At 55.3% G+C, this 230,686-nt stretch carries 204 protein-coding genes, 1 tRNA gene, 1 pseudogene and 1 riboswitch (1 of these 207 cut by a window edge); of the genes and pseudogenes, 122 read left to right on the top strand and 84 right to left on the bottom strand.

Features of this window, described 5'->3' with window-relative positions:
• On the top strand, window positions 1-959 hold the 3' portion of the coding sequence (locus H6G07_RS08455; protein ID WP_073607799.1) for a DUF3370 domain-containing protein. 679 nt of this gene lie to the left of the window's left edge; the window shows 959 of its 1,638 coding nt (coding positions 680-1,638); its start codon lies beyond the left edge, outside the window; its stop codon occupies window positions 957-959.
• A gap of 151 nt (window positions 960-1,110) precedes the next feature.
• Here the strand turns inward: H6G07_RS08455 and H6G07_RS08450 are convergent, their stop codons facing one another.
• The 3 genes from H6G07_RS08450 to H6G07_RS08435 all read right to left on the bottom strand — a co-directional run bounded on the left by H6G07_RS08450 (window position 1,111) and on the right by H6G07_RS08435 (window position 3,968).
• Window positions 1,111-1,857, bottom strand: coding sequence for an alpha/beta hydrolase (locus H6G07_RS08450; protein ID WP_073607800.1), 747 nt, complete (start codon window positions 1,855-1,857; stop codon window positions 1,111-1,113).
• Window positions 1,858-1,927: 70 nt separating this feature from the next.
• Window positions 1,928-2,440: a flavodoxin FldA gene (fldA, locus tag H6G07_RS08445; protein ID WP_073607801.1), complete on the bottom strand. Its 513-nt coding sequence runs from the start codon at window positions 2,438-2,440 to the stop codon at window positions 1,928-1,930.
• Window positions 2,441-3,191: 751 nt separating this feature from the next.
• Entirely contained in the window at window positions 3,192-3,968 is a 777-nt protein-coding gene (locus H6G07_RS08435; RefSeq protein ID WP_073607802.1) for a hypothetical protein, read from the bottom strand.
• Between the two features lie 502 nt (window positions 3,969-4,470).
• On the opposite strand from H6G07_RS08435, the gene H6G07_RS08430 reads away from it, so the two are divergent.
• From H6G07_RS08430 to H6G07_RS08365, 14 genes and pseudogenes are all read left to right on the top strand, one after another.
• Entirely contained in the window at window positions 4,471-6,948 is a 2,478-nt protein-coding gene (locus H6G07_RS08430) for an ATP-dependent Clp protease ATP-binding subunit (RefSeq protein WP_073607803.1), read from the top strand.
• Between the two features lie 30 nt (window positions 6,949-6,978).
• The gene (locus H6G07_RS08425; protein WP_084172997.1) at window positions 6,979-8,016 is read left to right on the top strand and encodes an S-layer homology domain-containing protein; all 1,038 of its coding nucleotides are present in this window, start codon (window positions 6,979-6,981) and stop codon (window positions 8,014-8,016) included.
• 100 nt (window positions 8,017-8,116) lie between these two features.
• Window positions 8,117-9,154, top strand: coding sequence for a class II fructose-bisphosphatase (gene glpX / locus H6G07_RS08420; protein WP_073607804.1), 1,038 nt, complete (start codon window positions 8,117-8,119; stop codon window positions 9,152-9,154).
• Between the two features lie 386 nt (window positions 9,155-9,540).
• The gene (locus H6G07_RS08415; protein WP_073607805.1) at window positions 9,541-10,833 is read left to right on the top strand and encodes a glutamyl-tRNA reductase; all 1,293 of its coding nucleotides are present in this window, start codon (window positions 9,541-9,543) and stop codon (window positions 10,831-10,833) included.
• 135 nt (window positions 10,834-10,968) lie between these two features.
• Window positions 10,969-11,595, top strand: coding sequence for an urease accessory protein UreG (gene ureG / locus H6G07_RS08410; RefSeq protein WP_073607806.1), 627 nt, complete (start codon window positions 10,969-10,971; stop codon window positions 11,593-11,595).
• A 264-nt stretch (window positions 11,596-11,859) separates the two neighbouring features.
• On the top strand, window positions 11,860-13,164 hold the full coding sequence (gene urtA / locus H6G07_RS08405; protein WP_073607807.1) for an urea ABC transporter substrate-binding protein: 1,305 nt from the start codon (window positions 11,860-11,862) through the stop codon (window positions 13,162-13,164).
• A gap of 401 nt (window positions 13,165-13,565) precedes the next feature.
• Window positions 13,566-14,738, top strand: a complete 1,173-nt coding sequence (gene urtB / locus H6G07_RS08400) for an urea ABC transporter permease subunit UrtB (protein ID WP_073607808.1) — start codon at window positions 13,566-13,568, stop codon at window positions 14,736-14,738.
• A 16-nt stretch (window positions 14,739-14,754) separates the two neighbouring features.
• Complete coding sequence (gene urtC, locus H6G07_RS08395) at window positions 14,755-15,915, top strand: urea ABC transporter permease subunit UrtC (protein WP_199311992.1); 1,161 nt, start codon at window positions 14,755-14,757, stop codon at window positions 15,913-15,915.
• A gap of 181 nt (window positions 15,916-16,096) precedes the next feature.
• A pseudogene (gene urtD, locus H6G07_RS26870) lies at window positions 16,097-16,831 on the top strand (urea ABC transporter ATP-binding protein UrtD); the annotation flags it as partial.
• Window positions 16,832-17,379: 548 nt separating this feature from the next.
• Complete coding sequence (gene urtE, locus H6G07_RS08385; protein ID WP_073607986.1) at window positions 17,380-18,081, top strand: urea ABC transporter ATP-binding subunit UrtE; 702 nt, start codon at window positions 17,380-17,382, stop codon at window positions 18,079-18,081.
• A 342-nt stretch (window positions 18,082-18,423) separates the two neighbouring features.
• Window positions 18,424-18,714 (top strand): hypothetical protein, encoded by a 291-nt coding sequence (locus H6G07_RS08380; protein WP_073607811.1) that lies wholly within the window; start codon window positions 18,424-18,426, stop codon window positions 18,712-18,714.
• A 99-nt stretch (window positions 18,715-18,813) separates the two neighbouring features.
• Window positions 18,814-18,993: a hypothetical protein gene (locus H6G07_RS08375; RefSeq protein WP_073607812.1), complete on the top strand. Its 180-nt coding sequence runs from the start codon at window positions 18,814-18,816 to the stop codon at window positions 18,991-18,993.
• A gap of 60 nt (window positions 18,994-19,053) precedes the next feature.
• The gene (locus H6G07_RS08370; RefSeq protein WP_084172999.1) at window positions 19,054-19,428 is read left to right on the top strand and encodes a cupin domain-containing protein; all 375 of its coding nucleotides are present in this window, start codon (window positions 19,054-19,056) and stop codon (window positions 19,426-19,428) included.
• A gap of 116 nt (window positions 19,429-19,544) precedes the next feature.
• Window positions 19,545-20,048: a hypothetical protein gene (locus H6G07_RS08365; RefSeq protein WP_073607814.1), complete on the top strand. Its 504-nt coding sequence runs from the start codon at window positions 19,545-19,547 to the stop codon at window positions 20,046-20,048.
• Window positions 20,049-20,172: 124 nt separating this feature from the next.
• Here H6G07_RS08365 and H6G07_RS08360 read toward each other — a convergent pair whose 3' ends face one another.
• The gene (locus tag H6G07_RS08360; protein WP_073607815.1) at window positions 20,173-21,546 is read right to left on the bottom strand and encodes a GTP-binding protein; all 1,374 of its coding nucleotides are present in this window, start codon (window positions 21,544-21,546) and stop codon (window positions 20,173-20,175) included.
• 48 nt (window positions 21,547-21,594) lie between these two features.
• Window positions 21,595-23,250, bottom strand: coding sequence for a YcjF family protein (locus H6G07_RS26660; RefSeq protein WP_073607816.1), 1,656 nt, complete (start codon window positions 23,248-23,250; stop codon window positions 21,595-21,597).
• Window positions 23,251-23,588: 338 nt separating this feature from the next.
• Between H6G07_RS26660 and H6G07_RS08350 the strand changes: the two genes are divergently transcribed.
• Complete coding sequence (locus H6G07_RS08350) at window positions 23,589-25,484, top strand: serine/threonine-protein kinase (RefSeq protein ID WP_073607817.1); 1,896 nt, start codon at window positions 23,589-23,591, stop codon at window positions 25,482-25,484.
• 109 nt (window positions 25,485-25,593) lie between these two features.
• Complete coding sequence (bioD, locus tag H6G07_RS08345; RefSeq protein ID WP_073607818.1) at window positions 25,594-26,310, top strand: dethiobiotin synthase; 717 nt, start codon at window positions 25,594-25,596, stop codon at window positions 26,308-26,310.
• 41 nt (window positions 26,311-26,351) lie between these two features.
• Here the strand turns inward: bioD and H6G07_RS08340 are convergent, their stop codons facing one another.
• Window positions 26,352-26,549 carry a hypothetical protein gene (locus H6G07_RS08340; RefSeq protein WP_139296971.1) on the bottom strand — a complete coding sequence of 66 codons (198 nt, stop codon included), beginning with the start codon at window positions 26,547-26,549 and terminating at the stop codon, window positions 26,352-26,354.
• A 217-nt stretch (window positions 26,550-26,766) separates the two neighbouring features.
• On the opposite strand from H6G07_RS08340, the gene H6G07_RS08335 reads away from it, so the two are divergent.
• On the top strand, window positions 26,767-28,830 hold the full coding sequence (locus H6G07_RS08335; RefSeq protein ID WP_139296972.1) for a hypothetical protein: 2,064 nt from the start codon (window positions 26,767-26,769) through the stop codon (window positions 28,828-28,830).
• A gap of 29 nt (window positions 28,831-28,859) precedes the next feature.
• Here the strand turns inward: H6G07_RS08335 and H6G07_RS08330 are convergent, their stop codons facing one another.
• Window positions 28,860-29,483, bottom strand: coding sequence for an NUDIX hydrolase (locus H6G07_RS08330; protein ID WP_073607820.1), 624 nt, complete (start codon window positions 29,481-29,483; stop codon window positions 28,860-28,862).
• A 573-nt stretch (window positions 29,484-30,056) separates the two neighbouring features.
• On the opposite strand from H6G07_RS08330, the gene H6G07_RS27050 reads away from it, so the two are divergent.
• Entirely contained in the window at window positions 30,057-30,239 is a 183-nt protein-coding gene (locus H6G07_RS27050) for a hypothetical protein (protein WP_073607987.1), read from the top strand.
• A 204-nt stretch (window positions 30,240-30,443) separates the two neighbouring features.
• Window positions 30,444-30,707 carry a DUF8620 family protein gene (locus H6G07_RS08325; protein WP_073607821.1) on the top strand — a complete coding sequence of 88 codons (264 nt, stop codon included), beginning with the start codon at window positions 30,444-30,446 and terminating at the stop codon, window positions 30,705-30,707.
• Between the two features lie 68 nt (window positions 30,708-30,775).
• On the opposite strand, the gene H6G07_RS08320 is transcribed toward H6G07_RS08325, so the two are convergent.
• Window positions 30,776-32,137 (bottom strand): gluconeogenesis factor YvcK family protein, encoded by a 1,362-nt coding sequence (locus tag H6G07_RS08320; RefSeq protein ID WP_199311980.1) that lies wholly within the window; start codon window positions 32,135-32,137, stop codon window positions 30,776-30,778.
• Window positions 32,138-32,479: 342 nt separating this feature from the next.
• Between H6G07_RS08320 and H6G07_RS08315 the strand changes: the two genes are divergently transcribed.
• The 5 genes from H6G07_RS08315 to H6G07_RS08300 all read left to right on the top strand — a co-directional run bounded on the left by H6G07_RS08315 (window position 32,480) and on the right by H6G07_RS08300 (window position 35,725).
• A complete protein-coding gene (locus H6G07_RS08315) occupies window positions 32,480-33,349 on the top strand; it encodes an ABC transporter ATP-binding protein (protein ID WP_084173001.1) in 870 nt (289 codons plus the stop codon).
• 103 nt (window positions 33,350-33,452) lie between these two features.
• Window positions 33,453-34,712 carry an MlaD family protein gene (locus tag H6G07_RS08310; RefSeq protein WP_073607823.1) on the top strand — a complete coding sequence of 420 codons (1,260 nt, stop codon included), beginning with the start codon at window positions 33,453-33,455 and terminating at the stop codon, window positions 34,710-34,712.
• A gap of 21 nt (window positions 34,713-34,733) precedes the next feature.
• Complete coding sequence (locus tag H6G07_RS08305) at window positions 34,734-35,219, top strand: nitrate reductase associated protein (RefSeq protein ID WP_073607824.1); 486 nt, start codon at window positions 34,734-34,736, stop codon at window positions 35,217-35,219.
• 65 nt (window positions 35,220-35,284) lie between these two features.
• A complete protein-coding gene (locus H6G07_RS26655) occupies window positions 35,285-35,413 on the top strand; it encodes a hypothetical protein (protein ID WP_277882057.1) in 129 nt (42 codons plus the stop codon).
• Between the two features lie 9 nt (window positions 35,414-35,422).
• A complete protein-coding gene (locus tag H6G07_RS08300) occupies window positions 35,423-35,725 on the top strand; it encodes a hypothetical protein (RefSeq protein WP_073607825.1) in 303 nt (100 codons plus the stop codon).
• A gap of 49 nt (window positions 35,726-35,774) precedes the next feature.
• Here H6G07_RS08300 and dut read toward each other — a convergent pair whose 3' ends face one another.
• From dut to H6G07_RS26865, 7 genes are all read right to left on the bottom strand, one after another.
• Entirely contained in the window at window positions 35,775-36,206 is a 432-nt protein-coding gene (gene dut, locus H6G07_RS08295; RefSeq protein ID WP_073607826.1) for a dUTP diphosphatase, read from the bottom strand.
• Window positions 36,207-36,288: 82 nt separating this feature from the next.
• Window positions 36,289-37,122 (bottom strand): queuosine precursor transporter, encoded by an 834-nt coding sequence (locus H6G07_RS08290; protein WP_073607827.1) that lies wholly within the window; start codon window positions 37,120-37,122, stop codon window positions 36,289-36,291.
• Between the two features lie 69 nt (window positions 37,123-37,191).
• Entirely contained in the window at window positions 37,192-38,196 is a 1,005-nt protein-coding gene (gene fmt, locus H6G07_RS08285; RefSeq protein ID WP_073607828.1) for a methionyl-tRNA formyltransferase, read from the bottom strand.
• 3 nt (window positions 38,197-38,199) lie between these two features.
• On the bottom strand, window positions 38,200-39,249 hold the full coding sequence (locus tag H6G07_RS08280; protein ID WP_073607829.1) for an OmpA family protein: 1,050 nt from the start codon (window positions 39,247-39,249) through the stop codon (window positions 38,200-38,202).
• A 64-nt stretch (window positions 39,250-39,313) separates the two neighbouring features.
• Window positions 39,314-40,720, bottom strand: a complete 1,407-nt coding sequence (locus H6G07_RS08275; RefSeq protein WP_073607830.1) for a DUF4335 domain-containing protein — start codon at window positions 40,718-40,720, stop codon at window positions 39,314-39,316.
• Entirely contained in the window at window positions 40,717-41,322 is a 606-nt protein-coding gene (locus H6G07_RS08270; protein WP_073607831.1) for a DUF3038 domain-containing protein, read from the bottom strand. The genes H6G07_RS08275 and H6G07_RS08270 overlap by 4 nt, the downstream gene beginning before the upstream one ends.
• A gap of 162 nt (window positions 41,323-41,484) precedes the next feature.
• The gene (locus H6G07_RS26865; protein ID WP_073607832.1) at window positions 41,485-43,971 is read right to left on the bottom strand and encodes an IMS domain-containing protein; all 2,487 of its coding nucleotides are present in this window, start codon (window positions 43,969-43,971) and stop codon (window positions 41,485-41,487) included.
• Between the two features lie 668 nt (window positions 43,972-44,639).
• Between H6G07_RS26865 and pdhA the strand changes: the two genes are divergently transcribed.
• From pdhA to H6G07_RS08230, 7 genes are all read left to right on the top strand, one after another.
• Window positions 44,640-45,668: a pyruvate dehydrogenase (acetyl-transferring) E1 component subunit alpha gene (gene pdhA / locus H6G07_RS08260; protein ID WP_073607834.1), complete on the top strand. Its 1,029-nt coding sequence runs from the start codon at window positions 44,640-44,642 to the stop codon at window positions 45,666-45,668.
• A gap of 84 nt (window positions 45,669-45,752) precedes the next feature.
• Window positions 45,753-46,736 (top strand): alpha-ketoacid dehydrogenase subunit beta, encoded by a 984-nt coding sequence (locus H6G07_RS08255; protein ID WP_073607835.1) that lies wholly within the window; start codon window positions 45,753-45,755, stop codon window positions 46,734-46,736.
• A gap of 141 nt (window positions 46,737-46,877) precedes the next feature.
• A complete protein-coding gene (gene secD / locus H6G07_RS08250) occupies window positions 46,878-48,311 on the top strand; it encodes a protein translocase subunit SecD (RefSeq protein WP_073607836.1) in 1,434 nt (477 codons plus the stop codon).
• Between the two features lie 9 nt (window positions 48,312-48,320).
• Entirely contained in the window at window positions 48,321-49,292 is a 972-nt protein-coding gene (gene secF, locus H6G07_RS08245; protein WP_073607837.1) for a protein translocase subunit SecF, read from the top strand.
• A 9-nt stretch (window positions 49,293-49,301) separates the two neighbouring features.
• Complete coding sequence (locus tag H6G07_RS08240; RefSeq protein WP_073607838.1) at window positions 49,302-49,673, top strand: hypothetical protein; 372 nt, start codon at window positions 49,302-49,304, stop codon at window positions 49,671-49,673.
• A gap of 197 nt (window positions 49,674-49,870) precedes the next feature.
• Window positions 49,871-51,052 carry a sulfate adenylyltransferase gene (gene sat, locus H6G07_RS08235; protein ID WP_073607989.1) on the top strand — a complete coding sequence of 394 codons (1,182 nt, stop codon included), beginning with the start codon at window positions 49,871-49,873 and terminating at the stop codon, window positions 51,050-51,052.
• An 18-nt stretch (window positions 51,053-51,070) separates the two neighbouring features.
• The gene (locus H6G07_RS08230) at window positions 51,071-53,317 is read left to right on the top strand and encodes a caspase family protein (protein WP_139296973.1); all 2,247 of its coding nucleotides are present in this window, start codon (window positions 51,071-51,073) and stop codon (window positions 53,315-53,317) included.
• A gap of 35 nt (window positions 53,318-53,352) precedes the next feature.
• On the opposite strand, the gene H6G07_RS08225 is transcribed toward H6G07_RS08230, so the two are convergent.
• Window positions 53,353-53,907 (bottom strand): hypothetical protein, encoded by a 555-nt coding sequence (locus H6G07_RS08225; protein WP_073607840.1) that lies wholly within the window; start codon window positions 53,905-53,907, stop codon window positions 53,353-53,355.
• A 97-nt stretch (window positions 53,908-54,004) separates the two neighbouring features.
• On the opposite strand from H6G07_RS08225, the gene H6G07_RS08220 reads away from it, so the two are divergent.
• The gene (locus H6G07_RS08220) at window positions 54,005-55,279 is read left to right on the top strand and encodes a cyclic nucleotide-binding domain-containing protein (RefSeq protein ID WP_073607841.1); all 1,275 of its coding nucleotides are present in this window, start codon (window positions 54,005-54,007) and stop codon (window positions 55,277-55,279) included.
• Between the two features lie 194 nt (window positions 55,280-55,473).
• Here the strand turns inward: H6G07_RS08220 and H6G07_RS08215 are convergent, their stop codons facing one another.
• Complete coding sequence (locus H6G07_RS08215; protein WP_073607842.1) at window positions 55,474-55,746, bottom strand: DUF7219 family protein; 273 nt, start codon at window positions 55,744-55,746, stop codon at window positions 55,474-55,476.
• A gap of 354 nt (window positions 55,747-56,100) precedes the next feature.
• Here H6G07_RS08215 and H6G07_RS08210 point away from each other — a divergent pair, with 354 nt between their 5' ends.
• Window positions 56,101-57,987, top strand: a complete 1,887-nt coding sequence (locus H6G07_RS08210) for an alpha/beta fold hydrolase (RefSeq protein ID WP_190740701.1) — start codon at window positions 56,101-56,103, stop codon at window positions 57,985-57,987.
• Window positions 57,988-58,053: 66 nt separating this feature from the next.
• On the opposite strand, the gene H6G07_RS08205 is transcribed toward H6G07_RS08210, so the two are convergent.
• Window positions 58,054-58,959 carry a pentapeptide repeat-containing protein gene (locus H6G07_RS08205; protein ID WP_084173005.1) on the bottom strand — a complete coding sequence of 302 codons (906 nt, stop codon included), beginning with the start codon at window positions 58,957-58,959 and terminating at the stop codon, window positions 58,054-58,056.
• Between the two features lie 363 nt (window positions 58,960-59,322).
• Between H6G07_RS08205 and H6G07_RS08200 the strand changes: the two genes are divergently transcribed.
• Together H6G07_RS08200 and H6G07_RS08195 are read left to right on the top strand one after the other, a co-directional pair.
• Window positions 59,323-60,174 (top strand): DUF6816 family protein, encoded by an 852-nt coding sequence (locus H6G07_RS08200; RefSeq protein WP_073607844.1) that lies wholly within the window; start codon window positions 59,323-59,325, stop codon window positions 60,172-60,174.
• A gap of 540 nt (window positions 60,175-60,714) precedes the next feature.
• A complete protein-coding gene (locus H6G07_RS08195) occupies window positions 60,715-61,332 on the top strand; it encodes a carboxypeptidase-like regulatory domain-containing protein (protein ID WP_073607845.1) in 618 nt (205 codons plus the stop codon).
• Here H6G07_RS08195 and H6G07_RS08190 read toward each other — a convergent pair.
• Window positions 61,307-62,173, bottom strand: coding sequence for a GDSL-type esterase/lipase family protein (locus H6G07_RS08190; RefSeq protein ID WP_084173007.1), 867 nt, complete (start codon window positions 62,171-62,173; stop codon window positions 61,307-61,309). The genes H6G07_RS08195 and H6G07_RS08190 overlap by 26 nt on opposite strands.
• Before the next feature lie 131 nt (window positions 62,174-62,304).
• Window positions 62,305-63,396, bottom strand: a complete 1,092-nt coding sequence (gene ychF / locus H6G07_RS08185; RefSeq protein WP_073607846.1) for a redox-regulated ATPase YchF — start codon at window positions 63,394-63,396, stop codon at window positions 62,305-62,307.
• Between the two features lie 144 nt (window positions 63,397-63,540).
• Here ychF and H6G07_RS08180 point away from each other — a divergent pair, with 144 nt between their 5' ends.
• Both H6G07_RS08180 and H6G07_RS08175 read left to right on the top strand, forming a co-directional pair.
• Window positions 63,541-64,155 (top strand): hypothetical protein, encoded by a 615-nt coding sequence (locus H6G07_RS08180; RefSeq protein WP_073607847.1) that lies wholly within the window; start codon window positions 63,541-63,543, stop codon window positions 64,153-64,155.
• An 84-nt stretch (window positions 64,156-64,239) separates the two neighbouring features.
• Window positions 64,240-64,854 carry a thylakoid membrane photosystem I accumulation factor gene (locus H6G07_RS08175; protein ID WP_171972979.1) on the top strand — a complete coding sequence of 205 codons (615 nt, stop codon included), beginning with the start codon at window positions 64,240-64,242 and terminating at the stop codon, window positions 64,852-64,854.
• Here H6G07_RS08175 and H6G07_RS08170 read toward each other — a convergent pair.
• Complete coding sequence (locus H6G07_RS08170) at window positions 64,817-65,851, bottom strand: Rieske 2Fe-2S domain-containing protein (protein WP_073607848.1); 1,035 nt, start codon at window positions 65,849-65,851, stop codon at window positions 64,817-64,819. The two genes, H6G07_RS08175 and H6G07_RS08170, sit on opposite strands and share 38 nt — an antisense overlap.
• Window positions 65,852-65,903: 52 nt before the next feature.
• Between H6G07_RS08170 and H6G07_RS08165 the strand changes: the two genes are divergently transcribed.
• The gene (locus tag H6G07_RS08165) at window positions 65,904-66,689 is read left to right on the top strand and encodes a TetR/AcrR family transcriptional regulator (protein WP_073607849.1); all 786 of its coding nucleotides are present in this window, start codon (window positions 65,904-65,906) and stop codon (window positions 66,687-66,689) included.
• Window positions 66,690-66,723: 34 nt separating this feature from the next.
• Here H6G07_RS08165 and H6G07_RS08160 read toward each other — a convergent pair whose 3' ends face one another.
• On the bottom strand, window positions 66,724-67,539 hold the full coding sequence (locus tag H6G07_RS08160; RefSeq protein WP_073607850.1) for an inositol monophosphatase family protein: 816 nt from the start codon (window positions 67,537-67,539) through the stop codon (window positions 66,724-66,726).
• Window positions 67,540-67,541: 2 nt separating this feature from the next.
• A complete protein-coding gene (locus H6G07_RS08155) occupies window positions 67,542-69,005 on the bottom strand; it encodes a BCD family MFS transporter (protein ID WP_073607851.1) in 1,464 nt (487 codons plus the stop codon).
• 211 nt (window positions 69,006-69,216) lie between these two features.
• Here H6G07_RS08155 and H6G07_RS08150 point away from each other — a divergent pair, with 211 nt between their 5' ends.
• The gene (locus H6G07_RS08150) at window positions 69,217-71,016 is read left to right on the top strand and encodes an SLC13 family permease (protein ID WP_073607852.1); all 1,800 of its coding nucleotides are present in this window, start codon (window positions 69,217-69,219) and stop codon (window positions 71,014-71,016) included.
• Window positions 71,017-71,148: 132 nt separating this feature from the next.
• Here H6G07_RS08150 and pstB read toward each other — a convergent pair whose 3' ends face one another.
• Window positions 71,149-71,952, bottom strand: coding sequence for a phosphate ABC transporter ATP-binding protein PstB (pstB, locus tag H6G07_RS08145; RefSeq protein ID WP_073607853.1), 804 nt, complete (start codon window positions 71,950-71,952; stop codon window positions 71,149-71,151).
• A gap of 440 nt (window positions 71,953-72,392) precedes the next feature.
• On the opposite strand from pstB, the gene H6G07_RS08140 reads away from it, so the two are divergent.
• Window positions 72,393-74,492: a diguanylate cyclase domain-containing protein gene (locus H6G07_RS08140; RefSeq protein ID WP_073607854.1), complete on the top strand. Its 2,100-nt coding sequence runs from the start codon at window positions 72,393-72,395 to the stop codon at window positions 74,490-74,492.
• Between the two features lie 92 nt (window positions 74,493-74,584).
• Window positions 74,585-75,859, top strand: a complete 1,275-nt coding sequence (locus tag H6G07_RS08135) for a glycosyltransferase family 4 protein (protein WP_073607855.1) — start codon at window positions 74,585-74,587, stop codon at window positions 75,857-75,859.
• Window positions 75,860-75,881: 22 nt separating this feature from the next.
• Here H6G07_RS08135 and H6G07_RS08130 read toward each other — a convergent pair whose 3' ends face one another.
• Window positions 75,882-76,124, bottom strand: a complete 243-nt coding sequence (locus H6G07_RS08130; protein WP_073607856.1) for a 2Fe-2S iron-sulfur cluster-binding protein — start codon at window positions 76,122-76,124, stop codon at window positions 75,882-75,884.
• A 15-nt stretch (window positions 76,125-76,139) separates the two neighbouring features.
• The gene (locus H6G07_RS08125) at window positions 76,140-76,421 is read right to left on the bottom strand and encodes a DUF2470 domain-containing protein (RefSeq protein WP_073607857.1); all 282 of its coding nucleotides are present in this window, start codon (window positions 76,419-76,421) and stop codon (window positions 76,140-76,142) included.
• Window positions 76,422-76,470: 49 nt separating this feature from the next.
• Between H6G07_RS08125 and H6G07_RS08120 the strand changes: the two genes are divergently transcribed.
• From H6G07_RS08120 to H6G07_RS08110, 3 genes are all read left to right on the top strand, one after another.
• On the top strand, window positions 76,471-76,866 hold the full coding sequence (locus tag H6G07_RS08120) for a DUF8632 family protein (RefSeq protein ID WP_073607858.1): 396 nt from the start codon (window positions 76,471-76,473) through the stop codon (window positions 76,864-76,866).
• A gap of 62 nt (window positions 76,867-76,928) precedes the next feature.
• Entirely contained in the window at window positions 76,929-77,057 is a 129-nt protein-coding gene (psaI, locus tag H6G07_RS08115) for a photosystem I reaction center subunit VIII (RefSeq protein WP_073607859.1), read from the top strand.
• A gap of 6 nt (window positions 77,058-77,063) precedes the next feature.
• Window positions 77,064-78,536, top strand: a complete 1,473-nt coding sequence (locus tag H6G07_RS08110; RefSeq protein ID WP_244901911.1) for a glycosyltransferase — start codon at window positions 77,064-77,066, stop codon at window positions 78,534-78,536.
• Window positions 78,537-78,589: 53 nt separating this feature from the next.
• Here the strand turns inward: H6G07_RS08110 and H6G07_RS08105 are convergent, their stop codons facing one another.
• Entirely contained in the window at window positions 78,590-79,492 is a 903-nt protein-coding gene (locus tag H6G07_RS08105) for a tetratricopeptide repeat protein (protein ID WP_073607860.1), read from the bottom strand.
• A 528-nt stretch (window positions 79,493-80,020) separates the two neighbouring features.
• On the opposite strand from H6G07_RS08105, the gene H6G07_RS08100 reads away from it, so the two are divergent.
• On the top strand, window positions 80,021-80,623 hold the full coding sequence (locus H6G07_RS08100) for a helix-turn-helix transcriptional regulator (protein WP_073607861.1): 603 nt from the start codon (window positions 80,021-80,023) through the stop codon (window positions 80,621-80,623).
• Between the two features lie 181 nt (window positions 80,624-80,804).
• The gene (locus H6G07_RS08095) at window positions 80,805-81,584 is read left to right on the top strand and encodes a photosystem II electron transport protein, Sll1252 family (protein ID WP_073607862.1); all 780 of its coding nucleotides are present in this window, start codon (window positions 80,805-80,807) and stop codon (window positions 81,582-81,584) included.
• A gap of 206 nt (window positions 81,585-81,790) precedes the next feature.
• Here H6G07_RS08095 and H6G07_RS08090 read toward each other — a convergent pair whose 3' ends face one another.
• The 8 genes from H6G07_RS08090 to H6G07_RS08055 all read right to left on the bottom strand — a co-directional run bounded on the left by H6G07_RS08090 (window position 81,791) and on the right by H6G07_RS08055 (window position 90,761).
• The gene (locus H6G07_RS08090; protein ID WP_242026672.1) at window positions 81,791-83,221 is read right to left on the bottom strand and encodes an NAD(P)H-dependent oxidoreductase; all 1,431 of its coding nucleotides are present in this window, start codon (window positions 83,219-83,221) and stop codon (window positions 81,791-81,793) included.
• A gap of 27 nt (window positions 83,222-83,248) precedes the next feature.
• Complete coding sequence (gene rfbC, locus H6G07_RS08085) at window positions 83,249-83,779, bottom strand: dTDP-4-dehydrorhamnose 3,5-epimerase (protein ID WP_073607863.1); 531 nt, start codon at window positions 83,777-83,779, stop codon at window positions 83,249-83,251.
• Between the two features lie 2 nt (window positions 83,780-83,781).
• Complete coding sequence (locus H6G07_RS08080) at window positions 83,782-84,807, bottom strand: NAD-dependent epimerase/dehydratase family protein (RefSeq protein WP_073607864.1); 1,026 nt, start codon at window positions 84,805-84,807, stop codon at window positions 83,782-83,784.
• Between the two features lie 25 nt (window positions 84,808-84,832).
• Window positions 84,833-86,053 (bottom strand): L-2-hydroxyglutarate dehydrogenase, encoded by a 1,221-nt coding sequence (gene lhgD / locus H6G07_RS08075; protein WP_073607865.1) that lies wholly within the window; start codon window positions 86,051-86,053, stop codon window positions 84,833-84,835.
• 54 nt (window positions 86,054-86,107) lie between these two features.
• The gene (rfbF, locus tag H6G07_RS08070) at window positions 86,108-86,881 is read right to left on the bottom strand and encodes a glucose-1-phosphate cytidylyltransferase (protein ID WP_073607866.1); all 774 of its coding nucleotides are present in this window, start codon (window positions 86,879-86,881) and stop codon (window positions 86,108-86,110) included.
• A gap of 629 nt (window positions 86,882-87,510) precedes the next feature.
• Complete coding sequence (gene lepB / locus H6G07_RS08065; RefSeq protein WP_073607867.1) at window positions 87,511-88,575, bottom strand: signal peptidase I; 1,065 nt, start codon at window positions 88,573-88,575, stop codon at window positions 87,511-87,513.
• 9 nt (window positions 88,576-88,584) lie between these two features.
• Entirely contained in the window at window positions 88,585-89,376 is a 792-nt protein-coding gene (locus tag H6G07_RS08060) for a type 1 glutamine amidotransferase (protein ID WP_073607868.1), read from the bottom strand.
• Window positions 89,377-89,444: 68 nt separating this feature from the next.
• Window positions 89,445-90,761, bottom strand: a complete 1,317-nt coding sequence (locus tag H6G07_RS08055; protein ID WP_073607869.1) for a Mur ligase family protein — start codon at window positions 90,759-90,761, stop codon at window positions 89,445-89,447.
• Between the two features lie 143 nt (window positions 90,762-90,904).
• Here H6G07_RS08055 and H6G07_RS08050 point away from each other — a divergent pair, with 143 nt between their 5' ends.
• From H6G07_RS08050 to H6G07_RS08025, 6 genes are all read left to right on the top strand, one after another.
• Complete coding sequence (locus tag H6G07_RS08050) at window positions 90,905-91,702, top strand: cobalt-precorrin-6A reductase (RefSeq protein ID WP_073607870.1); 798 nt, start codon at window positions 90,905-90,907, stop codon at window positions 91,700-91,702.
• Window positions 91,703-91,987: 285 nt separating this feature from the next.
• Window positions 91,988-93,442 (top strand): PP2C family protein-serine/threonine phosphatase, encoded by a 1,455-nt coding sequence (locus tag H6G07_RS08045; protein ID WP_073607871.1) that lies wholly within the window; start codon window positions 91,988-91,990, stop codon window positions 93,440-93,442.
• Window positions 93,443-93,559: 117 nt separating this feature from the next.
• The gene (locus H6G07_RS08040) at window positions 93,560-94,156 is read left to right on the top strand and encodes a DUF2808 domain-containing protein (protein WP_084173011.1); all 597 of its coding nucleotides are present in this window, start codon (window positions 93,560-93,562) and stop codon (window positions 94,154-94,156) included.
• Window positions 94,157-94,186: 30 nt separating this feature from the next.
• Window positions 94,187-94,780 carry a 2'-5' RNA ligase family protein gene (locus H6G07_RS08035; protein ID WP_073607872.1) on the top strand — a complete coding sequence of 198 codons (594 nt, stop codon included), beginning with the start codon at window positions 94,187-94,189 and terminating at the stop codon, window positions 94,778-94,780.
• Between the two features lie 98 nt (window positions 94,781-94,878).
• Window positions 94,879-94,954: riboswitch (Glutamine riboswitch) on the top strand.
• A gap of 42 nt (window positions 94,955-94,996) precedes the next feature.
• Window positions 94,997-95,446: a glutamine synthetase inactivation factor IF7A gene (gifA, locus tag H6G07_RS26860; protein WP_073607873.1), complete on the top strand. Its 450-nt coding sequence runs from the start codon at window positions 94,997-94,999 to the stop codon at window positions 95,444-95,446.
• A 382-nt stretch (window positions 95,447-95,828) separates the two neighbouring features.
• On the top strand, window positions 95,829-99,203 hold the full coding sequence (locus H6G07_RS08025) for a PAS domain S-box protein (RefSeq protein ID WP_280522646.1): 3,375 nt from the start codon (window positions 95,829-95,831) through the stop codon (window positions 99,201-99,203).
• A 26-nt stretch (window positions 99,204-99,229) separates the two neighbouring features.
• Here H6G07_RS08025 and H6G07_RS08020 read toward each other — a convergent pair whose 3' ends face one another.
• Window positions 99,230-99,721, bottom strand: coding sequence for a pentapeptide repeat-containing protein (locus H6G07_RS08020; protein WP_073607875.1), 492 nt, complete (start codon window positions 99,719-99,721; stop codon window positions 99,230-99,232).
• 266 nt (window positions 99,722-99,987) lie between these two features.
• Between H6G07_RS08020 and cysS the strand changes: the two genes are divergently transcribed.
• Window positions 99,988-101,463, top strand: coding sequence for a cysteine--tRNA ligase (gene cysS, locus H6G07_RS08015; protein ID WP_073607876.1), 1,476 nt, complete (start codon window positions 99,988-99,990; stop codon window positions 101,461-101,463).
• Here cysS and H6G07_RS08010 read toward each other — a convergent pair.
• Entirely contained in the window at window positions 101,460-102,302 is an 843-nt protein-coding gene (locus H6G07_RS08010; protein WP_073607877.1) for a hypothetical protein, read from the bottom strand. The two genes, cysS and H6G07_RS08010, sit on opposite strands and share 4 nt — an antisense overlap.
• Before the next feature lie 43 nt (window positions 102,303-102,345).
• A complete protein-coding gene (locus H6G07_RS08005; protein ID WP_073607878.1) occupies window positions 102,346-103,833 on the bottom strand; it encodes a hypothetical protein in 1,488 nt (495 codons plus the stop codon).
• Between the two features lie 124 nt (window positions 103,834-103,957).
• Between H6G07_RS08005 and H6G07_RS08000 the strand changes: the two genes are divergently transcribed.
• Together H6G07_RS08000 and petG are read left to right on the top strand one after the other, a co-directional pair.
• Window positions 103,958-105,373 (top strand): cobyrinic acid a,c-diamide synthase CobB, encoded by a 1,416-nt coding sequence (locus tag H6G07_RS08000; protein WP_073607879.1) that lies wholly within the window; start codon window positions 103,958-103,960, stop codon window positions 105,371-105,373.
• An 88-nt stretch (window positions 105,374-105,461) separates the two neighbouring features.
• The gene (gene petG, locus H6G07_RS07995) at window positions 105,462-105,575 is read left to right on the top strand and encodes a cytochrome b6-f complex subunit V (protein WP_073607880.1); all 114 of its coding nucleotides are present in this window, start codon (window positions 105,462-105,464) and stop codon (window positions 105,573-105,575) included.
• Window positions 105,576-105,620: 45 nt separating this feature from the next.
• On the opposite strand, the gene H6G07_RS07990 is transcribed toward petG, so the two are convergent.
• Window positions 105,621-106,892 carry an FGGY-family carbohydrate kinase gene (locus tag H6G07_RS07990; protein ID WP_073607881.1) on the bottom strand — a complete coding sequence of 424 codons (1,272 nt, stop codon included), beginning with the start codon at window positions 106,890-106,892 and terminating at the stop codon, window positions 105,621-105,623.
• A gap of 32 nt (window positions 106,893-106,924) precedes the next feature.
• Entirely contained in the window at window positions 106,925-107,434 is a 510-nt protein-coding gene (gene apcB / locus H6G07_RS07985; RefSeq protein ID WP_073607882.1) for an allophycocyanin subunit beta, read from the bottom strand.
• Window positions 107,435-107,926: 492 nt separating this feature from the next.
• On the opposite strand from apcB, the gene glnA reads away from it, so the two are divergent.
• Together glnA and H6G07_RS07975 are read left to right on the top strand one after the other, a co-directional pair.
• Window positions 107,927-109,345, top strand: a complete 1,419-nt coding sequence (glnA, locus tag H6G07_RS07980) for a type I glutamate--ammonia ligase (RefSeq protein ID WP_073607883.1) — start codon at window positions 107,927-107,929, stop codon at window positions 109,343-109,345.
• 282 nt (window positions 109,346-109,627) lie between these two features.
• Window positions 109,628-110,785 (top strand): LbetaH domain-containing protein, encoded by a 1,158-nt coding sequence (locus tag H6G07_RS07975; RefSeq protein ID WP_073607884.1) that lies wholly within the window; start codon window positions 109,628-109,630, stop codon window positions 110,783-110,785.
• Between the two features lie 208 nt (window positions 110,786-110,993).
• Here H6G07_RS07975 and H6G07_RS07970 read toward each other — a convergent pair whose 3' ends face one another.
• The 4 genes from H6G07_RS07970 to hetZ all read right to left on the bottom strand — a co-directional run bounded on the left by H6G07_RS07970 (window position 110,994) and on the right by hetZ (window position 116,978).
• Window positions 110,994-112,289, bottom strand: a complete 1,296-nt coding sequence (locus H6G07_RS07970; RefSeq protein WP_073607885.1) for an aspartate aminotransferase family protein — start codon at window positions 112,287-112,289, stop codon at window positions 110,994-110,996.
• Between the two features lie 189 nt (window positions 112,290-112,478).
• Window positions 112,479-114,767, bottom strand: a complete 2,289-nt coding sequence (locus H6G07_RS07965; RefSeq protein WP_084173013.1) for a transglutaminase TgpA family protein — start codon at window positions 114,765-114,767, stop codon at window positions 112,479-112,481.
• A 63-nt stretch (window positions 114,768-114,830) separates the two neighbouring features.
• Window positions 114,831-115,832, bottom strand: a complete 1,002-nt coding sequence (locus H6G07_RS07960) for a hypothetical protein (protein ID WP_139296976.1) — start codon at window positions 115,830-115,832, stop codon at window positions 114,831-114,833.
• Between the two features lie 39 nt (window positions 115,833-115,871).
• A complete protein-coding gene (gene hetZ / locus H6G07_RS07955) occupies window positions 115,872-116,978 on the bottom strand; it encodes a heterocyst differentiation protein HetZ (protein WP_171972985.1) in 1,107 nt (368 codons plus the stop codon).
• 241 nt (window positions 116,979-117,219) lie between these two features.
• On the opposite strand from hetZ, the gene H6G07_RS07950 reads away from it, so the two are divergent.
• The 3 genes from H6G07_RS07950 (at window position 117,220) to H6G07_RS07940 (ending at window position 119,373) form a co-directional block, all read left to right on the top strand.
• Window positions 117,220-117,858 (top strand): hypothetical protein, encoded by a 639-nt coding sequence (locus H6G07_RS07950; protein WP_338420685.1) that lies wholly within the window; start codon window positions 117,220-117,222, stop codon window positions 117,856-117,858.
• Between the two features lie 54 nt (window positions 117,859-117,912).
• Window positions 117,913-117,984: transfer RNA gene (locus tag H6G07_RS07945), tRNA-Val, on the top strand.
• 216 nt (window positions 117,985-118,200) lie between these two features.
• A complete protein-coding gene (locus H6G07_RS07940; RefSeq protein ID WP_073607889.1) occupies window positions 118,201-119,373 on the top strand; it encodes a tyrosine-type recombinase/integrase in 1,173 nt (390 codons plus the stop codon).
• Window positions 119,374-119,414: 41 nt separating this feature from the next.
• Here H6G07_RS07940 and H6G07_RS07935 read toward each other — a convergent pair whose 3' ends face one another.
• Both H6G07_RS07935 and H6G07_RS07930 read right to left on the bottom strand, forming a co-directional pair.
• On the bottom strand, window positions 119,415-120,464 hold the full coding sequence (locus H6G07_RS07935; protein ID WP_073607890.1) for a ParB/RepB/Spo0J family partition protein: 1,050 nt from the start codon (window positions 120,462-120,464) through the stop codon (window positions 119,415-119,417).
• Window positions 120,461-121,243 (bottom strand): ParA family protein, encoded by a 783-nt coding sequence (locus H6G07_RS07930; RefSeq protein WP_073607891.1) that lies wholly within the window; start codon window positions 121,241-121,243, stop codon window positions 120,461-120,463. The genes H6G07_RS07935 and H6G07_RS07930 overlap by 4 nt, the downstream gene beginning before the upstream one ends.
• Window positions 121,244-121,502: 259 nt before the next feature.
• On the opposite strand from H6G07_RS07930, the gene H6G07_RS07925 reads away from it, so the two are divergent.
• The 3 genes from H6G07_RS07925 to radC all read left to right on the top strand — a co-directional run bounded on the left by H6G07_RS07925 (window position 121,503) and on the right by radC (window position 125,697).
• Window positions 121,503-122,552, top strand: a complete 1,050-nt coding sequence (locus H6G07_RS07925) for a replication initiator protein A (RefSeq protein WP_073607892.1) — start codon at window positions 121,503-121,505, stop codon at window positions 122,550-122,552.
• Between the two features lie 1,328 nt (window positions 122,553-123,880).
• On the top strand, window positions 123,881-124,609 hold the full coding sequence (locus H6G07_RS07920) for a hypothetical protein (protein ID WP_073607893.1): 729 nt from the start codon (window positions 123,881-123,883) through the stop codon (window positions 124,607-124,609).
• A 128-nt stretch (window positions 124,610-124,737) separates the two neighbouring features.
• Complete coding sequence (radC, locus tag H6G07_RS07915) at window positions 124,738-125,697, top strand: RadC family protein (protein WP_073607894.1); 960 nt, start codon at window positions 124,738-124,740, stop codon at window positions 125,695-125,697.
• A 2,099-nt stretch (window positions 125,698-127,796) separates the two neighbouring features.
• Here radC and H6G07_RS07910 read toward each other — a convergent pair.
• Window positions 127,797-128,249, bottom strand: a complete 453-nt coding sequence (locus H6G07_RS07910) for a DUF6876 family protein (protein WP_073607896.1) — start codon at window positions 128,247-128,249, stop codon at window positions 127,797-127,799.
• A 101-nt stretch (window positions 128,250-128,350) separates the two neighbouring features.
• Window positions 128,351-128,869, bottom strand: a complete 519-nt coding sequence (locus tag H6G07_RS07905; protein ID WP_073607897.1) for a hypothetical protein — start codon at window positions 128,867-128,869, stop codon at window positions 128,351-128,353.
• Between the two features lie 1,016 nt (window positions 128,870-129,885).
• Between H6G07_RS07905 and mobF the strand changes: the two genes are divergently transcribed.
• The 3 genes from mobF to H6G07_RS07890 all read left to right on the top strand — a co-directional run bounded on the left by mobF (window position 129,886) and on the right by H6G07_RS07890 (window position 134,081).
• Window positions 129,886-132,435: a MobF family relaxase gene (gene mobF, locus H6G07_RS07900; protein ID WP_073607898.1), complete on the top strand. Its 2,550-nt coding sequence runs from the start codon at window positions 129,886-129,888 to the stop codon at window positions 132,433-132,435.
• Between the two features lie 106 nt (window positions 132,436-132,541).
• Entirely contained in the window at window positions 132,542-133,243 is a 702-nt protein-coding gene (locus tag H6G07_RS07895) for a glycosyltransferase (RefSeq protein WP_073607899.1), read from the top strand.
• A 4-nt stretch (window positions 133,244-133,247) separates the two neighbouring features.
• Window positions 133,248-134,081: a 5-deoxy-glucuronate isomerase gene (locus H6G07_RS07890; RefSeq protein ID WP_073607900.1), complete on the top strand. Its 834-nt coding sequence runs from the start codon at window positions 133,248-133,250 to the stop codon at window positions 134,079-134,081.
• 12 nt (window positions 134,082-134,093) lie between these two features.
• Here H6G07_RS07890 and H6G07_RS07885 read toward each other — a convergent pair whose 3' ends face one another.
• A complete protein-coding gene (locus H6G07_RS07885) occupies window positions 134,094-137,624 on the bottom strand; it encodes a WD40 domain-containing protein (protein ID WP_084173017.1) in 3,531 nt (1,176 codons plus the stop codon).
• Window positions 137,625-137,895: 271 nt separating this feature from the next.
• On the opposite strand from H6G07_RS07885, the gene H6G07_RS27045 reads away from it, so the two are divergent.
• From H6G07_RS27045 to qatC, 13 genes are all read left to right on the top strand, one after another.
• Window positions 137,896-138,213, top strand: coding sequence for an NfeD family protein (locus tag H6G07_RS27045; protein WP_422393856.1), 318 nt, complete (start codon window positions 137,896-137,898; stop codon window positions 138,211-138,213).
• Window positions 138,188-138,634 carry a hypothetical protein gene (locus H6G07_RS07880; RefSeq protein WP_073607901.1) on the top strand — a complete coding sequence of 149 codons (447 nt, stop codon included), beginning with the start codon at window positions 138,188-138,190 and terminating at the stop codon, window positions 138,632-138,634. Before H6G07_RS27045 ends, H6G07_RS07880 begins: the two co-directional genes overlap by 26 nt.
• A 20-nt stretch (window positions 138,635-138,654) precedes the next feature.
• Window positions 138,655-139,347, top strand: coding sequence for a P-loop NTPase family protein (locus tag H6G07_RS07875; RefSeq protein ID WP_073607998.1), 693 nt, complete (start codon window positions 138,655-138,657; stop codon window positions 139,345-139,347).
• On the top strand, window positions 139,344-139,787 hold the full coding sequence (locus H6G07_RS07870) for a hypothetical protein (protein WP_073607902.1): 444 nt from the start codon (window positions 139,344-139,346) through the stop codon (window positions 139,785-139,787). The genes H6G07_RS07875 and H6G07_RS07870 overlap by 4 nt, the downstream gene beginning before the upstream one ends.
• Window positions 139,788-139,863: 76 nt before the next feature.
• A complete protein-coding gene (locus tag H6G07_RS07865; RefSeq protein ID WP_073607903.1) occupies window positions 139,864-140,355 on the top strand; it encodes a hypothetical protein in 492 nt (163 codons plus the stop codon).
• 7 nt (window positions 140,356-140,362) lie between these two features.
• The gene (locus H6G07_RS07860) at window positions 140,363-142,354 is read left to right on the top strand and encodes a type IV secretion system DNA-binding domain-containing protein (RefSeq protein WP_073607904.1); all 1,992 of its coding nucleotides are present in this window, start codon (window positions 140,363-140,365) and stop codon (window positions 142,352-142,354) included.
• A gap of 412 nt (window positions 142,355-142,766) precedes the next feature.
• Window positions 142,767-143,129, top strand: a complete 363-nt coding sequence (locus H6G07_RS07855) for a hypothetical protein (protein ID WP_073607905.1) — start codon at window positions 142,767-142,769, stop codon at window positions 143,127-143,129.
• A gap of 50 nt (window positions 143,130-143,179) precedes the next feature.
• Window positions 143,180-143,806: a hypothetical protein gene (locus H6G07_RS07850; protein ID WP_073607906.1), complete on the top strand. Its 627-nt coding sequence runs from the start codon at window positions 143,180-143,182 to the stop codon at window positions 143,804-143,806.
• Complete coding sequence (locus tag H6G07_RS07845) at window positions 143,803-144,993, top strand: hypothetical protein (RefSeq protein ID WP_073607907.1); 1,191 nt, start codon at window positions 143,803-143,805, stop codon at window positions 144,991-144,993. The genes H6G07_RS07850 and H6G07_RS07845 overlap by 4 nt, the downstream gene beginning before the upstream one ends.
• Window positions 144,994-145,825: 832 nt before the next feature.
• A complete protein-coding gene (locus tag H6G07_RS07840; protein ID WP_073607909.1) occupies window positions 145,826-146,014 on the top strand; it encodes a hypothetical protein in 189 nt (62 codons plus the stop codon).
• A 17-nt stretch (window positions 146,015-146,031) separates the two neighbouring features.
• On the top strand, window positions 146,032-148,023 hold the full coding sequence (locus H6G07_RS07835) for a KAP family P-loop NTPase fold protein (RefSeq protein WP_073607910.1): 1,992 nt from the start codon (window positions 146,032-146,034) through the stop codon (window positions 148,021-148,023).
• 16 nt (window positions 148,024-148,039) lie between these two features.
• Window positions 148,040-148,933, top strand: a complete 894-nt coding sequence (gene qatB / locus H6G07_RS07830; RefSeq protein ID WP_139296977.1) for a Qat anti-phage system associated protein QatB — start codon at window positions 148,040-148,042, stop codon at window positions 148,931-148,933.
• Window positions 148,930-150,249, top strand: coding sequence for a Qat anti-phage system QueC-like protein QatC (gene qatC, locus H6G07_RS07825; RefSeq protein ID WP_139296978.1), 1,320 nt, complete (start codon window positions 148,930-148,932; stop codon window positions 150,247-150,249). Before qatB ends, qatC begins: the two co-directional genes overlap by 4 nt.
• A 17-nt stretch (window positions 150,250-150,266) precedes the next feature.
• On the opposite strand, the gene qatD is transcribed toward qatC, so the two are convergent.
• The 8 genes from qatD to H6G07_RS27040 all read right to left on the bottom strand — a co-directional run bounded on the left by qatD (window position 150,267) and on the right by H6G07_RS27040 (window position 161,386).
• Window positions 150,267-151,013 (bottom strand): Qat anti-phage system TatD family nuclease QatD, encoded by a 747-nt coding sequence (gene qatD / locus H6G07_RS07820; protein WP_073607913.1) that lies wholly within the window; start codon window positions 151,011-151,013, stop codon window positions 150,267-150,269.
• Window positions 151,014-151,024: 11 nt separating this feature from the next.
• Window positions 151,025-152,086 (bottom strand): PDDEXK nuclease domain-containing protein, encoded by a 1,062-nt coding sequence (locus tag H6G07_RS07815; protein WP_073607914.1) that lies wholly within the window; start codon window positions 152,084-152,086, stop codon window positions 151,025-151,027.
• Between the two features lie 643 nt (window positions 152,087-152,729).
• Window positions 152,730-153,020 carry a heavy-metal-associated domain-containing protein gene (locus H6G07_RS07810; protein WP_073607916.1) on the bottom strand — a complete coding sequence of 97 codons (291 nt, stop codon included), beginning with the start codon at window positions 153,018-153,020 and terminating at the stop codon, window positions 152,730-152,732.
• A 14-nt stretch (window positions 153,021-153,034) separates the two neighbouring features.
• Window positions 153,035-153,685 carry a hypothetical protein gene (locus H6G07_RS07805; RefSeq protein WP_073607917.1) on the bottom strand — a complete coding sequence of 217 codons (651 nt, stop codon included), beginning with the start codon at window positions 153,683-153,685 and terminating at the stop codon, window positions 153,035-153,037.
• 663 nt (window positions 153,686-154,348) lie between these two features.
• A complete protein-coding gene (locus H6G07_RS07800) occupies window positions 154,349-157,609 on the bottom strand; it encodes an efflux RND transporter permease subunit (protein ID WP_073607918.1) in 3,261 nt (1,086 codons plus the stop codon).
• A 15-nt stretch (window positions 157,610-157,624) separates the two neighbouring features.
• Entirely contained in the window at window positions 157,625-158,626 is a 1,002-nt protein-coding gene (locus H6G07_RS07795) for an efflux RND transporter periplasmic adaptor subunit (protein ID WP_073607919.1), read from the bottom strand.
• An 8-nt stretch (window positions 158,627-158,634) separates the two neighbouring features.
• On the bottom strand, window positions 158,635-159,900 hold the full coding sequence (locus H6G07_RS07790) for a TolC family protein (protein WP_073607920.1): 1,266 nt from the start codon (window positions 159,898-159,900) through the stop codon (window positions 158,635-158,637).
• Between the two features lie 1,024 nt (window positions 159,901-160,924).
• The gene (locus tag H6G07_RS27040; protein ID WP_073607921.1) at window positions 160,925-161,386 is read right to left on the bottom strand and encodes a helix-turn-helix domain-containing protein; all 462 of its coding nucleotides are present in this window, start codon (window positions 161,384-161,386) and stop codon (window positions 160,925-160,927) included.
• Between the two features lie 219 nt (window positions 161,387-161,605).
• Here H6G07_RS27040 and H6G07_RS07780 point away from each other — a divergent pair, with 219 nt between their 5' ends.
• The 3 genes from H6G07_RS07780 (at window position 161,606) to H6G07_RS07770 (ending at window position 164,863) form a co-directional block, all read left to right on the top strand.
• Window positions 161,606-162,391 (top strand): tyrosine-type recombinase/integrase, encoded by a 786-nt coding sequence (locus H6G07_RS07780; protein ID WP_338420684.1) that lies wholly within the window; start codon window positions 161,606-161,608, stop codon window positions 162,389-162,391.
• 262 nt (window positions 162,392-162,653) lie between these two features.
• Entirely contained in the window at window positions 162,654-163,712 is a 1,059-nt protein-coding gene (locus H6G07_RS07775) for a multicopper oxidase domain-containing protein (RefSeq protein ID WP_244901912.1), read from the top strand.
• Window positions 163,709-164,863: a ZIP family metal transporter gene (locus H6G07_RS07770; RefSeq protein WP_073607924.1), complete on the top strand. Its 1,155-nt coding sequence runs from the start codon at window positions 163,709-163,711 to the stop codon at window positions 164,861-164,863. The genes H6G07_RS07775 and H6G07_RS07770 overlap by 4 nt, the downstream gene beginning before the upstream one ends.
• Before the next feature lie 9 nt (window positions 164,864-164,872).
• On the opposite strand, the gene H6G07_RS07765 is transcribed toward H6G07_RS07770, so the two are convergent.
• Both H6G07_RS07765 and H6G07_RS07760 read right to left on the bottom strand, forming a co-directional pair.
• Entirely contained in the window at window positions 164,873-165,556 is a 684-nt protein-coding gene (locus H6G07_RS07765) for a hypothetical protein (RefSeq protein WP_073607925.1), read from the bottom strand.
• Window positions 165,557-165,886: 330 nt separating this feature from the next.
• Window positions 165,887-167,389, bottom strand: a complete 1,503-nt coding sequence (locus H6G07_RS07760) for an N-acetylmuramoyl-L-alanine amidase (protein ID WP_073607926.1) — start codon at window positions 167,387-167,389, stop codon at window positions 165,887-165,889.
• Between the two features lie 348 nt (window positions 167,390-167,737).
• On the opposite strand from H6G07_RS07760, the gene H6G07_RS07755 reads away from it, so the two are divergent.
• Together H6G07_RS07755 and H6G07_RS07750 are read left to right on the top strand one after the other, a co-directional pair.
• A complete protein-coding gene (locus tag H6G07_RS07755) occupies window positions 167,738-168,511 on the top strand; it encodes a tetratricopeptide repeat protein (protein ID WP_199311978.1) in 774 nt (257 codons plus the stop codon).
• Window positions 168,512-168,594: 83 nt separating this feature from the next.
• Window positions 168,595-168,990, top strand: coding sequence for an ArsR/SmtB family transcription factor (locus tag H6G07_RS07750; RefSeq protein ID WP_073607928.1), 396 nt, complete (start codon window positions 168,595-168,597; stop codon window positions 168,988-168,990).
• A 43-nt stretch (window positions 168,991-169,033) separates the two neighbouring features.
• On the opposite strand, the gene H6G07_RS07745 is transcribed toward H6G07_RS07750, so the two are convergent.
• Window positions 169,034-169,810: a CPBP family intramembrane glutamic endopeptidase gene (locus H6G07_RS07745; protein WP_242026670.1), complete on the bottom strand. Its 777-nt coding sequence runs from the start codon at window positions 169,808-169,810 to the stop codon at window positions 169,034-169,036.
• 78 nt (window positions 169,811-169,888) lie between these two features.
• The gene (locus H6G07_RS07740) at window positions 169,889-170,512 is read right to left on the bottom strand and encodes a M23 family metallopeptidase (protein WP_073607930.1); all 624 of its coding nucleotides are present in this window, start codon (window positions 170,510-170,512) and stop codon (window positions 169,889-169,891) included.
• A gap of 173 nt (window positions 170,513-170,685) precedes the next feature.
• Between H6G07_RS07740 and H6G07_RS07735 the strand changes: the two genes are divergently transcribed.
• The 7 genes from H6G07_RS07735 (at window position 170,686) to H6G07_RS07705 (ending at window position 179,978) form a co-directional block, all read left to right on the top strand.
• Window positions 170,686-172,683: a heavy metal translocating P-type ATPase gene (locus tag H6G07_RS07735; RefSeq protein ID WP_073607931.1), complete on the top strand. Its 1,998-nt coding sequence runs from the start codon at window positions 170,686-170,688 to the stop codon at window positions 172,681-172,683.
• A 32-nt stretch (window positions 172,684-172,715) separates the two neighbouring features.
• A complete protein-coding gene (locus tag H6G07_RS07730) occupies window positions 172,716-173,378 on the top strand; it encodes a hypothetical protein (RefSeq protein WP_073607932.1) in 663 nt (220 codons plus the stop codon).
• A 2-nt stretch (window positions 173,379-173,380) separates the two neighbouring features.
• Window positions 173,381-174,304: a vitamin K epoxide reductase family protein gene (locus tag H6G07_RS07725; RefSeq protein WP_073607933.1), complete on the top strand. Its 924-nt coding sequence runs from the start codon at window positions 173,381-173,383 to the stop codon at window positions 174,302-174,304.
• A 15-nt stretch (window positions 174,305-174,319) separates the two neighbouring features.
• Window positions 174,320-175,432: a tetratricopeptide repeat protein gene (locus H6G07_RS07720; protein WP_139296979.1), complete on the top strand. Its 1,113-nt coding sequence runs from the start codon at window positions 174,320-174,322 to the stop codon at window positions 175,430-175,432.
• Between the two features lie 834 nt (window positions 175,433-176,266).
• Window positions 176,267-176,746, top strand: a complete 480-nt coding sequence (locus H6G07_RS26045) for a M23 family metallopeptidase (protein ID WP_199311977.1) — start codon at window positions 176,267-176,269, stop codon at window positions 176,744-176,746.
• Between the two features lie 70 nt (window positions 176,747-176,816).
• Window positions 176,817-178,583 (top strand): peptidoglycan D,D-transpeptidase FtsI family protein, encoded by a 1,767-nt coding sequence (locus tag H6G07_RS07710; protein ID WP_073607935.1) that lies wholly within the window; start codon window positions 176,817-176,819, stop codon window positions 178,581-178,583.
• A 537-nt stretch (window positions 178,584-179,120) separates the two neighbouring features.
• Window positions 179,121-179,978, top strand: coding sequence for a hypothetical protein (locus tag H6G07_RS07705; protein WP_073607936.1), 858 nt, complete (start codon window positions 179,121-179,123; stop codon window positions 179,976-179,978).
• Between the two features lie 146 nt (window positions 179,979-180,124).
• Here the strand turns inward: H6G07_RS07705 and H6G07_RS07700 are convergent, their stop codons facing one another.
• The gene (locus H6G07_RS07700) at window positions 180,125-181,054 is read right to left on the bottom strand and encodes a hypothetical protein (protein WP_073607937.1); all 930 of its coding nucleotides are present in this window, start codon (window positions 181,052-181,054) and stop codon (window positions 180,125-180,127) included.
• Between the two features lie 352 nt (window positions 181,055-181,406).
• Window positions 181,407-181,787 carry a DUF6876 family protein gene (locus tag H6G07_RS07695; RefSeq protein WP_199311976.1) on the bottom strand — a complete coding sequence of 127 codons (381 nt, stop codon included), beginning with the start codon at window positions 181,785-181,787 and terminating at the stop codon, window positions 181,407-181,409.
• Window positions 181,788-182,031: 244 nt separating this feature from the next.
• On the opposite strand from H6G07_RS07695, the gene H6G07_RS07690 reads away from it, so the two are divergent.
• The gene (locus tag H6G07_RS07690) at window positions 182,032-182,610 is read left to right on the top strand and encodes a hypothetical protein (RefSeq protein WP_073607938.1); all 579 of its coding nucleotides are present in this window, start codon (window positions 182,032-182,034) and stop codon (window positions 182,608-182,610) included.
• Here the strand turns inward: H6G07_RS07690 and H6G07_RS07685 are convergent.
• Window positions 182,597-182,797: a hypothetical protein gene (locus H6G07_RS07685; protein ID WP_139296981.1), complete on the bottom strand. Its 201-nt coding sequence runs from the start codon at window positions 182,795-182,797 to the stop codon at window positions 182,597-182,599. The genes H6G07_RS07690 and H6G07_RS07685 overlap by 14 nt on opposite strands.
• A gap of 223 nt (window positions 182,798-183,020) precedes the next feature.
• Between H6G07_RS07685 and H6G07_RS07680 the strand changes: the two genes are divergently transcribed.
• Complete coding sequence (locus H6G07_RS07680; protein ID WP_171972983.1) at window positions 183,021-183,191, top strand: hypothetical protein; 171 nt, start codon at window positions 183,021-183,023, stop codon at window positions 183,189-183,191.
• A 270-nt stretch (window positions 183,192-183,461) separates the two neighbouring features.
• On the opposite strand, the gene H6G07_RS07675 is transcribed toward H6G07_RS07680, so the two are convergent.
• Complete coding sequence (locus H6G07_RS07675; protein WP_073607939.1) at window positions 183,462-184,481, bottom strand: AI-2E family transporter; 1,020 nt, start codon at window positions 184,479-184,481, stop codon at window positions 183,462-183,464.
• Window positions 184,482-184,942: 461 nt separating this feature from the next.
• Here H6G07_RS07675 and H6G07_RS07670 point away from each other — a divergent pair, with 461 nt between their 5' ends.
• From H6G07_RS07670 to H6G07_RS26855, 3 genes are all read left to right on the top strand, one after another.
• On the top strand, window positions 184,943-185,101 hold the full coding sequence (locus H6G07_RS07670; protein ID WP_073607940.1) for a YqaE/Pmp3 family membrane protein: 159 nt from the start codon (window positions 184,943-184,945) through the stop codon (window positions 185,099-185,101).
• A 490-nt stretch (window positions 185,102-185,591) separates the two neighbouring features.
• Window positions 185,592-186,416, top strand: a complete 825-nt coding sequence (locus tag H6G07_RS07665) for a DUF1206 domain-containing protein (protein ID WP_073607941.1) — start codon at window positions 185,592-185,594, stop codon at window positions 186,414-186,416.
• A 157-nt stretch (window positions 186,417-186,573) separates the two neighbouring features.
• Window positions 186,574-187,227 (top strand): phosphatase PAP2 family protein, encoded by a 654-nt coding sequence (locus H6G07_RS26855; RefSeq protein ID WP_073608003.1) that lies wholly within the window; start codon window positions 186,574-186,576, stop codon window positions 187,225-187,227.
• A gap of 18 nt (window positions 187,228-187,245) precedes the next feature.
• Here H6G07_RS26855 and H6G07_RS07655 read toward each other — a convergent pair whose 3' ends face one another.
• The 4 genes from H6G07_RS07655 to H6G07_RS07640 form a co-directional block, all read right to left on the bottom strand.
• Window positions 187,246-192,201 carry a PAS domain S-box protein gene (locus H6G07_RS07655; RefSeq protein ID WP_073607942.1) on the bottom strand — a complete coding sequence of 1,652 codons (4,956 nt, stop codon included), beginning with the start codon at window positions 192,199-192,201 and terminating at the stop codon, window positions 187,246-187,248.
• A gap of 458 nt (window positions 192,202-192,659) precedes the next feature.
• Window positions 192,660-193,904: a DUF445 domain-containing protein gene (locus H6G07_RS07650; protein WP_073607943.1), complete on the bottom strand. Its 1,245-nt coding sequence runs from the start codon at window positions 193,902-193,904 to the stop codon at window positions 192,660-192,662.
• Entirely contained in the window at window positions 193,891-194,664 is a 774-nt protein-coding gene (gene ubiE, locus H6G07_RS07645; protein ID WP_073608004.1) for a bifunctional demethylmenaquinone methyltransferase/2-methoxy-6-polyprenyl-1,4-benzoquinol methylase UbiE, read from the bottom strand. Before ubiE ends, H6G07_RS07650 begins: the two co-directional genes overlap by 14 nt.
• Before the next feature lie 201 nt (window positions 194,665-194,865).
• Window positions 194,866-195,390 (bottom strand): type IV pilin protein, encoded by a 525-nt coding sequence (locus tag H6G07_RS07640; RefSeq protein WP_073607944.1) that lies wholly within the window; start codon window positions 195,388-195,390, stop codon window positions 194,866-194,868.
• Window positions 195,391-195,617: 227 nt separating this feature from the next.
• Here H6G07_RS07640 and H6G07_RS07635 point away from each other — a divergent pair, with 227 nt between their 5' ends.
• The gene (locus H6G07_RS07635; RefSeq protein WP_242026669.1) at window positions 195,618-196,628 is read left to right on the top strand and encodes an NAD-dependent epimerase/dehydratase family protein; all 1,011 of its coding nucleotides are present in this window, start codon (window positions 195,618-195,620) and stop codon (window positions 196,626-196,628) included.
• Between the two features lie 112 nt (window positions 196,629-196,740).
• Here the strand turns inward: H6G07_RS07635 and sppA are convergent, their stop codons facing one another.
• The 5 genes from sppA to H6G07_RS07610 all read right to left on the bottom strand — a co-directional run bounded on the left by sppA (window position 196,741) and on the right by H6G07_RS07610 (window position 201,837).
• Window positions 196,741-198,576, bottom strand: coding sequence for a signal peptide peptidase SppA (gene sppA / locus H6G07_RS07630; RefSeq protein ID WP_073607945.1), 1,836 nt, complete (start codon window positions 198,574-198,576; stop codon window positions 196,741-196,743).
• 31 nt (window positions 198,577-198,607) lie between these two features.
• The gene (locus H6G07_RS07625; protein WP_073607946.1) at window positions 198,608-198,805 is read right to left on the bottom strand and encodes a Sec-independent protein translocase subunit TatA/TatB; all 198 of its coding nucleotides are present in this window, start codon (window positions 198,803-198,805) and stop codon (window positions 198,608-198,610) included.
• A gap of 86 nt (window positions 198,806-198,891) precedes the next feature.
• Window positions 198,892-200,094 carry an aspartate aminotransferase gene (locus H6G07_RS07620; protein WP_073607947.1) on the bottom strand — a complete coding sequence of 401 codons (1,203 nt, stop codon included), beginning with the start codon at window positions 200,092-200,094 and terminating at the stop codon, window positions 198,892-198,894.
• Window positions 200,091-201,275 carry an iron-containing alcohol dehydrogenase family protein gene (locus H6G07_RS07615; protein WP_073607948.1) on the bottom strand — a complete coding sequence of 395 codons (1,185 nt, stop codon included), beginning with the start codon at window positions 201,273-201,275 and terminating at the stop codon, window positions 200,091-200,093. The genes H6G07_RS07620 and H6G07_RS07615 overlap by 4 nt, the downstream gene beginning before the upstream one ends.
• Before the next feature lie 49 nt (window positions 201,276-201,324).
• A complete protein-coding gene (locus H6G07_RS07610) occupies window positions 201,325-201,837 on the bottom strand; it encodes a Ycf51 family protein (RefSeq protein WP_073607949.1) in 513 nt (170 codons plus the stop codon).
• 418 nt (window positions 201,838-202,255) lie between these two features.
• On the opposite strand from H6G07_RS07610, the gene H6G07_RS07605 reads away from it, so the two are divergent.
• From H6G07_RS07605 to H6G07_RS07585, 5 genes are all read left to right on the top strand, one after another.
• Window positions 202,256-202,837 carry a hypothetical protein gene (locus tag H6G07_RS07605; RefSeq protein ID WP_199311975.1) on the top strand — a complete coding sequence of 194 codons (582 nt, stop codon included), beginning with the start codon at window positions 202,256-202,258 and terminating at the stop codon, window positions 202,835-202,837.
• A gap of 638 nt (window positions 202,838-203,475) precedes the next feature.
• Complete coding sequence (gene hetR / locus H6G07_RS07600; RefSeq protein WP_084173021.1) at window positions 203,476-204,405, top strand: heterocyst differentiation control protein; 930 nt, start codon at window positions 203,476-203,478, stop codon at window positions 204,403-204,405.
• A 222-nt stretch (window positions 204,406-204,627) separates the two neighbouring features.
• Window positions 204,628-206,136: a C-3',4' desaturase CrtD gene (gene crtD, locus H6G07_RS07595; protein WP_073607951.1), complete on the top strand. Its 1,509-nt coding sequence runs from the start codon at window positions 204,628-204,630 to the stop codon at window positions 206,134-206,136.
• 272 nt (window positions 206,137-206,408) lie between these two features.
• Window positions 206,409-207,671 (top strand): Sll1247 family protein, encoded by a 1,263-nt coding sequence (locus H6G07_RS07590; protein WP_073607952.1) that lies wholly within the window; start codon window positions 206,409-206,411, stop codon window positions 207,669-207,671.
• Window positions 207,672-207,792: 121 nt separating this feature from the next.
• Window positions 207,793-209,373, top strand: coding sequence for a glycosyltransferase family 39 protein (locus H6G07_RS07585; protein ID WP_073607953.1), 1,581 nt, complete (start codon window positions 207,793-207,795; stop codon window positions 209,371-209,373).
• Between the two features lie 3 nt (window positions 209,374-209,376).
• On the opposite strand, the gene H6G07_RS07580 is transcribed toward H6G07_RS07585, so the two are convergent.
• Entirely contained in the window at window positions 209,377-210,417 is a 1,041-nt protein-coding gene (locus tag H6G07_RS07580; protein WP_073607954.1) for a S66 peptidase family protein, read from the bottom strand.
• A 56-nt stretch (window positions 210,418-210,473) separates the two neighbouring features.
• Here H6G07_RS07580 and H6G07_RS07575 point away from each other — a divergent pair, with 56 nt between their 5' ends.
• Together H6G07_RS07575 and H6G07_RS07570 are read left to right on the top strand one after the other, a co-directional pair.
• Window positions 210,474-211,103 (top strand): methyltransferase domain-containing protein, encoded by a 630-nt coding sequence (locus H6G07_RS07575; RefSeq protein WP_244901914.1) that lies wholly within the window; start codon window positions 210,474-210,476, stop codon window positions 211,101-211,103.
• 251 nt (window positions 211,104-211,354) lie between these two features.
• On the top strand, window positions 211,355-212,023 hold the full coding sequence (locus tag H6G07_RS07570; RefSeq protein ID WP_073607955.1) for a HEAT repeat domain-containing protein: 669 nt from the start codon (window positions 211,355-211,357) through the stop codon (window positions 212,021-212,023).
• A 135-nt stretch (window positions 212,024-212,158) separates the two neighbouring features.
• On the opposite strand, the gene H6G07_RS07565 is transcribed toward H6G07_RS07570, so the two are convergent.
• Window positions 212,159-212,416, bottom strand: coding sequence for a hypothetical protein (locus H6G07_RS07565; RefSeq protein ID WP_190740700.1), 258 nt, complete (start codon window positions 212,414-212,416; stop codon window positions 212,159-212,161).
• Window positions 212,417-212,506: 90 nt separating this feature from the next.
• A complete protein-coding gene (locus tag H6G07_RS07560) occupies window positions 212,507-212,779 on the bottom strand; it encodes a hypothetical protein (protein WP_073607957.1) in 273 nt (90 codons plus the stop codon).
• Between the two features lie 633 nt (window positions 212,780-213,412).
• Here H6G07_RS07560 and H6G07_RS07555 point away from each other — a divergent pair.
• The 6 genes from H6G07_RS07555 to H6G07_RS07530 all read left to right on the top strand — a co-directional run bounded on the left by H6G07_RS07555 (window position 213,413) and on the right by H6G07_RS07530 (window position 216,822).
• The gene (locus H6G07_RS07555) at window positions 213,413-214,114 is read left to right on the top strand and encodes a hypothetical protein (RefSeq protein ID WP_073607958.1); all 702 of its coding nucleotides are present in this window, start codon (window positions 213,413-213,415) and stop codon (window positions 214,112-214,114) included.
• Between the two features lie 296 nt (window positions 214,115-214,410).
• Window positions 214,411-214,833: a DUF6438 domain-containing protein gene (locus tag H6G07_RS07550; RefSeq protein ID WP_073607959.1), complete on the top strand. Its 423-nt coding sequence runs from the start codon at window positions 214,411-214,413 to the stop codon at window positions 214,831-214,833.
• A 213-nt stretch (window positions 214,834-215,046) separates the two neighbouring features.
• Entirely contained in the window at window positions 215,047-215,283 is a 237-nt protein-coding gene (locus H6G07_RS07545) for a DUF4160 domain-containing protein (protein WP_073607960.1), read from the top strand.
• Window positions 215,264-215,569 (top strand): DUF2442 domain-containing protein, encoded by a 306-nt coding sequence (locus tag H6G07_RS07540; protein WP_073607961.1) that lies wholly within the window; start codon window positions 215,264-215,266, stop codon window positions 215,567-215,569. Before H6G07_RS07545 ends, H6G07_RS07540 begins: the two co-directional genes overlap by 20 nt.
• Window positions 215,570-215,630: 61 nt before the next feature.
• On the top strand, window positions 215,631-215,861 hold the full coding sequence (locus H6G07_RS07535) for a DUF433 domain-containing protein (protein WP_073607962.1): 231 nt from the start codon (window positions 215,631-215,633) through the stop codon (window positions 215,859-215,861).
• 91 nt (window positions 215,862-215,952) lie between these two features.
• Window positions 215,953-216,822 (top strand): NmrA family NAD(P)-binding protein, encoded by an 870-nt coding sequence (locus tag H6G07_RS07530; RefSeq protein ID WP_073607963.1) that lies wholly within the window; start codon window positions 215,953-215,955, stop codon window positions 216,820-216,822.
• A gap of 74 nt (window positions 216,823-216,896) precedes the next feature.
• On the opposite strand, the gene H6G07_RS07525 is transcribed toward H6G07_RS07530, so the two are convergent.
• Window positions 216,897-217,112 carry a Nif11-like leader peptide family natural product precursor gene (locus H6G07_RS07525; protein WP_073607964.1) on the bottom strand — a complete coding sequence of 72 codons (216 nt, stop codon included), beginning with the start codon at window positions 217,110-217,112 and terminating at the stop codon, window positions 216,897-216,899.
• A gap of 221 nt (window positions 217,113-217,333) precedes the next feature.
• On the opposite strand from H6G07_RS07525, the gene H6G07_RS26290 reads away from it, so the two are divergent.
• The 4 genes from H6G07_RS26290 to H6G07_RS07500 all read left to right on the top strand — a co-directional run bounded on the left by H6G07_RS26290 (window position 217,334) and on the right by H6G07_RS07500 (window position 220,459).
• The gene (locus H6G07_RS26290; protein WP_073607965.1) at window positions 217,334-217,564 is read left to right on the top strand and encodes a DUF5615 family PIN-like protein; all 231 of its coding nucleotides are present in this window, start codon (window positions 217,334-217,336) and stop codon (window positions 217,562-217,564) included.
• Window positions 217,565-217,630: 66 nt separating this feature from the next.
• Window positions 217,631-219,286 (top strand): SpoIID/LytB domain-containing protein, encoded by a 1,656-nt coding sequence (locus tag H6G07_RS07510; protein WP_073607966.1) that lies wholly within the window; start codon window positions 217,631-217,633, stop codon window positions 219,284-219,286.
• Between the two features lie 214 nt (window positions 219,287-219,500).
• Window positions 219,501-220,082, top strand: coding sequence for a hypothetical protein (locus tag H6G07_RS07505; RefSeq protein ID WP_242026668.1), 582 nt, complete (start codon window positions 219,501-219,503; stop codon window positions 220,080-220,082).
• Between the two features lie 38 nt (window positions 220,083-220,120).
• Window positions 220,121-220,459 carry a hypothetical protein gene (locus H6G07_RS07500; protein WP_073607968.1) on the top strand — a complete coding sequence of 113 codons (339 nt, stop codon included), beginning with the start codon at window positions 220,121-220,123 and terminating at the stop codon, window positions 220,457-220,459.
• A 19-nt stretch (window positions 220,460-220,478) separates the two neighbouring features.
• Here H6G07_RS07500 and H6G07_RS07495 read toward each other — a convergent pair whose 3' ends face one another.
• The 5 genes from H6G07_RS07495 to H6G07_RS07475 all read right to left on the bottom strand — a co-directional run bounded on the left by H6G07_RS07495 (window position 220,479) and on the right by H6G07_RS07475 (window position 224,147).
• Entirely contained in the window at window positions 220,479-222,029 is a 1,551-nt protein-coding gene (locus H6G07_RS07495) for a phytoene desaturase family protein (protein WP_073607969.1), read from the bottom strand.
• A 5-nt stretch (window positions 222,030-222,034) separates the two neighbouring features.
• A complete protein-coding gene (locus tag H6G07_RS07490) occupies window positions 222,035-222,538 on the bottom strand; it encodes a hypothetical protein (protein WP_073607970.1) in 504 nt (167 codons plus the stop codon).
• Window positions 222,539-222,635: 97 nt separating this feature from the next.
• Complete coding sequence (locus tag H6G07_RS07485) at window positions 222,636-223,172, bottom strand: hypothetical protein (protein ID WP_199311974.1); 537 nt, start codon at window positions 223,170-223,172, stop codon at window positions 222,636-222,638.
• A 77-nt stretch (window positions 223,173-223,249) separates the two neighbouring features.
• The gene (locus H6G07_RS07480; RefSeq protein WP_073607972.1) at window positions 223,250-223,705 is read right to left on the bottom strand and encodes a YeeE/YedE family protein; all 456 of its coding nucleotides are present in this window, start codon (window positions 223,703-223,705) and stop codon (window positions 223,250-223,252) included.
• Window positions 223,706-223,724: 19 nt separating this feature from the next.
• Window positions 223,725-224,147, bottom strand: coding sequence for a YeeE/YedE family protein (locus H6G07_RS07475; protein ID WP_139296982.1), 423 nt, complete (start codon window positions 224,145-224,147; stop codon window positions 223,725-223,727).
• A 167-nt stretch (window positions 224,148-224,314) separates the two neighbouring features.
• Between H6G07_RS07475 and H6G07_RS07470 the strand changes: the two genes are divergently transcribed.
• The 3 genes from H6G07_RS07470 (at window position 224,315) to prfC (ending at window position 226,576) form a co-directional block, all read left to right on the top strand.
• Window positions 224,315-224,545: a hypothetical protein gene (locus H6G07_RS07470; protein ID WP_073607973.1), complete on the top strand. Its 231-nt coding sequence runs from the start codon at window positions 224,315-224,317 to the stop codon at window positions 224,543-224,545.
• Window positions 224,542-224,805 carry a type II toxin-antitoxin system RelE family toxin gene (locus H6G07_RS27035; protein WP_073607974.1) on the top strand — a complete coding sequence of 88 codons (264 nt, stop codon included), beginning with the start codon at window positions 224,542-224,544 and terminating at the stop codon, window positions 224,803-224,805. Before H6G07_RS07470 ends, H6G07_RS27035 begins: the two co-directional genes overlap by 4 nt.
• A gap of 124 nt (window positions 224,806-224,929) precedes the next feature.
• Window positions 224,930-226,576 carry a peptide chain release factor 3 gene (gene prfC, locus H6G07_RS07465; protein WP_073607975.1) on the top strand — a complete coding sequence of 549 codons (1,647 nt, stop codon included), beginning with the start codon at window positions 224,930-224,932 and terminating at the stop codon, window positions 226,574-226,576.
• A 61-nt stretch (window positions 226,577-226,637) separates the two neighbouring features.
• Here the strand turns inward: prfC and H6G07_RS07460 are convergent, their stop codons facing one another.
• Window positions 226,638-227,321 (bottom strand): Mo-dependent nitrogenase C-terminal domain-containing protein, encoded by a 684-nt coding sequence (locus H6G07_RS07460; protein WP_073607976.1) that lies wholly within the window; start codon window positions 227,319-227,321, stop codon window positions 226,638-226,640.
• A gap of 338 nt (window positions 227,322-227,659) precedes the next feature.
• Here H6G07_RS07460 and H6G07_RS07455 point away from each other — a divergent pair, with 338 nt between their 5' ends.
• From H6G07_RS07455 to H6G07_RS07440, 4 genes are all read left to right on the top strand, one after another.
• Entirely contained in the window at window positions 227,660-228,139 is a 480-nt protein-coding gene (locus tag H6G07_RS07455; RefSeq protein ID WP_073607977.1) for a hypothetical protein, read from the top strand.
• A gap of 300 nt (window positions 228,140-228,439) precedes the next feature.
• Window positions 228,440-229,081, top strand: a complete 642-nt coding sequence (locus H6G07_RS07450) for a hypothetical protein (protein ID WP_073607978.1) — start codon at window positions 228,440-228,442, stop codon at window positions 229,079-229,081.
• Window positions 229,082-229,146: 65 nt separating this feature from the next.
• Entirely contained in the window at window positions 229,147-230,031 is an 885-nt protein-coding gene (locus H6G07_RS07445; protein ID WP_073607979.1) for a hypothetical protein, read from the top strand.
• Between the two features lie 245 nt (window positions 230,032-230,276).
• Window positions 230,277-230,603, top strand: coding sequence for an opioid growth factor receptor-related protein (locus H6G07_RS07440; protein WP_084173023.1), 327 nt, complete (start codon window positions 230,277-230,279; stop codon window positions 230,601-230,603).
• The last annotated feature ends 83 nt before the right edge of the window (window positions 230,604-230,686 follow it).

Here is a 230,686-nt window from a genome sequence, read left to right as displayed (position 1 = left end):
TCCGCCCCGTGACGCTGACCGCCGCCGATGCTCAAATCAATCCTGAAACTGGCGAAACTGGCGCGGCTGCCCTACCCCGTCCCCTAGCCCCGCGCCCGATTCCCAGCAATGGCCGCACGGCTATGATGTATCTCTCCAGCAGCGGCCCGGTGCATGTGGCCAGCCTGGCGCGCTATGCCGACGTGATGCCCAACGGCAACGAGCGCGTGCCTACCCTGCAAGACTGGCTTCAGGTGCTCAAGCAAGGCAACCTAGCTGGCCCCCGCGACATTCCTCCCTCTGACCCCGAGACCTATCGGTTTGGGCGGTTTTACTACGGTCGAGTAGCCGGGGTGGCTAAGGGTGCTAGCTGGAAGGCCACGCTCACCGACTCCCCCGACACCGACGTGTTGACGATTCCGGCCCCCGGCAATGCCTTCTCCTACGTGATTAGCTCCGTCGATCGCAACACCTTTGGCACCGGACAAATCCAGAGTGCTCCTATGGTGGCCCGTTACCCCGACACGGCCTACCGCGCCCACGGCAACTACGGCGTGCGCTACAGCCTCAAGCTCCCCTTTTACAATAATCGGGGCGTCGAGCAAGCCATTACTCTCAAGTTTCAAACCCCGATTCGCGATGAGGAATTGGTTCAGGGGCTGCGCTTTCGTCGTCCTCCCGAAGACCGGGTGTTCTTTCGAGGCACGGTGCGGCTGAAGTTTAGAAATCAGATGGGGCTAGAGCGCACCCACTACGTTCACCTGGTGCAGCGCCGGGGGCAGGAGGCTGAAGCCCTGCTCAAGCTCAACATTCCTGCCGAAGCCCGCCAAGATCTAGAGGTAGATCTGGTCTATCCTCCCGATGCCACTCCGCCCCAGGTGCTCACCGTACTCAATGGCGGCGTGCCCGAAATGTTTGAGGCTGAGACCATTGAGTCCCCTAATACCCCTGCCCTCAGCCGCGATCTCCTGCGAAACTAACCTGCCGTGGACTACTTTTTTATCGAAAAGTTCACTTGGGCTGCCTGAAACTGGGAGGGCAGCCGTCGTCGCTATCGCCGAAGGGGCCGAGTCCGCCGGGTGGGCTAATAGCCGATGGGTTAGGGAACCTCGCTGAAATTGTTGGTGGAAGTTAGGAAACCGTTTTAAGGCTCTGAGGTGCGACTAGCAGGTTGTCAGTGGTTCCCCAAAAGCTCAAAATTTGGCTGGCTACAGGATGGGGATGCCTGGCATGAAAAAAGTGACGGCCTGGAAATAAAGCTGTGCGATCGCTTCCCTTGAGCCACGGCTGCCATCCCTGAATTTGAGTCGGATCAACGATAGAATCTGCTTCGCCACCACAAATGAGCAGGGGCACCGCTACGCTGCCGGGGCAGAGGCTAACCCGCTTCAGCAGCGAGTGAGGCGATACCGAGTGCAGCAAATCCTGCTCTAACAGGTTGACCCAGCCAGGCACCAAAGGCCGTGCCTGGTGGCCAAACAGGCTATAGACCATTTGGGTCAGCACCTGCCGCCGCTGGCAGGGCAAGCGTTCGAGTTGGGCGTAGTAATGGGCTTGCCAATCGACCATCGGGTTAACGCCTACCGAGAGCAGCGTTAGCGACTTGACCCGATGGGGGTTTTGGCGAGTGTAGAGCAACCCCACCAGCCCGCCTAGACCGTGTCCCATCAGGTGTACTGGCCGGTTGTGACCTTTGAGGTAATCGTGCAGCAGGGTAACAGCAATATCCAGGGAACTGGGCTCATCGGGGGTTTGACGGTAGGCCCAATGGGCAACTTCGACATGGCGGGCTAGGCGGCCCAGCAGCTTGTGATCAAACCGCTCAAAACTGGGGCTGACGTTGAGCCACAGGGCATCGGGGCAGGTGGAAAGGGTCATAGGGGCGTAAGGGGGTGAGGGGTGGGGAGGGGGGTAAGACGGTCAGGGGAAGGGCACAGCGCACCGCCACCTAGATACCAAAGGCCAATTTCAGCTGGGTGACCCAGGCTTTGATGCGATCGCCCGTCAGTTCCGGCTGATTGTCTTCATCCAGGGCCAGCCCGACAAACCTGCCGTTATGCACTGCCTTAGAGTCGCTAAAGTCATAGCCATCGGTGGGCCAGTAGCCGACGGTAGTGGCTCCCAGCTCGGTAATTTTCTCGGCCAAAATGCCCATGGCATCTTGAAAATTGTCGGCGTAGCCCACCTGGTCGCCTGCGCCAAAATAGGCGACCTGCTTGCCGCTGAAGTCAATCTCGTCCAGCTCGTCATACAGACCCTCCCAGTCCGATTGCAGCTCACCGATATTCCAGGTGGGGCAGCCGATAATTAGGCAGGGGTAGCCGATAAAGTCGTCAGGGCTGGCATCGGCGACATCGTGTAGCGTGACCACGCCATCGCCACCAAATTCCGCCTGAATCGCCTCGGCGATCGCTTCGGTATTGCCGGTCTGGGTGCCAAAAAAGAGGCCAATCTTAGTCATGGGAAACCTTGTCCTGAATGAATGAAACTAATGGAACCTTGAAAGACTGCTCGCTAAAGCTGACGGCCCATGGGCCGGTCATAGCTGGGCGATCGGTTGGGCAACACTGCTCTGATTTGCCCAACCGGTCGTCAACGCAAGGGGTCGCAACAGCAGAGGCAGAGGGTTGCAGTCATAAATGAAGAGGAAAGGGGGGCAGGATGTTGGAGCCCTATAGGTGCCCCCCAAGAGAGGAGAAGTTAACCCAACGCTGAAGCTAGGATTCGACGACGCTCAGGGCCTTTTCTGCCCGGCGAAAGTCAAACCCGATGGCGCGCAGAGCATGCCACAGACGGCCCTGCAAGAAGAGAAGCGCCAAAATAAAGCAGGCATTACCGGCCCACCAGTCATAGGCACTTCGGGATTGCCATCGGTTTGCATAGCTAACGAATCCTTACTAAAGTCAGAATCAATACGACGCTTATTGAGAAAGAAACTCAATAAAAAGATTTGACCATAGATCGGAATGATTCTCAATAGTAAAAGATTAAGTTTTATTGCGCTTGCTGGCAAGCGGGTCTTGAAGTTTGGTGCAAGGGGTGGCGCAGGAATATTTCTGCCACTAGTCAGTCCTTCGAGTCGGCTGCAGCCGACTCGAAGGACTGAAGCTATTGATTTCTGGTATCAACAAAAATGGCTAAAGCGATCGCCTCTATGCCGTTCACAAAGCACAAGATGAGGCGATCGCCTCTCCCGGCACTACCGAGACTCGCTATTGAGAAAAGTCGTATTCCCGAATCTCTAAACGGCAGTCATCTTGTAGATTGAGGGCGCGCTTAATTGGATTAATGTCCCTAAATCCTTCCGCTCCCTGCTGCCTCAGGCTAGTCTCAAATCGTTCGGCGAACTGCGACGCACAGGGGCTGCGGCTGGCTCTCAGGCGCTCTAGGGTGGCCAGGGTCGTATTCATGTCCCAGACTTCTACAGAGTTGTGCAGCTGTTCCCACAGGCGATTTTCCTGACTACTAGAAGCCGTTCGGAGCTGGTAGCGATCCAAAATGCGGTAGGCCAGCCAAAAGCTGGCGCTCAAGATTGCCGCCATACCTAGGGAGATTAAGCAGCCAGCCAGGGGGGTGCGCCGGGTCAAACGCCCCGGCGGTTGGGGCAGCGGCTCGGCATTGATCTGTCGGTAATAATCCACGAACTGAGGCATCTGATCGAGAAACCAAATCTCAATGCCCTTGGGCTGAATTTGCTCAGCAATGGCCTGGGCAGATTCCCAGTCGGTCTCGGGGGTGAGCCCAGCAATCACCGATCTCTGGTCAGGGAAGTGCGGCTGGTGGAGCTGAATGTTGTCGACCGTTGTCCACAGGTCGGGGGGGGTGAGGGTGGGAGGGCAATAGATGGCATAGGCCGGCGTGAGCAGGTCTACATTTCCCTCCTCGGGGCAGGGCACCTGGTAGTGAACGCTGTGGCCATAGTCTTCTAGCCAGCGCCCTAGCGCGGTTCGGAGGTCTTCTGCAGTGGCAAGCTCTAGGGCAACGGTCACGATCGATCCAGGGAAATGTAGTTCTTATGTACCAATATTAAAGCGAGATCTGGTCTTGAGATCGAAAATCGCTAGAACATTGAGCTGATAGCAGGTTGATTCTGCAACAGTGCTGCAATGATAAAGCGATTCTTTAAAGTGGTTCCGCTATTTTGCGGGTCAACCCCAGCGATTTGCCGAACTGGATTCTAGACTATAAGATAAGATTAAGTAATGTAAATAATCTCTAAGGAAAAACTATTGCTTGTAATTTTTGCTGCTGGTGGTTCATCTCACCCATAAAGCCGATTTGGCCAACAAATGACTAACCCGACCCGTTTCCTACGGTTCTCCCCACTGCTGAGTATGCGTGCATCTACGTAAAGTATTAATAACCCATTAGGCCCATATTCATGCTTCGGGGGTCCATGGCCCCGACATTAGCTACAGTCGCAGCCCGTTCTTGCCCAGTCAATTTCGGCCCTCTGTCACTCCTCACGCCATTGGTACTGATTTAACTGCCATGTTTGAACACTTCACAAATACCGCGATCGCCGTCATCATGAAGGCCCAGGAAGAGGCCCGCCGACTGCGCCACAACTTTGTCGGCACCGAGCAACTGCTGCTGGGCCTGATCAAAGAAGAATCGACTCTGTCGGCTAAAGTGCTGGGCGAGTTTGGCGTCAACATCAACGACGCCCGCGCCGAGGTCGAAGCTATCATCGGTCGCGGCAGCGGTAGCGTGCCCCCCGAAATCCCCTTCACGCCCAAGGTCAAGCAGGTGTTTGAGCAGGCTTTTCAAGAGGCCCGCAAGATGGACTCACCCTACATCGAGCCCGAGCATCTGCTGCTCAGCCTTTGCCAAAACACCGAGAGCGTCGCCTATCGGGTGCTCACCAACCTGGGGGTTGACCCAGCTAAAGTTCGCACCCGCATCATTCAAGACATTGGCGAAGTGGCTGCTACGCCCGCTGGTGGTCGCCGTGAGAGCGATCGCGACGGCTCCCGCAAGACCGGCAAAATTCTCGCCGAGTTTGGCCACGACCTGACGGCCCTAGCCGCTGCTGGTAAAATTGACCCCGTCGTGGGTCGCGCTAAGGAAATCGAGCGCGTTGTGCAAATTCTCGGTCGCCGCACCAAGAACAATCCTATTTTGGTGGGTGAGCCCGGGGTGGGCAAAACGGCGATCGCCGAGGGCCTAGCCCAGCGCATCGTCAACCAAGACGTGCCCGAAGCGCTGATTACTAAGCGCGTCATCAGCCTCGACATGGGCTCCCTGGTGTCGGGCACCCGCTTTCGGGGCGATTTCGAAGAGCGCCTCACCCAGCTCGTGCAGGAAGTGCGCGAAGATCCCGATGTGGTGCTGGTGATCGACGAAATTCACACCCTGATTGGGGCTGGCTCCCTCGAAGGCGGGCTCGACGCCGCCAACATGCTCAAGCCCGCCTTGGCGCGGGGCGAGATGCAGTGCATTGGCGCTACCACCATTGATGAGTTCCGCAAATATATTGAGCGCGATGCCGCCCTAGAGCGCCGCTTTCAGCCCGTCACCGTCAGCCCGCCCTCAGTGAGCGAGACCATCGAGATTCTCCAGGGGGTGCGTAGCCGCTACGAGCAGTTCCACCAGGTGAACTTTACCGATGCGGCCCTAGAGGCTGCCGCCAAGCTGTCGGATCGCTACATTAGCGATCGCCACCTGCCCGACAAAGCTATCGACCTGCTCGATGAAGCGGGCTCCCAGGTGAAGCTGCGGTTCATGCCCAAGTACCCCTCTAAGGAACTCAAGCAGCAGCTGCGTCAGGTGAACAAAGAACTAGATGAAGCCATTCAGCTGCAAGAATTCCCTAAGGCCAAAACCCTGCGGGAGCAGCGTCAGGCGCTGATTCAGCAGCTCCAGGCCGACATTCCTGAGTATGGCGAGGCCGTGGTCGACAGCCTGCCCGCACTGCCCAACGTTGATGAAGACAACATCGCCGACATCGTCGCCGCCTGGACAGGTATTCCGGTGAACCGGATGACCGAAACCGAAGCCGTGCGCCTGCTGCACCTCGAAGACGTGCTCCACGAGCGGGTGATTGGCCAGCACGAAGCCGTAATGGCGGCTGCCAAGTCGATTCGGCGGGCGCGATCGGGTTTGGCCAGCGGCGATCGCCCCATTGCCAGCCTGGTGTTTTCTGGCCCCACTGGGGTCGGCAAAACCGAGCTATCTAAGGCCTTAGCCGTGGCGCTATTTGGCTCCGAAGAGGCGATGATTCGCCTCGATATGTCGGAGTTTATGGAGAGCCATACGGTGTCGAAGCTGATTGGTTCGCCTCCGGGCTTTGTGGGCTACGACGAAGGCGGTCAACTGACCGAGGCGGTGCGTCGCCAGCCCTACAGCGTCATTCTGATGGATGAGATTGAGAAGGCTCACCCCGAGGTCTTTAACGTACTCTTGCAGGTGCTTGATGACGGGCGACTGACCGATGCTAAGGGGCGGGTGGTGAGTTTCAAGAACACCCTGATCATCATGACCTCAAACATCGGCTCCCAGGTAATTGAGAAGGGCGGTGCTGGTCTCGGCTTTGACTTTGCCACCACCGACGCGGCCACCAGCCAATACAACAACATTCGCAATCTTGTGAATGAGGAAATGAAGCAGTACTTCCGCCCGGAAATGCTGAACCGAATCGATGAGATCATCGTCTTCCGTCAGCTCACCCGTGACGAGGTCAATCAGATCGCCGATCTCATGCTAGAGCAGGTGAATAAGCGCTTGGCCGATCGCCAGATGCAAGTAACCCTGTCCGATGCCTTCCGCACGCGGCTGGCGGGTGAGGGCTACGACCAGCGCTACGGGGCTCGTCCTATGCGCCGCGCGATCGCACGCCTAGTCGAAGACACCCTGGCCGAGGCGATTCTATCTGGCACTCTGGAGGAGGGCGATCGTGGCCACCTCGACATTGACGAGGCCGGTAATCCCATTGTTACCCCCCAGCGCCAGCCAGCTCTGGTAGGATGACCCTGGACGTTGCTGCCAGCCTGCCGAACCATGGTGAATCTACCCCCCGACCCGCCCAACCCGTCTGATGCCAGTCGCCGCGTCAGCGACACTGCGCCCCAAGCGCGTCGTGCCCTTGAGCCTGATGAGCTGCTGGCGGTGGTGCTGGCCTTCTTGGGTATAGGCTCCATCCTATGGTGGGGCTTAACCCGCAGCCAGGGGCTACTGGCCGATCCGGACTTGCTGTCGCGTCGGGTTGAGGAGCCGTCTTCCCTCACCCAGACAGCACCGGAGGGGACGGAGGAAGATTTTGAACCGCGCACCTTTGAACGAGGCGATCGCTCCCGGCAAGATCCCGCCGCTGGGCCACCGAGTTTTGGCCCTGAAGATCAGCGCACCTCAGTAGTCCCCAGGGAATCCCCATCGGGTGTTGTGGTTCCAGTTAATCCTACTGAGGTGCCGAGCGACCCCTCCACAGAGGTCATCGGTACCACTCAGCCCCTTGATATTTCTGACGTGCCGACTACCCACTGGGCCTACCCCTTCATCAAGCCCATGTTTGATGGCGGATACTTGCCCGATTTTCCTGAGAGTAGCTTTCAGCCGGATCAACCCCTGACCCGAGCTGAGCTAGCGGCCCTCCTCAGCCAGGCTTTTGGTGATGTCCCCCGGGAGGGATCAGTGCGAGATTTTGTCGATGTACCCAGCAACTACTGGGCAGCTCCTGCGATCGACAGCGCCATCTCCCAGGGCTTTATGAACGGCTATCCCGAAGGCGACTTTCGCCCCGATCAGGCGGTACCTCGCTACGAGGTGCTGGTTTCCCTAGCCTCGGGTCTGGGCCTGGCTGACCCGCCCGCACCAGACCAAACGCTGCAAGCCTTTGTTGACCTCGGCCCTCTGCCCGCTTGGGCTCGGCCCAAGGTGGCTGCCGCCGCCGAAAACGCCCTGGTGGTGAACTACCCCAACCGCGATCAGCTCAAGCCAGCCCAGGCGGCTACCCGCGCCGAGATTGTGGCGATGATTCACCAGGCTTTGGTGCAGCAGGGTGAGCTACCGGCTGTGGAGTCGGAGTATACGGTGCCATAGCACAATTTCCTATGCCTTGATCCCACCGTCTGATAGACTGGGAAATCGAGATGGGGAACGCGAAACCCACTAAATATAGGCAGTTTGGAGGATTGATCCCGTGGAAAGTACCCTCGGTCTTGAGATTATTGAGGTTGTCGAACAGGCTGCGATCGCATCGGCCCGCTGGATGGGCAAAGGCGAAAAAAACATCGCTGACCAGGTGGCAGTCGAAGCCATGCGGGAGCGCATGAACAAAATTCACATGCGCGGTCGCATCGTGATCGGCGAGGGTGAGCGGGACGATGCTCCAATGCTCTACATCGGTGAAGAAGTGGGCATTTGCACCCAGCCCAACGCTACCGATTTCTGCAACCCCGACGAACTGCTGGAAATTGACATTGCCGTTGACCCCTGCGAAGGCACCAATTTGGTTGCCTACGGCCAAAACGGCTCTATGGCCGTGCTGGCAATTTCTGAGAAGGGTGGTCTGTTCGCCGCGCCCGACTTCTACATGAAGAAGCTGGCGGCTCCGGCCCAGGCCAAGGGCAAGGTTGACATCAACAAGTCGGCTACCGAAAACTTGAAAATTTTGGGTGAGTGCCTCGATCGCGGCATTGATGAGCTGGTGGTAGTGGTGATGAAGCGCGATCGCCACAACGACCTGATCAAAGAAATCCGCGATGCCGGCGCCCGCGTCAAGCTGATTGCTGACGGCGACGTTGGTGCGGCCATCTCCTGTGCCTTCTCAGGTACCAATACCCACGCCCTGATGGGCATCGGTGCGGCTCCTGAAGGGGTGATTAGTGCTGCGGCCATGCGCTGTTTGGGTGGCCACTTCCAGGGTCAGCTGATCTATGACCCTGCGGTAGTCAAAACCGGCTTGATTGGCGAAAGCAAGGAAGCCAATATTGCCCGTCTCAACGAAATGGGCATCACCGACATCGACAAAGTCTACGATGCTCACGAGCTGGCCTCAGGTGAAACCGTGCTGTTTGCTGCTACCGGCATCACCCCCGGCGAACTGATGGAAGGGGTGCGCTTCTTCCATGGCGGCATGCGAACCCAGTCGTTGGTAATCTCTAGCCAGTCCAAGACCGCTCGCTTTGTGGACACCATCCACATGGTTGACCAGCCCAAGGCTCTCCAACTGCACTAGGTGCTCATAGACCTGGCAGATGCTTGATGTGATCCCCCCTTACCTCCTTCAAGGAGGGTAAATGAGGTTGCCCTAGACAGCACACCTCTGGGGGGCTAGTCCTGGCAAATAAACACCGACGGGCGCAGAAAGCGTCTTAGAGTACGGGTTAAATTCGTTAGCCTAGAGATGCGGGATCCTCGCATCTCTTTTTTTGGCCTTGTTCACAGTTTTTGATGGACTTTTGTTGAGTTTCCTTGAGTCGAGTCCTGTTTATCTCTAAGTTCGAACATATTGGCAATTGTGTATGCAGCAACCTTGGGGCGGCCATTTACAGGCGACCAGGCTCCCCCGAAGGATCTGTCAACACCATAAAATTAGGTGACTACTAAACGCGTGGAGGAAGAATGAATATCGCCGTAATTGGCCTGAGCCACAAAACCGCCCCGGTGCAAATTCGCGAAAAACTTAGCATTCCGACGGCTCAGACAGGTGACGCGATCGCCCATCTCACCCACTGTCCCCACATCGACGAAGTCTCCATCCTCAGCACCTGCAACCGGCTCGAAATCCACATCGTGACCGAGGAAACCGAGCAGGGCATTCGTGAAGTAACTCAGTTTCTCTCCGAGCACAGCGGTTTGCCCCTCCACGAGCTGCGCCAGCACCTGTTCATCCTGCTGCATCAAGATGCTGTCAACCACTTAATGCGGGTGGCCGCGGGCCTCGACAGCCTGGTGCTGGGTGAAGGGCAAATTCTCGCCCAGGTGAAGCACGCCCACCAGCTAGCCCAGCAGCACAAGAGCATTGGCCGGGTGCTAGACCGCCTGCTGAAGCAATCCCTCACCGCTGGCAAGCGGGTGCGCAGCGAGACCAGCATTGGCACTGGGGCCGTCTCTATTAGCTCGGCGGCGGTAGAGCTGGCCCGCATGAAGGTGCCCCATCTGAACAGCTGCCACATTAGCATTCTGGGCGCGGGCAAGATGGCTCGCCTGCTGGTGCAGCACCTAGTTTCTAAAGACTCCGCCTGCACCATCACCATTCTCAACCGCACCATCGATCGCGCCAACGAGCTGGCCAAGCAGTTCCCCGATGCCAACATTTGCACTGGCACCCTCGACCTGATGCTGGAGACGGTGGAAGCCTGTGATGTGGTGTTTACCTGTACTTCGGCCACTGAGCCAATTCTGGATCGCGACAATCTGGCTCCGTTGGTCAACAATCGCACCCTGATGGTGTTCGACATCTCGGTGCCCCTCAACGTTCACACCAACGCTAACGAGCTGGACAATGTCCATGCCTTTAACGTCGATGATCTGAAGGCCGTAGTGGCCCAAAACCAGGCCAGCCGCCGCCGTATGGCTATGGAGGCCCAGGTGCTGCTCGACCAAGAGGTGGAGAGTTTTATGGACTGGTGGCGTTCCCTCGACACTGTGGGTACGATCAGCAGCCTGCGCAGCAAGGTTGAGACCATCCGTGAGCAGGAGCTAGAGAAGGCTCTGTCGCGCTTGGGCAGTGAGTTCGCCGAAAAGCACCAGGAAGTGATCGAGGCGCTGACTCGGGGCATCGTCAACAAAATCCTCCACGACCCTATGGTGCAGCTACGCGCCCAGCGAGACATTGAAGCTCGCAAGCGCGCCATGCAGACCCTACAGGTGCTGTTTGACCTAGAGACCACTTCCAACGAGAAGTACAGCTAGCGTTTAGCAATCGAGTTTCCAGTGTCAGCTAACTCATATCCCAGGGCCTTAGCAGCACTGGGATTTTTTGCTGCTACCAGAACGTCCGACGAGCGATGTAAGATACCAAGCATTCTAATGTTGGCTTAAGCGTACATGGCGACTCCCTTTCGCGTTGGTGTGGCAGGCCCGGTGGGCTCGGGCAAGACGGCCCTGGTGGATAGCCTGTGCAAGGCGCTGCGCGATCGCTATTCCATTGCGGTCGTCACCAACGACATCTACACCCAGGAAGACGCCCAGTTTTTGGTGCGTAGCCAGGCGCTCAGCCCCGATCGCATCGTCGGGGTCGAGACTGGCGGCTGCCCCCACACCGCCATCCGCGAAGATGCCTCCATGAACCTGGTGGCGATCGAAGATCTCGAAGCCCGGTTCAATCCCCTCGATTTGGTGTTTGTGGAAAGCGGTGGCGACAACCTGGCCAGTACCTTTAGTCCCGAACTGGTCGATTTGACCCTCTACGTGATCGACGTAGCCGCCGGAGACAAAATCCCCCGCAAGGGCGGGCCGGGGATCACTAAATCAGACTTTTTGGTGATCAACAAAATTGACCTGGCTCCCATGGTGGGGGCCAGCCTAGAGGTGATGGAGCGGGATGCGCTCAAGATGCGGGGCGATCGCCCCTTCGGCTTCACCAACCTCAAAACCCAGGCAGGTTTGACCACCATTATCGACTTTATTCGCTACCACGCGGTGGCTGAACCGGTGCCATCAGGCCTGAGCTGAAGCCAGGTTGAGGGCTCAATACAAAGCTTGGCTAAAGCCTTGGTTGGGGCCACAGGTCGTTATATCTGCGGCGATCGCCCAAAATCAGCCTTTAGGGAGAGGTCACTCTAGGCCACGTGTCTCAGAAACGTTACAAAGAAGTTGGGGCTTTTGGTGTCTCACGCTACATTTACTGCCAATCACACCTCCTAATATCCACTCTGACGGTCTACGTGATTTCTCGATCAGACAAGTCTTCCCTTACAGAGTCAGGAGCGAGGTTGAATGGTAACTCGATTTAATCGACGTAAGTTTTTGGTGTACGGGTCTGCGACCCTGGGCACCTCTATGCTGCTCAAAGCCTGTGGCGGCAGCACCACCACTGATGCCGGTTCCACCGATACGGGCACCGACACTGCCGCCGCCGATGGCGAAACCATCAAGGTAGGCATTCTTCACTCCCTCAGCGGCACCATGGCCATCAGTGAAACCACTGTGGTTGACGCTGAGATGCTGGCTATTAAAGAAATCAACGAGGCTGGTGGTGTCTTAGGTCGGCAAATTGAAGCCATCACCGAAGATGGCGCGTCTGACTGGCCTACCTTCGCTTCTAAGGCTGAAAAGCTGATCGACGACGACCAGGTAGCCGTTGTGTTTGGCTGCTGGACTTCCGCTAGCCGCAAGGCCGTGCTGCCCGTATTCGAGTCAAAAGACCACATGCTGTGGTACCCCGTGCAGTACGAGGGCCAAGAGTGCTCCAAGAATATCTTCTACACTGGAGCTGCTCCCAACCAGCAGATTGAACCGGCGGTAGACTGGCTGCTTGAGAATAAGGGCAAAGACTTCTTCTTGGTGGGGTCTGACTACGTCTTCCCCCGCACCGCCAACACCATCATCAAAGAACAGCTAAAGGCCAAGGGCGGCAACACCCTGGGTGAAGACTACCTGCCCCTGGGCAACACCGAAGTCACCCCGATCATCACCAAAATTAAGGCCAACATGCCCGACGGCGGCGTGATTTTCAACAGCCTCAACGGTGACAGCAACGTGGCCTTCTTTAAGCAGCTCCAGGGCGCGGGCATGGGGCCAGACCTCTATCCGGTGATGTCAGTGAGCGTGGCCGAAGAAGAAGTCCGTCAGATTGGCCCCGAGTTTCTGGTGGGTCACCTGGCTTCGTGGAACTACTTCCAAACCGTGGAAACCCCCGAAAACGAAAAGTGGGTCGCCGACTTCAAGGCCGAGTTTGGCGACGATCGGGTAACCAACGACCCGATGGAAGCCGCCTATATCATGGTCTATCTGTGGAAGCAGGCGGTAGAAGCGGCTGGCACCTTTGATATTCCTGAGGTGCGGGCAGCCGCTTACGGCCAGGAAATGGCGGCCCCCGAAGGCCCCGTGACCATGAACGCCAACCATCACCTCTCTAAAACGGTGCGCCTTGGGGAAATCATGGACGACGGTATGTTTGACATCGTTTGGGAAACCGATGGCCCCGTTGATCCTGAACCCTGGAACCAGTTTGTGCCCGATACCATTGGCTTTGCCTGCGACTGGTCTGATACCGCTAAGGGCGGCAAGTTTAAGATCTAGGGCTAGGCTGTAGCTGCGATCGCGGCACTGTCGAACGGTAGTTTGGCGGGGGTGCAGCAAGCTGTATCCCCGCTCCTCGTATAGGGTCGGTCAAATTTTTAGATAAGCACCTACTCTTGCCGTTTGCTGAGGGAATAGAGAGCGAAATCTCTCAACTTAGAATTTCGGGATTTCTGTCGTAGTCAAGATTTTTTGTCAAGTTAATTTTTCAAAAAGATAAAGTGAAGAATAGTCCCACGTAATGGGTTAGAGATCAATACTTTAAACAGGCAAAAACTGTAGAGGGTGAACATTTCTTCTATATGGGGCGCATTAGTATTCCACTAAGATTGTGCCTGGTTCTTGTGACAGGCCAGTTAACATTTGTTAAGTAGCGCGTTGTTCTTAAATCGGTAAAGGCTGTGTTGGAAGGCTTAATTGGTGGCCTTTTTAATGGCATTAGCATTGGTGCGGTGCTATTGATTGTGGCGTTGGGTTTAGCCATTGTATTTGGCTTGATGGGGGTCATCAATCTGGCCCACGGCGAACTGATGATGTTTGGGGCTTACACCACCTTTGTGGTGCAAAATGTGGCCAAAAGCATTGGGGGGATTGCTCCTGATCTATACATTTTTGCGGCCCTGCCTCTGGCATTTTTGGTGGCCGCTTTGTTGGGCTTGCTGCTAGAACGAACGGTAATTCGCTATCTCTATGGGCGTCCTTTAGAAACGCTGCTGGCCACCTGGGGGGTGAGCCTGATTTTGATTCAGTTCATCCGCAGCGTCAGCCTGCCGATGGTGATTGGCTTGGGCATTTTTGCGGTGTTGTTCTTAGTCGGTCGCTGGGTGCTGACCCGCTACACCGACTGGGAGCGCATTCAATCTTGGGCCAACCCGGTGTTTTTGGGGCTGTCGGCGGCGATCGCAGTGCTGGCCTGGATTTTGATTGGCAACGCTGGCAGTGCAGCCTTCTCACGGCCCTGGTTTAGCACCCGCAACGTGGATGTCACGCCGCCCAGCTGGCTGCGGGGGGGCATTACCCTGGGCAACTCGCTGCAATTTCCCTCGGCGCGACTGTTCATTATTGTGCTCACCATTCTTTGCCTGGTGGCGGTTTACTGGTTTCTCAACGGCACGGCCTGGGGGCTGCGAATTCGCTCTGTGACCCAGAACCGAGGCATGAGCGCCTGCTTGGGCATTCCCACCGGGCAGGTGGATGCGATTACGTTTGCGCTGGGGTCTGGACTGGCGGGAATCGCTGGGTGCGCGGTGACCCTGCTGGGTTCGGTGGGGCCTAACCTGGGGGCAAACTACATCGTTGATGCCTTCATGGTGGTAGTCGTTGGCGGGGTCGGCAAGCTGGTAGGCAGCATTGTGGCGGCGCTCGTGATTGGCATCACGACCTACCTGGTGGGGTCGGGTACGATGGCGCTGCTGTTGCCGCCTACTGGATTCTTTCAGCCTGCGATTGACTTCTTTACGTTCTTTGCCACAACCAGTATGGCCAAGGTGATGGTGTTTGCGTTGATTATCGCCTTCTTGCAGGTGCGGCCCGCTGGGCTGTTCCCGCCGAAGGGTCGTTCGGTGGAGCTATAGGGCGATGACTACAGATATGGCCGTTCAACCGCGCCGCGCCGCCAAGGCCAGCCAAAAGCGCAAGTTTATGATTGAGGCGATCGCGGTGATTGCGATCGCCCTGATCCTGATTCTAATCATGCCAATGCTGCTGACGGGCTTTCGGCTCAATCTGCTGGGGCGCTTTTTGGCCCTCGGCATTGTGGCCCTGGGCATCGACTTAATCTGGGGCTTCACGGGCTTGCTCAGCCTGGGCCACGGCATCTTCTTTGGCCTGGGGGGCTATGCCTTTGCCATGTACCTGGAGTTAAACACCCTGGGCGAGGGGCAACTGCCGGAGTTCTTTGGTCTCTACGGGGTGACGGAGCTGCCCTGGTTTTGGCAGCCGTTCAACTCGCTGCCGTTCACGCTGCTGGCGATTTTTACCATCCCGGCGATCGTGGCGGGGTTGCTGGGCTACCTGGTGTTCCGCAACCGCATTCGCGGGGTCTACTTCTCAATTTTGACCCAGGCGGCCCTGGTGGTGTTTTTTAACCTGTTCAATGGTCAGCAAAAGCTGATCAACGGCACCAACGGTCTAAAAACTTCCACCTCGGTGTTTATGAATCAGCAGGTGGGCAGCGACGGCATGCGGATGTTCTTTTACATCAGCACCGTCATTGCGCTGATTGCCATGTACGCCCTCTGCCGCTGGCTCACCAGCGGGCGCTTTGGCCGCATGCTAGTGGCCATTCGCGACGACGAAAACCGGGTGCGCTTTTCGGGCTATGACCCGACGGCGTTTAAGGTGCTGGTGTTTGCGGTCTCCGGGGCGATCGCCGGTATTGCCGGTGCCCTCTACACGGTTCAATCTGGCATTATCTCGCCCCAGGTGATGGATATCGCCTTCTCCATCGAGATGGTGATCTGGGTTGCCGTGGGTGGGCGTGCCACTTTGGTAGGTGCTGTGCTGGGTGCCGTGCTGGTGAACATGGCCCGCAGTTTGCTCAGCGAGCGCTTCCCCGACGTATGGCTGTTCTTCCAGGGGGCGCTGTTCCTGATTGTGGTGACGGCACTGCCCGACGGCATTATTGGCTGGGGTCGTCGCCAGTTTGGCCCTATGGTTAGCTTAGCTCTGGGCCTCACCCCTACGGATGTGCCCTACGCCAGCGATAGCGACTCGGTAGTTGAAGCTGTCCCCGAGTTTGCCGAAAAGTAGTCTGCTGAAAAGTAGGGTGGGCATTGCCCCCATTGTAATTAGGGTTTCCCTAGCCTAGCTCAGGCAATAACTCCTTACTGGGGCATTGCTCACCTAACTCTGCAAAAGCCTCGATCAGCGCCACAGATCAATGGTGGGCAGTGCCCACCCTACCCATTCACCCCCCACCCATCCACCCACAATGAGCACCAAAGTCTTAGAAATTAAAGATGTCACCGTCAGTTTCGATGGGTTTAAGGCCATCAACAACCTCAACTTCAGCATGGATGAGGGCGAACTGCGGGTGATTATTGGCCCCAACGGCGCGGGCAAAACCACCTTCCTAGACGTGATCAGCGGCAAAACCAAACCCACCGAGGGCGCGGCCTACTTTAAGGGTCAAGACCTGCGCAAATATAAAGAGCATGAGATCTCCCGCCTGGGCATTGGGCGCAAGTTTCAAACTCCCCGCGTCTACCTCAACCTCACCCCCCGCGAAAACCTCGATCTCTCCTGCAATCGCCACAAAAACGTCTTCTCCACGCTGTTCAAAAAGGCCCCGCCCGCTGAAAAGCGCACCGTGGGTGGCCTGCTCGAAACTATTGGCCTCGACCACAAAGCTGACATCCCTGCCGCGCTGCTCTCCCACGGCGAAAAGCAGTGGCTTGAAATCGGCATGCTGGTGGCCCAGTCGCCCGATCTGCTGCTGGTGGATGAGCCAGTGGCGGGCCTCACCGACGAAGAAACCGAGCAGACCGGCAAACTGCTGATGTCGCTAGCTGAGAGCCACTCCATTGTGGTGATTGAGCACGACATGGAGTTTGTGCGCCAGATCGCCCGCCAGGTCACCGTGCTGCACCAGGGCAGCGTTCTCTTTGAAGGCACGATGGACCAGGTACAGACCGACCCCAAGGTGATTGAGGTCTACCTGGGCAAAGAAACCGGCCTCACCCCCGAGCAAATGCTGCTGCTGCGCATTGCCGCCACCATGGCCTGGGCCGACGACAACTTTGCCGACGTGCAGCAGGCCGTAATTCTCGATCGCCTCAGCCGCAAGTTTGCCCATGCCCCCGAAGAGCAGGCCGAGCTGCGGAGCGATTTGAAGAACCTGCTGGCCACCGAGATTCCCCTAGAAGAGCTGGTACCTCAGCTCACCACCCAGGCCCAGCGCGAAGAAGCCCTCATGCTCAGCTACGAAGTGATTAGCTCGAATCAGATCAACCAGACCGAGGCAGTGGTCTACCAAAAATTGCTGAACTTGCTGGGTCTGCCACCGGAGACCGTCAGCCGCCTAGAAGCCGCTGCCCTAGAGGAATTAGCTGCGCGGGGGTAGGTTTTGAATTTTGAGTTTTGAATTTTGAATTCAGACTCAAACTCAACCTCCAGAGACTTAACTCAAAACTCAAAACTAAGCACTCAAAACTTCAAACCCCTATGACCACCACCCTCCCCGCCCCGGCTCTCCAAGACCCCCTGACCGCGCCCATGCTTGAGGTTTCGGGGCTGAACTTTTACTACGGCGAAAGCCACATCCTGCGCGATGTGAGCATGACTATCCCCAAGGGGCAAATGGTCTGCCTGATTGGCCGCAATGGCGTGGGCAAAACCACCATGCTCAAAAACATCATGGGGGTGCTGCGGCCCCGCACGGGTGAAATTCGCTTTGAGGGGCAGGTGGTGAATAGCTTTCCTCCCGATCGCAGAGCCCGCCTCGGCATTGGCTACGTGCCCCAGGGCCGAGAAGTGATTCCGAGGCTAACGGTGCGAGAGAATTTGCTCATTGGCCAGGAGGCTTTGGGCAGCCGTGGCAAGGCGCAGAAAGAAGTGCCTGAAGAGATCTATGAGCTATTTCCGGTGCTCAAGACCATGCTCGATCGCATGGGAGGTGACCTCAGCGGCGGTCAGCAGCAGCAGCTGGCGATCGCCCGCGCCATCATGGGCCAGCCCAAACTGCTCGTACTGGATGAACCTACCGAAGGCATTCAACCCTCAATCATTCTCGATATTGAGGCGGCGGTGAAGAAGATCATTAAAACCACCGGTATTTCAGTGCTGCTGGTAGAGCAGCACCTGCACTTTGTGCGCCAGGCCGACTACTACTACGCTATGCAGCGGGGCGGCATTGTGGCCAACGGCCCCACCAGCGAACTCACCAACGACATCATTCAAGAGTTCTTAGCTGTGTAGCGCTTCGGGGAGTTCATCCCAAGGGCGTGAAAATTCTGGTTGGGTAAAGGTTTACCGCCTTTGTCCATTGTCATGGCAGCTGCGAAAACGCTTCATGTCCATTAGCGATCCACGCCAGTGCGTCCGATGGCTATACGCTAGTGCGCCGCTCAGTCTTTCTCAGGGGTAGTGACTAGGGATGGTCAGTGCAGAAGCCATCCCTGTAGTTTTGCGATCGCCTGCTTGTCACCGGGCTGAAATAGCGACAGTGGCTCTAGTCACAAAGTTGTCACTTTTGAATTTTATGATCGGCACAACCCCTTCTTCATGCTGAAACCTAATAGCTGTTGAGAGCTTTTTATTATGCAAAATTACTATCCCTGGAATACTCAGACTCTAGTAGATTGGCTCAATCAAGAACTTCGCTACCGCACGAAACAAGACTTAGAAGCCGTATTAGGCGTAGAACGCCATGTAATTAAGTCTTGGCTCACCAAACCTTCGCCTGCTATTACCCTGACCCATCTGCGGGCGATCGCTGACTACAAAGGCTCAAGTTTAGACCAAACCATTAGCTGGCTTGGGTTACAGCCCGCCCACGTACAAGAACTTGTCAATCAAGATGCTGCAGGGGTTAGAGCGAGTCTTCGGTAACAATTTAGCGACAACTAGATTTGGGGGCCAATACAAGGGTTAAAAATATTAAGAGATTGATCGAGAATCGATCTCTCATATTTTGGGTAACAACTCATTATGACCAGCAGATTTAGATCGATTGATGGCAGCCGGTTCTTTTCGCTGCGACGCTTGGGCTGGGCTGCGATCGCCGCTCTAATGACGCTGGTTATTCTCATCCTGAGCAGTCGATCCTCGCTCACCTGGGCGGATGTACCCGATGCCAATCCGCCTGAAACTGCTGCTGCGCCGTTTTAGGTTGGGGCCGATGCTGGCACCACCTGGCGTATCTTTGGCCTAGAAATTGTGGGCAAAGTTATGAGTTCGCAGACCAACGGGGCTTACTCGGTGGTGATTAGCAATACTCCCCCCAAGGGTGGGCCGCCGCTCCACGTGCATGAGCATGAGGACGAGCTGTTTTACATTCTCGAGGGCACCTATGAGTTTCGCTTTGGTGACGAAACCGTAGTCGCTAACCCAGGGGATTTTGTGCATCTGCCGGCCCACATTCCCCACACCTTTCGCAATATCGGCTCTGAGCCTGGCATGGCGATGAACACCATGACCCCCGGCGGATTTGAGCAGTTCTTTGTTGAGATTGACCAACTGCCCAAGGAACAACCCCTTGATCGCAGTCAGGTCGCGGCGATCGCTAGCCGCTATGGTTTACAGTTCTTGCCAGAGTCGCCATAGCGCCCTCTGTTACCCAATTCTGTTGGGCGGCTTTTGAGCCAGCAGGACAAACAACTTTTGCCCTAGCTAGGGGACTGTTTTCGACTTAGGTGTATTGAATTCGAACCGGCTATCCCTTGCTTTACGTCACCGCCAAAGAGGCCAAGCTACAGCTAATTCAAAACCGATTTTCGGGGCTGATCGGGCAGCCCATTGTGGGCTACGAGCTGGCCCAGATGTGGTGTGACGACGACCAACGATGGAGCGACTGGATGGATTTGCCCCTGTTTTTGACCGTGGGCAGCTCTACTCTGTCGATCTCTTGGCAAAAGTTTGACGACTTGGCCATTGAGATGGGCCGGGTGCTGCCTTTTTCCCTCGGCGGATCGACGGTGCGCTGGTTGTGGGAAGGGGTGGCGGTGCTCGACGCCATTCTCGGTACCACCATTGCCGCTGTCTCCCTGGGCCGCGGGCAGATGTCTATCGGCGGCAGCGAGCTTGAGATTTGGACTCGTCTGCTGATCACCCTCGACAGCGGCACCACCCTAGATGTGTTCAATGCCCTAGATGAAAACGGCATGGCCCTGGTTACCCTGGAGCCTGGGGATGAGGTTATCCAAGCCGTGGGATTGCAACCCTAGAGATGGCTCAAACACCGTGGGCACAGTTCTACTGAAGCCAGGCGACTAGGAACCGTGCGGCCTTTGCGGGTAGGGGCAGCCCAGTTGGCTCTGGAGTTTAACCCCTTTAGCGATCGCACGCAGCCTAGCTGTGGGGCGTCGAAACCGCTACCAGATCGGCCTCAACCTCCTGACGCAGACGAGCCAGGGTGGCCGAGGTCTGGGTATCGTTGAGCAGGGCTGCCAGGGTCGCGCTAACTCCCTCTGGCCCCCAGGTGCAACCCTGCTCCAGGTAAGTTTTAGCGGCCTGGCCAACGGTGTAGGCCCCGTACCCGGCGGCGCTGGCCTGGGCGGTAATTGCCCCCGCTAAGGCGGCTACCCCCGAGGCGCTATCCACCAGAGTGACCAGTGCGGCGGTGGTTTTGCCTGCCCCGAGCAGACCGCTGCCCAGCTCACTCAGCAGCAGGGTGCCCGAGCTTTTGAGAATCGCCCGCCACAGCCGCCCCGCCTCGTGGCCCGTAATCGGAAAGCCGTAGAGCCGCGCCAGGGTGCGAATCATCACCAGGTCAATCAGCACGCCGCCCAGCAGGTCGAGGCCCGCGATCGGGTTGAGGGCCACGGCGGCAGCTTTGTACTTGGCAAATTGCCAGATGGTTTCGTCGGCGCGATCGCTGTGCAGACGACTGACGTGGCCTACCATATCGCCCTCAATAGACCGGGCGTGGCGCAGGGCGTTGAGAGCTACCAGGGCCGAGCCATCCTGGCTGACAATCGCCAACAGCGCCCGGCGCAGCGGCTCAATCTGAGGAGGCTGAGGTTCCCACTCGTCGCTGGTGCGACCATCGGGCCATTCTACCCGCACCTGAAGCGGGGCCGGACTAGCCGCCACCATGACAACCTCTTCTACAGCCAGCTTGGCCCCTGGGGTATCTCGGCCTAGCTCAGCCCGCAGACTATTGAGGGTGTTGTATACCGCTTGGCGGTCAATTTCGGGATACAGATCGACCTTGTTAAACACCAGCAGCAGTGGCTTATGCCCGCGCTGTAGCTCTGCCAGGGCGTCGTACTCAAGCTGGGTGATCTCCCCTGCCACCACAAACAAAATCAAATCTGCCTGGGTGGCTACGGTCTGAGCCATGTCGGCGCGAATATCACCCCCAACCTCATCTAGGCCCGGGGTATCCACTAGCTCGATCTGCCAGGACAGGTCGCTGTCAGCCTCGGGCTGCCAGTACACCGACCGGGGCCAGCGGGTAACCCCGTGCAGCGGGCCAGTTTCAAGAATGCTTTCTCCCACCAGGGCGTTGATCACCGCTGATTTGCCCCGGCTCACCAATCCAAACACCGCCACCCGCAAGCAGCGCGACTCCAGCTTGGCGCTGAGGCTTTGGAGCTGACCCAGCCCCTGCTTCACCGCCGCCTGATGGGGGTTGGCGCTGCCCTGTACCGCTGTGGAGTAGCGAGTCACGGCCTGGCTGAGAGTTTGGCGGGCGCGGGAGAGGAGGGGGGAGGGGGGCATAGGGGTGGGGAGTAGGGGGTGGATGGGTGGGGAGTGGTGGGTAGGGGGTTAAGAGTTGGGTGGGGTAGGTTCGAGGGGGATGGCGATCGCGGGGATGGTTTCGGCGATCGCGTCGAGGGCCGTCGGTTCAAGATCGAGGGGGGCGGCGGTGCTGGCGGGGAGTTGGGCGGGGGTGGGCTTGAGAATGTCGATGCCCTGTTTGGCCAAGGTTTGCAGCAGGCTGAGCTGGCGATTTTGCTGAACGGTGGTTTGCAGGCGTTGGGCGATCGCCTCCCAGGACAGTTCGCTGGTGGGGGTGCCGGCCAGGGCGGCTTGCTCAAAGTAGTCGATCAGGCTAAGGCCGGCCATGCGGGTGAGGTAGGCGGCGCTGAGCCCCTGCACCAGCCCCCCGGCTAGGTAGGTAGCGAAGTGGCTTTTGAGCACGGCGGTGAGCACCTGGGTCGAGAGTTCGACCAGGCCCAGCTTGACGGTCAGGCTGGCCAGGGTACCGGCGGCGGTTTTGGCCTCGTTGAGGGTGAGGTTGAAGCCGTAGATTTTGCCCAGGTCGAGAATCAGTTGACCGTTGATGGCGACGGTGGCCAGCAGGTCGAGGGTGGGTACGGGGTTGGCAAAGGCGGCGGCTCCGGCCACCCACTGGAGCTGATCGATCAGGGGCAGGGCGCGATCGCGGCGCAGGCGGTTGAGGTCGGCTTGCACCTGCTGGCGTAGGGCCTGGCTGCGGCGCAGCACCGTGGCGGCGACCAGGGTTGACCGTTCAGCCACCAGGGCGCGATCGAGGGCAGCTTGGAGTCCGGCGATCGCCGGGGCGGGCGTTTCCATGGTTTCGGTAAAGGTTCCGTCGGCTTGGTAACGGCGCACCTTAATGGAGCGAGGGGCAGCGGCAGCGGTGACAACGGGCACGGTGGCGGGCAGGGTTGCCACCCGCTGCTGAAGCTGGGTCAAAATTGTCTGCTGGTCGGCAGCGTCGTAGTGGTCGTGCTTGTTAAACACCAGCACCGCCCCTTGGCCAGCGATCGCGCGCTCCCGCAGCAGGGTGAGGGCGCTGTCAGTGATGTCGCCGTCGGTGATTAGCAGCAGGCCGTCGTAGTTGAGCCAGTCAGGGGTGGCGGTCAGGGCCATTTCCTCAAAGCTCAGGGCAGCGTCTTTCTCAACGGCTGCGTCGGCTGGGGGCGTAAGCAGGGTGAGTAAAGTGGTTTTGCCGGTGCGGGGTTCGCCTGCGATCGCCACCCGTAACGTTTGGCGATCGAGTCCTGCCCCTAGGGCCTGGTGTTCCTGGCGATAGGTGGTGAGCGGCGCAGAGACTTGGGCTACCTGACCGACTGACTCAGCTTCCTGGGCCAGGGTATCGATCAGGGCCAACAGCGTTGCCAGTTCGATCTCAACTCGAGAGCGATCGACCACGGGTGGGGCAATGGGCTTGGGGGCCGCTGGCGCAGGCACACCCCGCCGCCACCACCACAGACCAGAGCCCAGAGCAATGGCGCTGAGCAACGTCGAGCTGTCTAGCGGGTTGATATGGGTGCTGCCTAGCAGGGCTAGGGTAGCAGAAAGGCCTAGGCCGCCCACCAACAGCGGTCGCTTGAGCAGCGCCGGTAGGGCCAGCATCGGTTTTAGCTGCGGGAGAAACCCCCTCGCGCTAGTACCCGCAGTCTCTGTATCGAGATCGCTGGCAATGTCGTCTTTGCCCGTTAACCCTAGCCCCATGGCCTACTGCCTTTCTATATAAGTTGTAATTAAGCGGTGATGACGGCCCGATGCGACCGGCCGTTTCCCCTGACCCGCCCGGGGCTGAACCGCGATCGCCACCAGCATTGTGTCAGCCGGCTTCGAACCCTGGAGAACGGCCTGCCCTAACCTTGGTGCCCGCTTTACTATTGTTGCAAAGGGGTTAGCATTCCTCCAGTAGGGTCTTCCTCCCCATTGGCGGCGTAGATGCCCGCCCAGGGTACCCATGAAGCGGTCGGTAATCCTACTGTAAACTGGTGTAGCGATCGCTCTGGCAGACTGGCTGCCTATTTTCAGCCCTGAATTGTTCCAAATCTATGCACCCCACCCTGATCCCTGGTACCACCCTTCAGAACCGCTACCGTGTGCTGCAAGAGCTGGGTTATGGCGGCTTTGGGCGCACCTACCTGGCCGAAGATCTGGGTCGTTTTAACGAACGCTGCGCCGTTAAAGAACTCGAACCCCAGCAGGGCGATCAGTTCTCCGACAAGGCGCTCCAACTGTTTCAGCGCGAAGCCGCCATCCTCTACAGCATTGAGCATCCGCAAATTCCCAAGTTTCAGGCCATCTTTGAGGAAAACCAGCGCCTGTTTTTGGTGCAAGACTATATCGACGGTGTCACCTACCGCGACCTGCTCAACCAGCGAATTCAGCAGGGCATGGCCTTCTCAGAGGCCGAGGTGCGGCAGTTTTTGCAGCAGATTTTGCCGGTGCTGGCCCACATTCACAGCAAGGGCATTATTCACCGCGATATCAGCCCCGACAACGTCATGCAGCGCCGGGCTGACAGCCTGCCGGTGCTGATCGACTTTGGGGTGGTCAAAGAAGTCGTCACCCGCATTCAGCCGCCGGGCACCCTGAGCCAGGCCACCTCGGTGGGCAAGCTGGGCTATGCCCCCAGCGAGCAAATGCAGTCGGGCCGAGCCTACCCCAGTAGCGACCTCTATGCCTTAGCGGTCACCGCCATTGTGATGCTCACCGGCAAAGAACCCCAGGAAATTTTTGACGACGTCAACCTTAGCTGGCATTTGCCCAACACTCTTAGCCCCGGCCTAATTCAGGTGCTGCGAAAGGCCACTAGCTACCGACCGGGCGATCGCTACCAGTCGGTGAGCGAAATGGCTCAGGCCCTCGGTGCCGTGGGCACAGCGCCCGGTCCTGCCGCAGCATCAACGCCCTCCCAGGTGCGAACGGTAGCCGTGGGGCGACAGTATCAGCCCACCAAGGTTGGTGCTGTAACCCAAGCGCCTAACTACACCGCCCCGGTGCCCATTGCCGAGCCCGCCACTCTGTGGGAAAACCCCTGGGCCGTGGCTGTGATCGGCGGAATTTTGGCTCTGCTGGCGGGCCTCGGCGGCTGGACGCTGGTGAGTCTGCTCAACCGCACCCCAGCCCCTACCCCGGTGCCCACGCCTGAGATCACCCTTGAACCTCAGCAGCCCCAACCTACTCCCGAACCCACCGCCGAGCCCACCCCCGAAACTAGCCCGGTCGAGTACAGCCAAAACCTGGCCATTCAACCGGGGAGCGATCGCACCGTCAGGGGCAGCCTGCGCAGCAACGAAACCATTAACTATCGCCTCAACGCCTTAGCTGGTCAGGTATTGCTAGCCCGCATGACCGGCGAAGGGGTGCTGGTTACAGTGCTCACTCCCGAAGGAGAGCCGGTGGATAGTTCAGCTCAGCGGGTGCTCAACTGGCAAGGCACCCTACCCGTCGATGGTGAATATATTGTGCAGCTACGCCCGGTTCAGGGTCTAGAGCAGAGCGACTACGAGCTAGAGGTCAGCCTCAGCGCCCAACCCGACCCCGAAGCTACGGCTGAACCCGAACCCGAACCCAGCGTTGAGCCGTCACCCACAGTTGAGCCTCAGCCCGACCCCGAGCCGGAGCCAAACCCTGACGCCAACGTGGTTGAGCAACGGGTGCAGATTCCGCCGGGGCAGACCAGTGTGCAGGTGTCGGGTCAGGTCAACCAAGACCGCTCTCGCCGCTACATTGTCAATGCCCAGGAGGGGCAGGTTTTGGCTCTAGAGCTGCCCAGCGTCAGCGGCCCGGTCACGCTGGATGTGCGCTTTCCCAACGGCGAGCTGATTCCTGATGCGTCGCGGGTGCTGTCGTGGCAGGGCCAGTTGCCCACCAGCGGCAACTACATTGTGGATGTGTCGTCGCCCCGCCCGTCTAACTACGTGCTGACGATATCGGCAAATTAGGGGTGATGTGGACGTTCAAGGTTGAGGGTTCAGGGTTCAGGGGGCGGCCTTAGACTTTATACCTTGCACCCTCACCGATTCTCTAACTCAGGTTTTTCTAAAGGGGTATATGGTTTCTCTAAATGCGCTCCTGGTGGCCGGTACCGACACCGAAGTGGGCAAAACCGTGCTCACCAGTGCTCTATTGGCCTATTGGCAGCAGCATCGGACAGCTCAAGCTCCGGCGGTGCTGAAGCCGTTTCAGTCGGGGGTGGGCGATCGCGAGCTGTACCAACGCCTCTTTTTTCCGGACATGAGCCTAGATGCCATTACGTCTCAGCACTTTGATGCGCCTCTAGCCCCACCCTTGGCCGCTGCCTTAGAGGGTCGCTCGGTAGATCTCACTTCAGCCTGGCGCGCTTTAGAAACTGCCACCCAGCAACACCCCTGGGTTTTGGTAGAAGGGCTGGGCGGGCTAGGGTCACCAGTCACCTACGAACTCACCGTGGCGGATTTAGCAGCGGCTTGGCATCTGCCGGTGGTGCTGGTGGTGCCGGTCAAGTTGGGGGCGATCGCTCAGGCGATCGCCAACGTGGCCCTGGCTCGGCAAAACGCCATCGATTTGCGGGGCATTGTGCTCAACTGCTCTCAGCCCTGTACCCCTGAGCAGATCGACCAGTGGGCTCCAGCCGGGCTGATCGCCAACCTGGCCCAGACCCCGGTGCTGGGTACGCTGCCCTACCTATCTACCCCAGAGTCACCGGCAGCCCTGGCGGCGGCGGCGGCCAATCTGGAGTTAGAGTCACTCTACTCAGCAACGGTTCCCCACCTAGCAAAAAGCCGCTAGGTCAATTCCCAGCGGCCAGCATAGAGCAGGAGTTCACTGCTTTAAGCGTGCGCTTCACGGTGAAGCATGGCGGCAATGGCCCCTGTGAGGTCAAGAACAGTCGTTTTATCGGTCTCAACCGTAACCCCAACTCGATCTTCAGGGAAACAGTCACGACTGCCCTTTTCGCACTCAGCCATGAGCTCGATCATGGGAGCTGTAGCGGCGGGAGGCAGAGTCGGCGGTAGCTGAAAAAACATAGTTAATTCCTATAGTCACCCTGATGTGGTCGTCATTCTAACTAAGTTGGCGATCGCAGGGAGCTAGCATTTTAGCCAGCCGCTCTAATGCTGTTACAAAACTTAAAAAATCCCCAAACGCACAAGCTTTGATCAATTGCTGATCTGCCCTAGCCACTGACTCAAGGCGATGGCCCCTTTAGTTACAATCACCAGGCAGTGCGTTGTAGATAGGGCAGTGGCAATTCTTCGCAGCATCAAACTGAGTCGATGGCGGCGGTGGCAGTGGTTGGCAGTCATGCTGCTCACAACGTATATCACCGTACAACTGCTGCCCTACGGGGCGCTGGCTGCGGTTTCGCCCTGGGCAACTAGGCAGACTCCAGCGGCTGCCCTAACTTCTGATCATTTGGATAGGTTGGCTCAGCTCGAACCGCTGCCTGGCGGTAGCGTGGCCCTGCCCAATTTTGATCCAGCAGTGAACGGGTTTCAGTTTTCCAACCAGGAGTTAACCCAGGCCATCGATACCACCCGCAACCCTCAGGCTTGGGAAGAAGTGCTGACCGAGCAACTGCAACAGCTGTTTGGCACTCAGGTCTGTATCGGGGGCGAATCGGCTACCTGTGTGCTCACCGCCGCCGCCCAAAGCTGGCTACAAACCCAGCTAGGCCGCATGAACCAGGGCCTTTCGGAGGGCATGGCCGCTGCGGTGCTCGACCTGTGGCAGCCCAGCCAGCCGCGCCTGCCCTGGTGGCAGCGTCTGGTTAACGCCCTGCTGGGGCGCACGGTGTTTGGCCTGGTACGCACCCTGTTTGACCTGCAAACCTTCATCGCCAACCTGTTTCTGATGCAGGGGGTGACGGAGGTGGCCCAGCAGACCCAGGCCGTGCGCGACACCTTTACCCCGACTCAAATTTTGCGATCGCTGCTCGGTGTCTTTCTCAGTGGCTCCCTCGACCCGTTCACCATGGGGATCTATCGCCGGTTGGAGGGTGCCCTGACCGAAGGCCACAGCCTCACCCCCTACCGCGTCGAAGATCGGGGCAGCGGCAAATACTGGGTTTACGTCTATGACAGCAACTACCCCGCTGGTCGCCCCAGCAGCCCCGCCGACCTCCACGTGGAGTTTGACACCCAGGCTGACACTTGGACTTACCAGCCCATTGCCAGCGGTCAGGTATTTCAAGGCGATGGGCAGAGCAAAACCCTCGATCTGACGCAGCGATCGTGGCGGCAACCTCCAGCCGATCAACCGCTGGCTGCCACTGGCCCCTTCACCTGCCCCTTCTGTGCCCCTGGAGCCGAAACTGAAGCCGAGGCTGAGACAAAAGCCACCGCCACCGTAGACATCACTCTCATTGGAGAAGGGGTGCTCACTGTTACCCCCTACGAGGAGACAGCGGACGCTGACCTAACCCTACTGTCTGTCGGCAATCAGGATGCCGTGGAGCTAGTGCCCTTCAAAGGCGGATTGAACCGCGGGGTGCCCGCTAGCTATCGACTGCCCGCCGACCAGCTAGGGCAACCTCTCCAAGTCACCCTAACTGGGATGGCCACGGCACCCACCCAGACCGCTACGCTCCAGCTCACGGGGCCGGGGTATACGGCCAACGTTGAAGAACTCAGGCTTGACCCTAGCCAAACCCTCACCCTGTTTTTGGTGGCCAACGCCACCGGGCCGGAGATTACCCTGGTGGCCAATCGAGCCACCGACCTGCCCCACCTGTCGATCAGTCTCACCGATGACACCAGCGCTTACCAGTTCAACTCGTCTACCCCAGAAACCGGGTTTTCGATTACCGATCGCCAGGTGTCCAAAAGCTCTGGCTTTGACCTCAGCGGCCTCAAGTTGCCAGCGGGCCAGCGTGTTGCCCTAGCCGCCAAAACTGACCTCAAGCGTCTTTACTTTGCCGACGACACGCTGGCCCCTAGCCAGTACACCCTCACGGTTAAAAATCGCATTGTGATCAAAGACCGTATTCAGCTGGGGGAACGCCAGCCTGACTTTGTTAACTACACCCTGGCCTACGACGAAAACATGCGGGCCAGCGGCGTGCAGATCGATCGCCAGCGCCAGGCCTTTTTTGACTACGATCCGGCTTTTATTGACCCCGCTGAACTGCCCCGACAGACCCTACTAGAAGCCTTTGACCAGCGCGATTTTCCTATCGCCATTGCCTACGAACCTCTAATGGCTAGTGCGAATGGACAGAGCCCGCTGCGGCTGGTGCCCTCGGGGGGAGAGCCTGTCGGGCGACGGGTGTTTCAGGGGGCGCTGCAGAAGGGCGGGGAGAAAGCGTGAGGGAGATGGGAAGGTGGGGGAGATGAGGGTTAGTCGAAATCGGTGGGCTGGTCGGGGTTTTTGAGATAGTCAAAGAAGCGCTGAATTTGCTCTGGCCCGGTGCGTCCTAGGGAAAGGGGCGGAATGTCGTTGGCACCAAAGAAGTCAACGGCTGGGGTTTCGTAGCTGGGGGTGAGCTGGCCGCCGGTAATTTCGCAGTGAAACACCAGCCTGTAGCTGTGGTGCAGGGCTGGCGGGTGTCCGTGGCGAGGGTGGGCGCGATCGTAGCAGGCTAGCAGGCGGGTGGCTTTGGCCGTGAAGCCAGATTCTTCAAAAATTTCGCGCTCAGCGGCGTGGCTGGGGGAGTCGCCGACGTCGGCCCAGCCGCCGGGCAGCGCCCACAGCCCATCCGACTGCTCCTGCACCAGCAGAATTTTTTGGTCGCGAAACACGACGCCTCTGACATCGACTTTAGGGGTGGCGTGGCCCTGGTCTTGCTGCATGAGATTGAGCATAGTGGGCGGATCGGATTCGACCTGGGCGGCGAGCATGGCAGCGGCGATCGCCTGGATCTGCTCGTAGCGTTCTGTATCAAAGGGATGGTTTTTGTAGTGCAACCCGGTTTGGGCAATGCCCTGAAGTTGCTGAATCCAGCCTAGCCATGGGGAAGTCATAGGACGCGATCAATCCATCGATTTGAGTAAGCTAAATTCTAGGGTTCGGCCTTGGTCATTGAGCTTGAATTGCCGTAATTCTGGTAGGTTTGTGGGCATCTGATAGAGGAAAGTGAGCGGTGGTGGCAAACATTTATGAGAGTCGGGCCGCAGGGATTACATTTAAGTTAACAACTATCTTTAGACGGGTTGCACCGCCGCCTAGGATGGGTCTAACCTAGCGGGGATCAGGGAAGAACCGGAAAAACCCTAGGGAAACTGCTGCGATCGGTGAGTATTTCTACTGCTTCTTCAGTGATTTTGCGGAACTGATAGAGAATTCATAAAACTTTAGTTAATCTTCCTTTGATGGCAAAAAATGTGTGTTTCCTCGACTTGTAAACGATAAATCAAGGGATTGACAAGCTACGCCGGAGGTGCGATCGCCTCGTAACATCCAGTTACACGGCTTCTCTGCAATAAAGCCTTAGATTACTTAATAAAATTCTCATGAAGGCGGTGATAGGATTTCCTCAAGTAAGCCATAAGCTTTTCTTACCGTTGCTGGTCGCTGTTATCTGGAGAGCCTTAATCATGTCTAATAGCCCTGTTGGAATTAAGCCCGAAACCCGGAATCACAAGGGATTCTTTGTACAAGATGCAGACTACGAATTGGTCAGTATCGAAGCCTCTGGTTGGGCCCTTATCTGCGTGGATGATGCCGTTTGTCACTACGTCGACCCCGACAATCTGCTGATTCAGAATCTTGACGCTTAAGATAACTCCAGGCCAGCTACCTGCCTCAGCCAAGGCAAATTTTGTGTCAATCAGTTAATAAGCTTTAGTCTTTTTGGTAGGCTGCTCTAAGGATCTAGAGCAGCCTATTTTTCCACGTAAAATCGGTGCTGACCGAGATTGAGGCTCGCTCCCTCAATCTCTCCCAATGTCTCCTTCATCCCAGGCTGATTTATCCTTAACCCTATGAAACAAACGCCCATAACACAACGCATCTCTAGCCTGATTAGCTGGGTACTGGTGGCCGATTTAGGCCTGGTGCTGCTTAGCTTGGGCTGGTTTTTGGTGGCCGTACTGGGGCGCAGCATGAATGTTGACCTTGGGTTAGACCTCTGGTACTCCCTTTGGAACCCGCTGATTATGCCTGCCCTAAGCGTGTTGATGGCCGGGGCGATCGCCAGCGGCATCGTCGGTTGGGTTGGTCGTCGCTTTAACGCCGACCCTTCCTAAAAATTACGGGTTCAAGGTGTTAGGTTCAAGGTATAGTGCGGCCCTGAACCCTGAACCTGATACCCTGCTTACCAAAGCCGCTGCGTGCGCGTATACCACCGCAGCAGTACCCGTGCTAGCCGCTCGCTGTGGTGGCGCACCGTCAGATCGGCGCTCTCTTCCATGACGTTGGCGGCGATGATGCGGCGGCCCGAGTCGAGAATGGCGGCGCGATCGAGCAGCACTGGCCCGACCCCTGCCCTGGCGTAGTGGCTGATTACCGTATCGGAGGGCATCACCTTTTGCACCAGCACCGCATCAAATAGGTAGCAGCCGCAGGCCGAGTCGATCGCCCGAATGTGGTCAGATACCGAAAAACCATCGGTTTCGCCCGGCTCGGTCATAATATTGCAAATATAGATGCGAGGCACCTGCCGCGCCGCGATCGCCTTCACCAGATCGGGCACCAGCAGGTTAGGAATAATGCTGGTGTAGAGGCTGCCAGGGCCAATCACAATGTAGTCGGCCTCTTCAATTGCTTTGACCGCCTTGGCCAGGGCTGGTGGGTTGGGCGGCAGGCAACCAATGTGTACAATGCGGCCCCGCGCCTCGGTAATTTTTGACTCACCGACAATTCGGCGACCGTCCTCTAGCTCGGCCCAGAGCTGCACATCCACTGAGGTTGAGGGCAGCACCTGGCCCCGCACCGCCAGCACCTTAGAACTGGCCGCGATCGCCTGCTCCAGATCCCCCGTAATCTCATTCATGGCGGTCAAAAACAGATTGCCAAAGCTGTGACCTACCAGGCCGCTGCCCGACTCAAACCGATACTGAAACAGCTCCGTCAGCAGCTTTTCCTCGTCCGCCAGCGCCGCCAGGCAGTTGCGAATATCCCCCGGTGGCAGCACCCCCATCTCGCGCCGCAGCCGCCCCGACGAGCCGCCGTCGTCGGCCACCGTCACAATGGCCGTAATGTTTGAGCTGTAGCGCTTCATGCCCCGCAGCAGGTTAGACAGCCCGGTGCCACCGCCCACCACCACAATCTTTGGCCCCCGCGACAGCCGCCGCTGAGTCAGCAGGGCGTCGAGCAGATCCTCCTCATTTCCCGGAATCAGCACATCGGTGATCGCCCCCACGGTGCGGCTCTGGCCCCAAAAAATCAGCCCTAGCCCCAGCAAGATGCCCAGGGGGCCGCTGACGTAGTTGGGTACGTGGGTCGTAAAGGCCCGCAGCGCCGCTCCGAGCAGCCGCCCCGTATAAAATACCGGCGTCAGCTTGAGCCAGATCATGCCGCCGACCCCGACCAGCAGCACCCCAGCCATGCTGAGCAACAGCCAGCGCTTAACCAACAGCCCCGGTGCTAGCCACCACAGGAGCCGATTCACCCGCCGTGGCGGAGCCAGGGTTAGCGTCTCTCGTCTGACCCGACGAAACAGCCTAGTTAGGGCCATATAAAAAGGTTTTAAGAACATGAAAGGAGGTCGATAGCGATCTGACCAACCTGAGCGGCGGTTTGCAGCGGACAGTGGGGCTGTGGGCGATCGGGCTGCCGTACCCAGCCCAAATACCTATCCCAGGCAACTTCCCAGTCGGTGGATGAAATTTGCCCAGGTGTTTCAAACAGCCTTTGATAGGATGAGCACCAGCGCCTTCGATTTTAGCGGCTATTTGATAGAGTCAAGGCATGGATATGCCCAGGGGTGATTAATGGTTGGTAAACCCAACCGCTAGGCCCAACAACCCTAGGCAACCAGACCGCTGAGCAGACACGGGTACTCCCATCGGTAAGGTCTATGGCCGATCTCCACGATTCCAGCACTATTTCAGGGCAATTCAGTGTCCCTGGGTCTCCTCGGGCCGCTCAGCCCGGTGGGGGGAGCGGCAGCGACGAGATTCTGCTAGAGCTCAAGGGCATCTCGAAGCGATTTGACGACAATCAGGTGCTCGACAACGTCGATCTCACGCTAAAACGAGGCGAGGCGGTAGCAATCATTGGCCCCTCAGGCACCGGAAAATCAACTATTTTAAGAATCATTGCCGGGTTGTTGGCCCCTGACGAAGGCGAGATCTATGTGCAGGGGAACCAGCGGGATGGGCTGATTGAAGACTCGCCTGATCCGGTGGGCATTGGCATGGTGTTTCAGCAAGCGGCGCTGTTTGACTCCCTTTCAGTGGAAGAGAATGTAGGGTTTTTGCTCTATCAGCACTCGCGACTGCCCAACCACCAGATTCGCCAGATCGTCGATGACGTGCTCGACATGGTGGGGCTGCCGGGTACGGGCAGCCGCTACCCAGCAGAGCTATCGGGGGGCATGCGCAAGCGGGTCAGCTTTGCCCGAGCGATTGTCTCAAACCCTGAAAATCCTCAGGATCGACCGGCACTGCTGCTCTACGATGAGCCGACGGCGGGCCTCGACCCGATCGCCTCCACGGTGATCGAAGACCTGATTCGCGCCATTCAGCGCAACAACGGGTGCAGCTCGTACCTGATTGTCACCCACCAGGACAGCACCATTCGTCGCACCGCCGATCGGGTGATTTTTTTGCACCGGGGCAAGATTCAGTGGCAGGGGCCGGTTGCCGCCGTCGATGAAACCGATAATCCCTTTGTGCGACAGTTCTTTAGCGGTCGAGTCGAGGGGCCAATTCAGATGGTGCAGTAGGCCCAAGTTGGCCAGCGCTATGGTTGACCTGGCTCAGGTAGTGCTAATTCGATAGAGAATGGAATTGTGAGTAAGCCGTTGAGCGGTTGAGTTAAGAGGCACCATGCGGGCAAGGGCAATTCGAGAAGGATCGGTGGGGCTGTTAATTCTCATAGCGGTGGGGTTGTTTGGCGGGTTGGTGCTGTGGCTGCGGGGGCTAAACCCGGGTAGACAGACCTACCGAGCCACCATTGTGTTTGACAACACCTTGGGCATGCAGGAGGGCACCAGCGTGCGCTACCGAGGAGTGCCCGTGGGGCAGGTGTTGAGCATTGTGCCCACCGCCAATGCTGTAGATGTAGCGGTGGAAATTGGCAGCAGCGAGCTGCGTATTCCCCGCGACGCCGTGGTTATGGTCAACCAATCGGGGCTGATTGGCGACGCCACTATTGACATCACCCCTCAGCGGCTGCTGAGTGAGCAAGAGCTAGCGGTTGACCCGACGGGGGAGAGTTGTCTCGGACAGACGGTTATCTGTGACGGCGATCGCCTCAGCGGTCAGGTAGGAGCCAGCTACGACTCATTGATTCGCTCGGCTGAAGGACTCGCTAATGCCTTTGCCGATCCTGAGCTAATTGCCGACCTCAAAACCACCCTTGACAACGCCACCACCCTGACCGAGAGCGCCAATCTGCTGTCAACGGAGCTGATTGTGCTGTCGCGGCAGCTCCAGACCGAGTTAGGGCCGCTGGCCGCCTCGGCCAACCGGGCTACCAACAATGTCAGTAGTGCCGCTGCCCAGTTCGAAATTACGGGCGCTGAGGTCAACCGTCTGGTGGTCACCAACCGGGGCACCCTGGTGAATACCCTGACCAACCTCGATCGCAGCGCCGCCGAAATCCAGGCTATTACCACTACCCTCAGTCCGGCCTTGCGGCAGGGCGAATTTATTGCCAACCTTGAGCGCCTTTCCGCCGATGCCGCCGTCGCGGCTGCCGATATTCGCTCGATTACGGGCACCTTCAACAGTGCCGAAAATCTGGTCATGCTCCAGCAAACCCTCGACTCGGCCCGCAGCGTTTTTCAAAGCGCCCACAAGGTGATGGCCGATGTGGATGAGCTGACCGGCGACCCGGTTCTACGCCGCAACCTGCGCGATTTGATCAACGGGCTCAGCGGTCTGGTGTCGCTGACTAATCAGCTAGAGCAGGCCAGTCAGGTGGCCGGGTCACTTACCCCCGCCGCTGGTGCCCAGGTGGAGCGGGTCACCTTTACCCCCATACCGGCTCCGCCCCCGCCGACTGGGGCTGGCCCTACCCCGGTGACCATCACCCACCAGGGGCAGACCTACCGGCTCGACGTGCATTCTATTCAGCCCCGCTAGGAGCCTTGCCCCCAACCCGCTATGACCCAGGCCAATATCTCCCTAGAGACTAACGATTTCTTTCAGTTTGAGGCTGACTTTGTGGAGTCGCTGCGCTGCATTCCCATGCAGGTGCGCCTCAAGCTCGACACCTGTGGTGTCAAGCTCAAGCTAGAACACTGGCATCGGTTTAGCGAGGCCGATCGCGAGCAACTCACCCAGCTCCAGTGTGGCGATCGCGCCTCCACCGTGGCCTATACCGCCTACGTGCAGGCGCTGGTGCATCGCGTGCAGGGCGCTCCGGCCTCAACCCTGGCTATTGACCCCCATCCTCCCTGGCACAACGGAGAGGTCATCCCTGACGATGTACAGGCCCAGGCCCAGGCAGAGGGGGCTCAAATTGGGCTGGAGCAGTGGCGATCGCTGCGTCCCCTGCAACGCTTTGCCCTAATCAAGCTCAGCCGCCCAAGTCATGAAAACCGCAATTTTTATCCCGCCCTGGTGGAATTTGGGCTAGTGTCTCTGTAGCAACCGGGTAAGGCAGCCTTTGTCTGCCGCCGGTAGTTACGGTATAGCCCTGATTTCCTAGGCTCATGGTCATCCTGCAAACCAGCCCCACGGTTCCGACTCACGAGCAGATCCAAATGACGCGGCAGCGCATTGACGCCTACGTACAAACCATTGCCGCCCGGCCTGACCGGCGCGACGGCGCTTTTTCCTAGCCAACGCTGATGATTTTGACCGAAAACGAAGATGCCGCTGACCTCCAAACCAACCAAAAATTCGCGCAGTCTCTCAGTCAGGCCTCAATATTCAAGCGCTACGATAACCACTACCTGTACACTTTCCCCAGCGAAGCCTTGGTACCCCATCCCATGGTTGACCCGCTAGAAGTGAGTCAAAACATGAGCAACGAATACTGGAAGCCCATGTATCAAGAAACCTTTCGCTTTTTGACTCAAATCGAGTTTAAGAGCCGCAGTTTAGAGCAGATTAACGAGGTGTCAGACCTACCGGTTGTACAGCCGGTTTAGCTCTATTGATCGGTTTAGCGATCGGCTGTTATCTTTTAAAGCAATCGGGTCATGACATGCCTGTTGAGCCAAATCCTTGCGGGCCTCTTACGGTTTGAGATAGCTCGTCAGTTTCTTCAACCTCAACTTGTAGGACTGGCTTAATCACCATTTGAGCGATTTTCATACCCTTGACGACTTGAAATGCACGCTTGCTGTGGTTGATCAAAATTACGCCAATTTCGCCTCGATACCCTTCATCAATGGTGCCTGGGGTATTGAGCACTGTCACTGAGTGCTTCAGCGCCAAACCGCTTCGAGGCCGGATTTGGGCTTCAGTACCGGGGGGTAGGGCGATCGCAATTCCAGTGTGGATGAGCGCCACATCACCTGCAGCAATATCTATGTCATCAATGGAGTAGAGATCCAGCCCAGCATCTCCTGGATGGGCATAGGACGGAAGAATAGCTAAATCATGGATTTTTCGGATTTTGAGCTTCATTTTTGAACCAAGCTACAATTCCTGGAGCTACCAGCAACGGGTATAGGAAAAATTCTTGTAGAAATACAATTTTGGTGGGAAATCATCGGGAACCATCGGTTAATTTTGTCCTAGGCGGCTTAGGCAAAGGGGCTTTAACTTCGGCAACGGGAGATTCTAAGCCCAAATAGTTCGACAGCCAAAATACGCCTAGGTAAAACGGCCCAGTGTCGAGCAAGGCAGCGACTAGTTTAAACAGGTAGCCGTAGCCCATAAAGCGAATGAGCTGCGGCCACAGCTCTTGGCCTGCATCGATAGGCAGCGCCCCGGCGAGAAAGTGAGTAATCAGCACGACAGCGATGGTATCGACCAGTTGGCTGACCAGGGTAGAGCCGTTGTTGCGCAGCCAGAGGTGCTTGCCGTTGGTCAGTTCTTTCCAGAAGTGAAACAGATAGACATCGACAAACTGGGCCATCAGGTAGGCCAGCATTGAGGCCGTCACCGCCCCAAAGGTGAGGTTGCGAATTTCAAAGAAGACCGGCAGTCGCCCGGCGGTATCGCGCAATAGCTCACCCGTAGCTGGATCGGTGGCCTCAAACCCCGGCAGCACGCCCCCCAGCCACACGATAAATAGCACCCACAGGTTGAGCAGCAGCCCCACCCAGACCACCTGGTTGGCCCGCTCCTTGCCGTAGAGTTCAGAAATCAGGTCGGTGCAGAGAAAGGTCAGGGGGTAGGGCAGCACCCCGACCGCCACGGTGACGGCAAAATCGCCCCAGGTAAATATGTTGATAAACCGGCTGATCCCCAGAATATTGAGCATCCCCAGGGTGCCAAGAAACAGCCCCCCGAGCACCAAAAATACGACTTCGCGGCGGGCTTGCAGATATTCCGGTACGGGGCCATAGACCGCCGATGCTGAAGGCTCTGTTTCCATCGGTCGTTATCTCTGCGGAAAGGATGGCCAAATTGATCGAGCTGACTAATCGGGTGTGAGGCACTTGGTCTAGCCGAGGAATTCGCCAGTTTGTAGGCGGCTGCCGTTGACGAAATCGCCCCCTGCCTGAGCCTGCTTGCCGCTGGGTTTGACCTGGCGTAGCAGCAGCAGCCCGTCGCCGGTTTGAACGACAGGGCCTTGGCCCTTGAGCAATCCCACCAGGGTTCCCGGGGGAGTTGGAGGGGCAGTCTCAGCCATAATGGCCTCCACCACCTCTCGCATGGCCACCAGTTCTGAGGGCAGTTCTGTCCAGTAAGGCTCTCCCAGGGGAGCCGTGGCCATAATCTTGAGCGGCTGTCCTCGAAAGGTGGTGACGCAGTTGGGGTAGAAGCCCCGTACCTGGTTGTGGATTGCGATCGCCCCCTTGCCCCAATTCAGCTCAAAATCGTCTTTTTGAATCAGCGGCGCGTAGGTGGCCAGGGCCTCATCCTGGGGCAGGGGGCTAAGAATGCCATCGGCCAGGCCATGCAGGGTTTCTACCAGCAGCCCGGCGCACTGCTGAGCCAGAGTCGTTGCTACCTCCCCAGCGGTGTCGAGCAGGCCAATGGGCAGGGTTGACTTGAGCAGCATGTCGCCCGTGTCCATGCCTAGGTTCATCAGCATGGTGGTCATGCCGGTGACGGTGTCGCCGTTGACGATGCACCACTGAATCGGAGCGGCTCCTCGGTAGGCAGGCAGGAGCGAGCCATGGCCGTTGATACAGCCCAGTCGAGGCATATCTAGAATGCGCTGGGAGAGCAGCTGACCGTAGGCCACCACCACAAAGGCATCGGCCCGGATCGCTTCTAGGGCGGCGAGGGTGGCCTCATCTTTTTTGATGCGGGTTGGTTGCAGCACTGGACAGTTGGCCTGGGCGGCGACCTGTTTGACGGGGGACGCATCTACCTGGCTGCCCCGGCCCCGGCGGCGATCGGGCTGGGTGACGACGGCGGCCACCTCAAACCCTGGCTCGGCCAGCAGCCGATGGAGGCTGGGCACAGCAAAGTCAGGGGTTCCAAAAAATACAAGTCGCATGGGTTAGTTACCAGGCACGATGCCAATTTCGACCCGCTGGTTGCGCTGCTGGTCAGCGGGGGTGGTGCCTACAGCGGTGGGGCGAGTTTGACCATAGCCCACCGGCACCCAGCGAATGCCGCCGCCCTCTAGCTGAGGGCTCAGGTATTGCTGCACCGCCACGGCCTGTTGCAGGGTGAGCTGACTGGCCAGGTCAGGGGATGATGCCCCGTCGGTATGGCTGCCCACCAGCAGGGTTGCGGCACCGTAGCGGCTTAAGTCGGCGGCAATGCTGTCGAGCAGTTGCTGACCCGAGGGGGTGAGAATGCTGCTGCCTGGCTCAAAGAGCAGGGCGCTGGGCAAAACAACGCGATCGCGCACCAGCGGAAAGCTCGGCTCCTGGTAGGGCACCCGAGCTACTGTCTCGGCCTCACCTGTCTCGGCCTCAGGCGATGGCTCTGCCGATGGAGCTTCTGCCGCCGCCGCTGCTGGTGCATCACCAGCTCCACCGTCGGCACCGAGCCGCTGATCGAGGCGCTGTAGACGATCTTCAAGGGTGCCGGTGGCGGGGGTGCCCAGGCTGGTTTCTAGCTCGCTTAGGCGGGCATCAAGGCTGGCTAGGTCTTGGCGCAGGGCGGTGAGGTCGGTTTGAATGCGATCGCGCTCCTCCTCCGGTACGGGCGGCTCAGCCTCTGGTGCAGCCGTGACACCAGAGGCTGCTGACGGGGAAGAGTCCATCGCTGGAGCCACCTCATCGACAACCCCGTCAACTGGGCCATCGCCCTGCCACCACCCGGGCAACTGCCGCAGCTTGCGTACGGTCTGACTGCCCTGGCGCAGGGCCGCCTCTGTCAGCGGCGGTTCGGGATTACGGGAGGGCACCGCCTGGGCCACTAGCATGCCAATTAGCCAGCCTACGCTGACCCCGGCACCCAAAATAATCAGGCGCACCACCAGGGTCCACAGCGCGTGCAGCCCCGCCCAAGGTCGATTGGGCGCAGGAGGCGGAACCGAGCGGGGAGCCGCCGGAGCAGGGTCTGAGGGCAACGGTGGCAGATCGGGGGAATCAGCCATGACGCGATCGGGCTAGAAACATTAGGCCAGCATCATAAGGGCATCGGCAGTGCTAGGAGACGAGCTATTGGGGCCAGCCATCCCAGGGATTGACCTCTAGCACACCGCTTTCGGTAAACACCACCTGAAAGTCGACCTGATTGGCGGTGCTGTCAGCCTCGGTAACCAAGTTAGGCAGGGGGGTTTCGTTCGCTAACAGGCCAGCGGCAGCGTTGACGGGCTCATAGCCCACCACCTCGCCCGCCTCGGTCAGGCGCACCCGAAACCGCAGATCCTCGTTGGCCGATAGGGGCTCTAGCTCATCCAAAATGCTGTCGTAGAGGTCGCTGTTGAGTTCACGGATGCGATCGCCGTCGGTCACTTTATCCTCTAGATCCGGTAGCTCAGCGGCTTCGACTCCAGGGGTTTCGGCCTCAGACGCATCAGCCCCAGACTGGGCCTCTGTCGGCTCCAACCGCACTTCCCCATCAGGGGTAAAGGTTGCCACAAACTGGGCCACACGCTCCCGCACTGGCTCTGCACCGGCTACCGGCACAAAGGTGAGCTGGGGCAGTGGGGTGTTATCGACCTCTTCTAGCGCCAAATCGTTCTCGTATTGATACCCCAAAATATCGCCGTCTTCAGAAACCGCCATCCGATAGGCTAGGTCGCCACTGGGTCGTGGCGCATCGGCCCAGGCCTCCTGCAACCGCTGGGTCACATCAGACTGCAACAGAGCAATGGTGGCCGCGTCGGTAATTGCTGGGGCACCCTCCAGGCGGTCTAAGTTATCGCCATCCGTAGCCACCGCTTCGCTAGATTCTTCACCATCGGCTCTAGGGGGTGCCCCAGACACTGCGCTCGCTGCCGCTGGAGCTGAGGCCTCAGACTCTGGGCGACTGGGCTCAAACTCGGGCGGGGGCACAAAGAATAGGGCCAGTCCGGCAGCAGCCAAGGCCGCCGCTCCCAAGGCTGCGGGGGCCGCCCGCTTCGTCATCGGTTCGGTGGGCCGCACCAGTCGTCGCGACACTGCTTGAAACTGGGCCTTCATGTCGGGCAGTGTTTGAGTGTCGGCCAGGAGCTGATCGACCGCTTCCATCAGGTCATAGAACTGCACTGTGGTGAGCTGGATATCCAGCGGCGGCAGTGCGTTGACATCGCTGACGGGCCCGCCTAGGGGCTGCTGCTGCACGATTAGATGGTGGTGGTAGGGGAGATCCCCTGGTTTGATCTCCACCATTGGTGGCGCTGACCCCGTCGTCCTGGGGTAGGGCACGCCGCTGAGCAACTGCTGACCGTAGCGGCTCACAGCGGCCACTAAACTGTCTAAAAATTCGCGTCCCCCGGCCAGGGTGGCATCGGTGGCGCCGGGCAGGTAGCACTCGGCATTCATCAGCACCGCCAGCGGCGACAGGGGGTCGTTGGCGTCAGCGCTGAGCCCCTCTAAAACCAGATTGCAGTGGGGCAGGGTATATTGCCGTCGAACGGTCATGATACTTCTCCGTCAAACAGGCTATTCCAAAGGCGCTGGGGGCCAAGTACCCCAGCACACAGCAGCAGTTCTTGCAAAAGCTCAAGGGCCAGCTCGTCGAGTTTTTCGTCGCTGCTGTAGGCAATCACCCCGGCGCGGCGCGGGTTCATGCGGGCGCGAAAATGGCTGCGAAACCGGCTCAGGTAGTCGGCCAAGCGAAAGTGGTGCTCGGGGGAGAGCTGTTTGTCAGCCAATTGTTGATAGCCTACCAGCAGCTGGCGCACCACCACCGTCAACCGCCGCGCCAGGGTGCAAATAATAATTACCAGGGCCTTGGCTTCTTCAATATCTAAAGGTCGCCGCTGGCTGTAGCGGCGCATGGGGTTGGTGCCTCGCAGCAACCACAGATGCACCCGACCTTTAACCAAGCCCTCTAGGCCGAGGTCGCGGACGGTGCCCAGCATGGCTTCGCCACCTCCGAGGTCAAGGGCCTCGATGGCCAGCAGCAGCAGGTCAATCTGAATGCGTGCCCGACGCGGGCATTCGTCGCTGGGCAACCCTGGGTTAGCAAGGCTGTCGAGCACTAGGGGCGGCTGGGGAGCGGGCGGGCTATCTACTGGCATTCAGCTCTAGGGTTAATACGAACAGCATTCTATCAAAACACAGTCAGGCTCTGCCCGTCCGGAGAAATTGCCGAACTACAGCCTTTGCAAGGGGCGTTTATGGTAACTCATGCAGCGGTCAGAGCAACAACCGGCCTCTGACAGAGAGCCCAGTTATTACTACTAATTCACATCGGCTAGCTTATTCATGCCCTTGATGTACCACTTGCCATCCTGGCGCACCAGGTCATACTGCATTCTCAGGGTGTCGTTGTAGGCGGCGTCAGCGTTTTCGACGCCAAACTCAAACAGCTTTGCCTGTTCAGAAACGACGGCGATCGCCTGCAAATTGTCAGCGGTCGGATCATCGGGTGTAACCGATTCAATCTCCACGTTGTGCTCGTATTCCCAGTACCAGCTTTCGGCGGCGGCGGCATCGGCCCGGCGAGTCCACTGGGTGAGCACCGGCTCGAGCAGAATATCGTCGAGGCGATCGCCCTGGTAGCTGTCACCTAACGCTCCCCGCTTGATGTCTAGCCATTCGTTAATCACCCGACCGGCCATATCGTTGACGCCAATCTCGGTGGGGGCGGGGGGCGCTTCTGGAATTTCGAAGGCGGGTTGGTCAACGCGAATAGCCAGGGGTCTGCCCGAAATTCTAGGGCCGCTGAAGGCGCTCGTAACCCAGCCCAAGGCCTGCATGGTGCCAAAGGCCAAGATGCCGATGCCCAGCACGCCTGCCGCGCCAACCAGAGCTACCCGACCCCAGTGAGGGGCCGTCCCACGATTGCGCCGCCCCGGGGCGACGGCGGGCGGTAGAGCCTGCCCTGTCGCCAAGGCGGTTGGTTCTGGCCTGGGTCTTGGTCCTGGCTTGGGTCGCCGTTCGGGCAAGGGCTTAGTCGGAGCCTCACCCCCCGGTGCGGTCATTTTGCCCTCGGGCGACAGCTGGGCGACCCGTTCGGCCACCGTGAGATCATCCTCGTCGTAGTCGCTGCGAGGCTCGGGGTCAGGACTATGATCCTCTGCCAATCTGAGCCGGGGCTCGGGCTGGCTCGGGCGACCATTGCCGTTGCGGGCAGTCGGTGTAGGATAAGCACCGTTACCGTTGCTGGTATGGGCTGGCTCAGGTGGACGGCGACTGCTGCCGTGAACCGGCTCAGGCGGACGGCGGCGGGCACCTTGAACCGATGGATTAGCGGGATTCGGCATGGTCGGTGCCCCAATGGGCAACGACCCCTCAATCGTGGGAAACTGAGCCGTTGGAAATTGGCCGGTTCCCGAGGCGTTGGTTAAGGAAGTTTGCTCAAACACCCCCTGGGGAGCAGGTGGCTGGCGCGATTCCGATCGCAGCTCCGCGCCCGAGCCAGTAGGCATAGTCTCTAGATAGGCCTGCACTTGGACATCGGCAAAGTAATCCTTGAGGGTGGCCTCTTGATCTTTGAAGTCGCGAAAGTGCGGAAACAGCTCGTCCTTGAGCCAGCGCTCGGCGTAGAGGCACAGGCCCGGCAGTAGGTCGGGCGACTGGCGCGAATGCTCGCGAATATAGGCCAGGGGCTCATACTCCTGGCTCATCTCCAGGGCGCGGTTGGCTTCCTCAGTTTGGCCGAGTAGTAGGGCGCACACCGCCTGCTCTAGGTGGACGTCTTGCTGAGCCCCCAGTCGCAGCAGCAGCTGTTTGGCGCGGCGCACTAGGGCGGGCTGGTGGCGGGCAAAGCCTCGGGCCAGCAGGGCATACACAGTCAGGTAGGTAGCCACAGGCGAGGGCCGACGGGCCTCGTGCTCAAACAGCTCCTGCTGCTCACTGGCGGTGAGATAGTCGCGCAGCTGCTGAATAAAGCGCAAAAAGTCGTCGATCGCTAGGCCGGAGAGGTCGTCCTCGCTGCCCTCAATGCCGCCTCGGTCTTCGAGCATGGTCTTGAGCAGCTTGAGTCCCTGGCGGCGCTCGCGGGTTTGGTCGAGGGGGCGAGCCAGCAGCTCCAGTACCCGGTAGGGCCGCAGCTTATACAGCTCGGTTTGAATCTCAGCTCGAATGTTGGGAAAGTGGTTGCCTCGGGCCAGCAGCTCGTGGCCGGTTTGCAGCGACTCGGCGGCAATTTCGTATTGGCGCTGCTGCCACTGCTCTCGACCCAGCTCTAGGCAGGCCAGGGCCAGGGTGAGCACCACGTCGTCCTGTGCAGGTTCGGGGGTGGCTAGACCGCCGCTGGCGTAGGGGTTAACTAGCTGAGGCTGGCCCAGCTGGAGCACCTGCTCGTACTCGCCCAGCTCTAGCAGCAGCAGCAGCGCCCCGACTAGCTGATCGCTCTCGATCTCAATTTTGGAACTCTGGGCCTCGCTGCCGCCGGGCTCGGTGGCCAGCGACCTGAGCGCTGCTTCTCCCGCATCAGCACTCACCTCTAGGCCGGGAATGCGCCCCTCGGGCAGGGGTTCGGGGGCCATGTCGACGGTGTAGGCGCTGGCGAGAAACCTGCTGTCGTAATTGCGGCGGCGATCGCGGTCAGACAGCACCGTATAGGCTTCGTCAATGAGCTGCTTGCGGGCCTCAATGGCGGCGGTGGAGAATTCGCGCCGGGGCAGCTGCAAGCCGCGATCGCGGTGGGCCTGTTTTAGCTGGTCGGCGGTCGCCTGGATGGGTAATCCTAAAATTCGGTAGTAGTCTAACGGAATTTGCACAGCTCACGTCCCCAACGGCGAATTCACTCGAAATAGTATCCAAAAAGATTTATTGCGGACTGTCTAAACCGCTGAACTTTATAGCTTACGCTGCGCTCCGCACCCTACGCTCCCAGGCCTTCGCCCCATAGCCACGGCCCATAACCCTGGTTTTGACCATCGCTTCCCCTAGACCGCGTCACTTTATTGCCCAACGGAACTCTGGGAAATAGCTACACCCTATCGCGTTTGCCCCAAAATCAGGACAAAAGTGAAGTTTATAACACATGTTCGCCGCCCCTGCCAGAGCGATCGCGACCCTTGACTAACCCAGCCAACACCATCCGGCTGGCCATCGTTCAGTCTAAGTCAGCTAGATGCTTCAGCGAGTCCCAGTGTTAGCGCTCAGTTCAATTAGGTTTAAAGACCATTCACCTCGTCGTCGAGCCTATTAAAAGTTGAATGAAGATCCTATGCCTGGCTCCAGACGGCTTCACATTGAGCAGCAGAGAGCAATCAGGGGGCACAACAGTCAGAATAATCTTGGCTCGATGGCCAAGGTGAACACTGTTGCCCGCAGCCCGGTCGGTATGATGAAGGGCATATCCCAGCCGGTTCTCTGCCCAAGGGGGGATACTTTTCGGTATAGTCAAATGTTGGACATCGCGGCGTAGGACCCAGCAAAACCCATGGTTCAAGAACGGACGTTACCCCAATTCCACGCTCCAGCAGCCCAGATCGCCCCCGAAGAGGGGCTGAGGCTCTATGAGGACATGATCCTGGGGCGCTTTTTTGAGGACAAGTGCGCCGAGATGTATTACCGGGGCAAGATGTTTGGCTTCGTGCACCTCTACAACGGTCAGGAAGCGGTCTCGAGCGGGGTGATCAAGTCGCTGCGGTCTGACGACTATGTGTGCAGCACCTACCGCGACCACGTCCACGCCCTCAGTGCCGGGGTGCCCGCCAAGAATGTCATGGCCGAGCTGTTTGGTAAGGAGACGGGCTGTAGCAAGGGGCGGGGCGGCTCGATGCACCTGTTTTCGAGCGAGCACAATATGCTGGGGGGCTTTGCCTTCATTGGGGAAGGCATTCCCGTGGCTCTGGGGGCGGCGTTTCAGTCGCGTTACCGCCGCGATGCCCTGGGCGACTCTAGCGCCGACCAAGTGACCGCCTGCTTCTTTGGCGACGGCACCAGCAACAACGGCCAGTTCTTTGAGTGCTTAAACATGGCGGCCCTCTGGAAGCTGCCGATTTTGTTTGTGGTGGAGAACAACAAGTGGGCGATCGGCATGGCCCACGAGCGGGCTACCTCCCAGCCCGAGATCTATAAGAAAGCCTCGGTCTTTGGCATGCCCGGTGTCGAAGTCGATGGCATGGACGTGATGGCCGTGCGCGAGGTGGCCCAGCAGGCGGTCGCCCGCGCCCGCGCTGGGGAAGGCCCCACGCTGATCGAAGCCCTCACCTATCGCTTTAGGGGCCACTCCCTGGCTGACCCCGACGAGCTGCGATCGAAGGCCGAAAAGGAAGCATGGCTGGCCCGCGACCCGATCAAGCGGTTTGAGGGCTACCTGCTAGAGCAAAATCTGGCTGACGAGGGGACGCTGAAAGAAGTGCGCGATCGCATCCAAACCACCATTGACGACGCCCTCACCTTCGCCGAAGAGAGCCCTGAGCCCAGCCCCGATGACCTCTATAAATATATTTTTGCCGACGAGTAGCTTTAGGGCACCGCTTCCTCCCAGCGAATCCCCATCGCCCTAACCCCCTACCCATTCACCCCCTACCCTATTTAGACCAAAGCAATGGCAGAAACCCTCCTATTTAACGCCCTGCGCGAGGCCATCGATGAAGAGATGGGCCGCGACGACACCGTCTTTGTTCTGGGCGAAGATGTCGGTGTCTACGGCGGTTCCTATAAGGTCACCAAAGACCTTTACAACAAGTATGGCGAGCTGCGCGTGCTCGACACCCCGATCGCCGAAAATAGCTTCACCGGCATGGCCGTCGGTGCTGCGATGACCGGCCTACGCCCGATCATTGAGGGCATGAACATGGGCTTCCTGCTGCTGGCCTTCAACCAAATCGCCAACAACGCCGGTATGCTGCGCTATACCTCGGGCGGCAACTACAAAATTCCTATGGTGATTCGCGGGCCTGGCGGCGTGGGGCGGCAGCTGGGGGCCGAGCACTCCCAGCGGCTCGAGGCCTACTTTCAGGCGGTGCCGGGGCTGAAGATCGTGGCCTGCTCCACTCCCTACAACGCCAAGGGGTTGCTTAAAGCCGCCATCCGCGATGACAACCCGGTGCTGTTCTTTGAGCACGTGCTGCTCTACAACCTCAAAGAAGACCTGCCCAACCACGAATACGTGGTGCCCCTAGACAAGGCCGAAATTGTGCGCCCCGGCAAGGATGTCACCATCCTCACCTACTCCCGCATGCGCCACCACGTCACCCAAGCGGTCAAAGGTCTAGAGAAAAAAGGCATCGACCCCGAGGTGATCGACCTGATTTCCCTCAAGCCGCTAGATTTCGACACCATCGGAGCCTCAATCAAAAAGACCCATCGGGTGATTATTGTCGAAGAGTGCATGAAAACTGGCGGTATCGGTGCCGAAATCATTGCCTCGATCAACGATCGCTACTTTGACGAACTCGATGCCCCGGTGGTGCGCCTGTCGTCCCAAGACATCCCCACCCCTTACAACGGTAAGCTAGAGACACTGACCATCGTGCAGCCCAAACAAATTGAGGCCGCCGTCGAAAACATGGTCGCCCTCAAGGTCTAGGGCCAAATCCTCGGAACCCTGTAGGGTGGGCACTGCCCACAACTGCCTAGTTCCTAGACGCCGCCCAATCGTCGCCGCGATCCCAGGGGCACAGCCCATTCCAGGGGATCACTATCCGCACCCACACCGCAGCAAATCGCAATGGCAAAATATCGAGCTTGGCTAGGGGTTATTTTGGTGCTTACCATCGCCTCCGTGGTGGTGATTACTAAGATACCCACCCGATTAGGGTTAGACCTGCGAGGGGGCTCTCAGCTCACCATCCAGGTGCAGCCCACCGCCGCCATCCCCACCATTACTGAGCGGGAGCTGGAGGCGGTGCAAACCGTAGTCGAAGGCCGAGTCAACGGCCTGGGCGTTTCGGAGGCGGTGGTGCAGCAACTGGGCAACAACCAGCTGCTGGTGCAGCTGCCCGGCGTCAGCGATCCTCAGCAGGCGGAGCGGGTGTTGGGGGGCACGGCTCAGCTCGAATTTCGCGCCCAGCGGCCCGGCACTGACCAGCAGCTCCAGATCGAAAATCAGGTGCTGCAAGGGCACCTGGGCGAGCTGGCGGCGCTCCAGGCTACCCTGCCTACCAATGGGGAAATCAACAGCGACACCCAGGCCCGCATTGATAAGCTCCAAGCCGATATCACCGCTAGCGAAAAGGCCGTGGCGGCTCTGTTTGAACCCAGTACCCTGGGTGGGGATAAGCTGACCGATGCGATCGCCCGGCCCACCAGCGGCACCCTCTGGGAAGTGGTGATTCAGTTCAACAGCGAGGGCGGCAACGAGTTTGCTGAGATCAGTAAGGCGATCGCCGGTACCGGTCGCACCATCGGTATCTTTCTCGACAACCGTCTGCTGAGCGCGCCAACAGTTAACGTGCAGTACGCTGAGACTGGCATCACCGGGGGCAGCGCCGTGATCTCTGGCAACTTCACTGCCGAGTCGGCTCGCGACCTGGAAATTCAGCTGCGCGGTGGTGCCCTACCGCTACCTGTAGAGGTGGTTGAGAATCGTACCGTAGGGCCTACCTTGGGCCGCGACAGCATTCAGCGCAGCCTCTACGCCGGTATTGCTGGTTTGGGATTGGTGCTGGTGTTTATGGCGGTTTACTACCGTCTGCCCGGTGTTCTAGCCGATATCGCCCTGATCATCTATGCCCTGCTCACCTGGGCGGCCTTCAACCTGCTGGGGGTGACCCTCACCCTGCCGGGAATTGCCGGGTTCATTCTCAGCATTGGTATGGCAGTAGATGCCAACGTGCTAATTTTTGAGCGCACCCGTGAAGAGCTACAAGCGGGCAAAACCCTCTACCGCTCGGTCGAATCGGGCTTCTACCGAGCCTTCTCAAGCATTTTGGACGGCAACGTCACGACCCTGATTTCCTGTTTGGCGCTGTTTTACTTTGGAGCCGGGCTAGTTAAGGGGTTTGCCCTGACCCTGGCCATTGGCGTGATTATCAGCATGTTTACTGCCCTGACTTGCACCCGTACCCTGATGTTCTTAGCCATTAGCCTGCCGCAGTTTCGGCGACCCAGCCTGTTTTGCCCTGGCTTAACCACTGCTCGCCCCGACCCCGTTCGCCCCTAGGAGTGCCCCATGAAGCTCAACATTATTCAGCAGCGCAGCCTGTGGTGGGGAATCTCAATAGTGCTGGTGCTGGTCAGCCTAGTGGCTATGGCGATTTCGTGGCAGCAGCTGGGCGCGCCCCTCAAGCCCGGTCTAGATTTTGCCGGAGGCACCCGGCTACAGCTAACTCGGGCCTGCGTGGTTACCGATAGCTGCACCGAACCACTAGAACTGGCAGAGGTTCGGCAAGTGTTGGGGGATCAGGGGCTCGACTCCAGCAGTCTTCAGCTTTTAGGGGAAGACCAACAGGTGCTCTCGATTCGCACCCGTACCCTGACTGTAGACGAGCGCGCTCCTCTGCAAAGCGCACTCGACGAGGCCATCGGCCCCTTTGATCCCGGTTCTACCCAGATTGATACCGTCGGGCCGGTGGTGGGGAAACAGCTGTTGGTGGCAGGCTTGTTGGCGCTGCTGGTTTCCTTTGCTGGAATTGTGGCCTACATGAGCCTGCGCTTTAAGCTCGACTATGCGCTGCTGGCGATTTTGGCTCTAGCTCACGACGTGATTATTACCGCTGGCGTGTTTGCCATCTTGGGGCTGGTGCTCGGCGTCGAGGTCGACAGTCTGTTCATCGTGTCGCTGCTTACCATCGTGGGCTTCTCAGTCAATGACACGGTGGTGATTTACGATCGCGTCCGTGAGAACATGAAGCTCAGCCCTGGCAGTCACATCAACGACATTGTCGATAGCGCCGTCAACCAAACCCTGGCCCGCTCAATTAATACCTCGCTGACGACTACGCTGCCCCTGGTGGCGATCGTCATCTTCGGCGGCCCCACCCTGAAATATTTTGCTCTGGCGCTGATTGTCGGCTTTGTGGCCGGAGCCTACTCCAGCATTTTTGTAGCCAGCTCGCTGCTGGCTCTGTGGCGAGAACGCACGGGCCAAGCCTACAGCGATGACCCTGACTTGGTAGAAGCTCAGCCCGAAACCCAAAGCTGACGGTTAACCATGGGCACCCCTAGCTACCCTGCGCCTCTGGAGCACCTGCGGGCGATTATGCTACGCCGCTGGTGGGCCATTAGCGGGTTGCTGTGGCTGACGGTGGCTCCCCTCAGCCTGTGGAGCCTGCGCCCTGAAATTGCTCAACTGCGCCAGTATTTCACCTGGTCAACGATGCGGTTGGGGTTGGCCTACAATCGTCCTGCTGCCCTGGGGCTAGGGCTGTGCGTAGGTTTGACTGTTGCTCTACTAGTGGCCGAGAGCCGCTATATTTTGTGGGGCATGACCAAGGACGAACAGCGGCGGCTAGAGAAACAGTGCGATCGCATTACCGCCCAGGGGCCATCCCACCCCCTCTGGAAGCAGATCCATCGCGATTAACTTGGTGGAGGGCTAAAGGTGGCCATTCCAGACATGACTCAGCGCCCCTGCGTGACATTGGTACCAAGATGTAATTTCATAGAACAAGGCAATTAACCCCGATTCCCCGGTGGGAAACCGGAGTTGCTTTGGTCAGCCAGGCCATGGCTCAGCCTCAAATTTTTCGTGTTTCATCAGCAGAAGGCAGCGGTATCTCCATGACTCTACACAAAGACGGTATTGCCCCCCACGGCGGCACCCTGGTCGATCGACTGGCGACGCCTGACCAAAAAGCCCAGTTCTTAGCTAAAGCCGACACCCTACCCCGCGTCACCCTTGACGAGCGGGCCTTCTCTGATCTGGTGATGATTGCTATTGGCGGCTTTAGTCCCCTCAGTGGCTTTATGAAGCAGGCTGACTACGACACCGTGGTCACCGATATGCGCCTGGCTAACGGTCTGCCCTGGGCAATTCCGGTCACGCTGTCGGTGGATGAAGCTACTGCGGCACCCCTTGTGGAGGGCAGCCTGGTGCGACTGGATGATCCCACTGGCCGCTTTGTCGGCGTGCTAGAACTGGAAGAAAAATATACCTACGACAAAGCCCGCGAGGCTATGAACGTCTACCGCACCGACGACGAAAAGCATCCCGGCGTTAAGGTAGTCTACGACCAGGGAGCGGTGAATTTAGCTGGCCCAGTGTGGCTACTGGAGCGCGATCCCCATCCGCTGTTTCCCACCTACCAGATTGACCCGGCAGCGTCACGAGCACTGTTTCGCGATCGCAACTGGAAGACCGTCGTCGGCTTTCAGACCCGCAACCCCATCCATCGCGCCCACGAATACATTCAAAAGTGTGCCCTAGAAACCGTGGACGGTCTGTTTTTGCACCCGCTGGTGGGGGCCACTAAGTCCGACGATATCCCTGCCGATGTGCGCATGCGCTGCTACGAAATTATGGTGGAACACTACTTCCCCCAAGACCGCGTGATTCTTGCGATCAACCCCTCCGCAATGCGCTACGCTGGCCCTAGGGAAGCGATTTTCCACGCGCTGATCCGCAAGAACTATGGCTGCACCCACTTCATTGTGGGCCGCGACCACGCTGGAGTGGGTGATTACTACGGCACCTACGACGCTCAGTACATCTTCGATGAGTTTGAGCCGACGGAGCTGGGCATTGTGCCAATGAAGTTTGAGCACGCCTTCTACTGCACCCGCACCGGAGGCATGGCCACCTCTAAAACCAGCCCCAGCACCAAGGACGAGCGGATTCACCTGTCGGGTACTAAGGTACGGGAGATGCTGCGCCGCGGCGAACTGCCCCCCCCTGAGTTTTCTCGGCCCGAGGTGGCGGCGGAGCTGGCTAAGGCCATGCGAGTTCCCGAAGCCGTCAGCTAGTAGGATGCAATCAACTCGGTGACACTGAAACGACGGGCGTTTTTGCAGCAGGCGAGCTTGGCTCTAGGGGCGCTGGGGGTAGGTGGTTCGGCTTGGCTGTCCACCTACAGCCGTTACCAGGAGGCCCTGGCCAAGCCCGCCCGGCGGCGGCTGGCCTTGCTGATTGGCATTAATACTTACCCCGATCGCGCTCTTGACCCCGGCGTTGCCCAAGATATTGCCCTCAAGGGCTGTGTCACCGATGTGGAACTACAGCGACAGCTGCTGGTGCACCGCTTTGGCTTTCAGCCCGCCGATGTGGTAACGCTAACCAACCAGGAGGCCACCCGCGCCAATATTCTCACCGCCATTGACGAGCATCTGGTGCAGCAGGCCCAGAGCGACGATGTTGTGCTGCTGCACTTCAGCGGCTACGGCAGTCAGGTGCGCGTGGTTGAGGCTGAGGCCTCGGATGCTCTCCAGGCCGCTTGGGTAACGGTCGATAGCCGCCTACCCAGCGAAGCTAACCCTGCCCTGGGCGACCTGCTTGAGGCCGAAATTATCGCTCGACTCAGACCTTTAGCCACCGCTAACTTGACCACCGTCATCGATGCGGGCAGTCAGGATGCGGGCTATCTGCGCTGGGGAAATTCTCGAGTTAGGTCTCGGCCTACAGTACCCACGGGGCTGCTGCCCTCATCCACGGAAATATTTCCCTTGCCGTTAGACGATCCCTGGCCAGGGCTAGTGCTGCGGGCGGCTGACATGGGTCGACTGGTATTAGAAAGCCAGTGGGACGGGTTTAGCGCCGGAGTTTTCACCTATGCCCTCACCCAAAGCCTGTGGGAAACAGAACCTAACTCCACGGCTAGGGTCTTGATCCAGCGCGCGAGTTCGCGGCTCCAGCGATGGGTGGGGGCTGACCAGCAGCCTGGTCTGAGCGATCGCCTGCCCCTTCGCACCAGCCCAACGGCCTACGGTCTACCCCCCCAACTGCCGCCAGCGGCAGGGATAATTTTGTCGGCCAGCGATGAGCGCCCTTTGACCGCCTGGTTGGGGGGGGTGCCGCCCCAGGTGCTGCGTTACCTACAGCCTGGCTCTCGCTTAGTTGCCGGAGCTGATTCACCGGCCTTGCTTTTGCGGCTGGAGTCGCGTACGGGCCTAAAAGCAGTGGTTCGGCCATTGGAGGGCGAGGTTTCTCCGCCATCGCTTGCCCATCAGCCCCTGTTCGAGCAGGTGCGGCGGCTACCCCAAACTATCGATTTAATTGTCGCCCTCGACAGTCAGCTTAAGCGGGTGGAACGGGTGGACGCCACCAGCGCCCTGGCGGGTATCCCCCTGGTGACCTCGGTGACCGCTGGCGAAAAGGCTGCCGACTGCCTGTTTGGTCGCCTGCCCATTGGCCCGGTTTCCACCCTGACTGCGGCCCTGCCCAGTGCTGAGGAGGCCCAGCCCAAGCTGGGCGGCGATGCTCGGGGAGCCGCCCAGGGGGGAGAACGCCCCGCTGAGAGCAGCTATGGGCTGTTTGCCCCCAATCGCACCCTGCTGCCCGGCACCATGCTGGCCAAAGAAGAGGCGGTGAAAACAGCGGTCAACCGGCTCACCCCCTACCTGCAAACCCTGCTGGCCCTCAAGCTGGTGCGGCTGACCGAAAATCATGCGGCTTCTCGGGTGGGAGCGGCGGCGCTGCTGGAGGCGGTGCAGCCCAAGCCCATGCCGCTGCTGGTGCAGACCACCGAACGCAGCCCCACCGTCACCTGGCCTGTGGCGATGCGCCAGGCCCAGAAGGCCGCGACCGATGACCCGATTATGCTGCCCCGCGATGGTCGCATTGGCTATCGCCTGGCCAACACCTCGACCCAGCCCCTGCACCTACTGTGGATTAGCTTTGATAGCCGGGGCGAGTGCAATGCCCTGATGACACTGCCCAATGCGATCGCCGCCGATGGGGCCGAAGTACCCGCCGCTGCTATGCCCCTGGAGCCGGGTCAGCTCGTGTCTATCCCCGCCGATGGCGCGGGCTGGGCCATGGCCGGGGCAGCCACTTGGGTAGAGGCCTACGTCATTCTCAGCACCCAGCCCTTCGAACAGTGCCTAGCGGTGCTGGGCGATGATCCGCCGTCGCTGACTACAGGTTTTCGCCCAGTACCCCAGCCCCTGCGACTGGCCCAGGCGCTGCTGCAAGACCTCAGCGCCTACCCTGACGAGGAGAAGCCAGTCCCCGACTACTACGCCCTGCACCACGATCGCTGGGCTACCCTGAGCTTTCGCTACGCCATTGCCTGAGGCCTATGTCTTGAGCTTGCTTGAGCAACGGACGGCTAGGCAATCAGCAGCCCGATCGCACCGCCGATCCCCAGCCCCAGCAGGCAGGTCAGCAGCAAAATCAGGCTGGTTTTGCGGCCCTTGTTGCGCCGCAGCAGGCGATCGCCTAGAGCTGCTGTCGTCAGGCTGCACAGCACCGCCAGCAGTACCGCCAGCAGGCTGTAGAGAGCGATTTCTAGAAATGCCCTGCCGATGGTCAGCTCATCGAGGTTGTCGGTGCCCAGGTGATTGAGGGCGATCGAAAGTGCCACTGCCAGGGCCGTGCCCCCCACGATGCTGCCCAGCACCAGCAGGTTGGCCGTCAGCCACCGAAATCGCTTCAGCGCTTCGGGGCCTGCCAGAGTGCCCCCCTGTACGACGGTGCCAGCGGCGGCTATGGGCCACACCCAGGGGCTGGCCAGGGCAGTCAAAATCATCCCGGCAACGGCATAGAGCAGGCCGCACAGCAGCCACAGCCCAAAAAAAGGGCGGCGGGTCGAAGGTCGTCGTGCCGGACGCTGACGCGGTTGACGATTGAAGCCGGAGCGACGGCGCTGGGTCGGTTGGTTCATAGCAGACAGACCATAGACCGGTAAAATCCTAGGCTCTAGTTTGCCAGGAAGCGGAGCATTGTGCAGTAACCTGGTCATAATCCCTGTCATTTCGTCAATGAGTGTTCCCGTTGCTGCGCTAGTTCAAGGGTTGTTGGCGGCTTCTAGTTTGCTGGTAGGGGCCATTTTAGGCATTGCCTGGCGACCGGCGCGATCGCTCACGGCGGCAATCATGGCCTTTGGCAGCGGCACGTTGCTCTCTGCGATCGCCTTCGACATCACCCTACCCGCCTACCAGAGCAGCGGCTTTTTGCCGCTGGTAGCGGGCTTTGCCCTGGGCGGCACCCTATTTACCGTCATCGTCGGCTACATCGACAATCAGGGGGGCTTTATTCGCCACCCGTCGTCGTCGCGGCGGTTTCTCTACCACCACCGCCAAGACGAAGCCTCGGAAGTACTCGATCGCATCGGCCACATCGAAGTGCTCCACAGTCTTTCCCCCGACGAAATGCAGGCGATCATTCCCCTGCTCAAGCCGCTCCAGGTCGAGGCGGGGATGGTGCTGTGCCAGGAGGGTGCCCCCGGCAACTCTATGTTCCTAATTGTGGAGGGGGATGCTGAGATCTACAAAGGCCCCCAACGGCTGGCCGCTTTGGGCTCTGGAGAAATCTTTGGCGAAATGGCGCTGCTGACCGGCGAAGAGCGATCGGCGACGGTGGTCGCCAAAACCCCTATGGAGCTCTACGAACTCGACAAAGGTGATTTTGACGCCATGCTCACCTACGCCCCTCAGCTCTCCAGCGGGCTGAGCCGGATTTTGGCCCGGCGGCTGCGCGAAACTACCCAGTCCACCGCCAAGCTGGCTCCGGTGGATGACGACCACTGGCGGCGGCAGGTGCTCGACAGCGTTGAGGTCGATATCCCCATCTCAGAACAGCAGTTTAAAGAACTCGCCCAAAGCTCGGCCCCCTTGGCCATTCTGGTGGGCACCATGATTGACAACATTCCCGAGGCGCTGGTGATCGGCTTTCACGTGGGCACAGGTCACACGGGGGCGTCGTTCTTAATGGCGGTGTTTATCTCCAACATTCCTGAGGCTATGTCCAGCTCCATTGGCATGCGTCAGGCGGGCACCTCGGCCAGTCGCATTTTGGCCCTGTGGGGTGGGGCGGTGCTGCTCAGCGGGTTGGTTGCCATGGTGGGCAGTCAACTGGTGCCGGTGGTGTCGGAATGGATGCTTGCCATGGCCAAGGCCACCGCTGGCGGGGCCATCCTCGCCATGGTCGCCAGCACCATGATGCCCGAAGCCTACGAAATGGGCGGCGGTTCGGTAACCTTTTCCACCATTGCCGGTTTTTTAGTTAGCTTTTGGCTAGCCTCCTCGGCGTTTTGAAGTTAGCTAATCTTTGCCCGGGCAAAAATCTGGATGGATTCCCAATCCTGCACCATCAATCGTCAGGAAAATCGATAGCAAATCCAACGTTTGCCCTGCCCTGGCTCACTATCACCAGCACCAGGTATTGAGACAGATTGAGTCTGCCAACTTCCCGCCAAAATCTGTACTCCCTTTTGCTCGCCGTCGGATCGCTATTCCTCGGGGGGCAACTCTGGTGGAGGGGCGGCGGCATCGAGCAGGTTGGCCTTAGATTGCTTCAGATCTTTCCACAGGCGCTTAATTTGGTCGTAGGCTTCGTCAGCCGACATTTTGCCGCCGGTCTCCAGGTTGCAGACTAAGGAAACCCGCTGAGCGAACTCCTGCAGGTTAGCGTTAAACGCGAGCTGCTGAGGCGTAAATTCACCCCAGTACTTGCTGCGGGGGAAAAGGAAATTTTCCTTGGCGGTGGGTTGGTTGTCGGTCATGGCACCAGCGGGTGGAGGGCATAGCTCTTACCTTACATTAGATAAATTTTTGCCTGCTGGCGGCGATCGCAATTCTGACTGTGGTCTGCAAGTGGGCAATCAGTGGGGTTATGGTGGTTGGTGCGGTGGCAGTCAGCGGAATCTCTCTGTTAGCGTGATCTCTTGGCGAGCAAGGGCGGTGAACGGGGCAGTGGGGCGATCGCAAAAAAACTTGACGATCGATTTCCACCACCCAGGGGAGCTGTCGTTTAGATTAAGTTAACGATTAGAGAAAATTTGGGTACTGTACTCCTAGCTTAACTCTGTACCATTGCTCGACCCTGGCCGCTGCCCCCTGCGTTGAATCTTTCTGCCGTGCGATCTACAGTGTCTTGCTTGAGTCTGCTCTCCCCCCTCAGTCGATGGTGCTGGGGCGCGATCGCAGCCAGTGGATTGCTGGTGGGCGGGCTAGCAATGGCCCCTTCGGCAGCGGCAGCCGATTCGGTAACGGTGCGGCTGGGGCGACTGTCTCAGACGGTCAGCCTTGACGATCTCCAGTCGTTTGCCGCCACCGGTGAGGTACCCCCATCACTGCGGCTCTATCGGCCCCTGCTCAACGCCAGCCTCCAGGATGTGCTCCAGGGCGAAATTGCCCTCGAACCCGAGGTGGGCCAGGTAATTTTAGATGAAATTTTGCAGACCCCCGGCGGCGCACGGCTGCTTGATACCCTGCGGGCGATCGCACCTAACCTGGCCGCCGCCGACCTGCGCGTCACCCTAGAGCAGGTGTCTGAGGCGGAGGCCGGGCTTACCCTGCTGGGCATTTTGCGAGCCATGCCCCAAGACACCCTAGAAATTGATGTGGGCACCCTGCTCACCCTGGCCTCTCAGTTTCGCCTCGCGCAGATGGAGAGCCAGGCGCTTGGCCGAGTGCTGCGCCAGAATCCGGCTGAAACTGCCGTACCTGACCCGCTGCTGGGGCCTGATCCCTTTGCTATGGGTACCTCGGCGGTTGAGCGCTGGGAACTGGTGCTGCGCGATCACAGCCGCGATCGCAGCATCCCCATCGATATTTACTGGAGCAAAGACAGCCACGGCCCGCTGGTGGTGATCTCCCACGGGTTTGGGGCCGATCGCCGCTTTTTTGCCTACTTGGCTGAACACCTGGCCTCCCACGGGCTCACGGTGGTCTCAGTAGAGCACCCCGGCAGCAATGTTGCCGCCCTGCTGTCACTGCCCACCGATAACCTGCCTGAGGCCGCTGCCCAGAGCCGCATTTTACCTGCCACCGAGTTTCTTGACCGGCCTCGCGATATCAGCTACGTGCTCGATCGCCTGGAGAAACTCAACACCTACTCCTACAGCCTGCGCGATCGCATCAACACCGACCAGGTAGCCTTCATTGGCCATTCCCTGGGTGGCTATACGGGGTTAGCTCTGGCTGGGGCGGCGCTCGACCTGCGATCGCTTGAGGCCTACTGCCAAACCCTCAACCCCGTCAACGTCTCCCCTGCCGACTGGCTTCAGTGCGCCGCCCAAGACTTGCCCGTAAAATACGCTAACCTGCGCGACGACCGCATCACCCAGCTCATTGTGGCTAACCCCCTCACCGGAGTGCTATTTGGTGAGGCAGGGCTGAGCCGGGTGCGGGTGCCCACCCTAGTGCTGGCCGGCACCCACGATACCGTCACTCCCATGGCCAGTCAGCAGCTGCGTCCCTTTATGCAGCTACCCACCGATAAGTATCTTGTGACCGTGGTGGGTGGGTCGCATCTGAGCGTTGGTGATCCTAACAACCTCAACGCCGACCTGGGCCGCATTCCGTTTATGGCCGAGCTGCCCGACGTTACCACCGCCCCCCTGCGCATCTTTCTCCAAGGGGTGAGTTTCAGCTTTATTATGCAGCAGACTCCCGAAGCCGAAGTCTATAGCCCCGCTTTAAACCCCGCTGTGGCCCATGCGTTTTCGACGACGACCATGTCACTGCGCTTGAGTCAGACCGTGCCTGAGGGGCTGGCTGCCTGGCCCCGGCTGCGCCAAAGCGGGCCGCACCGCCAAGAAGGTCTGATCAGCTACCTGCCTTCTCTCCTCCACCTTGAGGCACTGGCCATTCAAGACCAGGTTCGGGCGCTCCAGCATCAGATGATTGCCTATCTGCGCCACTCCCCCCCCTCCCTAACAGCGATATATTGGCCCTGGTTGGTGCCCCAACTGCCAATGCAGGCCAACCAGCCCGGCAGCAAACCAGCCGCCGCTCAGTAGCGGCCTATGTTTTGGCGCTTAGCCCCGTCAACATGAGCTAGTGATATGAACCCAAAGCCACTATCCCTAGGAATCCATGGTGTACCCGTCGGGCATGATGGTGCCGTGGACATCGGTACGTCGCAGGTTGGTGTAGTCGAGTTTGGCGTTGATCATGACCGCATCGGTGAGGTCAGCCCCGCTGAGATTTGACCAGCTCAGGCGAGTGCGATATAGGGTCGCTCCCCGCAGATTGGCTCCCCGCAGCGAGCTCCAGCTCAGATTGGCCCCGCGCAAATTGGCATAGGATAAATTGACATTCACCAGGTTGGTGCTCGTCAGCTTAGCCCGGCTCATGTCGGCCTCCTGAAAATCAGCTCCCTCAAGGGTCGCTCCAGTAAACACCGCCCCCACTAGCACCGCTCCCCGCAGAATGGCTCGGTTCATCAGCGCACTGGTCATGTTGGCGTGTTCCAGGTTAGCGCCTTCCATATTCGTCGCCAGCATTCTGCCCCGGCTGAGGCTGGCCTCACTCAGCATGGCTTTGTGCAGCGTAGCGTGGTCGAGCACGGCTTCGTTGAGGTTGGTTTCGCGTAAAACCGCCTGGGTTAGGTCGGCTCGCACCAGGTTGGCGCTGCGCATACCCGCCTCGCTCAGGTCGGCTTCCACTAGGCGAGCATCGGCTAAGTCAGCCCCAATTAAGTTGGCTAAAATCAGCGTGGCTTGGTCAAAATTGACGTCGGTGAGCTTAGCTTCGCGGAAGTTGGCCCCCACTAACGTGGCTCCAGCAAAGGTCGTATTTTGCAGATTGGACTGACGGAAATTGGCCCCGCTGAGGTTTTGTCGACTCAGGTCAGCGCCAATTAGCTGAATGCCGCGAAAGTCTCGTTCTCCAGCCGCGTAACGCTCTAGGAGATCGGCAACGGTTATATCTATAGGTAGGTCAGGCAGTTGAGAACTGAAAAACTGGGAACTAGAAGGGGGCGTTTCCAAAGAAAATCCTCAACGGCAACGATAATTAGGGGTTGAGCTACAAATCTCAGCGTTTCAGGTCGCTGGAGTAATTTAGGCAAAAAAGAAGTGTCATTTGCCCTAGGCCGGATGTTTTAGGATAACCAGAAGCCTGCCTTCGGTAAACGGTTGCCTGACTATGACAGTTCTGATTTCTGCAACCTTAACAGTTCTCAATCTGCCCTACCGGGTGAGGCCAGAAAAACCAGCCGATTGACTCAGGCCATCGGCTTTAGTCGTTCAACCCTAGCCCATCCCTAGCGGGGGCGCGGCACAGATCTTTACCTAGGGTATGCTAAGTCTGGATTTTAGGTCGTTCTAGCCTGTCGTCTTGGTCGCTTATCTATGCCCCGATCGCTGCTCACCCTTCTGCGTCGCCGCCTATTTTGGCTCACTCTGCTGCTGACGGTGTGGCTCCTGTGCAGTGGTCAGGCTCCGGCGGGAGCGATGGCGCTAAAAGGCCAGGGGCAAAGTCTGGGCGATCGCCTAGCGGCGTTTCCCCAGTGGGGTACTAAGCCCGCCTTGCCTACGGCCCAAGGTGACTTGATCTACCCTGACTGGTTGCAGGGCAAGTGGCAGCTAACCAGCACCCTGGTTGATCTGGCTGCCCCAATGGCTCCTGAGGTGGTGACCCCCGGCTTTGAGGGCAACCGAGCCCAGCTAGATCTACCCGTGACCTGCTCGGTGCAGTTTGTCGCAGCGCCCCAGGGGGCACGGGGGCCATTGGGGGCAGCGCAGCGTTTAATTCCTGCTGTAGCCGGTTCGCCTCAAACCGTGGCCGATCGCGCCTTTAATGGGTTCAGTATGGCCCGCGCCTACCTAGGAACAGCGGTGCAGGCGGTCAAGGTAGACCCTAATAATCCTAACCGCCAGGTGACGCTGCTGAAGGGCGATCGCCAGCTTGAATCAACTGTGACGGCCCGAGCCGTTGAAGTGCCTGGGGAGGCTGAGTTTATCACTGTAGAGCGATTCCAGCAGGTGTTTCGGGGTGGCGTTGCGGTTCCTTACTTCAACGAAGTGGAAATTACTACCGCCTACCGCCGAGCGGCAGATGACTCTGGAGCAAGATCCACCGATCGCATAGGGGCCGACCAGGTGACGGCGGTGTATTTATCGCCTCAAGATCCTGATTTTCTCAAGGCGCAAAATCGACCTGTGGCTCTGTATCGCTATCGACTGGAGCTGGTGCCGATATGAGCTGAGTACGGGCGTCAGTGGGCTATTCTGACCAAATCTACACCGTTGAACCACGCTTCCGAAGGCTGTTGTCCTGCCTCGCCGCTCTTCTAGCGGCTCACTCAGAGCGTTCTTGATGCAAATTTAATTTACTGGCACTTCAACGCTGCAACGAATCGCAGTAGCATGGGCATGGGCTCGAAATAGCCTTTGGCTCCAAGCGAGTATATGCTGACGCTAACGATAAATTCTTTGCATTTGCAATTGTTCTCTCGATTAAATTTGCTTTGCCATTGAAAAATGCGCTGATCTTAAGGATGCCTGTTCAATCAGGCTCAGGCGCTTTGAAGCTGCTTTTGTAATTTTTTGTCTTTCCTGGGCAAGCTTGGCTGCAAGCTAGCTTGCCAGGCTTTAAACAGACTGCAATCTCGAAATTTCTAGGCAAAATTGTTGTGCCTTAAGCTGCCGGACGCTTGGCGGTTCTGGTTTTATGACTGGTCGGTGCGCTCCGATTTGTGCAGCAGTGCCTGCTTTCCCTTGTAATTCTATTGGAAGATAGCCATGTCCGGCTCCCAGACAGCCAATCAATCTTTGCCCAATGCTGCTCGACCCTATCGAGTTGCGATCGCAGGCACCATTACCAACGCCGCTACCGGCGACATCATGCCCCAGGCGGTGGTGCGCATTACCGCTGCTCCGGTAGCCTTTATCGAGGAGATACTGGCGTTTTTAGTCGCTGCGATCGCCCATCAGCCTGAAGTTCAGGCCAATTACAGTCACATGGTCGAAGACTGGCAGCGGTCTTTGGCTCCCCTAGCCCCAGCGCAGCGGCTGCTCGATTGTCTAGAGTCACCGCTGGCCCTAGCCCGCCCCGACCAAACCCAGAGCGGTGGGGATGGCCACTACTGCTTTTACGACCTGCCACCTGGTTCCTATACCCTCACAGCCACCTATATCTTGCCCCACCGTGGCCAAGGGGTGACCTCTGCTCAAGTGGAGGTACTCCACAGCGATCGACGGCTCAGCTTTGCGGCTGCGGATTTGGCCATTAGCCTGGTGCCGGGGGCTTGTCCGTTGCCGGTAGTGGGCGATTGCCTACCGTCGCCCTTAGTCGGCCCAGAGCAGGCTTGGCATACCCCAGCCGCCGCTTGCCCTAGGGCTGAAACTCTGTCTCGTTGAGCAGGGCCAGGGCGGTGCGCCACACCATATAGCCGTCCTGGTTGAGGTGCAGTCCGTCGGTGGTGAGGTCGGCTCGCAGGTAGCCGTCGCCATTGGTAAACAGCGGATACAAATCCAAAAACTCGGCCCCGGTCTCAGCGGCTACGGCCTTAAGCTGGGCGTTCACCGTGCGAATTTGATCGGGGGACACGGCCACTAGGCGATCGCGCCCTTCCCAGGTGGCCATCTCGCCGCCGTGGGGCAAAATTGACTGCACCACCACCCGCGTTTGGGGATGAGTCCGGTGCAGGTAGTCCACCATTTTGCGGACGTTGTACACCAGGTCAGCCTCAGAGCCGCCCCAGATCAGGTCGTTGATGCCCACCATAATGAACACCGCTTCGGGGGAAGTGTTGTCGAGCAGGTAGAGGCGATCGCGCAGCCCGGTCGATTTTTCCCCTGAGATGGCCTGGTTTAGCCAGGTTCTGCGCCCTGGCAGCATGTTGGCCGGAAACCACAGCGTCAGCGAATCGCCCAGCAAAACCGTTTGACTGGGAGCATCGATCGCAACCATCGCCTCCGCTTCGGCGGCCAGCAGCGCCACCCACTGCTCATAGTCGAGGCTGTGGCGCGTGCCCAAACCGGGTTCCAAGGGGGCCACGGTTGGCAGCGGGTCGGCAGCAAAGGCATTGGCCTGGGGCAGCACCGCATCCCCCGCCTGGCTCAGCTGCCGCAGCATCACCATCGCTGTGATAAACAGCAGCCCATTCAACACCAGCGACAGCAGCGCCCAAGGGGGAACTCCCTGGAGCCGATGCAGCGCCAAGCGAAACTGAAGATAGGGTTGAAGCGGTAAAGCCACAGCGATATACCTACAAACCTGGAGCTAGAGAACCAGCCCTGCCAATGGGTCAAATTGTAGATAGATTTTCCCCTACAAACCACTTTGCCGCGAGGGTTTTTTACTCGCTTTAAAGGATGGCACCAGGTAGGCTACACGTTGAAGCGAAACAGCATCACGTCGCCCTCCTGCACCACATACTCTTTGCCCTCACTGCGAACCTGGCCCTTATCTTTGGCCGTCGCCATTGAGCCTGCCGCCACCAGGTCGTTATAGGCCACCGTCTCAGCGCGAATAAAACCCCGCTCAAAGTCGGTGTGAATGACCCCAGCGGCCTGGGGAGCCACCATGCCCGCCTTGATCGTCCAGGCGCGGGTTTCCTTTGGGCCGGTGGTGAAATAGGTGCGCAGCCCCAGCAGTTCGTAGGTGGCGCGAATCAGGGTCTTGAGGCCGCCTTCTTCGACCCCGAGGGCTTCGAGAAAGTCCTTGCGCTCCTCGTCGTTCAAATCCACCAGTTCTGACTCTACCTGGGCCGAAATAACGACCACCTGGGCATTTTCTGCCGCCGCCACCGCTCGCACCTGCTCTACCCAGGCATTGCCGCTGGCCAGATCCTCTTCAGAGACATTGGTGGCATAGATGACGGGCTTGCGGGTGAGCAGCCCCAGGGGCTTGATAATTGCCTCGGCCTCGGCGTCGAACTCTACCTGGCGGGCGGCTTTGCCCTCGTTGAGCACCGGCAATATTTTTTCTAAAATGGCCAGCTCGGCCTGGGCCTCTTTGTCGGCGCGGGCCAGTTTGCGCACTCGATCGACCCGGCGCTCGAGCTGGGCCAAATCAGACAGGGCCAGCTCCAGGTTGATCACCTCGATGTCGCGCACCGGATCCACCGAGCCGGAGACATGGATGATGTCGTCGTCCTCAAAGCAGCGCACCACGTGGACGATCGCATCCACCTCGCGAATGTTGGCCAAAAACTGGTTGCCCAGCCCTTCGCCCTGGCTGGCCCCCTGCACCAGACCGGCAATATCGACAAACTCAACCCGAGCGGGCACAGTCTCGACAGAGCTAGAGATGTCGGCCAGCACCCGCAGCCGGGCATCGGGCACCGCCACAATCCCGACGTTGGGCTCAATGGTGCAAAAGGGAAAGTTGGCGGCCTGGGCCTTGGCGTTGGCCACCACGGCATTGAACAGGGTCGATTTGCCAACGTTGGGCAGGCCAACAATGCCAGCTCGTAACATGGGGTAACTCTAAAATGAAATTGCTAGATAGGTGTTTGCCAACTGCGGCAAACACCTATCTAGCATAGGAGAGGATGGGGCCATTGCGGAGGTGTTGCTATACCCTTAAGTCAAACCAAACCAACGACCGCAAAAGGGTGAGCTATGGCTGGAGTGACTGGGGCAGGGCAGCGGGTGCGGCCCATTCTAGTGGCAGGGCTGGTGGCGCTGGGGCTAGCGGGGTGCAGCACTCTGGGGTTGTCGCGATCGCCCGAGGGCACCAGCGAGATGAGCAACCAATACGTCGCTCAGGGGTTTCGCGGCAACATGCTGGTGAGCCGCATCAAGCCCGTGCAGATTCGTCTGCCCAGCGGCTGGAGCGCGGCCCCCGCTGGCACCCTGCACAACAACGCCGACCTTGAGGCCTATAACCTCGACGAAAACATGTTTTTGGTCGTGCTGGGCGAAAATCGCGAGGCGGTAGCCCCCGGCAATATCGAAGAGCAGGCCAATATTTATCTACAAATTCTCAAGGGTGGCTTTAGTCAAGTGCTAGCCAACCAGAGGCGCACCAGCGTCGAGCGCATCAGCAGTTTTCCGGCGGTGCAGTACGAGGTGCGGGGCGATGTGTCTGAGCAGGCCGTCGCCTACCTGCACACCACCATTGAAATGGGCGAAGAGTATTACCAGGTGGTGGTGTGGACTCCCGACGATCTGCGCATGGCCAACGCCGACGCCATGCGGGCCATAGTCGAGGAATTTCGCGCTGCTCAGCTTTAAGCGCCGCCATTCTGTGGCCTAATAGAGTCTGTGGCTTTGCGGCTATTACGCCTCGGCCTCAGCTCTTAGACCAAGGACATTGCCATGCTGCGCTGGCTTATTGCACTGTTTTCTACCCTAGCCGTTTTCCCCAACGCTATGACTGGCCTGAGTCGTAGTCTTGGTCTGGCCTGTGCGGCCCTGGTGCTGTGGCTCAGTCTGGGCGGACAGCCCGCTGCCCTGGCTGGCCTCACCGACGACAATTATGACGGCAATATCTTTGCTCTCTATGCTGGCAATGGGTCGCTAGTGCCGCCCAAGGTCAGCCTAGAGCAGTCGCTGCGCTACGGCAAGGCCGCTATTGTGGTGATCTACGTGGATGACAGCAGCGACTGTAAGAAATTTGCGTCGGTTGTTTCTCAGCTGCAAGCCCCCTACGGACGGGTGGCTAACTTTGTGCCGATTATGGCTGACGCAATTCCGGTCAAAGCCTCCTACGAGCCCTACGAGCCCGGCTACTACTTTAAGGATGCTGTTCCTCAAACCCTGGTGTTCAATGCCCAGGGGAAGCTGGTGTTTAACGAAGTTGGCCTAGTCCCCTACGAGGCGATCGACGATGTCATGCGAGAGGTGTTTGACCTACTACCCCGCACCGAGTCGGAAGAGCTGCGCCGCCGCCCCATCAACGAGGTGAACTCGGAGCTGGTGCCGGAGCAGTAGCGCTATCTTTAGAAAAGTTTGGTTCAACCACTGCTGGAAAGCTGGCGAAATTACGTTTTACCCAGTCCATGCCCACCTCATTGTTGAGCTTGATTTTTTGCGGACTGTTGGGGTAGATCTTGCCTAAAATATCGGCATCTTGATCGACCACCACTTTGCCAAAGTTGAGATAGCTGCGCCCCAGCAGATTGAAGGCGGGATGCTTCGCTAGCCCAAACAGCAAAATATAGGTGCGAGTGCGGTTTTCGGCCTCGGGCACAAACAGATGGCACTGCACCAGTTTGCCCAGGGGTGACTCTCCGTGAAAAATGACGAGAGACGGAAAGTGATTTTCGAGATGGGCCTCGATGGTGCCGGGCAGCAAAAACAAGTCTGGACGACGCAGTTTTTCCCCTAGGGCGTAGGGCGCGGTGGGCATGGCGTAGTAGGCATGGGATTCGTGTCCGCGATCGACGAACTGGTGGAACTGCACCTCGGCAATGCGAAACAGATCGCGGTGGGTGCCATTTTGGTGATTGTAATCATGCATGTTGAGCAGCATGGTGAGTAAGTCGGTTGCCACTGTGCAGTCGGCGGTGTGGCCGATGAAGGTGTAATCGGCTGCGATCGCCCCTAGCACCCCTGGAATTGGCACCTTGGGTTCATAGCCGCCATAGGACCAAACAAAATCGCCCTGAACAATCAACTCCAAAGGTTCTAACTGAGGTAGAGTTTGCCGATCGGAACCCGGCAGTACCGTGCAACCCCGACTATCAAACCCAAGAGCGTGGAAGGGGCAGACGACTCGGCTGTTGCTATCACCCGCTGCTTCGCACCAGCCTTCTGACAGCATCGCCCCCATGTGCGGGCAGGCGTTGGGCAGGGCATGAACCTCGCCTGCGCCATCTTTCCACAGGACGTAATCATTACCGTAGAGGGAAATTTTGCGGGGTTGGTTAGTAGTCAGCATAGACTTGTGCGCCGCCAGCCAGGGCGCACCGGGAAGCATGGACTGCATAGAAGCCTCCGATAGCTATAAAATTGTGAGAAATTCGTCGTGTTTAAAAAATATGACAGATGACTCGTATTCGTCAAGCAGTCTGCGTCGCCAGCCAAAGCAGCGGCGGGGCCAGCAGCGGGTCGAGAAAATTCTAGAAGCCGCTGCCCTGGTGTTTGACGAAGTGGGTTATGAAGCGGCGACTACCCACCAGATTGCGGAACGGGCAGGCACGGCGATCGGGTCGCTGTACCAGTTCTTTCCCGACAAAGCGGCGATCTTTAACGCTATGGAACTGCGCCACCTGGAGCGGGTACAGGCTATGTGGAGCCAGGCCAATGCCCAGGAATTTTGGCGGCTGCCGCTGAAGGAGATGCTGACTCAGCTAACCGCTGGCGTGGTGGCGCTGTTTGAGCAGCCGGTGTCGCGAGTAATGTTTGTGCAGTTTTACACGGCACGCGATCGCTTCCAAACCATCGATGACAGCCTGACTCAGGGGGCGATCGCATTTCTCTCCGCCATCCTGCACCAGCGCAATCCAGAGCTGCCAACGGAGCGGCGCAATCTTTTGGCGGAGGTCTGCGTCCACAGCTGCAATGCGCTGATTTTGGCGGCTCTGCGGCAGCCCGATGAAGAAAAGCGCGATCGCCTGATGCAGCAAATTCCAGTGCTACTGGCCGTGTACCTAGCTGCCGATGTGGGCGATCAAATTCACGGCCATGTAATGAATGTAATGATTTGCCCCCACTGCAAATCCCAGGAGCTGGCTAAAAACGGTCGGCGGCGGGGTAAACAGTGCTACCTCTGCAAAGTCTGCGGCAAGCAGTTTGTGCACCCTGCCGCCGCCGAGTCCCTATGAGTCTGGGCTTCCCTGCATGCCCTAAGGATGCCGCCTAGGGATTAGCCACTTGCTGTACCAACGGACGGAAGACTTCTACCCAGGGAGTCTGGGCTGTCGCCAGCGTGGGGTAGGGCCGATTGCTGTAGTTTTTGCCTACCTCCAGCGGAAAGGGCTCTAGGTCATCTAGCGGTACCCAGGTGGCTCCGGCAGCCTGGGTAATTGCCCAAACCGCCGCAATATCCCAGATCTTAGGCGTTGCTTCCACCGCGCCCACCGCCCAGCCAGCCCCCACCAGCAGCAGGTTGTAGGCGGCAGAACCCAGCATGCGAATTTTGCAGGGAAAGGGTTTCTCCAGTACCGAGGTGCTGCGGGCGCAGAGGCTAAAGAACTGGGTTTTGTCGGGGGTCGCCGCGCTGCTGTGGATGGGGCGATCGTTGCAAAACGCCCCGCTGGGCATGTTCAGTCCGCTCTGCCCCGGCCAGTAGCCGTAGAAAGATTGGTTTAAAGGCGGCATGGCCACGTAGCCAAACACCGGGATGCCGCGATACAGCAGGCCCAATGAAATGCCCCACACCGGAATGCCGCGCGTAAAGTTGGTGGTGCCGTCGATCGGGTCAATGATCCAGCACCAGTCGGTGGCGGGGAAAATGTGTTCCACCTCTTCGCTGAGCACGCCGTGGTCGGGAAATTTTTCGTGGATGGCGGCGCGCAGGGTGTCGTCGGCCCAGCGATCGCACCGAGTCACCAGACTGCCGTCGGCTTTCAAATCGGCCTGCACCTGGCCAAAGTCTTCGAGCAGCTTTTGCCCCACGGTTTTGGTAGTTGCCTCGGCAAAGGCCAGCACCTCGTCCCAAAAATTTTGTGACATGCTCAATCCATATCGTTTGCGATGGCAGCGGTGATTGCCGCCTTGGCATTGGCCTGAAATTCTTGAATGTTCACCCGGCTGAGCAGCCAGATCGCGATCAGCATGCCGATCGCTTGCAGGGTAAACACCAGCCCGTAGGCCAAAAACGCCTGGGGCTCGCCCACTTCCGCCGCTCCGTTGAAGGTTCTGAGCAAGGCGCGACCCAGGTCGAGCACGCCGCCGCCCAGGACTGTGGCGCTGCCACGGGCGATCGCCTGGGCTAGCCCCCAGGCCCCAATAAACGTTCCCGCTGTCTCCGCCACGGTCAAATCCAGCATCAGCACGATCGCCCCCAGGGTGAGAATGCCAGAGGCCGTGCCAAACAGAAACACCGCCGTTAGCAAAATTGCCGGGTTGCCCGTCAGCCCCGACAGGGTAATGCCCACCAGACACACCGCCGCCCAGCTACAGCCCACCACCACCGTACGCTTTTTGCCCAAGCGGGGCACCACCAGCCAGCCGGTGACAATAATGCTCAGCAGTGTGCCCATACCGAAGGCAGCGTTGAGCTGGGTGGTTTCGGCAATGGTCATGCCAAAGACTTCGCCACCGTAGGGCTCCAGCACCGCATCCTGCATGAACAGGCTGAGGCTGAGCACCAGCAAAAAGGTGAAAAATAGCCCCGTCTGGCGGCTAGCGGTGAGAATCTTGAGCGCCCGACCGAGGGTGAGGCTGTCTTCGCGATCGCGCAGCGACGATCGCTGGGTTAGCCGCGAATACTTGCGCTCAATGCCGTAGGTGCTCAGCACCGCCAGCGCGCACACCACCGCCGGGGCAATCACAAATAGCCGGTTCACCGCGCTGCGCACCTGGTCAAAGGGGGCATTCAGCTCAATCGGCTTCAGCACAATCGAGGTGATGATTACCCCAGCGATAATGCCCACCATCAGCATGGCCCAGCCAATGCCTACCAGACGCGATCGCGAGTCTTCATCCGACACATCTACCAGCAGCGCCGTAAACGGGGTCGAGGTGGCACTCAACGCCAAGCCGTAGACTGCAAACAGTAGCCCCAGCAGCCCCACCCAGGGATACACCGCTGGCCCCCAGCCAGTCTCGGCAATGCGGCTGCCAATTTGCCACACTACCTGTAGCGCACAAAACGCCGTTACCGCCACCGTCACGATGCCTATCCAGATGTAGCCGCTGCGGTGATGGCCAAAAATCGGCCTAGAGTCAGACATCTGGCCAAACCACACTCGGGCAGGGGCCATAAACTGGTGTACCGCGATCGCCCCCGCCGCCACTAGCGCCGGCACGCGCAATTCTTCGATCATCACCCGGTTGAGCACCCCCAGGGTGAGCAGCGACATAATGCCCAGGCCCATGTTAAAGACCCCCAAGCGCAGCATGGTCAAAATGCCCAGGTTGGGCTTGGGGACGACCGCCGAACCCGGCGCCGAGGGCGAAACATCGGGGCTAGTCATAGGCTTCTAAGAAAAATTTGCAGAGGATAGTACTACCTTAGAACCTAATTGTATGGCCATATCAGGTCGCTCCTGACTCGGTACGTGAGCTAAGGAGCAATCTGCGCTTCGATGTGCAATCAGAAAGAAGCTAAATGGTTCTCAGGCGAACCCCAATCGTTTAGAGCATGCGGTGTGCAAAACTTAAGCTCAGTCTAAGCTTCAAACAAATATGAACTTTATTCAAAATCCTATTGTTCTGATGCTGGTGGTGTTGGTCTGCTCTCTGATCGCCTTTGTGGCAGAGTGGCTGCCGGTAGATTTGACCGCCCTGGCGATCGCCACTGTATTGATTGTTTTAGGACTGGTTACGCCTGAAGAAGGCATCGCCGGGTTTGGCAATGCAGCCACCATTACCGTCATGCTCATGTTCATTTTGAGCGCTGGCATCGCTAAAACGGGTGTAATTCAAATCGTGCGAGACTGGCTGATGAAATGGGGCGGTAAGGAGCCTTCTCGGCAGATTTTTGTCATGGGTCTACTGGTCGGGCCGATTACCGCTTTTATCAACAACACTGCCGTAGTAGCCGTTTTTCTGCCAATCGTAGAAGAATGGTGCAAAAAACAGAATATTTCTCCGTCGAAGCTACTGATTCCGCTTTCCTACGTCACGGTGCTAGGCGGCATGATTACCGTGATTGGTACGTCAACTAATATTTTGGCTAGCGGTGTGTCTAAAGACCTCGGCTATGGAGAATTTGGGCTGTTTCAGTTCACCGCCGTCGGGGTGATCACTTTTATTGTGGGCTTGGTTTACTTAGCGCTGTTTGCTCCCAAACTCTTGCCCGATCGCAAATCGTCGTCCCCTAATCTGGCCAACTACGAGTTGAAAGACTACATGAGTGAGGTAGTGGTTACTCCGCGCTCAACCCTAATCGGCCAGACCCTAAAAGCGAGCGAGATTCAGCGCAAGTTTGACATAGACGTACTAGAAATCATTCGCGATGGCAGCCACTTTGCCCAACCCCTAGCCGATAAGGTGCTGCAAGCGGGCGACCTACTGCTGATTCGAGGCGGTCGGGATGAACTGCTGAGCCTCAAAGATCAGCGCGGGCTAGACATTCTACCCGAGGTCAAATTTGGCCAACCACCCCTTGAAGACGAGCTAGACAATAGCGAAGAGCACATTGCTGAGGTGCTGATTTTGTCAAATTCTCGCCTGGTCGGGTCTACCCTCAAGGAAATGCGCTTTCGCCAACGCTACAACGCCACGGTGCTGGCTATCCGCCGAGGTGAAGAGCTAGTGCGCGATCGCATGGGCAAAGTTCCCCTCCGCTTTGGTGACTTGCTGCTGGTGCAAGGCCCCCAGAGCAGCTTTACCGGCTTGCAAACCACCCGAGAGCTGCTAGTTCTAGAGCAGCGAGAGGCTGAGGGCCTGCGGGTTGACAAGGCTTGGGTTGCGATCGCCATCATCCTAGGCGTAATTGTGGCCGCCGCCTTAGACTTGGCCCCCATTCTCGTCACCGCTCTCATAGGGGTGATGGCCATGGTGGTTACAGGCTGCCTCAAACCAGGCGAAATCTATGGTGCGGTGCGGTGGGATGTGATATTTTTGCTGGCCGGGTTGATTCCCCTCGGCACCGCCATGGAAAATTCCGGTACGACTGACTGGCTGGCCCAGCAGCTCGCCACCATTGGCGGTGGCGCATCGGGCCTCGTTCTCCTGATCATTTTCTATCTGGTAACCAATCTGTTGACCGAACTGCTCTCCAACAACGCTGCCGTCATCCTCATGATTCCGATCGCAGCGGGGGTGGCCACCAGCCTAGGGCTGAACCCCATGGCCTTTATATTTACCGTTACCTTTGCTGCTTCTAACAGCTACATCACGCCCATTGGTTATCAGACCAACACCATGGTTTACGGCCCAGGAGGCTACAAATTCTTTGACTTTACCCGAGTCGGTTTGCCCCTCAACCTGATCTTGACCGTGATCACACCCCTTTTGATTGCCTGGCTGTACGGCCTGTAAACGTTGTGACGCTTGGGTATCCAAGGGGCTTGTCTCACCCCAATTTTGATAACTTGAGCGACTAAAGTAATGAACCGTGGGGTTGATCTAAATCAACCCCACGGTTCACAACCAGGCGTTACTGGGACAACCTTAGCCAAAACGGCCCGATACGTAGTCGCGGGTAAACTGCTCGCGGGGGTTGTTAAACATGACTTCGGTGTGGTCGTACTCCACCAGGTAGCCGACCTTGCCCCCCTTGTCCGTTGACTCGGCGTTGTAGAAAGCCGTGCGATCGGACACCCGCGAGGCCTGCTGCATGTTGTGGGTGACAACGATAATTGTGTAGTCTTCCTTGAGCTGCTTCATCGTTTCCTCGACCTTGATAGTCGAGATCGGGTCAAGGGCTGAGCAGGGTTCATCCATCAAAATCACATCGGGCTGAATCGCGATCGCGCGGGCAATACAGAGACGCTGCTGCTGCCCGCCCGACAGCGACAGGCCACTCTGCTTAAGCTTGTCTTTCACTTCATCCCACACGGCGGCCTTGCGCAGAGAAGTTTCCACTAGCTCATCCATGTCGCCCTGGTAGCCATTAATACGAGCACCCCAGGCAACGTTTTCGTAGATTGACTTAGGGAAGGGGTTGGGTTTTTGGAACACCATGCCAACCCGGCGGCGGAGTTCTACAGCGTCTACCTGCTTGGCATAAATATCGCTGCCGTGGAAAGTGATTTTGCCCTCTACCCGGCACGATGCAATCAGGTCGTTCATGCGGTTAAAGCAGCGCAGAACGGTGCTCTTGCCACAGCCAGAGGGGCCAATAAAGGCGACAATCTCATTCCGAGGAATAAACAGGTCTACATTGCGCACCGCTAGGGTAGAGCCGTAGTAGACGTTGAGATTTTCGGTCCTCAGGGCTACAGCTGTAGAGGTTGGGGCATAGGCGTTTGACATGAGGGCACCAGAATTGCGCTACAGGCCAGCAAGCATGAACACCCTAACTATTGCAGGCCCAGACCCCCTTTAGGGTTAAGGCAAGGCTAAGAGACTCCAATCTGGGTCAGTTGGTCTTTCAAGAGCCCGTAAAGAGGCTCTGCATTTTTATACCAGGTTCACTGGAGTCGCCTAGAACCAGGACTTTGCCGCTGCAACTGCTTTAAATCACCTGACTTGTTCCCCCGAGGTGCTGAAATAGCTGTTTGAGATCACGGGCTAGCCTTTACTTAACCCCTAGGATAGGCCTATGAGCTCAGCCCTAACCTTCTGTAAACATGTGGCACAGCAAGTGTTTCAGGGTCGGTCTAGGCGCTTTATTCTAGAAAGGTAGGTAGGGTGTTTTGCTTCACTTAATATTGCCGCTCAATCCAGTGCCAAAACTCCCGTTCTACCGACCAGTGAGCCGTCTGCTTCAGCCTTTTTCGCTCAGCACGGTGTTGGTAGCGATTTTTGTGCTTCAGCTCGTTAGTGCGGTTGGGCTGCTGGGGTTTTTAAGCGTTTATCTCGGCAACTGGGCCGTGGCATTGGTGAGCCTGGGTGCCATTGGCAGCTCGGTGGTGGTGGGGCTGGCGGTAGTCAACCGGGTGCTACAGCCCATTGCCCAACTGCGGCGGGCCATTCAGGCTACGGCCCAGGGCAATTGGCAAACCCCAGTTCCCATTGAGAGCACCGATGAGCTGGGGCAGCTAGCGCGGGCGTTTAACACCATGGCGACCAAGCTGCATGATTCGTTTACCGAACTAGAGCACCTCAACCGCCAGCTTCAGCACAGCGAACGGCGCTGGCGGCAGTTTCTAGACGGCATTCCCCTGGGCATTGCCGTCTACGATCGCCACGGTCAGATGGTGTTTGCGAGCCAGCAGGCCCGCATTTTGCTCTGCCTTGAAGACATGCCCTCAATACCGTCGCTCGGCTTGGATGAAACCTGTATTGCCTACCGGGCCAGCACCGGCCAGCGCTACCCGACTGCGGCCCTGCCCATTGCCATGGCGCTGCGAGGGCAGACCGGCTGGGCCGATGATATTGAGCTGCGGCCCGGCAACCAGGCTATACCCATTGAGATGGTGACGACGCCTATTTTTGATCAGAGGGGGCAGGTGGAATATGCGATCGCGGCCTTTCAAGACATCACCACCCGCAAGCAGGCCCAAACCCTGCTGGCCGACTACAACCAAACCCTGGAGCGCCAGGTGGCCGATCGCACCGCTGCCCTCCGCCAGGCCGAAGCCACCCAGCGGATTATTCTAGAGGCGATTCCTGATCTACTGGTGCGGTTCTCGGGGGATGGTGTCTGCCTCGATGTGATGAATGCCGGAGCAGTCAACCTGATTGCTGAGCCCAGCACCCAGATTGGCAAACCCATGCATGAGGTGCTCCCCGCTGACATGGTGGCCGAGCGTATGCACTATATTCGGCTAGCACTACAAACCGGCGAACCTCAGGTCTACGAGTATCGCTGCTCGACCCCCAACGGCTGGCGCTATGAAGAGGCTCGGATTGTGACCAGCGGCCCCAACCAAGTGTTGGCGATCGTGCGCGACATCACCGAGCGCAAGCAGGCCGAGGCCGAGATTGCTCGCCAGCGTCAGTTTTTGCAAAATGTGATCGATAGCATTCCCAGCATCATTGTGGTCAAAGACCGTCAGGGCCGGGTGCAGATGGCCAATCGCGCCAGCGCCAGCCTGCATGGCATTACCCCCGCCGACATGGTGGGCAAACTCGACACCGACGTTAACCCCAACGTTTCGGCCTTTGAGGCCATTCAGCAGCACCGCATTCATCAACAGGTGATTGAGACTCAAATTCCCTACCAGGGGGAGCAGGAAGTAATTGACCGAGGAGGCGTTCGCCGCTGGTATCAAGTCGTGATTAGCCCCTTTCGGGATGCCAGCGGTACCGTCAATGGTGTGATCACTAACTGCATCGACATTACCGATCGCAAGGCCATGGAAACCGCGCTGACCGAGGCCAACGAAACCCTAGAGCGCCTGGCCACCCTAGATGGGTTGACCCATATCCCCAACCGCCGCCGTTTTGACGAGTACCTGGATCAAGAGTGGCAGCGTATGGTGCGCGAGCAGCAGCCTCTATCGCTGATTATGTTTGATGTCGATTTCTTCAAACCCTACAACGACTGCCTGGGCCACCAGCAGGGGGATGAGGCGTTGATCGCGATCGCCGCCGCTGCCACCCGCGCCGTCAAGCGTGCTGCCGATCTGCTGGCCCGCTATGGTGGCGAAGAATTTGCGGTGGTGTTACCTAACACCCGCCGCGCTGGGGCTGAGAGCGTCGCTAAGGCCATTCAAGAGGAAATTGCTGCCCTCAAAATTGCTCACCCCCAGTCGTCTGTGAGCGACTACCTCACCATCAGCATTGGCATTGCCAGTGTGGTGCCCACGGCAGACCAGTCGCCCGAAGACCTGATCGCCGCCGCCGATGCCGCGCTCTATCAAGCCAAAAGAAGAGGGCGCGATCGCTACTGGATTCGCCTGATCTAACTATCGTTGCAGGGCAAGATTTCTTGGGCACTCTAGAATCAGTCGCTGAGAGGGTTGGGCTAGCCATAGCTCAACCCTTATTCATTATTCATATGAAAATTGCCTACGCTACCACCTACGACGTGCGCGATCGCGCCTCCTGGCCCCGTCGTCACCTGGGCCTCTACGGAGCCGGGCAAAAAATCGCTGATCTTTTGCAACATGCTGGGGCTGAGCTGGAGTTTCTCGGCCCGCTAGAACGGCGCAAGGTACCGATTACCCGGCTCAAATGGCTGATCTACCAACGCCTGGGGCAGAGCTACTACAGCCCTGTGGAACCCTGGGTCGCGCCCTACTATGCCCGCCAGCTTGAAGCTCGCCTTGCCCGATCTCAGGCTGATCTGCTGCTCTGTCCTGAGAATGCGATGCCTTTAGCACGGGTGCGTACGGCGTTGCCCACGGTGCTGTGGACCGATGCTCTGCTGGGCAGCCTGGTGGATTTTTATCCCTATCTAACTGACCTGTGCCCAGAGACTCGGCGGCGGCTGCACGTTGTGGAGAAAGAGGCTCTGGAGCGGTGCGATCGCGTCATTCTCACCTCCCAGTGGGCAGCCCAGTCTGCTATGGAACTCTATGGTCTGCCCGCCGACAAAATTCGCATTATTCCCCGAGGCGCTAGCCGCGCCCAGGATCTGACTCAGACCGAGATCGAAGCCCTGATCGCACAGCGACCCCCAAGCCCCTGCCGGCTTCTATTTCTTGGGGTGGACTGGGAGCGCAAAGGTGGCCCGCTGGCCCTAGAGGTCGCCCGTATCCTCAACCAGCAGGGCGTGAAAACAGAACTCTGGGTGGTCGGCTGCGAGCCTAAATGGGTGGGCGATCGCCCCAGCTTTGTGCAGTCATTTGGGTTCATCGATCGCGCCACTCCCCAGGGTGAGACGCAATTCGCCCATCTGCTCAGCACCGCCCACTTTTTAATTTTTCCCACCAAGGCCGATACCTTTGGAGTCGCCATCAGTGAAGCTAACGCCGCTGGGCTCCCCTGCGTGGCCGCCGCTGTCGGGGGCATTCCCACCGTATTGCAGAGCGACATTAACGGCAGAGCCTTCTCGGTAGAGGCCACCGCTAGCGACTACGCTCAATATATCGCTGCCGTCATGGCCGACTATCCCCGTTATCAAACTCTGGCCCTCTCGGCCTGGCAGCATTACCGCCAGCACCTCAGTTGGGAGGCGGCTCAACAGCAGGCCTGGGGCTACTTACAGGAGTTGGTGACGGACGGCGATAGTTCAAGACCTGATCCAAAGGCTGACCGCAGCACAACCTTCAATCAACTACTCCGTCCTCGCAGCCTGTTCCCAGCGTTCGGCAAAGGATTCAGAGTATAGCTGAGTGTTTCAGTCAGCATGCTTACCAGGTTGGATCGACATAGAGGTTGACGACGAGCCTGTCATGGCCCGGCGGCACCGCTGAAATGCAGGCGCAGATCGGGTCTGCTTGCCCTTCCAAATCAACTTCGCAGGCGTGGCACGACCCCATCAGGCAGCCGGTGGGAATGCACACCCCGGCGCGATCGGCCACCGCCAGTAGGGGCTCCCCCACCTCGGCTTCGACGCTGACGCCATCGGGTAAAAATTGAATCGAGACGCTCATGGCAAAGATCCCAGCTTAAGTCCTGGCTTTCGCCTGTTTGAGCATGGCAACTAGGGTATGGTGAGCATCCTCAGCCCCCTCTAAGGTGTGGTCGAAGGGCACTCGCACGGTGGTTGGGGCACCGTCTACGGTCACCGCCAGGGTCATACCCTCGGGATCCACAGATTCCATCACGGCGGCGGTGGCGGTGGGTTGGTTGCCGTAGGCGGTGGCGTAGAGCAGCACCGCCTCGGTGTGGTCGTCGTTCATGTGCTTACAGATGCGATCGCTCACCGCTGGAGTAATTGGCTCAGCCATAGAAAATCCCGTAGACTACTTCAACATTGGCCAGTTGTTACATGCTGTTATGATACCGCCCCTGCCGCCCTCCTCAGAGCATCCCTGGCCTACGGGCCACGTTTTTCAGAGCCCAGGGGCCCACCTCACCTACCGAGTCGTTGGCCCCTGTTGCCGCCTGTTCGATCGCGATCAGCTTCCCTGGCCCTGCTGTCGCATTCAGTGGCGGGGCAAAGAACCCAGTTGGCGACGCATCGGCAAGCGGTTTGTGCCCGATATGGCCACCCGCAAGTCGCCCTCCTACTGTGTTGAAATCGTCGGCCAGGGCTACGGAGCCCAGTCGTTTGTTACTACCCTCTACACCGCCAAGCTCGATCGCGAAACCCAGGCCTGGTGGCACAGCCGCCTGCTCCTGGAAGAAACAAACCCGTCGAGTGAGAAAGTTTGTAACAAAACAGACATATAGAACGCCGATTCGCAGTAGTCTTATGCTCAACGCTGTGATGTTGCTATTGAGGTAGAAACCCTATGCCAGCTGCATTCTTACCCTCTATTTTGGTTCCTTTGGTGGGGATTGTTTTTCCCGCTGTTGCCATGGCCTTTTTGTTCCTTTACATTGAGCGGGATGACGCCGCTGAGCCCCTCAAGAAGCCCTAAACGTCTGTGATTCAAGCCCATTCCGCTAATTTGCTTGAGGCCCCCAAGCAAGACTTCAAGCAAGATATCCGGGCCTACTTTGACTACACTGCCCCCGAGCTAGATCGCTGGAGTCGTCGCAACCGCTACTACTACGGCGATCTGGCTCGGCTTCATCAATTTATTATTCCGCCCGGCAGCCGCGTGCTAGAAGTCGGCTGCGGTACTGGCGACCTGCTTAACGCCACTGCCCCAGCAATTGGGGTGGGTATTGATTTCGCCCCAGCGGTGACGGCGATCGCCAGCCAAAAATACCCTGAGCTCGCTTTCTACACGCTAGATGCTGAGGCGATCGAACCCGCTCAGCTAGCCCCAGAACACCGCCAGTTCGACTACATTCTGCTGTCAGGAGTGCTGGGCTACCTGGGCGATATTCAAGCTGTGCTTCAGCGGTTGCAGCCCTTCTGCCAGCCCCACACCCGCCTGATTCTCACCTTCCACAGCCATCTCTGGGAGCCCCTGCTAGGCCTAGCCGAACGGATCGGGCAGCGCCGTCCCCAGCCGCCCCAAAACTGGCTCAGCATGGATGATGTGGCCAACCTGCTCACCATCACCGGCTATCGCCCCCTCCAGCGGGGCAGTCGGTTTCTCTGGCCCAAGTTTGTGCCGGGCCTAGCAGGTTTGGTGAACCGTTATTTAGCGCCCCTGCCCGTGGTCAAGCACCTTTGCCTGACCACCTTCATCGTGGCTCGACCCCAGCCTGTTCCCAGTTCAGAGCCGCCGACCTGCTCAGTGATCATCCCCGCCCGAAATGAGGCGGGAAACATTGCCGCTGCTGTGGCTCGGCTGCCCCAGCTAGGTGCTCACACCGAAGTTATCTTTGTCGAAGGCCATTCCCACGACCAGACCTGGTCAGCCATTCAGGATTTGGTGCAGACCTACCGAGGGCCGTTTACCTTGAAGACCTTCCAGCAGACGGGGCGAGGTAAGGCGGATGCTGTGCGCCTGGGGTTCGACCAGGCCAGCGGCGACATTCTGTTGATTCTTGATGCTGATTTGACGGTTCCTCCCGAAGATTTGCCTCACTTCGTCGAGGTGTTGTCTTCAGGGCGGGGAGAATTTGCCAACGGATCGCGGTTGGTTTACCCTCGCTCCAAGACCGCCATGCCCTGGCTAAATATGGTGGCTAACAAAATCTTTGCCCTGCTCTTTTCGTTTCTGCTAGAGCAGCCGCTTAAAGACACCCTCTGCGGCACCAAAGTGCTTTGGCGGCGCGACTACCAGCGCATTGCCGCCGGGCGCAGCTACTTTGGCGACTTCGACCCCTTCGGCGATTTTGACCTGCTGTTTGGGGCTGCCAAGCTCAACCTCCATATTGTGGAGGTGCCAATTCGCTACCAACCCCGCACCTACGGCAGCTCGAATATTGCCCACGTCAGAGAAGGGCTAATTTTGCTAAAAATGTGCCTCTACGCCTCCCGCAAGCTCAAGTTTCGGTAGTGTGTTGGTCGTGAAATAGTGGCGTGAATTGCTGAACTGCCCCTCAAAACCCGCTAGCTCTCGGGCAATTGCCCGAGGTGGCTTTGGGCTTTAGCTGCCCAGGTCGGGTTACCCATGGTGATATAAAGGTTTTTGGCATATTCCAGCACGGTGCGGGCTTCATCAAAACGACCAAGCTGAATAAAGGCTAGCCCAGCACTGTAGTAAGCGTCAGCGTAGCCACCGTTGATTTGAGTCGCTATGCGAAACGAGTTGAGAGCGGTCTCGGTTTGACCCTGGTTGAATCGAGCAATTCCCAGGTTGTAGTGGGCTTGGGCGTAGCGGGGCTGAAGCGTTAGGGCCTGTTGCAGCACAGCCTCAGCTTCGCCGTTGCGCTCGGTTTGTAGGTAGATAATGCCACGCTGTAAAAAAGACTCGGGGGCGTTGGGACTATATTGACCCGCCCGTTCGAACGCCGCCAGCGCTTCGGGAAATTGCCCTTGAGACTGGTAAACCAAGCCCAGATTGTAGTGGGCATTGCCTAGGTCGGGCTGAATGGCGATCGCCCGCTGCAAATACTGTTCGGCCTGGTCAAGGTTATTGCCCTCAATGAGGGCACCGCCCAGGTTTGCGTAGGCCAGCGCGAACTGCGGATCGGCTCGAATCGCTGCCCAGAAGGCAGAGGCGGCCTCTTGCAGCTCACCCTTTTGGCGCAGCGCTAGGCCAATGTTGTAGTGGGCAGCAGCCAGGGTGGGGTCAAGGTTTGCTGCCTGCTGAAATTGAGCCAGAGCACCGTCGATTTGCCCCTGCTGAATTAGGGTCAACCCTTGGTTGAGAGCGGCCTCTGCCGCCGCTGGCGGTGCCTGCTGGGCATAGCTCGCCTTGTGCAGGGCTAAACAGAGGAGGGGAAGTGCGATCGCAGCAGCCACCACGCCCCCCCGCAAACGGCGTAACAGTCGTCGATTGGCCGATATCATACTCGTTGCTATGGCCCCTAGCCCAATGGAATGCCCATAACAATATAGATAAGCCCTTACTTTTTCAACCGTCTTACCAAATTGCTGCAACAACAACAACTTAGGGGCTAGTGCAGCAGACTGGACAGGGCGCTCTGGTCGCTATTGAGCCTTGCTCGATCTGCTCAGAATATGGCGAACAGCATCTATGCAAGCCCTTTAACCCGAGAGTGGTTTCTATCTGCCAGCAAGTGACTTAAAAAAATCAGTAAATTGCCACAGAAACTTGCCAAACTTTCCAGAACAACGCTTTATCTTGGTGAAGAATCTGTCAGTTTTATCCGTTTTTTCACGGACGATTCACCTTCGCCACCGCTGCAACCCTGTAGAAACCACTTAGAAAACTGTCCCTAGTGTGCGGAGATCCCACCCTCCAGGTTGAGGTTCTCCTTATTGAAAACTCCAGCGCAAACCATCCCAGCGCAACTTAACCGGCTGTGTTCCCGGATGACTCCTTTAACTCTGTCGTGTCTTAAACCAGGTAGCCCCATGGTCACTATGAGTTCATCCACCACTCTCTCTAATTCTCGTTTTATTGCTTCCCCAGCAACCCAGGCCAATCTACCCCTGCTCAGCGCCGTGCTCGAAGGCTTTGTTGATGGAATTTTAGTCTTGACCGAAGACGGCACCTGCGTACATAGCAATCAGAAGGGTAGAGCCCTCTGCCGCGATCTCAGCGGCAGTGATAGTAACAACCTTCTGCCCCCCAGCCTCAAGGCCATGTGCGGGCACTTGCTAGAAAGCCGCGAGTTTTACCCCGAAACTCTGCTGGTGCTCACTCAAGAATTTACGTCTCGCTCTGGCCATCAAATTCGAGTCCGCATTCAGTGGCTCGAACTGCCTGCCGCGACCAGCGCTTATCTGCTGATGTCTTTAGAGAATAAGACCCGCGCGGCTCACTCCTCTGCCATGCTTGAGGCGGTGCAGTATAACCTCACTCCCCGTGAGCGAGCCGTGTGGGTGCTGCGCCGAGCCAATCGCACCTATGACGAAATTGCCCAGGAGCTTTACATTACCGTCAATACAGTGAAGCGCCACCTGAAGAGCATTTACGCTAAGCGCAAGGAGGTGACTGAAGCGATCGCAAACTAACGACCGCCGCAGAAACCGGGTGGTCATGTTGAAAGGTTAGATTTGTCTAGCGACAACATAACCGCCTAGTTTCCCTTCTCTGCCCCAGGTCTGCCTAACAGTAAGCTAGGATCAGTGCCCGAAGGTTGGGTTTAACCCAAGTCCTCTGCATTGCTGATCTGTCGCTAAACGCTCTCTGCCCATGCTGCCCAAGGATGACCTGCTGAAATCGATCGATAACAGCGACTGTTTGACCCGCGTTTTAGACCAGGCCGACCAGGCTGTCAAAACCTGGGATATTGTCGTCACCGACTTTTTGTCGCCCCCCGAGCAAATCGAGGCCGAAGCACTGCTCCAGCGGTTGACCGATGTTCACAGTCTTGCTTGGGGTGGCTATCCCCAGGCTGAGCGACAGCGGTTGGCGATCGCCCGATCCGACATCCCCCTCGATCAGAGCCAGATCCCCCTCTCGCTGCTGACCGTAGGGGGAAATTTTATGTTCGACCCTGCCAGCCACAGCGACTTTTTGGGCGCGCTACTCGGTACTGGCCTTGACCGTGGCAAAGTAGGCGACATCATCGTGCTTGGCGAGCGGGGAGCACAGGCGATCGTCGTGCCTGAACTGGCAGAATTCCTTACCCAGTCGCTCACTCAGGTACGCTCTGTACCCGTAAAGACCCAGCCCCTAGAGTGGGATCAACTGCGGGTGCGTGCTCCTCAGAAAAAAGACTTGACCACGGTTGAGGCCTCCCTAAGACTTGATGCCGTAGCCTCCGCTGGGTTTGGCATGTCGCGCAGCAAAATGGCTGACCTAATCAACAGCGGCGACGTGCGCGTGAACTGGAAGCCGGTCACACAAGCCAGCTACACCTTGTCCACTGGAGACTCAATCGCAATTCGTGGTAAGGGAAGGCTCGAAATTGGTGAAATCGCTGTTACCAAAAAAGAGCGCTATCGCGTCAGCTTAACCCGTCACAGCTAATGACAAAAATGGGCTACGTATAGCAGATTTACCAATTTTCGCGCCATACACCATCGCTACGCCCTTGGGCTAGGACGCCGTGGCCGTACCTCTGCGCTGCTTTTCGAGCAGGTACCTTCCTCAGCAAGATCATAAAAAAAGGGGAAATCCACAATGGGCTTCCCCTCTTGGTATTAACTCTATTGAGCTGTAGCGAATTGCTCTAGCTACGCTACCCCTGCTAAGGATTTCTGCGGAGCAAACATAGCGTTTTGTTCAGCCCGTAGTTTGTCGCACAGCCGCCCAGGGGGCAGCTCGACATCGTCATAGGTTAACGTCTGATCCTTCGCAACATCCCGCTTTAGCTTACAGCCCTCAGCTAGCCCCACCGGCAGCAAGTTTTCTGCCGCTGTAATTTCAGCGGTTTCGCACTCGCCATAGGTCATAAAGCCGCCAATGCAGTCAATGGTCTCACCAGCTTTCAAATCGATTTTCGCGGTGGTAACCACATCAACCTTTTGACCAGCGATGGGAGTCATGACGGGATCGCCAAACAAGACAACGCGGGCAACCGACAGGGGCACTTCAAAGTGGCACAGGTGGTAGGGGGTGTAGAAGCTGTACAAAGGCCCCTCGCCCAACTTGTAGAGGTTCAGATAATGGCGCTGTTTGGGATCATCGTGGGTGCCAAATACATAAACCCCTGGCCCAGGCTTGACTGCCACTACATAGTCAACAATGCCCCCTAGTTCCTTAAGCTGGTCGACATCGTATAGCTTGGTCAAGTCATCAATGTGACCGGTGTAGTTGAGGCCATACTGCTTCACCAGTTCATCCTGATGGAGCCTAAAGTCATGGCCTAGCATGCCGCGCTTAGCGACAGTCATACCGGTAGCATTAGCCACAATGGCCTGCTCAAAAGAGACTTTAGTCCCATCGGCAAAGCTAGTTACCATGTTTACATTCTGTCCCCACTGTTCAGCAAACCCTTTTTGAGTAGTGGGGTTGCGGTAAGGGTCTTGCAGCCCCTTGATATTGCCGCACACCAGTGGAGTAAGGCCGATGCTCTTAACAAAGCGGTAGAGGTTCATCTCAACGCCCGGCTGGTCGCCATCACAGGCTGACAAGATTACCCCAGCTTTATCGGCATAGGTCTTAAGAATAGGCCCGATGGTGCCATCTAGCTCAGCATTCATCAGCACAACGTGCTTCTTGTGGGCGATCGCCTCCATCACCACATGGGCACCAAACTCTACGGCACCAGTGACCTCAATCAGAGCATCGATACCATCCGCTCGGCACAGCAGCATCGGGTCATCGGTAACAGCATAGCCGCCCGCTGCAATGCTGTTCTCCAGGTCAGCCACAGTGGAGACGACGTTAATGTCCTCGACACCGGCTTCTTGGTAAGCCCGCTTAGCGGTATCTACGTTGCGATTTGAGATCGCTACCAACTCCATACCCGGCACGGAGTTGAGCATTTGGTTAGCGACCCCGCGCCCCATAAACCCTGCACCGATCATCCCTACTCGAACCGGATTGCCGGCTTCGTGTCTGGCTTTTAGCGCCGTATCAACAATAAACATGTGTTTAAACCTAAGCGATAGATCAGATTGAAATAGCTCAATAAAGGCCAGTTCTTTGACAGAGGGATTCATCTCAGCAAAGAACTGGCAGAAGATTACCTAGCCTTTAAAGGGAGGCCACTGACCATCTTTTTCAGAAATAACCGTCACAGGAATTGGCCACTCAATGCCAAAGGTGGGGTCATCATAACGAATACCCTGCTCGTAACCAGGCGAGTAAAATTCACCCACTTGGTAAATTACTTCGGCATCGTCGGTCAGCGCCTGGTAGCCGTGGGCAAACAGCTCAGGTACATAGAGCGCCTTACGGTTGTCAGCCGTTAGCTCAATGCCAAAGTGCTGCATGTAGGTGGGAGAATCGGGGCGAATATCGATGATGACATCATAGATAGCGCCGCGGGTGCAGCGCACCAGCTTAGTTTCTGCTGCTGGGGCAAGCTGGTAATGCATGCCGCGTAGAGTACCCTTCTTGTAGTTGAAGGACATGTTGCACTGAGCAACCATGGGTTTCAACCCATGCTCTTCAAACTCCTTGGCGCAAAAAGTACGAGCAAAGCCACCTCGGTCATCGCTGCGAATTTCGAGATCGATGACAAAAGCATCTTTAAGATTAGTTGCTTCAAAAATCATGGCTAGCTCCAGAAGAAATCTTTATCAATTTGCTGAGTGCGAATGAGGTACTCCAGCTGCTTGAGACGGGTAAAGCCGCGAGAGGTAAACATCTCCTCGGTCATGTCAATTTGCTGGAACACTTTCAAAAGCTGCTCTGCACCGCGTCTAGCATCCCAATCGCACTTGAACCCAGGCAGCACGCTGTTAATCTTGTCGAAGGAGACGCGATAGCTGCGGTTATCAGTGTCGGGCTGGCCAAAGCTCAGCTGACATTCAGGGAAGGTCTCTGCAACAATCGTGGCAATTTCGCGCACCTGGTAGTTGTGGTTGGTGTCGCCGACGTTGAAGACTTGATTGTGAACAATATCGCGAGGAGCTTCAAGGGCACAGATAATTGATTTAGCAATGTCTAAACCGTGCACTAAGGGACGCCATGGAGTACCATCGCTGGTCATCCGAATCTCTTTGGTTGTCCAAGCCAACCCCGAGAGATTGTTGAGCACAATGTCAAAACGCATGCGGGGAGAGGCCCCATAGGCAGTGGCATTACGCATGAAGGTGGGCGAGAAGTCGTCGTCCGCCATCGGCTTCAGATCTTGCTCGACGAGGGTTTTGCATTTAGCGTAGGCGGTTTGAGGGTTAACCTCAGACTCCTCGGTAACGTAGTCATCGCCTTCAGCGACCCCGTAAACGCTACAGGATGACATATAGACAAAGCGACGTACCCCAGCGGCCTTAGCCAATTCTGCTAAGCGCACAGACCCTTTATGGTTGATGTCGTAGGTGATGGTAGGGGCGAGCTTACCCAGAGGATCGTTGGATAGCTCAGCCATGTGAACAATGGCTTCTACACCTTCGAGATCGGCAGCTTCAATGTTGCGAATATCTTTGTTTAGGGTTTTGGCCGATGAGTTAATGCCGTTGTAAAGCCACCCCGCCTTATAAAAGCCGGTGTCAACGCCGATAACGTCATGGCCTTTTTGCAAGAGCAACGGCGCTAGCAAACAACCGAGATAGCCTTCTGTACCAGTAACTAATACTTTCATGGATGAATTACCTGTTTGAGTATGACTAGAGTGCGACGGAGGCAGGAGCAGTGGCCTTAACCACTTGAGAGGCAACCTCTTTACCAATTTCAAGAGATGATGTGGCTGCCGGAGACGGCGCGTTCAAGACATGAATTGACCGCTCCCCGTTGACGATGAGAAAGTCATCAACCAGGCTGCCGTTGTTCATCAGTGCTTGAGCCCGTACTCCAGCATGGGTGGGAACAACGTCTTCACTACGAACCTCTGGAATGAGGCGTTGTAAGCTTTTGACGAAGGCCGCTTTGCTGAAGGAGCGAACGATCTCGCGCATACCTTCATCTGCATGCTTGGAGGCCAGTTTCCAAAAGCCTGGATAAGCCATCACTTCAGCAAAGTCTTTCAGATCAAAATCGGTCTTTTTGTAGCCTTCCCGCTTCAGACTTAGGACTGCATTAGGGCCAGCATGAACACTACCATCAATCATTTTGGTAAAGTGCACCCCAAGGAAGGGGAAGCTGGGGTTAGGTACCGGATAGATCAGGGTATTAACCATATGCCGCTTTTCGGGCACTAGCTCATAATACTCACCGCGGAAAGGCACAATTTTGGCTGAGGGCTTGAGGTTAGCCATTTGAGCTACTCGGTCCGAGAATAGCCCAGCGCAGTTGATTAAAAACTTCGCTTTAATAGTGCCTTTGTTGGTTTCTAGAACCACGTTTTGTGGCTCTATAGAGATACCTAGCACTTTGGTATTCAAGCGGAGATCGTTGTCGGACTCTTGAATAATCTCGATGTACTTTTGGCAGACGGCTTTGTAATTAACGATGCCGGTTGAGTCTACCTTAACAGCGGCAATACAGTTGACATAGGGTTCGATCTCCTTAACTTGCTCAGGCGTAATCTTGCTAACGGGAATTTCGTTTTGAAGACCACGCTGAAAGAGATTTTCTAGAAGCGGTAGTTCTTTTTCCTGGGTCGCAACAATGACTTTGCCACAGACATCATAGGGAATGTCATGCTGGCGGCAAAAGTCTACCATTGACTGACAGCCGGCCCGGCTAAATTTTGCTTTGAAGCTGCCAGGTTTGTAGTAGATGCCAGAGTGAATAACTCCGCTGTTATTACCTGTTTGGTGATAGGCCCAGGAGGACTCTTTTTCGATGACGGTGATTTTGGCGCTGGGGAGCATTTGGCTCAGCTTCATAGCTGTAGCCAGGCCCACAATGCCACCGCCAACAATGGCGTAGTCGTAGGTATTGGACATTATGTTTGCTCTATTGTGCAGTTATGCAGGCTGTTTTGGAATGCAGGGCTTGAATTACCAAACCTTCCAGGGAGCTTCCCCAGACTTCCATAATCCTTCAAGATTATTTTTATCTCGAAGAGTATCCATAGGTTGCCAAAATCCGTCGTGACGGTAGGCTGACAACTGTCCCATCTCAGCCAGTTTAGTCAGGGGCTCATGCTCCCACATGACGTCTTCATCGGGGATGAAGTCGATTACTTGAGGGTCTAAAACAAAATAGCCACCGTTGACATAGGCTTCATCGCCATCGGCTTTTTCAGCAAAGGATGCGATCGTGGTCTGTCCGTCATGTAGGGAGATGGCCCCAAATCGACCAGGGGGCTTGACTGCGGTAAGTGTAGCTAGGGTACCTTGAGCTTCGTGGAATTTGATGAGTTCGGTGACGTTTACATCACTAACCCCATCACCATAGGTGAAACAAAAGGGCTCAGACCCAATATATTCTCTTACCCGCTTGAGGCGTCCACCGGTTAGCGTTGATGCGCCAGTATCAATTAGCGTGACTTTCCACGGTTCGGCGTTACCGTTATGGATATTCATTTGGTTGTAACGCAGGTCAAAGGTTACATCTGACATGTGCAAAAAGTAGTTGGCAAAGTACTCTTTGATGACATAGCCTTTGTAGCCGCAGCAAACGATGAATTCGTTGATGCCGTGGGCTGCATAAATTTTCATGATGTGCCAAAGGATGGGATAGCCCCCAACCTCGACCATGGGTTTAGGTTTGATGCTAGTCTCTTCACTTAGACGAGTACCTAAACCACCAGCTAATATAACTGCTTTCATAAACCCTCTAGAAAATAATAAAACTAGGAAGTTCTGGTCTTCGAGCTGACGCGCTTAGCCTGTGGAAATTGAGCTAAATCTTTAACTCATTTGTTCCAGTAAAACACTGCCTACATCAAATTAAAGTCCTCATTTCTGGAAAATTTATTTAGCCGTAAGCCGGGGAACTAAGTTAAATTGAGCGAATCTTTAGCTTAAGTATTCTTACCGTAGCTTACGCTAGACTTCTATACTCTTCCTGTTGTCTTCAACCGTATTAACAAGTTTTTAACTTGATCATGAAGTTGTGTACTTTAGGACTAACAAAGTCGCTGCTAGAGTGCAACTAGCATGCCTAAGCATGACGTAAATTTGTTGCATGGTGACGACATACATGCTTAGACTCTTCCAGGATACGCCTGTTGGCTAGCTTAGCCCTGACCCGGACTATCATTGTGAGCAGTCGGTGAAGTCAGACAGTCAACATGTAAAAACCCTATAAATATAGCGGTAGCTGTTTAGATTAGCCTTTGGCAGGCAAAATCACCCTTAAATTACCCTGATGGGAGATTGATCTAACTCTAGGAAGACTGAGAATCAACAATTTAGATCTGTGATGAACGACTAAAATAGTTGAGAGTGTTCTTCAACTAGGGTAAAGGCTGTACCCGTTGGGGTGGCCAATAGATTTTGTAGGCATTGCCTACCACGTGAGCTTGGGGCAGAAATCCCCACACATGAGAATCGCGGCTGTTGTTGCGATTGTCGCCAAGTACGAACAGGTGGTCAGTGGGTACTGTTTTTGGACCCCACTGGTAGAGGATAGGCTCGGCCAAGTGGGACTCGTCTAGGGAGATGCCATTCAGCCAAACCTTACCGTTGCGGATCTCTACCTGCTGACCGGGTAGAGCGATGACCCGTTTCACCATTAAATTTTTGAGGTCTCCGGCTTGTTCAATTGGAGTGCGCTCGGGGTTAGAAAAGACAACGATGTCGTTCACCGCTAAGGGGTGCCCGAGAGGGCGAGGACGGACGAAAATGCGATCGCGCACCTCTAGCGTAGGCAGCATCGACTCGCTGGGCACAATGCACTGCACCACCTTCTGCGGCACGATGAATGGGATAGAGCTGATCGCCAGACGGGTGATCAGCACTGCGACAAGCAGCCCTCCTAACCAGCTCCACTGCCGCTGACGGGCGGGAGCAGCTCGGTAGACCAACCCGCAACCCACACCCCAAACTATGGGCGGTATGGGCAGCAGAGCTGAGTTGAAGTTGGCTAGGTAGGCTGTAAGAACGCCTAAGATTAGCAGCAGTCCCCCCATGGTGGGCTGTTGCAAAAATAGGTGCCCTAGCCCTGGCAATATTTGTGAAAGAAATACGGGATACCACGGATCGCTGGATTGATAGCGCAGTGGGCTGAACTCGTTGAGGGTAATGCCCCGCTTAGCCGCATGGTGGCTATCCCACAAATTGAATATGTAGAGACTGAATAGTGGTATGAGGGTGATCAGCCCTCGCAGGGTGTTGCCCTTGGGCGCAAAGATTGACCAGAAGATGAAGACAACGAGCCCTAGGTGAGCAGCGGCGATGAACAGACCACGGGCGATCGCACCATCATAAATTTGCCCCATGCCAGGCAGTGCCGCTGACAAGTTGACCGCCAGCCACGGACTTTTGCGTTGGCCTACCAGTACCTTAGGGGTTGCCTTCATAAATGAGAGTTAGCCATAGCGCTGAATAACAGACTCGTGGGCGGCAAATTCTTCGGTATCGGCCAGGGTGGGCAGAGTGAGGGTAGCATCGGCATACTTACGGCGTAGGGCTAACGCAATTAGATAATCAGCAAAATGCGGATTTTTGGGCAGTAGTGACCCGTGCATGTAGCTGCCAAAGACGTTTTTGTAGCGCGCGCCCTCGTACTCGGCGGTGGCATTGTTGCCAAATCCGACAATGGTTTTGGCCAGGGGTTCGACGCCGTCGCCCAAGTAGGTTTGTCCTGAGTGGTTTTCAAACCCAACCAGAGTTTGGGGAATATCGCGGGCAGCGGTATAAACTGTCTGCATTTCGGCGTAGGTGACAGGATTGATTTCGACAATGAGGTTGCCGATGCACCGCTGCTTGACGTCAGTGCCCGGCGCACGGGTGTTGACGTTGATGATGCCCAATCCTTGAGTTGCTTCACCATTGCCCATTAAGAAGGTGTTGCCCATGAGCTGGTAGCCGCCGCATACCCCCAGGAACACGACTCCGGCCTCGGTGTCGGCCCGAATGGCTTCGTACTTGAGCTGGTGGAAGTCGTTGACCACCGCCACCTGATCCAGATCTTGGCCACCGCCCATGAAGTAAAGATCAGTCTGACCGCTTTGGGCGACCTCCTCCATGGTCAAGGATTTTACGGTGCAGTCAATGCCCATCCACTGGCAGCGGCGGCGCAGCACGATGAGGTTGCCAGTGTCGCCGTAGAGGTTGAGGTAGTCGGGGTAGAGGTGGGTGATGGTGAGGGCGTAGGCCATGGGATGAGGGGAAGATGGGAGAGTTTTAAATTTTGAATTGCGGTGGGGTTGGGCCTGATGGCGAAGGCCTAGAGCACATCTAAGGTTTTGCCCATGAGCTTGCGAAATTCGAGCATGGCGGTGTAAGTGGGCAGCACAAACACCGTGTCGCCAGAACCAACTTTTTTGAAGGATGAATCAATCGCCTGACGAATAGATTCTTCGGCTGGGATGGGGCCAGGGGGGACATCAAGCGCATATTTGAGCCGCACGGCCATGTCTTTGGCGCGAATGCCGGTGCAGAGAATCCAGTCGATATTGGCCTGGTTGAGCCTTTCAAGTTCGCTATCCCACAGCCAGGAGACGTCTTTGCCGTCGGCGGTGTTGTCGTTGATGGCGAGAATGAGTTTGAGGCTGGGGATATTGCGCAGCAGCTCTAGGCTGAGGCTGAAACTGGCGGGATTTTTGACTAGCAGTAGGCGGTAGTTGACCTGTTTATCGCCCTGCTGACGGGTGAGGATTTCGCCCCGGCCAAAGGCTGGCTTGAAGGCTTTGAGCCCGGCGATCGCAGTGGCTCCGTCTATACCCAGCAGGTGGGCGATCGCGATCGCCGTCAGCGCGTTGTAAACATGAAAGAACCCTGGCGACACCGTCTTGGCCTGGGGCAGGTTCACCCTTTCACTATTAATTTGCCCTTGAACTGAGAAATCGGTGGTCAGGTCTTCATTGATGTGGATGTTCGTCGCCTCTAGCCCCTGACTGTCGGGGACGCGGCTGTTGAGCTTGCCTTCGTAGGGCAGAAACCGGGCGTACTCTGGGGCAAGCGACATAAAGTAGGTGGCGTTCTCCAGCCCTTGGGTGAGGCGAGAGGTGCGGGGATCGTCGCCGTTGACGACCACGGCGGCGGTGGGGCACTGGGCAATGCCGTCGCGAATCAGCTTTTCGGTGCGATCGACTTCACCGTAGGCATCGAGCTGGTCGCGGTAGAGGTTGGTGACGGCGATGATATTGGGTTTGATCAGCCTGGCAATGCGGGGCAGGGTGGCTTCTTCGACTTCAAGCACCGCATGGGTAAAGTCAAGGCGACCAACGGCGTTGCTCTGCTTGAGTAATTCTGACAAAATACCCTGGCTGAGGTTGGCCCCGGCCTTGTTGCGCAGTACCTTAGCCTGCGGCGCTTGGTCAAGCACGGCGCTGAGCATGGTCTGGCTGGTGGTTTTGCCGTTGGTGCCGGTAATGGCCACCACCACGGGAATTTGGCTGACCAGTGCCTTTAGAACAAAAGGAAAATAGCGGCCCACTAGGTAGCCTGGCAGGGCGGTACCCGACCCCCAACCCGATGCCCGTAGGGCCAGGGTCAGCAGCTTGGCAAACGCAACAATAGGAATCAGCAGCAGTTGGTTCATAGCCGGGCTAGGCAGATCATGAGGGAAAGGGTAGCAGAGTGTAGGGACAGACCTACAGGTCTGCTTTAACTTTCTGAGGGGATGAGCAGGGAAAACCGTGTTTTCGTGTCCTTTGTAGGCAGATGCAAGATTGAGGGGAATTTGTGGAAAATCGGGGTTCAGTACTATGGGTGATTGGCGGTACTGGGGAGGCTGTAGAGTTAGCCTCAGCCCTGACGGCGGAGCAGATTCCGTGTTTAGTTACGGTGACGACGGCGATCGCACAGCATGCCTATAAAAAGAGTACCTATCTAAAGGTTCTAGTCGGTGGGTTGAACGGGGCAGCGCTGGGGGAGTTTATTCACGCTCAGCGGATCGGGGCGGTGCTCGATGTGTCGCATCCGTTTGCGGTGGAGATCTCAAAGGGGGCGATCGCCGCCGCCCGCGCCCTCAACCTCCCTTACTGGCGCTATGAACGTCCTGCTATAGAATCTTCCTCCAGTGGGCGGATTCACTATATAGAAGACCTCCAAACCGTGCTCACCCCTGAGGTTTTGCTAGACAATCGAACGTTGCTCACTCTCGGCTATCGCTGGCTGCACCGTTTTGCCCCCTGGCAGGCCCAGGCCACCCTGTTTGCCCGCATTCTGCCCTCGCCGGTAGCGCTGGATGCTGCCCTAGGAGCAGGCTTTACCCCCGATCGCCTGATCGCCCTGCGGCCCCCCATTACTACCGAGCTAGAATGTGCCCTCTGGCAGCAGTGGGGCATTACTCAAGTTATTACCAAAGCCTCTGGCGCGCCTGGGGGAGAAAATATCAAGCGTGCGGCGGCTGAGCAGCTCAATATTTCTCTGTTTATTTTGAATCGTCCTCAACTCAATTATCCGGTGGTCTGCCGTAGCTCAGAGGAGGCCTTGGCGTTTTGCCGAGGGTGGTGGCGATCGCGCCCCAGCCATGAATAAAATCCACCGACCAACTCTCTCGGCCCCATCAAACTATCTCCTCCGCCAGGGGTAGTTAAGACCTTTCGGGAATGCTATCCTTGGCCTTCAATTTGTGCGCTACTATGGGCTATCGCCGGTTGCAGTCAGCCGGGATAGCCATGGCAAAAGTTGCTGTATCTCGCCAAAAATAGGGATTTTCTCCGCTCAAGCTCAAAGACGTGCGCCAATTTTTCAGTTAGCCCCTATATTTAGTTGGTCATTTGGTTTGTTGAGTCTCACAAGAGCATTGTGCACAGGTCATCCATGACAGCTTTTCCCATGCCATCCGGGCCATCCCCCTCTTTTGAGAGCGTTAGCAGTAGCGCTCTGCCAGATACTCCACCTGTGTTTGCTCTTAAAGAACTGGTGGCTCGGCTGCAGCGTGAGCAGTATAAAATTCAAGACTTGCTCAGTTCGTTGGGGTTTGCCCTCCGCAGCCTCAATAACTTAAATCAGTTCCTAGAGCTGATTCCCATGATTGCCAGTCGGGTAACTGATGCCAGTGGCGGTGCCCTAGTGCTGTTTCGAGCCGATGGGCAGGTGCGCCTAGAGCGATTGCACTGTCAGAGCGAAGATCAGTGCCAAGACGTGCGATCGGCCTTAGAGGCCGCTACTCGCCAAGTGACGGCTAGCTTCAAAGCTGCCCCTGAGAGCAGCATGATGTCGATGGCGCGCAACGCCATGCTGGCCCTCGATCGCCAGGTCAACCGCTACCTGGGTGACGAGTTTCAGCTGTTTGGCACCGCTATTATTGTGCAAAACGTAGAGCGAGGGCGGCTCTACGTGTTTAGTCGCGACCCTGGCTATGCCTGGACGGAGACCCGCCAAAAGCTGGTGCGCCTGGTGGCTGACCAGACTTCGGTAGCGATCGAAAACAATGAGCTAACAGCGGCGGTGCGCAAAAAAGAGCGCCTCGATCGCGAGCTCGAAATTGGGGCTGAAATTCAGCTACAACTGCTGCCCCGTCAGTGTCCCGCCATTCAGGGCATGGATTTGGCCGCCAAGTGCCGCACCGCTCACAAGGTAGGCGGCGATTACTACGACTTTATCCCCACCACCTTTGACCAGCTACGCCAGACTGACTCCCAGCAGACGGCGGCGGCCCCTTGGAGCTTTGCCATTGGCGATGTCATGGGCAAAGGGGTGCCCGCCGGGTTGATCATGACCATGATGCGGGGCATGCTGCGAACTGAGGTGCTCAACGGCCATTCGCCCGCCCGCATTTTGCAAGACTTAAACTTTGTTATGCACAGCGATCTCGAAAGCTCTAACCGCTTTGTGACGCTGTTTTACGCCGAGTACAATCCTAAAACTCGCCGTCTGGCCTACGGCAACGCCGCCCACAACCCACCACTGCTGTGGCAGGCGGCTACTAACACCATCACCCGGCTCGATACCCCTGGTATGCTGCTGGGGCTGGATATGAACACCGAGTACTGCGAAGCCGAGGTAGAGCTTCAGCCAGGCGACACGGTGGTGTTTTACACCGATGGTTTTACCGAGGCCGCCAACCCTCGCGGTGAGCGCTTTGAGGAAGAAAATCTGGAGCGGGCGCTCCAGTGGGCCTGCCGCAACTGCACGTCAGCCGAGGCAATTTTAGACTACACCTTTGACTTGATCGATCGCTTCATTGGGGGCGATCGCAGCAACGACGACGACATGACCCTGGTGGTGATGCGGGTAAAGCCAGAGCTCCAGCTCAACCTATTTGACAACTAAAGCCCGCTTTCTCGGCCCAAATTTTCGGGTTGACAGCGCTAGACTTGAGGTATCTGGCCTCCATTTGGCGATGTCGCCGTCTCCGAAGGTGAGGTAGCCCTTTGCCGCGATCGCCCTATGTTTACACCCCTACCTTGGCCATCTTTTCGGCGAGGCGTTGCGCTGGCCAGCGCTGGGCTACTCACCCTGGGGTCTACCTGGGGATTTTTCCCGCCCGCCTCTGCCCCGGCAATTCAGTACTCTGACGGCACCGTGGGTTTTTCGTACCCACCGCGCCTCACCGACAGCTACGCCACTCGCAATCTGGTCAGCGAAAGCAATGTCACCTACTACCTCACCTTTGATTTTCCCGAGGCAGCGGTTGAGCCGTTGGATCGGGTAGTGACTCGCCTGAATGAAGGCTATGACCCAATGTTTCGCTATCGGCTAGAGGCCACCGAAGCCTTTGCCAACACCCCCAATGGCCGGGTACGTTTGCCCCTCGGGGAACTCACCCAAGATCGGGACGCTCGCGAATTGTCGATTTCCTTCGATCCACCGGCTGAGCCTGGGGTGCCTATTACCTTAGCCCTGCGGCCCGTGCGGAATCCTCGTTTTGGCGGTGTCTACCTGTTTGGGGCCACGGCTTATCCGGTGGGCGCAATGGTGGAACCTACCTTTATGGGTTATGCCCGGCTGTCGTTTTATGAGCGAGACCGCGATCGCTGGCCCTAGCCCCAACCCTCATGGTTAAGGTTTGCCCCCATGTCTAGCCCATCGCCAGAGACTGCGCGATTTTTTGTGGCCCTACTGCCGCCCCAGCCCGTGCAGGACGCCATCACCGCCATCAAGCAGGACATTGAGCAGCGATTTGGCAGCAGGGCCGCCCTCCGCTCCCCACCTCACATCACTCTACAACCGCCCTTTGAGTGGTCTCTAGAGCGACTGGACGAGCTACAACACCATCTGCATAGCTTTGCCCGTCAGCAGCGGCCCATCCCCGTTGTTTTAGAAGGGTTTAGCGCGTTTCCCCCGCGAGTAATTTATGTGGATGTGCATCAGACGGCAGCGCTAATGGCCGTTCAGCCAGCCTTGGTCGCCCACTTAGACACTCACTGTGGGCTGCGGGAGGGCTATCGATACCCCGGCTCCAACCGCCCTGCTCCCTGGCCCTTTACGCCCCACGTCACCGTAGGCTTTCGTGACCTCAGGCCCGAGGCCTTTCACCAGGCCTGGGCTGAGTTTGAGCACCGCCCTTTCTCGGCAGATTTTGAGGTGCCTACCCTCACCCTGCTCCGCCACGATGGGCAAATTTGGCGAATTTTCTCCGAGCTGCCGCTAGGCGCTTCAAAGGCTTGATTTAGTAGGCATTTGAGATTGTGTAGAAGCTTATACAGAACAGGTATTACCTTGACATTCTCCAAAACCGTAGCTTACTATACAGAAGTAATCAGAAATTCGTTCATCTCGCTTTTTCACAGCCGATTAAAGCGAGACGGAAGTAGGGGTTAATAGCCCCCGAAGGAACGCGCCCCAATGTTCTGATCAAACCCTTGATCTTTTGGAGGCGACCCCATGAAACTCACCTATCGCGGCGTAAGCTACGACTACACCCCCCCCGTTGTGGAATCCAACCTAACCGATGAGGCTGGCAAGTTCCGCGGCGTAGATATTCGATTCCGCACCGTTAAGAAAGCGGCTGTGCAGCAGCCCACCCTAGACTTGGTCTATCGCGGTGTGGCTTACCAGTCTGGCACCCCTGAGGTTGCACCTGTGGTTGAGGTTGCAACTCCAGCAATGGCAGCCCCAGCCGTAGCAACCGCCTTGAGCACCGAAGACAAAGCCCGCATGAGCATGATGAACCGTCATCGCTCCGTAAAGCAGCGTCAGCAATCGATGCTGGGCCGTCTGGCCGTCGAAGCCGGTTTGCCCGCCGAAGCCGCTCAATACTGGAACCACATTCAAGGCAAGGTACACCCCAGCTTTTGGGCCACCTATAGCCGCAGTGGTGCCGCCGCTAGCTAAGCGTGCTTAACGCGTTAAATGAATAGCCCCTGCCGGAGGTTGCTGGCAGGGGCTATTTTGTTAGTAGCTGATTCAGGCAACGCTTCTTGAGGGCAGTCGGGCTTTAGGTGCCGTCGGCACTCTTGACCGGTCTGATGCCCAAGTGCCTAGATCGGTCAGGATAAATTGCTGAGCAATTGGGAAAAATAGGTCATTACTGCGGGCATAGCGGCAGTGATACAGAATGAAGGCTGCCCTCGCCCTAGATTAGTGGTTAAACAATTCAGATCACAGTCATGGTTGGGCCTCTCTTTTGGCCCCGCGTTTTCTAAAACCCTGGTGGGGTGAAACCTTTCACCCAGGATGTTTCCGTTTCCCTGTTGTCTTCGCTCCACGCTTTATCGTGTCTCTAACTCCTAACGGTTTGTCTGTAAGCCTTAGTCCCTTGCCTCAGGCTGGCTTGGGGGGAGAGGGAATACCTTTAGAATCTCAAGGTCGTAACCTTTTCAATATGGCCTTAGATGCCATGCTTATCGCCAACGATCAGGGCCAATATGTTGAGGCTAATCCTGCCGCTTGCAAACTGCTGAACTGTGTTCGAGACCAGATCATGGGCCGCACTATTGCCGATTTTTGTGTTTTGCCCGCTGGGGGCGACCTGCTCCACCAGTGGCAGATGTTTTTGGCCCAGGGTCACATGCAGGGAGAGGTTGCTTTAAGGGGTGACAGCGGAGAAGAACGCATCGTGGAGTACGCGGCTACGGCCAATGTTTCGCCCCACTTTCACCTATCTATTCTGCGGGATGTAACCGAGCGCAAGCAGGCCGAGGCGCTCAAGGAGCATCTCAACCAAATGCTGGCCCAGCAGGTTAAAGAACGCACCGAGGAATTACGGGTCGTTCAAACTCAGCTCGCTCAAAAGCACTCTTTGCTGGACGGCATTCTCAGCAATATTAATGGCGTGGTTTGGTCGATCGATTTGCAAACGATGGCGACTCGGTACGTTAATTCTGCTGTGGAAACCCTCTATGGCTATTCTAAGGAGGATTTTCTGAATGCCCCTGGCCTGTGGCGGAGTTTGATTTACCCAGCCGATCAGCCCAAAATCGAGCAGGTTTTGGGGCAACTCCGCGAGCAGGAGCGATTTGATCTGGAGTATCGCATTATCCGAGCCGATGGAGAGCTGCGCTGGGTACGCGATCGCTCGCGAGTGGTGTATGACCCCGAGGGCAAGCCAGTTCACCTCGACAGCGTTGCCACTGACATTACTGAACAAAAACAGCTAGAAGAAGCCCTGCGCCTGAGTGAAAGTCGGCTGCGGGCCATTTTTCAGCAAGTTGCCCTGGGCATTAACCAAGCGGATCTAGACGGTCATTTTTTGCAGGTTAACCAAGCCTACTGCGACATGCTGGGCTACAGCAAGGCAGAACTACTCCAACTGCGCTATCAAGATATTGCCCATCCCGACGAGCGACAAGAAACTGAGGCTGCCCTGGCCAAGCTCTATGCGGGGCAAGCCGCGTCAGTCACGTTAGAAAAACGCTACTTTCACAAAGATGGCAGCGTTCGATGGACAAATCTAGTGCTGTCTATCCTTCGCGATGCCGATGGGCGGGCGATTTCAGACATTGCGATTGTGCAGGACATCAGCGATCGCAAACAGATCGAGCAAGCCCTCGAGGAAGAGCGCAGCCTGTTTATCGGCGGCCCGACGATGGTCATTCGCTGGGGAACAACAGCTGACTGGCCAGTGGAGTATATTTCTCCCAATGTGCAAGCCCAGCTAGGGTATGAACCGAGGGTGTTGGTAGAGGGGCAGATGGCTTTTGCCTCTCTCATTCATCCCGACGACATAGAACAGGTCAAGGCAGAGGTAGTCACCGCTACGGCGGCCCAAACCCTGTGCTTTGCCCAAACCTATCGGGTGCGCCACGCCAACGGCGAATATCGCTGGATCGATGACTTTACCCGGGTGATCTATGCTGCCGATGGCACTGTTACCCAGTTCTTGGGCTACATCCAAGACATCACCGAGCGCAAGCAGACAGAACTGGCCCTGCAAGCCAGTGAAGCCACCAAACAGGCCATGTTGTCAGCGATTCCCGATCTGCTCATGCGCATCGATCGCAGCGGTCTGCGCTACGACTTTATCTCTGGCGGTGAGATCGCTCTCTACGGCGATGTTGACACCCAGCGTCCTCAGTCGCTCTACGAGATGCTGCCTCAAGCGTTAGCCGATCAGCGGCTGCACTTCATCCAGCAGGCGATTGATACTGGCGAGCGACAGATTTACGAATACACCATCACGGCAGAGGGCAAACCCCGCTACGAAGAGGCGCGGATCGTGCCCCTGAAGGGGGATGAAGTGCTGGTGATGGTGCGGGATGTCTCTGGCCGGGTAGTGGCGGAGAAGGCTTTGCGGGAGAGCCAGCAGCGCTTTCAGGCAATTTTTGACCAGATGTATCAGTTTATTGGTTTGCTGACGCCGGAGGGTATTGTGCTGGAGGCCAATCAAACTGCCCTGGCCTTTGGCGGCTTTGAGCGAGAAGATGTGGTCGATCGCCCCATTTGGGAGATGGGCTGGTGGGATGTCTCCCCGGAAATCCAGGCCCAGCTCAAGCAGGCGATCGCCGCCGCTGGCCGAGGCGAGTTTGTGCGCTATGAGGTGGTTATACAGGGGGCCAATCAACAGCTGATGACCATCGACTTCTCCCTGCGGCCAGTCTTAGATGACCAAGGTCAGGTGGTGCTGCTGATTCCGGAGGGGCGCGACATCACCCAGCGCAAGCACATGGAAGAAGAGCTTCAGCGCACCAAAGTCTTTTTAGAGCAGACCAACAGCGTCGCCCGCGTCGGCGGCTGGGAAGTTGATCTGCAACAGAATCTGGTGCATTGGACCCCCATCACCCGAGAAATTCATGGGGTCGATGCCGATTTTGAGCCCACCCTAGCGACAGCCCTCAATTTTTATCCGTCAGGCGTCAACCGTCAGCGCATGGCGGCGGCCATCGAGTGCGCGCGCCTCACTGGGCAACCCTGGGATGAGAAGCTACAGCTAGTGACCGCTCAGGGAAATCTGCGCTGGGTGCGATCGCTGGGGCAGGCCGAGTTCGTTGATGGCACCTGCACCCGCCTTTATGGAGCATTTCAAGACATTGATGCTCAGATGCGGGCAGACATGCAGCTCCAAGAGTTGACTCAACAATTACAGCAGGCGAACGAAGAACTGAATCGAGTTGCCACCACAGACGCTCTCACGCAAGTCGCCAACCGACGCCATTTCGACCAGATATTCATTCAGGAGTGGGCACAGGCCCAGCGGGCTACCACCTCTCTGGCTCTAATCATGTGTGATGTGGATTATTTCAAGCCCTACAACGACCACTACGGGCACCCAGCAGGGGATCGGTGTTTGCAACAGGTGGCCCAACTGCTGAAAGATCATATTCAGCGTCCTGGAGATGTGCTGGCTCGCTATGGTGGAGAAGAGTTTGTGGTGCTATTGCCCAGAACCACGCTGGTGGGGGCCATGGCGGTAGCCGCCAGAATTCAGCACCAGTTTACTCAGGCCCGGTTGCCCCACGGGTTTTCATCGGTAGCTGACCACATCACCTTAAGCTTTGGCATTGCCTGCTGCGTGCCCCTCCACAAAAATTCGCCCAGCGAGCTACTGGCTGCTGCCGATGCTGCCCTATATCAAGCCAAACTGGCAGGCCGCAATCGTTACTGCATCAACTCCAGCAATCGGCCTGACGGGCCAGCTTTGCCAAGGGCCTGAATCCGCTGGCCTCGCTGCGTTTGACCCTATGGACAGTACAGCGTGTCGCGGGTGTTGCGCTCTGTTACCGGATTGGTGCCTTTGGCTACATCGCAGAGCATCTTATTAACCTTGGGGTCGAGGAGCACATCGGTAAAGTCGGCCCCATCGATAATAGCCTCGCGAAAATCGGTGCCAAAGGCGTAGGCCCCTTCGAGAATGGCGTTGGTGAGGTTGGCCTGAAAGAATCGGGCTCCATCCAGCGTCGCGCCAGTCATATTGGCACCTTCCATATTGGCGCGGGCCAGGGTGGTATCAAACAGGCGCACCCCGCGCAGGTCGGTGTGGCTCATGTCAGCGTCGGCCATATCGGCGCGGGTGTAGTCGTTGCCGCGCAGGTCTTGGTTAGACCAGTCGGTCTTTCTCAAGTTTTGGCGATCGTAGTTGGTGGCCTGGGCCGGGTGAACCCAGCTCAGACAAAGGGTTAGCACCATCAGCGTGGCTACCACTATTCGACACAGGCTGGATCGACTAACCATGGCTCCCAATATTTTGCATCAAATCCTACATATTTGAGTCTACAGGTTGACTTGGGTCAAACCAATCCCCCGGCCTGTAGGTATGCTGTGACTCTGCCCGCGACAATCTTCTAGACTGTTGCCGCGACTCTTCTAGTTATGGTGAGCTAGCTGTAACGGTTGGCGAGCCTGGAGCACCGCGTTGCACTGGGGGCGGTTTCAGTGTTGAATCGTTCTGTTAGCGTTCTTTATATAATGGGCATTCTGCACCGTTGCCCGCCCCTGCCATGAGCATTGCTCTCTACAACACCCTGACCCGCAAAAAAGAACCCTTCGAAACCCACGAGCCGGGCCGGGTGAAGATGTACTGCTGCGGCGTCACGGTATATGACCATTCGCACTTGGGCCATGCCCGCTGCTATGTGGCGTGGGATACGGTGCGGCGCTACCTGCTGTGGCGGGGCTATGCCGTCCACTACGTGCAAAATTTTACCGACATTGACGACAAAATTCTCAACCGTGCTAAGGCAGAGAATTCTTCTATGCAGACGGTGGCGGAGCGCTATACCCAAGCGTATTTAGAAGATATTGCCCGCTTGAACGTGATGGAGGCCGACGAATACACCTACGCCACCCAAACCCTAGATGGCATTCAGCGGCTGATTGGCGAGCTAGAGCAAAAGGGCTACGCTTACCCCGCCAACGGCGATGTGTATTACTCCGTGCGTAAATTTGAGGGCTACGGCAAGCTTTCGGGCCGCAAGCTTGACGACATGCAGTCTGGGGCCAGCGGTCGGGTCGCTGCCGAGGACTCGATTAAACAAGACCCCTTTGACTTTGCCCTATGGAAAAGCGCTAAAGCAGGTGAGCCTTTTTGGGAGTCGCCCTGGGGGCCGGGGCGACCGGGCTGGCACATCGAATGCTCGGCAATGATTCGCGATCGCCTCGGCGACACCATTGACATCCATGTGGGCGGCAACGATCTGGTGTTTCCCCACCACGAAAACGAGATTGCTCAGTCAGAGGCGGCTACCGGCCATCCCCTGTCGCGCTACTGGATGCACAACGGCATGGTGAATGTGGGCGGCGAGAAGATGTCAAAATCCCTCGGCAACTTCACTACCATTCGAGATTTGCTGGATGCGCCTAACGCCCCTGACCCCATGGCGGTGCGGCTGTTTTTGCTCCAGGGCAGCTACCGCAAGCCGGTAGATTTTACCGATGAGGCGATCGCCGCTGTCCAAACTAGCTGGGGCACGGTGCGAGACGGGCTGTTGTTTGGTTATCAATACGGCGCTAAGTTGGGCTGGGCCGACAGTGAGGATGCTGTCTTTGGGGATCCTACTGCCATGCGAATCGATCGCGCCAGTGCCCCTGTTCAAGCCTTTCAAGCCGCTATGGATGACGATTTCAACACGGCTGGGGGGCTGGCGGTGCTGTTTGACCTGGCCAAAGACCTGCGCCGCGCAGGGAATTTGATTACTCACACGGGCGAGGCTGATACCGCTAGCGATGTTCTCCGCCAGCAGTGGCAAACCCTGGTGTGCCTCGCCCAGGTGCTGGGGCTAGAAGCTCGGCCTGGGGCCGAGATATCCACCGAGGGCAGGCTGTCGGATGCCGACATTGAGGCGCTGCTGACCCAGCGGCGGGAAGCCAGGGCCGCAAAGGACTTTGCCGAGGGCGATCGCATCCGCGACCTGCTCCAGGCCGAGGGCATTACTCTGATCGACAAGCCCGGCGGCATCACCGAGTGGCATCGTTAGAGCATCCAGCCCCGAGGGCCGTAAAGTGCGGACTCTATCTTTTTCAAAGCTCGCTCGGCCTTATCTAGAGATTTCATCATCTGCTCTTCGTTATCTGGCTCGTTGACGCTAAGTTGGCCCAATTCTAAGCTGGCTTTAATTAGGCTAAAAATAGGACTGTTTATGGGCGGCTGGCCATTACCGCCCCGCAGCACCTTAGCCTGTTGGGCCAAATCGTCGAGCAGCGGTGCGAAGTCTTGCTTAGGTTTATTGGGCAAAGGCGCGGCCTGAGCTATAGCCTTGTGCTGAACTGGGTCGAGGGATTCGATGATTCGGCCAGCGTTTTTAGCCGCTAGATAAATCTGCTTTAGCTCGCTTCTAATGCCTCCGCCAAAGTGGATGTTTGTGCTCTGGAGCAGCCCGTCGTACACAATTTGCCCTTTAAAGGGCAGCAGCACTGCTTTAACCATGAGGGGTAGATAGCTTTTATGAATCATGTCGTCGAAGCTATCCCACAGCCCTAGAACCCCATAAACTACATCTTTATTGCTGATGAAGACGGCATACTTTTTGAGGAATCGCTCGATGTAAAAGGTGCCCTCAATGAAGTTTTTCCAGGAATCGAGAATCTCAATCTTGTCAGGCCCCAAACCTTGAGGATTTTCTTGGATGAAGCGATCGATCAACTCTGGATTTTGGTATAAGGCATCCCGAATTGCTATCTTCTCTTCCGTCGGACGAGCTTCAAAACCCGCTGGGTCTTCGATGTGGGGCACAAGTTTGAGCTGCTGGTTGACGTAGATTTGCAGACTCCACATCAGCTCAAAGAATAGGGCAGCATCGGCTTCAGAAAGTTTCATGGCAAAGTCTGGGCAGTTAGCATTTCCTACTGATACCACAGCTTCAAGGAAACCATTGCCGTCCCAGGGCAATGAAGGTTTCGCGATGCTGGCGGAAGAGGGTGTAGCCGTAGACGGCAACGATCGCAAACAAACACAGGTGGGCGATCGCGCTATAGGTGCTAATAATATCGCCCGGCGTCCAGCCGTGGTCGTTGACCAACTGGTTCATATCGCCGTGCTCAACGTCGCCCCACATTGAGCCAAAGGGAATCGAGGCTTTGCCCTTAGGAACTTGCTGCCACAGCCATACCTGACCCCAAAAGCAAAAGGCCGCCCCTAGCACCACTGGAAAACGGTAAAAATCCCACCGAAAATATTCGGGCAAGGGGAAGTAAAAGCCCACGATCAGCAGGGCCGATAGATAGATTTCGCCGCCAATGCCGCCGAAGGAAAACAGCATGTCGAAGGTGTCGGCGGGTAGGAGCCAGGTCATGTAAAACTGCACCACCGCAAGCCCTATGGCCAGCACCATGGGCCAGCGTTTGCCCTCGCGTCGCCCGGCCCAAAACAGCAGACCCAGCAGGGTGAAAATGCCGAGGTAGACAAAGAGCGATCGCTGCGGGTTCAGCGTCGTCCACCCAATGGGCAGGGGTAGTGCCTGCCGCCCCGCTAGCCAGGCGATGGTAGCGTGACCAAACTCGTGCAGCCAAATCTTGATGCCGAACAGCAGCGCATTCACGATCGGCATGGCGTTCATCAGCATCCCCAACAGCATCAAGCCGGGGAAAATCAGCCCGTTACTGTAGCGATTTTGAAACGAGAGGATATCCGTGTCGTCGCTGGCAATGGCCAGGCCGTTCGACTGGCGCGGCGATCGCGGCTTTGGCACGACACTAGCCACGGTAGAGTTTTGGCCTAAGGACGCGTAGACCGCTGAAGCAGTCTCAGCCTCGGCGGTGGACTGCTCTAGGTGGGTTTTGAGGGTAGCAAAGGCCCACTTGAGGGGCTCTAGGGCGGCGCGATCGCCCCGCCGAAGCAACTCCGCCCGCCGCTTGAAATACACCGACTCTATCTGGGGCAACGGGTCTCCTAGAGATAACCCCAGTTCCTCGTAGGCGCGCACCACCGCTACCGGCGTTGAGGTAGCTGTGGGGGAACTCGGTTGGGGTGCTGGGGTAGCAGCCCAACCGCCATCGGTTGTGGAGGCTAACGTCTCACAGGCCTGGGACTCATCCGAGAAAAGGGTCGGTGAGAGCGACAACAGAGCGATTTCCTCACTCCAAATAGGCTGAGCTTCACCTGTTTGGGTGCCGTAGAGTTGCACAATACCAATGTCAGGCGGCTGCAATTTTGCCAGGGTGCGGCGGATGTAGGCCACCGTTGCCGGTTGGGGTGGGGCGGGGCTGCTGCTAAACCACAGCTGCAAACAGTAGCTCTGGCGATCGCCCCGCACCGTAATGCCTTTGGGTCTGAGGGCGTGGGTGAGCAGGGCGGCGATCGCTGCCGCCTCCCCATCCTTGGCCTGCTCTAGTAGCGAAGGAGTCGTCATCGCGTTGGGCTATCCCGTATCGTAGATATTTCCAGACTACCCAACTGCCACCGTCGGTACCCGTCCCTCGATAAGATGGTTTGCACAGATTTAACCGCAGGAAGCCAACCATGAGGGCAGGGTCTTGAGTACAGCGGCTAGCCCCGGCGGCCTAGTGATTGCAGGCGAGCGCAGCGGTGTGGGTAAGACCACCGTCACCCTGGCGCTGCTGGCGGCCCTAGCGCAAAAATCGCTCCGCGTGCAGTCGTTTAAGGTGGGGCCAGACTACATCGACCCGATGTTTCACCAGCAGGCGACGGGGCGACCCTGCTACAACCTCGACCCGATTCTGACCTCAGAAACCTATGTGCAGCACTGCTTTGCCCACCGCTGCCAGGGGTCTGACTTTGCCCTGGTCGAAGGGGTCATGGGTCTCTTCGACGGCGCGTCTGGGCTCTCGGATGTCGCCAGCACTGCCCATATTGCCCGTCTGCTGAACCTGCCGGTGCTGCTGGTGGTCGATTGCAGCCGTCTGTCGCGATCGGTGCTGGCCATCATCCACGGCTACCGTACGCTAGATCCTCAGGTAAAACTAGCCGGGGTGGTGCTAAATCGGGTGGGCAGCGATCGCCATCTCGAACTCCTCACCGATGCCCTAGCCAGCATTGATCTGCCCATTCTTGGCGTGTTGCGGCGGCAGGATGCGATCGCCCTCCCCGATCGCCACCTGGGCCTCGTGCCCACCGCCGAACTTCCCCAACTCCCCGACATTCTCGATCGCCTCGCCCACCTCGGCCACACCTGCTTTGACTGGGATGCCCTCACCCCCCTTCTAACTGCCAACTCCACCCCTCAACTCTCCCACCCTCCCTACCCTCTCGCACTCACCCACCCCCTAACTTCCCCACCCCCCTCACCCCGCATCGCGATCGCCCAAGATCCTGCTTTCAGCTTCTACTACTCCGACAACCTCGATATTCTCACCGCCCTGGGAGCCGAGATCATTCCCTGGAGCCCCCTGCGGGATGCCCATCCTCCTGCCGATGTCGATGGATTGTACTTTGGCGGCGGCTTTCCCGAAATGTTTGCCGCAGAGCTAGCCGCTAACCAGAGCTTGCGCTCAAGACTCAAGGCTCTGATTCGGCAAGGCTTACCTGTCTATGCCGAATGTGGCGGGTTGATGTACTTAGCCACCACCCTGGTCGATTTAGATGACAATGCCTGGCCTATGGTCGACGTGTTGCCCACCAGCGTGAGGATGACCGGACGGCTCACTCTGGGCTACCGTCACGCCTTGGCAGAACAAGGCAGCTTACTTTTACAGGCCGGTCAAACCATCTGGGGGCACGAGTTTCACCGCTCCGAGACAGAAATGCCCACCCCATCGCCTCTGTACCAACTCAAGCGCTACGGGGCAGTGCAGCACCACGCCACCGAGGGCTGGGCACCGCATCGCATTCATGCCTCATATCTGCATCTGCATTGGGGTGGCTGCCCAGAGGTTGCTAAAGCTCTGGTTGGAGTCTGTCTACAATACCGTCAGAGTCAGGCTAAACCCTAGTCCTAGGGTACCGGCCAAAGGCCTTAGTCAAGCCCTAATTAGTGTTATGGTTAGACCATAGATTTTTGTTGAGATAAGGAGTATTGCTGTGGTTGAGCCTTTGCTAAGTGGCATCGTTCTAGGGTTTATTCCTGTCACCCTGGCCGGGCTTTTCGTTGCGGCTTACATGCAATATCGCCGGGACAATCAGCTAAACTCATAGCCCGGTCGCTGGGGGTGAGGGCGGGCGCGATCGCCGCCTTAGAGCTTACTTAATAGCATCCCCCAGCCATCCCCGCGCTAAATAGGCACTACCGACCGCCGCTTCCACCGAGGCGGCGTTTTTGATGGGCACCGGCAGTAGAGCAGCCCGCAGCTGTCGCCAGGTTTCGTTAGCGGCACCGCCCCCCGCCGTGAAAATTTGCCGTAGGGGTGATGCTCCATGCTGAATGAGCAGCTCATATCCTCGCTGCTCAATGCGGGCGATGCCCATCAGCAGACCATGCAAAAACGCGCTGTCATCCCCTGGGCGGGGCGAGAGGCGCGGAACCAGGGTGGGGTCATTGATGGGAAAGCGCTCTCCCGGCTGCACCAGGGGGTAATAGTCTAGCTCCGTGGGCACGGCGGGGTCGATACGCTGGCTCAGGTTGACTAACGTCTCTCGATCAAAGAATTTTTCGAGCACGGCCCCGCCGCTGTTAGAGGCCCCGCCTACCAACCAGTGGTTTCCCAACCGGTGGCTGTAAATGCCGTAGTCTCCCACGTCGACTCGCCGATCGCTGAGTAGCTTGATGGCCAGGGTTGACCCCAAGGAGGTGACCCCGTCGCCTGGGGCGATCGCGCCGCTGGCCAAAAAGGCCGCAATGCTGTCAGTGGTGCCCGCCACTACCTGACACTGGGGCGATAGGCCAAACCGCTGGGCTACAGTTTCCGTCACGCACCCTACCAGTTCTCCCGGTGCCAACACCCGAGGCAGTACCCGACTCCACGGCTGCCCCTGCATCCAGGCAGGGTAGCTCAGCTCACCCACGTCGTAGCCCAGCTTGAGGCTGTTGTGGTAGTCGCTCAGCCCCCACTGGCCGTGGAGCTGGGCGCTGAGCCAGTCGGCCTGGTGCAGCAGATAGGTCGCTTGATTCCAGGTTGAGGAGGGCAGTGTCTGGTGCCACCACACCAGTTTGGCCAGGCTCGATGTGGCGCTGGCGGCGGGGCTTTGGGCGGGGGCCAAGGCCTTAACGTTTTCTAAGACTTCTCCGCAGGGATGGTTGTAGAGCAGCGGCGGCGTCAGCGATTCCCCCGCCTGATCGCACAGCAGCACGGTGGCCGAGGTGCCGTCGATCGCCACTCGACCGATCTGGGGGGCGATCGCCCCCGGCAGCGCCTCTAGCAGAGCAAAGAGACCCCGCCGCCAGCACTCTGGGGCGGGCAAATCGGGGTAGCCCTGGCGAAACTGCCAACATAAATGCCGCTGCGGATCGACCACAGCGGCACGCACCCCAGAGGTGCCAAAGTCTATACCCAGAGCCAGGGGAAGGGGCGTCACGAAGCAGCCGTTCGCCACACCATTCCTCAAGCCTAGATGCTGGTCTCGCTGATCGAACGGGTGATGTAGTCGAAGGGGTAGTCGACCACAGAGGGATCGGCTACGCCCGCTTCCTGTACCTTGGCTTTCACGATGTCTTTCATCAGCTGAATGCCGATCACCGTGGGGGCAATGGGCACACCCAGGGAGTTGTAGGTTTCGCGCAGCCCGGTCAGCACTCGCTCGTCGAGCACGTCGGGGTTGCCCGCCACCAGGGCATAGCTGCTGTAGCGGAGGTAATAGTCCATATCGCGCAGGCAGGCGGCGTAGCGGCGGGTGGTGTAGGCATTGCCGCCGGGGCGAATCAGCTCGGGAACTTGGGCAAACAGGGTAACGCCCGCTTCTTTGACAATGCCAGCGGCGTTAGCGCTGATAACTGCCGCTGCCTTGATGCGATCGGAACCGCTGTCAAAGTAGGACTTGATCGAGTCGAGGGCGCTGCTATCGAGATAGCGTCCAGTGTTGTCGTAGGTCTTGATTAGCGTGGTGACAGCGTCCCGCATAGGTGGTTTCTCCCAACTCTCACTTGGCAAACAGCATTTTATAAATGGTGGCAGGCGCAGGCTGCCTTATCCTGACTGAAGATTCTAACCTCGAAGGCCAAAACCCTGATAAATGCCAGGTTTTATCTTCGAAGAAGTTTACCATGGGGGCTTAACCCCTGGGTGGCTCAGGCCCGTCAGAGGCGGGTCTTTATGAGCGAATTGTTACAAAACATCATGGTCTGACTCAGGGCATTTGTTAGCTTTCCCTGACAAAAAGTAGTGGGTGATACAAAACGGGCTAACCCCTCTCCTTAGGATGATTCAGATGAGCTGATACCTGTGCAATCAGCAGGATCAGAGTGCCCGTGCCAACAACCGGTGTTGTATAGGGCTTGCCTGTTGCAGCCCTGCCGATTTGGCAGGGAATTTGGGACGGAGCCAGGGCATCATCGACGACGAGTTAAATCGGTTTCCCCACGTTTGAACGCTAAAGAGGCTAAGGAGTAGTTCATGGCAACCCCAGCAGACATCCTGAAATGGATTGAGGATGACGGCATTGAGTTAATCGATCTGAAATTTATTGACATGCCGGGTATCTGGCAGCACCTCACTCTACACAAGAGCCAGATTGACGCCAGCAGCTTTACCGATGGGGTAGCTTTCGACGGCTCCAGCATCCGTGGCTGGAAGGCTATCAACGAGTCAGACATGATGATGGTGCCCGATCCTGACACCGCCTGGATCGACCCCTTCATGGCGGAGCCGACCCTGAGCATGATCTGCACGATCAAGGAGCCCCGCACCGGCGAGCTTTACTCTCGCTGCCCTCGGGCGATCGCAACCAAGGCGATCGAGTACCTGAAGACTACTGGTCTGGGCGACACCGCCTTCTTTGGCCCCGAAGCTGAATTCTTCATTTTTGATGACGTGCGCTTCGACCAAAATGAGCACTCGGCTTACTACTACGTCGATAGCGTCGAGGGCCGCTGGAATACTGGCCGCGAAGAAGCGGGCGGCAACCTCGGCTACAAACCCCGCTACAAAGAGGGCTACTTCCCCGTCGCCCCCACCGACACCTCCCAGGACATGCGCAGCGAAATGCTGCTGACCATGGCCAAGCTGGGCGTACCGATCGAGAAGCACCACCACGAAGTAGCCACGGGTGGTCAGTGCGAGCTGGGCATTCGTTTTGGCCGGCTGATCGAGGCCGCCGACTGGCTGATGATCTACAAGTACTGCATTAAGAACGTTGCCAAGAAGTGGGGCAAGACCGTCACCTTCATGCCCAAGCCTTTGTTTAACGACAACGGCTCTGGTATGCACACTCACCAGTCAATCTGGAACAATGGCGAGCCTCTGTTTGCGGGCGATCGCTACGCCGGGTTGAGCCAAATGGCCCTGTGGTACATCGGCGGCATTCTCAAGCACGCCCCCGCCCTGCTGGCGCTGACCAACCCCACCACCAACTCCTACAAGCGTCTGGTGCCGGGCTTTGAAGCGCCGGTAAACCTGGCCTACTCCCAGGGCAACCGCTCCGCTTCGGTGCGCATTCCCCTCTCCGGCGACAACCCCAAGGCCAAGCGTCTGGAGTTCCGCTGCCCCGACGCCACCTCGAACCCCTACCTGGCCTTTGCCGCCATGCTCTGCGCTGGTATCGACGGCATCAAAAACCAGATCGACCCCGGTGACCCGCTGGATGTCGACATCTACGACCTCAGCCCCGAAGAGCTGGCCAAGATTCCTTCGACCCCCGGCTCGCTGCTCGATGCCCTCAAGGCTCTCGAAGCCGACCACGGCTTCTTGACCAGCACTGGCGTCTTTACCGAAGACTTCATCAGCAACTGGATCGAGTACAAGCTCGACAATGAAGTCAACCCCATGCGTCTGCGGCCCCACCCCTACGAGCTGGCTCTCTACTACGATTGCTAAGCCAAGGGGGCTAGTCCCTGATTAGAAGACGTGCAACTTAAGAGGTCGGGGCTCAGGCTCGGGCCTCTTTTCTTTAGGGGTTTAACTGCTGGCGTGCCATACAAGTCTAGGCCTTTTGTTATACCTGTTTTACCGGCGATCTCCCTCGCCTGCTTAAATTTGATTCTCTAGTTGAATCCTATGAAGACTCGGCGGGTTCATGTTAAGGAAGGTGTAGCTTGGTCAAAGCGTTAAAAGATGATGAAACGATGGTCTCATCTTGCATCGAAGCTGAGGGCCACTATGACTGTATTATCAACGCGTCACTGGTTAATTGCACCGCTAGTATTTGGGTTAATATGCAGCGTTTGGATGGGAAAAGGTGCGATCGCAAGCGACCCGTCTGAACTAGTCAGTCTGTCTCAACCTATTCAAGTCAGTGTCAATGAGAGTTTCATTAGCCCCCTGGTGGAGCTATTTGGGAATGTGTCGATTGGGCGGCAGGCTTTTGTGGCGGGTAACACGATCGTCAGGGCTGACCCTGAGACCCAGATCTGCATTGGTAATGAAACCAATCTTCAAGACAACATTTTATTTTTAGCTCTCCACGACTCCCCAGCACCTACCGCGCCCTGCGGCAAAATTTCTAGCAGCACGGGAGAGCGTACCAGCATTGCCCACCAGGCGATCGTCAAAAATTCGCAGATAGGGAATTTTACGTTTGTGGGATTCCATGCCCAATTAAACAATGTAGTGCTAGAAGATGGCGCTTTTGTTTTGCACGGCGCGAGGCTAGAAAATGTCCGCATTAAGCGCGATCGCATCGTTCCGGTTGGAGCAGTGATTACAACTCAAGCTGAGGCCGATGCACTACCGCTAAAAACAGAAGCCAATGCTGAGTTTCAAAATGAAGTTTTAGACGTCAATGAAGAGTTTGCCGAGCACTATCCTGAACTGTTTGAATCTGAGGGATTTGCCGCCGTCAGTGGAGTGAGTGTTGCGCCCACCACCAGCTGGAATCAAAATCCCGTCTCCCCTACCTTGGGCGACGGGGTTCAGCTAGCCGAATTTGTTCGCATTATTGGAGATGTTCAACTTGGCAGTAATAGTACCGTGGGTGAACGGACATCCATTCGAGCTGATGAAGGTACACCGATTGTGATTGGTGACAATGCTGCGATCGAAGATCGAGTTACTTTTCATGCCCTCAAAGGAACCAGCATCACCATTGGCTCTAACTTAAAAACAAGCGACAATATTGTCTTTCATGGGCCATTAGAAGTGGGCAATGGTCTAACTATTGAGGACGATGCTATTCTCTTTCGCTCTACGGTCGGCGACAATGTCACGATTGGCGACAGGGCGATCGTAGTCGGGGTCACCTTGGCCGATGGAGCGATCGTTCCTGCCGACAGCATGATTACCACCCAAGAGCAAGCCGATGCCCTTGGCAATAGCTAGTGCTGCATGGCGGACTGGCTACTAATGTTCGCGCCACAAGGTAATCTTCTCAGCTAAAAATAGTCGGTGACCGGACGAAGTCGTTTGTCCTATTTAGACTGGCGTTGCCAACGCAAAGCGTCCTCAGGGGAGAAGCCGCTGGCTATTTTCAGAGTTAGAACTAGGTGAGCAGATCGCTAGAGCGATCTGCTCATTGCCTCAAACGGTGCTAATTATGCTCCTGCTTGACCAGCATCGCTACTGCCTTTTCTACGGCTATGAGCGCCTGCTGCACCTCGTCAGCACTGACATTGAGTGGTGGCACAAAGCGCAATACCTGCGGCCCAGCGGGCACCAGCAGCAAGCCCTCATCCATGGCGGCTTTGACAATATCTACTGACTTAATCGTTGAGTCGGGCTGAAGCACCAGACCGTTAATCAGACCCCAGCCGCGCACCTGCTCTAACAACGCTGGGTACTGCTGCACCAAGCGTTGTAGGCCAAAGCGCATCTGCTCACCGCGCAGCTTCACGTTGTTCAGCAGGTTCTCAGATTCCAACGTTTCGCACACTGTGAGGCCGACTTTGCAGGCAAAGGGATTGCCGCCAAAGGTGCTGGCATGGTCGCCCGGCTCAAACACCGCGCAGGATGCCTTACACAGCAGCGCCCCAATGGGGATGCCGCCGCCCAGTCCTTTGGCGGAGGTGAAGATATCGGGTTCAATACCCAGATTCTCGAACCCCCAAAGGGTGCCGGTGCGACCGACGCCCACCTGTACTTCGTCGAGAATCAGCAAAATACCTTTTTCATCGCAGAGCTGGCGGATGCGCTGGAAGTAGGCGGCATCGCCGGGGCACACGCCCCCTTCGCCTTGCAGAGCCTCCAGCATGATGGCGGCCACTTGGGGAGTTTCGGCATCCAACTCTGCCACGAGTGCTTCTAGGGCGGCGATGTCGTTGTAGGGGACGTAGGCAAATCCCGGCATTAGCGGGTCAAAGTTCTTTTGGTACTTGGGCTGGCCGGTGGCGGTGACCGTGGCCAGGGTGCGCCCGTGGAAGCTGGCCTGGGCGGTGATAATCAGCGGATTGTTGATGCCCCGCTGGGTGTGGGCGTACTTGCGGGCTAGCTTGATCGCCCCTTCGTTGGCCTCGGCCCCGGAGTTACAGAAAAAGACGCGATCGCAGCAAGAGTGCTCCACCAGCCAGTGGGCCAGCGCTCCCTGCTCAGGAATGTAGTAGAGGTTCGACACGTGGTGCAGGGTTTGAATCTGCTGGGTCACGGCCTCGACCATCGCCGGGTGAGCATGACCCAGGGTGCAGGTGGCAATGCCCGCCACAAAGTCTAGGTAGCGACGGCCCTGATCATCCCAAACAACGCTGCCTCGGCCCTTGGTCAGCGCGATGGGGAAGCGCCCGTAGGTGGTCATCACGTCGGCATCGAACTGGGCCGGCGAGAAGGCGACGCTGCCGTTGGTCGCCATGTTGAGCGACTTGAGGGAATTTTTGACGAGGGTTTTTAGGCTCACGGTGGGGATAGGGGGAGTGGGGGTGGGGGGTGGGCGAGTTAGGGGGTGGGACAGTCAGAGCGATATAGCGATTGATTGCGCTAGCCGCCGACTTACCAATAACCCTGATTCACCGGCTCAATCCACTGGATCGAGCATAGCGGAAACCTCAAGAAAATCAATGATTATCCTGAACTAATCGGTGCCAGGTTAGCGACGAATAAGCCGCTGGTGGGGACGGTCTTTTTTGCGGATAGTCTGCAATTTTTCGCTCAGGTAGGCGAGGTTTTGGGGTTCGCCGCCGTAGCGCCAGCGGACATAGGCGTGGGTGATTTCGTTGGCAGCTTGGGCGGGCTGAGGTCGGGTCTGCTGGTAGAGGCGCTGGCCATACTCGATGGGGGTTTCGGTAGGGGTTTTGCCGAGGCCTTGGCGGTCAAACCAGGTCAGCATTTGTTGATATAACCGCTCGGTGGGGGCGAGCTGGCGTAGTTGTCGGTAGCGCCAGCCCCGGCGCAGGCCCAAGCAGGCTAGCCAGACGATAAATCCGAAGCCGGTGGCGATCGCAATGCCCAGCATGATGCCCACCCAGCCCAGGTTCAGCAACCCATTGAAGGTGCGTAATAGATACGCGATCCCATCGCCAAGCAGGCTGATCAAGCCATCCACGAAGCCGACTAGAGGAGAGGGCAGCCAGCCAGCCAGCCAGGCCCAAACCCGCCGCACCGTGCTGAAGGTTTCGTACTCCCTCAGGCTGGGCGGAATCAGCTCATGGCCGGGGATGGGGTCGAAGCCAAACCAGCCGTACTGGGGAAAGTAAACCTCGGTGAGGGCATAGGCATCGGTGTTGCGCACCACGTAGAACCCGGTGAAGGGGTTGAACTCGCCCTCTCCAAACCCGGCCACCAACCGCGCTGGAATGTCGATGGAGCGCAGCATGATGGTCAGCACGGTGGAGAAATGGTCGGGATAGCCACCCTGCGTCCGAAACAAGAAACTTTCAACGAGGTCTTGCTCGGCACCGAAGAAGGGCAGCTCGGGCTGAATCGTGTAGCGCTGCTTGAGGGCTTGGGCCAGGTAGAGAGACTTTTCGTAGGCATTGGTCAGGGGCACCGGGGAGGTGGCGAGCAGCTCCTCAGTTTTGGCCCGCACGGGCTCTAAAATCTCCTCGGGCACCTGGAGGTAGTGGGAGCGAATGCCGGGGGGATAGCGGGTGCCCGCCTGACCCAGCCGGGTGCGATCGCGAAAGGGCACCCGTGACACCACTGTATAGGTCATGCCCTCTTGCAAAATCACGGGTGACCGGAGACTACCCTCGGCGTCAATGGCCACCTCGCGGGTGGGGAAATAGAGCTGCTTAGGCTGATACATCGCTGGAATCAGGTTGGGTAGCTCGCTGACCACCGTATAGGTCTGCACCACCTCCCGATCGCGGGCCAGGGTCGGATCCATGGGCAAAAAGGTCTGGGCCGAAAACCGCGATCGCTTCAGGGTCTGGGCATCGTCGTTGCGAGAGATATCCCAGCCTTGGCCGGTGTAGGTGTCAAAGGCCAGCACCCGCCAAAAGCCGGGTGCCTGCGACCTGACCCGCATCACTACCTGGGGGGTCATCGTGCCCCGCAGATTCTGATTCATCCGCTGGTTAAAGCCGTAGTAGGAGACGGTATCCACCACCCCAGGGCCAGTAGATTTGCCCTGGCCTTGAATGGTGCCAGCGCCGTTGCCAAAGCCATCGCCGTCTTCGCCGCCGTTGTCGCGGTAGGCCGAGTTGAGAATATCCTCACCCGAAAAATCTCCTGGTGTGTCAATCACCGAACTCACCGGAAAATTCTGAATTTGATAGCCCGGCAGCCGGGGCAAAAAGACAAAAATCAGCAGCCCCAGGCCCACAATCAGCCCCATCAAGCTCAAGAATCGCCCTAGGGTAGGCCGCAGCTTGATCTCACCCCAGGCGATCGGCCCTAGCCCCAGCCGCGACTGGTAGTCGAGCCGCAGCACTGGCACCGCCAGCGCCAAAAACAGCAGCAGCAGCGGCGCAAAGGCCAAGGTCTGGCTGATGGTGGCGGCTACCCCCAGCAAGATCAGGCCAATCATCATCGAGTAGCCTAAGTCTTTGCGGCGAGGTAGATCAAAGCTGTGCAGCACTTGCAGCTGCACCAAGAGTTCTGCTAGCACAATGCGGGTGTCGCCGGGCGCTTCGAGCAGCCGAGAAAAAAACGCCGCTAGGGCCACCAGCATGCCGATAGCAATCACAAATTTCACCGCGATGTTGCGATCGCGCCGCCGCTGCCAGCTAAAAGTTGCCCCCACCGCGCTCAGGGGAATCGCTAGCAGGTTCCACCAGGAAGCCGCAGTTACCCCAGCGGCGGCTACCACCACTGAGCTAATGCCTACGGTCACTAGCCCCTGCACCAGCACCCGCAGCAGCCGCGAGTCTTCGATTTCATCGAGGGGGATGGGCCGGGTTAGGGGAGAAGAGGCTAGCCAGCGAGACGCGACCATAAATCAACCGAAGGAGGGTCGCCTCCATGCTAACCGCTGGGCTAACCCCTGCCCAGGGCCGTTCTAGCGCTCAGCAATCATCACCTGAAAGCTCAGGGGAGCTACCTGGGCTTCCCCTAAGCTGACATCTAGACGATGTACAGCACCGGGTTGGGTGGTCAACCGCAGCACTAACTCGCCGGGGGTAGAGCGTTCGGAGCCGACGGTTTCACCTAGACTGGTTAGCACCAGGCTACCGTCCGTCGGTAGGATCGCCTTGACCTCTAGCTGCTCGGCAGCATCGTAGGTCGCCTGTACCGTCAACAGCCCAGAAGCCGTGAGCCAAGCCTGGGTCTGGGTGGGGTTGGCCTCCCCTACTGTCAGTGATAGGGCTTCAAAAATGCCCTGGGCGGCCAGCATGGCTAGCGCCACCTGCTGCTGCGTCGAGGCCGTAGCGTAGTCTACCTGGGTCAAAGCCTCGGTTTGAGCTGACCGGTAGGCCGGTCTGGCCACCAGCCCAGCAATGTATTCCAGGGTTTGGGGTTGATCGGGAAACAGTCCCTCAACTGCCGCGACCAGTCGTCGACCGGTTTGGCGAATGTCTTGGGCCACCTGCTGGCACTGGTTGAGCAAGTTGGCTAGCACATCTTCAGGTACGTCGCCGGGAACCGAAAGATTTCTAAGGTGGTCTAACCAGACAGAGGCGGCGCTAGGGCGCAGGGCATCGGGATAGTCTTGCAGACCTTTCTCCCAGGGAAACAGGGGCGGGCGATGGGCAATTTCTTGCCGCAGGCGGCGCTTCAAAAGGGCTTCAAAATGGGGTTGCACAGTGGATAGGTCTCCAGAGTCAAAGACAGGGGTGTAGTTGGGGTCGAGCACGTCATCCTCTGAAGCCGCTGGCGCTGGGGTAGATGTCTCAGGAGCAGGGTAGGCCGGAGGGGTAGGCAATCCTGCCCTCTCTGGCTCCGCCATGTCAGCGTCAGCAGCCGGGAAAAAGCGCGTTCCTGATGGTGAGTCATCCGCCGAAAGTGGCTCTAGCAGGAGCTTTAGCAAGAGGTCTTCGGGGATATCTGAGTCTCTATTCATGGCCTGCTCTGGTCTGTCCGGATGGATGTTTGACGGATATTAAACGTTACGAATTTCCCACGCGTGCTCTAGGAGCTTAGTCCACTGTTTTTGAAATTGGGTAGCGGTTATGCCCATGATTTTAGCGGCTTCGCCATCGGGCGTGCCCTGCTGTTTAAGAGAGAGTAGTTTGGATTGCTTGGGGTTGAGGCTGTCTTGTAGCTGTTGCCACTGCTGGGCGGTCAGGCCCAGGTTGGTTTCTAGACCGGCCTCTAGCCAGTCATGCACCAGTTCCCAGTGATGGGACAGGGCAAAGCGCAGCAGGTGGTACTTAAACCGCTGCTGGAGATAGTCCCGCTGGCGAGGCGTCAGCCCTAGGAGAGCCTCAATTTCGTGGGTGGGCAGGTCGAGCAGTCGCAGGGTAAAGTAGTCGGCACACTCATCCTGGTTGCGCTCTTTGAGGTAGGCCAGCAGCTCTTCGACCACCCGCCCCCGCAGGGAATTTTCGGGCAGATCGTCAGCCTGGGCGATCATTTCTTCGCGCACCCGCTGGTGGGAGGCGGCGGGGCGAACGTCGTCGCCATCGCCGCCGTAGTCGGTGGCCTGCTCAATGTCGATGGCGACTTCGGGGGGCTGCTGTTTAGAGAAGGTCTGGGCTCGCAGGATGATGAGCTGCTGGCTGCGCCGACCGGGCAGCGGAATGCGCCGTTTACCGTAGCGCTCGGAAAAAGCCATGAACTCAGCCAGTTCTAGCAGAGTGCGGGGTTGGTAGCGATCGCCCAGCTGATTTTCCCGCCGAAAGGCGTTGAGCGCTTCGACGTAGAACCCCTGCAAAAAATCTTCGATCAGCGCCAGTCGGGCTGGGTAGCTGGTCTGCACCTGGGGCGGCGTAATGTAGCGGTACACGATAGCGCTGAGCGTGCTGTGCAGCTCAACGCGGCCCTGGCGCGATCCCAGGTTGTAGTATTTGAAACACTGATCCAGGCGGTGTTTGCCCAGCGATTTGGCCCAGGCCTCGACATCGCCTGACGACTGGATGCGATCGCTCTCGGTGCAAATGCGCTGCACCTCGCTGGCCAACCGCTGGGCGATTGCCTGGCATCCCGCCTCTGGGGCACCAGTACCATTCTTTAGATCTTGGTAGAAAAGCTGGCTAAGCGAATCCACACTCAACGCACAGATACCCTGACTCAATCTGGCTGTCCTCAAAAAGCTACACAGACCCGTGGAGCGATATTCAGGTATTTTAGGAACTTGGTGGATGCGCCCGCTGCAACTTGGGGTAAAGCTAGGGCTATTAATCAACAAGACTGTTTAAAGCTCAGAAGGTAGAAAGACCTGAGCCTAGTTAGATTAAGTACCCAAGAGTTGCAAGCTACTTAATACTTTAACATCTGTCCGTAATTTTATGGATGCGGGGCGGGGCACCTCGCCGGTAGCCCCCTGCGGTAAAGTGATGCTAGACCGGGCTCGATGGTTCCATGGAACGGTCTTCGACCATCGCCGTCTCCAAATTTCCTGGCCCAAGCCGTCATCCCCAACGCTAGCCCTCAACTATCCCTCGGAACCCGTTATGGATCTTGATGCCCAAGTTGCCTCCCTCCAGCACAGTGCCCCCAACGATGGCGTCACCAGTAACGCCATTACCACCATTGCCCCTACACTCAAGGCGATCGCCGGGCAGCTCAAGCATGAGCAATATTACGTGCTGCAAACCCTAGAGCAGGGTTGGATGATGACCACCCTCAGCAACCGCACCCAGCCCAACAGCCAAAAGAATATTGTCTACGCCTACCCTACCCTGCAAGACGCTGCTACCAGCCAAGCTACCGTCAAAGATCCTCAGGTCATGGCCCTGCCGGTTCCCGTGGTGCACATTCTGTTCCAGCTGCTAGCCATGCAGCCCATCGACAGCCTGATCTTTTTTGAAACGCCGGGACAGGTAAGCCAAGGCGTCGAGATTCGCCGTCAAGACATGCAGGCCCTGATTCAAGCCCAGCTTCAGCAAGCCCAACAGGGCAGCCCTATCCCTCCCGATATGGCTTGACCTAAAATTTTTTGCTAAACCACCCCAGAAGATGTGCTATCTTAAGTAACCCAAGGGCGATTAGCACAGTGGTAGCGCGCTTCCTTCACACGGAAGAGGTCACTGGTTCGAAACCAGTATCGCCCATACAAGATAAAACCCATGAAACGTAAGCCCTGAGAGCGCTCAAAGCCCCTCAGGGCTTACGTTTTTAATGCCGTAAAACACATCAGGCCCACTAGTACATTCGTAAAGATTGGGTCACTTCGGGCAACTTCAGTGAGATTTTGACTATCATTTGACTATCAGGGTCAGTACACCAGTTCGCTTCGCTCGCTGCACACCCTTTCCCCGTTACTCGTCATGTACACCACTACTAGTTCTGGTAGAGCCCCCAAAGGCTCGGTAGGGATCGAATCTTTTCGTGGCAGGTTACGACTCCGCATACCCCGCCATCTTTTTGGAGGGAAACAGAAATACATCACAACCGAACTTGCCGATACGCCGGTAAACCGCCGCGCAGCGGAGGCTAAAGCCAAACTCATCGAGTCTGATATAGCGCTTGAGCGTTTCGATTACACCTTGGCTAAATACGGACGGCCTCAGGCCCCTACCCTGACCGTGATAGAGGCAATCAAAGACCAAAGTATGCCGGTGCTTGAGCTTTGGAATCGCTTTGCTGCACACAAAGCACCAGGTCTAAAACCCAAGACACTTGATAAGTACCATCACCTCACCCGCTTGTATGAAAAGCTTGGGCCTTTGACTATCAATGAGCCGCTGATAGTCAAAGAGGCACTGGAGAAGGTCACTACAATCTACCGCACCAAAGATGGGCTCATGTACCTCTCTGCTGCTTGTAACTGGGGAATAAAGCATAAGCTCATCAGCTCCAACCCTTTCGACGGTATGGCCCAGGAACTACCGAAGTATCGGTACCAGGTGGATCCAAAGCCCAATGCCTTTTTTGAAGACGAGCGTGATCAGGTTATTGAGGCTTTTAAGAACGACGCTCGCAAAGGGATGAACTACCGTCGGTATGCTCCCTTCGTTGAGTTTCTCTTCTGCGTGGGGTGTAGGCCAAGTGAGGCGATAGGGCTCAGGTGGAAACATGTTTCCGAAGACTTTGGCGCGATTCACTTTGAGGAATCTCTCGTCCAGATTGGCAACCGCCGCGTTCGCTCAGAAGGGAGTAAAAACAACACCACCCGAACCATTGCGGTATCCCACCGCGTTCAGGAGTTGCTAAAGAGTATCGCCCCCGAAGTTTTGGATCCTGGCGCGTTGGTCTTCACTGGAAAAGACGGTGATTCGATCAGCTACCGCAATTTCTCCAGACGGGCCTGGACTCGGATTACTACCCCGATTAAGCCGGATACTACCCCCTACTCCTGCCGCGACACCTTCATCACTACCCAGCTCATCAAGGGCGTCCCCAGTAGTGTAATTGCCAAGTGGTGTGACACCTCGACCCAGATGATTGATAAGAACTATGCCGACAAGCTTAAGCTGTCGCAGCTTAGGCCGATGGACTAGAGCGCGAGCAATCCGGGGAGCTATACAGCTCCCCTTCGTAGCTATGTCGCTCCGGCTTCCTCAAGCAATACCTCTATCTCTCCCAAAAGCCGTTCCAACTGCTTTCTTTTCTGAGATTTTTCCGGCAGATTAAGCCCAGATCTCAGACGCTTAGCCATCCCTGTCAGTCTTTTTGCCAGGAGGGAAGCTTCCCCTACCCTGGCGATCGTGCTTACTTCATCCGAATCCCCCGTCACCACTTTTACCCGGTCACGGATTTCCCTAAATGACAGCTTTCCTTTGATCGTCTTTTCAAGGAGTGTTTTTCGCTTGGAGGCGTCTTTTATCTTGAGGAGCTCCAGGGCTACGGAGTATGAGAGCCCTCGCTCCAGATGCGCCTTTTTGAGATCATCGGGCAGGGTGAGCGTCCGCAAATTCTTAGTTCGGAACGTCTGAAGCTCTACCCCGAACGACGAAAGCACCGCCTCTATTTTTCCTAATTCCGCGCTCGGAGCGACGTCGCTCCGGCCATGCTTGTCAGAGTGGCCCTCTGTCCGGATAATGGCAAGCGCCCTCTCCTTTGGGATTCCCAACTTCACTTCAATCAGCTTTAGGATCCCTTCGGTCTCTTCGAGCTTACTTAAGTCTTCTCTCTGGAGGTTTTCGATGAGAGCAAACTCAAGGGCCTCTTCGTCCGTATACTCATCGACGATACAGCGAACTTCTGTGAGTCCAGCGAGCTTCGCTGCTCGCCATCGCCGTTCTCCGGCGATGAGTTCCCAGGATCCGTTTTTCAGAGGGCGAACGTTAACTGCGCCGCGAAATCCTTGCTCCCTAAAAGAGGTTGCGAGGTTATTGATGCCTTCTTCGGAGAAGAACTGGCGGGGCTGAAAAGCGCCAGGCTGGATCGTGTTCACAGGAAGCCACCGAGTATCTCCATCAGTGGTGGTGGTGTTAGGAGTAGCAGCTTTGGCTTGCAGCGGCTGGGCTTCATCATCGTCCTGCTCTACTCCAGACGGCGCAACGTGGTGGGCCAGTGCACCAGAAACAAACGTGGAGAGAATCCCTCTACCAGCCAGACTAAAAGAACTGGTATCTGCCTTCTTCTTCATAAGCTTTTCACCAAGGCTTGAGCGATCACTTCCAACGATTCAAGAGCAGGATGCCGAGGAGCATACTGAGCAAGGGGTAGGTGTTCGGCAGTTGCATTAGCGAAGTCAGTGCGCCGTGGGATAGGGGGGAACACCACCGCCCCCTTAAAACTTGGGTTGTCTTGAAGGGAAGAAAACACCTCTTCAATAGTTTGGAGTGCTCGTCTCGACTGAGAAGTCCTTTCGTCATACATGGTTGGGATGGCACCAGTCACCTGGAGGCTGGGATTAACCTGCTGGGCTATCTCGTGGGTGGTCTGGAGCAAGTTGATGGTTGCCTCAACCGACTTGTATTCAGTCTGAATCGGGATCAAAAGATAGTCTGCCGCGACAAGACAATTGACCGAAAGGAGCCCAAGGGAAGGGGGGCAGTCAATAAGAACAAAATCGTAGCGAGATGCTTTCTTGGTAAGCAGATCGGATAGCTTGTATTCACGTCGAAGTTCTGAGGCAAGCTGCAATTCAGCTTGTGCAAGAAAGATGTTTGCAGGGACAAGATCGCATCCGCATATATCCTTTTGTATCGGCAACGCCTCACGCTTAAGCAGGCTGTGATAGATCGTCTTTTCGAGGCTAAATGGAGCGAGGCCTAGAAACGTTGTAAGCGAGGCCTGAGGATCCATATCAACAAGGAGCACTCGCTTCTTGTGTTCAACTGCGAGGTGGTAGCCAAGGTTCATGGTCAGAGTCGATTTTCCGACCCCGCCAGACATATTGAAGAGTGCAATTATATGCGGCATTGAAGCCCTATTTCTTGGCACATATGCTCGTAGAGTGGGCCAACTAAAAACACCATTGGGGTGAAGAGATGAATGCTCATGACGTTCTCTTTTTCGTTCGGAGCGACGTCGCTCCGACGATTGTATTGATGGCAAACTATAGTGAGTCTTTAATAGATCACCAATAGGAATACCGTTGCTTTACAAAGAAATTGTCATCTCGTCCAGAGCGATAAAATAGCTTGAGGAATCAGGGAAAGTAAGCTACAGGACGGGGTCTATGGCACTACGCAAACCCCCTCCGCAAGACTCTCAGTTAGAGCTTTTCTCAGCGGTTTTTACCGACATTGTCACCCGAGACATTCAGGACGCAATGGAAGTGCCATTCCTTAGTCTCTCTAAAAAACCTCGGGTTGCTCCCATTCTCTATAGTGGAAAAGGCATCGAGATTACCGTTACTGGTGGAGCACCTTATGGCATCGCAAACATTTGGGATTGGGATCTCATTATGTGGCTTTTGTCCCAAGTAAGAGAGGCGATTGATAAAGGACAGGCGGTATCACGGCAAGTGAGATTTCATCGCCACGCTTTCCTAAAAAGTGCTAGGCGAGACGCCGGAGGAATACAATATAAGCGGTTAGAGGATACGATTGCTCGCCTTAAGAATACTAACGTCGTTACGACTATTCGTGCAGCTGAAAGGCAAACTGTCATGTTTAGTTGGCTTGAGTATGTACATATCGATCGAGACGATTATGGCCGTCTTCGTGACGTCACGGTTGTGCTTCCTGAGTGGCTCTTTGAAGCAGTCAGGGACCGCTCGCTTATTCTTTCACTCCATCCTGATTACTTCCTCCTCACCGGAGGTATTGAGCGGTGGCTGTACCGGTTTATCCGCAAGCAAGCTGGCAACAGTGATCAAGGGTGGAAGTGGCGGCTTGAAACTCTTTATCAACGCTCGGGGAGCTCTCAGCGCCCTTCTGATTTTGCAACAGCAATTCGAGATATTGCCAAGCAGGGAAGGCTCCTTGATTACGAACTACAAATTCAAAAAACAAACTCCCAAGAGCTTCTCTTTGCTCGTAGAGAAGGAACTCCTTCAAAAGCAATTCCTGAAACTATGCCTCTCCCTCAAGCGCAGTTTCTGAGCTTGAAAACGACGACCTATGAAAAGGCAAAAAAGATTGCGCCAGGCTACGACATTTATTCTCTTGAGGATGACTGGCGACAAATGACCAAGAGAAACGAAATTACGCTTAAAGACCCCGATGCTGCATTCCTCGCATGGTGTAGGAAGGTAGCTCAGCGACCCGCTCAGGTAGCCAGATAAAGGTCTCGGGGCGACGTCGCCCCGAGATTCTCTTTTGCAAGCACTCTCTATCCGAAAAGCTCTGGATATTCACGAGACTGGTACATGAAATGTCTCACGATCTATTACCCGTACCATAGGCCAATAGCTTGAACGCCAAATACTTAGCTGCTCGGTTGTTGCCTCTTACCTAAGAGAAATTTTCGGAGCGACGTCGCTCCGAAAGATATCTTGTTGCTTCCAACACGGTCTATTACCCGCATACGAAGATACTTTGGAGAATCACCAATGCGGTGGCGACTAACTGCCACAAGATACAACCCAAACGGTGTTTAATTTTTATAGATTAAGGCATATTACCTGTGGATAACCTCAGAACACGATACGGTCTATTACCCGCATAGGATACGGTCTATTACCCGCACAAACACGGTCTATTACCCGTACAGACACGGTCTATTACCGGAAAAAAGAGGTGTATTTGGTAATGAAATCAGAGGGTTGCTAACCCTTAAACTCTCTTAAACATATTAAACAATCTTCTTAAACGGGCCAGACGCCTGTGGATAACTTCGCAGGTGATGGCCCTTCCCAAGGGAAGATTTTTTTATTTTTAGGAAGATTGAGAATAAAGACAGCCTGAAAAGTAGGAAGAATCCCTGGAGCACGATAACAGGATGGAAAGATTAAATGTTGATGTGAGTAAGCAAACCATATCAGCCTAGAAGGGTCAGAATGCCCCTAGGAGCAGTTTATTAGATAGCTACCAGGGCACGGGGTGGCTAAAGAGCACATCTCAAGTCACAGAGCCTCTGAGCGCTTCCCAAAATAGCAGCCTCAATTAAGAAAAACACGGTCTATTACCCGCAGATCATTTACGAGAGTGTCCCTTCTCTGGTTTTGCTGCTCTTCGACCTGCCCAATCAACAGGGATAAGAAGCTAAGAAAAGGAGAGCATAGAGTGATTTTGATTGTAGAGAGCTGTTCAAGTGATGTCTTGTCACTTAGGTAGCCAGATCTTGAGTATCAGAAACACGGTCTATTACCCGCAAATCGTATTTGTGTCGGCTTTCGCATCGCACGGTCTATTACCCGCAGGAGTAGGTATCAAGTGGCGAATAAAGTTAGCGAATTCTAAGTACTGTTTACTCATATCCTACGGTGTTCCACGCCCAAAAAATATTGTCGAGCGAAACAGTCTATGTTTTAGGTGAAAGGTGCTAAATAACTGTAAAACAAGCTAATAATAGTAGAACGGCGGTTCTAAAAAAGTGTTTTCTATTTATTAGCGTGTGGAACACTTGCGAATTTGACGCAAAATTATTGTGCCGAGTAGGGTTGTTCCTTAAATGAAAGTAGCGCTTCAGCACGCAGTTTTAACTCTTCGACAGCAGGGGCTTTCCACCCCTGAGATCTGTCGGCAACTCGCTCTTGATAGCGATTCGGTTATTGAGGTTTTGCTATCGGGGGGGACACTTGTCCCCGAACGGAGTACGATCGCCCCCTCAAAGCAACCGGTAGGTCGTCCTCAAAAACTTGGAGAGCGCGATCTGCTCCCAAGCATCGTGCAGGCGATTACTGAAAGGAAAAATAAGCCCAACTTCCTTTGGACCTTCCCTGATCTCCTCCAGGTTGTGCGGCGTGCTCTTCGGTCAGACATCTCTCAGGATACGCTCCGCCGATATCTAACCAAGCAAGGTTTTACCTTTGCTAATCAACTGAAACAGGTTGTAGGTAAATCGGTGTCCCTCGACGAGGCAGCAGCGTTCTCGAAAGGGTCGATGCTCTATGTTGTCAGCCACCAGCTATACCGACCGGGTGAAGATGAGCTCCGTCACCCGGCAACCACGCTTATTACGGGGGTCACTGCGTTTAATCGTCTTGCCGTAATGGCGCGGCCCCAGAGTCGGCTCTCACCAGGCATGTTGGTCGCGTTCTTACGTGGGTTACTAGCCCTCCATCCCGACCGCCACATCGCCGTAATTTTGAGCGCCAAGAATGGAGTGTACCAAAGTGTTGTACGCGAACATTCTCTCAATCGGACTCCGCGTCTCCAGATCTATCTGGCCAAAAAATGATTCGGGCTCATGCGTTCCTGTCGTCTAGTCTTAAAAATATCTAGGACAAAAGGCCAAAGTTTGATAGTAACCGCTCTTAGTAAGAGGTTTATAGCTATTCCGTTCACAGGAATTCTTAACCTACCTATATGCCAGAACCGTTGGCACCAGACGAAGATGGGCAAGGTGAGGAATGGTCTCAGCTCTCCTTCTTTGGAGAAGAAGAAGGGGATTTATCTGAAGAGAGTATTCGCTACGCTGCCACCGATTTTCTTCCAGAGCCACGGGAGCAGACCCTTCGTATTCAAGACATGTACGAGGAGGATCGCCCTCGGCAGCGGCTCGCAGCCCACGGGCCTAAAGCACTCTCAACCGCCGAGCTACTCTCAATCTTGCTTGGCACCGGACACCACAGCACGGGGCTTTCAGCAGTCGACTTAGCTCGTTCCATTTTGGGGGAGTTAAGCCAAGCAGGCGAAGATGCACTCAGAAGGTTACAGCATCTCACGATGGAAGAGCTTTTGGTCGTGCGCGGGGTCGGGCCAGCGAAGGCGGCGGTAATAATTGCCGCGATTGAATTGGGAAAGCGAGCTTTCATCCAGCCCACTCCGGTGCGAAGCCGTGTTGACGATCCGAACGTGGCGGCTTCCCTGCTTTCTCACGATCTGATGTGGGAAACAGAGGAGCGGTTTGCGGTGCTTATGCTCAATATCAGGCACCAGTTTCTCGCTAAGCGCGTTCTGACCATCGGTACTCAAACAGAGACTCTTGCTCATCCACGAGATATCTTCGGGGAAGCGCTCCGGCATCGAGCCGTGCGAATCATTGTGGCTCACAACCACCCTTCGGGTGCTCTGGAGCCGAGTCCTGAAGATCTTGCCCTTACCAGACAGCTGCTTGAGTGCGGCAAAATCTTATGCGTACCCGTGCTTGACCATCTTATTTTGGGAGATGGCAAGTTTCAGAGCTTACGGCAAACCACTTCCCTTTGGCAGGAGTGCCCGCAAGAGAACACTGGAGAGGATCACTCATCACTCCACGATCAGTGGGGATGGCCGATTGTTCAAGAACTGGGGATCCCACCGAGTTCCACAATTGATGACGATTAAAGGGAGCCCTGCCACGCGTCGTCTTTGGTTGATCGACTTCACTAAATCCCGAAGCTGCCCAACCACTCCTGGGAAGCGATAGAAGGGGAGGGAGTTAATCCTCGTTTCCATAGCAGCGCGATCGCCTAGGGCGTGTAGGTGAATGCGCTTTGAAAGAGCGAGCCACACTTGCTGCCTCACCTGAACAACGACGACTCCTTGAGAGGAGCGGTATCCAATCGTATATGCCCCAATATGGAGCGGGGCTTCTCTGGCATCGTAGCTGCGGAGCCTATCAAACTGCTCATGCGTGCCCTCGGTAGCAAGCAGTACAAAGGTGTGCTCCCACCGGACGTACTGCACGACAGCTAGGCCCCGTCGCCGCTGTCGCATCCGGGTGGTTCGGCAGGCAGTGACGCCGTAAGCGTCAATCAATTTGGCATCGAGCTTTTGCGGATCGCGCTCAGGTGGAATAAAACGCATTGCCCATCGGTAGTAGCCGTAGCGCATGTAATCGATCGCTATCCGCCGTAGAAAGAATCCGAGTGTTGGCACGGCATGTTTCATCACCTATAAGCCTCCACAAAGTGAGCACTCTTGGGTAGGAAGGAACGGACTGATTAAAGGCTCAGTCCGCAAAGCCAAAACCCTTCGTGTGTGAATCCTTCTTCTTCTTGCAGCGCTATCGTTTCTTACAAACCCTTCTCGCATTTTTTGTGCGGCGTCGGTCGACGTTTCTAACCTTTGGGCAAGCTCTCTCCGCGAGCGCACGACAACGACGACGATGGATGTGATCATCAACATCGACATAGCGACAGCTGCTCAAGCGAAGGGCCGCGCAGAAAAACCGCCGCGCCCACCTTCCATAAGCTGTAACAGTTGCTAGAAAAGCGAGTGCTTATTATTATTTTTTAGCGCATTGAAAAAACCATCGTTGTTTACAAGTCAGTTACAAAGCTGCACGAAGTAGTAGCTAGCCGCTGGGCTGTATTTCAGACCCACCGGCTAGCCCACAAAAAAAGTTCGTCATGTAGAGAGGTAAAACCTCCTCAGAGCTTTCGTAGTCATCCTGTTGCTGGATCGGAGTCACCAACTCAATCCATAGAGATACAACAGTATGAATGTCTTTGGGACTGCCTTGCCCCGCATACACCTTGTCCGTATTGGCCAAGCACCTACTTGCTCCACACTCCCAGTCTGGTCAATTTGAATCACCTGAGTGACAATTTCTCAGGCACCGAATGAGCCACCATCCGGCATGCCAGACTTTCCCCGATTAGCACAGAAGATTGCTTGAGAAGTCACGCTGGTAGTGGATTGCTATCCACAGGGCTATTACTACACGGGCGAATTGAATCCGCTCCCATTTCAGGTTTCCTCGTGCGGAAGGCAGAAGTGACCACGAATTACCATGTAGCGCCTTTTCCACGGTTCGGCATCGTCTCTCCACAAACTTACCGGCAAGGGTTTTCACCCCTTTCACAGTTGAGCTATTCGCCGTCGTCATTTCTGACGAACGCCGGAGGTGTCTTTCTCCGATTGGCGTCATCGCTGAAGCGCCAAACTCCCTGCGCCGGATAGGGTTGCCCACCATATGCTGCGTTTTCAGCAGCAGTTAGGCCAAGCCCCCCTATGGGGATTAGTTAGCTACTGCCAACATCACCCACTTTCTTCTGTACGGCCTCACCTTTTTAGTGAGGTCTGTCTCGGTCGCCCTACTTCCTTTGAAAAAACCTGTGTATAAGAGATGGGATAGAACAGTTGGATTGCGCTTTTTTCTCTACGAAAAAAGAATTACTCAACCGAGCCTCCCTTGAACTGGACAAGCAGATCTCCCTGCATCCAGCTCAAAGAGTTTCGACAACGGTACAGGTGGCTACCTGTCTTCTTTTATTTCGGGGTGGTTAGTCCCTTAAACCGAAGTGTTGCCGTTACCCTCTACATGACGTGCACTTCTTCACTGTGTTTAGCGAAAGAGCGCAGCTTCACTCGCCGAAATAATGAAATTTGAGCGAGGGTGCAATAACTTTTTTTGAAACGGTGATTTGAAGTGTGTTTCGGAGCAGACGCTCACAGACACAAAAAAAGCCGCCTTTTCACAAAGGGCGGCTTTGGGGTGGTTAATACTCGCTTGGTAAAAGGAGTATTCCGTAGTTAGCGTTGCTGCGTGGCCCATCCTCTACGGCATGATTCCAGTAATTCTCCATGTGAGCGAGGTAGAGCCGAATCTCTTTCAGTGGAAAGTCGGTGTATGGGATCCTCTGTCTCACCACCACGTCGTCTGAATCTCGTTCACAGATAGCAACCGCTGATGAATTCTCGTGTACCGTGAGCGTCCAAAACTGCATTTCAAGAAGCATTGGATCGTTTCTTACTTCAGGCTCTATTTGCCATGAAGCAATAAGATCAAGGAGCCAGTAGGCTTCGCCGTGGCTGGCTACATGTTGCACTCCGTCGGTGTATAAGAACGGGTGGAAGGGACTGCCACTTCGCCAGTACCGAGCGGTGCCGGTAAACTGTCGTAGATCGCTCTCTATAAGAGTGGTGTCTCTTTTTGGTTTATTCGTTGTCATAGGTGCTCTCCTTTCTCTACAAAAAGAGAGCGAGACAATCTGCATCGAACAGCAGACTGCCTCGCCCTCGGTTACTCGTTTTTTGGGTTGGGTTTATTTGTTTAGGCTTCGAGCTTCTGGCGCTTGTTGCTCTCAAACTCGCGATAGCCGTACTTCGCTGCGAGTTCGTTAAAGTCGCCGGGGCTTTGCCGTTTGTGGTAGGAACCTGCGTGCCAGTACCACATCTCGCGCTTGTGGTGCCACCGGAGGCCATGGGACTTAAGGCTGTCTCTGACTGGTTTTGTCTCGCCGTCCACCCATATCCAGGTGCCAACCAACATGACTCGAATGTTGGGGAGGCTTAGGCCAAGGATCTCAGTGAGCTTGTCTATGACTGCCTGCTCGACCGCTTCGTTGTAGTAGTAGGTGTGTTCACCTTCTCCTCCTCCGGCGGTTTTATGTGCTGTGGTGCCGTGACACTTTCGGAGTGCTTCGTGGTACTCACGGTTAAGCACTTTCATTGCTTCAGCGTCACCGCCCCGATCAGGGTGGAGATCCATTGCGAGGCGACGGTAGCGAGCTTTTATTTCTTCGACAGTGGTTGCACCAACGAAGTAATTTGTACTGAAGTTCTTGTTCATAAAATTTCCTTTGAGATCAAAAATAAAAATGGGGCATCCACTCCGGTTAAAGAGTGAAAGCCCCGTTTGCGTTTGTGTTGTTGGTCTGTGGGGAATAGCGAAGGAGGAGGTAGTTTTTACCGGCCTCGCTTGCTCGCTATTTCCCTGAGAGTGAATTAATTAGGCAGTACCGATTGCCTGGTTCGTTAAGAACCGAAGCAGGATTAGCAGCGATTCTCCGATGTGATTCTCAGAGGTAGTTCCTTCACACCGCGCAAATTCGTACTCATCCAAGTCGTCTGCGAGGTAGCAAAGAATCCTTTGCAATGCTTCAAATAATTTCGTATCGTCCATAGTAATTCCTGTATTAAAAAGGGAGCTACCAACTGTGGGTCAGTTGATAGCTCTTGGGGTTATTGCTGAGTTGCTATTCCATTTTTATATGGGGTAGCAACTTTTTTTGTATCCGCATCAAGAAGCCTTACAAGAAGTCTCTTCATATCGTCGATATCAGAGTTTATTCGTGTTGAGCGTTCCGTCAGCGAATCAATGCGTCGTTCAATACCTCGTAGGCTTCTTCCGGGGAAAACGCTTCGCGCAATGCTACGAAAGCGTCTTGACCACCGAGAAAACCAGTGCGGCATACACCACCGAAGTATTATTCCAACAATCATTCCAGCTCCAAAAATCAGAGTCCGGTGCATGATCGTTGCTGTTTCTATGTCCATCTTTTTCTCCATTAAAACGGAATCCTGACCACATCCTTGTGGAACAAAGACCCCTGTTGTTTTCCTTCACCTCCATGCGAAGAAACTTCTTTCAAACCAAAACGTGAACCAGTAGAGGAAAATTCTCAGGAAAAATCCTGGGAATTGCTGAGAGGAATATCTAAGCGGAACCAAGGCTAGTGATGCTTTTTGAGAACGGATTCCTCTCGAATGAGGCAAGTAATATCGAGGCAAAAGTAAGCATCACAGAAACGCTTTCATTCTAGCAGCGAGCATTAGAATCGTGGGAAATTACCAAAACGTTTTGTCATGCTTTCAATTGCAAAGATGGGTCGTAAGAGTAAGTACTATTATGTGAACCTCGCGCAGTCTTCTTATGAAGCATCGAGCGCTTTGCCTGGAGAGCCACCGGCAGTGTGGGGTGGAAGCGGTGCGAAGCAACTTGGCCTCTTCGGCGCAGTGAATCGTGCAGCGTTTTTTGCGTTGTTCGATGGGTTTTCGCCTGATCATGAATCAAAGCTCGTTGGTAATGCAGGAGGCAAGCGGCGTGTGCCAGGGTGGGATCTGGTCTTCACCCTACCTAAGAGTATTTCGATATTATGGGTTGTAACGGATCCGGCACACCGTGCTGCTATAGAGCGTATTCACCACCAGGCGGTAGAAGCTGCGATCGCATACCTTGAGAGCCACACCCGACTTCTCACCGACGATGCGCCATTAGCAGGGCTCACGGTTGCCTATTTTGAACATGGTTCAAATCGCGCAGGGGAGCCAAATCTCCACACCCATGCGCTGGTGCTTAACGATGGAGTGACTCGTGATGGAGTGACAGGCCCCATAGACTCGCGGGTGCTCTACCAACACAAGATGGCAGCAGGTGCCCTCTACCGGAGTGAGCTATCAGCACTCCTTCAAGCAGAGCTTGGTCTTGATCTAGAGCGTTGTCAGAGTTGGTTTGAACTAGCGGGGTTTTCTCGCACCGAGGGGCGATACCAAACGCTTATGAATCTCTGGTCGAGCCGTCGTAGAGCAATTGAAGCGCAGGCTCCGTCCACAGCGGCGCAAGCCCAGGCGGTTGCCTATATGACCCGAGAGAAGAAGGGGTATGTTCCGCCACGGGATGAGCTATTCCAGGTGTGGCAAGAGGTCGCGGCCCAGCATGGACTAAGCCAGCGTAGGGCTACGAGGCTCATTATTTCGGAAGGGAAAGAGCAGATCACCTTGTGGCAGCGGTTTCAGGAGTGGCGCACACTGCGAGAAGCGCGGCGAACAGTCGCCGTACACCAGAGCCACTTTAGCCGCAGAGATTTGGTAGCTGCGATTGCGGTTGCGGCCCAAACCCGAGGGCTACACAGCATTGATGTCTTACGGCTTACCGATACGTGCCTGAAGCACCGGCAGGTGATGTCCATCGGGGTAGTCAAGAATGATGAGGAACGATTTACCTTCAAGCGGCTCTATTGCCTGGAGCAGTCGCTCCTTAGTCAGGCTACTAAATTGGCTGTCACTCCTGGAATGCGTGTGTCGCACCGGCAGGTGGAACGAGCGGGAACCGGTGAGCAATTGAGTGTGGAACAGCGGCGAGCCCTCCATGCGCTCACAGAAGGAGGAAAACTCAAGGTGCTAAGCGGCATCTCCGGCACCGGGAAAACCCAAACGCTCATTGCGGCTGCCAAGGCATACCGGAATAGTGGCTACATCGTGATTGCGGTATCACAGTCGGGACAGGGCGCGGAGCGATTAAAGGAATCAGGACTGGAATCGCCAGGGGTACTCTCAAAACTCTTGTACGGAGAAGTGGCGCGAAGCATTACGGTCTACAAATTCTTTCATGAGATTGATCGGGCGAGGGAAGGTAAGCGGCGATACGGGAGCCGCTCCTTTGCGAAGGATCCGCTTTCGCGCAAAACCGTAGTTATGGTCGATGAGGCGCAGGCATTAAGTGCAGCCCAGATGCTTCGGTTGGTTAAGGAGGTACGCCGCGCTGGTGGGAAGCTCATCATTAGCGGTGACGTTAAAGCGCCTCAGGCCTTTGAGCACAGTGGTGCCTTCAAAGCTCTGGCCCAGAAGATTTCATCCTCAGCTACTACTCTGACCGAGATTAAGCGGCAGGATCCGTCACTATCACGAGATTTAGTGCAGGGTATTGGCACTGGCAAGGTAGCCACGGTGGCTAATTTACTGCGGGACGAGACGCTCTTTCATCTCTCAGAAACCAGAGAGGAGGCACAGGCGCAACTAATCGCTGACTGGTTGGCTCAAGCGATCGCTTCTCCTAAAGACAACCTCATCACTGTCGATACCAAGGAAGAGGCAGCGACCTTAAACACCATGGCCCAAGCAAGACTTCGCCAGGCCGGGGCGTTGTCGGATACGGCGATAAAGACAAAGGCTGGGTACGTTCGTGTGGGCGATCGCGTGATGTTCCAGGAGACATCACCCACCTACGGAGTTACAAAAGGGAACACGGCCACCATTGAGCGCCTGGAGCCACTCACCAAGGTTGCGGTGATACGGCTTGATAGTGGAAAGACGAGGCTCCTTAATCTCAGGCACTACAAAAGTCTTACGCTTGCCTATGCGCTTACTCCCAGTGAGGCAAAGCATAAGGAAGTGCGCCACGGGTTTGTGCTCACCCAGGGGCGGGGCAGGGATTTTTCATTGGTTCAGGTATCACGGGGAAAGACCTCAACGAAAGTCTACTCCTACGCATCCAAGCACGAGCGCGAGGACACCGATACTGAGTGGAGAATAGGGCGGCAGATGGTGTTTCAGAAAGAGGTTGATCTAGCAATCGTTGCGAAAGAAAAACAGACAGATCGGCCTAATCAGCAGCAGCAACAGCAGCGAGGACGATGATGCAGAACTTTGCGAGATAGACATAGTTTCCTATTTGGTTGTCTAGAATACAGTTGGTATGTCAGAGACATATGGGACAATTATGGCCACTTAGTAATTTCAGGCGATGAAAGTCAAAGCGTCTATTATCATGACCGTTTACAATCGTGAACGGTATTTGCATTCAGCAATCGAAAGTTTCCTGATGCAATCATGGAAAGATGCGGAACTCATTATTGTAGATGATGGCTCTACAGATAACTCTCCAGAGATTGCTCTCCATTATATGAATATCGATCCGCGGGTGAGGGTTGTCTTAGCTGCTCATGAAGGCAGGGTGAGTGCCTTGTGCCATGCCTGCTCTTTAGCCAAAGGCTCCTATCTTGGCTGGCTTGATAGTGATGATTCACTCGTTGCTACAGCTTTAGAGGAAACAATAGAAGTTTTAGACAACCGTTCAGATGTGGGTCTTGTATACACAGATTATTCTGAGATTGATGAGGATAATCGGATCCTAGGGATTGGGAGGCGTTGCCAGGATTCCTATACCAAAGAAAAACTAATGAAAAACTTTATGGTTTTTCATTTTCGGCTGATGCGTAAATCGGTTTTCGATGCTGCTGGAGGTATTGATCTCGATTTCACTTATGCGCATGACTACGACTTATGTTTAAGACTTTCAGAGATAACGGAATTCTTTCACATACCAAAAATTCTTTATAACTACAGGATTCATAAAGAGAGCATTTCTTGGCAATGGCGAGCACAACAGCTCCATTTTTTTCAACTAGCAACTGCAAAAGCCATTCTACGCAGGGAAGAGGCGTAACAAAATGAGTGTAAGAAAACTTCTAAGACGATCTTTAGATGCTTCTGTCTTTGAAGCATCTGTTCCAGGGCAAGATTTACAGTATCTTGGCTTCAAGCTTCTTCGGCTTGGATACGGTGATCAATTTTGTTTGATGTCTTCAGAATTTGAAGAAAGCGTTTGCATTCTTGTGTCAGGAGAAATTGAAATACAGACTGATTCAGAAAGTCGACGTATAGATCGCGAGGGACTATTTACAGATTTACCTAGCGGAGTATTTGTTTCTGGGAAGCACTTAGTAAGACTGTTAGGAATTGGAAATAATAATATTGTTGCAGTCGCCACAGTTGACTTAAGCCTTTTGTTCAAAAATTCTAAAGAAACTTTTTCTATCTGCAACAATGCTAATATTGTCTGGATAGAGAAGAGTAGCATTTTAGAGTTTGAGCGCGGAACGTCTTCTTATCATCGCTTCATTCGTAATACCTTAGGTTCTAATTTTCCCTCTCGATCCATACTGTGCGGGGAAACGATAAATCCTTCTGGGAATTGGTCTTCGTTCCCTCCTCACAAACACGATAAAAAATCTGAGGAGGAATCTTGCCATGAAGAGCTGTATCTTTACTTTTTTGATCCTCCTCAAGGGTGGGGTTATCAAGAAGTATACAGCCAAGAAAATAACCTCGACGAAGTGTATCGTGTTGAAAATGGCGATGTTGTTCTACTTCCTTACGGTTACCATCCTGTAGTTTCAGCGCCTGGTTACAAATTATGCTATCTATGGTTTCTAGCTGGATTGGATCATGATCTTAGAGTGAAAGAGGATCCAAATCATGCATGGATTAGTGAAGCCGGGTAGTGTAGTTCCAAATTAAACGTCGGTTGCTACCATTTGCGGTTGATGATTGACAGCTCCAAGGGATAGGAGAATATCTATCTGTGGCTCAGATATTCCAGATACCATAGAAATATTCATGCCTTCGTAAGGTCTATCAACTTTCAATAGCCCAATTTGTTCTGCCGTTGATAATTCCCAGAGCCTTATTGTTTCATCCTCACTTCCACTGATGATTGTCTTGCTGTCGGGACTAAAGACAACAGAGCGTACGATATTCGTATGTCCAAGAAGCCTAGCTGAGCAGCTCCAATCATCAACACTCCAAACTTTAATTTCGCGATCAGCACTACCACTTACAAGAAATTGATTACTAGGACTAAAAGAAACGCAACGTACAACGTCTGAATGAGCACTAATGCTATTTAACAAAACTCCTGTATTGGGATCCCAAATTCGTATGGTTTGGTCGTCTCCACAGCTTGCCAGTAAAGAGCCATCCGAATTGAAGCTTACTGACATTATTCTCCCGCCGTGCCCTTGAAGAGTTTGAGAGCATTCACCTGTGGTTGTATCCCATATCCTTATCGTCTTATCGTAACTCCCGGTAGCTAAAAGCCGCGTGACAGGATTAAAGTGAGCGGATGTCACCCAATTAGTATGGCCATGCATAGTTCTAAGACATGACCCAGTAGTCAAATCCCAAAGTTTGACCGTTTTGTCATCACTACAACTTACGAGAGTATTTTCTTCGAGGCCGAAGGAGATAGCTCTGATCCAACCGTTATGCCCTTGTAGCACTCTCATGCACTCGCCAGATGAGGCATCCCAAACTCTAACAGTCTGATCATCACTACTACTAGCTACCAGCTTACCATCGGGACTATATGCAACCCCCAAGATAAACCCACTGTGTCCGCTGAGAATATTGCAAGGACTACGATTAGCTAGATTCCAGATATGCAATTCTGACGGAACGCCACCACTAACCAAGAAAGCTCCATCAGGTGAACATGATACAGCTCTAATTCGATGAGTATATCCTTGCAAAGTTTGTAGACAACATCCATCAGATGTATCCCAGACCTTGATGCTTTGATCTTCACTGCCGCTGATTAGAGTTTTTCCATCAGAGCCATATTTGACTGACCACACCCAATTTGAGTGGCCTTCTAAGATGCTCAAGCACTTTCCAGTACTCGTATCCCAAACTCTCACCTCTCCATCATCGCTGCCGCTAGCGAGCGAGCTGCCATCCAGGTTAAATTCAACCGATCTAACTCTATTCCTATGACCAGTTAGTGTGGATAAAGATCGGCGGTCTACAACAGACCAGATCCTTATGGCGTGGTTGTCGCTCCCACTCGCTAGTCGACTTCCATCAGGGGAAAAACAAACAGACCAGATTCTCCCACCATTATCATCAATCGTATTTATGCACTTTTGGGTACTCATATCCCAAAGCATGATGCTGTTGTTACTGCAACTAGCTAATTGCCTTCCGTCTGGACTGAAATCAATTGAGGTAACCCAGTCTTTATGGCTGTCTAATATTCCTAAGCAATTTGCAGAGAAAGGCTCCCATATCCGGATAGTCTTATCGTCACTACCACTGGCAAGAACTTTTTTTGAAGGACTAAATTTTACAGACCAAACTCGGCCTGAGTGTCCTTCTAAAACGTGGAGGCAGGTGGAGCTATTTACGTCCCAGATACGTACTGTGTTGTCGAGACCTCCGCTCGCAAGCAGATTTCCATCTGGGTGAAATGCAACTGACATAACCCAGTTTGTGTGACCGCGCAGGGTTTGTAGATGCTTCCCACTCTCAACTTCCCATAGATGAATGTCACCACTTGTGTCACCAGCGGCAGCTAACTTCCCGTCTGGGCTAGTTGTAACTGCAAATACTGAACTGATTTTTTGAGTAAACAGACATCTATCAAAAGAAGAGCCGGTGAAATTTGTATGAGGCAGCTTAACACTTTGAAGATCTGCTTGGCGTAACGAGAGGTGAGAGAAGTCAAATTCTCTTAGATCAGAGTTCACAGCTGCTAGAAGACTTAGAATGTTAGCACCCGCGTAGCCTGAACTAAGAAATGAATTAGATCTCAGCAAAGCGACAAGATTCCTTAATTCATCTTTTAAAGTGCTGCCAATACTTTCAAAATATAAAGATAAACTTTGGCTCAAAGGCTCAACTATAAGACGCCTTTGAATGCGGCTAATAAAGTTCTTTGATTGAGCTTTTTGCAGTGCGTGGGTGCTAAACCGCCTAATTGTACGCCTCTTAATCTCTTCAGAGATTTCGTCAATAAATCTCTCGGTAGTATACTCCATTAGTAACGGCTGGAGAATAAAACAAGAGCTTCGCTTTTCAATTATATCTTTTTGCAGAAGTGAATCTAAAACTCTCGAAATTTTCCTTTCTGGTCCCTGAAAAATAACATCTTGAAGTAACCCATTCAGAGAAACGGGCTCTCGATTAATTGACAACCAATATACAACGTCTACTTCTAATTCAGAGAGAGAACGGAACGAGTCGTCTAAGAATGTTTTCATATCTCTAAAAAGATTTTCGTTGACACTTAAAAAAGCATGTATGTCGTTCTCGTGCTGCCTTTTAATATAACTAGCAGCAATCTTCAACGCTAGCGGGTTGCCCCCATACAAAGAAACTAGTCTATCCCAATCGTCACTGGAGCCAGTAATTTTTTTGATCGAAGTAACAAACGCTCGACCATCATCTTGGCTGAAACCTGTAAGACTTAGTGAGCGAACTGGCCCATTTTCGTCCTCTAGAAATTCGACCTGGGCTGGCTTATCTCTACCGTTCAAGACTAAACAACTTTGGTGATTTGATTCTGCGATTTGTTTGAATATGTCGCCATACTTTTCACAGTCTTCTCTATATTCTCGTGTGTGAGATTTAGGTTGAAAAATCCCTTCTATGTTGTCCAGTACAATCAGGCATTTGTGATCTCTAAGATGTCTGATTAGGTGAGAAATTTGACTGCCAATCTCAACTGAGGAGTACGCCTCGTTATGCCCTGAGAAAATCTTCAAGAGGTCAGCGAGAATCTCAGACGGTGTAGGAGAGTTAAGAAGAGATTGCCAAGCAATAAATTCATATTCATTGCGCAAATCATATGCAAGCTTGAGGGAAAGTGCGGTTTTTCCAATTCCTCCAATACCTGTGATTGCTATAAGACGACAACGCGGATTGGCAACCCAGTCTTTGAGAATCCTAAGTTCTTCCAGACGACCAATAAATATTGGCGAGTCTGAAAAATTATTTAGATCCACGAATGAATTGAATGCTGAGTCAGTTTGCTCAGAGACTTCTTGCCAATCCAGATTCAATCTCTCACAGAGCAACTGAAAGTTGGAAACGCTAATACTTTTTCCATTCAGAAAATCTCTTACCGTTTCCCTTGAAAGACCGACCAGCTCAGCAAATGCAGTTTGGCTTTGAAAGCCAAGCTTCTTATAGGTTTCTTTTACATAAGGTAGCTGCCTTGTAGCAACCTTGATTCCTGGAGATCGACCCATTTTCAGTGACAACTCCATTTAGAAGTCAAAACAAAAAGCACCCAAATAAGTCACCCATTTCTCACCCATTTCCCCCCTATCACCGTCAGGAAATCTGTTTAGATAGACATTGAACGTTCTAGGAAGCCATTCCACCTGCTTCCACCCTACAGCTCAACGCAGTCTCATCAGCGCTAATTACTAGTGGAGGCAACAATCTAAAACTACTACCAAGTCAGACATTTCCTCTTGCAGAGCTTGGAACACAATACAGGCTTAGTCAGTAAGGACAACAAATTTAAGAGATACCATGACTAATTTCCCTTTTGGACGAGTTTCTCAAGTGTCATCAGATGTGAACGACTCGGCAATGCACCATGTAGAGGATCATAGCAAAATTAGCACGGCGGCAGAATCTACCTACCCTAGTAAGCGTGGAAGAATTAATTGCCAAGGTTCTTGGTGGTTTGCGCTATGCATGAATAACGTCGTTATTCCTGTAGGAAGTACCGTTCAAGTTACTGGCTTTAAGAACATCACATGCATTGTCGAACCATTGCCAGTTGCACAGTGTGAGCTGCTTCTTCTTCGAGGTGATAGGAATGGTTCCTATAAGCTTTTCTGGTGAAGGTGATGATAGAAGTCAACATGACATTCTAAAGAAGCTATCTGATTTGCCTTCAAAGACAAGAAGTTCAACGCGAGAGGGAACATTACGTTCCTTCGTTAAAAAGTGGTATCGGGATCTAAAGAGTGCTCAAGAGAGAGGTTATACCTACCAGGATCTAGTCACCTTTTTAGAAAAAGAGGCGGGGATTTCTACCACTGCCGGAACGCTCCGCAAATACATGAACTGGGCTACCAAAGAGATGAGTGGCGAAGGGTCATCTCCTCAAGAAGGTAAACCGGTGCCACAGAAGCCAGTTCGCACTTCAGAACAACTGATTACACCGCAGAAACCCAAGCAAAGGCCCATGGCTCCGCGACCAACCCTTTATGCTCGCAAGCCCGAAGTGCAGGCAAGCGAGGACGAATTTGAAAACCTTTAACTTACTTGGAGGTGATGTTCATGAAACTCCACTTTGTTGGTGGCAGAAAGGGAGGGGTGGGCAAGAGTTTCTTTGCCCGTCTGTTAGTTGAATATCTTAGAAGCAAAGGACAGAAATTTACCATTGCTGAGTGCGATCGCGTAAATCCTGATGTTGGCCGCATCTACAAGGATCTAGAGGAGGTTATCCTTGCCTACTTCAGCGAGGATGAACGTAAGCGCAGCAAGGCCGATGCGCTGTTTGCTGCTGCTCTTAAAACAGTTGTCGTTGCTAACCTTCCGGCCCAAGTGCACCAGGCAATGCTTGCATGGTTTACCGATGATGCTCTGTATGAACTAGCAGAACGTGAGGGAGTATCGTTCTGTCACTGGTACGTTTCTAACGGTGGGTATGACTCTGTCCAGCTTTTCTACAAAACAGTTGCTGACTTGGGCGAGTGGATACCCCACGTATTTGTGAGGAACTGGGGGCTGTGCGATGACTGGTCGCATGTTGATCAAGATCTGAAATTTCAGACACTCGTTGAAGATTATTCCATCACGGTCATTAATCTGCCGAAGTGTTCCTACCTAGAGCGAAACTTTATTGAGGCACACCAGTTGCCCCTTTCCGCAGCGGAATCCCACAAAGAACTGACTGTGGTATCGCGACAGCGTATCAAGCACTTCCTCCGGCAGGCGTTTAGCGAGATTGGGGAGGCGGGGATGCTATGACGGCCAACGGTTCTATCGATGATATACCGGTTGATGCCCGCACTCTTCTCGACATAGCTTTAGAAGGAGAGGACGAAAAAACTAAGCTCAAGATCTACCGACTACTCCAACAGGTTGATATTCAACCGCGTGATCCCATGTTTCTTGCGATTGCGGCGGTTACACACGCGAAGTTTGCGATCGCACCAATTCCTGGTGACCTTAATACACTTATCGGAGAGATAAAACTGCACTTAGGCTATATCCAATCCCTTAGTCGAAGGCAGATTGAAGATTGTCATGATGTAGCACGCGACATCAAGGTGATAGCCCAACGGCTCAGCAAACAAATGGCGCAGCACGCATCTAGCGGTACATCGCCGGTTTCATCCTTCCTGTGGGCCTTCTTTGGAGCAGTAACCGGAAGTGTGTTGATTTTCGTGCTCCAGCGGTTTCTGTAGCGCCTATCGATTCTATGCAAGCCATCGCTTGCGCCAACCGTTTTTCCAACTATCACCAAATTATTGAGGAGGTCTGATGTTTGCACACATCATCAGGCGGGGGCTTTTCGTGGCTGGAATGCTTCTGCTTGCCTATTATGTTTACCCCCGCATGGGTGGGTTTACTGAAAGACTAGCCCAGACGGGAGGCAAGCTTTTCGGCTTCTTCCCCCTCGTGTGGCTCGATAACCAATGGGTTCATGGAGCAATCCTGCTTTTTTGTGCTCTCTGGCTCTACCGATACCTTGAAGGGTTTTCAGAGGAGCTTGCGATCGCTCGGTATCGCTCGTTATCTCAAGTCATCAGCTGCGCCGCGCGGTGGCTTATTGCCATGGTGCTCTGGCTGATTCTTGTACTGCTTGAACCAGTGCTGATGTTTAAGGCACTGACAACCTGGACAGCACTGCCTATGTGGCTTGTGTGGGTGATTGTTGTTGTCTTTTTCTTCTTAGCCACCGGGCTTGGGCTTCGTTACCCGGCCTACATCGTGGCGAGTGTTCGCGAACAAATTATTCGAGAGAGGTTGTAACACTACCATGCCTAAACTCATTGTGTGGCTGCTGACAGCCGGTTGGCTCTATATCAGTACTCCTAGGCTTTACGAACTCTGGGTTTTGTGGATAAGCAAAAGCCTGAGTGGTGCAGATTTAGCGATGTGGAATGGGGGAGAATGGATCTCCCATGCCTGTGCGCTCATCCTTTCAGCGCTTTACATCGGCGGATTGTGTGAGGTGGTTCATGTTGGGCTACTGAAAGGTAGAACCAAAGTAATTTCTGAGATTGAAAAGGTACTCCTGCCGTTACTGTTACTCCTGGTGGGATGGTGGGGAACCCAGTTTGTTGTTCGCCTATTGATTCAGGGAGTGCCTGCTTCTTTAACCTTTCTCATCGCGGCGTTTGTCACTGCCTTAGTCGGTAGTGTCGTGCTTGTGCCTGCGCCACTGCCGTTATCTCAACCTGTTCGAGGACGATCATTACGGCAATCAGCAGAGCTAAAGCGATTGTGGAGACGCCGGGGAGAAAGGAAAGTCAAAGGGCTTATTCCGTGGGGTGCAACATTCATAGCCAAGAAGAACGAGGCGCTCCACTTCATCCTGATTGGTAACACCGGGGCCGGGAAGTCTACCTGGCTTGAGGTGATGATGACTAAGACCTTGGCTGGCATTGGCTTTAACCCAAATCACCGAGCCATTGTGGTCGATGCTAAGGGAAACCTGCTTCCGTTCTTAGAAGCCCTGGGGCTTGGGATAGGCGAGGACGGGCCACTCTACGTCATTTTGAATCCCCTTGATAAACGAGCTGCTCGGTGGGCGATAGGGAAGGATATTAACTCTCCTGGCAAAGCCCATGAGTTTGCCCGCACTGTGATTCCGGAGGCGAAGGGAGATAACCAATTTTTCCCCCAAACTGCTATGGCACTTCTGGTCGCCGTCATTGTCTCATTGCAACGGGCTAAAGGGGAAAGGTGGACACTGCGAGATCTCATCAATGCTTTCTCAACGGCTGCGGTCGCTCAAACCTTGATCAAAAGGTGGAATCCTCGCCCTCAAGACTTGGATGATTATTTCAAGGTCAAAAAGGGCGAGCGCAATGACATTTTCATGTCGGTTCGGGCTGAACTTGATCAGTTTCATTTGATTGCAGCCTGCTGGGAGGTAGCGACTCGTGAGTTTTCGATCACAGACTGGATACGCGGTGAATATGTGCTGGTGTTGGGCTCCGATTACGAATACCCCGATGCCTTGAAGACGATTAATGCTTCACTGTTTTCTTCCATTGCAGCTCGGCTAAAGCAGCTGCCCGATGATCCAGAACGGCGGGTGTGGCTCTATATTGATGAGCTAATTGCTACTGGAAAGTTAGTTGCCCTTGAGAAACTGCTTCAATTGGGACGATCGAAATCGGTCTGTATGGTGAGTAGTGTGCTCAACATGGCCTCTTTTGTTGAGGAGTTTGGCGAGAACATAGCAAAGTCTATTTGGGGGCTGTCGCGGCATAAGGCGATGTTTCCAATGGATAGTGATTCTGCAAAATACATCAGCGATGCTATCGGCAAACACGAGGTAATTCAGACCACCTATACACCCCAGGTGCCGAATTCAGATAATCCACCCTCAAGCAGCGGTGTCTCCTACCAGCGCACAGAGCGCACAACCATATTGCCGCAAGAACTAGATGAACGAGAGCTTCCTGTACCGGGGCCAAAAAATGGCTTGAGTGGTTATTTTAGCCTTCCTGAAGAAGGCATTCACTACCATACCTATTCTTGGCAAGAGATTACGAAGATGCGGCCAGAGCGGCTCGATGATGGTGATGGTGGCGTGGTTGGCTATGACCGCATTGATGAGCGATTTGTTCGCACTATTCCGACTCCTTGGACAGAAGAAGAACTGGCACAGCTTAAGTTAAATTCTCCAGATACAGGTGGAGATGCACCGCGATCTGCCAAACCGCGTGGGCCACGGAAGCCTGGAGATAATTCAGGGGGTAAGCCAGAACGGCCAATTAGAAGAAAGCCCAAGGAATAAATTGATCATGCGTGGGAATCGGAAGCTGGAAGACCTTTCGAGAATGAACTAGGGACTTCATTAGCTCTTTTCTGGCGGCACTAACGGGGCACAGTGATGGGGAAATATGGGCGGTAATTAACTGACTTAGTTAACTCCCCTAACTTGAGGCTTCTAGTTGTTAACCTATGAGATTCTTGCCTCCACTAAGCTACGTTCAACATGAAATTCCCTTCTCTTAAGGTACTTCCAGTAAACCATTCTTAGGCGACAATCCACGGAACAATTCTGAACAATATTTCCAGAAATTTCCGGACACCTGATAGTTCGGACTGAGCCCCTCAAAAACCTTGCTGCGCTTGGCATTCGGGCAATCAGGCAATGCATACAAATGAGTTAAGAAAACGGCTGTACATGGCTATTTAGGATACTTATGGGCGCTTACAACCATGCAAAAACAAATTCATCGATCACCATTAGCTTTCGAATCAGTAGCTCTTTGGAAAACGATCTTAAAAGTCGAGCCCAAGAGATTGGCTGCTCCAGCGTGCACTCCTTTGCACGCGAAATCTTTCTCTCAGGGCTTGCAGAGAGCGACATTCAAGCATCAATCACAAGACTTCAAGAAGAGATTGGCATCATCTCGGAGGAGATATTGGATCTTCGACACGACATCCACTTCTTGATGGTGAAGTTGCTTGCCACATTCGCAGATATTTCAGACGACGAGGCTCGGCAAACACTGCTTAGTAGCATTTACCAGGACGACGACGACGACGACGATGAGGCTCCTTAGCCCAGTCCTAAAAGGATTCTGTTTCACACAGTCATAACGGAGTTGATTCCATGAACAATAGCATCGCTGCCGCTTTTGGCGTCGGCATCCTAGCAGTAGCGCTTCTAGCGCAGATCTCTAATCAGAAGAAAGCAGATCTACTTATGACCACGACGTTGTACGTCGTCATAGATTGCAGCACTCAGGAAGAACTGCAATACGGCCAGGTATTCCTAGAGAAGCTTTACCAGAAGATGCCAAGATACCACGGGCTTATTGTTGATGTGATGTACGGTGATGGATTGTCTAACCGCTACTCAGATCGAATGAGTAAAAAGGCAATTGAAGAAGTCTATAGCAGCTTAATTTTGACAAACGCTGGTTCTCAAGCGTTTGTTCAAGCAATTCACCGAACCGAGCTGCTTGCCGCAGAGAAAACCAAGTCTGAAGAGGCACTCCATACTGTCGTTTTGAGCCAGGGCTTAGACGACGAGATGCAGCTACCAAGTCTCGAATCTGAGATACGTGCGCTCACTGGTTACAACAATTTCAAGCTCTACATCGTTGGGCTTGAGGCCAATACCAGCCTGAAACTATCCAGCTCATTTAACCCGATTCAAGAGCACATTGAGTTTTCAGGGACGCTACCCAGCGAGCTACAGGAAATTATTCATGATCTAGGAGAGGAGCAACAATGAAACGCAAGCAAACACTTCTCAACAAACTTTATTGGAGAATGATTGAACCGTTCATTGAATTCTTAAGTGCACTGTTAGAGCGCCTCCCTGCCACACCTTGGGGATATGGAACCTTTAAGGCAGAGAACCTGTTTGATGACGTACACACACGTCCGTTCGCTGAATTCCTCAAAGCCTATTTTCCAGCGGAGTTCTCACGGTGGTATCACCAAGTCCATAGCGCTACGGCCATAGTGAACAATGAGAATGAGAATGTGAAGTGGCTAGAAGGCGAGATAGAGCGATTGCAGGATCGCGGAGAGCAGCTCACTTCTGAGTTTGAGCAGATGCGAGAAGGGCTTTTTGAAGAAGGCTCATATTCACCTTTTAAGAGGAGGCATCCTAAGACAGAGCTTGAGCGGCGACAGCATAAGCTCGATTCCCTAACAAATCTCTCAACGTGGCTCTCGTGCGGCCTCTCTGTTCTTGTTTTCCTGGGATTGTGCGAATTGTTTGAGCTTGATGTATTTCGGCTCGGTGAAAATCCCATTATTGCTGCGATATTCGCTCTTTCTGCTATGTCAGTATCTATAGGAGCAAAAAGCCAAATTGCGGTCTTTTCTGAGCAACGTTTTCTTGCCCATGCACGGAATAGCAAACTGTACTCAGTTTTTTCGGGGGCTTTAATCAGCTCGCTCGGTGTGCTGTTTGTGGCTGAGACAGGTTTTGCATTGCCAGGACTCCTCACAATCTTTAATAGCTCCCTTGGCGGAGGGACCGGTAATGCTATCGCTGCTGTAGGAGCAATGCTTGGTGCTGGATTATTTTCAGCAACAAACCTGGGGCTGGGAGTCGCTTTGGGATGGGAGGAAGCCGCGCTTACTCTATGGACAGAGATGAAAGAGGAAGAGATTAAGAACGGTGTAGGTTCTCTCTCATCTCTGACAACGGAGGATTTGCTCGATTTAACGAGGCTACAAATTGCTAGCTATAGCGCCCAGATCGAGCGGCTTGAGCTTCAACTAGACAGGGCACAGTGGCGATTCAATCGAGCGTACCGAAGAGCACGCATTGAAACGAAACGATTTAATGCACGCGCTCGAAGGATCACTCGCCAATACCGCCAGTTGTTGGGTGTTGGACAAGGCACTGGGGCGGCGACGGGCCTAAGTGCTTTGCCACTCATTGAAATGAACAACAGCAAGTAGCCTCATCCTCTGGAAGAGGATTGAGATATATCCTCTTCCGCTCTTCTTCACCTCAACTGTTTTCTAACGGGAGAAGACCGTTATGGGCACCCGCCACAATGGTGCACGGACAACTACCAAGCAATCGGCTCCAGTCTCTCCGGTTTGGGTTAAGACCGCTGATGCCGTGAGGCTCATCGGGCTATCGTCTTCATGCCTCAAGAACTACCGCCTGAAACAAGGATACCTAATCGAAGGGATCCACTGGGTCTACACCAACTCAGGCCGACGCATGATTCTCTACAACGTCGAGTTGCTCTGTGATTGGGTGGCTAACCGGGGAAGTCCGGAGGTGCATTTGAGGAGGATTGAGGCGTATCTGGGGGCGCAGAATAAGAAGAGGTAGCGAGGATAGTTGCTTTCTTCTAATCTGAATCTAAGCTGAGAAATATTTTTCCCTTGCGGCAAATGGAGCTCATCTCTATTCAGAGTGGGCTCGCATTACTAAATGAGGCTTCTACCAATTGTGCCCTAGCAACTGTAAAAAATGTCCGTATATCTAGCGAGCCCTGAGAGAATTTCTGGGTACTGTAACATCCAGTGGGATGGGCACTCGACGCACGCGCGATACCAAAAGAGAGCAGTTAGCATGTTGAAGACGGTTAAAGACGCCTGCAAAATTTATTCGTCCACCTTGGACCACCAAGTGGCTGGGGGGGTTGAGAGCTTGGCTCAGGTTATTGACGCCAGCGACGAGGGCAAGTCGTTCTTTGAAAAGAGCTACCTCACCCGAGGCATGAAAGATCTGTTCTGCAAAGACCTGCTGCGACTGTCAGGGTAGACAGGTCAAGCTTTGTTTGATCTGCTTGGTTCGTTGCCCGATACCATTGAGGACGAATGGATCGAACAGATAGAAACCCTTGATGAGAAACTCGATGGGTACATTAACGCTCAAAAGCGAGTGAATGGTTTCGATATTCGCTACAACAACGATCTTGATGCCGATATTGCAATCAATACTCTTCGATCTCCCTCTCACTAAATAAATGGCGAAAATATATGTGGTCTGATAACGAATCTGATGTTGATCTTTTAGGTTTTGATTACCTCACGAGTGCAATCACTTCGATTGTTGGCAACCAATCTCTACTTCCAGCCACAATAGGTGTCTATGGCGACTGGGGCAGCGGAAAATCAAGCCTCATAAAAATGACGCAAGCTCAACTGGAAAAAGATGAAGGTATTTTGGTTATTCCATTCACAGGATGGCTTTTTGAGAGCTACGAGGACGCCAAAACGGCCCTTATGGGAACCATCCTTGATGAGATTGTAGCGAAGCGAACTCTTGCCCCTGAAGCTAAGCATCTCGTAGTTAACTTGATGAATCGAATCAATTTCATGCAGGTGCTTGGCTCGGTCACAAAGTTAGGAGTCAAGGCTAGCATAGCTTATGCGAGTGGTGGCCTGGCAGGATTAGGTATCATTGGCACAATGGATGCCGTACAAATTGCCGGAAAACTGGCGGAAAAGGCAAAGGAAGTTGATGTAGATGAGATCGATTTTGATAAATTCTTGAAAGAAGATCCCAACCAGAGTTTACGACGAGGGATCCGCGAATTTCGAAAAGACTTTGGGGAGTTGCTAAAGGAAACAAAGATTAAGACATTAGTTGTCATCATTGATGATCTTGATCGCTGTAATCCAGATACCATTATTGAAACGCTGGAAGCGATAAAACTGTTCCTTTTTGTCCCTCATACAGCCTTTATACTTGGTGCTGATGAACGTCTCGTAAAATATGCAGTTCGGCGGCGATTTCCTGAGTTGCCAGGTGAGCGAGCAGAGGTTGGGCGCGATTATCTAGAAAAACTAATTCAGTTTGATATTCGCATTCCTTCTCTAGGCCGAGCAGAACTTGAAACTTACATCAATCTTCTCTTTTTTGAAAAGACAAACACCAGAGATTCAGAAGCGTTTCAAAAAGCTCAGAGTTGTATTGCTAATAGCAGCAACAACTCGCTCTTAGACATTCGATTCAATTATGGGATAGCGCAACAAATCCTTGAAGGGCAAATACCTGAGGAACTTGCAGAAGACCTAATCATTGCGCAGCGGATAGCACCAGTATTGGTAGTTGGCTTAAACGGCAACCCACGCCAGTGTAAACGCTTCCTGAACAAGCTAATGATGCGTGTCGAGATGGCTAAAGCTAAAAATATTGATTTGAAGCAGCGTGTGCTTGCCAAGTTGATGCTTCTAGAATATTTCAGTCCGCAGTTTTTTAAGCAGATTGCTGAGCTGCAAGCATCACAGCAAGGGCGTCCCAAAGAAATATCCCTAGGTGAGTTGAAAGTAAATCCTTCAAGGGTCACTGAGGCTGTTGACGATGAGCTGCCAGAGGATAGTATCGATTCCAGTGGTTTGGAGTCGAAAGGTAAGAAACGACTTTCGCAAAAAGCAGAAGTGTCCGGTGATAGTCCAGCAGGAAAAATAGAGTCGTCTATTTCGGCCTGGATTTCCGATACCTGGATGAAGGAGTGGCTTGAAAGTGAACCCATATTAGCGAATGAAGATCTTCAACCTTACTTCTTCTTTTCTCGTGATACACTCCAAGGTGCACTCAATGCTGCTTTACAAAGAATGACACCGCAGGCACAGGAGATGCTAAGCAGTCTATTTCAGAGCAGCGAAGCTGCTCGGAATAATTCTTTGAAAAAAGTAGGAGAATTGAGTCCAGTAGATGCTGCTGCTGTGTTCCAAGCTCTTTCTGAAAGAGCACGAGAAGAAGAAGATTTAGGAGATGAGTCTTCAGCATTTAATCGAATCTGCGACTGGGTAAGTTATCGACCTGAGCTATTCCATCAATTTGTAGCATTCGTTAAAGGATATCCAGAAACATCTTTACCAGCAGCTATCGTTCTACGCCTCGAAAAGCTTGGAAAAGAGCAAGGAATTCTGGAGCCAGTGAAGGAGCTATTTCAACAGTGGGCGAATAGTACCGGTTCATCTCAAGTAAAGGTGGCTTCCGCAAATAGACTAAAGAAACTCTAGTTCACAGGAGTAGGGTGTGGGAACATCAAAATCCTATGATGGACCGAAAGACAGGACACCTCTTCTGCCGCCCTGGGCATTTCCAGATGTCGGTAATGGAGCGGAGCCGTCACCCGAATCACCAGATGGTTCCTTACCAAACCAACCCGCTGAAGATCAATCTTCTCCAGGAAATCCACCGGTTGAAGAGCCTTCTTCATCTACAGAACCCCCTCAGGCAATACCAGGTAATAGCTGGCGTTCAGCGAAAGTCAGTTTAGGGAAAACGATAACCAGCGGTGGAAGTAGGAGCTCGTTAGCAGGGTCTGGGCGCAAATATCTTAACGCTTTAGGCGGTGCGAGACGAGCCACCAACACGTCCCGTGCCGGTAGAGCTTCCACTACTCGTTTGGGGCAGTTTTTAGCGAGCGTTGGTTCGCGAGGATTCAACGAAGCGCTTCAAAGCTTTGGGTTGTCAACTTTTATTGGAAAAGATTCCGAGTCAATTTTTACAGCAATCTCCAACGCTCTTGCTCCAGCCGGTTCTTCCAGAGAGGAAGCGATCGCTCGTAAGGCAATTAATGATGCTCTTGAGGTGCTATATGAGCAAGTTCTTCTTGCCGATGGCGATCTCACTAAACTTGACCAGATGGGAACTCCGGAGATTATCCAAGCTCTCGAAGCATCAGTGAGTAGCTACATCTATCATCGTTGGTTAGCTGAATTGGAAATTGTTCTTGAAAGGAAAGCCATCTCTGCGAGCGTGGCAGTTCGATATGAGCGAAATATGCGAGTGTATATCCAGGAATGCGTGGAACTGGATATGCAAGGTATTGATGTCTTGAGTATGGATTGGAACGGGCAAGCGGGTCAGCAATTTATCGAAAAAATATTTACGGAAGCATATACGATTCTGGAGGAGGGCCAATGAGTTGGCATCTGATAGTAAAAATAGGGGCTGCGGATTTTTATACTCCAACGGTAGCCTCGGATGAACCACGGGTCTTAGTTTCAATTGATAACCCCGGAGACACCTTTTCGATCAGAAACAATCTTTTTAAAGAAGTCGAAAAGCGAGCATCTTTGAATCCATCATCTTTAGCAGTTGACTTGGTAAACTTCGCAATTGCTATCTATACGGCTGATCTTAAGATTTCCCGATCCCTAAGCGAAGATCGCTGGACCCGTGATTTGGTAGTTCACCTGCCGGTAGCAAATTTAGATGTGTGGACAAGAAGCCGAGAACTAGCTCAAGAAATGCTGGGGTTCTTGACCGGGGATCACTGGGATTTTCGCTTCAGGCAATATGAGTGTTATGAGAAATGGTATGTAGCTAGCTCGAATGCTCCCACAGTAGATGTTGTTAGTCTTCTCTCCGGTGGGCTTGATTCCCTTGTTGGAGCAATTGACCTCCTAGAAGAAGGTAAAAATGTGGCTTTTATTAGTCACTACGGTGCTGGAATGACAAAGTCATTTCAAGATAATGTTTTGAGAGCACTAGAGAATGAATACAGCGGTCTCATTACCTCTTACAGTTTTTATGTACAGCCACCCAAAAAACAAACTGGTTCGGGTGAGCCATCCATGCGATCACGCTCAATACTATTTCTTATGCTGGGTACATTTGTAGCTAGCTTATTCTCAGACAAGGTGCCTCTCATTGCTGCGGAAAATGGCTTAATCTCATTAAATATTCCGCTCACTAGTGCTCGAATGGGAAGCCTTAGCACTCGAACAACTCATCCCTACTTTATTGATCTTTACCGAAAATTTCTTGGCTCTATTAGCCTTCCTAGTTTCGTAGAGTTACCATATCGATTTCAGACTAAAGGAGAAATGTTCGAGCAGGTTCGCAATCCTGAAGTGTTGAAAAAAATGGTATCACTTACAATGTCTTGTTCCCATCCAGAAAGCGGGCGCTATCTCGGCAAGCAACCGGGAAACCACTGTGGTTACTGCGTTCCCTGCATTATTCGTCGAGCCTCACTAGCAGCTGTTGGACTAGATAACAACAATTACAATATTGATATCCTTACCGAAGAACCAGCTTATGATACTGACCGAGGAAGGGATTTTCGTGCTTTTCAGATAGCAGTTGAGCGTTACAGAACGCTTAACTCGAAAGTCTCTCTATTCGATGTCTTGGAATCGGGGCCTTTACCACCGGAAGATATTCAAGAGTATGTTGCGATGTATTCACGAGGCATGGATGAAGTACGTAATTTTCTGGAGCCGACACTCTCTTGATCTCTTAAGCAGTGGCACTATGAAAGGAGTTTTTTAAGATTATTTCTTACAATGATTGCAGCTGAAGTCTCATCCATAGACCAAATAGAAGCCAACTTCTCTATTGCTTTTCCGATATCCTTGGGGGACATGATCGATTTTCCAGTCTTGATAAAAGGCCCGTCTGATTCCGTCAGAATCTTATCTTGAGGTATCAGCTCAATTAGCTTTATTTTCTGGGGAGAAGTGAGCATTTTGATGTTAACGGAGAAGTAGCATCCTGTCTCAACTGCAAGTAACGCCTCTTTCGTGGAGCCTGTAAACCAATGTAGAACGGTTTTCCCTTTGGAAGGAGGCAAGTGAGTTCCGATTAATTCAATGACTTCACGGGCTGCTCGACGACTATGTATGGTTAATACTTTCCCTCCGGATTGAGCACTGAGGTCTAAAATCTTTCGGAATACTTTGCGCTGAATGTCCAAGGAATCAGCATATTCTGGAGCACCATCGAGACCAACTTCCCCAATGTACCTGGCTTCAGGCAAATACTTCTCGAAGAGATATAATTCGCTTGCATAGGCATGAGCTAACTGGGGATGTAAGCCCAATGCGACTCTTACATGCTGGCAATCTTTTGCGAAAAGTTGATTTTGCCTCCAAACCCTTGGAGCATTTGTGACAGTTAGAGTCTTGATGCCAAGCTCCTCGCACTCTCTTAGTAGTTCCAAGTGATTTGGGAACAAATCAAGATGACAATGAAAATCGACTAAGTTAACGCTCTCCAATGGTCAAATTCCTACGTGTTTTTTCGAGGATTAGCGATATCGTCTATGGCATTTTCTAACTCTATCTCTAACTGTTCCACTGTTGGTAACTTCTCACTAAGCTCAGACGGCAGCCGTGACTGAAGTTGATAGGTCGAAACTCCAATAGGCTGAGTCGAGCCCTGAAGAGCATATTCCACAGTAGTTTTGCTCTTCGACTTACAAAGGATGATGCCAATGGTGGGATTATCACTGGGCTGAGCCAGCAGGTTGTTCACTGCCGCTACGTAGAAATTGAGCTTCCCCGCGTATTCAGGGATGAACTCGCCAATCTTTAGCTCAATCACTACGAAGCAACGGAGATGGATGTGGTAGAAGAGGAGATCAAGTCGATACTCCTTATTATCGACTTCGATCGGGTACTGGCTACCGAGAAAGGCGAAGCCAAGGCCCAGTTCCAGGAGAAAATCTCGGATGTGGGTAACGAGGCCCCGCTCTAACTCTCGCTCGTGGGCATCGTCGGTAATGGTGAGAAAGTCGAAGTTGTACGGATCCTTGATCAGCTGCTGAGCGAGGTCAGATTGAGGCTTGGGCAGGGTGCGAGCAAAGTTGGTGACGGCTTCCCCCTGCCGGGAATAGAGGCCACTTTCGATCTGGAGGACAAGCACATTGCGGCTCCAGCCGTGCTCGATAGTTTTCTGGATATACCAGAGCCGCTGGGTAGGATCCTTAACCTTGTCCAATAGAGTGCAGTTGTGGAACCAGGGCATTTGTCCAGCAGCTTGCTGGACAAATGCTTCTTCGGGATACGCTTCAGCAAAAGCCCGCATATAGAGGAGATTTGAGCGCGAAAAGCCCCGCATGTCAGGGAACTCTCGCTTCAGATCCCTTGCCAACCGCTCGATGACCTTGGCTCCCCATCCTTCTGTTTGCTGCCGGGTAAGGATATCGCGACCAATCTGCCAGTAGAGCGAGATCAGCTCCTGATTGACGGCCAGCGCTGCTTTGACCTGGGCTGAACGAATCCGTGTTTTCAGCCCATTGAGGAAAGCTGAGTAGTTGGCATCGGAAAATAGCGAAGTCTGTTTCGGCATAGGGACGACTATACCAACGAGGCGACAAGCGTACTACCAATGGATAAGGCTACTGTAGCCGGAGATGCCCCCAAGAAGGGGCGCTGTTAGAAAAAGCTATTACTTTGAAGCTGTGCTACCTGCTCTCTATACATGGCAGCCTCTCGCTTCCTTTAACAGCAGGAGAAATCTACCCCATTTTATCAATTTCAAAACGCTCCAGTTTTCAGGGGAACGGTCACACAAGCAAGCAAACTGTGACCGTGACCAATAGGCGTAAGAATGAAGAAACATCATCCTAGAAGCTTCGGGGCAACATAGGCAAAGAAGCCCCCTGCTATATAGATTATAGTGGAGACCCCAAGGACTATTCCCGACACTGTGCGAGTGTTTTTACACGCGTCCCTCAAAGCTGGATCTGTCGGGCAATCGGTAGTACGAGCACTTACTCGTGCAAGGATGATGGCAGTTACGAGCACTACTCCACCAAAGGCAAACACCCAACTTTTCTGCTCAGAGAACCAGATGAACTCTGGGTATTGTCCTAGGAATGAGGCTAGAGAAGCCCCAAATCCAAGACTTACGAGGAGCGCTGGAAGCGCACAGCAAATAAGAGTGCTTGCCGAGGTAAAGAGAGTAAGGAACGACAGTATCTTTTTCATCTCTATTTCCTCTCCATCTTCTCAACTTCATACCCAGCGTCGTTAATTGCTTCTTTAATCGTTTCATCAGAAAGAGTGGCGCCATCCTTGAGGTCGAGCTTTACGAATTTCTTATCTAAATCAACCTCAACATTTTCCACGCTCTCTAGCTTTCCAAAGGTTTTTTTAATCCCCTGCGCACAAAAAGAGCAGACCATTCCTTTAACCGTGACCGTTACTTCCTCCGCTAAGGCGACAGATGAAAAGCTTAAAAGAGAGGCTGAAAGAACAATGTGAGCAATATATTTTTTCATTTTTAATCCATTAGTTAGAAATGTATCATGACGCCAGCGAACGGTTCACCCTTAAGAGTCGAACCTACTTCAAGCGCATAATTGTTGTAAAAGAAACGAACTAGAGGCGAGACCGTAGTGGTATCAGTCAGCTCAGGAGTGTAGTCCACCTGTGTAATTAGCCACGTTTGAAGGCTTGTAAAAGGTGCTTTATACGGAGCAAATCCTACCCTCCCACGAGCAAGACTTACTCCTCCTCCTCCTCCTGAATCGCCTGTTGATTGAAGTCTACTTGCGTAGATAGAGGTATAAAATCTTCTCGTTTCGTAATCGGCTTCAAACCCAATACGAGCAGCGGGAGTACCCTCGTCCTCATATTCCCTCGCCCCAAGCCCTCCGATAACGTAAAGGTTTGCTTGAGAATCGAGTTCATTCCATCTCTTTAAGAGATAGTTGTACTGCCCGAATGCAAACGACTCTTGCTTATCTCCACGGTCGAGATTGAAGAGAGTCACACCGACCGCTGAGCGATTAGTGTAAGAGTAGTTAAATTCAAAGTCTGACCATTGAGGCATGGTGCTTGCCATTACCCCGTAGCCATCTTTGAAGCTCACTGGATTTGCAAAGCTCTTCGCAGGAATTGCGAGAGCCAGAGCGGTATAGACCGCATATTTTATAAATTTCATTGGAATTCCTTACACGTAAACGTTACTCAAGAGTGGAAGAGCCGCACTTCTTGAGTAACACTACAAGTCGGTCTTCCGCTAAATGAACTGAGTTACCGAGTAAGGGGGCGGCGCGTTGGGAGAGCTTTGAATAGTACGCGTTAGCAGATAATACGGCTCGGGCTCATCGAACGCTGGTTGTAAGGCTACATTACCGCCATCATCTATCAGCGAGAGCGTGATAATGAAATTTGCAATAGGTTGCGGATCGGCGACGACATTAAACAGCTTGTGATCGTCAATTTTCAGGAGGGACTGAGAACAGATAGTTCTCTCGCAGTCCGATGGTAATGGTAATGATGATGTTTTAGAGGATTCGTCGTGTGGGCAACAAGAATGAGTTGTCGCTTTACCAGGTAGGCTCTCTGCATGGAGTCTGCTCGAAACTATGCAGAAGCTAGTTGCAACGAGCCAAAGAAGCAGCATCAGGGCTAAATACCCTCTGTTGCTTGTGTACTTTATCTTTTTAGAGCTCATCTGGTGGCCACCTTTCAATGGTGGTATCGACAATACGTATACAATCTTGAGTAGTATTATTGACGCCAGTCGAGCAATTAAATTCATACCATTTCCTAATGGTTAAAAATGATTGTGGCGGATAAAGAGCTCAATATTATTATTGCGCTAAAGGCGCTGCTCGAAAAAAACCTCCCTACCCTTCTTTCCGCGATGGAAGAGCCGGTAAAGAGCGGGCAGAACCAAGAGTGTGAGGAGTGTTGCAGACACCAACCCTCCAATTACAACAGTGGCTATCGGGCGCTGAACTTCGGCTCCCGTACCAGTTGAAATCGCCATTGGAACAAATCCCAGAGAGGCGACAAGCCCCGTCATAAGAACGGGCCTTAGCCTTGCTAAAGCCCCTCCGATAATCGCTTCATCAATGTTTTCCCCCTTCTCCTCAAGCGACTTAATAAATGCGAGGAGGACGAGTCCGTTAAGTACTGCTACTCCAGAGAGCGCAATAAACCCTACGGCCGCTGAAATAGAAAACGGCATACCCCGAGCCCACAGGGCGATAATTCCTCCACTCAGCCCAAGCGGCACGCCGCTAAAAACAATCAGTGCATCAATGACTGAGCGGAAGGTGCTGTAGAGAAGGATAAAGATAAGCGCAAAGCAAAGCGGAACCACAATGAGAAGGCGCTCCTTTGCGGCGGTCAAATTCTCAAATTGTCCTCCCCACGCTATCCAATAACCAGCAGGAACTTTTACTCCGTCGTTGATTAACCGTTGAGCCTCTTCGACGAACGAGCCCATATCGCGGCCCCGGACGTTTGTTTGAACGACGATTCGTCGTTTTCCGTTCTCACGACTAATCTGATTTGGTCCTTCAACGAGTCCAATCTTGGCGACAGACTCTAAAGGAACAAACCCAGGCTTCCGTTCTGAGTTAGACTCAGTTTCGAGCGACGCTTCTTCTGCATGCGTGCTTCCTATCGGAATGGGAAGTCTTTTTAGAGTTTCAAGGTCAACTCGTACCTCTTCAGGAAGTCTGACAACAATCTGAAAGCGTCTATCACCACGGTAGACGGTCCCCGCCTCTACACCGCCAATAGCAGCGGCAATGACATCTTGGACATCACTTACTGATAGTCCAAGCCTTGATGCAGAAGCACGATCTATGTCGATATCGAGAACTGGAAGCCCTGTTACCTGCTCGACCTTTACGTCCTCTGCCCCGTCGACTGACCGAAGGATTGAAGCAATGCGATTGGCTGTAATAAGAAGGGGCTCGAACTCGTCACCAAATACTTTCACCGCAACGTCACTTCTGACTCCTGCGATGAGTTCATTAAATCTCATTTGGATTGGTTGAGTTATCTCGTAATTGTTGCCCGGTAACAGTTCAATTTTCTCTCTTATCCTTTGAACGAGTGCGTCTTTCCCTGAACCACTATTAGGCCACTCGTCCTCCGGCTTAAGAATTACAAAGGTGTCAGAAATGTTTGGTGGCATCGGGTCTGAAGCTACTTCAGCCGTTCCGGTCTTAGCGAAAACTGATTGAACTTCAGGGAAGCTCGCAAGTGTCTTCTCAAGCTCAGCTTGCATTGCCTGAGACTGAGTGAGGCTCGTGCTGGGAATTCGGATTGCTTGCACCAACAGATCTTTTTCGTCGAGGGTTGGAATAAACTCCTGACCAAGCTGAGCGAAGAGAAGAAGCGAGGCGAGAAACCCTACAAGTGCCCCACCTACTACTAACCAACGAAGCCGAAGGGATGCTCGAAGAAGCGGCTCATAAAGCCGCCTTGCACCATTAATTAATGGATTCTCGCGTTCCCGCACGGAGCCCCTAAGCCCAAGGGCAACCATCGCTGGTATGAAGGTAAGTGAGAGAATAAAAGCTGCGATGAGCGCAAAGATGACCGTGATAGCCATCGGCTGAAACATCTTCCCCTCAACCCCTGAGAAAAAGAGGAGAGGCAAATACACGACAATGATTATGGCCTCACCGAACGCTGTCGCGGTCCGTACCTCCTTACTCGCCTCAAAAACCGTCTCCAGGCGTTCGCTTACTGTGAGATTTCTGCCGAGCTCATGCTGTTTCTCAGACAATCGACGAATGCAATTTTCGACGATAATGACAGCTCCATCGACAATTAGACCGAAGTCTATTGCGCCAAGGCTCATGAGATTACCGCTTATCTTGGTCTGAACCATTCCTGTCGCGGTTAAAAGCATTGAGAGTGGAATCGCACAGGCCGTGATAAGCGCCGCTCTGATATTTCCCAGCAGAAGGAAGAGAACGACCACTACGAGAATCGCTCCTTCTAAGAGGTTTTTCTCGATGGTCCTAATCGTTGCATCAACAAGTTTTGTTCGATTAAGGACAGGACGAGCTACGACGTCAGGTGGCAGTGAACGATTCACTTCTTTTATTTTTTGGTCTACTGCGGCTGCAACTGTGCGGCTGTTTTCGCCTATAAGCATGAGGGCAGTCCCAATGACTACCTCTTCTCCGTTGTCGCTCGCTGAGCCGCTTCGAAGCTCCTTTCCTATGCCAACTTCCGCGACGTGACGTATTTGAATAGGGACGCCATCTCTCTCCCCCACTACGACATTTCCAATCTCTATTTCGCTCGAGAGAAGACCTGATGAACGAACAGTGTACGCCTCTCCTCGTTGCTCAACGTATCCGGCACCTCGGCTCTTACTGTTTCGCTCTATGGCTCGGATGATATCGTCAAAAGATATTCCATAAGCGATAAGCTTCATCGGATCGGGCTCAATTGTGTACTGCTTCTGATAGCCTCCAATCACATCTACACCAGCGACCCCTAAAACCGTTTTAAGCTGCGGCCGCACGACCCAATCTTGGACTTCTCGGAGGTAGGCTATCTTCTCAAGTTCGGTAGTGAGGCGCGTTCCCTCGGGCGTGACGTAGGACCCATCTTGTCGCCATCCTGGCCCTTCTTCGACTAGGGCGGCACCATTCCCATGAGGGTGTGAGAACTCCACAGCCCACATGTACACTTCGCCGAGCCCGGTTGAGATAGGACCCATTTTTGGCTCACTTCCTTCGGGCATCGCCTCAGAAGCTTCTCTCAGGCGCTCACCGACCTGTTGCCGCGCAAAGTAAATGTCTACCGAGTCTTTGAATACGGCGGTGACTTGAGAGAACCCGTTGCGTGAGAACGACCGTGTATATTCAAGCCCCGGTATTCCCGCTAACGATGACTCAATAGGAAAAGTTATCTGCTTTTCGATCTCAAACGGGGAAAGCGAAGAGTAGACCGTATTAATCTGCACCTGATTGTTCGTGATATCGGGTACAGCATCAATTGGCAGACGCGTAAGCGAGTAGGCACCAATTCCTGCTGCTACCAGTGTCAGCAAGATTACAAGGAGGCGATTGTAGATGGAGAATCGTAGAATTTTTTCAAGCATGGCTATCTTCTTTTCCTAGTGCTCATGCTCTGCTTCGCCCTTTCCGAGCTCGGCCTTTAAAATGAACGTATTTCCTGTTGCATACTCTTCCCCTACTTCAAGCCCCGACAGCACCTCGGTCCAATCAAGGTCCTTGCGCCCCGTAACAACAGGACGAGCTTCGAAGCGCTCTTTTTCTCTTACAAAGACAACCGAAGCTCCTTTGTCTATTTGTACTGCGGAGCTTTCAACTGCGAGTGGTACACGGGTTTCATCTACAAGGAGCTTCCCAGTAATAAAGCCACCTGGCTGAAGCTGTCTCCCGCTATTATTTTGAAGAACCGCACGCGCGAATCGTGACTGGGTCGAGGTATCGATTACGGGAGATATAAACGAAAGCATCGCCTGTATAGATGCTCCACCACCACCTCCACCTCCTTCAGGCACAACTCTGATTTGTTGCCCCAAGCGGATCTGTGGGAAATCCTGCGGAAATATAAAGAAATCAGCAAAGAGTTCGCTGTAGTCAGCAACCTCTAAAATAGCGGCATCCCCTGAAACAAACTCACCGAGCGAGGCGTGCCGCTCAGTGACGATTCCACCAAGAAGGGCTCTTACCTCATAGACTTGAAGGTTTTGGTTACTCTCAACAATAGCTACTACCTCCCCTTTCTCGACGGCGTCGCCGAGACGTTTTCTTACTTCACGAATAATCCCCGGATATCGAGGAGTGATGTGTGCAATTCGGTCTTCGTTTGGGAGAAGTCGACCGGGAAGGTTGAGAGTTACTGAAAGTGAGGCAGGACCCGCCTTCTTAAGGCTTACGCCGTAACGCTCAAGAGAATCCAGGGAGACGGCGACGTGTTCTGCCTCGTCATCATGTCCCTTGTGCTCGTCGTGTTCATCATGTTTGTGATCGGCTTCGTGCTCCTCACGATCATGACCATGTTCGTCGCTGTCTTCAGCAACGACACTTGCGGAAAGCGGCCAACAGAGGAGTGTGAAGGCAAAGAAAAAGCAGTGTGCGAATTTAAGCATAAAGAGACCTACAGGATTTTTCCAAGAAGGATTGAGACTTCACTTCGAGCCGTAAACATTCGAAGCCAGAGATCGAGTGACGCAAGCTGTGCGTCTGCCAGTTCGCGCTGAGCTTGCCAGATGGGAAGCACTGTTTCAGCACCAGCTTGAAACTGCGCTTCGTAGCTACCCAGTGCGCTTACAAGAGACGGTATGACTTCTTTTTTATAGGTTTCAGCCTGTTGCCGAAGCGCTTCCATACTTCTAAGTGAAAGCTTTACTTCCTCCCTAAAAGCATCGCTTCTTGAGTAGGCGTTTTTTGCGCGAGCATAGGTTGCTTCACCCTGCCGACGAAGGATTTCGGCTTGGTTTCGATTAGAGAAAGGAAGCTCGAATTGAATTCCTACTCCTACAAAAGAGCCGCCGTCCTCGGTTCGTTGATAGCCGATCTGAGGAGAGAAGGCGGGGAAAGCATCTTTTCTTGCAAGTTTTTCGCGTTCCCTCGCTACTTTGGCTAAAAGCTCATAGCGGGTCTGTATCGGAAGAGACCCCTCTTCAACACTTTGAAGAATGCTTTCAGTTGAGGTACCGACAAGTTCAATCGGAGGTAATTCTAGAGGTAGTCCTTCTTCAAGGGAGAATGTTGAGAGCTTTAGAAGGTTCGCGCGCTCTCGAGCACTGTCAGCTTCAACTCCAAGAAGTTGAGCTCGGAGCTTCTGATACTCTGCTCGAAAAAGGTTTCCTTCGCCTTTACCAAGCGCTCCCGCTGAAGTTGCTTTTTCTACTTTCTCGCTAATGCGACGAGCCCTGTCTCGCTGTTCAACGAGAAATTTCTTCTGCTCCTGGAGGACCCAAAGCTTCGCGTACGACAGATACGCCGATTGAGAAAGCTCGAGGATTGAAAGTTTTTGCTCCGTAGTAGCTGACTCGGAGAGAAGCGTTGAGACAGCACTTCGAGCGCCAAAGTCTGAAGGACGAAGAGGCTGAGAGAGAGTGAGATTAAGCTGTGTTTTATCAGCATCACCTGCCGGATCTACAGGTACACCGACCCCAGCTTGAAGCTCAGGATTAAGCCGTAAGCGTGTCTCTATCGACTCTGCAAGGCGAATGGCGATCGCCGAATCTATCTCTTTTACAAGTGGGCTCGTTGAGATTGCCTGAGTGAGTACATCCTCAAAAGTAACCTCACCCTTTTTTTGATCTGCCTGAGCGGATGAGCCAGCAATAATAACAACAACGACGACTGATAAAAGGGTAACGAAATAGGGAGTTACCTTAGTAAAGGCTTTCATCATAATGCACCTTCTAAGTAAGACTATTAGGCGCGTCTTTTCTAACGAAGACACGCGTCTACGAAGCCTGAATAGGCTAAGGATTTATGCTTTTTAGAGGCCAGTCAGATAAGAAGGATAACGCTTCGAGCAAAGTAGAGATTGGAAGCGAAAGTTTGGTAGTCCCAATAAGGATAAGCCGCCTCGGTAGTATTACTGAAGACTATTTGTAAGGAGGCTGACAACCAGGAAAGAAAAACAAGAACTCCATTTCCTTCTTGAAAACTAGAGCTTTCGAAAAGTTTTTTTGTCGTATCGTCCACTTTGATGTCAGACGAGCTAACGATTCGGATATCTACACAGTCATCCGAATCGCTGCTTTGCTCCCCTTCTTGAGAGTCTGGACATGGGGCACATCGACCATGAGCATCTGTGACCTCATACGTAACCGAGCCATCTGCCTCAATGCAAAGGACAGCCGCATGACAATTCATTGCCGCTAACAGAAGGACAATTGGAATGCAGAGCCAGGCTCGTGCTATGCGACTTATGGAATTTTTCATTCAGGGCCGACAGGCTATCACCATATCAATAAAAGAGAATGTAACTTCTTTCGGAGATGGGGCCAAGCAACTGTTTTAGATTCGTTCTGAGGGAGGGAGGTATTTAGCTTTAGAGCTACTCTTTCTTAAGGCCACCAAGGCTCTTGTATCCACGCTTGAAAAGCGTTGCGGTGAGATGCATCCCACACTGTGAATGCTTCAATAAAATCGAACGGGCCGCATTTCCAGGGACAGTCTTTCATAGTGCTATGACCCCATACGGAGAGCACAAATTGGGCCGTACAGCGTTCTCCATGAGAGATAGCCGTAGATGCCCATAAATCAAGTTTGTGTTGTTCCCAAGGGGATACCCCTGGAGCATTTTTTAAGCAGGGAAAGCTCAGAGCAAGCCTACTCATCTTCGCGAGTTTCATTTTCTCGGGGCCGATGTCTGGAGTTGTAATCATTCGTTAGTCCTAGGACTGCTCAATAAAAAATTGTCAAATCTAGAGTCGACAATATCTCTTTCCACACTCTGGGCAAAACTTTGCTCGAAGCAGCACCGGCTCCCCGCAGCACTCGCACGCACTGGTAAGCCCATCTCCGCACCGTAGACAGAACTTGGCATCAGCAAAGTCCCACCGGCTATCGGGCGGCGTACCTGGCACCCAGCACCTGAAGCAGACCTTGCTTGAAGGTCTCACCTCGACTGTGGCCCCCGAACCGGCAGCCCGAAGATATTCAACCGGCACCTGAAGGGCAGTGGCGATTCGCTCGACAACCTGCCCCTTTAGCTTCTGCCCCTTCACCGTGCCATTTTCTAGTCGAAGGATAGTGGTGAGGTGAACCTGTGCGCGGCGAGAAAGCTCAGTTTTGTTCATGCGCCGGGCTTTGCGCACTCGCTCCACGTATGCCCCGAGGGTTTCGCCCTGGGGAGTGAGCGTGGTGGTGGTAGGTATAGATGCCATAGAGAGGTCTAAACGCCTGGCGCGGGGTAACTCCGCTTCCTACATCGCTCTACATACGGCATACTCACTCCACTATCAAGGGGGATCTATATGGCTATACTTTGCACTGTGGCACGGGTCGCGCGTGAGTTGCTCGACAGCCCCGATCTTTCACCAAGGACTAAGACGCTCTACGAGGGAATCCTTACAAGGTTTGTCGCGCAATGTGGCAGCACCTGGGTGGAGCACATAACCCGCGAGCAGGTAGAGAGCTACCTGAGGGACCTCAGCCACTTAAGCGTTCGCACCCACCACCTGCACCAGGCGGTAATTCACCGACTGTTTCGCTTCGCCATGGAGCGAGAGCTCTCAGAGAAAAATCCGGTCGCCCTTATCAAGCGCCGCAAGCCCGATCCAAAAAAGGGCGAGCACCGAAGTGATGAGGCAGTAAAGTATCTCACTCAAGCGCAGCTTAAGACCCTTATGCGTGCTGCAAGCACAAATTCTCGGCTCAGTGCTCTACTGTGGCTCCTCTATGAAAGCGGTGCCCGAATTGCAGAAATACTGGCGTTAAAGCTCAAAGATGTGGATCTAACGGAGCGCCAATTTCAGGTTATCGGAAAGGGCAACAAGAAGCGGCTGTGCTTTTACGGCGAGCGGGCAGCTAGCGTGCTGAGAGACTATATTGAGCACGATCGCCAGAGCCTATCTCCTGCGCTATTCACTGAACGCCTCATGCGATCGTGTCTGGTGCGCCCCCTCTCTTACGCCACAGCTTACCGAGACTTACGAGAAGCAATCGACGAATACAAGTCACTCACGGGCACCCGCTTCCACGACCTCCGCCACACCTTTGCCACCGAGCGAGCCCAGATAGTTCCGCTTGAAGTCTTACGAGCACTCCTCGGGCACGAGAAGATTCAGACGACGCTTATCTACCAAAAAATCACTTCGCGGGTGGCGCGGGAGAGCGCTGAGGAGGCGCTCCAAAAGATAGCGAAATCATGGAGCAGTAACGCTGCCTGAGGTTGCGTTGTCAGAGCTACTTACGGGACAGGGATGACTATAAACAATAGTCTACAAATCGAAAACACAGAGGAAGCCTGCGTATTAGGCCTGATTAGTACTTTTGTGCTTATGAGTGGTTGCGGCGCGGAGCAACTAGCTTGGGCAATTTTGCTGTTTCTATATTGAACGTCTCGTTTATAGAGCAAGCATGAAACAACTGCGCCATCCGTCCGTTAAGCTTTTAATTATGAAATAATTATGAAAAGCAATGGATTGGCATGTGCAACGACGATCGCTCCTTGGGGCCGGGCTTCTAGGAGCTGGCACCTGGTTGGGCAGACGGTTTAGCCAACCGGCGCTGGCTCAGGAGCAGCGTACCCCGACTGCTCCGGATCTTCATCACCAGGGCATGACTACGCTGGGTGAGGTTGATCACCTTAGAAACGGCTTTGACCCTCACGTATTGCTAACCCAGTGGAATACAGGAAGTGTTTCAATGCTGCCTACTGGGCAGCGCCTGCGCGAGTACGACATTGCCGCTGCTGAGCGAGAGCTTGAGGTAGCTCCGGGAGTGTTTTACCCCGCCTGGACGTACAACGGCCAGGTGCCGGGGCCAACGATTCGGGTCACGGAGGGCGATCGCATTCGCATTCGCTTTACCAATCAGGGCACTCACCTACACACCCTGCACTTCCACGGTATTCATGGAGCCAAGCAGGATGGCATTCCGGGGGTGATGGAGGCTGCGCCGGGGCAAACGGTGACCTACGAGTTTGATGCAAAACCCTTTGGCTGCCACCTCTACCACTGTCATTCTGTGCCGTTTAAGCGCCATCTCCACAAAGGGCTCTACGGCGCGTTCATTGTTGATCCTGACCCACAGCGGCACCCCGACCAGGTCGATGTTGCTCAATCGCGCCTGCTGGGCTCTTCAGAAAACCAGCGCTGGCAGGAGTTGCTGATGGTGATGAATGCTTTTGACACCAACTTTGACGAGGAGAACGAAGTCTACGCGGTTAACTCCATTCCCCATGCCTACATGAAGCAGCCGATTCGCATTGAGCGCGATCGTCCAGTGCGCGTCTATTTAATTAACGTGACCGAGTTTGACCCGATCAACTCCTTCCACCTGCACGCCAATTTCTTTGATTACTACGACCATGGGACGACGTTGACGCCAACTTCACGCACCGTCGATACCGTCATGCTCTGTCAGGGGCAGCGGGGCATCATCGAATGCTCCTTTGCTGACTTTGAGCCAGGACTCTATATGTTCCACGCCCATCAGGCCGAATTTGCCGAACTGGGCTGGATGAGCGCCTTTGAGGTGGTGGCATGAAGGCTCTGCCTTGGCGCTGGATGTTACCGCCCGTTCTGTTAGCGGGGTTAGTCGCCCTACTGCTGACCTTAAGCCCAGCCCGGTTGCTCAACTTGAATGCACCGCCGCTGGAGTCCCTGATCGTGGAGCGTACTGTGCTAAACGATCAAGGCATTAGCCTCAAGGTAAGGGCGGAGGGATCAGAGCCCATGACCATTGCCCAGGTTCAGGTAGATGGTGCCTATTGGGCGTTTACCCAGCAGCCTCCTGGACCGATCCGGCGACTGGCGACGGCAACGGTGCAAATTCCATACCCCTGGGTAGAGGGCGAAGCGCATCACGTTCAGTTCTTGACCAACACGGGGGTTATCGTTGCCCACCCCATTGAAGTTGCTCTACCGACACCCGCTCTATCTCTGGCAACGCTCTTGGGCTATGGCTGGCTGGGGCTCTATGTGGGGCTGGTGCCGGTGGGGTTAGGCATGTTGTGCTACCCCTATTTGAAAGTGCTGGGCCAGCGGGGACTGACCTTTGTTTTAACGCTGACGTTAGGCATGTTGGCATTTTTGCTGGTAGACACCTTGCAGGAAGGGTTGGAGCTGGCTGGAAAGGCGGCGGCTGCGTTTCAAGGCCAAGCCCTGGTCTGGTTTGCAGCTACATTGGCGTGTCTGGCCCTATTTGCCGTGGGCCGACGCCGGGGCAAATCGCCCGAAGGCTCTGCGCTCTCTACCTATATGGCGTTGGGCATTGGCCTGCACAATCTGGGCGAAGGGCTGGCGATCGGTACCGCCTTTGCCCTGGGGGAAATTGCCTTGGGCTCATTTCTGGTGATTGGCTTCACCCTCCACAACTTGACCGAAGGGCTGGGCATTGTCGCGCCGCTGCTCAAACAAAAGCTGCGCTGGCAGACCTGTGTAGCGCTGGCTGCCCTGGCTGGACTCCCCGCTGTGGTTGGGCTGTGGGTGGGGGCTTTTGCTTTTTCTCCCCACTGGGCGGCCTTGTTCTTGGGCATTGGTGCAGGGGCGATCTTGCAGGTAATTGTAGAACTCGGCACCTACCTACAGCGGCAACTGCACCAGTCAAGACTCTCCGGCTTAGCGGGGCTGAGTTTAGCTGGCTTTACGACCGGGCTACTCGTGATGTATAGCACCGCGCTGCTGGTGAAATTTTAGCCCTTAGCATCAGCTATCCAGAACCAATCGCTTAAGGTTCTCCGCTGCGGTTGAAATGATCTGCAACTTGGCTGCGGCCTCTTCGGGATCCTCGATCTTTTGTATTGCTCTCTTCGCGTACCACATACTTACCCCAAGCGTCGCCGCAGAACAGGTCAGGCCAAACCACTTCAACGCAGCTCGCGCGGTCCGTATCTCGTCATCCGAAATGTCCATCGAGCTCAGCTGCTTTGGGTGCATGAGCCGATTGCGGACCGTGACTGAACTCTTTAGGTAGCCCCATTCGTGGTCGCTAACGCGTAGAACTGGCTCATAATCGAAAGCCCTCGCGTGGCATCCGAATGTAAAGAGGAGGTTTGGCACGAAGCGTAAGTTCGCGGGAAGTTCTTGGATAACACCCCGCCCATCTATGCTCGGAGCAACCTCTGCCAGGATGCTCAGCTCCGACGCGGTAAAGACAATCGAGGCATCCTCCTTGTGCTGCTGCTGCTCGAGCGCCTCCTGCTTAAACAGCCACACAGCCCCTTCGATACACGCAAACATCGCGCGGACGTACTGACGCCTCTGCGCCGCAGATGTTACGATGCCAGACTGCGCGTTGCACGCATGCACGTCATCCCACAGAAGCGATAGGAATGACTCGCGTTCCGTCGGGACAAAGAGGTCGCTGTCGCTGCCCTGGTCCGAATCCATCGCTCGATTTGGCTGGCTAAGGTTTGTGTTTAGCGGCGGTAGATATCCTTGGCATCATCGCCCAGATCTCTCTACCGTCCGCTGCAACAAGATTATTAAACCGCGCTTATCAGTATTTACTGACCTGTTGAATCAGATGGCCGATTCATTTGACCCATATTTTCACAGCACTTACTTTAGCGTAGCCATACTAATTTTCTCCAGAGTGATGCGATAAACACGCCTTCGAATAGGCTCAAAATCCAGCGTAACCTCTGTAGCAGATTGTAGAGTCAAGAACTTGAAGGCATGTTGGGGAAAAATGATCACTTTGATAGGGAAAGTTGAGAGCTAGAGCGATCGCTGGGCGTACTGCATAATGCCTGCGGCAATGCCCTGGGCCATGCGGGTGCGCCAGGCGGGGTCATTAAAATTACGGGCATCTTGAGCGCCAGTGACAAACCCAGTCTCGACCAAAACCGATGGCATGGAGGTGTTGACCAGCACATGAAAACGAGCCTGGCGTACCCCGCGATCAGGCATGGTTACCAGGCGCAGAATAGACTGATGAATCACTTGGGCAAAGCGATTTCCTGAACTGTGGTAGTAGGTCTCAAGCCCATTTACATCGGGCCTGCTTAGGCTGATGGAGTTGGCGTGAATGCTGACGAAGAGGTCGGCATTGGCCCTTTCCGCAATTTGCACCCGAGGCGCTAAATCAATCTCCCGATCATCGGAGCGGGTCAGAATCACTTGCACACCGCTCTGCTGCAAAATTCTGGCGACTTCATAGGCGATCGCAGAGGTCACATCTTTTTCGCGCAGGCCGCCCACACCGATCGCCCCCGGATCGCGTCCGCCATGGCCGGGGTCAATCACAATGGTGACGGCCTGCTTGGGGATGCTGCTATCTGGTAGGGGCACCGCTGGGGTCGAGGGTATTGCTGGTTCGGGCTGGGGCGGCACCACTGGCGCAGGGGGCGGCGGTTGGACGGCAATGGGGGGCGACGTCGCAGCGGGTGCAGGTGCGGGTGCCTGAGATGGGCTGGCCGAAACGACGTCGGCGGCGATCGCTACTCCCCGAGGGGGCAAAACTATGATGCCGCTGCCATTACCCACCGAGGCTTGCCAGTCAGTGCTGTTGGCAGGCACCGTTAGGGTAATTTGCAGGGTTGGCACCGCCGCCGCGCTCACTGGCTGAATAGTCCAAGCGGTGACCCCAAAGCGATTAGCGGGTAGAGTTTGTCCGGTTAGGGCTGTTGCCACGGTGGCGTTTTCGAGCTCAAGTACTACCTGGGTATCGCTGACTCGCTCCACGGTCAGGTTCGGGCTTGCCCCAGAGGTGCGAATGAAAAATCCATCGGGAGTGGTGCGCACCCCTTCAACTTGGGTAGCGGCTCCAGCGACTGGGGTAGCATTAACCTGATTGGTGGTGGCGGCGGCGCTGGGCGCTGGTTCACCCTGCGGCGGAGGCAATTGCACCACCCACTGCTGTGGCGTTTCCCCTCGTACCACGACCTGGTCTGGGTTAAGAGTGTAGCCAGGGGCTAGTTCAATGACCAGTCGGGTAGTTTGAGCATCGAACTGCCCGATGCGAACGGCTTGAATAGCACCGCCAAAAGCCTGGTTAATCGTTCGCTGCTCCAGGGTTGTACCGGGCAAGTCCACCACGATGCGGGTGGGGTTAAACAAAAGCTGCGCCCTGGGCTGCACGGCGGCATCGGTCGAAAACTCTAGCCGATTTTGCTGGGGGTCAAAGCGCCAAGTTCTAAACTGAGCGGCTTCGACTGGAAGCGCCAGCAGTAGCCCACCTGCCATGCCGATTAGGCTCACCAAAGGTCGGTATTGTTTCATGCAGCATCTCACAGTGCACTGGGTAAGCCTTTGATTTTGCTTGATTTTACGGCATCGAGATCGCCCTTTTCATCTTGTTTCAGAGAAAATCTAATCCCCAGAACGGTCGCTACACTGGAGTGGAGAGGAATGGGCTCTAAGCGTTTGAGGCCCGCGTCAGAGAAACGCCACGGCCTTGGAGATTGCTGGGGGTAGCTCAGTCAGCTTGTAAAGCGTCACAAGGCGCTGGTTTGGAATTGTGCCTGAGCCTTACGGTACAGGCTCACGGTGAAGACCACCCATTGCTTAAGTCGTGCGGTTAGGAGAGAAGCCATGCCAATGCAAAGAATGGTAGCGATAGCGCTAGGAATGGCTGTCGTTATTGCCCCTCTTGGGAGTATGGCAGCGGGGATGCAGCCTGCCCGCGCGGTAGAACAACAGGCGGCGGCGGCCGCAAACAGCCTTCTGAATCAGGGCCGACAGCAAGCGGAGCAGGGGGAGCTAGAGGCAGCGATCGCAACTTACAGCCAGGCCATTCAAGCCGATGCCACCAGTGCTGAGGCCTATTTCCATCGCGGCATTGCCTACCACGACCTGGGCGATTATCAGCTCGCCATCGCTGACTTTTCCAGAGCGCTTCAGCTTCGCCCCGACCATTCAGAAACCTTGTACAACCGGGGAGAGGCTCACGCTCACATGACCAATGCCGAGGCGGCGATAGCCGATCTGACCCAGGCCATTGAGCTCGCCCCTGATGTTGTCCAGCCCTATTTGGATCGCGGCCTTGTCCTGGCCGCCACCGGCAACTTACCCCAGGCCTTGAGCGATCTAGACTCCGTAATTGCCCTGGCTCCAGACAACGCCGATGCCCACTACAACCGAGGCAAAATTTACACCGAAATGGGCAATCCTGAAGCTGCCCTCTCAGACTTCAATACCGCACTCCGCCTCAATCCTGAGCTAGCTGAAGCTTATGGTAATCGCGGTATTTTGCAGCACCAGCTCGGCGATTCTCAAGCCGCCCTGGCCGATTTGCGCCAGGCGGCGGCTCTGTTTCAGGCCCAGGGCGATAGCCAAGGCTATCAGCAAACCCTGTACTTCATGCAGCAGGTGCAGCAGGAGGGAAGCGAGCAAGCCCCATAAGGCCAACGTCCTCAATCCTCTGAACAGGTTTTCAGTGGTAACGATTCTCAGTATCATAGAGAAAAAGCCAGGGAACCCAATCGATGGCTAATTCTCGTTCTACAGAGACTTCCCCCATTGAAGCGACTGACGACGCTCCCAGCTGTGACGCATCGCTCGTGCATTTAGACAATGTGCGCCAGGTGCAACCTGAGGTGCTGAGCACTGCAAAGGCTCAGCGGATGGCAGAGTTTTTCAGCGCACTTTCCGATCCCCATCGGCTCAAGTTACTGTCGGCCCTGGCTCAGCAAGAACTTTGTGTGTGTGATCTGGCTGCTGCGGTGAAAATGGGTGAATCGGCGGTGTCCCATCAGCTGCGGGTGCTGCGCTCGCAGCGTCTAGTCACCTACCGTCGCCAAGGCCGCAACGTCTACTATGGCCTCGCTGACGACCACATCATGTCCCTCTACCGGGAAGTGGCCGAACACCTGGACGAGTAACGTAATCCCTTGCGGTTCAGCAACCAGATTTTTTCATGAGTAACTATGTGCCCTTATCAAGCGACTTAGGCCAGTAGTACCGTAGACCTATGACAATGAGGGACAAAAACAGGACTCCCATGGCTCCGGCTAGCGGGTTTTGGTTCAGACCCGTCACCCATTCCGGCACTCGCTCGGTGTAGATTGCCAAATCGCCCACATCGATCAGGTAATAGCCCGCCACCAGCCCCCCATGCAGCCCAATGGCCAACCCCAGGCGTCCGGCAGTACGCTGGCGTGCCCAGCCCAGGGTCAGCCCCAGCAGCAGCAGGCCTGGAAAGCTAGGCAGCTCTTTTACAATGGCCTCCCAGGGTTTGATAAAGTGCAGCGCCCCGTAGATCGTGCTGCTGGCCCACAGTGCCGGGGTAAAGCCCCAGTCGTAGCGCAGTTCATCCAGCAGCCAGCCACGAAAGAGCAGTTCCTCGGCCAGGCCAACACCCAGGCCCACAAGCAACCCCTCCAGGACAATTTGCCCTAGGTTTGTTGGTGGTGCTGGTTGCCAGGTGAGCCAACCCAACCCGCCTTCCAAGGTAAACAGCAGCGCCAAGCTCACCAGACCCACAACTACCCCAATTGCTAGCTCTCGCCCGTGGCGAGCCGATGCCCCCAGCCCGTGAGTGCGCAGCGGTTGAGCTTGCCCATGCACGCGGCGACCCCACGGCACTAGCCAAACGATAAACAAGACGTAGAGCAAAACTAAGGGAATAACGCTGAGGGAGCCATCGGTGCCTAGCCACGCGTAAAGAGGTAGGGCGATGGGCACCCAAACCAGCGCAAGCAATAGCAGAAAGCAAAAAATCCTTACTGGGGCAGGATAACGAACCAGCTTATGCAGTTGAATCATGTCAAAGGTGCCAGTTTAACCCGCACGCTGAGCGTCATACATAGCCCTTAGCACCAACCCAGGGTCAACCCAGTTGCCGTCGTATTTCAGCATCCAGTGGAGGTGAGGGCCAGTCGTGCGCCCCGTCATGCCGACACGGCCCAATCGTGTCCCAGTGGGCAAGTCTTGCCCCTGCTCATAGCGAATGCCGCCATCTGGATCAATCAAATAGCGCTTGCCGTTTGAGACTTCGACCCGACCGCTCATGTGACAGTAACGGTGCTCCCACTGGCCCGACCGAATGACGGCAGAGGTGCCACAGGTGGTCTGGTCTGACACCTCGATCACTTGGCCGCTCCACCAGTTGCGCACAAAGCTGCCCTGCGGCGCGGCCAGGTCTAGCCCGTAGTGAAACTGAGATCCCCCGCCGCCAGTGGGAGAGGTTCTATAGCCAAATGCGGAGGTGTAAGCCTGAAAATTTTCGACTGGGAAGGACGCCTGCCGCCAAAACGCAACCGTATCTTGAGCGAGGGTAGGAGCCGATGAACCAGGCCAGTGCAGGGTGAGAAAGAGCCCCAGCCCTAGGCAAAATGCTATCCGTAAAAACCTCGTACGACGGCAGAGATGCCTCAGTTTGCTCAATACTGTCACGCGACACATCTCCTCTGCACAGGTGCAGCTAGCGGCCTATTCACCGCCCAATTATGCATCAAGATGAGTCGCTGCCTCAGCTCCTTCGACTGCTGCAAAAGAATTAAGCATGGGAGGTTCTATCGTGTATCATCTGAATGATGCCTCAGATGTTCAGTAAGTAGTCCTCGCCAGGTACTCCTATGGCAGATTCTCATTCTCATGCTTGTTGCGATGGTCATGAGCCGCCGACTAAACCGCTTTCTGAAGCTCAGGTGAGCGACCATGATGACTGCTGTGGGTCTGATCATGGCCATAGTCATGACTCGGCAGACTTCAACCTGCGGCAAGAGCTAACGCCGATCGCCGTCGCTGCCGTTCTCTTCCTCACCGGGCTAATTTTCAATGAGCGGCTGCACAACACCCCCTATGCCATCGCCGAATATGCGGTGCTGATTCCGGCTTATCTAATCAGCGGCTGGAGCGTGTTGACCACGGCGGGGCGCAACATTTTGCGGGGGCGCATCTTTGACGAAAACTTTCTGATGACGATCGCAACTCTGGGTGCGATCGCCATCCACGAAATTCCTGAAGCCGTGGCGGTAATGCTGTTCTTTCAGGTGGGAGAACTATTTCAGGGCTACTCGGTGGGGCGATCGCGCCGCTCGATCAAAGCCCTGCTAGAGATACGGCCCGACACCGCTAACCTTAGCGTCGACGGCGACATTCGCGCGGTTGCCCCCGAGACCGTGCGGGTTGGGGATGTGATTGTGGTGCGCCCCGGCGAAAAAGTGCCCCTAGATGGTGACATTCTGGAGGGCAAATCCCTGGTCGATACCTCCGCCTTAACGGGTGAATCGGTGCCCCGCACTGTTGCCCCTGGCGAAGTCGTGCTGGCCGGGATGATCAACCAGTCTGGGCTGCTCACGGTACGGGTGACCAAACTTTTTGGCGAGTCCTCGATCGCCAGAATTTTGGAACTGGTCGAAAACGCCAGCAGCAAAAAAGCTGATACCGAAAAATTCATTACCCGCTTTGCGCGGTATTACACCCCGGTGGTGGTGTTTCTGTCCCTGGCGGTGGCGATTTTGCCGCCCTTGTTCATTGAGGGGGCAACCCAAGCCCAGTGGACCTATCGCGCCCTGGTGCTGCTGGTAATCTCCTGCCCCTGTGGGTTAGTGATTAGCATTCCCCTCGGCTACTTTGGCGGGGTGGGTGGTGCCGCCAAACGCGGCATTTTGGTCAAAGGTTCAACCTATTTAGACACCCTGGCCCAGGTGAAAACGGTTGTGTTCGACAAAACCGGCACCCTCACCCAAGGCAACTTTCGCGTGACGGATGTGGTGACTCACAACGGCCTGAAGAAGCACCAACTGCTGGAGTTAGCCGCCCAGGTTGAGTCGCAGTCCAACCATCCGGTGGCGCAGTCGATTCGTCAAGCCTACGGGCAGACCATCGATACCTCCAGCGTGCAAGACTACGAAGAAATTGCCGGTCACGGCATTCGCGCCACGGTGAACGGTCGTGCTGTCTTGGCGGGAAATGATCGGCTCCTGCACCGCGAAGCCATTCCCCACGATGTCTGTGTGGTAGACGGCACCGTGGCCCACCTGGCCGTGGATGGCGAATACAGTGGCCGCATCGTCATTGCCGATGAGCTGAAAGAGGATGCTGGTGAAGCTATCAGGGCGCTGCATGCCCAGGGTATTCAGACAGCGATGCTAACGGGCGATAGTCAATCGGTGGCCGACAGCATCGCCAAAAAACTGGGCCTCGATCAGTATCGAGCCGAGCTGCTGCCCGAAGACAAAGTAGAGGCATTAGAGGGGTTTCTACATCAAGCCAAGCAAATCAAAGGTAAAGTCGCTTTTGTCGGCGACGGCATTAACGATGCCCCGGTCATTGCTCGGGCCGATGTGGGCATCGCCATGGGTGGGCTGGGGTCGGATGCGGCGATCGAAACCGCTGACGTGGTGATTATGACCGATGCGCCCTCAAAGGTAGCTGAAGCAATTCAAATCGCCCACAAAACTCGGCGGGTTGTCTGGCAGAACATCAGTTTTGCCATGGTGGCAAAGGCTGTTTTTATTGTGCTAGGCACGTTGGGCATCGCGACGCTTTGGGAAGCCGTATTTGCCGATGTAGGCGTGGCGCTGCTCGCCATCTTAAATGCGGGTCGAATCATTCGGAACCCTCAATAAGTTCATGTTCTGACCGAGACCCATCTCTAGTCATGTCTGCCTCCCTTCAAATCGTGCTGGGCACCTTGGCCCTGAGCCTGATTCATCCGCTAATTCCCAGCCACTGGCTACCGTTCGTAGCATTGGGCAAGGCCGAAGGGTGGTCACGGCAAGAAACCCTATGGATTACAGCCCTGACCGGATCGGCTCACACCGTTAGCACTCTCTTGATTGGGGTAGCTGTAGGGCTATTGGGCTACCAGTTTGCCGACTACTACGAGATCGTGACGCACCTGGTCGCTCCGGCGGTGCTGATTGGGTTGGGCTTGGTTTACCTGAGTAAACCGCTGCGTCAACGCTGCGTCCCATGCTGCTCTCCGGACGAATCTCACCCTGTTGCGGCCACAGTTAGCCCCTCTGGCCGCAGTAAGGTAACAGCGATCGTGGCCATTGCCAGCGCTATGTTTTTCTCGCCGTGCCTGGAAATTGGTGCCTTCTACCTTTCCGCAGGGGCGCTCGGATGGCGAGGCATTGCCCTGGTCTCGGGGGTGTACCCCATTGTTACAGTGCTGGGCATGGTGTTGGTCGTGAATTGGAGCTGGCAACGGGCAAAATCGTTTTCTGCTGCAATCCCTGCCTGGAATCTCAGTGGCCATGCCTCAACAGGCCTAGTCCTCGTGGTTTTGGGTTTTTTGACGTTTTTTATTGATATGTAGTCATGCCGCGTAAACAACAATCAACTCCCTGGATTCATCGCTATGCCCGACCTTTGATGGCGGGGTTAGCGGCGGTTGGCGCTGTCGTCACCGCCTACTTAACGATCAACAAGCTCACGGGTAGCGCCACGGCCTGCCCTACTAAGGGCTGTGATATCGTGCTCTCTAGCCCCTATGCCACAGTGTTTGGCCAGCCGCTGGCGCTGTTTGGGTTTCTGGCCTACGTGGGCATGGCGGTGATGGCGATCGCCCCGCTGCTGGTCAATGGGGCTGAGCAAAAAGACCTCAGAGACAAACTCACCCGATTGACCCAACCCCTGCTGCTCATCGGCGGTACCGCCATGATGGTCTTTAGCGCCTACCTGATGTATCTGCTCAGCGCAGAAATTCAGGCGGCCTGTCTCTATTGCATCGGCTCAGCGCTCCTCTCCACCAGCCTGTTTCTGCTTGCCCTCGTCGGCCAAAATTGGTCTGAGCTATCTCAACCCTTCTTTATTGGCAGCATCACAGCATTTCTGGTGGTGGTGGGCACCCTCGGCGTCTACGCCAATGTCAACAACCCAGTCGCTGAGGGCGGCTCGGGCGATCAGCTGGGGCCTGCCATCACCACCCAATCTGGCCCGGCTGAAATGGCCTTGGCTCAGCACCTGGCCGACACTGGTGCTATTTTCTACGGAGCCTGGTGGTGCCCCCACTGCCAAGAGCAAAAGCAGCTTTTTGGTCAGGAAGCCAGCCAGGTTATACCCTACGTAGAGTGCGCCACCCCCGAGGGGCAAGAGCAAACCCCCGAGTGCCAGGAAGCTGGCATTACCGGCTATCCGACTTGGGAAATTAACAGTGAACGTCTGTCGGGGACGCGAACGTTGGAGGAACTTGCCCAGCTCTCAGGCTATACCGGCCCCACCACATTTCAAAATTCAATTTAGCGCGAGGAGAATCTCTTGAGAGGTACAGGTAAACTATTGGGCCTGGCGGGTATGGCAATGGGAGGGCTGCTGCTGACAGTGGCCTTTCCGGCGGGTGCCCACAGCCCCGGCCAGGAGGAGGCGTTGAGCGAGCAGGCCCAACGCGATGAATTGGTCGACTTGCTAGAGTCGGGGGCAGAGCTAGTCGAAGCCGGTGATCTGGCTGAGGCGCTCGCTCGCTATCAGCACGCGGCTGGCCTAGCTGAAGACAACGCCAAAATCTTCTCGGCTATTGGTTATCTCCAGGCTCGCCAGGCCAATTTTCAAGCCGCGATCGCCGCCTTTCAAACTGCCATTGGGCTAGAGCCTAACAATCTGGCTGTTTACTTTGGCCTGGCCCATGCTCATAGCAACTTGGGGGAGTATGAAGCGGCGGGCAATGCCTACCGGCAAATCCTGCGATTGCAGCCCGATAACCAGGCAGCTCAACTGGGGCTAGGCGCGGCGCTGTTTCAAACCGCAGCCTTTGAAGAGGCCCTGGCGATCTACACCAAGCTTTTGCAGCAAGACCCCAACAACCTACAAGCCGCCGAATCTATCGGCCTGATTTTGCTCCAGCAGGGCAATACCGATGCGGCAATTGCCGCCTTAGAACGGGCCGCTGCCCTGTCCCCCCAAGCCAGCCAAATTCAGCTGAACCTGGGCATTGCCCACCTCAAAGCAGGGGATATGGCCTCGGCGCTAACCGCGTTTAGAGCGGCAGCGGCAGAAGAGCCCCGCAACGCCGATATTCGCATGCAGATTGGCTACCTGCTTTGGCAACAGGGCAATCTAGACGCCGCCTTAGAAAGCTATCAGCAGGCGGCCCGGCTTCAGCCCGACTCGGTGATTGCCCACGATGCGATCGCCGATCTCTACTTCGAGCAGCAAGAGGTACTAATGACCATCGTCGCCCATCGCGAGGTGCTCGAACTAGCCCCCGACCATGCCCCTGGTTACTACCATCTAGGCGTTGCGCTAGAGGCACGGGGCCGCCGAGCAGAGGCGATCGAGGCGCTGCAACGGGCAAAGACGTTACTCCTGGAGCAAGAAAACAGTGAAGACGCCCAGATTGTTGATGAGCTGCTGCAAAACCTCCAATCGTCATAGCCTGCCCAAGCTAAACAGACAGACTGCACTTTCCACAAACTCTGCCGATACCGACATTGCTGAACTACGGAACGTTGAACAACCATGGCGACTGATAGTAGTAGAAGAGAATTTAACCCGTTCTTGGGGTACAGCTACTACTCTAGGCGGCTAGTAGGACTAGGGCGTGTCTTCCTGCTTGTGGGTGGGTTAAGCAGCAGCGGGTTAGCGGTTGTACCGGCCCTGGCCACGACCGACATAGACTCATCACTCCCCATTTCAGCAGAGACGTTGCTTCCGGCAACAGCCAGTCCGCCCGAAGTCGAAAGCGTACCCCAATCTCCAGCCCCTGCTTCAATACGGGGTTCGGTAGACGTGTTGCCCGGTGCGAGTGTTAGCGCACCTGCTCCAATCTCCGAACAGGCTGTACCTAGGCATCTGCCTCCCCGTGCCCCTGTTCCGGCTGGGTACAACAGCGTCTTTATCGACCCAACCGACTACAGCCTTGGAGCGACAGCGACTCCAGGAGGTGGTGGGGCTTCTCCTAATCTCGTGTTTGCAGAACGAGCAACGGGCTGTCAAATCACCGTAGCAGGATCGCAAACCCCTCCCCAGGCTTCCTGTCAATCAACCGCCCCCAACTCTACCAGCCCACCTACGGATAGTGGCGATGGTATTCAAGTGGGGCCTATTACTATCAGCTCGCGCGGTGTCAGCTTAGGGGACACTACCATCATTAGCCGAGCTCAGTTAAATGAAAAGCTGCGCCCCTTAAACATCCTTCGTCGCGGCAATGAGGAATATGTTTTCCCCCTGTCTCTTCCAGCCCCGATTACCTCGCTGTTCGGCTGGCGGATGCATCCCGTCCATCAAAACTGGCGGTTTCACTCTGGCACCGACTTGGGGTCTCCTGCTGGCACCCCGGTTTTAGCAACCCGCTCAGGTAAGGTTGCGGTGGCTGATCACCTTGGCGGCTATGGCTTAACAGTAATTCTGCGCCACGATGATGGGAATTTGGAGTCTCGCTATGCTCATTTGTCCAAGCTGGCCGTGCAGGCTGGGGAATGGGTTGAGCAGGGGGAGGTTATTGGTCTGGTGGGCAGCACCGGCACGGCGACTGGCCCAAATCTGCACTTTGAAATCCGCCAGCTAACTAGTCAGGGCTGGATAGCAGCAGATGCCAAAGATATTTTAGATGGCGGCATTGCTGACCTGCTCAATGTTATCAACAACCCCTTGCAGGCATTGGGAACGGGTACCGCTGGTGAAGCCAGTGGCGCAGTGGCGGCTCCTGCCGACTATCCTTTCCGCCCGGCTCAGCCAAACGCCAGCTAGCTAGCAAGTGCCCTGGCTTGCTGGCTACAGCATCTGTCATGTCCCAAAAACCCTTTCCCCCTTTGCAGCAATGGTTACCCCTACTCGTGCCTCTGCTCGGCGCAACCAGAGACTAGCTCAGCAACGTCAACTGTTGGCCGTCAAAATGCAGGTGGTGGCGTGGAGGCGTGTCGTTGTCGTCTGGCTGCTGTTGGTGCTAGCCTTAATCGCGATTGGCGGTCGGCTGGTCTACTTACAACTGCTGCAAGGGGAGACCTTGAGCGCTCTAGCTAAACAGCAGCGAACGCTGCCGACGCTGGTTCGCCAAGCTCGTTACCCAATCGTCGATCGTTTCGGTGGCGTGCTGGCTACCGACCGGGTTACTTATGCCCTTTACATGCATCCCAAACTGTTTAAGCAGTCTGTCGCCGAGGTGACCGAGGCATTGTCTCCTGTGGTGGCCATGCCCCAGAATGAACTTCTGACTTTACTTAACCAGCAACCCACCGGTATTCGGTTTCCTGGTGAACTGCCAGAGGCGATGGGCGATCGCATTCGATCCTTACGCATCGATGGCCTAGAGTTGATGCCTCAGCAACAGCGGTTTTACCCCCAGCAAGAACTCTTTGCCCCGATCGTAGGGTTCATCAATCTCGATGGAAAACCCCAGGCCGGGTTAGAGATGGCCTACGCCGAACAACTTGCGATCGCCGCGCCCCCATCTGTCGAGCCCGCGGTGCCGTCATCGTTAGCGCGTGGTTCATCCGCAAAAGTAAGTCTACGCCTGACTCTTGACAGCCGCTTGCAGCGAATTGCCCAGCAAGAACTAGAGGCGGTGGTTCAGGCCTATGGTGCCCATCGAGGCACCGTAATGGTTATGGACGCCCCTACTGGAGAAATCTTAACTCTGGCCAGCGTGCCCACCTATGACCCCAATCGCTATTACGAAGCTGACATCAGCGCCTTTCGCACTTGGCCAGTGAGCGACACCTACGAACCTGGCTCGACCTTTAAGCCGATCAATGTTGCGATTGCTCTAGAAGATCAAGTGATTTCCCCTGATGACGTAGTCAACGACAGCGGACGTATACAGTTTGGTAAGTGGTTGATTAAAAACAGCGACTACAACGAGGTCGGTGCCCGAGGCCCCATTTCAATTACCGATATCCTCAAATATTCCAGCAATGTGGGCATGGTGCAGATCATGCAAAAGATGGCTGCCTCCGACTACTTCAGCTGGCTAGAACGCCTGACTCTAGGGGAGCCTACGGAGATTGACTTGCCGTCGGAAGCCTCTGGGCAAATGAAACCCCGAGACAAATTCATCAACAGTCAGGTTGAAACGGCTACTACTTCATTTGGTCAAGGGTTTGCGCTGACACCGGTAAAAATGCTGCAACTGCTGGCCACCTTAGCCAATGGTGGCAACCTCGTAACTCCTCACATTGTCGAGGGTATGGTGGCAGATGATGGTACCTATCTGTGGCAGACCGAACATGCCGATCCGAAAGCCGTCTTCTCCCCACAAACCACCCAACAGGTGCTTGCCATGATGGAAGCAGTGGTCGCTGAGGGAACCGGTAAACCTGCCCAAATTGAGGGATACCGGGTTGCTGGCAAAACGGGCACAGCCCAAAAAGTTAACAACTCAACCGGTTATAGTTCTGCCCGCATCACTAGCTTTGTAGGCATTGCGCCTGTAGAAGCCCCCCGCTATGTAGTGTTAGCGATCATTGATGAGCCCACTGGCGAGAACGCCTACGGTTCGACGGTAGCAGCTCCTTTGGTTAAACGGGTGATGGAGTCGCTGTTAGTGCTCCAGGGAGTATCTCCGAGTCGCCCTCGCGAAATGCAGTGATGACGAGGTCAGTGCCTCAGCCATGCTGGTACATTTATTTTCCTAGAGGTTTCTGAACGGAGGCTACTCCCTGGCGTTGGATGGCTACCCCTCAGATGAGAGCAAGCTGACGGTGCGAAGGCCAGGCAACAAATAGCGGGGCGTTTACTTGCTCAAGGGCGGTACAGGATGACTTGCTCAATCAGCATGGAAGTGAGCTAGGGCTGCTGTTCAGGTCAGTAAATTAAGGGCGATCGCATAATTCACCAGCCCAAATTTATAACATTCCAGGCGATTCAGGTGATTGTGGATAAGTAGCGGGGTGGTGCGGCGGTGTTAGTTGTGTAGGGGTGAGAGAAATCGCCGCAGTTGGCGTGAGTGCGATCGCACCGTTGAACCGCAAGGAGCCTAGGTTAAAGGAAGGTTGAAGATGATTGGTGCACTCACGGCTGGAGTTGAAGGGCTGGTTATACTGATTCATTCTACCTAGTCACCCCTATAGGAACATTAGACAAAAATTTTCTCTCTAATAACAGTTATACCCCTACTTAATTGATTATGAGTGATAAGTCTCCCCTCTTCGTCAGTTCAATGGAATTGATCGCTCACGCGGTCGAGCTTTATCGTGCTAACAAGCCTCGAAAATTCAAATTCGTTATTCTGCATTTAGCTAATTCAGTAGAGCTGATTTTGAAAGACTTATTGATTGATAAAGGCGAAAGTATTTATAAACCAAAACAGCCTCAAACACTTGGCATCTGGGAAGTATTTGACAAACTTGCCGATCATAATGTTGTAGTGCCGGAACGTCCAATAATTGAATTGCTTATCGACGATCGAAATACAATTCAGCATAGGTTCGGATTTCCCGATGCAGAGAGCGTCTTCTACTATCTAGAATGCATAATTTCTTTCTTTAAAAGGGTACTCGTTGCCGAATATGGTGTTGATTTATCAGATGTGCTGAAATCGCACTTGTCGCAAGATGAACTCGCATTTGTCGGACTCGCTCAACAAATTGAGGAGAACGAATATGCACTCGATCCGTTATTTCAAATTTCCCCTGAGTCGGCTGTTTTACAGGCATACAACCTAGTCGAAGAACGATTGTTGAGGTTGACGGCAACAACCGGCGACGAAATTGATCGTAGGAACTTAATGAGCTTATCCCGCAAAATTCCACATCTCATAGACAATCTTGCGATAAAAGGATACATCCCCCATGAAACAGCACATGAATTTCAATTTTTTCGTGAGCTTCGTAATCGTTCTGCTCATGCCGCACATTTTCGCGCAGGAGAGCAGGATGCTGACTGGGCTAGGGGACTTGCAATAGCAAAGAAGTTATTGGATGGACTTGATCGAGCAATAGAAGATGGATTTGACCCATCGTCACCGCTTAACAGTGCATCATGACGTCCATACACCAACTGCTAAGGGTTAATTAGTATGAGGTATAAGGCTTTTTCGGCGGATGACAGGCACCGTTGGTCTACGTTTATAGCCTAGTGAAGACATGGTTCAAGGCCATCCATCTTCAGTTGTGTTTTCGTTGGCTCACATCATTTTGTTGGTTTTGGAAATGTTCTATGACTTAAATTCCAAATATTGTCTGTCGCAGCTGTAAAGTTTGAACGAAAGCTGCGATCAGAAAAATGACGTAGAATTTCACCGCCAATAAATTGGGTATTCATTAAGAAGCTTCCAAGAACCAACCGTGAAAAGTCGTTGGCTACATAGCGGCTTTTCACGTAGTCTGGAAGCTGTTTCACTACGAGCAACACAGTTGCTGTATCAAAATTGGGCAACTGTCCAGCGGTTTTATCTACTAATTTCTCTAAATTGTGTCCGTAGCCGTGTTTTTTACTTGCCAACGTCTTCTCATCAATTCCTTTAGCTATAAGAGCACCTTTCAGCAGCAGTTCCGTCGAGATACAGCAATTCTGGATTACAGCATGCTTGTTAAATGAACCTAATACTGTTGCTGCTGCTGCCTCAAGCTGTTGTTTTGCCAAATACCACCACTCCACTGTTTTATCTGGTAGCTGCCCTGTTTTTTCAAGGTCATTGAGTCCGTACACAAAATCCATGAGATCAATAACCTGATCAAAAAAAGCCAATCCGGATTGTTTGTCAGTAAATAGCCATCGTTTTTGTGTCTCAGGTATGTCAGCTAAAAAATCGACTGGATTGATTGCAGGTGAGCCATAAATAACTGGAATTCGCAAGGGAAAGAACACATCCCGAAACATGAATGCGCCTACATGTAAAGGTGGTATGTGAAGATCGGATGAGCGGTATAGCTCGCTATACATGTGATTAACGGCGTTGAAAAGTGGATCGCTTTGAAGACTGAAACTACTCCTGGGTTGCAGGCGTTGTGCAATTCTTATGCATGCAGCTAGGGGACGTTGAAAGGGTTCTACTCCCTCTCGGATGAGTTCATCATCTACTTCAATGACGAGCTTCATTAAATCAATTTCTTCGTCCACTTTTGCACCTGAACCGGGAATTTACACCGCTATATTACATAGTGCTATAACCAGTAACCTACCATTTCATGGCAGCGGACAGGCGAAAGCTGCTATTGGGGTTAGCAAGGTTATTTGCGAGAGCCCCTCGACATGGCCAGGGACATGCCCCCTGGGGGTAAGTACCGATTTACCGATTGTAGGCTGAGCTCCCCCCTTACATTAGACAGGCGGCGGCATTCTCTAGAGCCGTGATCGCACTTCTACCAGACTAGACAAGTCCAAATGCGAAGTTACAAAGCATGCAGGGCTAGTGTCCAAAAACCTTTCGCCCACATCCCTGCATGAGGCCTACTTGAGCTGGAGGCGGCATCTAGTGTTCAGATGGCAGCAAGAGCACTCCACTCTGGCAGTAAATGGTGACCGATCCGAGGGGAAAATCCGTAAACGGAATCTCCTGAGTAACGACCACATCGTCTAAATCGCGCTCACAGATCAGCACTGCCGATCTGTCGGAATTCACCGTTAGCTTCCAGAACTGAATCCTTTGAAGCATTGGATCGAATCTGATTCGAGGGTCGAACTGCCATGATGCGATCGCATCCAGCAACCAAAAGGCACCGCCTCGCTCAGCTAGGTAAAGCACTCCATCCGTATACAAAAGCCCCAGCGGATGGGGATACCACTGGGATGTTCCGGTGAACTGATAGAGATCGCTCTCAGTCAGTCGATTCTCACTTTCGCCTTGGGTCATGGGAAAACTTCCTCCGTAGATAACAACGTCCACAGAGGGCATGGAGAACCTTTGGTTAGAACCGTTGGCACTTTGCCCTGCATGGTTTCTGCCCCATGCACAAGCACCGTCTACCCATGGCTATTCGTTTCGAGGAAAAGCATAAGAACCCACGAGAACAATGCTCAAGAGGTTTTTTTGTTGACGGCGCATTTCGTTGCTCTACCCTCAAGGCACAGAACGCTCAACAACTAGGACGAGCGCTATGAGCAGCGGTATCGAACCAGGAATCTTTGCTGACCTACTGATGGTCGCGATCACGTTCATTGCCACAGTGGCCAACATCCTGTTGTGGTTTACAACTCGGGCCACTTTGAAAGTGTTGATAGAGCAAGTACGGCACCAGTTTGCCACTAGCTACAGTGTTGCCCAAGGAGATGTCATAAGTGCCCATCGTGAGCTTTTCTTCGGCATCCTCAACAATCCACCACTCTTAGAGAGCTTTACTCGGGCGAATGGCCTCGATACGAAAGCATGGGAGATTGAGAAGATCTCAGAGTTCCTCATCAACCAAGTGCTTATCGGCTACGTCAATTTTAAGAATGCGATTATCAGCGAAATCTATTTTGAGGGATTCAAGCAAGATGCGCGATCGCTTTTTCGATACCGAACCGTGTGCCAGCACTGGGCGCGGGTAAGTGACGTTCATTCAGACGACTTCCGCCAGTTTGTAGAAAATGAGCTACTTCTGCATGAGAGTGTAGCCAAGGAAAAAGTGGCTGCCCCAAGTACGGAAGAGCCACTCAGCAGTAATCAAGAACTTTTAATCGTTAGCCACGGATAAATGCGATGAGCTCTGGGGTGAGTTCAACCACATCTTCGTGACCAGCGAGAGCAAGGCTTTCTCGGGCAGCACCACTGAGGCGATTCCCTTGCACAAACATCCGGCCATACTCGTCGCTGTAGAGCGCTGGGCACATGCCACTGTTGCAGGGAACAAAAAGTGTTGAGAGTTGCTGAGAACCAGACATAGGAATTCCTCCTGGGGAAACGTGTGAATGACAAACGAACACAGGATCCGGAACCGGCCTAATTTCTCCTCACCCAGGGCCAGTGGTTAAGGCGGGTCGCCTTGTAGGCCATAATAGCACACTGGCTTCTATTGGATGCCAAATGATTCCACAGGCATCAACTGCTTTCTTGTCGTAGCCCACGGATACCATGGGGTGTGAGCCGTACTAGGGTTGATGCTTTGTGAGTCAGCGCGATCGCATCTCTGTTGATGTCAGCGATATTCGAGAACGAGTCGAGACCTGCCGCGATGATGTGGCTTGGACAGAACTTCCCCTCGCAGCAAAGCTCCGCGTTCTCATTCGAGAACGGCTAGAGCAGCTTGAAGCAGATAAGGATCCGGGTAATCAGTGACCTGCTAATCTAGCCATCGACACGGTGTTTCAGGTCAAGAATATTCTATTGCGAATTGTAAAGACCGGTTTTGACTATCAGTTGACTATCAAGCCTTTGAGGCGACGCTTGGAATGACTGATACATAAGGGTTTCAGCGCCTCTGTCCACTCCCTTCACACGGAAGAGGTCACTGGTTCGAAACCAGTATCGCCCATACATTAGTTTTAATAAAGCAATGTTTGTAGCTTCCCGGCAAGCGTTGCTTTATTAAAAAATACTTTGACCATCCTAGTGCTGGTCTAGAAAACCTCTTACCCAAAATTCGTCCAACCATTGTTGGATAATCAGTGTTAGAGGCAGGGCTAATAGTAGTCCTAAAAAGCCAAAGAATGCGGCAAAAACAACTTGAGACAGTAGCGTTATGGCTGGCAGCAGAGAAACCTGCTTCTTCATAACCAGCGGAGTCAAAATATTACTTTCGATCTGCTGAATCACGATGTAGAGCACGACTACTGCGATCGCCTTCCAGGGGGCTTCGAGTAGGGCGATCGCAGCGGGCGGAATCACGCTGATAAAGGGGCCAAGGTTGGGGATAAATGCCAGCAGCCCGGCCAGTAGCCCATTGGCAAAGGCTAGGGGAATGTCCAAAATCAGAAGGCCAATCATACTCAGTAAGGCGACGATTGTCATGTTGAAAAGGACGCCGATGAACCAGTCTGCGATCGCCTCTTCGCAGCTGTCTAGCACACGGCTCACCTGTTGCTTTCTAGACGACGGGAAGACCCTTAGAAAGAGTCTTCGGTAAGCCATCGGATTCAGCAACACCATAATGATGATAACGGACACCAAAAGCAGGTTAAACACAACAGCCAAAGTGTTAGAAAACCATACTAGAAAGCGACCGAATACGATTTCTAAGTTTAACGCTTGGAGTTGACCTACAATAGCTTCAAGGCTTTGGAGGTCTTCAATGGCAAAACCTGGAACAACATTGCCTAAAGCGATAATCCAAGATTGCGATCGATCAACAACTTGGCCTGCAAAACCCATCAAATCATGTAGCTGATCAATAAAGGGTGGGACAATAATTATCCCAAATATTCCCATGGTTAATAGAACAGCGCTAGTCAAAATAAAAACGGCTATTCTGCGATCGGGAATTCGTTTTTGCAGAAGTCTGACGGCGCGGTTGAGCACAACGGCAAAGGTGATCGCGGCCAGGGCCAGCAGCAATACGTTGCGGATTTGCCAAAATATATAAAGGCAAATCCCTAAAAGTGCTAGGCTTAACCACTGGCTGACAATCACTTAAGGATTCCTTGTAATACAAACATGACGAGAATTATTTGAAAATATCTGAGATGCTTATAAGGCTTGCGATTCTCAATGTTTAAATGTAGGGGAATTTATGGTAATAAGATATATCAAATTTGAGATACTTTTACCTGATTTTGGCTATGCTGCACAAACGAATACTCAATTTGGGTGAGTAGATTCAAGATTAAACAAAAGTGCCTTGTCTGCGAGGCCCCTAATTTGTGTACAGCAATGTGTCTAGGTTGACAGCAGTTGCAACCCCAATGCCAGGTCTAAAACCGACCTTCTTCCCTAAAATCTACGACCATTGGAGTCAAAATGTCATCTTCCATAAGAACCATCTTGGCTTGACTATGTCTTTGTATAGATAAATGTACTAACCAAAGGCAGATGGCAAGCTCACGCCCATCTCTTTTAATTGAAGAAAGAAAAGATTAGGCTAAGAACGTTTTATGGATCTCTTGAGGATTGTAGTGGCCATTTTTCTGCCGCCCCTTGGAGTTTTTCTTCAGGAGGGGATTGGCACCCAATTCTGGATTAATATTTTGCTTACGCTTTTAGGTTACATTCCTGGCATCATCCATGCCGTCTGGATTATTGTGAAGCGGTAAGCAATACCCTACGGCTTTTTGCGCTGTGATCAAACCTTGCTTTTACGAAGGCAAGGTCTTTTTTTGACTCCATTTTCTTAAATATGTTTTTGGTTGCTCACTTCTGGTAACCTGGATGCTGCAAAAGCCAGAATTTGCTTTGAGCTTGGAAGGCTTGTCTGCGATATTGCTTAATGTAATCATTTTTGAGCAAACGTAAGGCTGTTAGTCGTTAGGCTTTGGTTGTAGCTGATGGACTATTGTTTTTTGTATTAAAAAATGTTGGATTTACTGAGTAAATCTACTTTGGTAACGCCAAAAGGTAGAGGACTTACTGCTGCGAACTCTAACGTGGGAAGGATGGTTCAGACTGGTTTAAGGGATATAAATCTATTACCTTCAGCAGAGCGTGTTTGATGCGATAGGCAGAGTCTTTGTGAAACTGTAAAAAAATATTTCCTCGGCCATGTGATTTAGAGCTAGAAAGCTAAACCGTATAGGTAATGTCCCAATGAACATTCAAGAATTGACTCCTCAAGGACAACAACCTGAAAAGTGGATTGAACGCTTAGCGCGATTTGGTTATGCGGCTAAGGGAATCGTCTATATGATTGTCGGATTGCTGGCTGTTATGGCTGCCTTTGACTGGGGTGGGAGAATAACGGGCACCGAGGGCGCTTTTCAGGCGATCGCATCTCAACCTTTTGGCAAGCTCATGCTGTTTCTAGTTGCCCTAGGGCTGTTGGGATACGTTCTCTGGCAGTTTGTGCAGGCCATTAAAGACCCTGAGCACCAGGACAGCGGGGCAGCGGCTATTGGCAGACGTCTCGGCTACGCCGCTAGCGGACTAATCTATAGTGGTTTGGCCTTTTCTGCGCTCAAGCTGGTCTTTGGCCGTTCGTCGGGTGGTGGGGGAGATGGCAGTGAACAGCAGACGGCTACGTTACTTTCTCAACCCTTTGGCCGGTGGTTGGTAGCCGCCGTTGGCGTGGCCAGTGTGGCCTACGGGTTTTATTCGTTCTACCGAGCCTACTCATCGGAGTTTCGCCGCAAGCTTAAGCTGTCTCAAGTGAGCGCTAACACCGAGAAGTGGATCATGCGTATTGGCCGATTTGGCTATGCTGCCAAGGGAGTTGTCGCCGTCATTATCGGCTATTTCTTTATTCAAGCGGCTCGGGCAGCCGATGCCAGTCAGGCTGGCACCACTGAAAGCGCTCTACAGGCCATTCAGCAACAGCCCCACGGAGCCTGGCTGATGGGGATTGTTGCCCTTGGCCTGGTTGCCTACGGCATTCATCTTGAGGTTCAGGCCCGCTATCGCCGCATTTCTCCTTAGCGACTCGCTGCATCTAGATCCATGGCCGGCGAATGGAGGTGCTACCATACACCTCTTCTGGTAGTGGCGATGAGTGGTTAAACACGGCATGGCACGTTGGGTAGCAGCTCAAACTTTCAGACAGGGTTGGTATCAGTTTTGGCAGGACTGCCGCAAAGTGCCTCAATCAGTATGGCGGCGCTGGGCAGGTACGCTAGCCATTGGTCTGGGGCTGTGTGCGTTGGTTACTCTAGCACTCACCGTCTGGGCTAAGGGGCATGTCGACCAGGGCTTACAGGATTGGGATGTGCGGCTGCTGCCGGTGTTGGCTGAGGCTGTGCCGCTGAGTTTTTCGGGAGCGATCGCCTGGGAATCGCCGGGTAATTTGCTCGGTGCGGTGCCTGTAGTGGGGGTATTTGTGGGGGTGATGGTGGCGCGATCGCGTCCTCTCTTAGCCGCCACTATGATGGCCGCCTACGGGCTGCAATTTGCGCTGGTGTGGATTGGCTGGGGCTATTGGAACCGAGACCGGCCCGATTTGGTGGTCGGTGGCATCGCGGCTCCGGGTCTGCATTCGTTTCCATCGGGGCACGCGGTGGTGGTGATTACGGTCTATGGGCTGCTGGCTTATCTGTGGTGCCAAGCCTCTCGCAGCTGGGTTGAGAGGCTGCTGGTCATTCTAGGCGTGGTGTTTTGGATGGGTATGATTGCTGGCTCACGCCTGGTACTGGGGGCCCATTGGCCCAGCGATGTGATCGGGGGGGCCATTATTGGTGTGCTGTGGCTGACGACGGTGATTGTGGCTCTGAAACGGGTGGAAGACGCGATTTAGCGGCAGGACGGGAGGAAGTTAGGGCTGGAGCAATTCGGCGATCGCCCGCAGTAGGGTCGCAGGTTCTACTGGTTTAGAAATGTGTCGCTGAAACCCGGCGGCAAGGGATTGCTCTTGGTCAGTCTCTCTGACGTAGGCGGTCAGGGCGATCGCTGGCACTTGGCCGCCCTGCTCGACCGGCAACGCTCTAATCTGCTGCATCAGCATGTAGCCATCCATGTCGGGCATGCCGATGTCGCTGACTAAAACCTGGGGTTGAGCCTGCTTGAGGGCGGCTAAGCCTTCCTGGGCCGAGGCGGCGGCGACGACGTTGGCCCCGGCCTGTTCTAGCAAAAAGGTGATGAAGGTGCGTGTATCGACATCATCATCCACCACCAGAATTTGGGTACCCGGCAGGTTTGGCGAGGGCTGCTGGTAGGGAACGTCTGGCTGGGCCAGAGCCTGGTGGGCCAGGGCCGGTAGACTGACGGTGAACGTCGCGCCCATGTTTTCGCCAGGGCTGGACGCCTGAATGGTGCCGCCGTGCAGCTCGACTAGGTGACGCACGATCGCCAACCCTAGCCCCAGCCCGCCGAACTGGCGGGTTGTAGCACTGTCGGCCTGGCGAAAGTAGTCAAAAATCAGCGGTAAAAACTCAGGCACGATGCCCTTGCCGCTGTCTTTAACAACAATTTGGGCCTGGTTGGCGTCGCCCCGCCCCAGACGCACCTCGATCTGCCCGGCGGCGGGGGTAAACTTGACGGCGTTAGACAGCAGATTCCACACCACCTGCTGGAGCCGGGTGGCATCGCCTGAGACCAGGCCCACGTCAGTCTCCAAGTGGGCCTCAATGCGAATGGATTTGGCGTCTGCCGCTAGACGCACGGTTTCAATGGCCGCCCGGATGGTGGTGGCCAAATTGACCGGGCTGGCCGAGATCTGGAGCTTGCCCCGCAGCATGCGCGACACGTCGAGCAGGTCGTCGATCAGTTCGGTTTGCAGCTTGGCGTTGCGCTCAATTACTGCCAGGGCCTGCTGGGTCTTGGTTTCGTCTAGGGTGCCGTTTTGGAGCAGGGTGGCCCAGCCGAGAATGGGGTTGAGGGGCGACCTCAGCTCGTGGGAAACCACTGCTAGAAACTCGTCTTTGGTGCGGCTGGCGGCTTCGGCGGCGGCACGGGCGGCCTGCTCCTGCTGGAGTAGCTGACTGCGCTGCTGTTCTAGCTGCTTTTGGTCTTCGATATCGGTGGCGGTGCCAAACCACTTGAGAATTTGCCCCCTTTTCGTCTTGAGCGGCACCGCCTGGTGCAGGTGCCAGCGATAGACGCCATCGGCGCGGCGCATGCGGCCCTCGGCCTGGTAGTTGCTGCCCTGCTGCTGGGCGATCGCCCAGTTTTGGCCAAGTACAGGAATATCGTCGGCGTGGACGACGGCTTGCCAACCCGCCGTTTCGATCTGCTCTAGGCTGAGTCCGGTATAGTCGCACCAGCGCTGGTTGGCGTCGATCAGCACACCGTCGGCGTTGGCCGTCCACACCAGTTGCGGAATCGACTCGACCAGGTAGCGATAGCGGGCTTCGCTTTGAATCAGGGCTTCTTCGGCCTGGCGGCGATCGCTGAGATCGTTGATCAGCGCCACAAACCCTTCTACGACACCCTGGTCATTGACGCGGGGCACGTAGGTGGCGCTCACGTAGCGCAGGCTGCCATCTTTAAAGGGAATCGATCGCTCAAAGGTGACCTGCTGCCCCGCTAGCACCTGCTCGATGTAGGGGCGCACGCTTTCGTAGGCGACATCCCCCACGACCTCGCGAATGTGCTTGCCGTAGAGGTCGCTGGCCGACTGATTAAACCAGTCTTCGTAGCCTTGATTGTTAAAGCGATAGCGCTGGTCAGCATCGACAAAGGCAATCAGGGCCGGCACGGAGTTGGTCACCAGCCGCAGCTCGGTTTCGCGCTGCCGCAGGCTTTCTTCAACCTGCTTGCGATCGCTGATATCGAGCACCGAGCCAATGTAGCCCTTAAACTGGCCGTCCGCTCCAAACCAGGGGCTAGCCGCATCGATCGCCCAGTGATAGGTGCCGTCCTTGGCCCGTAGGCGATACTCTAGCTGAAACCCTGTCTGGCGCTCATTGGCATCGAGAAACGTCTGACCAGCGATCGCCTGGTCGTCTGGATGCACAGCCTCTAGCCACCCTCGTCCCAGCCCGGTTGCTGCGGTTTGCCCAGTAACGTCGTACCAGCTTTGGCTCAGGTAGGTGCAGTAGCCAGTCGCATCCGTTACCCAGATCATGACCGGCGCGTTGTCGGCCATGCTGCGAAAGCGCTCTTCGCTCTCCCGCAGATTCGCTTCCATGCGTTTGCGATCGGTGATGTCAATGGCGGTGCCCAATAGCTCCACCGCCTGCCGTGATGCGCCCTCCCCCACAAAGAGAACCTGGCCGCTGACCATAATCCAGCGCTCGGTGCCGTCGTCCCACACAATGCGGTAGTCAATCTCGTAGGTGCCCGCCGAGGACAACTCTAGGGCGGCGTTGACGGCGCTAATCACCCGATCGCGATCGTCGGGATGAATCCGTCTTCTGACCTGGAGAATCGGCAGCGGCGTTGCCGACTCGCCCCAAATTTCCCGCATGCGATCGTCTAAATCGACTAGCTCGGTGCGCAGGTCGTAGCGCCAGGTGCCCAACTGCGCCACCCGCACCGCCAGACGCGATCGCTCCTCGCTCCGTTGCAGGCTAGCTTTGGTCTCTTGCCTGAGCTGCGCCAGCTTGAGGGTCGCCTCAACCTTGGCCAACAGCTCCCGAGCCGAAAAGGGCTTGATTAAATAGTCGTCGGCCCCGGCGGCTAAGCCCTCAATGCGAGACTCTTCCCCCGCGCGGGCCGACAGCAAAATAATGGGCAAATCCTGGGTCTGGCTGTTGGTGCGCAACTGCCGCAGCAGCTCGAAGCCATCGATTTCAGGCATCATCACGTCGCTCAGCACCAGGTCGGGATGCTGCTGGCCAATGGCGGCGATCGCGGCTCGGCCATCCCTGACCGCCTCGACGGTGTAGTGCGGGCTCAGCAGCCGCCTGACGTAGTCGAGCATGTCGGCGTTGTCGTCGGCGAGGAGGATGCGGGGGGTAGGGGAGTTGGGGAGGGTGGGGGAGTCGGGGGAGGGATTTTCAGACTCGGTGGGGTGCCAGCGTAGGGCTTCTTCTAGGTAGGGGGTAGCTCCGGTGGCGGTAGAGAGGCGGGTGCGGGGGCCATGGATGTGTTCGCTGGGCAAATGGTCAGACCCGGTTGGAATGGTGATGGTAAAGCAGGTGCCCTGGTCGACTTGGCTGGTGACTTCAATGGTGCCGCCGTGCAGGCCCACCAGTTCTTGCACCAGCGACAGACCGATGCCTGAGCCCTCGTGGGTGCGGCCCCTGGCCCCCTGTACGCGGTGAAAGCGCTCAAAGATACGGGGCAGATCCTCGGGCGGAATGCCGGTGCCGGTGTCTCGTACCTCTAGCTGAATCTGGTCTGGATCGCCGTGCAGGGCCACCGCAATTTCGCCCTCAAAGGTGAACTTTAAGGCGTTAGAAAGCAGGTTCAGTACGATCTTTTCCCACATGTCGCGGTCTACGTAGGCGGGGGTCGCCTGAGGCGGGCAGTCTACGCTCAATCGCAGCCCGGCCTGCTCCACTGCCGACTGAAAGACCGCCGCCAGATCCGTCGTCAGCAGGGCCAGGTCGGTGGGCTCATAGCTGGCTTCAATCCGCCCCGCCTCAATTCGAGAAAAATCGAGCAGGGTGTTGACCAGCTTTTGCAGGCGCAGCGCGTTGCGATAGACCAGCTCCAATCGCTGGCGCTGGGCAGCATCGTCGGTGGCTTGCAGAGCCTCTTCCACCGGCCCCAACATCAGGGTCAGCGGCGTGCGAAACTCATGGCTCACGTTTGAGAAAAAGACCGTCTTGGCGCGATCGAGTTCGGCTAGTTGGTCGGCTCGCCGCCGATCGGCTTCGTGGGAGCGGGCATTGGCGATCGCCGCCGCCATCTGCCCCGCCATCTGCTCAAAAAAATCGCGATAGACCCCGTCTACCCGGCGACGGGGGTTGGCCACCGCCACCAACACCCCCACGGCTTGGGCCTGCCCCGGCACCAGAATGGGCAAGACCATGGCCTCCTGGGGTGGCTCGGGCCAGGGGCTGCCCGGCAGGTGCCCAAAGCGGCTGACCAGATCAGTGAGGGTGCGAGATTGGCCGCTCTGCGCCACGGAGGCGATCGGCCAGCCCCCGACGTCATCCTCATCCTCAACCGTCAGGTCAACCCAGTCGGGGATTGTTGGCAGCCCTAGGGCAGACTTGGTACTGCCGCTGAGGCAGGCTATTTTGCCGTCGGCGTTGACGATATACAGCAGCGCCAGCGGCACGTCTGCCGGGCTAGATTTGAGCGCTTCGGCCATCAGGACACAGGCATCGTCAACGGTCTTGGCACTGCCGGTGCGAGAGGCCAGCTCGCGCAGCAATTGGGCGCGGCGATCGTTTAACACCCGATAGGTAGTCTCACTGACCACGTTGAGAATGCCGTCAATTTTGCCGCCCTCTCCCTGAATCGGGTTGAACGTATAGTCAAAAAAGCATTCTTCGTCGTAGCCAAATCGATGCATCACCAGCAGCGTGTCGCTGTGAAAGACGCCCTCGCCCGTGGCAAACACCCTGGCAAAATCGGGGCTGATATCGTCCCAAATCTCGGGCCAGACCTCATCGGCGGGGCGACCGAGTGACCCGGGGTGCTTATCTCCCACGATGGGTCGCCAGGCGTCGTTGTAGAGCAACCAGCAGTCTGGCCCCCAATAAATCGCCATGGGAAAGCGGGAGTTTAGGCAAATGCTCAGGGTCGATCGCAGACTCTGCGGCCACTGCTCCACCGGGCCAAACGGCGTTTTTGACCAGTCGTAGGAACGCATCAGCGCCCCCATCTCACCCCCGCCCCCAAACAAATGATCAGCCGCCTGCTGATACTGAGCCATCTACAGTTCTCTCTAATACTTAAACCCGCCCGCACTCAAAGGAGCGAGGGACAATCGGATCATTAGCCTCTAGTCAACTGGGGCAATAAAAGCGATCGAGGCTCGCTTAGCGCTCGGTTGTCTCTAGCTGCCCGTCCTCAATCAACCTGTCAATAGTGGTTTAAGTATTGGCTTAAAAATGAGTATTAAAGAGAGACTGACTTGCTGTATGCAGGCCACTCAGGGGAGCCTAAAAGAGGAACTATAATTCCTCAAAGGGCTTATTTATTCTCATTTTAAGATTAGCAGCAAGAATCTGTCTGAAGAGAGATAAAGCATTCACCAAACCAAAGTGAACAGCTTTCACCGCTGCCCGAGCCGCCTTTGCTTTAGGGGTAATGCCCTACCGCAAGCTGGGCCGAGTTTTTGGGACAGTAAAGACTCAATCGGTTCTCTGCTTACAAACCAGGCTGTTACCGCTAAACGCCACCGGAGCGCTGAAAGTAGAAAAATCCGGATTGCAGTAGCCCGATCGCAAACCCCAGAATGCCGCCCAGATTCACAATCGCCTGCAGCTCACTGCGCACAATGCCCTGGATCGCCAGCTCTAGATCCTTAGCCGAGGTGCCCCGCACCCGGTCGATGATCACCTGGTCAATGTTTAAAATCGGGATGATTTGCGCCACCAGCGATTCTAGATCGCGCTCTAGGTAGCGTTCTAAAATCAGCGCCAGCTCTTCACTCACCGGGTCTAGCGACTGGGTAATCACCTCAGAATTTTGCAGCCGGTTGAGCAACTGGGTGGCTAGGGTTTCCCAGTTGACCGAGTTGCCCAGGTTTCTGACGAACTCTGGCCCCAAGGTGCGGATGTAGCCCTGCAATGACTCGCGCAGGTTGCGGCGCACCTGGCGCACCGTTGACACGGGCAGATTTTGCAGCGACACCCGCTGGAGTGACTCTTGCAGGCGCTTTTTGAGCTGAAGGGCGATCACCAGCTCGGCAATGCGGGCGTTGCTCACCTCTCGTTCGTCAAGGCAAAAAGCCCGCAGACGGCCCAGGGCGTTGCGCACGCCAAACAGGTTGGCCACCACCCAGTAGGTGCCGCTGGTGCGCTCCCGAAAGATGGTGTCGATCACCTGAATGTTGCGATCGGTGAGAAAGTCGATGGTCAGCTGGCGCAGTTTGTCGGGGGGAAACACGCCGCTGAGCAACCAGGTGGCGATCTGGTCAGCCTGGTCAGCCGTGAGCTTAAAGTCGAGCAGCACCTGGTCAAATAGCTGGTTGAGCTGGGGCTCTAAAAAGTCTTCGCGCCGCGCCCAGACGCGAATCAGGCGGGGCAGCGATTTGCCGAACAGGTCTTGCAGTATGGCTCCGGCAATTTTGGCGGTGCGCTCCTGGGCGCGGCTCTGCACCTGGTCGAGGGCGAGCTGCAACAGCCATTTGATGGCCGCCTGGGTGCGATCGGTCTGCAACAGTCGCCGGGCCAGGTTTTGCAGCTCTTCGGGGGTGAGCAGCGATCCCATGATCGTGTCAGAGATGCGCTTGGCCAGCCGCTCCTGGTTGCTGGGGATCAGCCCTGGGGTAAAGGGTAGCCGCCGCTTGCCTAGGTAGATGGGGCGGTAGGGGCGAAACAGCATTTTGATGGCGATGTCATTGGTGAAATAGCCAATGATGCCGCCCACCAGGGGCGGTGCCAGCAGTAGCCACAGCTCAGACCCGGTCATGGCAACTCACCACCAGTACCCCCATCAGCCCCCCGGCAATGGGGTAGTGAACCGCCCGCTCAAACCCCGCCTGACGAGCCAGCTTTACCTGTTCTGGCCCGGTGGGGAAGCGATCGACGCTGGGGCCGATGTAGGCATATTCGTCAGTCAGGCCCATCCGATCAGCGGTGGGTATTACCAGCGTCTCCAGGTAGCAGCGCTGAAACTGCTCAGCCACCCAGCCCTGGGGCCGGTGAAAGTCGAGGATGGCGGCGCTGGCACCGGGCTTAAGCACCCGTCGCAGCTCGGCTAGCCCCTGGGGAATGTCGGTGAGGTTGCGCAGGCCGTAGCCCATGGTGGCAGCATCGAAGGTGTGGGCCTCAAAGGGCAGGGCCAGGGCATCGCCCTGCACCCAGTGCAGCGCAGCAGGCAGGTAGGCCCGGCGAAATTCTGCTCCGGAGAGGCTTTGCCAACGCCCGTCCGCCACCGCTAGCAGCTCTGCCGAGAAATCAAGTCCATATACCATACCCGTGGCTCCCACTTGGTGGGCCAGCAATAGCGCTAGATCGCCGCTGCCGCAGCAGACATCCAGCACCTGCTGGCCTGGGGCGGCCCTGCTCCAGCGCACGGCCATGCGTTTCCACACCCGGTGCAGCCCAAAGCTGAGGCGTTCGTTCAGACGGTCGTATACCGGGGCAATGCGATCGAACAGGCCTTGAATATCCGCAGCAGTTGGGGCGGCGGTTGGTGGGGCAGTTGGGGGTGGCTGGGCAAATCCCACGGTGAGTGCAATAGAAGAGTAACCTTTACTGTAGCGCTGCCCCTGGCCCACAGCCACGGTAGTTCGTAGTGTTTGTTACATGTGCGATCGCGATCGGGTCTGCTCTGGCAGGTTGGGGTGCAAGGTTTAGGGTTTAGGATGCGGGGTTCTGCCTTACAGAGGGAACTCGCAGGCCTAACCTAATACCCTGCCCACCGCCCCTCAGCGCAGCGTGCAGTTGGCAATCTGCACTTGCCCTGCCACTGTGATCGGCGTTGGAGTCGGGACGTCTGCGGTACTGCCCTGGCAGATGGCCGTGCCCAGTCGGGCCAAGCCGCTGGGAGCAACGGTGGCAAAGACGACCCCAGCGTAGCCTCGCAGTGCTGGGTTGGTAGGCGTGGCCTGGGTGCTGGTAATCTCTAATCCGCTTACTCCGGCAGTTATCGTATAGGTGTAGTCAAGGGGAGCATTCTCATTAGTAAAACCCAGCTCGGTAGTGGAGGTGGCAAAGCGAGAATTTTCCACAAAAAACGCCTGTTGAGCCCGGTTGACCATGCCAATATATTTCAGCGCTCTGGCCTGTTTAGCGCGGGCCGCTTGATTGAGAAAGCTGGGCAGGGCTACCGTTGCTAAGACCCCGAGGATCACAACTACAACCATGAGCTCAATGAGGGTAAAGCCCCGCTCCCTCTGAACCGGGACAAAGAATGGGCGACGGGTAAACTTGTAGCCGCTAAGGTCAACCATAGCAACGAAAATCAGGATAGAAATTGCAGTGCCGTCTACGCAATTTTTCGGAGAAAACCGGGAAACTTTGCCGGGTTTTATCTAATCTTTAAAGCAGCGGTGGGCCACTGCAAGGCGGAACCTAAAGGCAGAAATTGGGCTTTGGTAAGCCCTTCAGCCTCAAACAAACGCTTAGCTCTACCAAAACCGTCTAAACTGTCTGACTATAGCTGTTGAACCTGAGCGATTTGGACACTTTTTCCTCTACCGGCCCAAGCCCTGACTACCTGCGTGTGTTTATGACGGGGGCCAGCGGTTGCATTGGCCACTATATTTTGGAGCTGCTGCTGGAGAGCGATCGCTACGAGCTATTTTTGCTGCTGCGCCACCCCGAGAAGCTACAGCTGCCGGTGCAAGGCAACCCCAGGGTACACATTCTCCAGGGTGGCCTCGAAAATATTGAGCCCTTTGCCGACCTGCTGCCCACCATCGACATCGCCATTCTGACTGCTGCGGCCTGGGGCGGCGACCCTGCCTACGTAGAAGCGATCAATGTTGAGGCCAACCTAGGGCTACTGGCCCGCCTCGATCGCGATCGCTGCCAGCAGGTGATCTATTTTTCCACCGCCAGTATTTTGAGCCAGCGCAGCGAACCCCTCCCCGAAGCTGGGGAAATTGGCACCGACTACATTCGCACTAAGTACGAATGCCACCATCGCCTGGGTGAGCTGCCCGTCTACGACAAAATTACGACGGTGTTTCCCACCCTGGTGTTTGGCGGCGACAAAGAAAAGCCCTACTCCTTTATCTCCGCCGGGCTTCAGGATGTCACCCGCTGGATTGGCCTGGCGCGCTTTTTTCGGGCCGATGCCGGGTTTCACTTTGCCCATGCCCAAGACATTGCCACGGTGGTCAACTATCTCGTCGAGCACCCTTCCACCGAGGGCTACCGTGAGTACGTGCTGGGCAACCCACCGCTGACGGTAAACCAGGCCGTCGAGCAAATCTGCGACTACTTTGGCCAGCGCATCTGGTTTCGCATTCCCCTCTCGATGTGGCTGACCGATGTGCTAATTAAGCTATTTCGAGTGCAGATGGCCCCCTGGGACTATTTCTGTCTGCATTACCGTCACTTCGTCTACGCTGGTGCCGTCAGCCCCGCCAGCTTTGGCATGGAACCCTACTGCTCGACCCTGGCCGATCTGATGCGGGTGCACGGTTTGCCTGGGGTGAAGCGACGGAAGAAGATTAGGGAGTGAGGCGTCTAGGGACGATGAGGCAGGTGGAGAAGTTCGCAAACTGAGTTTTTTCCCCTCAGCTTCCCCATCTCCTCATGCCGCCATTCCCCATCTTCCTTATCGCTCTACAGCTCTACTTCACCACAAACTGATAGGGCATCAGCAGATAAATGCCACGGCGGTCGTTGAGGGTGCGCAGAATTTGGGCATCGTCAACGAACTGGAGTACTTGGGTTGTCAGCGGGTCGTGGGCCTGGATCTGAGCGACTTCGGCGCTGAAAAAGCCGCGCAAGAATTGCTGCAACTCGCTGGGTTCAGGATACTCTTGTAAGCGCCAGTCGTCGCCTAGCTCGGCCAGGTCGGCGGCGGTGGCGATCGCCTCATTCACCCCCCCCAGCTTGTCTACCAGACCCAGATCGAGCGCCGCTTGGCCTGACCATACTCGCCCCTGGGCCAGCTCAGCCACTGCTGGCCGCGTCAGGTCGCGCCCCTCTGCTACCCGGTCGAGAAAGCTGTCGTAGATGGTGTCGACGGAGCGCTGCAAAATTGCTAGCTCAGCCTCGGTTTTGGGTCGGGTGCTGGAGAAAATGTCGGCCAGTTCCGAGGTTTTGACCCCGTCCCAGTTAACCCCCACCTTGGTGCCCAGATCTTCGAGGTTGAGAAAGATGCCGTAGACCCCGATGGAGCCTGTGATCGTCGTAGGCTGGGCCAAAATGGCATCGGCCTGGGAGGCAATCCAGTAGCCGCCGGAGGCCGCCACGTTGCCCATTGACACCACCACGGGCTTACCCGCCTCGCGCAATAGCTGAACTTCACGCAAAATGACTTCCGAGGCGGTGGCGCTGCCGCCGGGGCTGTTGACCCGCAGCACGATGGCTTTGACCTCATCGTCCTGGCGCAGCTGCCGCAGCTGCCGAGCTAAAACATTGCCCTCAATGATGCCACTCTGGTTGAAGTCGCCATCGCCGCCGTCGATGATCGGGCCTTCGGCGTAGACCAGGGCCACCTGGTTACCGGAGCGGCGGCTGGTGAGGGGGTCTGCAACGGTAGCGGCATAGCGCGCCAGGCTAATCTGGCGAAAGTCGAGGTCGCTGTCTTTTACCTCTTCATCTCCCTCGCCGGTCAGTTCTCGCAGGGCGGTGATCACTTCGTCTTCGTAGGCGATCGCATCGGCAAGCTTCTGCGTTTCAGCCTCGGCCCCAAACAAAAATCCTTTAGTGTTGGCAATGGTTTGCAGCTGCTGGGGCGACAGGTCACGGGGCGCGGCGGCGGTGGTCAGCAGGTTTTGCCACACATCCCCCAGCAGACGCTGGGTCTGCTCTCGCTCCTCCGGGCTCATGGTGTCGCGAATCAGCGGCTCGACCGCCGACTTGTAGCGGCCCACGCGGGTGACCTGCACCCCTACCCCCAGTTTTTCCAGGGCATCGGCCTGGTACATGGTTTCGGCGTAGAGGCCGTTCATCTCGATCTCCCCAAAGGGGTTGAGGTAGATCGTGTCGGCCAAGGCGGCCACCGCGTACTCCCGTTCGCTCCAGGAAATGTCGTAGGCCAAAATCGGCTTGCCCGCCGCCTGAAAGGCCGCGATCGCAGGCTGAATTTCGCTTTGGCTGGCCAGCCCGGCACCCAGAGCAGTGCTACCCTTCAGGTAAAGGGCGGTGATGCGATCGTCGGTGGCCGCCTCTTCGAGGGCCAGCACCGCCTGGCGCAGGGTCAGCTCGCTGGGGATCTGGGTGCCAAACACCAAGGCGCTGGGGTCGATGGCCTCGGGCGAGTCAGGGATCACCGTGGCGAGGTCGTAGACCAGCACCGTGTCTTTCTCGACGGTAGGGGCCTCGCCCTCTTTGCCCAGGCCCGCCACGAGCACGCCCACTAGCCCTACCGCCCCCAGGGTGAGCAAAAATCCCAGCAGCAAACAGAACAAAATCGACCCGGTCAGGCTGGCCAGGGTGTACTTCAAAAATTGCCGCATGGGGATAACGCTAGGGGGTTAAAAAGGCAAACTATCGATATACGTCAGCGTCTTCAGCGTCTTCGTAGGTGTCGATGGCCGTTTCGTCAGGAGTCTGGCTCATCTCTTCTTTAAAGCCGCGCAGGGTTTTGCCCAGGGCGCTGCCCAGTTCAGGAATTTTCTTGGGGCCGAAGATCAGTACGGCCACTCCGATGACGAGAACGACTTCAGTCCAGCCGAGGTTAAACATGGCGCTAGGGTGGTGGTGGTTGTCTAACTATACAGCCTGGGGCTAGGGGCCGGGCTAGAGGCAGTGAACCGTCCCGGCCCCTGGCCCTAGACCGCTGCCGTTTCAGGGGCGAAGCGGAAGCCCGCCTGGCGAATGCGATCCATGGCGACGGCGAGGCGATCGCACTCAGCAATCAAACTGACGCGAATGTAGCCCTCGCCGCCGGGGCCGAAGGCGTTGCCGGGGGTGACTACCACCCCAGTTTCTTGCAGCACCGAGAGGGCAAAGTCTGTCGAGGTGCTGTCGGGGGGGCAGGGCACCCACAGGTACATCGTGGCCTGGGGTTTTTCCACCGTCCAACCCAGGGAAGCAAACTCGTCGATCAAAAAGTCGCGGCGACTAGAGTAGCGCTGCTGCACCTCTTCTAGGTAATGGTCGGGCAGTGATAGGGCTGTTTCTGCCGCCCGCTGCAGGGCCGCAAAAATGCCGTAGTCGAGGTTAGTCTTGAGGGTGCGCAGTCCCTGAATAATGTGGGAGTTGCCCACCACAAAGCCCACCCGCCAGCCCGCCATGTTGTAGGTCTTCGATAGGGTGTGAAACTCAACACCAACCTCCTTGCCGCCGGGAATCTCCAGCAGGCTGGTGGGCTGGTAGCCGTCGAAGGCCAACTCGGCATAGCAGAGATCATGCACCAGCAAAATCTGGTAGCGGTGGGCAAACTCCACCGCAGCCTCAAAAAACTCACGTGGGGCGGTGGCGGCGGTGGGGTTGTTGGGGTAGTTAAAGAACAGCGCCTTGGCCCGCTGAGCCACCTCCACCGGAATGGCGTCAAAATCAATTAGCCAGTTGTTGGCGGCGGTGAGGTGCAGGTTGTAGATCTCGGCACCAGCGATCGCCGGGCCGCGAAAGTGAGCCGGGTAGGCCGGCGTCGGCACCAGCACCAGATCGCCGGGGTTGATAAACGCCATCGCCAGGTGGGTAATGCCCTCCTTGCTGCCCAGCAGAGGCAGAGCCTCGGCAGTGGGGTCGAGGGCCACTCCGTAGCGGCGACTATACCAGTCGGTGATCGCGGTGCGGAAGCTGGCGGTGCCCTCAAAGGGGGGGTAGCCGTGGGTCGTGGCATCGCCGATCGCCGCGCGGGCGGCCTCCACCACGGGGGCCGGGGTGGGGCCGTCGGGGTTGCCCATGCCTAGGTCGATCAGATCAAGTCCCTGCTCACGGGCGCGAGCCTTGAGTTCATCCAGGCGGGCAAACACGTAGGGGGGTAGGGCGCTAAGACGGTGAGCGGTGGGCATCCAGTCAAGGGTCATGGCTGCACCTCCGGGGCAACACTAGAGGACGAACGGGCAGAGGCAGAGTCGCGGGGCTTTTCGCGCAATTCGGGACACAGGGGCGACACCATGGCTGCCATCACCGCCTCGGGGGTGACAGTAAACGGCAGGTGGTGAATATCAGACCCCTCGCGGCAGGCAAATTCCGCCGCCTGCTGTAGCTGGCTCAGGGTCATGTCCTCCAGACCCAAGTCAGCCAGGGTTTGGGGCAATCCTGCCGCTTGATAAAAGGGCAATAGCTGCTGCCGCGCGGCCCGCGCCAGGGCCGCGTTGCCACCCATTTCTTCGAGGCGTAGCTGCACCAAAATGCCGTAGGCCACCTTCTCACCGTGGAGAATGCCGTGGCTGGCGGGTAGCTGAGTCAGGCCGTTGTGCACGGCGTGGGCCGCCACAGTACGGCACTGGGCCCCGCCAATGCCGCCCACAACCCCGGCCAGCAGCACCGTGGCATCTACCACCTCTTGCCAGTCGGGGCCACCCCACTGCGCCAGGGCCGCCGGGGTCTTTTGCAGCAAAATATCGCGCAGCACCCGCGCCTGCTGCACCGCCGCCACCATCAGGGTCTGCTGGCTGGTGCCGCTGCTGATCGCCGCCTCATACCACTTGGCCAAGCCATCACCGATGCCTGCTACCAAAGTGCGTCGGGGTGCAGTGCGAATCAGGGCGTAGTCCAGAATCAGCAGATTGGGGCAGGTGGCTAGGGCCACGTCGTAGCGAAAGGCTCCTTGGTCAGAGTATACGTTCGACAGCGCGGTCCAGGCGGCACAGGTCGCCCCCGAGGTGGGCACCGTCACCACGGGCCGATTGAGCTGGTGGGCCAGCAGCTTAGCGGCGTCGAGCGCTTTGCCACCGCCCATGCCAATCACCACGTCGGCCTGGTGATCGGTGGCGGCGGAGCGCAGGTGGGCCAGGGCGGCTTCGCTACAGTCTGGGCCGTAGGCTACCGTCTGAGTTGCCAGACCCGCAGCGCCGAGAGCCTCGACCAGGGGAGTGGCCAGCTTCAGACTGTGGCTGCCGCCGACAATGAGAGGACTCTGCCCCAGCCGGGCGATTTGTGCAGCGATCCCTCCAGGCATTGCTGCCTGGGCTGTCAGAATGCCGTCTCCCCGAACAACCTGGGCCGGGGAGATGGCAAGGATGGGTAGTTGAGCGGTGGTCATAGGCGGGGAGAGAGTGGATGAGTAGGTGGATAGTTAGGAGTAGGTGGGCTTAGCTTTGAGTCGGGAGTTTGGCCCAGGAATCTCGGTTGAGCTGCACCTGAAACGGTTCCTCTGAGCCCTTAGGATTGGGCTGAATTTGGCCTAGGTAAAGCAGCCGAGAGATGCCATCGGGGTCATGGACAACGGTGCGGGCGCGAATGGTCGCGACCTGCCCCGGTAGGCCTAGGCGGTAGGGCTTAAACAGATTGCTGGCGGCCTGATGCAGGGTGGCATCTAGTGTCTCAGGGGTGATAGCGGGGGGCACCGTAATCACAATCTGGCTGGCCCCGGAGTCGTAAACCGTGGTGTAGGGAATAGAACCCGGCACGGCGATACGACTAAAGGGTTCAAAGCTCAGGCCTAGCAGACCGACGGTGAGCACAGCGGCAAACCCCGTGGCCCCTACCAGCCGAAAACGTAGACCCCACTTTAGTCCGAAGGCCAGCGCTGTGAGCGCGGCCAGAACCAGGGTGCCAATGCCAGCCCACTGGGTGGCAGTTAAAAAATCGGCGGGGCTGAGCATGGTGCGATCGCATCCTATAAACTGAGACGGCCAAAGTATTCACCAGAGTATCCAAGATATCGCAGAAGCCCTGGCCCAATCGGGAACAGCGTTGGCGGTGATGCTGCCTAGATTCAGAACTATCCCAGAACCACGGCCCTGGTATCTAGCAATACCCTCTAATATTCGATCCTATCAGCAGTTTTCCAGTCTTTGCAGAGCAGGGCTAGAACTAAAAGCAGTGGCGCAGCCTCTCCGGAGGAGAATCGCGATCGCCATCACCGCTGTTCCAACGAGGCTCCACCAGAGCCGCAAACCCCCTCCCTAAACACTCCTACATTCCGCTGCACCTCACCATCAAAACTCAATAAATTAGGTTGTAAACCTAACCAAGACAGGGTAAAACTTGAAGCCGTAGCAATAAACAACGGCGGCAGCGATGACACAGGTAGCAGCGACGGGCATGGGTAAATGGCGACGGGGCATGGGCCGGGTAGTGCTGGTGCTACCGCTGCTGCTGGTCGGCTGTGGGTCATCTAAGGTCGCCCAGTGCAACCAGCTCGCCGAAGTAGTCAACCAAACCCAGGGCTTTATGCAGGAGTTTGAGGCCGAGATTCAAACCTTTAGCGAAAGCGCTGCCCAAGTCAAAAACCTAGACGACATCAAGCTAGCCGCCAGCCAGTACACCACTGCCGTCGATAAAGTCGTCACCAACCTCGACGGGCTGGTCGGCGATCTCCAGTCCACCACCCTGCGGGACGAAGACCTCAGCAAGTTTAGGGACGACTATGTTGGGGTTGTGCAGGGCTTTAGCACCGCCCTCACCGATGCTCGAGAGGCCATGGATCTCGTCGTGCAGGTCGAGTCAGAGGCTGAGCTGCCCGCCAAAATCGAAGAATCCCAGCAGCAGACCATGACAGCGGTCTCTTCCATTGAGACCCTCTCCCAAACTGAATCTCAGCTCATTACTGAGGTCAATGGCTACTGCGGTGCCGCCCAACCCACCGACACTGGGTCGTAGCACTGATTTGCGAAGCCTGTGTCTGCGGCCTCTTTGAGGCGAGAACCGCCCTGCAACCAGTAGCTATCCCAGAATTGCCCTACCCCAGCGTCGAGCCGCCTAGAGCTGGGGATTGTTGTTTAGGCTTGAGGACTCAGCGATCGCTCAGATGTCCCGGTCTTTAAGTTCACGACCAAGTCAGGCTAAATCTAGTCTGACTCCATTTTTCTGGCTGCAGACAAGCAACTTCTGAGCATTTTGCTCCCCAATATGAAGCATTTTCTTCAACTAACCCTATACTTTGAACTCTGCTTAAACCTCTCAGCATAGAAAGCCGCAAAAATTGTGAGCTTGGGCTATGTTAGGGGCATACGTAGCGCTCTACAGACCAGGGCTATGGCTGTAGAGTAGGCCTTGCTGCTTATACCAATTAGGTCATCGCCGCAATGGCGAATGGGGTAACAATGCCCAATACTTAGTGCCCAAGGCTTACTTGCCTATGTTTGCAGTGAGCTTCTAAATTACTAAGTAGGGCAATTTTAAGCAGCTCAAGAACGGTTGTTTTGTCCTAAGTAGCCATCATCGTCACTTTAGTGTTAGCGGTAAGTTGTTGAGGCTAAAAATCTTGTAATTTACCTAGTCTGAGTCATTTTTATCCTGTGACCCACCTGTCCCAAGTTCCGCCCGATTTGAAAAATGATTTGCTGCGAGCTGTAGACAGTAGCCCCGCAGACTGGATTTTGTTAAACCTAGCCCTCAGCACCATGAAAATGGGCGGGCACCGCTACGGAGCTTTTTTAGACGCCGCCACCACCGCTGCCAAGCTGGCAATCTATAGCACCTTCGTCGAACAGGGCAACAATATTCGCAAGACGGGGTTTTTGTACCACGTTGAACCCAAACGGGTCAAAGCTATTGTCCAAGAGATTCAGGTTGCCCTGGCGGAAGGGCAAAGCCTCAAGGTACTCAATTCTAAGGAACCTTACTATCTCATTGCCCTGCCGTTTCTCTGGCAAGAGCACTTTCCCTGTGCCCCAGGCGCAGCGCGAGTGCGGCTACAGGGGCTGACCCCCGGCGAGCGCAAGACCATTGAAGAGAGCCTGCCATCCAGCGCCCCCAAGGCCCGCATTTTAGATCAAGTCGAGTTTGCCGAGCTGATGGAGCTGCTCCATCAAATGTCGCAGGAGGAACTGCCCTCAAGCCAGCGCATGCCCTTTAGCGATGCCCTGATGTTGCACATTAAATTTCGGCTGCTGCACTCTGGCACCGTGATTCAAATTGACTCTCCCCTAGTGGATATTCCGCTGTATGCCCTGGCTAGTGAGTCCTACTCGCCCAAGGGGGAGCAGGAGCGAGTCTTCGCCATGATCGACGATGTGGCCAGGTTCTTCAGCTTGCTACAAGCCTGGGTGCGAGAAGATGAGGGCGTGCTGCGGGGGGTAGAGGTGTTCGATGTCGCCCCCCAAGACCGCAAAGTCGCTCTTGAAGAACTCGACGCCATGCTGCGTGCCTGGGCCGATAAGTATCACCAGGACGGTGGCCTGCCCATGGTGCTTCAGTTCGCCGCAGGCCGCCGTGAACATGACTAGAGAGATAGTCGCAATCTAGGTCGCAATCCAGCGGCAACGGTCGAAGTGGGGGATCCAACGCAAGGGTGAGCCAGCCAGGCACACAACCAGCAATCTGAACACTAAACCTGTTCACCTGCCAGCCTTATTACCCTATATAACTCGGTCGTTCGCCCTACAAATTCGACCAATCCCAGCCTCAAGGTGAGTTAAGCTGAGATTATCGTAAAGAAATGTAACAGTATGAGCCGCGCCTTGTTATCCTCTGGCCGTAGGGTAGTGGTAATTGGTGCTGGCATTGGCGGACTGACTGCAGCGGCACTGCTGGCTCGTCAAGGCTATGCGGTACGGGTGTTTGACCAGGCCCGTGTGGCCGGGGGCTGTGCCTCAACCTTTAAGCGGCGAGGCTTTACCTTTGATGTCGGGGCAACCCAGGTGGCGGGGCTAGAGCCGGGAGGCATTCACCACCAAATTTTCGGCGAACTCGATCTGCCGCTGCCGGAGGCGACCCCCTGTGACCCGGCCTGTGCGGTGTTTTTGCCCGGTGAAACCGAGCCCATTCAGGTATGGCGCGACCCCGGAGCATGGCAGGCCGAGCGCCAGCGGCAGTTTCCGGGCAGTGAGCCTTTTTGGCAGCTGATGCAGTCTTTGTTTCAGCCCAGCTGGCGGTTTCAGGCTCGACAGCCGGTGTTGCCCCCCCGCAGCCCGTGGGATCTGTGGCAGCTAACCCAGGCCCTGCGTCCCGATACCCTGGTGACGGTGCCCTACACCTTTAGTACGGTGGGCCAGGTGCTGAGGCAGATGGGACTGGCGGGCGATCGCCGCCTCAAGACCTTCCTCGACCTCCAGCTCAAGCTTTACTCCCAGGTGAGCGCCGATGAGACGGCGGTGCTCTACGCCGCTACCGCCCTAAGTATGTCCCAATCGCCTCAGGGTTTGTGGCACTTAAAGGGCAGCATGCAGGTGCTCAGCGACAGTTTAGAAAAAGCGCTGGGGCGCGATGGTGGCCTGCTTCAGCTCAACCACGGTGTCCGCCATATTCACACCGCCCAGGGCCAAGTCAGCGGTGTGACGGTGGCAGACCAAAACACCGGCAAAACCTGGGTGGAACCTGCTGACCACGTGGTAGCCAACGTAACGGTACAAAATTTGGTGCAGCTGTTGGGCGATCGCGCTCCCCGAGGCTACCAACGGCGGGTTGAGGCGCTGCCTGAGGGCAACGGCGCTTTTGTACTGTATTTAGGAGTCGATGAAGCGGCGATTCCGGTCAACTGCCCGCCCCATCTACAGTTTCTCTACCGCTACGACGACCCTATTGCCGAAAACAATACTTTGTTTGTGTCGGTCAGCCGCCCCGGCGACGGGCGCGCTCCTGAGGGCCGAGCCACCATTGTGGCCTCATCGTTCACTGATCTTGCTCCGTGGTGGCAGGTCAGCGACTACGAGGCTATGAAGCAGTCTTATACCGACGGCGCTCTACAGCGGCTATCTAGTTATTTTGACCTGCGGGCCGAGCATCTGATTCACGTCGAGGCGGCTACCCCTCGCACCTTTGCCCACTTCACCGCCCGCGACCAGGGCAGCGTTGGCGGGTTGGGCATGCGGGTAAGCACCTTCGGCCCCTTTGGGTTTGCTAACCGCACGCCAGTAGACGGCCTTTGGCTGGTGGGTGACTGCACCCATCCGGGTGAAGGAACGGCAGGGGTGAGCTACTCGGCCCAAACCGTGGTGAGCCAAATTGTGGCCCACTAAAGACGCCTTAGAAGCCAGTGTGTGGCAAATCCTCAAGAAAACTTTAAAAAAATGCATCCTGCTTAGCGGGGAAAACTGCCCCTGTCCTGGGTATTATTGTCTAAACTATGCCCGTGATCTGGGCTGATCTAAGTAAAACTCGCTACTTAGCCTACCCACAAACTCACTTTGGCTAAGTCATCCCTGTTCCTGGAAGTGCAGCTTATCTCCGCCGCCGTCGGTTTTGATGGGGTGCCTTCGTCATCTACCGCCCTTCTAATCAGGTCAGCAGCATGAGTCCCTGGGATTCCTTAGATTCGTGGTCAAACTACTCTAGTCGGCCCCCCGCTAACCTAGAGGACTTGCTCTACCAGCACTGGCAGTACTGGCGTAAGCAGGAGGCCCCCCATGAGCTGATTGCGCGGTTTCGCAGCCTGTTTTTGGACGTGGCCAACTACTCCGACAGCTCGGTGGCCAGCGCCCTTTTAAGTCTCTCTGAACAAGAGACGGCTAACCGCGAGTTTAAATATGTGCTCAACCGCTGTTGCTATACCCTGATTAACCTCTGGTACACCCAGCCCCGTGACCACTGGGCAATTCCAGAATTGGTGCGACTATTTGAGGATCTGCCCCCCGCCAATAGCACCAACCCCAAGGCCCACAAGGTCTACAGTCTGGTTAAAGAATTTCCCCAGACTGAGCAGTATGCGTCGCTAGTGCGGCTTCAGCAGATTATGGCTCCGGCTCGGGAGGTCGATGTCTCGGCGGCAGCGGTGGTTGAAGAGCAACCCCTGGCCCACCGCATTCGCCACTACCCGTTTCTGTACGACAACAGTCTGCTGACCAAAGACAGTGGCCAAGAGCAAAAGCAAAACATTAATGATTTGCGCCGTCGCGCTGAGACCGACCTGGGCATTCGCCTGGCCCGCTATCATGCTCAGCATCAGGCTCCCGGTCGGGCTGGGCAAGCGGTCAACCCCACGCTGCTCGATGCCGATGGTTTAGACCAGGCGCTGAGCTTTTACAGCGGCAAAATTGATGGCCGCACCCATCGCGACCAGGCGCGCTGGTTTGCCACCTATAGCAAAACGGTGCGATCGTTCCGCGACTTTAAAGATGAGTTTGTCGATTACCTAATTAGCCCGATCGCAGCGGCAGAACCCAAATACAGCGGCAACCACTTCACCCGCAATTTGCGCCAATACCTGCGCGAAACCCTGGCGGAGTTTGACAACCAGCCGTTGAACAGCTTTATTTTGGTTGAAACCTGTCGTCGTCTGCTCAACTTTTTGGTAGTCGATAGCCCCCACCGCCCCGTGTTTCGCAACTTTCGCCACCTGGTTAACGATGTGGGGCACACCTTAACCATGGGGCTGCTGCTGCGGCTGGTGCTGTTTTGCTCGGCGGCCAAGCCCTGGCTAGAGCGCTGCTTTTCGGTGCTGTTTAATTTGCACGAGCGCCGCACCTGCAAAGAAGTGCCCTGGCTAGTCACCAGCCTAGAACACGCCAACGTGGCGCTGATCACTAATTTTAACGACGTGGGTTACCAGTTTTAGATCGTTATTGGAATGAGCCGGGCCATGGCTTTTTCCCTAGGACAAAACAGGCTCCCGGCCTCTGTCGGGGGTAGGTAGAGCTTGAGTATGGCATGGCTGGCCTAATTGAAGGAGAAGGGGATTGGCAAAGGGCTGGGTTTGGGTTAAAGGAGTGGCGATCGCAGCCATAGCCGTAGGCCTAGTACTGCGTTTCTCTAACTTAGACCGCAAGGTCTACTGGCACGATGAAGTCTATACCAGCCTGCGGGTGGCAGGCTACATGGGGCCAGCGGTGCAGGATGCCGTCTTAGACCGCCCTGATCTAACCGCTGCCGACCTGTTGCAGTACCAGCAGATGCCGCCATCTCCCTCCCTAGCAGACTGCTGGGATGCCCTGGCTAACCACCCGGAGCATCCGCCGCTGTATTACCTGGCGGCCCACGGCTGGGGGCGGATTTTTGGAGCATCGGTGGGGGGCTACCGGGCGATCGCGGCGATTTTTGGGGCGATCGCTCTAGCGGCCATGTTTTGGCTGGGGCGGCAGCTATTTCCGCTCAACCCGCCAGTAGCCTGGCTGGCCACGGCCCTGATGGCGGTGTCGCCTGTGCAAATCATCTACAGCCAGGAGGCCCGCGAGTATAGCCTGTGGGCGGTGGGGCTGCTGCTGACCCACGGGGCTCTGGTGCGGGCGCTGCGGCTCAACCAGCCGCTGGCCTGGTTGGCCTACGGCTTGGCCCTAGGGCTCAGCTGGTACGGATCGCTGATGACTGGACTGCTGGGGTTGAGCCACCTGGCTTTTATGGTGCTGACCCAGCGGCAGCGACGGCCCTGGCTGGGGTTTGGGCTGGCCCACGGCCTAGGCATGGGGCTATTCATTCCCTGGATTTGGACGATTGTGCGGCGGTGGGAGCGGCTGAGAGAGGTCACGGCTTGGACAGATGACCCTCAGTCTTTAGACTTTTTGGCGAAGCTTTGGGGGCTGCACTACAGCGCCACCATAGTTGATTTTAATCTGCCCCTCGACCATGTCTTTACGGTGGTTGGCCCGGTCTTGGTGCTGGGACTGGTGGTCATCAGCCTGGTTCAGATTGGGCGGCACTATCCCCGCTCAACGGCGGTGTTTTTGGGCTGTGGGCTGCTGGTGCCACCCCTGGTGCTGATTGTTGGCGACCTGGTGCGCAGCGGGCAGATTTCGACTAACACCCGCTACTTTCTGCCGTCGCTGCTGCTGGTGCCCCTGGCGATCGCCCCTCTGATCAACGCTGGTCTCGCTGCCGCTTCGCAGCGGTCTAGAGCAATGGCGGCGGCGCTTCTAGCCCTGCTGCTCACCCTGGGTGTCGCCTCTGGGGCTGCCAACACCCGCGCCTTCACCTGGTGGAATAAATCCCTGAGCTATTCGAACCTGGCGATCGCTACCTACCTCAACCAGCAGAGCGCTCCGGTGGTGATCTTTGGTGAGAGCGGTATCACCCTGGGAGAAGCCATTTCCCTCAGCCACTACCTCAACCCCGACACTGCTCTATGGCTGCTGCCCGAGAGAACCTTGCCCCCGGTGGCCACCCTGCAAACTGTGGCCCAAGACCAGCCCAGGCTGTTTTTGTTTGAGCCGCCGTCAACCCTGCTCGACACGGTGCCGCCGGGTTGGCAGATAGCCCCCGCCACCGATGCCACCGAGTTTGCTCCCAATGACCTGGTGCGGCTGATTCCAATCCAGGAGTCTTGAGAACTAGCTCACGGCTGGAGCCTGCATTTGCAGACTGCCAACGGTGGCATCCATCGTTACTGATCCGCCGATGGGCAACGTCCACAGCGGTTCTATATGACCGATCCAGGCACCCGCGTAGGCGGGGATGCCCAGGGGTTTAATGTGGTCTTGCAGAATGTCACTTAGGGTGAGCGAGCCGTAGCCTTCGCCGGGGCCGCAGCCGGTGCATTGGCCAAACACAAACCCCGCCAGACCGTCGAGCACCCCCGCCAGTTTGAGCTGGGTCAGCATGCGATCGATGCTGTAAGGAGCTTCGCCCACGTCTTCTAAAAACAAAATTGCCCCAGTGGTGTCGGGCATATAGGGTGACCCCACAATGCCCGAAATCACCGAGAGATTTCCTCCCAGCAGTGGCCCGGTGGCGCGACCCGGTGTCATGGTCTGAATGCGGCCCTGGTCGCGCATCAGGCGATCTTGGTCGCCCCCCAGCAGTGGGTTGGTGTAGGTGAGCATTTCACCGTTGATCAAAATGCGACGCAGCGGCTCTACTTGGTCGTCGCGCCAGGCAGTCAGACCGTGGGGGCCGTGGAAGGTGACCAGCCCCGTTTGGGCATAGAGGCCGAGCAGCAGGGCCGAGATGTCGCTAAAGCCGATAACCACTTTGGGGTTGGCGCGAATCAGGTCGTAGTTGAGGTAGGGCAGAATGCGGGCGCTGCCCCAGTCGCCCCGGATCGGTAACAAGGCTTTGACTGCGGGGTCAGCAAACATAGCATTCACATCGGCGGCTCGCTCGGCGTCGGTGCCCGCCAGATAGCCGTAGCGCGCCAGGGCATGGGGAGCCACGCGGGGCACAAAACCCAGGGCTTTGACAGCGTCAATCACCAGATCGAGGCGATCGCGCTCAAAGGTCGCCCCCGCCGGGCTGATAATCCCCACCGTATCCCCTGCCCGCAGGCGCGGCGGCAGCAGGATAGGACGCCCTTGGGCCTGCACCGCCCGCTGCCCCAGCGCCACCCCTGCCGCTGCTACCCCCAGCCCGCCCAATAGCTGTCGCCGCCGCATACGCGCTACCCTAAAATTTTGCAACACCACTGCCGAGCATACACCGGAGTCCCCTCGTGACTGCACAACCTTCGTCCTCTTCCCTGCCGCCCCTTGGCCCCGAAGATTGGGAACAGCGCTACCAAGAGGGCACCCCCCGTTGGGATCTGGGCCATCCCGCCCCCGCCTTTCAAACGCTGCTGCATGGGGTGGATGCGCCGCAGCCGGGTCGCGCGATTGCCCTCGGTGCCGGACGTGGCCACGATGCTCTCTTCTTTGCCCAGCGGGGGTTTGAGGTCACCGCTGTGGACTTCGCCCCTTCGCCGATTCAGTCGCTGAGAGAGCAAGCCCAGGCGCAGCAGCTTTCCTTGACTCTGCTGCAAAAGGACATCTTTGAGCTGACCCCCGAGCTGGCGGGCCAGTTTGACTATGCGATCGAACACACCTGCTTTTGCGCGATCGCTCCCGCCCTGCGCCCTGCTTACGTAGCGTTGGTGGCCGAGCTGCTGGTTCCCGATGGCGAACTGCTGGCCGTATTTTTCACCCACCAGCGCTCTGGCGGCCCGCCCTTTGGCACGACCGCCGCTGAAGTGCGCGAGTTGTTTGAACCCCACTTTGAAATATTGACCCTAGAGCCGGTGACAAACTCCATACCCTCGCGGCAGGGAGAGGAGCATTTTGGGCGACTGCGGAAGCGAGGAATTTAAGGGATGGGGGTGATGCAATGGAGAGTGGGTCTTGAAGTTTTTAATTTTGAGTTTTGAGTGTTGAATTCACAGCTTGAACTCAACACTCAAAACTAAGCACTCAAAACTCTCCCCACTCCCTCACCCCTCACCCCTCACCCATCACCCCTCACCCATCACCCCTCACCCATCACCCCTCACCCCTCACCCCTCACCCCTCCCTCCCTCCACCTCCTTATACTGAAGAAGACCGTTCACCCCGAACCTTCCCCATGGATTTAGAGCAGATTTCTGCCCAGCTTAAAAGCGAAGACTCGAAAGACCGCATGCTGGCTCTGGCCTCGCTGCGCGATGTGCCCGCAGCCCAGGCGGCACCGCTGATTCGGCAGGCGCTGCACGACAAAAACCTGCAAATTCGCTCGATGGCGGTGTTTGCCCTGGGCATTAAGCCCGATGAAGAGTCGTACGACATTTTGATCAATCTGCTCACTTCTGACCCTGACTATGGCATTCGCGCTGACGCGGCGGGGGCGCTGGGATATTTGGAAGATCCCCGAGCGTTTGAGACGCTGGTGCGGGCGTTTTACGAAGACACTGACTGGCTGGTGCGCTTTAGTGCGGCGGTTTCTCTCGGCAACCTCAAAGATCCTCGTGCCCACGATGTGCTGATGCAGGCGTTGCAGAGTGACGAGGTTGTGATGCAGCAGGCGGCGATCGCAGCTGTCGGCGAGATTGGCGACCTAGAAGCGGTCGACGAAATCCTCAAGTTTGCCCAGTCGGAAGACTGGCTGGTGCGCCAGCGCTTGGCTGAGGCGCTGGGCTATCTGCCTACGCCAAAAACTGAGCCAGCCCTGCGCTATCTCGAAAAAGACTCTCAGTTTCAGGTGGCTGAGTCGGCGCGAATTTCGCTCACCCGACTGCACAAGCGTAAGGACGGTTAGCGCCCATCAATACTGCTGAGTCAACCTGACTTAACACGGTGTGCAATTGGCAATTTGCCCTTTGAAACCATCACACAGTTGTGCCACTTTGCTTTGCATCGGCCTGTGTAAGCTAAACAGCTGTGCCACTTTGCTTTACATCGGCCTGTGTAAGCTAAACAGCTGTGCCACTTTGCTTTGCATCGGCTTGTGTAAGCTAAACAGCTGTGCCACTTTGCTTTGCATCGGCTTGTGTAAGCTAAACAGCTGTGCCACTTTGCTTTGCATCGGCTTGTGTAAGCTAAACAGCTGTGCCACTTTGCTTTGCATCGGCTTGTGTAAGCTAAACAGCTGTGCCACTTTGCTTTGCATCGGCTTGTGTAAGCTAAACAGCTGTGCCACTTTGCTTTGCATCGATCGCTGTTTGTTAAACGGGCTGCTCGATGTGTCAAGTTGCGATCGCAGCCCCCGACGGCAATGGGTAAGCCATCGGAGGCAGGGGGTTTACTCAATCAGCACGGTTTTGGTGGCGATCGCCATCCAGACTGTTCCTGTTGGGGAGCTTGCACCGCTGGTGGGCGGCACGGGGATGGGGTCGCTCCAGTCGTTGGGGTCGGTGTAGCCGAGAGCGTGGAGGATTTTGATGGTGCGATCGATGCCTGCGAGGCTGCCGTAGAGCATGTGGCGCACCCGCTCTGGGCGAATTTGGGGGGTGCTGGATGAAGACGGCGGAAGATTGGATGCGCCGCTGGCATCGGGTTCGAGATATTCAAACATCGGTTCTGTTTCCTTGTATTGGGTACGGAAGAAACAGAACGCGAAAACCCCAGCCACCCGCAGCTGAAGTGCAAACTGTGGGGGCTAGGGTACGATGAGCCTAGCCTCGCAATCTGCCGTCTAGATTTGCGGGGTTAGCTGTCTGTTGGTGTTACCAGCACCTTCAGACAGCGCCAAGATTTTCGAGTTCTGCGTAAGCACCGCTCTGCTGAACGGCTTAACGAAAGAGAATACTGATACAACCGCTCCTCGTCAACCGTAGAGTAGAGTTGGCTAGCGAAGGTGAAGGTGAAAGATTGCATTCTGCCAGTTGAAAACAGATGATCTCGCTTAACCCTGGCATTAACTCATCAGAACAAACGAACCACCACTCAAGCGGGTCTCCTGCTCGATACACAAGCTCGATGCAGGCAAGAACTAATTTATCATTCCAGGCAAATTGGGATTCAGGCTTGCGTAAGTCACAGATAGAGAACAGCAAGATTAGCTACAAATTCCTGAAATCTAGAGCATTTGCACAAACTCGTCCATCAAAGCTTGAGCCATTATTCCGCAAGAGATACGATAGACTTGCAGGGTGTTTTCATATCTTGTAAGATATAGTTGTCTTGATCCGAAATAAGGTCTTGGGGTATGACAGTAAGCACGAGTTATATTCAGCGATTGCAGGCTTGGATTAAGGCTGAGGCTAAGAGGTGCGCTGAAAAAGAAGGTACAGGAGACGGAGTTAATGCATTTGGGCGGGAAACACATCTCAAACTCAGTCAATATGGCCTTAGGGGATTCACAGGTGCTCAAATATCGAGATGGATCAGAGGGGAGGTCACTCAAGAGATCAAACCTCACACTTTGAGGCGATTTGGGCTGTTGCGAGGGTTATCCAAAGACCCTGAAGAGGCTGAATGGCTTGCTAGAGAGTGGCTTGAAGGGCGTAGTAATCAAGAATTCGCAGATGTAAACCCAACCACCTTATCCCTTCTCCCTCTTCAAAGAGAAGGAGTAGATTGCAATCTGGAAAGTCTGACTCCTGTGGAACTAGTACAAATTGCAAGCCGTATTGTTGAGCGTCTGGGGCAACTAGCCTCGGCTAAGGCATTATCAAGCAGCAATGATCATGATCCTGCACCGGAACCTAATCCTTTGACCCATATGATTATCGGATTCATGCAAACTAATGATATGAGTCTAGATGAGTTAGCTCAAAGATTAAGTGTGCCCCCTGTTAGGGCAAAAGAAATTATTACAGGACATTTAATGACCCATGAAGAATGTGTTATGGCAGCTAAATTTATTAGGTTACCCGTTCAAACTTTAATGGATTTAGGAGGAGGCTAATCCTTGCTACAGCTAAATTCATTTTGAGCTTCCACTTGCGAAGCCTGTGGAAGGAAGTCAATAAGCCTATTAGCTGGACGATTGTCGTTACGCCAGATTTAGGAGGTGGTGGCAGTGCGATCGCAAATCTCGTGTAGGTTGGGTTGACGAAGGAAACCTAACAATCCCAGAAAGATTTTGCTCTCAACCCACTGTGGTATTGCATAGTGCTAGATTAACGGTGGCTGTTGGGTTAAGCTAGCTCAACCCAATCTACTAACTTTTTGTATGGCTTCTTATTTATTCTTAGTTAGAAAATGAATAAAGAATTTCCCAAAATTCGTAAGCTAGTCTTGAGTCGTGGCATGTGTTTTGGCAGTTGCCCTGTTTATGATGTGACTGTTTTTGAAGACGGTAGTGTTGAGTGGCTTGGCGAGGATTTTGTAGAAGTCGTTGGTTTTGCTTCATGGTCTATACCAATTTCTCGAATAATTGAGATTGAAAAGGCTCTAAATCACGCTAGCTTTCAAGCTCTTAATGATTCTTACAGTGAATATGGGATGACGTGCCAGGCTTCCTGTGATCTTCAAGTGGAGTATCAAGATGGCTTTGTTAAATCAGTGCATCATTACCATGGTGATTTTTCGGCACCAGAAGCATTGAGACGTTTAGAAAATAAACTTGATAAGTTAATTGAAACAGCTTTCTACATTGGCCGTAACAGCGATAAAGAACTATAGTGCGATCGCACCCCTCCTGTAAGTTGAATTGACGAAAGAAACCCAACAATCCTAGTACCATAGATTGGCTAGCCCGCTAGCAGAACCCGAAGAAACTTAGTTTAGTGTTAGATTTTCTCCCCTGGAGATGCTACGCGAATACTGCGTTCCACCCAAACTACCTTTTGCTTGCTTACAGGTTAAACTGAGCGTAGACAAGTAGTATCCTCATCAATGCCTACGGTTCTCCAAGTCGGCCCCTACAGCTTCATCTTCTTCAGCTCTGACAGAGGTGAACCCGCTCACATTCACGTTAAGCGCGATCGGCAGTTGGTTAAGTTTTGGCTGAATCCTGTTTCTTTAACTAAAAACCGAGGATTCAAAGATCACGAACTAAACGATATTTCTCAGCTTGTAGAGGAGCACCAACAAACATTATTGGAGGCATGGCATGACTACTTTGGTACTTGAGACAGAGCCCCTCGCAGCACAGATCAGAATAACAGACGAAAGATTAATTGTAGATTTAGTAGATGGACGAAGCTTAGTAGTTCCTCTATCTTGGTATCCCCGTTTACTCCATGCTTCTCAGGAAGAACGGCAAAACTGGCAACTTTTAGGCGATGGTTACGCCATTGAATGGGTCGATTTAGACGAACATATTGGCATTGAAGGTCTGTTAGCCGGTAGACAGAGTGGCGAAAGCCATCAGTCTTTTGAACGCTGGCTAGCAGCACGAGGCAGTACCTCACATTAGTCTCAAAAAAAGTTGAAAATACAGCCTCAATGTTGAATATTCCACCTCAATAATTTCAACTATGGACTACCGAAACTACATCACCATTGAGCCCAATAAGCGCGGCGACAAACCCTGTGTACGCGGCTTACGTATCACCGTCTATGAAGTGCTTGAATACTTAGCTTCCGAGATGACCGAAGCCGAAATTCTCGATGACTTTCCCGACCTAACGCGAGAAGCTCTAAAAGCCTGCATTGCCTACGCTGCTGACCGCGAGCGGCGGTTTATGACCGCTCCCCTACCGGCATGAAATTACTTTTTGATGAAAACCTATCGCCCAAACTACCAAATCAATTGTTTATCCTAGATCTAGGAGATGCACACCATCCTCAAGGTACTGAATGCACATAATCCTTGGCGGCACCGGCAACGTTGGTTCAGCCGTAGCACGGGCACTACTCAACCGCCGTGAACCAGTTCTTGTCGTCACTCGCAATCCCTTAAAAGCCGAGGAATTGCGCCGAGACGGAGCCAACGTTGCAGTGGCCGACGTGCACGATATAGAAACGCTGCGGGGTATCTTTCGCCAAGGTCAGCGGTTGTTTTTACTCAACCCACCCGCTGCTCCTTCCCTTGATATGGCTGCTGAAGAGCGACGCAGTTTAGCCGCCATTTTGAGCGCGATCGATGGCGCAGATTTGCAGAAAATCGTAGCCGAATCAACCTACGGAGCCCAACCTGGAGAGCGCATAGGCGACTTAGGCGTGCTTTATGAAATGGAGCAGGCACTAGCCGCCCAACTTGTTCCCACAACGATTATTCGAGCCGCTTACTACATGAGCAACTGGTGCGCATCGCTACAATCAGCGCGCGAACAGGGAATCATACAAACGCTTTTTCCAGCAGATTTCAAATTGCCGATGGTTGCTCCATCAGATATCGGTGAGGTCGCAGCTCGTCTCATGACTGAACCGATCGAGCAGACAGGGCTGCATTATGTTGAAGGCCCCGATCGCTACTCGTCTCAAGATGTAGCCACTGCATTTGCGACAGCACTGGGTCGTCCCGTTGCTGCTGAATCGATTCCTCGCGACCAATGGTTAGTGATGTTCAAAAATATCGGCTTCTCAAACGAAGCCGCCGAATCTTTCGCTAACATGACAGCAGCAACCCTCGATGAGACATTCCCAGATGTAGACTCTGTCGAACGGGGGCCAACCTCACTGCATAATTATCTCTCGCAGGTGGTGCAATCAAGCGATCGTAGGTAAAGCTATTAAAAGTGCGATCGCAGATCTCTTGTAGGTTGGGTTGACGAAGGAAACCCAACAATCCTAAAAAGAATTTAATTATATTCCCCAGGAAGAACGGTTTTTACAACGGTAACTCCGCCAAAATTCTTTCCTGACATTCTCAGTAATTCATCACCTGAAAATTCAAAACCAAGTTTTAGTGCTATTCGTGCAACATCATCTGCAGTAGATGCTGCGAGCACCTCGTTTTTAAGTGCAGGTTCAGACTTCATTTTCTTTAAAAATGCCTCAAGCTGATCTAAAGCCATGTTTAAAATTCCTATTCTTATTGGCTGCTTATCTGTTAAAAAGGGAAACCATTACAGGCTTCAAGCAGATTCTACTATCCTTTCAAGATATCGACAATGAGCAGAACTCTCAATTGTAAAGTTCTTTGTTGAGCTTGTCGGTTGGGTGAAGCGCAAGCGAAACCCAACTCCCCTAATAGTTTTCTTGCCCAACCACCTGCCCTAAGTACCTCACCTCCGAGATGACCAAAGCCGAAATTCTCGATAACTTTTCCGACCTGACGCCAGAAGGCATTAAAGGCCTGCATTGCCTATGTCGCCGATCGCGAGCGTTGGTTTATGACCGCACCTTTATCGTCATGAAATTACTTTTTGATGAAAACCTATCGCCCAAATTGCCAAATCGCTTGAGCGACCTTTTCGCAAATTCGCTTCATGGGCGAGATGCAGACATGAAAGCAACAAACGTCTGAAGCCGCTAGAATTTCCTTGACCCGACTGCGCAAACAGCGGTCAGCACCCTACTTTGTTAGAGCACTATGGCTACGCTCTCCCTACCCCGATTTCAGTTTCGGCCCCTGGGCTATCGGCGATCGCGGCGGTTGCTAGGGGCCGTAGGTGGAGTTGCGATCGCCCTCACCACCGCCATCGCCGCCCCCGCCCCCGCCGCCCAAAACCCGGTGATTCAGGTTGGCATTGTGCAGCGCTTTGGCGAAAATCTGCAGGACCGCATCACCCTCGAAGCCCTGCCTGGCGAGCAGCTCACCCTCAGCTTTGACACCCAGGGCCAGCCCCAAACCGTCACCACCAGCCGGGTTGTGATCGGCCTGACCCCCGAGCAACTGCCCGAAGCCACCCTGGGCGAGCGCGTCGTGCTCAGCAACCACCGCAGCTTTGAGACCGCCGAATACAGTGCTCAGCAGTGGCGCGATCGCGGCATTGAGCCCGAGATCGCCCAGCCTGGCAGTTGGGAAGTGTGGGCCAACCGCGAAACCTACGACAGCCCCCTGGTGCGCCGCCTGCTGGTCAAAAACCTGCAAGCCCAGGGGTTTACCGAGGTCTTTCTCGACAGCGAAGTGGTAGGCCAAATTCCCCGCACCTACTTTGAAGCCAACGGCTATCGCTACGGTCGCGATGCCCTCGACATTCGCGCCAGCGGTGGGCGGGTGCGGGTGACCCAGCCCGGCGAGCCCCCCGTCACCCGCGTCTACGGCGGCACCCTGCGAGTGCAGCCCAACACCTACGGCACCTACACCCTGGTCAACAGCGTGCCGATCGAAACCTACCTGCGCGGCGTGGTGCCCCACGAGATTGGGGCCGGTGCCCCGGTGCCCGCCATTCAGGCCCAGGCGGTGCTGGCTCGCACCTATGCCCTGCGCAACCTGCGCCGCTTTGCGATCGATGACTACGAACTCTGTGCCGATACCCAATGCCAGGTCTATCGGGGCCTGACCGGCACCGCGCAGGTGACCGACCAGGCCATCACCTCCACCCAGGGGCAAGTGCTCACCTACCAAAACGAGCTGGTGGATGCGCTGTATTCTTCTACCTCGGGCGGAGTCACCGCTGCCTTTAGCGACGTGTGGGAAGGCCCCGATCGCCCCTACCTGCGCCCTGTGGTCGATACTGTCAATGGCCTGTGGGATATCAACCGGTATCCCCTCAGCTCCGAGGAAGCGATTCGCGCCTTTATCGCCATTGACAAAGGCTTTAACGAAGACACCTGGCAACTATTTCGCTGGCGCAACGAGGGCACCCTCAGCGAGATTACGGCAGATCTCAAGAGCTATCTAGGGCGGCGGCAGCATCCGCTGGCGGGGTTTACCCAGGTGCGATCGCTGCGGGTCTCCGAACGAGCCAACTCGGGCCGGGTGCAAGCGATCGACATCGAAACCGACCTGGGCGTGGTGCAGCTCAAAAAAGACGAAATTGTGCGAGTGCTCAGCCCCCCCCGCAGCCTGCTCTTTTACCTGGAGCCGATGTACACCGCCGGAGCCGATGGCGCTGCTGGACAACTCAGCGGCTATCGCTTTGTCGGCGGCGGCTGGGGTCACGCCGTGGGCCTGAGCCAGGCAGGCTCCTATCGACTGGGCAACCTGGGCTGGGCCTATCCTCGCATTCTTCAGTTCTACTACCCCGGCACCACGTTGCAGCCAATCGGTGAAAATCTGACCTTTTGGCGAGAGCCGAGCTGAGTCGGCATGGGTGATGGGGCGGGGGCAAAGTAGCGTGGGTCAGTGCCAAAGCTTCAGACCTGGCCACCCATTCCCAGCCCCACGTTCCCAAAAGCGAGAAAAAGAATCCCGATGGGGATTGGTGACGATTGCTTGCAGGCTAGAACGTTTCGGGAATCCTGGGTTTGACCTTGTAGTCACTATCGGATTCCTTCGCTACCAAATGCCTGCACTGTTGGATAAGCTGCTTCATTTTGCCGTGGGCATTGCTACCGGCGTTGTTTTTTGGTGGGTACTAGAGCGCAATCACCGGAACGCAGCGGCAACGATCAACCCCATCTGCTTTCTAGTCATGGTGGTCTGGGGGGCCAGCGGCCTGTTTTTCTTTCGCAAGCTGGGGGTGCCGCTGCTCAGCGGTACCTTCTTTTACATGGCCTTTCCCGATTGGGATATTCCCCTCTACAAGGCCACCGGGCTGCGATTTCTCATCCACCGCAGCTGGCTGTTCCATTCGGTGCTGATACCTGTGGCCGGGCTGGGCGGCTGGCTATGGTTGGCCTCGCGGCTGGCCCTATCAACCTGGCAAAAAACGGTGGCCAATCTACTGCGCGATGGGGCGATGGGGCTTTCGGTGGGCATCAGTGCCCATTTAATTTGGGATGCTCTGTTGTCCTCCACCCGCCGGGGTTTCTACATCCACGGGTTTAGCGGGCCAGCGTCCTACGGGTGGCTACTGCTCAACCTGGTGATTGGCCTGGGGGTGCCCCTGGTCATAGCCTGGGGGCTAGGGCAATCGGGGAGACCGATCGCAGACTAGCGAAGTTTGACATTTTAACTGTACTGACGAGGTTAACTATGCGGCTGCTAACGCCCCTGCTTGGGTTTGCGCTAATGATTTTGGGGATTTACTTTTTGGGTAAGAATATTTTCTTTACGACGTCAGCCTATCCCTGGTGGCGCAGTATTGCGGCTGATTTATCGGTGCTGTCGCTAGCGGTTGGGGTATTTATGCTGGTGTGCTTGCCCTCTGGGGCAAAGGCGGTGGGCTGGGTGGCGATCGCCTTCGGCATTATCTGTGTCTTTGCCAGCAGCCGCGCCATTCTCAACCCCACCAGCCTGTGGCAGTTTCTAGTATCGCTACTATGCATGGGCTATGGCTACCAAATGTTGACGACCCGCAGACTACCGTTTTGAAAACAGTAGCTGCCATCCCTCAGCCCAAGACATCTCGCAGCAGTTGGCGGTGCTGGCTGACAGAGGTCAGAGTGTTGGCGGTCATCAATCCACAGGCGGCTACTGCTGGTAGACCGATGCCGGGGAAAGTAGAACCGCCCACACAGAGCAGCCCCTCCAGCGGAGTCTTTGGCCCTGGAAAAAGGCCATTCTCAACCGAGATCGCGGGGCCGTAGCTGCCCCGGTGGCAGCGCAAAAAGCGTTCGTGGGTGAGGGGAGTGCCGACCAGTTCTACCTCTACCCGGTGGCGCACATCGGGGATGATGCGCTCCAGAGCCTGCCAGAGGGGCTTTGCCCGTTCTGCTTTGAGCTGGGTATAGGCGGGGGTGCGGCGATCGCACCCCTGCCAAATTTCATAGGGCTCAGTGGCGGGGGTGTAAACGTGGATGGTGTGCTTGCCCGGCGGAGCCAGGGACGGGTCGAGCACCGTGGGAATCGACATGACAATGAGATTTTGCGGAGCGTCAATGCCCCGTTCCCAATCTTCCACAGTGATGTAGTGGCAAGCTAAATCGGGGGGTAGTCCTTCACCGTCAATGCCCAGGTGTAGATGCAGAAAGCTGGGGCACTCGGGGGTGGCCTGGCGTGCTTCTACGAATGTCTTTGGCAAGGCTCCATCGGGTACTAGCTTCAGCGTGTCCCAAATGGAGGCGTTGGAGATGACGGTGCCGGCACTGAGAACTTCTCCAGAGCGGAGAGTAACTCCTGAAGCGCGATCGCCCTCCACCAAAATTTCCTTGACGTGAGCGCCCAGCCGCAGGGTGCCGCCATACTTCTCTAGACCGCGCACCAGGGCATTGACTAGAGCCGCGCTGCCGCCGATAGAATAGTCGAGCGTTACGCCCGGACGATACCACTCGGCAAACATAAAGGCCATTTCGGCGGTGCTGGTGCCCTCGGCGGGCAGGCCTGAGAGCAAAAAGCACAGCATGTTCATCCAGTGGCGAATGAAGGGGTCGCGGATGGTGCGATCGAGCACGGTGCTGAAGGGTTTGCTGGACTGGGTAAACGCTGGAGCATTTCGCAGCAGTTCCCAAGCGTAGGGAGCGACGGTTTGCACTGCACCCAGATCTAACCTGAGAGCGGCGGGGGGTAGGGCTGTGGCCGCTTTGCCCAGGGGCACCATCACTTTTTGCAGGCTCCGCCATTCTTTGACAGCGGTTTCGCCCCGCAGTCTACGCAGCACGTCGGCGAACTGATCGTTGCCCACGGTGGTGTCAAAGTCGCCCTCGGGAATGCGTACGCCCCAGGTGTTGTAATTGGCCCAGGTAATGCTGTCGCCTTCGCCCACCGCATCGAGCACGTGGCGCAGCGGGTTGGTAGAAGCCCGGTACGACAGGCCCGAGTAAAGCGATGGCCCCGAGTCGAAAATAAACCCCTGGCGCTCAAAGCCGTGGGCCGCCCCACCTGCAATGGAATGGCTTTCGCAGACAGTGACGCGATAGCCATAGCGGGCCAGCAGCGCCCCGCAGCAGAGGCCACCAATGCCGCTGCCGATCACAATGACATCGGTGTTTTTGATGGAGGGCATTGCCCCTAGCTCCCGGTGTAGCCCTGGATATTCTCGGGGCGAAACTTGCGCAGAATGGGGGTCGCCTGGCGCACTACCGCCTCGGAGCCGCGCACTACCACCAAAAATTTGCCGTCGTCAAGCCGGTTGCGGTACGAGAGGGCATCGCCACTGCCGAGAATGCCCATGCCGCCGCCAATAAAGTAGGCCCCCATCGACCCGCCGATCGCTCCCAGCAAACCGCCGATGATCTGGTTGCCCAACCGCCCCGTAAAGGCAAAGGTATCTAGCCCAGTAATGATGTTGAACATAAACCCGGCGGCAAAACCAAAGGGCACTAGCCACACCATCATCAGGCGAATCTGTTTCCAGGCCTGGTCGGCGGGGTCGATCAGCCCATACTCGTCGGCGCTTTTAAAGCCTTTGCCCAAGATGTCAAAGTTGTCCCTGGGCAGACTGGCTTCCTCAAGGGCGTTGTAGGCTTCTTCGGCTTTGATGCGATTGTCTAAAACAGCGACCAGGTAGTTCATTTCCAGAAGGCAATGGGGCAAAGACAGTGGGGTGTGAACCCAATAGTTATTATGCCGCGTTGGCGTTCATCCCTTAGGGGCTTGGCCAACACCCCGGCTAAACCTGCCCCCCCGGACATACCGTAGACCATTGGTCTAGGTTGGCCCTGGCCTCAATGAACCCGGCCAGCTCGCCCCGGTAGGCAATCAGCCGAGCGCGATCGGCGGAGGTGGGCGGCACCAGCACCACCAGGCGATCGACCGAGGCGGCGGCACAGGCCCAGTCGCTAGCTTCCACCGCAGCGGCTAGGGTGGCTTGGCGCTGCACGATTTCGGCCTGTTTGGCGGCCTCGGCCCGCTCTTGGGCGATGTAGGTTTGCATATTGCGAATGCCAGCGGTGGCGTAGCGATCGCCCGGTCGAAACGTCAGCGCCCGGCGAAAGTTGATCAGTGCCGTGTGGTAGTCTCCCAGCTCAGCGGCGGAGTAGCCGGCCAGCATGGCATAGCGGTAGGACTGCGATCGCGTCTGTTTGAGGCGGCTATCCAAGCCCGATGCCGTTACTGTTGGTGTCTCTGCCAAGGCTGGCCCTAGCCCGCCAACCACTAGGGTTGCCCCAAGGGCTAAACCCACCGCAATCTTGCCCACAGTCCCCATAGCTGCCATCCTTGTTGCTTACGCTACACGACCGTTTAGGGTAGCGAATTTTTTGCCGGTCGCGGCACCAATCTGTCCTAGGGCTGCGGCGGACGGCTGAGGGCTTTGTGGGCTAGGGAGCCTGCGATCATCGCTACTACGAACAGAACTGGGTTGGCCGACCCTAAGCTCAGGGCGGCGATCGCAGGCCCCGGACAATACCCGCCCAGCCCCCAGCCGATGCCAAATAGGGCCGCGCCCAGCACCAGAGGGCGATCGATATCGCTGCGGGTGGGCACAAAGAATTTGTTGCCCAACAGCGGATGGGGCCGCCGCAGAATAACGCGAAAGCTAATCAGTGTCACCAGCACCGCGCCGCCCATGACAAAGGCTAAGGTAGGATCCCAGCTACCAAAAAGGTCTAGAAAGCCAATCACCCGCTGGGGGTCGATCATTTGCGAAAAGCCCAGGCCCAGGCCAAACAGGAGCCCGGCGACGAGGGTCACTAGGTTTTGGGTCAGGGTGTTGGGGGGGGATGCGTCTTGGGTTGTCATAGCTAGTTCCTCAATATCTCTAAACCCAGCTCAGCAGGTGGCGGGTGATGAATACGGTGACAATGCCAGCGGCCATAAAGGTGAGCACGGCAACCAGCGATCGCCCCGACAGTCGCCCCAGCCCACAGACCCCGTGACCGCTAGTGCAGCCGTTGCCCATGCGAGTGCCAAAGCCCACTAGCAGGCCAGCCACAACCATGGTGGCGGGGGCGAAGGGATAGGTCGGCGTGGGCTGAGGGGCCAGGGCGTATTCGTAGAGCAGGCCGCCCGCTACTAGGCCCAGCAGAAACAGCCAGCGCCAGCTTTCAGCAACGGCAAAGGTAATGGCCCCGTTGACCATGCCGCTAATGCCCACAATGCGCCCGTTGAAGGCCAGCAGCAGTGTAGCGCTGAGGCCAATGAGGATGCCACCAAACAGCCCATACCACCATTCCATGAGCATGGCTCAATCCCTAATTCATTACTTAACGGTATAGCAATATGATTTTGACTTGAGTGAGGTGTTCTGGGCGATCGCGCCTGGTCATTTGACTCTGCCTTGGGAGGTCAAAATCACACTTCAGGCAAAGTAAGCTAACTTAGCGCTATAGATCTATGCCTTCTCCAGCCATGTCTTCGTCTGCCATTACAACGGTTGTGACTATGATGGAGTTCTTGCCTGCGGCCCTGCAAGAACAGGTCGCTGCTCATCTGCGCGAATACATCGCAGACCTGCAAGATGAGCAACGCTGGGAGGCATCGTTTCAAAATTCTCAGAGTAGGTTGATTGCCGCTGCCCAACGGGCAAAGCAAGAAATCGCTGATGGTCAAGCTGCCCCTCTTGACTTTGAGCAGTTGTGAAATCCGAGGCGTTGCCTTCATTTTGGGTTGAATATCGGCGCTTAAACCCCAATATTAGGCAAAGCGCTAGAAAAGCTTATCGACTGTGGGCTGAAAATCCATTTCATCCATCGCTACATTTCAAGTGCATCAATAGCCAGGAAAGCATTTGGTCTGTCAGAGTCACTCGGGGCTACAGGGCGATCGGCATTCTGGATGGTGATACGGTGACTTGGTTCTGGATCGGTAGTCACGACGACTACGAACGCTTCTTTGGCTGAGACACTGCCTCATGTTCAGAAACCGAGTTTAGGCTGGCCGCTCAGCATCGCCGCCTATCAAAACCCAGGCCAGCCCGTACAATTAGAAGACGTATCCATTTTCTCGCACGAGTACCGCTAGTTCATGACTGACGCCGCCGTTTCTACTGCCGCCACCTCCGCCGATATTGCCGCAGCGGTAGAGCAACGGCGCAACTTTGCCATTATTTCTCACCCCGACGCCGGTAAAACGACGCTGACCGAAAAGCTGCTGCTCTACGGAGGCGCTATTCAAGAGGCTGGGGCGGTGAAGGCCAAGCGAGCCCAGCGCAGCGCCACCTCCGACTGGATGGAGCTGGAGCAGCAGCGGGGGATTTCGATCACCTCCACGGTGTTGCAGTTTGCCTACGGCGGCTACACCATCAACCTGCTCGATACGCCGGGCCACCAAGACTTTAGCGAAGACACCTATCGGACGCTGGCCGCCGCTGATAACGCGGTGATGCTCGAAGACGCCGCTAAGGGTCTAGAGCCGCAAACCCTGAAGCTGTTTGAAGTGTGCCGCATGCGATCGCTGCCCATCTTCACCTTCTTCAACAAAATGGATCGCCCCGCCCGCGAACCCCTAGAGCTGCTGGATGAGATTGAGCAGCGGCTGGGGCTGCAAACCTACGCGGTCAACTGGCCGATCGGCATGGGCGATCGCTTCAAAGGCGTATATGACCGTCGCCACCAGCAGATTCACCTGTTTGAGCGCAGCATCCACGGCAAAAAAGCGGCCAAAAACACGGTGCTCGATATTGGCGACCCGCGCATCGAAGATTTGCTCGACCAAGACCTCTACTACCAATTCAAGGAAGAGCTGGAGGTAATCGAAGAAGTCGGCCCAGAGCTAGATCTCGACGCTGTCCACGCCGGGCAGCAGACTCCAGTATTTTTCGGCAGCGCCATGACCAACTTTGGCGTGCAGCTGTTTCTCGACGCGTTTTTGGACTACGCCCTCAAACCCTCGGCCCACAGCAGCACCCTGGGTGAAATTTCCCCCACCAATGAAGACTTCTCGGGGTTTGTGTTTAAGCTCCAGGCGAATATGGACCCCAAACACCGCGATCGCATCGCCTTTGTGCGGGTGTGCTCCGGCAAGTTTGAGAAAGATATGGTGGTGAGTCACGCCCGCAGCGGCAAGTCGGTGCGTCTGTCGCACCCCCAAAAGCTGTTTGGTCAGGGCAGAGAATCCCTCGAAGAAGCCTACCCCGGCGATGTGATTGGTCTGAATAATCCGGGTGTGTTTGCGATCGGCGACACCATCTACCAGGGCAAGCGGCTGGAATACGACGGCATCCCCTGCTTTTCGCCGGAGATCTTTGCCTACCTCAAGAACCCCAACCCCTCTAAGTACAAGCAGTTCCAAAAGGGTGTCTCAGAACTGCGCGAAGAGGGGGCGGTGCAGATCATGTTCTCCGCCGACGAGTCGAAGCGCGACCCCATTCTGGCGGCAGTGGGTCAGCTTCAGCTTGAGGTGGTGCAGTACCGCCTGCAAAACGAGTACAACGTCGAAACCCGCATTGAGCCGCTGCCCTACGCTGTGGCCCGCTGGGTCGATGGCGGCTGGGAAGCTCTCGAAAAAGTGGGCCGACTGTTTAATACCGTCACCGTCAAAGACAGTTGGGATCGCCCAGTGCTCCTGTTTCGCAACGAGTGGAACTGTCAGCAGATTCAGTCTGACCACCCCGAACTCAAGCTCAGTGCGATCGCCCCGGTGGTCTCCGGCAAAGAACCCGAAAGTCTGTAGATCTCAGTTGCGTCTGCTGCCCCTTCGACTTGATTTAGAGGGCAGCAGACCAACAAACCGTCTACAGTAGCGGCGTCACGTCTTCGCCGCAGTCGTCAGCCAGATAAGACAGGGCGCGAAACCGCAGCCCCACTAGCTGCTCATACAGCGGGTTGATTTTGCACATGGGCGGTATGTGCACCAGCTTTTTGTTAAACAGCACTACATCGCGCTCAAAGGGGCACTGGGAGGGAATCAGCTTGCACACAAACCGGGCCAGGCGCGGATCGTGTACTTCGAGCTGGTCGAGCCATTCGCGGGCGGGTTTGAGGGGGTCGATCTTGCCTACCGTTGGGGGGCGTAGCCCGGCGGCAACCTCGTCATTCTCAGGTTTAAGGCTGTAGAGGGTCGATCGCACCGAGGTAAGCACGGTGTCTTGCAGGTTCAGTGCCTGGCACAGCGCCTGGAGCTGCAAGTCTTCTTCTACGGAATACACGCCGTCGGCCAGGGCGACCATGACCGCCATGCGCAAAAAGTTTTCGGCCACTTTGGGGTCAGCGCCAAGCACGCGGGCTACTTCGGCAGGGGCAACAGGGTCAAAGTGCTCAAAATCAAGCTCGGGGGCCAGTTCGTCTGCGGTCATGGTGGCGATTAGCGCCTTTTCGTCGTCGTCAAAGTTGCCGTCGGCCCAGGCCAGGGTGAGCAGCCCCCGAAGCCAAACCTTGATCTGCTCCTGGGTGTAGGGAGACTGAGTAACTGTGGGCATAGATGTTCCTCAAGCGTCAGTGCGATAGTCATGGCGCAGCCTCTTCAGCAAGCACAGGTATGAGACCGCCCTCGTAGAACCATCGCGGTATCAACAGCCCCAAAATTAGGCACACGGGCTGTAGCGCTTTAATCTTAACGCTGCCAATTTAAGACTGCCCTGGCTAGGAATGATTTTCAGCATGGCCCACTACAGACCGACGTTTGGGAATGGGGTTGATCCCCTGGGCTAATTTCACCGGATGATTCCTTATGGGTTCCTTATCGTTTTTGCTTACCCTCGAAGCAGGCTGAGTAGTTTAGTATCTATGCCAAGACCGTCCTCCACGAGGTAGAACCATGAGCAATTACACAACCGCAGAGCTGCAAACCCTGGTCAAGGCCCCAATGATGACTGGGCTTTCGGTGGCCATGGTTGATATGGGCATTGTCTCCACGGCCATTGAAGCGGCGGCGATGTCAAAGCAAATTGCCGGGGCTGCCCAAAAATATCCTGACAATTCCATCATTCAGGCGGCCTTCTCAGAAGAAACCATGAAAAGGGGTGATATCAAGCTCGATAAGCCTGATATCAAGCCCGAGGATGTCAAGTCTGGGGCGATGATCGATAGCGCGATCGCCGACATTAGCGCCGCCCTCACCCTGGTTGAAGGCAAAGCCTCCGCTGAGGAAGTCGCTGAATACAAGCAGTTTATCTACGACTGCGGAGCCGCTGTCGCTGCGGCGGCTGGTGAAGGACTGTTTGGCACTGGCAGCAACAAGGTCAGCCCTGCCGAAGCCGCCGCTTTGGCCAAGTTTAAGGTGCCTCTGGGCCTTTAATATGAGGAGAGGGGTGCGGTGAGTGAAGCGTCTAGTCTGGGGCAGCCCAAAACCGGGAACTGCCTCGGAGTGAATGCCCGGCCAAAATCGCACTGGAGCAAGGGTGCTCGATCAGCACTGGGGACTGTGGTCGAATGTGGGCTTGATTTTGCCAGCTAGACCAAACGCCCCCATCCTTTTTGTTAAAAGATAATTTTTGCTGACGCCAGCTTTATGTTTCTGTGCCAGGGTCAACGATAATCCCCAAGTGGCCCTAGAGCGTTCTAGGGCTTTAACCCTTTGCCTGTTAAGGAGAACGTTATGAGTTTTACCCGCTGGTTGCGGCGGCTAGCGCCCCTGATGGTGTGTTTAGTGCTGCTGGTTAGCGCCTGCACGTCAGCCCCATCTAAATACGACCAGGTGCAAGAAGACACCACTGGTTTTGGCTCTCCTGCGGCGGTCGATAAAAAAGCCGAAAAGGGCGGCACCTTCAACGCTTTTTTCCCGGACAATCAGAGCGGCTACAACGTCATTCCCTACCAAGAGAAGAAAGGGTTTGCCGAATATAAGCTCGAGCAGGATGGCAAGACCGTGGCCATGCTTACCATCAGCGACACCACTAGCGTGCCTGGCTCAGCCGAGAAATATAGCACCGCCACCCAGTCGATCGGCGGCTTTCCGACCGTAGAGCAGGGCAGCACCGCCACTGGGGTGCTGGTGAACGATCGCTACCAGGTCAAAGTGCTCTCTCGCGACTCTTCCTTTACTAAAGAAGACCGGGTGGCCTGGCTACAAAAGTTTGACCTCCAAGGTCTAGCTCAGCTCAAGGGGGCGATTAACCCCGTCGCCAAACCCGCTGCGGCGCTGCCCCAGGCTCCTACCGCTGCTCGACCCAAGGATGGCTTTAAACTGCCCCGGGTGAAACTGCCGAGCCTGTCTCCCAGTCTTCAGCCTGCCTCTTAGGGAGTCAGCAATGCAAACGGCGATGACGACGATCCAGAAACTAGGGCAGACCTAAGGAGTAAGTTGTGAGCAAAAAAATCTACGAGATTGTCGATAAGCTTCCCACCGGGGGCTTGACTGTGCGGGCGCTGAAGACCCTTGATACCTTTGTGCCCGGTCAGTGGAATAACCTGGTGGGCTTTGACAACACCATCAAAACCGTCACGGGCGAGACCGATGAGGCCATGGTGCAGGCGATCGGCGAACGGGCGATCGCTCTCTTCAACGACAAAAAGCAGGGCTACCAGAGCGCCCTCTGGCTCTACGAAACTGTTGACTCAGCCTCCGGGCTGCTAGGAGCCGCGGCGCTAGCCAACCGCATTGGCCAAGACACCTTCTTGGGCTTTCTCAAAAACCTCACCCCTAAGCCCGAAAAAGCGCAAACCATTGACCTGGTGGTGAAGCTGGTGGCCGAGGTGGTCGCCTTCTGCAAAATTAGCGGCATCCCCGGCGACAGCCTGGGCGATTTTCTGACTGCTCTAGGCGACTACAGCAGCGAATCGCTGGTGCGCATGGCTGCCCTGGTCAGCTTCGACGGCATCATTCCCCTGGGGGCCGACTTTTCGACCAAGGCGCTCACTGCCATTAAGGGCATGGGGGCCAGCGACCTGGAAAGCAACCAAACCTTCAAGGGCATCAAAGACGAAATTCCTGGCGGTAACGACAAGGCCAAGCTCTCCTTTATGACCGAGAGCTTTGAATCGACTAAGGGCTGGATGGATCGCCTTGTGACCGACCACAACATCACCCAGAGCAAACTGGTCGATAACCTGGGCGGCTTTATCGAGGGCTCTAAGGGCAAGCTCGACTACCTGGGCGCATTCCTCGACATGTCGGTGAAGTACTACGAGCACACTGGTACCCAAACCCTGGCCCGCCGGTTGATCGAGCGCGCCGTGGCGGAGATCTAGCCCCCTAGCGTAGCTATAGTCTTGCTCCTGATGCCCGGCTGAATTTTCTCAGCCGGGCTTTTTTGCGGCTATCAGCAGCTCTATGCTCTACGCGGAGATCTATGAACCTATTGTTAGGCTGCGAAATAATTGGTAATGATGTAAATGAAATTATCTGTAAATACTTAAGTGTAATTTAGTTTGCGGGTCGCATTGGAATAGTCGCATCCTAGACCAGTCTATCTAGTTTTGAAAGTGGTTTAGCAATGATTCAGAAAAAACAACATACTCAGAGAATTGTGCCGTTTTACTTGGGGGAGCAGCAAGATTCTCAAGGTCGCATGATTCAAGAGATGTGGACTTGGAATTTTGAGGAACTAGAGTGCACCCATGATTTTATCCAGTGGCTATTTCCTTTGCCAGAGAGAAGTGCATTTAACACCGATGCGCCCATTGTCAGTGATGCGGTCATCCAAGCCTTTCAAAACGACTCGATACTACGTCAAAATCTACGGCGATCGCTTACAGTGATGCTCCGGTTTTATGGTTTGCAACGCCAGGAAAGCAGTGAAGGACACGACTTGGAAGGTTAATGTGACATCACTGAGAATCGGATCCAGTATTGAGGGATTCGTCAGGATGAGGGTTGATGATGTGGCCGCTAGTGGGGATACCG

The organism is Phormidium tenue FACHB-1052 (genome assembly GCF_014696675.1).
In the GTDB taxonomy this organism is placed as follows: domain Bacteria; phylum Cyanobacteriota; class Cyanobacteriia; order Phormidesmidales; family Phormidesmidaceae; genus Nodosilinea; species Nodosilinea tenuis_A.
Note: the sequence above shows the minus strand (reverse complement) of the source record. Positions and strands in the feature narration are given on the sequence as shown.

Coding starts and splice junctions, on each gene's coding strand:
- H6G07_RS08450 (WP_073607800.1), bottom strand. CDS start 1,857: ATGACCCTTTCCACCTGCCCCGATGCCCTGTGGCTCAACGTCAGCCCC.
- fldA (WP_073607801.1), bottom strand. CDS start 2,440: ATGACTAAGATTGGCCTCTTTTTTGGCACCCAGACCGGCAATACCGAA.
- H6G07_RS08430 (WP_073607803.1), top strand. CDS start 4,471: ATGTTTGAACACTTCACAAATACCGCGATCGCCGTCATCATGAAGGCC.
- H6G07_RS08425 (WP_084172997.1), top strand. CDS start 6,979: ATGGTGAATCTACCCCCCGACCCGCCCAACCCGTCTGATGCCAGTCGC.
- H6G07_RS08415 (WP_073607805.1), top strand. CDS start 9,541: ATGAATATCGCCGTAATTGGCCTGAGCCACAAAACCGCCCCGGTGCAA.
- ureG (WP_073607806.1), top strand. CDS start 10,969: ATGGCGACTCCCTTTCGCGTTGGTGTGGCAGGCCCGGTGGGCTCGGGC.
- urtA (WP_073607807.1), top strand. CDS start 11,860: ATGGTAACTCGATTTAATCGACGTAAGTTTTTGGTGTACGGGTCTGCG.
- urtC (WP_199311992.1), top strand. CDS start 14,755: ATGGCCGTTCAACCGCGCCGCGCCGCCAAGGCCAGCCAAAAGCGCAAG.
- urtE (WP_073607986.1), top strand. CDS start 17,380: ATGCTTGAGGTTTCGGGGCTGAACTTTTACTACGGCGAAAGCCACATC.
- H6G07_RS08380 (WP_073607811.1), top strand. CDS start 18,424: ATGCAAAATTACTATCCCTGGAATACTCAGACTCTAGTAGATTGGCTC.
- H6G07_RS08375 (WP_073607812.1), top strand. CDS start 18,814: ATGACCAGCAGATTTAGATCGATTGATGGCAGCCGGTTCTTTTCGCTG.
- H6G07_RS08370 (WP_084172999.1), top strand. CDS start 19,054: ATGAGTTCGCAGACCAACGGGGCTTACTCGGTGGTGATTAGCAATACT.
- H6G07_RS08360 (WP_073607815.1), bottom strand. CDS start 21,546: ATGCCCCCCTCCCCCCTCCTCTCCCGCGCCCGCCAAACTCTCAGCCAG.
- H6G07_RS26660 (WP_073607816.1), bottom strand. CDS start 23,250: ATGGGGCTAGGGTTAACGGGCAAAGACGACATTGCCAGCGATCTCGAT.
- H6G07_RS08350 (WP_073607817.1), top strand. CDS start 23,589: ATGCACCCCACCCTGATCCCTGGTACCACCCTTCAGAACCGCTACCGT.
- bioD (WP_073607818.1), top strand. CDS start 25,594: ATGGTTTCTCTAAATGCGCTCCTGGTGGCCGGTACCGACACCGAAGTG.
- H6G07_RS08340 (WP_139296971.1), bottom strand. CDS start 26,549: ATGTTTTTTCAGCTACCGCCGACTCTGCCTCCCGCCGCTACAGCTCCC.
- H6G07_RS08330 (WP_073607820.1), bottom strand. CDS start 29,483: ATGACTTCCCCATGGCTAGGCTGGATTCAGCAACTTCAGGGCATTGCC.
- H6G07_RS27050 (WP_073607987.1), top strand. CDS start 30,057: ATGTCTAATAGCCCTGTTGGAATTAAGCCCGAAACCCGGAATCACAAG.
- H6G07_RS08325 (WP_073607821.1), top strand. CDS start 30,444: ATGAAACAAACGCCCATAACACAACGCATCTCTAGCCTGATTAGCTGG.
- H6G07_RS08320 (WP_199311980.1), bottom strand. CDS start 32,137: ATGGCCCTAACTAGGCTGTTTCGTCGGGTCAGACGAGAGACGCTAACC.
- H6G07_RS08315 (WP_084173001.1), top strand. CDS start 32,480: ATGGCCGATCTCCACGATTCCAGCACTATTTCAGGGCAATTCAGTGTC.
- H6G07_RS08310 (WP_073607823.1), top strand. CDS start 33,453: ATGCGGGCAAGGGCAATTCGAGAAGGATCGGTGGGGCTGTTAATTCTC.
- H6G07_RS08305 (WP_073607824.1), top strand. CDS start 34,734: ATGACCCAGGCCAATATCTCCCTAGAGACTAACGATTTCTTTCAGTTT.
- H6G07_RS26655 (WP_277882057.1), top strand. CDS start 35,285: ATGGTCATCCTGCAAACCAGCCCCACGGTTCCGACTCACGAGCAGATC.
- H6G07_RS08300 (WP_073607825.1), top strand. CDS start 35,423: ATGATTTTGACCGAAAACGAAGATGCCGCTGACCTCCAAACCAACCAA.
- dut (WP_073607826.1), bottom strand. CDS start 36,206: ATGAAGCTCAAAATCCGAAAAATCCATGATTTAGCTATTCTTCCGTCC.
- H6G07_RS08290 (WP_073607827.1), bottom strand. CDS start 37,122: ATGGAAACAGAGCCTTCAGCATCGGCGGTCTATGGCCCCGTACCGGAA.
- fmt (WP_073607828.1), bottom strand. CDS start 38,196: ATGCGACTTGTATTTTTTGGAACCCCTGACTTTGCTGTGCCCAGCCTC.
- H6G07_RS08280 (WP_073607829.1), bottom strand. CDS start 39,249: ATGGCTGATTCCCCCGATCTGCCACCGTTGCCCTCAGACCCTGCTCCG.
- H6G07_RS08275 (WP_073607830.1), bottom strand. CDS start 40,720: ATGACCGTTCGACGGCAATATACCCTGCCCCACTGCAATCTGGTTTTA.
- H6G07_RS08270 (WP_073607831.1), bottom strand. CDS start 41,322: ATGCCAGTAGATAGCCCGCCCGCTCCCCAGCCGCCCCTAGTGCTCGAC.
- pdhA (WP_073607834.1), top strand. CDS start 44,640: ATGGTTCAAGAACGGACGTTACCCCAATTCCACGCTCCAGCAGCCCAG.
- H6G07_RS08255 (WP_073607835.1), top strand. CDS start 45,753: ATGGCAGAAACCCTCCTATTTAACGCCCTGCGCGAGGCCATCGATGAA.
- secD (WP_073607836.1), top strand. CDS start 46,878: ATGGCAAAATATCGAGCTTGGCTAGGGGTTATTTTGGTGCTTACCATC.
- secF (WP_073607837.1), top strand. CDS start 48,321: ATGAAGCTCAACATTATTCAGCAGCGCAGCCTGTGGTGGGGAATCTCA.
- H6G07_RS08240 (WP_073607838.1), top strand. CDS start 49,302: ATGGGCACCCCTAGCTACCCTGCGCCTCTGGAGCACCTGCGGGCGATT.
- sat (WP_073607989.1), top strand. CDS start 49,871: ATGACTCTACACAAAGACGGTATTGCCCCCCACGGCGGCACCCTGGTC.
- H6G07_RS08225 (WP_073607840.1), bottom strand. CDS start 53,907: ATGAACCAACCGACCCAGCGCCGTCGCTCCGGCTTCAATCGTCAACCG.
- H6G07_RS08220 (WP_073607841.1), top strand. CDS start 54,005: ATGAGTGTTCCCGTTGCTGCGCTAGTTCAAGGGTTGTTGGCGGCTTCT.
- H6G07_RS08215 (WP_073607842.1), bottom strand. CDS start 55,746: ATGACCGACAACCAACCCACCGCCAAGGAAAATTTCCTTTTCCCCCGC.
- H6G07_RS08200 (WP_073607844.1), top strand. CDS start 59,323: ATGCCCCGATCGCTGCTCACCCTTCTGCGTCGCCGCCTATTTTGGCTC.
- H6G07_RS08195 (WP_073607845.1), top strand. CDS start 60,715: ATGTCCGGCTCCCAGACAGCCAATCAATCTTTGCCCAATGCTGCTCGA.
- ychF (WP_073607846.1), bottom strand. CDS start 63,396: ATGTTACGAGCTGGCATTGTTGGCCTGCCCAACGTTGGCAAATCGACC.
- H6G07_RS08180 (WP_073607847.1), top strand. CDS start 63,541: ATGGCTGGAGTGACTGGGGCAGGGCAGCGGGTGCGGCCCATTCTAGTG.
- H6G07_RS08175 (WP_171972979.1), top strand. CDS start 64,240: ATGCTGCGCTGGCTTATTGCACTGTTTTCTACCCTAGCCGTTTTCCCC.
- H6G07_RS08170 (WP_073607848.1), bottom strand. CDS start 65,851: ATGCAGTCCATGCTTCCCGGTGCGCCCTGGCTGGCGGCGCACAAGTCT.
- H6G07_RS08165 (WP_073607849.1), top strand. CDS start 65,904: ATGACAGATGACTCGTATTCGTCAAGCAGTCTGCGTCGCCAGCCAAAG.
- H6G07_RS08160 (WP_073607850.1), bottom strand. CDS start 67,539: ATGTCACAAAATTTTTGGGACGAGGTGCTGGCCTTTGCCGAGGCAACT.
- H6G07_RS08155 (WP_073607851.1), bottom strand. CDS start 69,005: ATGACTAGCCCCGATGTTTCGCCCTCGGCGCCGGGTTCGGCGGTCGTC.
- H6G07_RS08150 (WP_073607852.1), top strand. CDS start 69,217: ATGAACTTTATTCAAAATCCTATTGTTCTGATGCTGGTGGTGTTGGTC.
- pstB (WP_073607853.1), bottom strand. CDS start 71,952: ATGTCAAACGCCTATGCCCCAACCTCTACAGCTGTAGCCCTGAGGACC.
- H6G07_RS08135 (WP_073607855.1), top strand. CDS start 74,585: ATGAAAATTGCCTACGCTACCACCTACGACGTGCGCGATCGCGCCTCC.
- H6G07_RS08130 (WP_073607856.1), bottom strand. CDS start 76,124: ATGAGCGTCTCGATTCAATTTTTACCCGATGGCGTCAGCGTCGAAGCC.
- H6G07_RS08125 (WP_073607857.1), bottom strand. CDS start 76,421: ATGGCTGAGCCAATTACTCCAGCGGTGAGCGATCGCATCTGTAAGCAC.
- H6G07_RS08120 (WP_073607858.1), top strand. CDS start 76,471: ATGATACCGCCCCTGCCGCCCTCCTCAGAGCATCCCTGGCCTACGGGC.
- psaI (WP_073607859.1), top strand. CDS start 76,929: ATGCCAGCTGCATTCTTACCCTCTATTTTGGTTCCTTTGGTGGGGATT.
- H6G07_RS08105 (WP_073607860.1), bottom strand. CDS start 79,492: ATGATATCGGCCAATCGACGACTGTTACGCCGTTTGCGGGGGGGCGTG.
- H6G07_RS08100 (WP_073607861.1), top strand. CDS start 80,021: ATGGTCACTATGAGTTCATCCACCACTCTCTCTAATTCTCGTTTTATT.
- H6G07_RS08095 (WP_073607862.1), top strand. CDS start 80,805: ATGCTGCCCAAGGATGACCTGCTGAAATCGATCGATAACAGCGACTGT.
- H6G07_RS08090 (WP_242026672.1), bottom strand. CDS start 83,221: ATGAATCCCTCTGTCAAAGAACTGGCCTTTATTGAGCTATTTCAATCT.
- rfbC (WP_073607863.1), bottom strand. CDS start 83,779: ATGATTTTTGAAGCAACTAATCTTAAAGATGCTTTTGTCATCGATCTC.
- H6G07_RS08080 (WP_073607864.1), bottom strand. CDS start 84,807: ATGAAAGTATTAGTTACTGGTACAGAAGGCTATCTCGGTTGTTTGCTA.
- lhgD (WP_073607865.1), bottom strand. CDS start 86,053: ATGTCCAATACCTACGACTACGCCATTGTTGGCGGTGGCATTGTGGGC.
- rfbF (WP_073607866.1), bottom strand. CDS start 86,881: ATGAAAGCAGTTATATTAGCTGGTGGTTTAGGTACTCGTCTAAGTGAA.
- lepB (WP_073607867.1), bottom strand. CDS start 88,575: ATGAAGGCAACCCCTAAGGTACTGGTAGGCCAACGCAAAAGTCCGTGG.
- H6G07_RS08060 (WP_073607868.1), bottom strand. CDS start 89,376: ATGGCCTACGCCCTCACCATCACCCACCTCTACCCCGACTACCTCAAC.
- H6G07_RS08055 (WP_073607869.1), bottom strand. CDS start 90,761: ATGAACCAACTGCTGCTGATTCCTATTGTTGCGTTTGCCAAGCTGCTG.
- H6G07_RS08045 (WP_073607871.1), top strand. CDS start 91,988: ATGACAGCTTTTCCCATGCCATCCGGGCCATCCCCCTCTTTTGAGAGC.
- H6G07_RS08040 (WP_084173011.1), top strand. CDS start 93,560: ATGTTTACACCCCTACCTTGGCCATCTTTTCGGCGAGGCGTTGCGCTG.
- H6G07_RS08035 (WP_073607872.1), top strand. CDS start 94,187: ATGTCTAGCCCATCGCCAGAGACTGCGCGATTTTTTGTGGCCCTACTG.
- gifA (WP_073607873.1), top strand. CDS start 94,997: ATGAAACTCACCTATCGCGGCGTAAGCTACGACTACACCCCCCCCGTT.
- H6G07_RS08020 (WP_073607875.1), bottom strand. CDS start 99,721: ATGGTTAGTCGATCCAGCCTGTGTCGAATAGTGGTAGCCACGCTGATG.
- cysS (WP_073607876.1), top strand. CDS start 99,988: ATGAGCATTGCTCTCTACAACACCCTGACCCGCAAAAAAGAACCCTTC.
- H6G07_RS08010 (WP_073607877.1), bottom strand. CDS start 102,302: ATGAAACTTTCTGAAGCCGATGCTGCCCTATTCTTTGAGCTGATGTGG.
- H6G07_RS08005 (WP_073607878.1), bottom strand. CDS start 103,833: ATGACGACTCCTTCGCTACTAGAGCAGGCCAAGGATGGGGAGGCGGCA.
- apcB (WP_073607882.1), bottom strand. CDS start 107,434: ATGCGGGACGCTGTCACCACGCTAATCAAGACCTACGACAACACTGGA.
- glnA (WP_073607883.1), top strand. CDS start 107,927: ATGGCAACCCCAGCAGACATCCTGAAATGGATTGAGGATGACGGCATT.
- H6G07_RS07975 (WP_073607884.1), top strand. CDS start 109,628: ATGACTGTATTATCAACGCGTCACTGGTTAATTGCACCGCTAGTATTT.
- H6G07_RS07965 (WP_084173013.1), bottom strand. CDS start 114,767: ATGGTCGCGTCTCGCTGGCTAGCCTCTTCTCCCCTAACCCGGCCCATC.
- H6G07_RS07960 (WP_139296976.1), bottom strand. CDS start 115,832: ATGAATAGAGACTCAGATATCCCCGAAGACCTCTTGCTAAAGCTCCTG.
- H6G07_RS07950 (WP_338420685.1), top strand. CDS start 117,220: ATGGATGCGGGGCGGGGCACCTCGCCGGTAGCCCCCTGCGGTAAAGTG.
- H6G07_RS07940 (WP_073607889.1), top strand. CDS start 118,201: ATGTACACCACTACTAGTTCTGGTAGAGCCCCCAAAGGCTCGGTAGGG.
- H6G07_RS07935 (WP_073607890.1), bottom strand. CDS start 120,464: ATGAAGAAGAAGGCAGATACCAGTTCTTTTAGTCTGGCTGGTAGAGGG.
- H6G07_RS07930 (WP_073607891.1), bottom strand. CDS start 121,243: ATGCCGCATATAATTGCACTCTTCAATATGTCTGGCGGGGTCGGAAAA.
- H6G07_RS07925 (WP_073607892.1), top strand. CDS start 121,503: ATGGCACTACGCAAACCCCCTCCGCAAGACTCTCAGTTAGAGCTTTTC.
- H6G07_RS07920 (WP_073607893.1), top strand. CDS start 123,881: ATGAAAGTAGCGCTTCAGCACGCAGTTTTAACTCTTCGACAGCAGGGG.
- radC (WP_073607894.1), top strand. CDS start 124,738: ATGCCAGAACCGTTGGCACCAGACGAAGATGGGCAAGGTGAGGAATGG.
- H6G07_RS07910 (WP_073607896.1), bottom strand. CDS start 128,249: ATGACAACGAATAAACCAAAAAGAGACACCACTCTTATAGAGAGCGAT.
- H6G07_RS07905 (WP_073607897.1), bottom strand. CDS start 128,869: ATGAACAAGAACTTCAGTACAAATTACTTCGTTGGTGCAACCACTGTC.
- mobF (WP_073607898.1), top strand. CDS start 129,886: ATGCTTTCAATTGCAAAGATGGGTCGTAAGAGTAAGTACTATTATGTG.
- H6G07_RS07895 (WP_073607899.1), top strand. CDS start 132,542: ATGAAAGTCAAAGCGTCTATTATCATGACCGTTTACAATCGTGAACGG.
- H6G07_RS07890 (WP_073607900.1), top strand. CDS start 133,248: ATGAGTGTAAGAAAACTTCTAAGACGATCTTTAGATGCTTCTGTCTTT.
- H6G07_RS07885 (WP_084173017.1), bottom strand. CDS start 137,624: ATGGAGTTGTCACTGAAAATGGGTCGATCTCCAGGAATCAAGGTTGCT.
- H6G07_RS27045 (WP_422393856.1), top strand. CDS start 137,896: ATGACTAATTTCCCTTTTGGACGAGTTTCTCAAGTGTCATCAGATGTG.
- H6G07_RS07880 (WP_073607901.1), top strand. CDS start 138,188: ATGGTTCCTATAAGCTTTTCTGGTGAAGGTGATGATAGAAGTCAACAT.
- H6G07_RS07875 (WP_073607998.1), top strand. CDS start 138,655: ATGAAACTCCACTTTGTTGGTGGCAGAAAGGGAGGGGTGGGCAAGAGT.
- H6G07_RS07870 (WP_073607902.1), top strand. CDS start 139,344: ATGACGGCCAACGGTTCTATCGATGATATACCGGTTGATGCCCGCACT.
- H6G07_RS07865 (WP_073607903.1), top strand. CDS start 139,864: ATGTTTGCACACATCATCAGGCGGGGGCTTTTCGTGGCTGGAATGCTT.
- H6G07_RS07860 (WP_073607904.1), top strand. CDS start 140,363: ATGCCTAAACTCATTGTGTGGCTGCTGACAGCCGGTTGGCTCTATATC.
- H6G07_RS07855 (WP_073607905.1), top strand. CDS start 142,767: ATGGGCGCTTACAACCATGCAAAAACAAATTCATCGATCACCATTAGC.
- H6G07_RS07850 (WP_073607906.1), top strand. CDS start 143,180: ATGAACAATAGCATCGCTGCCGCTTTTGGCGTCGGCATCCTAGCAGTA.
- H6G07_RS07845 (WP_073607907.1), top strand. CDS start 143,803: ATGAAACGCAAGCAAACACTTCTCAACAAACTTTATTGGAGAATGATT.
- H6G07_RS07835 (WP_073607910.1), top strand. CDS start 146,032: ATGTGGTCTGATAACGAATCTGATGTTGATCTTTTAGGTTTTGATTAC.
- qatC (WP_139296978.1), top strand. CDS start 148,930: ATGAGTTGGCATCTGATAGTAAAAATAGGGGCTGCGGATTTTTATACT.
- H6G07_RS07815 (WP_073607914.1), bottom strand. CDS start 152,086: ATGCCGAAACAGACTTCGCTATTTTCCGATGCCAACTACTCAGCTTTC.
- H6G07_RS07810 (WP_073607916.1), bottom strand. CDS start 153,020: ATGAAAAAATATATTGCTCACATTGTTCTTTCAGCCTCTCTTTTAAGC.
- H6G07_RS07805 (WP_073607917.1), bottom strand. CDS start 153,685: ATGAAATTTATAAAATATGCGGTCTATACCGCTCTGGCTCTCGCAATT.
- H6G07_RS07800 (WP_073607918.1), bottom strand. CDS start 157,609: ATGCTTGAAAAAATTCTACGATTCTCCATCTACAATCGCCTCCTTGTA.
- H6G07_RS07795 (WP_073607919.1), bottom strand. CDS start 158,626: ATGCTTAAATTCGCACACTGCTTTTTCTTTGCCTTCACACTCCTCTGT.
- H6G07_RS07790 (WP_073607920.1), bottom strand. CDS start 159,900: ATGATGAAAGCCTTTACTAAGGTAACTCCCTATTTCGTTACCCTTTTA.
- H6G07_RS27040 (WP_073607921.1), bottom strand. CDS start 161,386: ATGGCATCTATACCTACCACCACCACGCTCACTCCCCAGGGCGAAACC.
- H6G07_RS07770 (WP_073607924.1), top strand. CDS start 163,709: ATGAAGGCTCTGCCTTGGCGCTGGATGTTACCGCCCGTTCTGTTAGCG.
- H6G07_RS07765 (WP_073607925.1), bottom strand. CDS start 165,556: ATGGATTCGGACCAGGGCAGCGACAGCGACCTCTTTGTCCCGACGGAA.
- H6G07_RS07760 (WP_073607926.1), bottom strand. CDS start 167,389: ATGAAACAATACCGACCTTTGGTGAGCCTAATCGGCATGGCAGGTGGG.
- H6G07_RS07755 (WP_199311978.1), top strand. CDS start 167,738: ATGGCTGTCGTTATTGCCCCTCTTGGGAGTATGGCAGCGGGGATGCAG.
- H6G07_RS07750 (WP_073607928.1), top strand. CDS start 168,595: ATGGCTAATTCTCGTTCTACAGAGACTTCCCCCATTGAAGCGACTGAC.
- H6G07_RS07740 (WP_073607930.1), bottom strand. CDS start 170,512: ATGTGTCGCGTGACAGTATTGAGCAAACTGAGGCATCTCTGCCGTCGT.
- H6G07_RS07735 (WP_073607931.1), top strand. CDS start 170,686: ATGGCAGATTCTCATTCTCATGCTTGTTGCGATGGTCATGAGCCGCCG.
- H6G07_RS07730 (WP_073607932.1), top strand. CDS start 172,716: ATGTCTGCCTCCCTTCAAATCGTGCTGGGCACCTTGGCCCTGAGCCTG.
- H6G07_RS07725 (WP_073607933.1), top strand. CDS start 173,381: ATGCCGCGTAAACAACAATCAACTCCCTGGATTCATCGCTATGCCCGA.
- H6G07_RS26045 (WP_199311977.1), top strand. CDS start 176,267: ATGCATCCCGTCCATCAAAACTGGCGGTTTCACTCTGGCACCGACTTG.
- H6G07_RS07710 (WP_073607935.1), top strand. CDS start 176,817: ATGGTTACCCCTACTCGTGCCTCTGCTCGGCGCAACCAGAGACTAGCT.
- H6G07_RS07705 (WP_073607936.1), top strand. CDS start 179,121: ATGAGTGATAAGTCTCCCCTCTTCGTCAGTTCAATGGAATTGATCGCT.
- H6G07_RS07695 (WP_199311976.1), bottom strand. CDS start 181,787: ATGACCCAAGGCGAAAGTGAGAATCGACTGACTGAGAGCGATCTCTAT.
- H6G07_RS07690 (WP_073607938.1), top strand. CDS start 182,032: ATGAGCAGCGGTATCGAACCAGGAATCTTTGCTGACCTACTGATGGTC.
- H6G07_RS07685 (WP_139296981.1), bottom strand. CDS start 182,797: ATGTCTGGTTCTCAGCAACTCTCAACACTTTTTGTTCCCTGCAACAGT.
- H6G07_RS07670 (WP_073607940.1), top strand. CDS start 184,943: ATGGATCTCTTGAGGATTGTAGTGGCCATTTTTCTGCCGCCCCTTGGA.
- H6G07_RS07665 (WP_073607941.1), top strand. CDS start 185,592: ATGAACATTCAAGAATTGACTCCTCAAGGACAACAACCTGAAAAGTGG.
- H6G07_RS07655 (WP_073607942.1), bottom strand. CDS start 192,201: ATGGCTCAGTATCAGCAGGCGGCTGATCATTTGTTTGGGGGCGGGGGT.
- H6G07_RS07650 (WP_073607943.1), bottom strand. CDS start 193,904: ATGACCGGGTCTGAGCTGTGGCTACTGCTGGCACCGCCCCTGGTGGGC.
- H6G07_RS07640 (WP_073607944.1), bottom strand. CDS start 195,390: ATGGTTGACCTTAGCGGCTACAAGTTTACCCGTCGCCCATTCTTTGTC.
- sppA (WP_073607945.1), bottom strand. CDS start 198,576: ATGCGGCAATTTTTGAAGTACACCCTGGCCAGCCTGACCGGGTCGATT.
- H6G07_RS07625 (WP_073607946.1), bottom strand. CDS start 198,805: ATGTTTAACCTCGGCTGGACTGAAGTCGTTCTCGTCATCGGAGTGGCC.
- H6G07_RS07620 (WP_073607947.1), bottom strand. CDS start 200,094: ATGACCCTTGACTGGATGCCCACCGCTCACCGTCTTAGCGCCCTACCC.
- H6G07_RS07615 (WP_073607948.1), bottom strand. CDS start 201,275: ATGACCACCGCTCAACTACCCATCCTTGCCATCTCCCCGGCCCAGGTT.
- H6G07_RS07610 (WP_073607949.1), bottom strand. CDS start 201,837: ATGCTCAGCCCCGCCGATTTTTTAACTGCCACCCAGTGGGCTGGCATT.
- H6G07_RS07605 (WP_199311975.1), top strand. CDS start 202,256: ATGACACAGGTAGCAGCGACGGGCATGGGTAAATGGCGACGGGGCATG.
- crtD (WP_073607951.1), top strand. CDS start 204,628: ATGAGCCGCGCCTTGTTATCCTCTGGCCGTAGGGTAGTGGTAATTGGT.
- H6G07_RS07590 (WP_073607952.1), top strand. CDS start 206,409: ATGAGTCCCTGGGATTCCTTAGATTCGTGGTCAAACTACTCTAGTCGG.
- H6G07_RS07580 (WP_073607954.1), bottom strand. CDS start 210,417: ATGCGGCGGCGACAGCTATTGGGCGGGCTGGGGGTAGCAGCGGCAGGG.
- H6G07_RS07570 (WP_073607955.1), top strand. CDS start 211,355: ATGGATTTAGAGCAGATTTCTGCCCAGCTTAAAAGCGAAGACTCGAAA.
- H6G07_RS07565 (WP_190740700.1), bottom strand. CDS start 212,416: ATGCAAAGCAAAGTGGCACAGCTGTTTAGCTTACACAAGCCGATGCAA.
- H6G07_RS07560 (WP_073607957.1), bottom strand. CDS start 212,779: ATGTTTGAATATCTCGAACCCGATGCCAGCGGCGCATCCAATCTTCCG.
- H6G07_RS07555 (WP_073607958.1), top strand. CDS start 213,413: ATGACAGTAAGCACGAGTTATATTCAGCGATTGCAGGCTTGGATTAAG.
- H6G07_RS07550 (WP_073607959.1), top strand. CDS start 214,411: ATGAATAAAGAATTTCCCAAAATTCGTAAGCTAGTCTTGAGTCGTGGC.
- H6G07_RS07545 (WP_073607960.1), top strand. CDS start 215,047: ATGCCTACGGTTCTCCAAGTCGGCCCCTACAGCTTCATCTTCTTCAGC.
- H6G07_RS07540 (WP_073607961.1), top strand. CDS start 215,264: ATGACTACTTTGGTACTTGAGACAGAGCCCCTCGCAGCACAGATCAGA.
- H6G07_RS07535 (WP_073607962.1), top strand. CDS start 215,631: ATGGACTACCGAAACTACATCACCATTGAGCCCAATAAGCGCGGCGAC.
- H6G07_RS07530 (WP_073607963.1), top strand. CDS start 215,953: ATGCACATAATCCTTGGCGGCACCGGCAACGTTGGTTCAGCCGTAGCA.
- H6G07_RS07525 (WP_073607964.1), bottom strand. CDS start 217,112: ATGGCTTTAGATCAGCTTGAGGCATTTTTAAAGAAAATGAAGTCTGAA.
- H6G07_RS26290 (WP_073607965.1), top strand. CDS start 217,334: ATGACCAAAGCCGAAATTCTCGATAACTTTTCCGACCTGACGCCAGAA.
- H6G07_RS07510 (WP_073607966.1), top strand. CDS start 217,631: ATGGCTACGCTCTCCCTACCCCGATTTCAGTTTCGGCCCCTGGGCTAT.
- H6G07_RS07500 (WP_073607968.1), top strand. CDS start 220,121: ATGCGGCTGCTAACGCCCCTGCTTGGGTTTGCGCTAATGATTTTGGGG.
- H6G07_RS07495 (WP_073607969.1), bottom strand. CDS start 222,029: ATGCCCTCCATCAAAAACACCGATGTCATTGTGATCGGCAGCGGCATT.
- H6G07_RS07490 (WP_073607970.1), bottom strand. CDS start 222,538: ATGAACTACCTGGTCGCTGTTTTAGACAATCGCATCAAAGCCGAAGAA.
- H6G07_RS07485 (WP_199311974.1), bottom strand. CDS start 223,172: ATGGGGACTGTGGGCAAGATTGCGGTGGGTTTAGCCCTTGGGGCAACC.
- H6G07_RS07480 (WP_073607972.1), bottom strand. CDS start 223,705: ATGACAACCCAAGACGCATCCCCCCCCAACACCCTGACCCAAAACCTA.
- H6G07_RS07475 (WP_139296982.1), bottom strand. CDS start 224,147: ATGCTCATGGAATGGTGGTATGGGCTGTTTGGTGGCATCCTCATTGGC.
- H6G07_RS07470 (WP_073607973.1), top strand. CDS start 224,315: ATGTCTTCGTCTGCCATTACAACGGTTGTGACTATGATGGAGTTCTTG.
- prfC (WP_073607975.1), top strand. CDS start 224,930: ATGACTGACGCCGCCGTTTCTACTGCCGCCACCTCCGCCGATATTGCC.
- H6G07_RS07460 (WP_073607976.1), bottom strand. CDS start 227,321: ATGCCCACAGTTACTCAGTCTCCCTACACCCAGGAGCAGATCAAGGTT.
- H6G07_RS07455 (WP_073607977.1), top strand. CDS start 227,660: ATGAGCAATTACACAACCGCAGAGCTGCAAACCCTGGTCAAGGCCCCA.
- H6G07_RS07450 (WP_073607978.1), top strand. CDS start 228,440: ATGAGTTTTACCCGCTGGTTGCGGCGGCTAGCGCCCCTGATGGTGTGT.
- H6G07_RS07440 (WP_084173023.1), top strand. CDS start 230,277: ATGATTCAGAAAAAACAACATACTCAGAGAATTGTGCCGTTTTACTTG.